At 71.9% G+C, this 200,247-nt stretch carries 186 protein-coding genes and 1 pseudogene (1 of these 187 only partly in view); 77 read left to right on the top strand and 110 right to left on the bottom strand.

Annotated elements, in window-relative coordinates; translation table 11 throughout:
* The 3 genes and pseudogenes from AB0M80_RS07530 to AB0M80_RS07520 form a co-directional block, all read left to right on the top strand.
* Positions 1-485, top strand: a pseudogene (locus tag AB0M80_RS07530) (hypothetical protein); the annotation flags it as partial.
* A gap of 118 nt (positions 486-603) precedes the next feature.
* Positions 604-1,284, top strand: coding sequence for a response regulator transcription factor (locus tag AB0M80_RS07525; RefSeq protein WP_364560396.1), 681 nt, complete (start codon positions 604-606; stop codon positions 1,282-1,284).
* A complete protein-coding gene (locus AB0M80_RS07520; RefSeq protein WP_364560240.1) occupies positions 1,281-2,735 on the top strand; it encodes a HAMP domain-containing sensor histidine kinase in 1,455 nt (484 codons plus the stop codon). The genes AB0M80_RS07525 and AB0M80_RS07520 overlap by 4 nt, the downstream gene beginning before the upstream one ends.
* Positions 2,736-2,774: 39 nt before the next feature.
* Here the strand turns inward: AB0M80_RS07520 and AB0M80_RS07515 are convergent, their stop codons facing one another.
* Positions 2,775-3,311, bottom strand: coding sequence for a ferritin (locus AB0M80_RS07515; RefSeq protein ID WP_364560237.1), 537 nt, complete (start codon positions 3,309-3,311; stop codon positions 2,775-2,777).
* A gap of 46 nt (positions 3,312-3,357) precedes the next feature.
* On the opposite strand from AB0M80_RS07515, the gene AB0M80_RS07510 reads away from it, so the two are divergent.
* Both AB0M80_RS07510 and AB0M80_RS07505 read left to right on the top strand, forming a co-directional pair.
* On the top strand, positions 3,358-4,125 hold the full coding sequence (locus AB0M80_RS07510) for an SDR family NAD(P)-dependent oxidoreductase (RefSeq protein WP_364560235.1): 768 nt from the start codon (positions 3,358-3,360) through the stop codon (positions 4,123-4,125).
* 191 nt (positions 4,126-4,316) lie between these two features.
* A complete protein-coding gene (locus AB0M80_RS07505) occupies positions 4,317-4,946 on the top strand; it encodes a PaaI family thioesterase (protein WP_364560232.1) in 630 nt (209 codons plus the stop codon).
* Here AB0M80_RS07505 and AB0M80_RS07500 read toward each other — a convergent pair.
* The 5 genes from AB0M80_RS07500 to AB0M80_RS07480 are packed head-to-tail and all read right to left on the bottom strand — an operon-like array spanning position 4,943 to position 9,258.
* Positions 4,943-5,701: an MHYT domain-containing protein gene (locus AB0M80_RS07500; RefSeq protein WP_364560394.1), complete on the bottom strand. Its 759-nt coding sequence runs from the start codon at positions 5,699-5,701 to the stop codon at positions 4,943-4,945. The two genes, AB0M80_RS07505 and AB0M80_RS07500, sit on opposite strands and share 4 nt — an antisense overlap.
* A gap of 18 nt (positions 5,702-5,719) precedes the next feature.
* Positions 5,720-6,322, bottom strand: coding sequence for an ATP/GTP-binding protein (locus AB0M80_RS07495; protein ID WP_364560229.1), 603 nt, complete (start codon positions 6,320-6,322; stop codon positions 5,720-5,722).
* Positions 6,303-6,680, bottom strand: a complete 378-nt coding sequence (locus AB0M80_RS07490; protein ID WP_308671394.1) for a DUF742 domain-containing protein — start codon at positions 6,678-6,680, stop codon at positions 6,303-6,305. Before AB0M80_RS07490 ends, AB0M80_RS07495 begins: the two co-directional genes overlap by 20 nt.
* Complete coding sequence (locus AB0M80_RS07485; RefSeq protein WP_364560226.1) at positions 6,677-7,111, bottom strand: roadblock/LC7 domain-containing protein; 435 nt, start codon at positions 7,109-7,111, stop codon at positions 6,677-6,679. The genes AB0M80_RS07490 and AB0M80_RS07485 overlap by 4 nt, the downstream gene beginning before the upstream one ends.
* Positions 7,111-9,258: an ATP-binding protein gene (locus AB0M80_RS07480; RefSeq protein WP_364560224.1), complete on the bottom strand. Its 2,148-nt coding sequence runs from the start codon at positions 9,256-9,258 to the stop codon at positions 7,111-7,113. Before AB0M80_RS07480 ends, AB0M80_RS07485 begins: the two co-directional genes overlap by 1 nt.
* A 399-nt stretch (positions 9,259-9,657) precedes the next feature.
* Between AB0M80_RS07480 and AB0M80_RS07475 the strand changes: the two genes are divergently transcribed.
* Together AB0M80_RS07475 and AB0M80_RS07470 are read left to right on the top strand one after the other, a co-directional pair.
* Positions 9,658-10,617, top strand: coding sequence for a winged helix-turn-helix domain-containing protein (locus AB0M80_RS07475; protein WP_364560221.1), 960 nt, complete (start codon positions 9,658-9,660; stop codon positions 10,615-10,617).
* Between the two features lie 526 nt (positions 10,618-11,143).
* Complete coding sequence (locus AB0M80_RS07470) at positions 11,144-11,413, top strand: hypothetical protein (RefSeq protein WP_364560219.1); 270 nt, start codon at positions 11,144-11,146, stop codon at positions 11,411-11,413.
* On the opposite strand, the gene AB0M80_RS07465 is transcribed toward AB0M80_RS07470, so the two are convergent.
* From AB0M80_RS07465 to AB0M80_RS07405, 13 genes are all read right to left on the bottom strand, one after another.
* Positions 11,410-11,991 (bottom strand): aminodeoxychorismate/anthranilate synthase component II, encoded by a 582-nt coding sequence (locus AB0M80_RS07465; protein ID WP_364560217.1) that lies wholly within the window; start codon positions 11,989-11,991, stop codon positions 11,410-11,412. The two genes, AB0M80_RS07470 and AB0M80_RS07465, sit on opposite strands and share 4 nt — an antisense overlap.
* On the bottom strand, positions 11,988-13,328 hold the full coding sequence (locus tag AB0M80_RS07460) for an anthranilate synthase component I family protein (RefSeq protein ID WP_364560214.1): 1,341 nt from the start codon (positions 13,326-13,328) through the stop codon (positions 11,988-11,990). Before AB0M80_RS07460 ends, AB0M80_RS07465 begins: the two co-directional genes overlap by 4 nt.
* Positions 13,325-14,491, bottom strand: coding sequence for a DUF362 domain-containing protein (locus AB0M80_RS07455; protein WP_364560211.1), 1,167 nt, complete (start codon positions 14,489-14,491; stop codon positions 13,325-13,327). Before AB0M80_RS07455 ends, AB0M80_RS07460 begins: the two co-directional genes overlap by 4 nt.
* Positions 14,484-15,158 carry a cyclase family protein gene (locus tag AB0M80_RS07450; protein WP_364560209.1) on the bottom strand — a complete coding sequence of 225 codons (675 nt, stop codon included), beginning with the start codon at positions 15,156-15,158 and terminating at the stop codon, positions 14,484-14,486. The genes AB0M80_RS07455 and AB0M80_RS07450 overlap by 8 nt, the downstream gene beginning before the upstream one ends.
* Before the next feature lie 16 nt (positions 15,159-15,174).
* Entirely contained in the window at positions 15,175-16,509 is a 1,335-nt protein-coding gene (locus tag AB0M80_RS07445) for a hypothetical protein (RefSeq protein WP_364560206.1), read from the bottom strand.
* A gap of 18 nt (positions 16,510-16,527) precedes the next feature.
* A complete protein-coding gene (locus tag AB0M80_RS07440; RefSeq protein ID WP_364560203.1) occupies positions 16,528-17,775 on the bottom strand; it encodes an MFS transporter in 1,248 nt (415 codons plus the stop codon).
* Complete coding sequence (locus AB0M80_RS07435) at positions 17,772-18,983, bottom strand: ATP-grasp domain-containing protein (protein ID WP_364560200.1); 1,212 nt, start codon at positions 18,981-18,983, stop codon at positions 17,772-17,774. Before AB0M80_RS07435 ends, AB0M80_RS07440 begins: the two co-directional genes overlap by 4 nt.
* 78 nt (positions 18,984-19,061) lie before the next feature.
* Positions 19,062-20,309 (bottom strand): ATP-grasp domain-containing protein, encoded by a 1,248-nt coding sequence (locus AB0M80_RS07430; protein ID WP_364560197.1) that lies wholly within the window; start codon positions 20,307-20,309, stop codon positions 19,062-19,064.
* Between the two features lie 10 nt (positions 20,310-20,319).
* On the bottom strand, positions 20,320-20,922 hold the full coding sequence (locus AB0M80_RS07425) for a DsbA family protein (protein WP_364560194.1): 603 nt from the start codon (positions 20,920-20,922) through the stop codon (positions 20,320-20,322).
* 6 nt (positions 20,923-20,928) lie between these two features.
* A complete protein-coding gene (locus AB0M80_RS07420) occupies positions 20,929-22,005 on the bottom strand; it encodes a branched-chain amino acid aminotransferase (RefSeq protein ID WP_364560191.1) in 1,077 nt (358 codons plus the stop codon).
* A 113-nt stretch (positions 22,006-22,118) separates the two neighbouring features.
* Entirely contained in the window at positions 22,119-23,783 is a 1,665-nt protein-coding gene (locus tag AB0M80_RS07415; protein ID WP_364560189.1) for a class I adenylate-forming enzyme family protein, read from the bottom strand.
* A gap of 363 nt (positions 23,784-24,146) precedes the next feature.
* Positions 24,147-25,976 (bottom strand): BTAD domain-containing putative transcriptional regulator, encoded by a 1,830-nt coding sequence (locus AB0M80_RS07410; protein WP_364560187.1) that lies wholly within the window; start codon positions 25,974-25,976, stop codon positions 24,147-24,149.
* Between the two features lie 242 nt (positions 25,977-26,218).
* Entirely contained in the window at positions 26,219-27,043 is an 825-nt protein-coding gene (locus tag AB0M80_RS07405; RefSeq protein ID WP_364560185.1) for an ExsB family transcriptional regulator, read from the bottom strand.
* A 194-nt stretch (positions 27,044-27,237) separates the two neighbouring features.
* On the opposite strand from AB0M80_RS07405, the gene larB reads away from it, so the two are divergent.
* A complete protein-coding gene (gene larB, locus AB0M80_RS07400) occupies positions 27,238-27,933 on the top strand; it encodes a nickel pincer cofactor biosynthesis protein LarB (RefSeq protein WP_364560182.1) in 696 nt (231 codons plus the stop codon).
* Positions 27,930-29,111, top strand: a complete 1,182-nt coding sequence (gene larC / locus AB0M80_RS07395) for a nickel pincer cofactor biosynthesis protein LarC (protein ID WP_364560179.1) — start codon at positions 27,930-27,932, stop codon at positions 29,109-29,111. The genes larB and larC overlap by 4 nt, the downstream gene beginning before the upstream one ends.
* 348 nt (positions 29,112-29,459) lie before the next feature.
* Here the strand turns inward: larC and AB0M80_RS07390 are convergent, their stop codons facing one another.
* The 8 genes from AB0M80_RS07390 to AB0M80_RS07355 all read right to left on the bottom strand — a co-directional run bounded on the left by AB0M80_RS07390 (position 29,460) and on the right by AB0M80_RS07355 (position 40,096).
* Complete coding sequence (locus AB0M80_RS07390; RefSeq protein ID WP_364560176.1) at positions 29,460-30,500, bottom strand: NAD-dependent epimerase/dehydratase family protein; 1,041 nt, start codon at positions 30,498-30,500, stop codon at positions 29,460-29,462.
* A gap of 89 nt (positions 30,501-30,589) precedes the next feature.
* Positions 30,590-31,315 carry a GAF and ANTAR domain-containing protein gene (locus tag AB0M80_RS07385; RefSeq protein WP_364560392.1) on the bottom strand — a complete coding sequence of 242 codons (726 nt, stop codon included), beginning with the start codon at positions 31,313-31,315 and terminating at the stop codon, positions 30,590-30,592.
* A 298-nt stretch (positions 31,316-31,613) separates the two neighbouring features.
* Positions 31,614-33,599, bottom strand: coding sequence for an RICIN domain-containing protein (locus tag AB0M80_RS07380; protein WP_364560173.1), 1,986 nt, complete (start codon positions 33,597-33,599; stop codon positions 31,614-31,616).
* A gap of 36 nt (positions 33,600-33,635) precedes the next feature.
* On the bottom strand, positions 33,636-35,390 hold the full coding sequence (locus tag AB0M80_RS07375; protein WP_364560171.1) for a beta-galactosidase family protein: 1,755 nt from the start codon (positions 35,388-35,390) through the stop codon (positions 33,636-33,638).
* Positions 35,383-36,927, bottom strand: coding sequence for an alpha-L-arabinofuranosidase C-terminal domain-containing protein (locus AB0M80_RS07370; RefSeq protein ID WP_364560168.1), 1,545 nt, complete (start codon positions 36,925-36,927; stop codon positions 35,383-35,385). The genes AB0M80_RS07375 and AB0M80_RS07370 overlap by 8 nt, the downstream gene beginning before the upstream one ends.
* Before the next feature lie 4 nt (positions 36,928-36,931).
* Entirely contained in the window at positions 36,932-38,272 is a 1,341-nt protein-coding gene (locus AB0M80_RS07365; RefSeq protein ID WP_364560165.1) for a sugar ABC transporter substrate-binding protein, read from the bottom strand.
* A 32-nt stretch (positions 38,273-38,304) separates the two neighbouring features.
* Entirely contained in the window at positions 38,305-39,168 is an 864-nt protein-coding gene (locus tag AB0M80_RS07360; RefSeq protein ID WP_364560162.1) for a carbohydrate ABC transporter permease, read from the bottom strand.
* Between the two features lies 1 nt (position 39,169).
* Complete coding sequence (locus AB0M80_RS07355) at positions 39,170-40,096, bottom strand: sugar ABC transporter permease (protein ID WP_364560160.1); 927 nt, start codon at positions 40,094-40,096, stop codon at positions 39,170-39,172.
* A 112-nt stretch (positions 40,097-40,208) separates the two neighbouring features.
* Between AB0M80_RS07355 and AB0M80_RS07350 the strand changes: the two genes are divergently transcribed.
* A complete protein-coding gene (locus AB0M80_RS07350) occupies positions 40,209-41,264 on the top strand; it encodes a LacI family DNA-binding transcriptional regulator (protein WP_364560157.1) in 1,056 nt (351 codons plus the stop codon).
* 246 nt (positions 41,265-41,510) lie between these two features.
* A complete protein-coding gene (locus tag AB0M80_RS07345; protein WP_086856983.1) occupies positions 41,511-41,693 on the top strand; it encodes a hypothetical protein in 183 nt (60 codons plus the stop codon).
* On the opposite strand, the gene AB0M80_RS07340 is transcribed toward AB0M80_RS07345, so the two are convergent.
* On the bottom strand, positions 41,671-42,303 hold the full coding sequence (locus tag AB0M80_RS07340) for a DsbA family oxidoreductase (RefSeq protein WP_364560390.1): 633 nt from the start codon (positions 42,301-42,303) through the stop codon (positions 41,671-41,673). The two genes, AB0M80_RS07345 and AB0M80_RS07340, sit on opposite strands and share 23 nt — an antisense overlap.
* Positions 42,304-42,507: 204 nt before the next feature.
* Between AB0M80_RS07340 and AB0M80_RS07335 the strand changes: the two genes are divergently transcribed.
* Positions 42,508-43,104, top strand: a complete 597-nt coding sequence (locus AB0M80_RS07335) for a QsdR family transcriptional regulator (protein ID WP_364560155.1) — start codon at positions 42,508-42,510, stop codon at positions 43,102-43,104.
* Positions 43,105-43,358: 254 nt separating this feature from the next.
* Positions 43,359-44,288, top strand: coding sequence for an alpha/beta hydrolase (locus AB0M80_RS07330; protein ID WP_364560153.1), 930 nt, complete (start codon positions 43,359-43,361; stop codon positions 44,286-44,288).
* Here AB0M80_RS07330 and AB0M80_RS07325 read toward each other — a convergent pair.
* Both AB0M80_RS07325 and AB0M80_RS07320 read right to left on the bottom strand, forming a co-directional pair.
* The gene (locus AB0M80_RS07325) at positions 44,285-44,755 is read right to left on the bottom strand and encodes a zinc-binding dehydrogenase (RefSeq protein ID WP_364560151.1); all 471 of its coding nucleotides are present in this window, start codon (positions 44,753-44,755) and stop codon (positions 44,285-44,287) included. The two genes, AB0M80_RS07330 and AB0M80_RS07325, sit on opposite strands and share 4 nt — an antisense overlap.
* Before the next feature lie 24 nt (positions 44,756-44,779).
* Positions 44,780-45,100 (bottom strand): hypothetical protein, encoded by a 321-nt coding sequence (locus AB0M80_RS07320; RefSeq protein ID WP_364560149.1) that lies wholly within the window; start codon positions 45,098-45,100, stop codon positions 44,780-44,782.
* Between the two features lie 76 nt (positions 45,101-45,176).
* On the opposite strand from AB0M80_RS07320, the gene AB0M80_RS07315 reads away from it, so the two are divergent.
* Together AB0M80_RS07315 and AB0M80_RS07310 are read left to right on the top strand one after the other, a co-directional pair.
* The gene (locus AB0M80_RS07315) at positions 45,177-45,746 is read left to right on the top strand and encodes a TetR/AcrR family transcriptional regulator C-terminal domain-containing protein (RefSeq protein ID WP_364560388.1); all 570 of its coding nucleotides are present in this window, start codon (positions 45,177-45,179) and stop codon (positions 45,744-45,746) included.
* Between the two features lie 53 nt (positions 45,747-45,799).
* Positions 45,800-46,798, top strand: coding sequence for an LLM class flavin-dependent oxidoreductase (locus tag AB0M80_RS07310; RefSeq protein ID WP_364560146.1), 999 nt, complete (start codon positions 45,800-45,802; stop codon positions 46,796-46,798).
* Here AB0M80_RS07310 and AB0M80_RS07305 read toward each other — a convergent pair whose 3' ends face one another.
* The 4 genes from AB0M80_RS07305 to sigK all read right to left on the bottom strand — a co-directional run bounded on the left by AB0M80_RS07305 (position 46,799) and on the right by sigK (position 50,396).
* On the bottom strand, positions 46,799-47,473 hold the full coding sequence (locus AB0M80_RS07305; RefSeq protein ID WP_364560143.1) for a fasciclin domain-containing protein: 675 nt from the start codon (positions 47,471-47,473) through the stop codon (positions 46,799-46,801). It lies immediately after the preceding gene.
* Positions 47,474-47,565: 92 nt separating this feature from the next.
* The gene (locus AB0M80_RS07300) at positions 47,566-49,104 is read right to left on the bottom strand and encodes a molybdopterin-dependent oxidoreductase (protein WP_364560141.1); all 1,539 of its coding nucleotides are present in this window, start codon (positions 49,102-49,104) and stop codon (positions 47,566-47,568) included.
* 18 nt (positions 49,105-49,122) lie between these two features.
* Entirely contained in the window at positions 49,123-49,803 is a 681-nt protein-coding gene (locus tag AB0M80_RS07295) for an anti-sigma factor (protein ID WP_364560138.1), read from the bottom strand.
* The gene (gene sigK, locus AB0M80_RS07290) at positions 49,800-50,396 is read right to left on the bottom strand and encodes an ECF RNA polymerase sigma factor SigK (protein WP_364560135.1); all 597 of its coding nucleotides are present in this window, start codon (positions 50,394-50,396) and stop codon (positions 49,800-49,802) included. The genes AB0M80_RS07295 and sigK overlap by 4 nt, the downstream gene beginning before the upstream one ends.
* A 373-nt stretch (positions 50,397-50,769) precedes the next feature.
* Here sigK and AB0M80_RS07285 point away from each other — a divergent pair, with 373 nt between their 5' ends.
* Positions 50,770-51,183, top strand: a complete 414-nt coding sequence (locus tag AB0M80_RS07285; RefSeq protein ID WP_364560132.1) for an SsgA family sporulation/cell division regulator — start codon at positions 50,770-50,772, stop codon at positions 51,181-51,183.
* Between the two features lie 16 nt (positions 51,184-51,199).
* Positions 51,200-52,570 (top strand): fatty acid--CoA ligase family protein, encoded by a 1,371-nt coding sequence (locus AB0M80_RS07280; protein ID WP_364560129.1) that lies wholly within the window; start codon positions 51,200-51,202, stop codon positions 52,568-52,570.
* Here AB0M80_RS07280 and ilvD read toward each other — a convergent pair.
* On the bottom strand, positions 52,549-54,240 hold the full coding sequence (ilvD, locus tag AB0M80_RS07275; RefSeq protein ID WP_364560126.1) for a dihydroxy-acid dehydratase: 1,692 nt from the start codon (positions 54,238-54,240) through the stop codon (positions 52,549-52,551). The genes AB0M80_RS07280 and ilvD overlap by 22 nt on opposite strands.
* 114 nt (positions 54,241-54,354) lie before the next feature.
* Between ilvD and AB0M80_RS07270 the strand changes: the two genes are divergently transcribed.
* Positions 54,355-55,434, top strand: a complete 1,080-nt coding sequence (locus AB0M80_RS07270) for a dihydrodipicolinate reductase (protein WP_364560123.1) — start codon at positions 54,355-54,357, stop codon at positions 55,432-55,434.
* Positions 55,431-55,916 (top strand): carboxymuconolactone decarboxylase family protein, encoded by a 486-nt coding sequence (locus tag AB0M80_RS07265; RefSeq protein WP_364560120.1) that lies wholly within the window; start codon positions 55,431-55,433, stop codon positions 55,914-55,916. The genes AB0M80_RS07270 and AB0M80_RS07265 overlap by 4 nt, the downstream gene beginning before the upstream one ends.
* 95 nt (positions 55,917-56,011) lie before the next feature.
* On the opposite strand, the gene AB0M80_RS07260 is transcribed toward AB0M80_RS07265, so the two are convergent.
* Positions 56,012-57,574, bottom strand: coding sequence for a GMC oxidoreductase (locus AB0M80_RS07260; protein ID WP_364560117.1), 1,563 nt, complete (start codon positions 57,572-57,574; stop codon positions 56,012-56,014).
* A gap of 208 nt (positions 57,575-57,782) precedes the next feature.
* On the opposite strand from AB0M80_RS07260, the gene AB0M80_RS07255 reads away from it, so the two are divergent.
* Positions 57,783-58,145, top strand: coding sequence for an RNA-binding S4 domain-containing protein (locus tag AB0M80_RS07255; RefSeq protein WP_364560114.1), 363 nt, complete (start codon positions 57,783-57,785; stop codon positions 58,143-58,145).
* 1 nt (position 58,146) lies between these two features.
* Here the strand turns inward: AB0M80_RS07255 and AB0M80_RS07250 are convergent, their stop codons facing one another.
* Positions 58,147-58,686, bottom strand: coding sequence for a TetR/AcrR family transcriptional regulator (locus AB0M80_RS07250; RefSeq protein WP_364560386.1), 540 nt, complete (start codon positions 58,684-58,686; stop codon positions 58,147-58,149).
* An 84-nt stretch (positions 58,687-58,770) separates the two neighbouring features.
* On the opposite strand from AB0M80_RS07250, the gene AB0M80_RS07245 reads away from it, so the two are divergent.
* Entirely contained in the window at positions 58,771-59,487 is a 717-nt protein-coding gene (locus AB0M80_RS07245) for an SDR family oxidoreductase (RefSeq protein ID WP_364560112.1), read from the top strand.
* 55 nt (positions 59,488-59,542) lie between these two features.
* Positions 59,543-59,845, top strand: a complete 303-nt coding sequence (locus tag AB0M80_RS07240; protein ID WP_364560110.1) for a cupin domain-containing protein — start codon at positions 59,543-59,545, stop codon at positions 59,843-59,845.
* Between the two features lie 3 nt (positions 59,846-59,848).
* Here the strand turns inward: AB0M80_RS07240 and shbA are convergent, their stop codons facing one another.
* Both shbA and AB0M80_RS07230 read right to left on the bottom strand, forming a co-directional pair.
* Positions 59,849-60,505 (bottom strand): RNA polymerase sigma factor ShbA, encoded by a 657-nt coding sequence (gene shbA / locus AB0M80_RS07235; protein ID WP_364560108.1) that lies wholly within the window; start codon positions 60,503-60,505, stop codon positions 59,849-59,851.
* Between the two features lie 214 nt (positions 60,506-60,719).
* On the bottom strand, positions 60,720-61,523 hold the full coding sequence (locus AB0M80_RS07230) for a hypothetical protein (RefSeq protein ID WP_364560383.1): 804 nt from the start codon (positions 61,521-61,523) through the stop codon (positions 60,720-60,722).
* A 506-nt stretch (positions 61,524-62,029) separates the two neighbouring features.
* Here AB0M80_RS07230 and AB0M80_RS07225 point away from each other — a divergent pair.
* A complete protein-coding gene (locus AB0M80_RS07225; RefSeq protein ID WP_364560105.1) occupies positions 62,030-62,200 on the top strand; it encodes a hypothetical protein in 171 nt (56 codons plus the stop codon).
* 22 nt (positions 62,201-62,222) lie between these two features.
* On the opposite strand, the gene sigJ is transcribed toward AB0M80_RS07225, so the two are convergent.
* Positions 62,223-63,086 (bottom strand): RNA polymerase sigma factor SigJ, encoded by an 864-nt coding sequence (sigJ, locus tag AB0M80_RS07220; protein WP_364560103.1) that lies wholly within the window; start codon positions 63,084-63,086, stop codon positions 62,223-62,225.
* 196 nt (positions 63,087-63,282) lie between these two features.
* Here sigJ and AB0M80_RS07215 point away from each other — a divergent pair, with 196 nt between their 5' ends.
* From AB0M80_RS07215 to AB0M80_RS07200, 4 genes are all read left to right on the top strand, one after another.
* Complete coding sequence (locus AB0M80_RS07215; RefSeq protein ID WP_364560101.1) at positions 63,283-63,828, top strand: hypothetical protein; 546 nt, start codon at positions 63,283-63,285, stop codon at positions 63,826-63,828.
* Complete coding sequence (locus AB0M80_RS07210; protein WP_364560098.1) at positions 63,737-64,636, top strand: ABC transporter ATP-binding protein; 900 nt, start codon at positions 63,737-63,739, stop codon at positions 64,634-64,636. Before AB0M80_RS07215 ends, AB0M80_RS07210 begins: the two co-directional genes overlap by 92 nt.
* Positions 64,626-65,432 carry an ABC transporter permease gene (locus AB0M80_RS07205; protein WP_364560095.1) on the top strand — a complete coding sequence of 269 codons (807 nt, stop codon included), beginning with the start codon at positions 64,626-64,628 and terminating at the stop codon, positions 65,430-65,432. The genes AB0M80_RS07210 and AB0M80_RS07205 overlap by 11 nt, the downstream gene beginning before the upstream one ends.
* 95 nt (positions 65,433-65,527) lie before the next feature.
* Positions 65,528-67,855, top strand: coding sequence for an EAL domain-containing protein (locus AB0M80_RS07200; RefSeq protein ID WP_364560092.1), 2,328 nt, complete (start codon positions 65,528-65,530; stop codon positions 67,853-67,855).
* Between the two features lie 133 nt (positions 67,856-67,988).
* Here the strand turns inward: AB0M80_RS07200 and AB0M80_RS07195 are convergent, their stop codons facing one another.
* The 3 genes from AB0M80_RS07195 to AB0M80_RS07185 all read right to left on the bottom strand — a co-directional run bounded on the left by AB0M80_RS07195 (position 67,989) and on the right by AB0M80_RS07185 (position 70,225).
* A complete protein-coding gene (locus tag AB0M80_RS07195; protein WP_364560089.1) occupies positions 67,989-68,732 on the bottom strand; it encodes a DJ-1/PfpI family protein in 744 nt (247 codons plus the stop codon).
* A gap of 20 nt (positions 68,733-68,752) precedes the next feature.
* Positions 68,753-69,715, bottom strand: a complete 963-nt coding sequence (locus tag AB0M80_RS07190; protein WP_364560087.1) for a DJ-1/PfpI family protein — start codon at positions 69,713-69,715, stop codon at positions 68,753-68,755.
* 144 nt (positions 69,716-69,859) lie between these two features.
* The gene (locus tag AB0M80_RS07185) at positions 69,860-70,225 is read right to left on the bottom strand and encodes a MarR family transcriptional regulator (RefSeq protein WP_364560084.1); all 366 of its coding nucleotides are present in this window, start codon (positions 70,223-70,225) and stop codon (positions 69,860-69,862) included.
* A gap of 143 nt (positions 70,226-70,368) precedes the next feature.
* On the opposite strand from AB0M80_RS07185, the gene AB0M80_RS07180 reads away from it, so the two are divergent.
* On the top strand, positions 70,369-70,869 hold the full coding sequence (locus AB0M80_RS07180; RefSeq protein WP_364560081.1) for a DUF1772 domain-containing protein: 501 nt from the start codon (positions 70,369-70,371) through the stop codon (positions 70,867-70,869).
* Between the two features lie 223 nt (positions 70,870-71,092).
* Here AB0M80_RS07180 and AB0M80_RS07175 read toward each other — a convergent pair whose 3' ends face one another.
* Positions 71,093-71,917: a cyclase family protein gene (locus tag AB0M80_RS07175; RefSeq protein WP_364560078.1), complete on the bottom strand. Its 825-nt coding sequence runs from the start codon at positions 71,915-71,917 to the stop codon at positions 71,093-71,095.
* Between the two features lie 99 nt (positions 71,918-72,016).
* On the opposite strand from AB0M80_RS07175, the gene AB0M80_RS07170 reads away from it, so the two are divergent.
* Together AB0M80_RS07170 and AB0M80_RS07165 are read left to right on the top strand one after the other, a co-directional pair.
* Positions 72,017-72,442: a DUF5709 domain-containing protein gene (locus tag AB0M80_RS07170; RefSeq protein WP_364560075.1), complete on the top strand. Its 426-nt coding sequence runs from the start codon at positions 72,017-72,019 to the stop codon at positions 72,440-72,442.
* 277 nt (positions 72,443-72,719) lie between these two features.
* On the top strand, positions 72,720-75,479 hold the full coding sequence (locus tag AB0M80_RS07165; RefSeq protein WP_364560072.1) for a BTAD domain-containing putative transcriptional regulator: 2,760 nt from the start codon (positions 72,720-72,722) through the stop codon (positions 75,477-75,479).
* Here the strand turns inward: AB0M80_RS07165 and AB0M80_RS07160 are convergent.
* A complete protein-coding gene (locus AB0M80_RS07160) occupies positions 75,468-75,848 on the bottom strand; it encodes a MerR family transcriptional regulator (RefSeq protein WP_364560070.1) in 381 nt (126 codons plus the stop codon). The two genes, AB0M80_RS07165 and AB0M80_RS07160, sit on opposite strands and share 12 nt — an antisense overlap.
* Positions 75,849-75,912: 64 nt before the next feature.
* Here AB0M80_RS07160 and AB0M80_RS07155 point away from each other — a divergent pair, with 64 nt between their 5' ends.
* The gene (locus AB0M80_RS07155; RefSeq protein WP_364560068.1) at positions 75,913-77,079 is read left to right on the top strand and encodes an MFS transporter; all 1,167 of its coding nucleotides are present in this window, start codon (positions 75,913-75,915) and stop codon (positions 77,077-77,079) included.
* A gap of 61 nt (positions 77,080-77,140) precedes the next feature.
* On the opposite strand, the gene AB0M80_RS07150 is transcribed toward AB0M80_RS07155, so the two are convergent.
* Positions 77,141-78,334, bottom strand: coding sequence for a glycoside hydrolase family 18 protein (locus tag AB0M80_RS07150; RefSeq protein WP_364560065.1), 1,194 nt, complete (start codon positions 78,332-78,334; stop codon positions 77,141-77,143).
* A gap of 154 nt (positions 78,335-78,488) precedes the next feature.
* Here AB0M80_RS07150 and AB0M80_RS07145 point away from each other — a divergent pair, with 154 nt between their 5' ends.
* Positions 78,489-78,881, top strand: coding sequence for a hypothetical protein (locus tag AB0M80_RS07145; RefSeq protein ID WP_364560062.1), 393 nt, complete (start codon positions 78,489-78,491; stop codon positions 78,879-78,881).
* On the opposite strand, the gene AB0M80_RS07140 is transcribed toward AB0M80_RS07145, so the two are convergent.
* Both AB0M80_RS07140 and AB0M80_RS07135 read right to left on the bottom strand, forming a co-directional pair.
* Positions 78,875-80,227 carry a pyridoxal-dependent decarboxylase gene (locus AB0M80_RS07140; protein WP_364560381.1) on the bottom strand — a complete coding sequence of 451 codons (1,353 nt, stop codon included), beginning with the start codon at positions 80,225-80,227 and terminating at the stop codon, positions 78,875-78,877. The two genes, AB0M80_RS07145 and AB0M80_RS07140, sit on opposite strands and share 7 nt — an antisense overlap.
* Positions 80,228-80,397: 170 nt before the next feature.
* Positions 80,398-80,988 carry a YdeI/OmpD-associated family protein gene (locus tag AB0M80_RS07135; protein ID WP_364560059.1) on the bottom strand — a complete coding sequence of 197 codons (591 nt, stop codon included), beginning with the start codon at positions 80,986-80,988 and terminating at the stop codon, positions 80,398-80,400.
* Positions 80,989-81,073: 85 nt separating this feature from the next.
* On the opposite strand from AB0M80_RS07135, the gene AB0M80_RS07130 reads away from it, so the two are divergent.
* The 5 genes from AB0M80_RS07130 (at position 81,074) to AB0M80_RS07110 (ending at position 84,357) form a co-directional block, all read left to right on the top strand.
* Positions 81,074-81,607, top strand: a complete 534-nt coding sequence (locus AB0M80_RS07130; RefSeq protein ID WP_364560056.1) for a GNAT family N-acetyltransferase — start codon at positions 81,074-81,076, stop codon at positions 81,605-81,607.
* A 99-nt stretch (positions 81,608-81,706) separates the two neighbouring features.
* A complete protein-coding gene (locus tag AB0M80_RS07125; protein ID WP_364560054.1) occupies positions 81,707-82,336 on the top strand; it encodes a class I SAM-dependent methyltransferase in 630 nt (209 codons plus the stop codon).
* A 94-nt stretch (positions 82,337-82,430) separates the two neighbouring features.
* Complete coding sequence (locus AB0M80_RS07120) at positions 82,431-83,609, top strand: helix-turn-helix domain-containing protein (RefSeq protein ID WP_364560051.1); 1,179 nt, start codon at positions 82,431-82,433, stop codon at positions 83,607-83,609.
* Positions 83,610-83,665: 56 nt separating this feature from the next.
* A complete protein-coding gene (locus AB0M80_RS07115) occupies positions 83,666-84,145 on the top strand; it encodes a DUF2975 domain-containing protein (protein WP_364560049.1) in 480 nt (159 codons plus the stop codon).
* Positions 84,145-84,357 (top strand): helix-turn-helix transcriptional regulator, encoded by a 213-nt coding sequence (locus AB0M80_RS07110; RefSeq protein ID WP_360281008.1) that lies wholly within the window; start codon positions 84,145-84,147, stop codon positions 84,355-84,357. Before AB0M80_RS07115 ends, AB0M80_RS07110 begins: the two co-directional genes overlap by 1 nt.
* On the opposite strand, the gene AB0M80_RS07105 is transcribed toward AB0M80_RS07110, so the two are convergent.
* Entirely contained in the window at positions 84,354-84,842 is a 489-nt protein-coding gene (locus AB0M80_RS07105) for a MarR family transcriptional regulator (RefSeq protein ID WP_364560046.1), read from the bottom strand. The two genes, AB0M80_RS07110 and AB0M80_RS07105, sit on opposite strands and share 4 nt — an antisense overlap.
* Positions 84,843-84,934: 92 nt before the next feature.
* On the opposite strand from AB0M80_RS07105, the gene AB0M80_RS07100 reads away from it, so the two are divergent.
* The gene (locus tag AB0M80_RS07100) at positions 84,935-85,348 is read left to right on the top strand and encodes a RidA family protein (RefSeq protein WP_364560378.1); all 414 of its coding nucleotides are present in this window, start codon (positions 84,935-84,937) and stop codon (positions 85,346-85,348) included.
* Positions 85,349-85,394: 46 nt separating this feature from the next.
* Here the strand turns inward: AB0M80_RS07100 and AB0M80_RS07095 are convergent, their stop codons facing one another.
* Positions 85,395-85,910 (bottom strand): hypothetical protein, encoded by a 516-nt coding sequence (locus AB0M80_RS07095; RefSeq protein WP_364560044.1) that lies wholly within the window; start codon positions 85,908-85,910, stop codon positions 85,395-85,397.
* A 253-nt stretch (positions 85,911-86,163) separates the two neighbouring features.
* Here AB0M80_RS07095 and AB0M80_RS07090 point away from each other — a divergent pair, with 253 nt between their 5' ends.
* Positions 86,164-87,231 carry a DUF3068 domain-containing protein gene (locus AB0M80_RS07090; protein ID WP_364560042.1) on the top strand — a complete coding sequence of 356 codons (1,068 nt, stop codon included), beginning with the start codon at positions 86,164-86,166 and terminating at the stop codon, positions 87,229-87,231.
* 112 nt (positions 87,232-87,343) lie between these two features.
* Here AB0M80_RS07090 and AB0M80_RS07085 read toward each other — a convergent pair whose 3' ends face one another.
* Complete coding sequence (locus AB0M80_RS07085) at positions 87,344-88,057, bottom strand: class I SAM-dependent methyltransferase (RefSeq protein ID WP_364560041.1); 714 nt, start codon at positions 88,055-88,057, stop codon at positions 87,344-87,346.
* A 160-nt stretch (positions 88,058-88,217) separates the two neighbouring features.
* Here AB0M80_RS07085 and AB0M80_RS07080 point away from each other — a divergent pair, with 160 nt between their 5' ends.
* On the top strand, positions 88,218-89,495 hold the full coding sequence (locus AB0M80_RS07080) for a glycosyltransferase family 4 protein (protein ID WP_364560375.1): 1,278 nt from the start codon (positions 88,218-88,220) through the stop codon (positions 89,493-89,495).
* Between the two features lie 919 nt (positions 89,496-90,414).
* On the opposite strand, the gene AB0M80_RS07075 is transcribed toward AB0M80_RS07080, so the two are convergent.
* A complete protein-coding gene (locus AB0M80_RS07075; protein WP_364560038.1) occupies positions 90,415-90,597 on the bottom strand; it encodes a hypothetical protein in 183 nt (60 codons plus the stop codon).
* Positions 90,598-90,600: 3 nt separating this feature from the next.
* Positions 90,601-92,283, bottom strand: coding sequence for a hypothetical protein (locus AB0M80_RS07070; protein ID WP_364560036.1), 1,683 nt, complete (start codon positions 92,281-92,283; stop codon positions 90,601-90,603).
* Between the two features lie 70 nt (positions 92,284-92,353).
* Between AB0M80_RS07070 and AB0M80_RS07065 the strand changes: the two genes are divergently transcribed.
* Positions 92,354-93,601: a polysaccharide biosynthesis protein gene (locus AB0M80_RS07065; protein ID WP_364560035.1), complete on the top strand. Its 1,248-nt coding sequence runs from the start codon at positions 92,354-92,356 to the stop codon at positions 93,599-93,601.
* A 186-nt stretch (positions 93,602-93,787) separates the two neighbouring features.
* Here AB0M80_RS07065 and AB0M80_RS07060 read toward each other — a convergent pair whose 3' ends face one another.
* Positions 93,788-97,798 carry an alpha-(1->3)-arabinofuranosyltransferase gene (locus tag AB0M80_RS07060; RefSeq protein ID WP_364560032.1) on the bottom strand — a complete coding sequence of 1,337 codons (4,011 nt, stop codon included), beginning with the start codon at positions 97,796-97,798 and terminating at the stop codon, positions 93,788-93,790.
* Between the two features lie 84 nt (positions 97,799-97,882).
* Here AB0M80_RS07060 and AB0M80_RS07055 point away from each other — a divergent pair, with 84 nt between their 5' ends.
* Entirely contained in the window at positions 97,883-98,587 is a 705-nt protein-coding gene (locus tag AB0M80_RS07055) for a class I SAM-dependent methyltransferase (protein ID WP_364560029.1), read from the top strand.
* Here AB0M80_RS07055 and AB0M80_RS07050 read toward each other — a convergent pair.
* Complete coding sequence (locus tag AB0M80_RS07050; RefSeq protein WP_364560027.1) at positions 98,581-100,338, bottom strand: hypothetical protein; 1,758 nt, start codon at positions 100,336-100,338, stop codon at positions 98,581-98,583. The two genes, AB0M80_RS07055 and AB0M80_RS07050, sit on opposite strands and share 7 nt — an antisense overlap.
* Complete coding sequence (locus AB0M80_RS07045) at positions 100,339-101,919, bottom strand: substrate-binding and VWA domain-containing protein (RefSeq protein ID WP_364560024.1); 1,581 nt, start codon at positions 101,917-101,919, stop codon at positions 100,339-100,341.
* Between the two features lie 263 nt (positions 101,920-102,182).
* On the opposite strand from AB0M80_RS07045, the gene AB0M80_RS07040 reads away from it, so the two are divergent.
* Positions 102,183-102,983, top strand: coding sequence for a hypothetical protein (locus tag AB0M80_RS07040; protein WP_364560021.1), 801 nt, complete (start codon positions 102,183-102,185; stop codon positions 102,981-102,983).
* A 68-nt stretch (positions 102,984-103,051) separates the two neighbouring features.
* Here the strand turns inward: AB0M80_RS07040 and AB0M80_RS07035 are convergent, their stop codons facing one another.
* Positions 103,052-104,464 (bottom strand): PLP-dependent aminotransferase family protein, encoded by a 1,413-nt coding sequence (locus tag AB0M80_RS07035; RefSeq protein ID WP_364560018.1) that lies wholly within the window; start codon positions 104,462-104,464, stop codon positions 103,052-103,054.
* Between the two features lie 47 nt (positions 104,465-104,511).
* On the opposite strand from AB0M80_RS07035, the gene AB0M80_RS07030 reads away from it, so the two are divergent.
* A complete protein-coding gene (locus AB0M80_RS07030; protein WP_364560015.1) occupies positions 104,512-104,967 on the top strand; it encodes a carboxymuconolactone decarboxylase family protein in 456 nt (151 codons plus the stop codon).
* Between the two features lie 182 nt (positions 104,968-105,149).
* Here AB0M80_RS07030 and AB0M80_RS07025 read toward each other — a convergent pair whose 3' ends face one another.
* Entirely contained in the window at positions 105,150-106,607 is a 1,458-nt protein-coding gene (locus AB0M80_RS07025; RefSeq protein WP_364560012.1) for an MFS transporter, read from the bottom strand.
* An 86-nt stretch (positions 106,608-106,693) separates the two neighbouring features.
* On the opposite strand from AB0M80_RS07025, the gene AB0M80_RS07020 reads away from it, so the two are divergent.
* The gene (locus tag AB0M80_RS07020; RefSeq protein ID WP_364560009.1) at positions 106,694-107,083 is read left to right on the top strand and encodes a MarR family transcriptional regulator; all 390 of its coding nucleotides are present in this window, start codon (positions 106,694-106,696) and stop codon (positions 107,081-107,083) included.
* A gap of 4 nt (positions 107,084-107,087) precedes the next feature.
* Here the strand turns inward: AB0M80_RS07020 and AB0M80_RS07015 are convergent, their stop codons facing one another.
* From AB0M80_RS07015 to AB0M80_RS06985, 7 genes are all read right to left on the bottom strand, one after another.
* Positions 107,088-108,479 carry a trypsin-like peptidase domain-containing protein gene (locus AB0M80_RS07015; RefSeq protein ID WP_364560006.1) on the bottom strand — a complete coding sequence of 464 codons (1,392 nt, stop codon included), beginning with the start codon at positions 108,477-108,479 and terminating at the stop codon, positions 107,088-107,090.
* Between the two features lie 138 nt (positions 108,480-108,617).
* A complete protein-coding gene (locus tag AB0M80_RS07010; protein ID WP_364560003.1) occupies positions 108,618-111,053 on the bottom strand; it encodes an FAD-dependent oxidoreductase in 2,436 nt (811 codons plus the stop codon).
* Positions 111,054-111,081: 28 nt separating this feature from the next.
* The gene (gene purU / locus AB0M80_RS07005) at positions 111,082-111,924 is read right to left on the bottom strand and encodes a formyltetrahydrofolate deformylase (protein WP_364560000.1); all 843 of its coding nucleotides are present in this window, start codon (positions 111,922-111,924) and stop codon (positions 111,082-111,084) included.
* Positions 111,909-112,403 carry a sarcosine oxidase subunit gamma family protein gene (locus AB0M80_RS07000; RefSeq protein WP_364559997.1) on the bottom strand — a complete coding sequence of 165 codons (495 nt, stop codon included), beginning with the start codon at positions 112,401-112,403 and terminating at the stop codon, positions 111,909-111,911. The genes purU and AB0M80_RS07000 overlap by 16 nt, the downstream gene beginning before the upstream one ends.
* The gene (locus tag AB0M80_RS06995) at positions 112,393-114,936 is read right to left on the bottom strand and encodes a 2Fe-2S iron-sulfur cluster-binding protein (protein ID WP_364559995.1); all 2,544 of its coding nucleotides are present in this window, start codon (positions 114,934-114,936) and stop codon (positions 112,393-112,395) included. Before AB0M80_RS06995 ends, AB0M80_RS07000 begins: the two co-directional genes overlap by 11 nt.
* Positions 114,933-115,211, bottom strand: a complete 279-nt coding sequence (locus AB0M80_RS06990) for a sarcosine oxidase subunit delta (RefSeq protein ID WP_364559992.1) — start codon at positions 115,209-115,211, stop codon at positions 114,933-114,935. The genes AB0M80_RS06995 and AB0M80_RS06990 overlap by 4 nt, the downstream gene beginning before the upstream one ends.
* Before the next feature lie 8 nt (positions 115,212-115,219).
* On the bottom strand, positions 115,220-116,449 hold the full coding sequence (locus tag AB0M80_RS06985) for a sarcosine oxidase subunit beta family protein (RefSeq protein ID WP_364559989.1): 1,230 nt from the start codon (positions 116,447-116,449) through the stop codon (positions 115,220-115,222).
* A gap of 56 nt (positions 116,450-116,505) precedes the next feature.
* Here AB0M80_RS06985 and AB0M80_RS06980 point away from each other — a divergent pair, with 56 nt between their 5' ends.
* Positions 116,506-117,153: a GntR family transcriptional regulator gene (locus tag AB0M80_RS06980; protein ID WP_364559986.1), complete on the top strand. Its 648-nt coding sequence runs from the start codon at positions 116,506-116,508 to the stop codon at positions 117,151-117,153.
* Here the strand turns inward: AB0M80_RS06980 and AB0M80_RS06975 are convergent.
* Together AB0M80_RS06975 and AB0M80_RS06970 are read right to left on the bottom strand one after the other, a co-directional pair.
* Complete coding sequence (locus AB0M80_RS06975) at positions 117,150-118,271, bottom strand: aromatic ring-hydroxylating dioxygenase subunit alpha (protein ID WP_364559983.1); 1,122 nt, start codon at positions 118,269-118,271, stop codon at positions 117,150-117,152. The genes AB0M80_RS06980 and AB0M80_RS06975 overlap by 4 nt on opposite strands.
* Before the next feature lie 262 nt (positions 118,272-118,533).
* Positions 118,534-119,115 (bottom strand): TetR family transcriptional regulator, encoded by a 582-nt coding sequence (locus AB0M80_RS06970; RefSeq protein WP_364559980.1) that lies wholly within the window; start codon positions 119,113-119,115, stop codon positions 118,534-118,536.
* Positions 119,116-119,214: 99 nt separating this feature from the next.
* Between AB0M80_RS06970 and AB0M80_RS06965 the strand changes: the two genes are divergently transcribed.
* The 6 genes from AB0M80_RS06965 (at position 119,215) to AB0M80_RS06940 (ending at position 126,159) form a co-directional block, all read left to right on the top strand.
* Positions 119,215-120,681 (top strand): aldehyde dehydrogenase family protein, encoded by a 1,467-nt coding sequence (locus tag AB0M80_RS06965; protein ID WP_364559977.1) that lies wholly within the window; start codon positions 119,215-119,217, stop codon positions 120,679-120,681.
* A gap of 48 nt (positions 120,682-120,729) precedes the next feature.
* On the top strand, positions 120,730-122,298 hold the full coding sequence (locus AB0M80_RS06960) for an amino acid permease (RefSeq protein ID WP_364559975.1): 1,569 nt from the start codon (positions 120,730-120,732) through the stop codon (positions 122,296-122,298).
* A 9-nt stretch (positions 122,299-122,307) separates the two neighbouring features.
* Positions 122,308-123,966: a choline dehydrogenase gene (betA, locus tag AB0M80_RS06955; RefSeq protein WP_364559973.1), complete on the top strand. Its 1,659-nt coding sequence runs from the start codon at positions 122,308-122,310 to the stop codon at positions 123,964-123,966.
* A gap of 182 nt (positions 123,967-124,148) precedes the next feature.
* Positions 124,149-124,466 carry a bifunctional 3-phenylpropionate/cinnamic acid dioxygenase ferredoxin subunit gene (locus tag AB0M80_RS06950; protein WP_364559970.1) on the top strand — a complete coding sequence of 106 codons (318 nt, stop codon included), beginning with the start codon at positions 124,149-124,151 and terminating at the stop codon, positions 124,464-124,466.
* Complete coding sequence (locus tag AB0M80_RS06945) at positions 124,463-125,596, top strand: FAD-dependent oxidoreductase (RefSeq protein WP_364559968.1); 1,134 nt, start codon at positions 124,463-124,465, stop codon at positions 125,594-125,596. Before AB0M80_RS06950 ends, AB0M80_RS06945 begins: the two co-directional genes overlap by 4 nt.
* Before the next feature lie 38 nt (positions 125,597-125,634).
* A complete protein-coding gene (locus tag AB0M80_RS06940; RefSeq protein ID WP_364559966.1) occupies positions 125,635-126,159 on the top strand; it encodes a putative immunity protein in 525 nt (174 codons plus the stop codon).
* A 32-nt stretch (positions 126,160-126,191) separates the two neighbouring features.
* Here AB0M80_RS06940 and AB0M80_RS06935 read toward each other — a convergent pair whose 3' ends face one another.
* The 5 genes from AB0M80_RS06935 to pdhA are packed head-to-tail and all read right to left on the bottom strand — an operon-like array spanning position 126,192 to position 131,043.
* Positions 126,192-127,178 carry a hypothetical protein gene (locus AB0M80_RS06935; protein ID WP_364559963.1) on the bottom strand — a complete coding sequence of 329 codons (987 nt, stop codon included), beginning with the start codon at positions 127,176-127,178 and terminating at the stop codon, positions 126,192-126,194.
* Positions 127,175-127,723 carry a hypothetical protein gene (locus AB0M80_RS06930; protein WP_364559962.1) on the bottom strand — a complete coding sequence of 183 codons (549 nt, stop codon included), beginning with the start codon at positions 127,721-127,723 and terminating at the stop codon, positions 127,175-127,177. Before AB0M80_RS06930 ends, AB0M80_RS06935 begins: the two co-directional genes overlap by 4 nt.
* A gap of 56 nt (positions 127,724-127,779) precedes the next feature.
* Positions 127,780-128,970 (bottom strand): dihydrolipoamide acetyltransferase family protein, encoded by a 1,191-nt coding sequence (locus tag AB0M80_RS06925; protein ID WP_364559960.1) that lies wholly within the window; start codon positions 128,968-128,970, stop codon positions 127,780-127,782.
* On the bottom strand, positions 128,963-129,958 hold the full coding sequence (locus AB0M80_RS06920) for an alpha-ketoacid dehydrogenase subunit beta (protein ID WP_364559957.1): 996 nt from the start codon (positions 129,956-129,958) through the stop codon (positions 128,963-128,965). Before AB0M80_RS06920 ends, AB0M80_RS06925 begins: the two co-directional genes overlap by 8 nt.
* The gene (gene pdhA / locus AB0M80_RS06915; RefSeq protein ID WP_364559955.1) at positions 129,958-131,043 is read right to left on the bottom strand and encodes a pyruvate dehydrogenase (acetyl-transferring) E1 component subunit alpha; all 1,086 of its coding nucleotides are present in this window, start codon (positions 131,041-131,043) and stop codon (positions 129,958-129,960) included. Before pdhA ends, AB0M80_RS06920 begins: the two co-directional genes overlap by 1 nt.
* Before the next feature lie 134 nt (positions 131,044-131,177).
* Here pdhA and AB0M80_RS06910 point away from each other — a divergent pair, with 134 nt between their 5' ends.
* Positions 131,178-131,654, top strand: coding sequence for an Lrp/AsnC family transcriptional regulator (locus tag AB0M80_RS06910; RefSeq protein WP_364560372.1), 477 nt, complete (start codon positions 131,178-131,180; stop codon positions 131,652-131,654).
* A gap of 312 nt (positions 131,655-131,966) precedes the next feature.
* Entirely contained in the window at positions 131,967-134,558 is a 2,592-nt protein-coding gene (locus AB0M80_RS06905) for an exo 1,3/1,4-beta-D-glucan glucohydrolase (RefSeq protein ID WP_364559953.1), read from the top strand.
* Between the two features lie 84 nt (positions 134,559-134,642).
* Here the strand turns inward: AB0M80_RS06905 and AB0M80_RS06900 are convergent, their stop codons facing one another.
* Together AB0M80_RS06900 and AB0M80_RS06895 are read right to left on the bottom strand one after the other, a co-directional pair.
* Positions 134,643-135,062 (bottom strand): hypothetical protein, encoded by a 420-nt coding sequence (locus AB0M80_RS06900; protein ID WP_364559950.1) that lies wholly within the window; start codon positions 135,060-135,062, stop codon positions 134,643-134,645.
* Positions 135,059-135,544 carry a hypothetical protein gene (locus AB0M80_RS06895; protein WP_364559947.1) on the bottom strand — a complete coding sequence of 162 codons (486 nt, stop codon included), beginning with the start codon at positions 135,542-135,544 and terminating at the stop codon, positions 135,059-135,061. Before AB0M80_RS06895 ends, AB0M80_RS06900 begins: the two co-directional genes overlap by 4 nt.
* 165 nt (positions 135,545-135,709) lie before the next feature.
* Here AB0M80_RS06895 and AB0M80_RS06890 point away from each other — a divergent pair, with 165 nt between their 5' ends.
* The 5 genes from AB0M80_RS06890 to AB0M80_RS06870 all read left to right on the top strand — a co-directional run bounded on the left by AB0M80_RS06890 (position 135,710) and on the right by AB0M80_RS06870 (position 140,109).
* A complete protein-coding gene (locus AB0M80_RS06890) occupies positions 135,710-136,018 on the top strand; it encodes a hypothetical protein (RefSeq protein ID WP_364559944.1) in 309 nt (102 codons plus the stop codon).
* Between the two features lie 73 nt (positions 136,019-136,091).
* The gene (locus AB0M80_RS06885; RefSeq protein ID WP_364559942.1) at positions 136,092-136,376 is read left to right on the top strand and encodes a helix-turn-helix transcriptional regulator; all 285 of its coding nucleotides are present in this window, start codon (positions 136,092-136,094) and stop codon (positions 136,374-136,376) included.
* A 106-nt stretch (positions 136,377-136,482) separates the two neighbouring features.
* Positions 136,483-137,550, top strand: coding sequence for a hypothetical protein (locus tag AB0M80_RS06880; protein WP_364559939.1), 1,068 nt, complete (start codon positions 136,483-136,485; stop codon positions 137,548-137,550).
* A 110-nt stretch (positions 137,551-137,660) separates the two neighbouring features.
* Entirely contained in the window at positions 137,661-138,356 is a 696-nt protein-coding gene (locus AB0M80_RS06875) for a response regulator transcription factor (RefSeq protein ID WP_364559937.1), read from the top strand.
* A complete protein-coding gene (locus tag AB0M80_RS06870; protein ID WP_364559934.1) occupies positions 138,346-140,109 on the top strand; it encodes a HAMP domain-containing sensor histidine kinase in 1,764 nt (587 codons plus the stop codon). The genes AB0M80_RS06875 and AB0M80_RS06870 overlap by 11 nt, the downstream gene beginning before the upstream one ends.
* On the opposite strand, the gene AB0M80_RS06865 is transcribed toward AB0M80_RS06870, so the two are convergent.
* The 4 genes from AB0M80_RS06865 to AB0M80_RS06850 form a co-directional block, all read right to left on the bottom strand.
* Entirely contained in the window at positions 140,088-141,239 is a 1,152-nt protein-coding gene (locus AB0M80_RS06865; RefSeq protein ID WP_364559931.1) for a 4-hydroxybenzoate 3-monooxygenase, read from the bottom strand. The two genes, AB0M80_RS06870 and AB0M80_RS06865, sit on opposite strands and share 22 nt — an antisense overlap.
* A 70-nt stretch (positions 141,240-141,309) precedes the next feature.
* Positions 141,310-142,065, bottom strand: a complete 756-nt coding sequence (locus AB0M80_RS06860; RefSeq protein ID WP_364559928.1) for an IclR family transcriptional regulator — start codon at positions 142,063-142,065, stop codon at positions 141,310-141,312.
* Positions 142,066-142,110: 45 nt separating this feature from the next.
* A complete protein-coding gene (locus AB0M80_RS06855; RefSeq protein ID WP_364559925.1) occupies positions 142,111-143,877 on the bottom strand; it encodes a glycoside hydrolase family 18 protein in 1,767 nt (588 codons plus the stop codon).
* 75 nt (positions 143,878-143,952) lie between these two features.
* Entirely contained in the window at positions 143,953-144,510 is a 558-nt protein-coding gene (locus AB0M80_RS06850) for an AAA family ATPase (RefSeq protein WP_364559922.1), read from the bottom strand.
* Between the two features lie 285 nt (positions 144,511-144,795).
* On the opposite strand from AB0M80_RS06850, the gene AB0M80_RS06845 reads away from it, so the two are divergent.
* A complete protein-coding gene (locus tag AB0M80_RS06845) occupies positions 144,796-145,218 on the top strand; it encodes a hypothetical protein (protein WP_364559920.1) in 423 nt (140 codons plus the stop codon).
* On the opposite strand, the gene AB0M80_RS06840 is transcribed toward AB0M80_RS06845, so the two are convergent.
* Positions 145,196-146,950: a serine/threonine-protein kinase gene (locus AB0M80_RS06840; protein ID WP_364559917.1), complete on the bottom strand. Its 1,755-nt coding sequence runs from the start codon at positions 146,948-146,950 to the stop codon at positions 145,196-145,198. The two genes, AB0M80_RS06845 and AB0M80_RS06840, sit on opposite strands and share 23 nt — an antisense overlap.
* Positions 146,947-147,750, bottom strand: coding sequence for a hypothetical protein (locus tag AB0M80_RS06835; protein WP_364559914.1), 804 nt, complete (start codon positions 147,748-147,750; stop codon positions 146,947-146,949). The genes AB0M80_RS06840 and AB0M80_RS06835 overlap by 4 nt, the downstream gene beginning before the upstream one ends.
* Positions 147,751-147,822: 72 nt before the next feature.
* Between AB0M80_RS06835 and AB0M80_RS06830 the strand changes: the two genes are divergently transcribed.
* The 5 genes from AB0M80_RS06830 (at position 147,823) to AB0M80_RS06810 (ending at position 153,769) form a co-directional block, all read left to right on the top strand.
* Positions 147,823-148,704 (top strand): hypothetical protein, encoded by an 882-nt coding sequence (locus AB0M80_RS06830; RefSeq protein ID WP_364559912.1) that lies wholly within the window; start codon positions 147,823-147,825, stop codon positions 148,702-148,704.
* 77 nt (positions 148,705-148,781) lie between these two features.
* The gene (locus AB0M80_RS06825) at positions 148,782-149,558 is read left to right on the top strand and encodes a metalloregulator ArsR/SmtB family transcription factor (protein ID WP_364559909.1); all 777 of its coding nucleotides are present in this window, start codon (positions 148,782-148,784) and stop codon (positions 149,556-149,558) included.
* A 210-nt stretch (positions 149,559-149,768) separates the two neighbouring features.
* On the top strand, positions 149,769-150,926 hold the full coding sequence (locus AB0M80_RS06820) for an EfeM/EfeO family lipoprotein (protein WP_364560369.1): 1,158 nt from the start codon (positions 149,769-149,771) through the stop codon (positions 150,924-150,926).
* Positions 150,923-152,122, top strand: a complete 1,200-nt coding sequence (locus AB0M80_RS06815; protein WP_364559906.1) for a Dyp-type peroxidase — start codon at positions 150,923-150,925, stop codon at positions 152,120-152,122. Before AB0M80_RS06820 ends, AB0M80_RS06815 begins: the two co-directional genes overlap by 4 nt.
* A gap of 24 nt (positions 152,123-152,146) precedes the next feature.
* Positions 152,147-153,769, top strand: a complete 1,623-nt coding sequence (locus AB0M80_RS06810; protein WP_364559904.1) for an alkaline phosphatase family protein — start codon at positions 152,147-152,149, stop codon at positions 153,767-153,769.
* Between the two features lie 13 nt (positions 153,770-153,782).
* Here AB0M80_RS06810 and AB0M80_RS06805 read toward each other — a convergent pair whose 3' ends face one another.
* Genes AB0M80_RS06805 through AB0M80_RS06785 form a run of 5 tightly spaced genes read right to left on the bottom strand, consistent with a single transcriptional unit; the run spans position 153,783 to position 157,826 of the window.
* A complete protein-coding gene (locus AB0M80_RS06805; RefSeq protein WP_364559901.1) occupies positions 153,783-154,190 on the bottom strand; it encodes an ATP-binding protein in 408 nt (135 codons plus the stop codon).
* 11 nt (positions 154,191-154,201) lie between these two features.
* Positions 154,202-154,558, bottom strand: a complete 357-nt coding sequence (locus tag AB0M80_RS06800; protein WP_364559899.1) for an STAS domain-containing protein — start codon at positions 154,556-154,558, stop codon at positions 154,202-154,204.
* A gap of 34 nt (positions 154,559-154,592) precedes the next feature.
* Entirely contained in the window at positions 154,593-155,033 is a 441-nt protein-coding gene (locus AB0M80_RS06795) for a response regulator (protein ID WP_364559896.1), read from the bottom strand.
* Positions 155,030-156,634, bottom strand: coding sequence for an ATP-binding protein (locus AB0M80_RS06790; protein ID WP_364559893.1), 1,605 nt, complete (start codon positions 156,632-156,634; stop codon positions 155,030-155,032). Before AB0M80_RS06790 ends, AB0M80_RS06795 begins: the two co-directional genes overlap by 4 nt.
* On the bottom strand, positions 156,624-157,826 hold the full coding sequence (locus AB0M80_RS06785) for a SpoIIE family protein phosphatase (protein ID WP_364559890.1): 1,203 nt from the start codon (positions 157,824-157,826) through the stop codon (positions 156,624-156,626). Before AB0M80_RS06785 ends, AB0M80_RS06790 begins: the two co-directional genes overlap by 11 nt.
* A gap of 199 nt (positions 157,827-158,025) precedes the next feature.
* Between AB0M80_RS06785 and AB0M80_RS06780 the strand changes: the two genes are divergently transcribed.
* Positions 158,026-158,394 carry a hypothetical protein gene (locus AB0M80_RS06780; RefSeq protein ID WP_364559887.1) on the top strand — a complete coding sequence of 123 codons (369 nt, stop codon included), beginning with the start codon at positions 158,026-158,028 and terminating at the stop codon, positions 158,392-158,394.
* A gap of 49 nt (positions 158,395-158,443) precedes the next feature.
* Here AB0M80_RS06780 and AB0M80_RS06775 read toward each other — a convergent pair whose 3' ends face one another.
* Positions 158,444-159,517: a DUF6801 domain-containing protein gene (locus AB0M80_RS06775; protein ID WP_364559884.1), complete on the bottom strand. Its 1,074-nt coding sequence runs from the start codon at positions 159,515-159,517 to the stop codon at positions 158,444-158,446.
* 68 nt (positions 159,518-159,585) lie between these two features.
* Positions 159,586-160,815, bottom strand: a complete 1,230-nt coding sequence (locus AB0M80_RS06770) for a DUF6801 domain-containing protein (protein ID WP_364559881.1) — start codon at positions 160,813-160,815, stop codon at positions 159,586-159,588.
* Between the two features lie 334 nt (positions 160,816-161,149).
* On the opposite strand from AB0M80_RS06770, the gene AB0M80_RS06765 reads away from it, so the two are divergent.
* Both AB0M80_RS06765 and AB0M80_RS06760 read left to right on the top strand, forming a co-directional pair.
* On the top strand, positions 161,150-161,713 hold the full coding sequence (locus tag AB0M80_RS06765) for a hypothetical protein (protein ID WP_364559878.1): 564 nt from the start codon (positions 161,150-161,152) through the stop codon (positions 161,711-161,713).
* Complete coding sequence (locus AB0M80_RS06760) at positions 161,710-162,903, top strand: lipase family protein (protein ID WP_364559875.1); 1,194 nt, start codon at positions 161,710-161,712, stop codon at positions 162,901-162,903. The genes AB0M80_RS06765 and AB0M80_RS06760 overlap by 4 nt, the downstream gene beginning before the upstream one ends.
* Here the strand turns inward: AB0M80_RS06760 and AB0M80_RS06755 are convergent, their stop codons facing one another.
* Entirely contained in the window at positions 162,904-163,509 is a 606-nt protein-coding gene (locus tag AB0M80_RS06755; RefSeq protein ID WP_364559872.1) for a hypothetical protein, read from the bottom strand.
* A gap of 37 nt (positions 163,510-163,546) precedes the next feature.
* On the opposite strand from AB0M80_RS06755, the gene AB0M80_RS06750 reads away from it, so the two are divergent.
* Positions 163,547-163,768: a hypothetical protein gene (locus AB0M80_RS06750; RefSeq protein WP_364559870.1), complete on the top strand. Its 222-nt coding sequence runs from the start codon at positions 163,547-163,549 to the stop codon at positions 163,766-163,768.
* On the opposite strand, the gene AB0M80_RS06745 is transcribed toward AB0M80_RS06750, so the two are convergent.
* Complete coding sequence (locus AB0M80_RS06745) at positions 163,734-164,447, bottom strand: GNAT family N-acetyltransferase (RefSeq protein ID WP_364559867.1); 714 nt, start codon at positions 164,445-164,447, stop codon at positions 163,734-163,736. The two genes, AB0M80_RS06750 and AB0M80_RS06745, sit on opposite strands and share 35 nt — an antisense overlap.
* 54 nt (positions 164,448-164,501) lie before the next feature.
* Positions 164,502-165,719: a helix-turn-helix domain-containing protein gene (locus AB0M80_RS06740; RefSeq protein ID WP_364559864.1), complete on the bottom strand. Its 1,218-nt coding sequence runs from the start codon at positions 165,717-165,719 to the stop codon at positions 164,502-164,504.
* Positions 165,720-165,912: 193 nt separating this feature from the next.
* Between AB0M80_RS06740 and AB0M80_RS06735 the strand changes: the two genes are divergently transcribed.
* From AB0M80_RS06735 to AB0M80_RS06720, 4 genes are all read left to right on the top strand, one after another.
* Positions 165,913-167,112, top strand: a complete 1,200-nt coding sequence (locus AB0M80_RS06735; RefSeq protein WP_364559862.1) for a helix-turn-helix domain-containing protein — start codon at positions 165,913-165,915, stop codon at positions 167,110-167,112.
* Positions 167,113-167,543: 431 nt separating this feature from the next.
* Positions 167,544-168,464, top strand: a complete 921-nt coding sequence (locus AB0M80_RS06730) for an alpha/beta fold hydrolase (protein WP_364559860.1) — start codon at positions 167,544-167,546, stop codon at positions 168,462-168,464.
* Positions 168,465-168,701: 237 nt separating this feature from the next.
* Positions 168,702-170,057, top strand: a complete 1,356-nt coding sequence (locus AB0M80_RS06725; protein ID WP_364559858.1) for a helix-turn-helix domain-containing protein — start codon at positions 168,702-168,704, stop codon at positions 170,055-170,057.
* Positions 170,058-170,083: 26 nt separating this feature from the next.
* Positions 170,084-171,304 (top strand): helix-turn-helix domain-containing protein, encoded by a 1,221-nt coding sequence (locus AB0M80_RS06720; RefSeq protein ID WP_364559856.1) that lies wholly within the window; start codon positions 170,084-170,086, stop codon positions 171,302-171,304.
* On the opposite strand, the gene AB0M80_RS06715 is transcribed toward AB0M80_RS06720, so the two are convergent.
* From AB0M80_RS06715 to AB0M80_RS06650, 14 genes are read right to left on the bottom strand one after another with little or no spacing between them, the layout of a single operon-like run.
* The gene (locus AB0M80_RS06715; protein WP_364559854.1) at positions 171,286-172,410 is read right to left on the bottom strand and encodes a KR domain-containing protein; all 1,125 of its coding nucleotides are present in this window, start codon (positions 172,408-172,410) and stop codon (positions 171,286-171,288) included. The two genes, AB0M80_RS06720 and AB0M80_RS06715, sit on opposite strands and share 19 nt — an antisense overlap.
* A complete protein-coding gene (locus AB0M80_RS06710) occupies positions 172,404-172,583 on the bottom strand; it encodes a hypothetical protein (protein ID WP_364559853.1) in 180 nt (59 codons plus the stop codon). The genes AB0M80_RS06715 and AB0M80_RS06710 overlap by 7 nt, the downstream gene beginning before the upstream one ends.
* A gap of 17 nt (positions 172,584-172,600) precedes the next feature.
* A complete protein-coding gene (locus tag AB0M80_RS06705; RefSeq protein ID WP_364559851.1) occupies positions 172,601-173,194 on the bottom strand; it encodes a hypothetical protein in 594 nt (197 codons plus the stop codon).
* A complete protein-coding gene (locus AB0M80_RS06700; RefSeq protein WP_364559849.1) occupies positions 173,191-173,697 on the bottom strand; it encodes a hypothetical protein in 507 nt (168 codons plus the stop codon). Before AB0M80_RS06700 ends, AB0M80_RS06705 begins: the two co-directional genes overlap by 4 nt.
* On the bottom strand, positions 173,694-174,800 hold the full coding sequence (locus AB0M80_RS06695; RefSeq protein WP_364559847.1) for an MlaD family protein: 1,107 nt from the start codon (positions 174,798-174,800) through the stop codon (positions 173,694-173,696). The genes AB0M80_RS06700 and AB0M80_RS06695 overlap by 4 nt, the downstream gene beginning before the upstream one ends.
* Positions 174,800-175,771 (bottom strand): MCE family protein, encoded by a 972-nt coding sequence (locus AB0M80_RS06690; protein WP_364559846.1) that lies wholly within the window; start codon positions 175,769-175,771, stop codon positions 174,800-174,802. Before AB0M80_RS06690 ends, AB0M80_RS06695 begins: the two co-directional genes overlap by 1 nt.
* On the bottom strand, positions 175,768-176,766 hold the full coding sequence (locus AB0M80_RS06685; RefSeq protein WP_364559845.1) for an MCE family protein: 999 nt from the start codon (positions 176,764-176,766) through the stop codon (positions 175,768-175,770). Before AB0M80_RS06685 ends, AB0M80_RS06690 begins: the two co-directional genes overlap by 4 nt.
* A complete protein-coding gene (locus AB0M80_RS06680; protein ID WP_364559844.1) occupies positions 176,766-177,776 on the bottom strand; it encodes an MCE family protein in 1,011 nt (336 codons plus the stop codon). The genes AB0M80_RS06685 and AB0M80_RS06680 overlap by 1 nt, the downstream gene beginning before the upstream one ends.
* A complete protein-coding gene (locus tag AB0M80_RS06675) occupies positions 177,773-178,789 on the bottom strand; it encodes an MCE family protein (RefSeq protein WP_364559843.1) in 1,017 nt (338 codons plus the stop codon). The genes AB0M80_RS06680 and AB0M80_RS06675 overlap by 4 nt, the downstream gene beginning before the upstream one ends.
* Positions 178,786-179,982, bottom strand: a complete 1,197-nt coding sequence (locus tag AB0M80_RS06670) for an MCE family protein (protein WP_364559842.1) — start codon at positions 179,980-179,982, stop codon at positions 178,786-178,788. The genes AB0M80_RS06675 and AB0M80_RS06670 overlap by 4 nt, the downstream gene beginning before the upstream one ends.
* Positions 179,979-180,794, bottom strand: coding sequence for an ABC transporter permease (locus tag AB0M80_RS06665; protein WP_364559841.1), 816 nt, complete (start codon positions 180,792-180,794; stop codon positions 179,979-179,981). The genes AB0M80_RS06670 and AB0M80_RS06665 overlap by 4 nt, the downstream gene beginning before the upstream one ends.
* Entirely contained in the window at positions 180,795-181,589 is a 795-nt protein-coding gene (locus AB0M80_RS06660) for an ABC transporter permease (RefSeq protein ID WP_364559840.1), read from the bottom strand.
* Positions 181,586-182,302 (bottom strand): hypothetical protein, encoded by a 717-nt coding sequence (locus tag AB0M80_RS06655; RefSeq protein WP_364559838.1) that lies wholly within the window; start codon positions 182,300-182,302, stop codon positions 181,586-181,588. The genes AB0M80_RS06660 and AB0M80_RS06655 overlap by 4 nt, the downstream gene beginning before the upstream one ends.
* Before the next feature lie 17 nt (positions 182,303-182,319).
* Positions 182,320-183,747: a DUF6801 domain-containing protein gene (locus AB0M80_RS06650; RefSeq protein ID WP_364559835.1), complete on the bottom strand. Its 1,428-nt coding sequence runs from the start codon at positions 183,745-183,747 to the stop codon at positions 182,320-182,322.
* Positions 183,748-183,999: 252 nt separating this feature from the next.
* Here AB0M80_RS06650 and AB0M80_RS06645 point away from each other — a divergent pair, with 252 nt between their 5' ends.
* A complete protein-coding gene (locus AB0M80_RS06645; RefSeq protein ID WP_364559833.1) occupies positions 184,000-184,932 on the top strand; it encodes an ATP-binding cassette domain-containing protein in 933 nt (310 codons plus the stop codon).
* Positions 184,929-185,762 carry an ABC transporter permease gene (locus tag AB0M80_RS06640; protein WP_364559830.1) on the top strand — a complete coding sequence of 278 codons (834 nt, stop codon included), beginning with the start codon at positions 184,929-184,931 and terminating at the stop codon, positions 185,760-185,762. The genes AB0M80_RS06645 and AB0M80_RS06640 overlap by 4 nt, the downstream gene beginning before the upstream one ends.
* Before the next feature lie 113 nt (positions 185,763-185,875).
* On the opposite strand, the gene AB0M80_RS06635 is transcribed toward AB0M80_RS06640, so the two are convergent.
* The 5 genes from AB0M80_RS06635 to AB0M80_RS06615 are packed head-to-tail and all read right to left on the bottom strand — an operon-like array spanning position 185,876 to position 197,799.
* The gene (locus AB0M80_RS06635; protein WP_364559828.1) at positions 185,876-186,982 is read right to left on the bottom strand and encodes a glycosyltransferase; all 1,107 of its coding nucleotides are present in this window, start codon (positions 186,980-186,982) and stop codon (positions 185,876-185,878) included.
* Complete coding sequence (locus AB0M80_RS06630; protein ID WP_364559825.1) at positions 186,979-187,755, bottom strand: alpha/beta hydrolase; 777 nt, start codon at positions 187,753-187,755, stop codon at positions 186,979-186,981. The genes AB0M80_RS06635 and AB0M80_RS06630 overlap by 4 nt, the downstream gene beginning before the upstream one ends.
* Positions 187,743-188,033, bottom strand: a complete 291-nt coding sequence (locus AB0M80_RS06625) for a phosphopantetheine-binding protein (RefSeq protein WP_364559823.1) — start codon at positions 188,031-188,033, stop codon at positions 187,743-187,745. The genes AB0M80_RS06630 and AB0M80_RS06625 overlap by 13 nt, the downstream gene beginning before the upstream one ends.
* The gene (locus tag AB0M80_RS06620) at positions 188,030-191,872 is read right to left on the bottom strand and encodes a beta-ketoacyl synthase N-terminal-like domain-containing protein (protein WP_364559820.1); all 3,843 of its coding nucleotides are present in this window, start codon (positions 191,870-191,872) and stop codon (positions 188,030-188,032) included. The genes AB0M80_RS06625 and AB0M80_RS06620 overlap by 4 nt, the downstream gene beginning before the upstream one ends.
* Positions 191,869-197,799, bottom strand: a complete 5,931-nt coding sequence (locus tag AB0M80_RS06615) for an SDR family NAD(P)-dependent oxidoreductase (protein WP_364559818.1) — start codon at positions 197,797-197,799, stop codon at positions 191,869-191,871. The genes AB0M80_RS06620 and AB0M80_RS06615 overlap by 4 nt, the downstream gene beginning before the upstream one ends.
* 205 nt (positions 197,800-198,004) lie before the next feature.
* On the opposite strand from AB0M80_RS06615, the gene AB0M80_RS06610 reads away from it, so the two are divergent.
* The gene (locus AB0M80_RS06610) at positions 198,005-198,793 is read left to right on the top strand and encodes an SDR family oxidoreductase (RefSeq protein ID WP_364559816.1); all 789 of its coding nucleotides are present in this window, start codon (positions 198,005-198,007) and stop codon (positions 198,791-198,793) included.
* 1 nt (position 198,794) lies between these two features.
* Positions 198,795-199,760, top strand: coding sequence for an aldo/keto reductase (locus AB0M80_RS06605; RefSeq protein WP_364559814.1), 966 nt, complete (start codon positions 198,795-198,797; stop codon positions 199,758-199,760).
* Here AB0M80_RS06605 and AB0M80_RS06600 read toward each other — a convergent pair.
* A protein-coding gene (locus AB0M80_RS06600; RefSeq protein ID WP_364560367.1) for a CHAT domain-containing protein crosses the window boundary here: on the bottom strand, positions 199,757-200,247 show its end. It continues 2,119 nt past the right edge of the window; 491 of the gene's 2,610 nt are visible here — the last part of the coding sequence; its start codon lies off the right edge, out of view — the gene reads right to left on this strand; the stop codon is at positions 199,757-199,759. The two genes, AB0M80_RS06605 and AB0M80_RS06600, sit on opposite strands and share 4 nt — an antisense overlap.

The raw sequence follows: 200,247 nt of genomic DNA, 5'->3' as shown, positions 1-200,247 counted from the left end.
GCGGCACCCTCGACGCGATCCGGCCCGACGGGCTCCCCACCACCAACGCAAACCCCCCAGGCGCGCCGGGCGGCACCCTCGACGCGATCCGGCCCGACGGGCTCCCCACCACCAACGCAAACCCGCCAGGCGCGCCGGGCGGCACCCTCGACGCGATCCGGCCCGGGGGACTCCCCTTCTCCCTGCACGGCGCCATCCACCTGATGCCGCTGGGCATCTCCCTCGTCGGCGCGGTCGTCCTCGGGGCGCTGCTGCTGCGGCACGGCCGGACCGGGCTGCCCGTCCGCGCCGCCGCCGCGGCCGTGGCCTTCCCGGCCGGGCTCGCCGCCATGAGCCTGGCGGCCCGCGGGAACCTGACCCTCCCGCCGCCGTCCGGCTCGCCTCGGTGCTGGGCGTCGTGCTGGCCGTCCTGGCGCTGCTTTCCCGGGTTTCCCTCGAACTCGGCGTCGCCGTGGTCAGCTTTCCGATCCCGGTTCTCGCCGTGAACCCGCTGCTCGCGCTGGTCGCCGGGCTCACGGGCGGTGCGTTGGCGGGCTTCGCCGGCAGCCTGCTCGCCGACGGGTTCCGGAGCCTGGTCTCCGTATCCTCGCGGACATGGAAGCGATGACGTCCCGGCTGCTGGTGGTGGACGACGAAGCCACGGTGCGCGAACTGCTGTCCGCCGCGCTGCGCTTCGCCGGGTTCGAGGTGACCTCCGCGGCGACCGCGGGCGAAGCCGTCGCCGCGGCCACCGCGGAGCCGCCCGATCTGGTGCTGCTCGACGTCATGCTGCCGGACTCCGACGGCTTCGAGGTCGTCCGGCGGCTGCGGGAGCACGGTGCCCGGGTGCCCGTCCTCTTCCTCACCGCGCGGGACCGCCAGGCCGACAAGGTCACCGGCCTTTCCCTCGGCGCCGACGACTACGTGACGAAGCCCTTCGACCTGGCGGAGCTGATCGCGCGGATCCGCGCGATCCTCCGCCGGACCACCGGCCACCACGGCGGCGTGCTCACGGCCGGCACGCTCGTCCTCGACGCCGAGGGGCACCAGGTGACGCGGGCGGGGCGCGCCGTCCGGGTGTCCGCCACCGAGTTCCGGTTGCTGCACTACCTGATGGAGAACGCCGGCCGCGTGGTGTCGAAGGCGCAGATCCTCGACCGGGTGTGGCGCTACGACTTCGGCGGGGACGCCAGCATCGTCGACACCTACATCTCCTACCTGCGGCGGAAAGTCGACACCGAAGAACCCAAGCTCATCCACACCGTGCACGGGGTGGGTTACGTGCTGCGGGAGCCCCGGCGGTGAGGCGCTTCTCGTTGCGGGCCAGGCTGTTGCTGCTCACCGCCGTCCTGCTGCTGGCCGGGCTCGGGCTCGCCGGCGCGGTCGTTTCCCACCAGCTGGAGCGCTACCAGCTCGACCGCCTGGACGGCCAGCTGCGCTCGATGACCGAGCTGATCTCCCGCGCTTCGACCACGGCACCGCCGGCCGCGAACCCGGCCACCCGCCCCGAACTCCTCGACTCCGCGCTCGAACTGTTCGGCACCCCCTACGTGGTGTACCTCGACGCCGGCGGCGCGGTGTCCGGTGGCCTCCACTCCTCGAGCCTGGCCGGCGCGACGCTGCCGCCGCTCGATGCGCTGCACACCGTCCCCACCGACGGGACGGCCGTCGACCTGCGCGCCGCCGACGGCTCGGGACGCTGGCGGGCCGTCGCCCGGCCGGCCGCCCGCTGGGGCGGGACGGTGCTGGCCGCCGCCCCGCTCACCGAAGCCGACGCCACCATCGCGCAGCTGCGGTCGAGCAGCCTGATCAGCGGCGCCGCGCTGCTCGTGCTGCTGACCGCCGCGGGCTGGTTCGCCCTCGGCCGGGGCCTGCGGCCGCTGCGCCGGATCGAGCACACGGCGGCCGCGATCGCCGACGGCGACCTCACCCGGCGCGTCCCCGTCCTCGCCCCGCCCGGCACGGAGATCGGGCACCTCGCGGCGTCGCTCAACACCATGCTCGGCCAGCTCGAGCGGGCCTTCGCCGACCGGGCCGCGTCCGAGGCCCGGATGCGCACCTTCGTCTCGGACGTCAGCCACGAGCTGCGCACGCCGCTGTTCGGCATCAAGGGGTCCGCGCAGCTCTACCGGATGGGGGCGCTGCCGGCACGCTCCGATGTGGACGAAGCGATGCACCGGATCGACCGCGAGGCCACCCGGCTCACGGCACTCACCGAGGACCTGCTCCTGCTCGCCCAGCTCGACGAAGCGCCCGCCGGGCAGCTCGACCGGACGCCGATGGACCTGCGCACCCTCGCCGGCGACGCCCGGCACGACCTGCGGGCCCTGGACCCGGGCCGCCCGGTCTCGTTGACCGGCCCGGGCGGCGCGGGCCCGCCGGGCCCGGCCCCGGTCGACGCCGACGAGGCGCGGCTGCGGCAGGTCGTCACCAACCTGGTGGGCAACGCGGCCGCCCACACCCCACCGGGCACCCCGGTCCGCATCGGCGTCGGCACGGTGTCGGGCCGCGCGGTGCTCGAGGTGGCGGACGAAGGTCCGGGCCTGACGGCCGAGCAGGCGAGCCGCGTCTTCGACCGCTTCTACCGCGTGGACCGCTCCCGGACGCGTTCGCCGGGCGCCGACGCGGGCCTGGGGCTCTCGATCGCGCGTTCGCTGGCCCGGGCGCACGGTGGGGACGTCGAACTCGAGACAGCTCTCGGTGAGGGTGCATGCTTCCGGTTGACGTTGCCGCTGCTGGACGAGGCCTCGCCGTGAATGACTCTCATTTCCTACGTTCGGGCTCCCCGGCGGCGGTCACAGCTTTCCGCCCGCGACCGGCGGCATGTCCGGGGCGTCCGCCACCTCCGTGCCCGCCTCGCGGTAGAGGTGGTTCTCGACCTCGAACAGGTTGCCGCCGGCCCGCTCGACCACGGTGAGCAGCGTGGACATCTGCGCCACCTCCTCCACCTGCTCCTTGAGGAACCAGTGCACGAACTGCTCGCCGAGGTAGTCCTCCTCGGCCCGCGCGGCCTTGGCCATCGCCTCGATGTCGGCGGTGACCTCGCGCTCCTGGGTCAAGGCCAGCTCGATCGCTTCGTGCACGCTCGAAAAGTCGTTCCGCACGTCGCCGGTGCCGGGGATCGCCACCGGCTCGTCGCGGTCGAGCAGGTAGCGCACCATCGCCAGCGCGTGGTTGCGCTCCTCGATCGCCTGCCGGTAGAAGCGCTTGGCCAGCCGCGGCAGGTCACGGGCGTCGAACCAGACGGCCAGGGCGATGTACTGCTGGGCGGCGGTGAACTCGTGGCGGATCTGCGTCTGCAGCAGTTCGGCGAACTTCCGGGTTTTGGCCATGCCCACAACCTACGACGGACCGGGGGCGCGGATCTACGATCGGCCGGTGACCCCTGCGCCCGGCCTGCCCGACCTGTCCGGCACGATCGCCTGCGTCACCGGCGCCTCCGGCGCGATCGGTCACGGGATCGCGCTCCGGTTCGCCGAAGCGGGCGCGGCCGTGGCCGTCCACCACCGTCGTCCCGGCGCGGCCGACGACGTCGTCGCGGCGATCGAAGCCGCGGGCGGCCGGGCGCGCGCGTTCGCCGCCGAACTCACCGACGACCACGCCTGCCACGCCCTGCTCGACGCCGTGGCGGGCTGGGGCGGCCGGCTCGACGCGCTGGTGAACAACGCCGGCGTCCAGCCGGTCGAAGCCCTCGACGGGCTGACGGCGCAGCGCTGGCGGGCGATGCTGGACGCGACCCTGACGAGCGCGTTCTCCTGCACCCAGGCCGCGGCCCGGCTGATGGGCGCGGGCGGCAGCGTCACGCACATCGCGTCGATCGAGGCCCGGCAGCCGGCCCCCGGGCACGTCCACTACAGCGCGGCCAAGGCGGCGCTGGTGATGCACGCCCGCGGCGCGGCACTGGAGTACGGGCCGCGCGGGATCCGCGTCAACACGGTGTCCCCCGGGCTGATTTCGCGGGCAGGTCTGGACCGGGACTGGCCGGAGGGCGTCGAGCGGTGGCACCGCGCGGCGCCGCTGGGCCGGCTGGGGACACCGGCCGACATCGGCAACGCGTGCGTCTTCCTGGCGTCCCCGCTGGCGTCCTGGATCACCGGCCACGACCTGGTCGTCGACGGCGGCGTCACGGCGCGTCCGACCTGGTGACCTCCTGCGGTTCCGGCGCCGGCACGACCTGCAGGACCACCTGTCGCGCGCGGTCGAAGACGGCTGGTGGTCAACGCCTTCGGCCGGACCGTCGTCGACCGGGCAGCCGACCGGGGTTGTGTGAGGCAAAGTGAAGCCGTCACAGCCCTGCTAGACTGAAACGTGTTCTAGTTCCGGGTCTGGGGAGCGCGATGTCCGAAAACCCGTTTCCGGTCGTCGACGGCGTGCCGCCGGGGCGCGCGCTGCTCGGCTCCCGGATCCGTGAGCTGATCGAGGCTTCCGTGTGCGTGCGCGGCGACGAAGCCGACCTCGCCGCCGCCGCCCGCCGCGTCGAAGCGGTCACCGAGGCGCTGCGCGCGGCCGGTGGCGCGTCGCCGTTGCTGCTGGCCGCCCTCGAGGGCGGGGGTCACCTGAGCATCAACAACCCCCTGGAAGGTCCGGGGAACCCGCTGGCGCCCCCGCTGTCGTGGGTGCGCGTGGGACCGGAGTCGGTGTGCGCCGACGTCCTCCTCGGCGCGGCGCACGAAGGCCCGCCCGGCCGCGTGCACGGCGGCTGGGTGGCGGCGGTCCTGGACCACGTGCTGGGCCGCGCGACCGCCGCGGCCGGCTTCCCCGGCATGACGGCGTCCCTGACGGTCGACTACCACCACGGGACGCCGTACGCGGTGCCGCTCACCGCGGAAGGCCGGCTCGTCCGCCGCGAAGGCCGCAAGCTGCACGCCACCGGCGAGCTCAAAGCGGGCGACGTCGTCTGCGCGACCGCGACGGCGATCCTGGTCCACTTCAGCGCGGACCGGTTCCCGGTGTCCACAAGGGACTAAGGCACCAGCGTCGTGTGCCGGGGCGCCTCCGAACTCGAGGTCGCCATCAGGACCGCGCAGATCGGCACCGCCATCGCCAGCGCCGCCAGGACGAACACCGGGAACAGGAACGAGAACACCTCCGTGCCGGACGGGTCGGGCGCCGCCGGGTCCAGGTGCAGGCGCACCGCCGCCATGCCCGTGTAGTGCATGCCCGAGACCGCCGCGCCCATCACCAGGCCCGCCGCCAGGCGGGGCAGGAGCTTGTCCAGCCCGACCGTGAACCACAGCGCCGCCGTGGCCGCGACGACGGCGATGACCACCGAGAGCCCCACCAGCGTCGGGTCGTAGCCGATCGTGCCCTTGATCTGCACCGCCCACATCCCCGTGTAGTGCATGACGTTCACCGCGAGCCCGGTCAGCAGCCCGCCGAGCAGCAGCCGCTTCCAGGCGAACCGGTTGCGGACGCCGAACACCAGCAGCCCGCAGAACACCGCCACCACCGACAGGATCGCCGACAGCGCCGTGCGCGCGATGTCGTACCGCACCGGCAGGCCGGGCGTCGAAAAGCCGAGCATCGCGATGAAGTGCATGACCCAGATGCCGACGCCGCCGATGGACACCGCCGCGAGCGCGAGCCAGGTCAACCGGATCCGCGGGTTGTCGGTGGACCTCGCCTGCAGCGTGCAGGCGAGGCCGAGGGCGCAGCCCACCACCGAGGTGAGGTAGGCGAGCACGACGAGCCAGTTGCCCATCGCGAAGTCTTCGTGGTCCATGGGCATTTCCCGGCTCCTTCAGGCTTTGCGTGATCTGGGGGCGTGGTGCTCGGCGAGCGCGTGCTCGGCCGCGGCGATGAGGGTCCGTTTCGTCGACTCCGGCGAGCGCGCGTCGCAGCTGACGACCTCCACCGCCGCCGGGATCTTGAGGGCTTCGCGCACCTGCTCGGGCCCGTGCTGGCGGGTGTTCTGGAACTGGTTGATGGCCACCAGGAACGGCAGGCCGCGGGACTCGAAGAAGTCGATCGAGGCGAAGGAGTCCGCCAGCCGGCGCGTGTCCACCAGGACGATCGCCGCCACCGCACCGCAGACGAGGTCGTCCCACATGAACCAGAACCGGTGCTGGCCGGGCGTGCCGAAGACGTAGAGCACCAGGTCGTCGGCGAGGGTGAGCCGGCCGAAGTCCATCGCGACCGTGGTGGCGAACTTCCCCGGCACCGCTTCGGTCCGGTCCACGCCGACGGCCGCGGACGTCATGAGGGCTTCGGTCCGCAGCGGGTCGATTTCCGAGACGGCACCGACGAACGTCGTCTTGCCGGCCCCGAACCCGCCGGCCACGACGATCTTCGCCGAGGTGATCCGGCCGCTTTTGGAGGCTTTGTCAGAGCGCACGTAGTCCACTGAGGACCCTTTCGAGCAGGTCGTTCCGTTCGTCCCAGGAGGCGTCCGCGGTGAGTGTGTCGCGGATCGACACCTGGCCGGCGCTGAGCAGGTCGCCGATGAGCACCCTGGCCACGCCGAGCGGCACGCCCAGGTGGGCGGCGACCTCCGCCACCGACCGCTGGTGCAGGCACAGCTGCGTCACCACCGCCAGGGGGTTGGTCGGGCTGAAGGGCGCGGTGCGGCCCTCCGCCGTCGTCTCCACGAGGGCTTCCACCGCCAGGTCGACCGTCGGCCGGGTGCGACCGGCGGTCCACGCGTAGGGGCGGGCCAGCGACGCCGCGTGCCGCCCGCCTTCGCGTCGCCGGCCTTCGGTCACCGGGCCGCCCCCGGGGAGGCCGCGGGCCGGGCCGGGGTCTCGACCACCTTCCCGACCCGGGCCACCAGCAACGTCATCTCGTAGCCGACCAGCCCGATGTCGCAGCCCGGGTTGGCCAGCACCACCAGGTTCGAGCCGTCGCCGACGTTCATCAGCAGCAGGAAACCCTGTTCCATCTCGATCACCGACTGCACCACCCGGCCCGCGGTGAACAGGTCGGCGGTGCCGAGCGCGAGGCTGGAGAGACCGGACGCGATCGCCGAGAGCTGGTCGGCGCGGTCGCGCGGCAGGTTTTCGTCGGCCGCCACGAGCAGCCCGTCCGCCGAGACGAGCGCGGCGTGCGCGACGCCGGGCACCTCCTGGGTGAACGCCGACACCAGCCAGTTCCGGGACCCCTCGGCCACTTCCGCTCCTTCCTGCCGGGTGCTCATCACTGCTCCGCCTCCGGTTCGCCCGCGACCCGGTGGCGGGCCGCGCGCATGCCGCTGTAGTGCCGGGAAAGGTTGTTCCGCACCGCGGCCGGGTCGCGGAAAGCCGGGTCCGGCGGCTGCGGACGGCGCGGGGCGGCCGCGCCCGGCGCGAGCTGCGCGCCGGGCTGCCGGGCCGGCAGCCCCGAGTCGGTGAACTCGGCGTCGTCGAGGGTGCCGATCGCGGCTTCCGCGGCCTGGCGGACCTGATCGGCCGGCGTCGCCCAGGCGTCCGCCGGAGCCACTTTCGCCGGGGTGTCGGCGAACCAGTGCGACACCATCTGGTCGAAGATGGGAGTCGGCAGGTCCACCACGACCGCGGACGGCGGTTCTTCGGCAGGCCACCGGGGTTCGAGATCGTGCCGGGCGGTGCCGTTGACCGCCGGGGGCCGCGCGGGCGGGAGAGCCCGGGGCGGCAGGTCGACCAGGATCAGCACCCCCGGGACGTGGACGCTGGCGGTGATGCCGGCGCTGGCGGTCCGCGTGGTCGTGGGCCGCAGCCGGACGGTGATCCCGTGGGACGCGGCCAGCCTGCTCACCACGAACAAGCCCATCCGGCGGGTGGTTTCCGGGCTCACCGCGGCCCCCGCGGCCAGCCGGGCGTTCGCCACTTCGAGGTCTTCGCGGGTCATCCCGAGCCCGACGTCGACGACCTCGATCAGCAGGCCGCCGTCGAAGCCGCGGTCGGCGGTGAGCACGACCTGCTCCTCCGGCGGGGACGACCGGATGGCGTTCTCCAGCAGCTCGGCGAGGATGTGCACGACGTCCGCCGCGGCTTCGGGCTGCACCGACCCGCGCGGCGCGTTGCCGAGCGAGACGCGCTGGTAGTCCTTGACCTCCGACGTCGCGGCCCGCAGCAGCTCGACCGTCGCGACCGGCCCGACGTCCCGCCGCACCGGCTTGCCACCCGCGAGGACCTGCAGGTTCTCGCCGTTGCGCCGCAGCCGGGTGGCGATGTGGTCGATCTGGAACAGCTCGGCCAGCCGCTGCGGGTCCTGCTCGTCGGCTTCGAGGTCTTCGATCACCGACAGCTGCAGCTCCACCAGCGACTGGCTGCGCCGGGACAGCGTCATGAACATTTCGCTGACCTGGATCCGCATCTCGGCCTGCTCGCCGACGGCCAGGCGCACCGCCTGCCGGTGCATGTCGTCGAAGGCCCGCGCGAGCTGCCCGATCTCCTCCTCGGAGTCGACCGGGATCGGCGCGGTCGCCCGCCAGTCGACCTCCTCGCCTTCGCGGATGCGTTCGATCGTGCCGGGCAGGCGGCGGCGCGCCGTGTCGAGCGCGGCGGCGTGCAGCCGCCGGATCGGGGCGACCACCGACCGGGCCACGGCCAGCGCGATGGCGAGGGCGCCGAGCAGGGCGGCGAGCACCAGCGCGGCGTCGCGCAGCGCGTCGGACCGGGCGGTGTTGGTCTGCGCGCCGACCGCGTCCGAAAGCGTCTTCACCTGCTCGGCGAGGATGGTGCCGAGCATCGTGCGCTTCGCCGCGGGGCCGCCGGCACCCTGGCTGGTCGCCGCGGCGAACCGGGCGGCCGCCGCACCGGCGGGCAGGGCCCGCCGGACCTGCCCGGTGAGCACGGTTTCTTCGGCCGCGGCGCGCTCGGCCCCCGCCACCGAAGTGCCCTCGGACCGGCCGGCCAAGGCTTCTTGGCCGGCGAGGCTGGTCCTCAGCTGCACCAGCGATTCGGCGATGGTCGCCAAAGCGCCGAGATCACCATTCCCGGCCTGACCTGCGACGCCGGTGATCACTTCGCTCAGCGCGACGGTGAAGTCGTGGTAAGCCGCGGTTTTCGCGGCCGGCGAACCGGTCTGCTGCCGCAGGCCGGCCAATTTACCCAGCTGATCTTCCAATGACCGCGACAGTTCCGGTGTGAGCTGGGAAAATGCGGCGTCGTGGCGGACGACCGCGGCTTTCTCGTCGACCGCGGCGGTCTGCGCGGCGCCGCCGTCGTGGATCATCTCGTCGTCGACCAGCCCGGCGAGTTCGGAAATTCCTTGCACGACCGGCATTTGGTCGCGGACGGCGCTGAGCCCGCCCGCACGGGCGAGCTCGGCCTGCACCCGGCCGCCCGCCAGCAGCAGGGCGACCAGGACGGGCAGCAACAGCACAACGGAGATCTTGGTGCGCAACCGCCAGCTGCCGGGATTCCAGGAGGTGGCGGAACGACGGGACGAGGGTTCGTCTTCTTTCATCGGTGGCGTGGCTCGATTCGTACCGGTGGCCCGAGAACGATTTCTGGTTCCTTTTCCGCGGAATTCAGCCGGAGACGTAACCCCGGCGGCGGTGGTGTTGTCAAGGAACACCGGCCGTTTCCCCCGTACGCATCAGCTACACAGCGTGAACTGCCACAGCGCGGATTTTTACCTTTGCGGAGGGTGAAGGAAGCCGCCGGACCAGGCGGAATTCCGGGCCGGGTGCGTGATTTTCCGGCAACCACGACGCCGGGGACCGCCCGGGGGACGCGAGCCGGGCCCGATACCCTCGGCCGGGAAGGGGGTGCGCCGTCGGTGTTGAAAGTTCACTTCACGGAAGCGGACCTGGCGAAGCTGACCATCGCCGAGGACGCCGACCCGATGTGGGAACTGCTCATGAGCAGCTACCGCATCCGGCGACCGGAGGGTGAGCCGTTCTTCGGCCGCTGGCGGCGGGGCTCACGGTCGGCGGTCCCCCAGTCCGGCCGGCTGCTGATGTCCGCCGTCCCGCCGTACGGGTACTGCCCGGACTTCCTCACCCCGGCCGGCGTCCGCACCATCGGCGAGGGGGTCTCGGCGGTGCTCGAGACCCCGCAGCGCACGCTGGCCACCGACGTCGCCGAGCTCACGGCGCAGGGCACCCACGTCCCGGCGTGGCTGCGCCGCGTCGGCGACGGCGAACCGCGCGAACTGCGGCGGCTGGGCGCGGCCCTGCACGACTACTACCGCCAGTGCGTCGAGCCGGACTGGGCCACGGTCCGCCGCGCGGTCGCCCGCGACCGACGGCGGCTGCAGGCCAACCTCGACCACGGCGGGCCGCAGCTGCTGCTCTCGACGCTGCACCCCGACATCACGTGGTCGCCGCCGGTGCTGCGGGTGCGCTTCCCGATCGAGCAGGAACTGCACCTGAACGGCCGCGGCCTCCGGCTGATCCCGGCGTTCTTCGCCCACGGCATGCCGACCACGTACAAGGACCCGGACCGGCCGCCGGCGCTGGTCTATTCGATCAGCCACCCGCGCTTCGACAGCGACGCCGAGCCCGGCCCGTCGCTGGCCGCGCTGCTCGGCCAAACGCGGGCCCGGGTGCTCGTGACGATCGCGACCACCCGCTGCAACACGAGCGAGCTGGCGGAACTGACCGGCATCTCCCCGGCGACGGCGAGCCAGCACGCGTCGGTCCTGCGGGCGAGCGGGCTGATCAGCAGCACCCGGTCGGGCAAGTCGCAGATCCACGAGATCACCCCGCTCGGCTTGGGGATCATCCGGGCGAGCTGACCGGCCGCGGGCCGACGCCGTGCACCCGCCGCCCGCTCTGCACCTCGCCACCTACCCCGCACCCCGGCACTCGCCGCCCACCTCGCGCCCGCCGCCCGCCGCCCGCCGCCTCACCACCCACCCCGGCACTCGCCGCCCACCCCGCACCCCGGCACCCCCGGGGCACCCACCCGGCACCCCGGCACCCACCCCGCACCCGCCGCCCGCCCGGCACGTCACCACCCACCCCGCACCTGCCGCCCACCGCCAGCCCGGCACCTCGCCGCCCACCCCACACCCGGGCACCTCACCACCCACCCCGCACCCGCCGGCTGCCCGGCACCCGCCGCCCGCCCGGCCGAGCGGCGGGTGCTGCCCGCCCGAGCCGGGTCGTGTTAGCCTGTCGCCGTGCAGCGCCCGATGCCGTCCTCGCGACTCGTAACCCGGCGCGCCGGCTGAACCCAGGTCGCCGGTGCGCTGCGTCGTCGATCGCCGTTTTCCGGGACCTGGCCCCGATCACCTTCCGTCGTTGATCCGGAGACCAGCCATGTCCACTTCGTTCGCCGTTCCCGCCACCCGCTCGGCCATGCTGCTGCGGCGTCGCATCGCCACCTACTTCGTCGGCGGTGCCGACGAGATCCCGGCGCTCGTCCGCGCCCTGGACGGGCACCTCGTCCACGAGCTGTCCGTCGACATCAAGGACGGCGTCCGCGAGAGCGGCATGGTCTGCGCCGTCCTGCTGGCCGCCGAGCAGACCGGGCCCCTGCTCGACCGGCTGCGCGAGCTGCCGTCGGTCGTTTCGGCGGAGCTCGCCTAGCTCCGCACGAAGGTGCGCGAGCGCATCGCGTTCGCGACCATCGCCACGCCCTCCTCGGTGAACAGCGACTCCGGGTGGAACTGCACCCCTTCGATCGGCAGCTCCCGGTGCCGGACGCCCATCACCTCGCCGGTCGACGACCAGGCCGTCACGACCAGTTCGGCCGGCAGCGACGCCGGGTCGACGACCAGCGAGTGGTAGCGCGCCACGGTCAGCGGGTTGCGCAGGCCGGTGAAGACGCCGTGGCCGTCGTGCGCGAGCGGTGAACACTTGCCGTGCATCGGCTCGGCCGCGTGCACCACCCGGGCTCCGAACGCCGCGCCGATCGCCTGGTGGCCCAGGCAGACGCCGAACAGCGGCACGTGCCCGGCGAGGCGGCGGACCAGCTCGACCGAGATGCCCGCGTCCGCCGGGTCGCCCGGGCCCGGTGAGATCACGACCAGTTCCGGGGCGAGCGCGGCGACGTCGGCCACGGACACCTCGTCGTTGCGGTGGACCTGGCACGAAGCACCGAGGTCGCCCAGGTACTGCACCAGGTTGTAGACGAACGAGTCGTAGTTGTCGATCACGCAGATCACGCGGCCGTCCCTTCCACCGTCACGCCGAGCGCCCGCGCGCCCGAGCCGAGCTTCGCCAGGCACTCCGCGTACTCCTCGGCCGGGTCCGAGTCGTGGACGATGCCGCCGCCCGCCTGCAGGCGGATCTCGCCGTCGCACCACACCACGCTGCGGATCGTCAGGTACAGGTCCACGTGGGACACCCCGAACGAGCCGACCGCACCGGAGTACAGCCAGCGCCGCGCCGGCTCCAGCACGTCGATGAGCTCCATCGCGCGCACCTTCGGCGTCCCGGTCATCGTCCCGGCCGGGAACGTCGCCCGGATCAGCTCGTCGGTGCCCCGATCCCGCGCGGGCTCGCCCCACACGTCCGACGTCAGGTGCATGACGTGCGAGTACCGCTCGACGGCCAGCAGCCGCCCGACCGAGACGCTGCCCGGCCGGCACACCCGGCCGAGGTCGTTGCGGGCCAGGTCGACGAGCATCCGGTGCTCGGCCAGCTCCTTCACCGACGAGCGCAGGTCGTCCTCGGCGAGCCGGTCGGTGCGGCCGTCGCGGCCCCGCGGCCGGGTGCCGGCGAGCGGGCGGATCAGCGCCTTCCCGCGGGACAACGTCAGGCACGGTTCCGGGGACGCGCCGACGGCCTCGAACCGCGGGCCGCCGAACCAGAAGTGGTACGGCGACGGATTGATCGTCGTGAGTCTCCTGTAGACAGCCAGTCCATCCACAGTGGCCGGTGCGGTCCAGGCGTTCGACAGCACGAGCTGGAAGACGTCGCCGTCGAGGATGTGCTGCCGGGCGCGGCGCACGGCGTCGACGTACTCGTCGTAGGCGAACCCGAACCGCCCGGTGCCCACGGCGACGGCCCCGAGTGGCGTGATCGCCAGGCCGTTCAGCGTCCGGGCGACCTGTTCGGCCGCCGTGCGGGCGGCCGCGGGTGTCGGGCCGCGGCCGATCACCTGCCCGTCGGCGAACCGGACCAGCACCTCGGGCAGGAAGAACTCGTACGCCGGCCGGTCGGTCGCCGGGTGGCGGCTCGGCAGCCGCTCGAAGTCCCGCGCGGCGTCGTAGCCGAGGAACCCGTACCACGCCGCTTCGGCGTCGGTGGTGCCCGGCGGAAGGTCCAGCCCCTTCAGCAGGTCCACGGCGGCGGTCAGGGGCGAGCCGCCACCGGGGTGCGAGACCACCGCGAGCTCACCCGCGGCCAGCACGGCGGCGTCCCCACCGGGTCCGGCGGTGAGCATGACTCGGCCGGCGGCCCGCAGCGCGGAGGCGGCCGCCACCGGGTCCACCGCCGTGTCCAGTGGCACCACGTGGCGGTGCAGCCGGTCGCCGGGGGCGAGCGCGGAGGTGATCATCGCACCGCGGCCCGGCTCGGCGGCACCCGGAACTGCGTCCGCTCGTGGTCGCCGACGGGCTTGCCCATGGCGTAGCGGAACGCGGCGAGCTGGATCGCCCGCGGCGGGCAGCCCTCGACGAAGATGCCGAGGTCCCGGCTCTCGTACAGGCAGTTGCCGACGAGCACCACTTCCCCGCGCAACGGCGGCAGCGAAACCTGCGGCCCGGAGACGACGGTCAGCTCCCCGTCCCACGCGCACAGTTCATCGGCGAGCGCCTCCATGGCCCCGGCCACGAACCGGCTGCACGCCGGGCACGCGTGCTCGGCGTACACGTGGATGCCCTCGCGCGGCACGACGATGTCGACCGGCGCCTTGACCATGTCGAAGGCCAGCTCGGGCAGCGGCGTCCCGAGCAGCTCGATGTCTTCGAGCGAAAGCGGCCCCATGCCCCGCTCGTGCGCGTCACGCAGGTACGCCACGCTGCCGGGGTCGAACCCGGCCAGCGTGCCGACGGCGACGTCGAGGGCGACGGCGTTGCGGCCCGCGGCGAGGAACCCGGCCTCGCGGGCGCGCCCGTCCATCGGGTAGTTGCCCTCGATCACCGTGGTCCCGTCGCACACCACGAGGTCCTGCGGCCGCATCAGATTCAGGTCCACTGTGGACTCGTCGACGCCCGCCATGTGCACGATGCGCGTCGTGTACCCGGGCAGCAGCCCGACCAGGTTCTTCATGGCGTTGGAGTAGACGACGCTCGCGTGCGTGCGCAGCTGCGGGACGCCGATGAAGAAGTCGCAGTCCAGGATCAGCTCGGGGACGGCGATCGGCACCCGCAGGGACGTCGCACCGGGGATGCCGGTGATCCGCAGCGGCAGGTCGTCGAAGCTGACGACGCGAGCGTACTTCGCGGCTTCGTGGTCGTTGAGGATTTCGTAGATGGCGTGCGTGCGCTCGGCGATCACCGGCCGGGCCCCGTGCGCGGCGACCACCTTGGCGATCGCCGCCAGCAGCGCCGGGCGCACGTGGAACCCCGGCGCCGTCTGGAACAGGTTGGGTTTGATCAGCACCTCGGCACCGGCCCGCAGCCCGGCCAGCGGCGCGCCGAGCAGGCCGAGCAGCCGGTCCAGGCCGTCCGGCACGTCGGCGTCGCCGCCGACGGCGGTGAGGGCGACCTGCTCAGTCATCCGTTTCCTCCATCGCGATGACGCGGGCCGGCGCGGCCTCGGCGCCGGCGACCTTGGTCGGCAGCGCGAACAGCTGCACGACGGGCTTGGTCAGCTCGTGCATGTTGGTGACGTACTCCAGCAGCGGGATCCCGGCGGCCAGGAGCGCGTGGTGCACCGGTGAACCGGCGTCGCCCGGCCGTTCGGTGAGGCAGTCGAGGCCGAACAGGCTCGCGCCGTTCTCGATGGCCCACTCCGCGGCCGACGGCGTCAGGTACGGCGGCCGGTCCCAGTAGTCGGGCCGGCCCCAGTTGTGGCGCAGGTAGTCGGTGCGCACGAGCAGCCGGTCGCCCGGCCGCCACTCCGGCCGCAGCGTCTTCTCGAGGTCCTCGCCGGTGACGGGCTCCAGCTCGCCCTTGCCGGACAGGTCGGCGACGCAGGCGCGGCCGATCAGGGTCTCCAGCGGGACCTCGTCGATGCCTTCGGTGCCGGGGTAGAAGTGCAGCCGGTACTCCATGTGGGTCCCGTTGTGCGGGAAGACGTGCAGGTAGGAGAACGTGCGCTTGGTGCCGTACGGGTCGGTCTCCGGGGTCATCGAGCGTTCGCTGACGAACTTCGGGAACCAGTCGGCGGGGTAGGACGGCATTCCGTCGTAGAAGCCGTGGGTCAGGTCGACGAGTCGGGCCACCACAGGATCTCCTTGTTCAGCAGGTGAAGAGGCAGGTGTTGCGGACGCTCGCGTTGTTGCTCATGGTGATGACCGTCGTGCCGCCGGGCGGGATCGCGCGGACCCCGCCGCCGGAAAGGCCGGACGGCGTCATGAAGGCCGCCCACAGCGCGTACCACTCGCCGCGCGCGCCGGTGTCCGGGTCGATCACCGTTTCCAGGTTCGGGTGGACGATCTCCTGGACCAGCGAACCGGTCCGTGAGCCCGCGTCGAGGGTCTCCCGCCAGGTCCGGGCGTCCACCTCCCGGCCGATGACGACACCCTGGCCGCCGTACAGCCCGGTCGGTTTGAACACCAGCCGGTCCTGGCGCCGCATGCACTCGTCGATGCGCCCGGCGTCCGGTCCGGCGCCGGGGCGGCCGAGCATGCGGCTCCACGGCAGCACGCGTTCGATCGCCGCTCGTTCGTCCGCGGTGAACACCTCGACGTACTCCGAGAGCATCGCCAGCGTGCCCTTGTTGCCGAACACGTTGCTGGGCGTCCAGACCACGACGCTGCCGGCCTCGTGGGCGCGGAAGACCGGCTCCAGGAGTGCGTCGCAGTCCGGGTGGCCGAGCATTTCCTCGAGCCCGTAGTACCGCAGGATCACGTCGACGCCCACGCCGTCCAGGTACGGCTTGCCGTCGCGGAACTCCAGGTCGCCGATCTCTCCGGCGTGACACTCGATTCCGTTGTCGCGCAGCATTTCCGCGGCCGAACGCCGCTGGCGCCCGTAGGTGGCCAGCCCGCCCGGGCTCTCCAGGATCGCGACCACCGGTTCGCCCGCGCCGATCGTCTTGCCCGCGTTGCGCAGCGCCGCGGCGAGGTCGGAGCCCATGTCGAGGTAGCCGAGGCCGTGTTCGTCCGCGAACTCGGCGACCTCCGGCACCCCCAGGTACGCCTTGGGCAGCGCGCCGACCATGTCCAGGCCGCCGAGCGCGCTGCCGATGTTGTACTCCAGCAGCTTGAACGCCGAACCGTCGTAGTAGACGTCGGCCCGGCCGTACAGCGGCGGCGGTCCCTCGCCGAGCAGGCGGCCCATGAAGGCGGCGTGCCGGTCGTCGATGCCCAGCGCGGTGCGGAACCGGTCGAAGTCGCCGTCGAAGACGCGCCGGGGCAGGCTGGTGACGAGGTCGAAGACGGTGACGAGGTCCCGGCCGAACGCCCGGTACGCGGCCTCGTCGACCATGATCGGCCGGGGCAGCAGCCGGGGCCACGACCGGCGTTGGGCGTCCGACAGCTCCAGGCGCTCCCGCGCGTGGCGCAGCGGGCCGTCCGGCGCCTCGCAGCCGGCGAGGTAGGCCTCGGTGACCTGATCGGCGCGTGCCGACATGGTGCCCTCCCAGGGGTTTCAGACGGAGACGGACGCCTCGGCGGGCGCCGGACGGCGGGCGAGGATCACCCGGTACTGCAGGATGACCACGACGCCGAAGAGCAGGTAGATCGCGGCCATGCCCCGCGCGGCCAGCACCGCGCTCAGGCTGATCAGCACGGAGTTGACGACCTGGCCGAACCGGATGTGGAGGTAGTACGCGGCCAGGTACCGCGGCCGGCCGTCCTCGGGGGCCAGCTCCGCCAGCAGCGCCTGCTGGACCGGCAGGTTCATCAGCTCGCCTACGGTCAGCACGACGACGGCGGCCAGCAGCAGCCACGCGTCGTTCGTGACGGCGAGGACCGCGAACCCGCCCGCGTACAGGGTGATGCCCGCGTAGAGCCGGGCGCGGTCGGACATCCGGCGCAGCAGCGTGTTGACGACCAGCGCGAACGCCACGACGAGCATCGTGTTGACCGCCTTGAGCACGCCGAGCATCCGCACGCCGTCGACGGCACCGAACGGGAACACCGGCTGGACCGGGAAGTTCGTCGACAGCCGGATCCCGATCGCCGTGCTCAGCTGCCCTTCGAGGGTGAGGATCAGGGTGGCGGCGATGATCAGCCGCCGGAAGGTCGCGTCGGCCAGCACCACCTTGTAGCCCTCGACGAACTGGGCGAGCCCGGTCAGTTTGACCGGTGGGCGGGGCGTCTCCGGCTTCGTCTCCGCCACGAGCGTGACGGTGACGGTGAGGGCGAAGGCCATGCCGGCGGCGCCGCCGAGGATCACCGCGCCGAAGTGCGAGCTGTACAGGAACGCACCGAACAGGGCACCCGTGCCGAGCGCGAGGTTGATCACCCAGTAGTTGACCGTGTAGACGAACTTGCGGTCCGCCGGCGGGGTCACGTCGATGATCGTCGCGTCGTTCGCCGGCAACGCGAGGTTCGTGCCGAACTTCACGATGGCGTAGCTGAAGTAGACCGCGAGCGCGCCCCAGCCGGCGTGGTAGGCGACCGCCATCAGGGCCAGGAAAGCCGTGCCGACGACGTCACCGACGATGAGCACCGGACGCCGTCCCCAGCGTTCGGACAGGTGACCGCCGGTCAGCATGCCGAACACCGCGAACACGGCGAAGACCAGGATCAGCGCGCCGGCGAGGGCGACGCCGACGTGCGCGGCCAGGTAGATCGCGATGAAGGTGAGGATCATCGCGTCGATCAGCTTGTGGACGAACGCCAGCCCGATCCGGAGCCGGACGTTGCGGTGCAGGGCGAAGAAGGTCCTCATCGGAGCTCCACCTCGATCAGGTCGCGGACGCGGTCCGCACGGGCATGGGCCTGGGCGGCGTCCGCGGAGCCGGTGAGGATCACGTAGCCGTGCCGGGTCTTGGAGCTCACCGTCTCCGGGAGCACGTCGCCGGGCGCGAACGGGAAGTGCAGGGTGTGCACGAAGTCCAGGGCGCGCACCGCCGCCAAACCGGACACTCGGTGCAGCGTTCCCGGCGGGAAGGAGAAGTACGCGATGTGCGCCACGGATCCGCCCGGTTCCGGCACGGACGCCCGCCCGGCGAGCGCGGCGAACATCGCACGTTTGACGTCGAAGCCGCGGGCGATCGCGATGAGGTCCGGGATCTTGTCCCCGCCGAGCCGGGCCTGCGACTCCACGATCCGCGGCCCGTCCGCGGTCAGGATGACCTCGGTGTGCGCGGGGCCGCACTGGTACCCGGCGGCGTCGAGCAGTTCCACCGCGATCGCGGCCACCTGCCGCGTCCGCGGCGTCTCCGGTTCGCCGAACAGGTGACCCCGCTCCACGAAGTGCGGCAGCGGGCCGAGCAGCTTGCGCGTGACGCCGACGACGTGGTGCTCGCCGCGCACGGTCATGGTTTCGACGCTGAACTCCGGGCCGCGCAGGTACTCCTCGACCAGCAGCGGCCCGGTGTACCCGGCCAGTTCCCGGTGCCAGGCGGGCAGCTCGGCCGGGTCGGTGAGCAGGAACACCCCGCGGCTGGCGGACAGCGCGGCCGGCTTGACCACCACCGGCAGCGTGAAGTCCCGCAGGAGCGGCTCGACCGCCGTCCAGTGGTCCGCGGTGGCGAAGCGCACCGACGAGATGCCCTTGTCGCGCAATAGCGTGCGCATCGCGAGCTTGTCGTTGAGCAGGGCGACCGAGCGCGGCGAGTTGACGGCCTTCCCGAGCTCGTCGGCGACCTCGTGGGCAAGCATCATGCTTTCCTCGCTGCCGACGTGCCAGACGTGGTCGGCGCCGGTTTCCCGGACGGCTTCGCGGATCGCGCCGGCGTAGGCGGAGCGGTCGGTGAAGTCCACGAGCCGGAAGCCGTCGGCGAGCTCCGCCACCTGACGCAGGTACTCCGGGGCCTGGGCGCCGAACAGCCGGCGAGCTTCGGCGGGGTCCCAGAGCGCGGTGATCCGGAAGCCTTCCGCCTGGGCTTTCCGGAGGTACGCCTGGTACGGCATGACCATGACCAGGTTCGCCATCTCGTTCCCTCCTGTCCGCACTTCGGTGGGCCCAGCCTCGCCGACGCGGCCATCGGCGGGACATCGGAGACGCATCGGTCAGTCCCGGCGGGTGGTCACCACGATCTGCTGGGCCGCCGCCTCGGCGATCCGGCCGGCCAGGTACGGGCCGGCCGCCGTCGCCAGGACGTGGCCGAACCGGTCTTCGTTGACCCGCAACGGATCGATGCGCGCGCCGGGCCCGACCGACACGACCGCTTCGCACACCCCGGGGACGGCGGCGGCGATCTCCAGCCCGCACACGCTCTCCACGACACCGGGATCCGCGGTCAGGTACCGGATCGCCGCGCCGCCGATCGGCGTGGGGAGGACCGGGATCGGCTCACCGAGGTACTGGCGGATCAGCAGTTCCATCGTGGACCGCCCGAAACTGCGGTCCATCAGCTCGGTGATCCGGGCGCCGCCCGGCCGCGGGTTGATCTCGACCAGCTTCGGCCCGGCCGCGGTGTACTTGAGCTCGACGTGCGCGAGGCCGAGGTCGAAGCCCACCGCCGTGGTCGCGGCCACGGCGGCCTCCTCCAGTTCGCGACGGACGTCGTCCGGCAGGGCCGTCGGGAAGCTGTGCCCCAGCTCCACGAACCGGTTGTGGCCGCCGACGATCTTGTCGGTCACCCCGAGCACGCGGACGCGGTCCGCCTCCGCCAGCACTTCCACGCTGACCTCGAACCCGACGAGGCATTCTTCGACGAGCACCTCGGCCGCCCGTGGTTGTCCGCGCCGGTTCGCCGGCTCCGCACGGATGGCCTCGAACGTGGCCGCCACCTCCGCCGGAGTCGTGCACCGGACGACGTGGGCGCCGCTGGTCTCGTCGACCGCCTTCACCACGCACGGCAGGCCGATGTCGTGCGCCGCCCGCACCGCGTCCGAACCCGTGGTCACGACCCGGAACTCCGGGACCGGCACCCCGCGCTCGGCCCACCGCCTGCGCTGGTCGGCCTTGTTGCGGGCGATCCGGATCGCGGCCGGGTCCGGTCCGGGCAGGCCGAGCTGACGGGCCGCTTCCGCGGTCTGGACCACTTCGTACTCGGCCACCGAGAGCAGGGCGTCGAGCGGCTGCCGGGCGTCGACGGCCTTGACCGCCGCCAGCAGCGGTTCCGGTTCGTGGGTCGCGCAGGACACGAATTCGTCGACACAGCGCTCGAGCACCTCGGTGCCGCCGGGCGTCGCGTGGTAGCGCTCGAGCCCGCTGCTGAAGAAGGTGACGTGCAGGCCCAGCGCGCGGGCCGCGCGCAGGGCGTCGAACCCCGAGCCGGACCGGTTCGACTCGACGAACCCGATGCGTGTCATGGCCGTTCCCTCACTCGTAGTTCAGACCGGGCGTGCGTGAGCGCTTCAGCTCGAAGAAGTGCGGGTTGCGCGCGAGCGCCGCCATCCCGTCGAAGAGCTGCGCCGCCTCCTCGCCCCGGGGGATCGCGTTGAGCACCGGGCCGAAGAAGCCGGCGCCGTCGAGGTGGATCGCCGGGGTGCCGAGGTCCGCGCCGACCGGGGCCAGCGCTTCGGCGTGGCTCTTGCGCACCGCCTCGTCGTGGTCCGTGCTCCCGGCCGCGTCCGCGAGCGACGCCGGCAGCCCGGCCTCGGCCAGCGCCTGCGCGACGACCTCGGGGAAGTCCTTGTTCCGTCCGTTGTGGATCCGGGTGCCGAGCGCGGTGTAGAGGTCGCGCAGCACCTCCTCGCCGTGGTGCCGGGCCGCGGCGGCGCAGACCCGGACCGGGCCCCACGAGCGGTCGCACAGCTCGCGGTACCACGGCTCGAGCTCGCGGTCCTCGTTGAGCACACCGAGGCTCATCACGCGGAACCGCAGGGCGATGTCCCGCCGCTGTTCGACCTCGAGGATCCACCGCGAGGTGATCCAGGCGAAGGGGCAGGCGGGATCGAAGTAGAAGTCGACCTTCACGGGCATCCTTTCTCAGACGGCGTGCAGCCAGCCGAATTCGTCGGGGGTCTCGCCGTACTGGATGTCCAGCAGGGCGGTCAGCAGGCGGCGGGTGACCGGGCCGGTGCCGCCGTCGCCGATCGCCCACTCCCCCTCGGGCGTGACGGCGTGCCCGACCGGCGCGATGGCGCGGGCGGTGCCGCAGGCGAACGTCTCGGTGATGCGGCCGTCCCGGCACCCGCGTTCCCAGTCCTCGAGCGTGACCGGTTCCTCGGCGACGGCCAGCCCGAGCCGTCCGGCGAGCCGCAGGATCGAGTCGCGGGTGACGCCGGCCAGCAGCGTGCCGCTCAGCGGCGGGGTGACGAGCCGGTCGCCCTCGACGAAGAACAGGTTGGAGCCACCGACCTCCTCGACGTACCGGCGTTCCCGCGCGTCCAGCCAGACGACCTGGTGGCAGCCGCGTTCCACAGCCTCGCGCTGCGCCAGGTAGGACCCGCCGTAGTTGCCGCCGCACTTGATCGTGCCGGTGCCGCCGTCGGCGGCGCGGACGTACTCGGGCGAGGCCCACAGCCGGATCGGCGCCGGTTCGGCGGCGGCGGGCCGGGCGGGGCTGCCGATGACGGCGAACAGGTACTCCCCGGCGGGCCGGTTGGACAGGTGCGTCTCGGCGGCGATCATGAACGGCCGCAGGTAGAAGCTGTGGCCCCGGCGGTCGGGCACCCAGTCGCGGTCGACGCGCGTCAGCGCCGCCACGGCGGCGAGGAAGTCCTCCTCCGGCAGCTCCGGCATGGCCATCCGGCGGGCCGACCGCGCGAACCGGCGGGCGTGGTCGCCGGGGCGGAAGAGCACGTGCCGCCCGTCCGGCCGCCAGAACGCCTTCAGGCCCTCGAAGATCGTCTGTCCGTAGTGGAACGCCATGGTCGCCGGGTGCAGGGAGAACGCGGTGAGCGGTCCGGTGCGGGCGTCGTGCCAGCCCCGGCCGCCGGTCCACCGCGCGGTCACCATGTGGTCGGAGTACAGCGCGCCGAACCCGGGCATGCGCAGCAGCTCTTCCCGCTCTCCGGCGGGCGTCGGCTCGGCCCGCTCCGAGGCGAATTCCAGCGAGGTCATCGGCACTCCCCGCGGGCGAGCATGGTCCGGCCGATCTCCGGCGTCTCTCCGAACACTGGTTTCCCGCTCTCTGGCCGCGAAGGCCGCTCAGTGTGTCTGCAGGCTTCTGCTCGTCACGCGAGCGCGTCGCTCGTCGCGAGGTTCTTGCCCCGGCGGTCACGGACGTGGACGGCGAGGTCCTTGTACTTCTCACGCAGGAAGCGCTTGAGCGACTTTCCGGTGACGCCGAGCGGGAAGTCCCCGTCGGCGGTGGCGACCTCGACGACGGACAGCTCGGGTTGGCCGTGGGCGCGCAGGGCTTCGTTGGCCGCGAACAGCACCTTCTCCGCGTCCACGCCGTCGCCGGTCACGACCGCGACGGCCACCTCTTCGCCGTCGTGGTGACCGGCCACCACCGTGCAGTCCTCGACCCCGGCGACCTCGTTGAGGACGAGTTCCTCCATCTGCACCGAGTAGCCGGGCCCGGCGGCGGTGTGCACCACGTCCACCGCCCGGTCGACCTGGTAGAAGTTGCCGTCCTCGTCCCGGTAGGCGACGTCGCCGGTGAGCCAGTAGCCGGCGAGCATGCTGCGGTAGTAGGTGTCCTGGTTGCCCCAGTAGCCCACGGTCATCGACGGCGGCTTGGCGCCGAGGAGGCCGAGTTCGTGGGGTTCGGCGAGCGTGCCGTTCTCCCGCACGATCGCGACTTCGGCGTACCCGACCGACTTGCCGACGCAGCGGTCGTTGCGCTCGGTCGCGAGGGTGCGGGGCTGCATGAGCACGCCCCAGCCCAGCTCGGTGGTGCCGAGCCGGTCGAGGAAGGCGGCGGGCGGCAGGCCCGGCGACCGGCGGCCCAGGATGTTCTTCAGGTGCCGCTCGTGGATGGCGTCGGCCATGGACACCCAGATGTTCACCGAGTCCAGCGCGCCCGCCGGCGTCTCGATCGCGGCCAGTTCCGGGTAGGCGTGGCCGAAGGCCATCACCATGGTCGGCTCGTGCGCCTCGACGGCGTGGGCGAGCTCCGCCCCGGAGACGTCCCGCCAGACGACCATCGGCTGCCCGCCGAGCACGGCGTAGGCGTTGAACGACACACAGCCCTGGTGCGACTGCGGGAGCGCGTTCAGGATGACGGCGCGGGGCTCTTCGCGGTAGTTGACCGCCCGCCACTTCGGACCGTCCAAAATGGTCTTGTGGGTGTGGATGACCGGCTTCGGCAGCCCGGTCGTGCCGGAGGAGTGCATGAGGCCGACGGGGTCGTCCGGGTGGTGCCGGAACCGGTCCGCGTCGGGCAGGACGGCCGGCGGCGGGCCGTCCTGGCGCGTCTCGATCCACGCGAGGTTCAGCCGGTCGAGGTCGGGGGCGATCCGGTCGAGCCGTTCTCGGTCGGTGTAGAGGCCGATGGCCCCGCTGCGCTCGATCAGGGCGGCCGCGCTGTCCCGTTTCGCGTTGCTGTTGATGAGCATCGAGATGGCGCCGATCTGCGCCAGCGCCGAGAGGTGGATGAAGTACTGGATGGAGTCGGGCGGGAAGACGGCGACCCGGTCGCGCGGGCGCACCCCCCGTTCCAGGTACCAGACGGACCAGCTCTGCACGAGGTGATCGAGGTCGCGGAGGCTGAACCAGGTCCGCGTTTCCCCGCCGGTGTAGGGGATCGGCGTCAGGGAGTGGATGAACGGCTCGTCCGGGCGCGGGTTGAGCTCGAGCATGGCGGGCAGCAGGTTCCCGCCCCCGATGGCAGGGTCCTCGAGAACCTCGGCCCGCAGCTGGGGGCTCAGGACGGTCTGGTGGGTGAACTCCATGTCATCACTTTTCTGGTGCGGGCCCACGACGGCGACGGGGACCGGGGCGTCGGATCCGGCCAAGCCTGACGGGGGCGGCCATCGGCACTGCCTCGCCGTCGCATCGGCGCTGCATCGGCGCTGCATCGGCGGTCTTGCTTTGCGGGCACAGGCCGGCGGTGTTCGCGCTGCGCGTCGGCCCGGTCACCACCCGGCGTCGCCCGGGCCCGCCGGCTTTGCCCGCCGCATCCGGGCCGTCCTCGGCGACCCGCGGGGCTGGACCGCCGGTGGTCAGTGGCGGCTGCAGCAGGCCGGCCCGGCCGACCGCGTCGCCCAGGCACGAAAAGACCGGCCTCCGCACGGAAGCCGGTCCACCACCCGCGATCAGCCCAGGCTGCACTCCACTTTGGTCACGGCGGGCAGCGCGGTGCGGCCGAACGCCGTCAGCAGGCCGTCGCCGGGGTCCGGTTCCTCCCCCTTCGCGCGCGCGTGTTCCTGCACCAGGTCGTGGAAGTGGTAGCGGCCCGCGGCCCGCTGGCGGAGCAGGTGCGCGTCGAACAGCTCCTCCAGCAGCCGCTCCGCCTCCCGCACCGGCTGGTTCAGCAACAGCGCCACGGTGCCCGCGTCGAACTCCTCGCCGGGGTGCGCCTCGGCACCCAGGACCCGGAACAGCCGGCGCTGCCCGGGCGTGAGCCTCCGGTACGACACGTCGAACTGCGAAACCACGCTGCGGTCGCCCAGGCGGAGCTCGGCGAGCCGGCCGGCGCGGTCGCGCAGCCGGAACACCAGGTCCTCGAGCGACCACGCCGGCCGGTTGTGGAACCGCCACGCCGCGATCCCGACGGCCAGCGGCAGGTGCCCGCACAGGGCCACCACCTCGGCGACCGCGTCCGGCCGGTGCGCCGTGCGGTCTCCGCCCGCGACGCGGGTGAACAGCGCCGCCGCGTCCCGGGCCGGGAACACGTCGAGCGAGCGGGACGTCACCCCGTCGAGTCCGGCGAGCCGCCGCCGGCTGGTGATGATCACCCGGGCCGCTCCCGTGCCCGGCAGCAACGGGCGGACCTGGGTGGCGTCGAGGGCGTTGTCCAGCACCACGAGCACCCGCCGCTCGGCGACTTCCGCCCGCCAGCGCGCCGCGCGTTGCGCGGTGCCGCCGGGAACCTGCTCCGGCGCGAGCCCGAAGTCCAGCAGCAGCCGCTCCAGCGCGGCGCCCGGTTCGAGCGGCTCCTGGCCGGCCGAGTGCCCGTGCAGGTCGATGAACAGGTGCCCCTCGGGAAACCCGTGCGCCAGCTGGTGGGCGAGCCGGACGGCCAGCGTCGTCTTGCCGACGCCGGCCATGCCGTCGATGGCCAGGATGCTCAGCGCGGTCCCGGCCGGGCGGCAGCCCGTCAGGAACCGCAGCTCTTCGGCCCGTCCGGTGAAGTGGGCCGTGTCGTACGGCAGGAAGGAACGGCCACCGGGCTCCGCCGGCCTGCGGTGCGGCAGATCGGCACGCAGGATTCGCTCGTACAGCTCGCGGAGGCCCGCGCCGGGGTCGACGCCGAGCTCATCCCTCAGCAGCCGCCGGCCCTGTTCGTACACGGTGAGCGCGTCGGCCGTGCGGCCGCACCGGTGCAACGCGAGCATCAGCAGCTTGCGGGTCTCCTCCCGCAGCGGGTGCCGCGAGACGAGCTCGCCCAGCTGCGGCACCACCGCCGCCGCGTCGCCGCCGTCCAGCCGCAGCCCGGCGAGCCGTTCGGTCGCGGTCAGCCGGTTCTCCTCGAACCGCGCCGCGACGATCTCGAACACCGGGCTGTTCAACCCCGAGAGCGCGGGCCCGTCCCACAGGGCGAGCCCCGCCTCCAGGAGCTCCACGGCCGCGGCGGTGCGCCCGACGGCGGCGGCCGCCGAAGCGGCGGCGACCATGGTGGTGAAGCGGTGGGCGTCGACGTCCTGGGCGGTCACGCCGATGCGGTAGCCGGGGCCGTCCTTGACGACGATGTGCTTGGCCGTCCCGAAGCTCCGTCGCAGTGCGGCCACCGCGTTGTGCAGCTGTCTGCGCGCCGTCACGGGCGGCTCGTCGTCCCACATGGCTTCGAGCAGCCGGTCGGCGCTGACCACCTTGCCGACGTCGAGCAGCAGCATCACCAGGAGCCGCTGCTGGCGCAGGCCGCCGAGGTCGACCCGTTCCCCGTCGCGCTGGACCCGCACGGTGCCGAGCAACTTGAAGTACATTTCGATCCTCCCGCACCGTACGCGCACGGCTACCGTTCGCAATGCCTTCACACGGGGCATGCAGGAACATAGCGAAGAATGTGCCGGGCAAGACGAAAAAAGGCACGATGGCGATTTACCGTCCACCATTCGGTGGCAAATATCGATCACCCGATAACGGCGAACCGGGTCCGGCGATTTTTCCTCGCCCGTTCGGTGGCGGCATAATTCACCGCACCGGGTCACGGAAAAGAGGCGCGCGACTACAGCGGCGGCGCGAGGGCGGGCGGGCGATAGGCCGAGACCGCCCCTCGGCCGGCCAGGCCGAGCCCGCCGAGTTCGGCGACGACCGCCGCGGCGAGCCCCGGCCGCGCTTCGACCGCCGCGAGGGCAGGACCGTCCACCTCCACCCGGAATCCCCGGCCGAGCAGGCGGACGCGCAGGTCGCGGGCGCGGACCCCCGCCTCGGCCAGCCTCGCGCCCACCGCGATCTCGGCGCGTTCCACGAGTCCCAGCCTCTCCACGGAGACCGGCACACCCACCCGGATACGGGACGCCAGGCACGGCGCCGACGGCTTGTCCGCCACGGACAGCGACCAGGCGGCGGCCAGTGCGCGGACGTCACCTTTGCCCAGTCCGGCTTCGGCCAGCGGCTCGACGACCCGCAGCTCACGCGCGGCGCGCAGGCCTGGGCGGTGCAGCGCGCGGTGGTCGTCGGCGTGGGTTCCGGTGGCCACGTGCGCGAAGCCGCGCCGGTGCGCGAGCTCGCCGATCGCGGTCAGCACCGTCTGCTTGCAGAAGTAACAGCGGTCGCCCGCGTTGTCCCGGTAGCCGGGCACGGCCAGTTCGGCGACCGGGACCTCGGCCAGCTCGGCCCCGAGACCGGCCGCGATCTCCCGCGCCGCGACGAGTTCCGCCCGCGGGAGACTCGGCGAGTCGGCGATCGCCGCCAGCACGCGCCCGGCGGGTAGAGCCCGCACGGCCGCGGCGAGCACGAGTGCCGAGTCGACGCCGCCGGAGAACGCCACGGCCACACTGCCGAGTGCGCGGACCCCGTCCAGCAGCCGATCTCCGATTCCGGGGCGCATCACGGCATTCCCGCTGGTCGATCGGGCAAGATGATCCATTTCCGCCGAAAAAGCACGAATCCTCCACTCGGAGACATCTGTCGTGCGGCCAAGTCGACCGTGGCGGCAACTCGGAGTCAACTCATTGCCGTATTCGTGCGGCATCCCCGGCATTCGGTTTACAGCCTGCGCGGACCGACACTAACGTGCCGGCCGTGGTATCGACACGAACTCCCGCCCCGGCCACCGCCGACCTCGGATTCGCCCGGCTGGACCTCGACCGCGCCGCCCGCACGGGCGACCCGGAAGTGGTGTTCGGCGCGGGAAAGACGCCCGGGCAGATCAGCGCGGCGCTCGCGCGCCTGCACGAAGCCCATCCCGGCCGCGCCGTCCTCGCCACCCGCGTCAGTGAAGAAGCGCGGGCGCGGTGCCGGGAAACCCTGCCCGGCGCGGACATCGACGACGCGGGCCGCACGGTGACGCTCGGGCCGCTGCCCCCGCCGCGTGGCCGCGTGGCTGTCGTGTGCGCGGGAACCTCGGACCTGCCCGTCGCCCGGGAATGCGCCACGACGGTCGCGGTCTTCGGCGCGGAGCCGGACCTCGTCGTCGACGTCGGGGTGGCCGGGCTGCACCGGCTGCTGGCCGAACGCGACCGCATCGCCGGCGCCGGCGCCGTCGTCGCGATCGCCGGGATGGAGGCGGCGCTGCCGACCGTCCTCGGTGGACTGTGCGGCACGCCGCTGATCGCCGTGCCGACGAGCGTCGGCTACGGCTGGCACCTCGACGGGCTGACCGCGTTCCTGACCATGCTGAACAGCTGCGCGCCCGGCGTGGTGACGGTCAACATCGACAACGGCTTCGGAGCGGGCGTCGCCGCGGCGCGCGTCGCCCGGCAGTCGGTGGCGCCGTGACCGTCGCGTGGATCGACGCCGGGAACGGGTGTGCCGGCGACATGCTGCTGGCCGCGCTGGTCGACGCGGGCGCGGACTTCGGCGGTGTCCTTTCGGGACTGGCGCGGCTGCGGGCCGGCGACGTCCGGCTGACCGAACAGGTCGTGCGGCGGCACGGGCTGCGCGCGCGGCAGGTGGTCGTCGAGGCGCCGGAAACGCGGCACGCCCGCCACCTGCCGGAGATCCTCGAGCTGATCGCGTCGGCCGCGCTGCCCGGCGCGGCGGAGCGCTTCGCCACCGACGTGTTCGGCAGGCTGGCCGAGGCCGAGGCCGCCGTGCACGGCATCGAACCGGAGCGGGTGCACTTCCACGAGGTCGGCGCGCTCGACGCCATCGTCGACATCGTGGGCTGCGCACTCGGGCTGGACGCGCTGGGGCTGCTGGACGCGACGGTCACGGTGTCGCCGATCGCCGTCGGCGGTGGCACGGTCACCGCGGCGCACGGCAGGCTCACCGTGCCCCCGCCCGCGGTGCTCGCGCTGCTCACCGGCGCGGCCGCCCCGGTGGCCGCGCACCCCGCCGCGCGGGAGCTGTGCACGCCGACCGGCGCCGCCTTGCTGGTCACCCTCGCCGACGCGTACGGCCCCATGCCGGCGTGCGTGCCGGTGAAGGTGGGCGTCGGCGCGGGCACCGCCGACCCGCCCGGGCACGCGAACGTCGTCCGCGTGGTCGTCGGGTCCGGCGAGGCGCCCGCTCCGGGGTGGGTCCGCACGACGATGACCGTCGTCGAGACCACCGTGGACGACCTCGATCCGCGGCTGTGGCCGGAAGTCCTGGCCGCGCTGCGCGGCGCGGGCGCCGCCGACGCCTGGTGCGGGCCGGTGACCGCACCGAAGGGGCGCCCGGGCGTGCTCCTGACGGTGCTGGCGGCCGAGGACCGCGTCGACGGCGTCTGCGCGGCGATCTTCGCCCACACCTCGACGCTGGGGGTCCGGCTGTCCCCGGTCGAGCGGCGCGCGCTGCCGCGCGACAGCGTCACGGTGGACTACCGGGGCACGCCGGTCAGCGTGAAACGCGGGTACCTCGGCGGCGTGGTGGTCACGGCCCAGCCGGAGTACGAGGAAGTGAAGGCGGCCGCGGAAGCGACCGGGCAGCCCCTGCGCCGGGTGCTGGACGAGGTGCGCGCGGCGGCGCTTTAGCGGGTTTGCCCGGCCCTCGGGGTGGCCATGATCGGCGCGGGCCTCGCGACGACGGCGGCCGATCGGGCCGCGGCCGGTACCCGGAGCCGGAGAAACAGGGCCACTGACGTTCGTCGGCCCGGCCGACGACTTTGTCGGCCCGGCCGACGACGTAGGCCGGCGGGCGGCGGACACTCCCGCCCACCTGGCTTCGCAGCCGAGCCGGCTGCTCACGCAGCCGGCCGTGCCCGCCCCCACCGGCTCGCCTCCGACGGCTTCGGTGCGGCACAGCCGCGTCACGGGCGGCGGCCGACACCCGTCGAGATCTCGTGCAGCCGGTGCCGGCGGCTTCGGTGCGGCACAGCCGCGTCACGGGCGGCGGCCGACGCCCGTCGAGATCTCGTGCAGCCGGTGCCGGTCCGGGGCCAGCGGCGCCGTGTCCGCCCCGGCCCCGACGCGCAGGCCGGCGAGGAATTCCCGCACCGTCGCCGCGGCGTCGTGCCGCGGCTGCCAGTCCAGTTCGGTCTCGGCGCGCGTCGTGTCCAGCACCGGCAGGTGCATGACCGCGTCGAAGAGCCCCGGCGACGCGGGCACCGCGTGCACGCGCCAGGCCGCGGCGACCGCGGCCCGGACCGCCGCGGCCGGCACCGGCACCGTGCGCGCCCCGAGCAGCCCGGCGACGAACCGCGGGTCGACGACCGGGCCGGTGGCGATGTTGAACGCCCCGCGCACCGGCCGCGTCACCACCCGGCGGACGGCGTCGGCCAGGTCGGCGGTGTGCACCACCTGGACCCGCAGGCCGGGGATGTCCGGCACGACGGGGATCAGCCCCGGGCGCACCAGCCAGCCCGGGAGGAACGGCCCGGCGAACAGGCGGCGCTGTTCGGTCGCGGCACTGCGCTGGAAGACGAACCCCGGCCGCAGCCGGACCACGTCGAGCTTCGGGTGGCGGTGCTCGAAGGCGTCGAGATACCGCTCCAGGTACGACTTCTCCCGCGTGTACGCCGCACCGGGCCAGCCGTGCGTCGGCCAGTCCTCGGTGACCGGCTCGTCGTCTTCCCGCGGCGAATACGCCCCGACGGACGACGAGTAGACGAGCTTCGGCACGCCGGCCGCGGCCACCGCGTCGAACACCCGCAGCGAGCCGAGGACGTTCGCGCGCCAGGTCCGTTCCGGGCGGCGCGTGGGCTGGAACAGCCAGGCCAGGTGCACGACCGCGTCGGCGCCGCGGAAGTGCGCCACGAGGTCGTCCGCTTCGACGTCGGCCCGCACGTACTCCGCCTTCTCCGGCGGGCGGCCCGCTGTCCGCCGGGCGAGCCCGACGATGGCTTCGACCTGCGGATCGGCGCTCAACGCGCGCACGACCCCGGTCCCGATGTTCCCCGTCGCTCCGGTCACCACGATGCGCATCCGGTCCGGTTACCCGCGGTCCGGGGCGACAACCCTGCTATCGGCAAGGCACGGCCCTGGCCGGCGCACAGCGGCCTGGGAACGGCTGTTCAGGGCCGGGGCGGGCCGCCGTCGGCCGAGCTCATCCTCTTCGTGAAGCGCGCGGCCACGTCGCGGAGCTTGATGTTCGTGTGCTGGGACTCGACGATCAGCCGGTGCATCGCCGCGTCCTCGGTCACCCGGTGGATGAGCATCAGCATGCCCTTGGCCTGCTCGATCACCGCGCGCGTGTCCATCGCGTTGTGGAGCTCGTCGGCGAGCCGGCGGGCCTCGCGGTAGCGGCGGGTCAGCCGCAGGACGGTTTCCACGCACAACGTGAACAGGCGCAGCACCTTCGTGTCGAACTCGTGGTAGCCGTGGGTTTCGAACCCGAACAGCGTGATCGCGCCGACCAGGGTGTCGTCCACCCGCAGCGGCACCGCCAGGTAGCTGCCCACGCCGAGTTCCTTGGCCGCGGCGACGAACTCGGGCCACTGATCACCCGTTTCGGCGACCGCCACCCGCACGACCTCGCCGGTCAGCGCCGCGAGCAGGCCGGGACCGTCGCCCGCCGCGTACTGCACGTCGTCGATGCGCCGGGCGCGCTCGTCGGTGAAGGCCGCGGTCTGCGTCACGCCGTCGCGGACCACCATGATGCTGGCCAGGTCCGCGTCCGGGACCACCCGGACCGCCTCGCCGCAGACGGCGTCGAGCAGGCCCGGTGTGTCCGACATCGATTCGAGGACCCCGACGAGATCGGCCAGCACGGCGTTCAGCTCGTCGACCCGCTCCGCCATGCCGTCGCCAGTGGTCGGCAAGGCCCACCCCTCCCATGCGTCAAGCGGCGAGCACGGGAATGAGCTCGCCAGCAGCGTCAACCGAGACCACCGCTGGCGTTTCAACGGGTCCAGGTGAACTCTACCGGCCCCACGCTCCGGTTTGCCGTCGGCCGCGCCGGGCAGCCCGGAGCACGGACCCGACTTCGGTGCGTTGATCGACACTGCGGCGCAAAGCGCCTCCGTCGAGGGTGGTGGTGGAGCACCAAGGCGGCCTGCGGTGCGTCTGACGCACCGCAAGCCGCCTTGGGCAATCGGGTCAGCGGGCGACGGCCTGCCAGCGCTGGTTCGGCCCGTTGGTCGGCTTGTACAGGCCGATCCGCGCGCCGTCCTCGCGGGACTCGCCGGGGACGTCGAGCAGCTGGCCGCTCGCCGCGTTGACGAACGTCCAGGTGCCGTCACCGGTGGTGGACAGCGTCCACTGCGCCGCCGGGTCGCACGTTCCCGCCGCCGCCAGCGTCACCGCGCCATCGGACGTGCTGAGCACCTGGCCCGTGCCGGTGTTGGTGATGGTGAACCGGTCGCGGTTGCCGTAGCGGCCCGTGCGGTCGGTGAGCGTCCAGCGCTGCGCCGGCGCCGAAGCGTCCGTCGTGCGCTGGACCAGCGTGCCGTTCTCCGCCGACAGCGACTTGCCGCTCTGCACACCGGTGAAGGTGAACGGCTTGCCGGAGCCGATGCCCGTGCCCGTCGCCGTCGAGGAGACGCCGTCGACGAGGAAGCTCGTCACCGAACGCGCCGGCACCCGCAGCGTCGCCTTGCCCGCGGTCACCCGCACCGCCTTGCCCCGCTGCAGCGCCCCGTTGACGTCGGTGACGACCGGGGTCACCGAAGCGCCGGGCCGGACGTTCCGGAAGCCCGACAGGTCCAGCGTGACGTCCTGGGCGTCGGTGCCCGGGTTGGTGTGCACGACCGTCGCCAGGTCCTCGCCGCGCATCGCGGCCGTCGACGCGGTGTCGTTCACCCCGACCAGCCGGTCACCCGGCCGGATGTAGTGGGTGAAGTTGCGCATCGTGTTGAACTTCGTGTTCGTCTTGATCTGGCAGGTCTGCAGCGTGGCGTTCTTCGGGCAGTCGAACGGGACCTGGATCTCGCCCCAGTTCATCCCGGCCGCGCTCTCGCCGCCGGGCTTCATGTTGTTGTAGTCCTCGATCGGCTGCCAGCTGACCCACGCGCTCGGCTCGAGCAGGCGCAGGTCGTCGGTGATCTGCTTGGCCATCCCGAGGCCGGGGTCCATGTCCGTGAAGTCCTGCCGGTCCAGCCAGCTGCCGCCGACCTCACTCATCCACAACGGCTTCGCCGCGCCCTTGGCCAAGTCGCGCGGGACCGGCCGGTTGCCGGTGCCGTAGGTGTGCACGTTGAGCCGGCCCGCCGCCGCGCGGGCGTCGGCCGACCAGCCGGCCCAGTCCGCGGCGAAGGTGTCCGGGTTGGTCTCGTCGGGCGCGGAGACGATCGCCCGCGAGCCGGCCGCCTTCAGGGCCCCGGCCATCGCCGGGATCAGCTGCGACTGGACCGACGGCCCGATGTGCGCGCCTTCCTGCCGCCCGCCGGTCGGGTTGCCGTCGGCGCCGAGCGTGGTCTTCCAGTAGCTCGTGTTCGGCTCGTTCAGCGGGTTCACGGACGCGAACTTGATGCCGTGCGCGCGCTCGAGGGTGCGCACCACCTGCGTCAGGTACGCCGTGAAGTCGCCGATCTTGTCGGACCGCAGCTGTTCGTCGGTGGCGTTGAAGCCGCCCGAGACGTAGCCGGACACGGTCTGGAAGTACGGCGGCGAGTTGCTGAACGCCTCCCACTTCGTGACGCGGCTCTTGATCTTGTCGACCCACCAGCGCTGGTTCGGGTCGGCCTTCGGGTCGAACTCCGCCGCGTTGCCGGGCGTCCACCAGTCCTTGTCGGCGCGGGTGGTGCCGGCCGGCGCCTTCCACCAGCCCGGAACCGCGGCGCCCGCGCGCAGGTACGACGGGACGTCGGGAGCGTTGCCGCCGCCGACGTTGAACCGGGCGATGTTCAGGTTCAGCCCGTCGGGGCCGAAGACCAGGTCCGCCAGCTTGTTCCGGACCGCGTCGGGGTAGCCGCCGGTCGCCTCGGCCATCCACGCCAGGCTGGCGCCCCAGCCGTCGAACGGCTGCTGCCGGTACGTCGGATCCGGCTTCACCGTGACGGCGGTGGCCGCTTCGGCCGGTGCGGCAACGACCGCGCCGCCTAGCAAAGGTACACAAAGGACGGTGAGCAAACGCCGCAGGTTCATCGTCGAAACTGCCCTTCGGTGCGGTGGGGACTTTTCTCAGGCCTCGGTGTGGCCCAGCAGCGGCCGCGGCACGAACCGGGCCGCGGGATCGAGCATCGTGCCGAGTTCGAGCACGACGAGTTCGTTGGCGCCCGCGCGGACCACCGGGCGCGGCACGTACAACGTCCGTTGCGGACCGCGCCGCCAGTACCGGCCGAGCGCGAACCCGTTGAGCCAGGCCACGCCCTTGCCCCACTCCCCGGTGTCGAGGAAGAGGTCGGCGGGTTCGTCGACGACGACTTCGGCGCGCAGCACCACCGGCCCGGCCACCGGACCCGCGACGGACTCCGGCGCCGCGGGCCGCAGCGAAGGCACCGCGGCCAGGTCGAGCGGCAGCACGTCCCAGCCGGTCAGCGGCTCGCCGTGCAGCGACGCGCCGCCGATGATGCCCTTCGCCTCGCCGATGCGCGGGCCGTAGTCGACGCGGCCCTGGTCCTCGACCAGCACCAGCAGTTCGCCGCGGGCGCCCGGCAACGGGATCGCGCGGTCGTGGTGCTCCCGGGAGAGCGTGCCCACCAGGGCGCCGTCGAAGAACACCGTCGCGCGGTCGCGGACCTCGCCGAAGGTCAGCACGCCGGGCCGGTCCCCCTCGACGGCACACCGCAGCAGCGCGAGCTGCGGCATCGGCGTGAGGTCGTCGAACGCGGGCAGGTCCTCGTGCTCCTGCCAGCTGCCCCAGCGTTCCGGCGCGTCGAGCAGCCGGACCGGGTCACGCAGCACCGCGGCCGGCGTGGGCGCGGGCCGCGCCGGCGGCGGGACGGTGTCGGGCACCTTGTGGTAGCGGGCGATCACGTCCCGGAAGGCGTGGTACTTCGGCGTCGGGTCGCCGGCTTCGTCCAGCGGCGCGTCGTAGTCGTAGGACGTGACGATCGGCTGGTAGACGCCCTTGTCGTTCGCCCCGCTGGTCAGCCCGAAGTTGGTGCCGCCGTGGAACATGTACAGGTTGACCGACGCACCCGCGGCGAGCAGCGCGTCGAGCTCGGCCGCCGAGTCCGCGGCCGGCGTCGTGTGGTGGTGCGCGCCCCAGTTGTCGAACCAGCCGTTCCAGAACTCGCTGCACATCAGCGGCCCGGTCGGCTGGTGGGCGCGCAGGATCGCGAGCCGCGCTTCGGCACCGGAACCGAACGACGCGGTGCGGTGCAGCCCGTCGAGGCTGCCCGCCTCGAGCATCTCGGGCGTCGGCTGGTCCACTGTGGTCAGCGGCACGGTGATACCCGCTTCGCGGGTGTGCTCGGCAAGCGCTTTCAGGTACCGCTTGTCGTCGCCGAACGCGCCGTATTCGTTCTCCACCTGGACCAGCAGCACCGGCCCGCCGCGGTCGACCTGGTGCGGGACGACGACCTCGTACACCCGCGTCAGGTATTCGCGCACGGCGGCGAGGTACCGCGGCTCGAACCGGCGCACGCCGACCTCGGGGTCGCGGAACAGCCACGCCGGCAGCCCGCCGTTGTCCCACTCCGCGCAGATGTAGGGGCCGGGCCGGACGATCGCGTACATCCCGGCGTCGGCCACGAGCCGCAGGAAGCGGTCGAGGTCGAGGCCGCCGGAAAGGTCGAACGCGCCGGGCTCGGGGGCGTGCGCGTTCCACGCCACGTACGTCTCGATGGTGTTGAGCCCCATCCGCCGGGCCTTGTCGATCCGGTCCGCCCACAGGTCCGGGTGCACCCGGAAGTAGTGCAGGGCACCGGAAAGGATGCGGAACGGCCGGCCGTCGAGCAGGAAGTCGGTTTCCCCGATGGCGAACTCAGGCATGCGAGCCCGCCTCCGGGGTCAGCTGGAGCACGTTCCAGGACAGCGGTGGCAGTGTCACGGTGATGGTGGTCCCCCCGGGATCGGACGTCACGGCGGTGCCGGGCAACGGCACCGGCCGGACCGGTTGTGAGTCGGCGGTGTTGACGGCGTGGCGCGTCTCGCCGTCCGGTGTGGTCAGGGTTTCGGCCGCGTACACGCCGAACCGCGCACCACGCAGCCGGATGCGCACCTCGGTCGGCGCGGCCGTGGACCGGTTGGTGAGGAACACCGCCCCGCGCCCGGAGTCCCCGATCGTGGCGGCGGCGTCGACGAGGTCGACTTCGCCGTGCTGCGCGGTGCGGAGCCGCTCGCCTGCCACGGACAGGCGCAGGCTCACGCCGCCGGCCAGCGCGGCCACCCGCTGGAACGGGTGGAACGTCGTCTGCCGCCACGCCGGGCCGCCGGGCTCGGTGCGGATCGGCGCGATGACGTTGACCAGCTGCGCCTGGTTCGCCATGGTGACGCGGTCGACGTTGCGCAGCAGGGAACTCAGCAGCGAGCCGACCACGACCGCGTCGGTGACGGTGTAGGTGTCCTCGATGATCCGCTGGTGCTGCCGCCAGCCGCCCTCGGCGAGCCGCGCCTGGTCGACCTCGTTCCAGCGGCGCAGGTCCCAGACGTTCCACTCGTCGACGCTGATCCCGATCTTCTTGTCGAGGCCCAGCTCCGCCAGGGTTTCGTCGATGACCCCCGCCGTCGTGGCGATGTAGCGGTCCAGCGCGGCCGCGCTGGCCAGGTAGCTGTCGGTGTCGCCGTGCAGTTCCTGGTAGTAGGCGTGCAACGAGATGTGGTCGGTCAGCTCCGCGGTGTGGCGCAGCACCGTGCGCTCCCACGAGCCGAACGTCGGCATGTCGGCGTGCGAGCTGCCGGCGACGACCAGTTCGACCCCGGGGTCGATCATCCGCATCAGGCGCGCGGTCTCCGCGGCCAGGCGGCCGTACTCGTCGGCCGTCTTGTGGCCGATCTGCCACGGGCCGTCCATCTCGTTGCCCAGGCACCACAGCTTGAAGCCGAACGGGCGGTCGGCGCCGTTCGCGCGCCGCCGCTCGCTCAGTTCCGTGCCGCCGGCGTGGTTGCAGTACTCGAGGACGTCGGCGGCCTCTTGGATGCCGCGGGTACCGAGGTTGACGGCGTACATCACCTCGGTACCCGCGGCTTCGGCCCACGCGACGAATTCGTGCAGGCCGAAGCGGTTGGACTCGACGCTGTGCCACGCCGGGTCGAGCCGGACGGGCCGGGCCTCGACCGGCCCGACGCCGTCCTCCCAGCGGTAGCCGGAGACGAAGTTGCCGCCGGGGTACCGGACCACGGTCGGGCCGAGTTCCCGCACCAGCTCCAGCACGTCGCCGCGGAACCCGCGGCGGTCCGCGGTGGAGTGCCCGGGCTCGTGGATCCCGGTGTACACGGCGCGGCCCATGTGCTCGACGAACGAGCCGAAGAGGCGACGCGGGACCGGGCCGATGACCTGGCCCGCGTCGCCTTCGATGTGGACGGTCACCCGGTCATCCCGCGCTGACGGTGAAGCCCTGCTGGTTGCCGTAGTCGACGATGGCCTGCTGCCAGGCCGCCAGCCCGGCGTCGAGCGGGGTGGCGTTCAGGTAGGCCTTGCCGGCGGTGTCGCTGAAGATGCTGTTGGCGTAGGTCTGGTACGGCAGGTAGGTCCAGCCCTTCGCGACGTCCTTCGACGCCTGGGTCAGCACCTGGTTGATCTTCTGGCCGCCGAAGTACGGCACGGCCTGGTCGACGAACGCGGGCGAGGTCAGGTCGGCCGTGGTGGAGGGGAAGCCGCCGCTCTTGATGAACGGCTGGACACCGCCGGCGTGGTTGAGCCAGCGCACGAACGCCGCCGCGAGCGCCGGGTTCTTGCTCTGCTTGACCACGGACTGGGCGCTGCCGCCGTTCTCCGCGGTGACCGGCTTGCCGTCGTAGGTCGGCATCGGCGCGACCGCCCACTTGCCGGAGCCACCGGTCACCGAGGAGATGAAGTTGCCCGGCATCCAGGCACCGGTGACCAGGGAGGAGATGGTGCCGTCACCGAGGGCGCGGAACCAGTCGTCGGACCACTCCTTGACCGGGGCGAGCTGCTTGCCCTGGATCAGCTGGTCCCACATCGCGGTCCACTTCTTGGTGCCCGCGTCGGCGAGGTTGACCTTCACGTTCCGGCCGTCGACGGTGAACGGGTGCCCGCCCGCCTGCCAGATCATGCTCAGCACGAAGCCGGGGTCACCGGTGTCCGAGGTGATGTACTTGGTGGGGTCGGCGGCGTGCAGCTTCTTCGCCGCGGCGATGTACTCGTCCCACGTCTTCGGCACGGCGATGCCGTTCTTGTCGAAGACCTCCTTGTTGTAGAACAGGGCCATCGGGCCGGAGTCCTGCGGGAGGCCGTAAATCCCGTTGCCGTTCTTCACCTGCGCCCACGTCGAGGCGCTGTAGTCCTTCTCGAACGACCCGAAACCGAACTGGTTGAGGTCGGCCAGTGAATCGGTCAGCGCGAACTGCGGGAGGGCGTAGTACTCGATCTGCGCGACGTCGGGGGCACCCGAGCCGGCCTTGATCGCGTTCTGGAGCTTGGTGTACTCCTCCTTGTTGGTGCCCGCGTTGACGTAGTTGACCTTGACGTTCGGGTATTCCTTCTGGAACGCGGCCACCTGGTCCTTGGCCGACGGGGTCCAGCTCCAGTACGTGATCTCGCCGCCGGCCTTCAGCGCGGCGTCGACGGAGTCCTGGTTGCCGGTGGCGGCGGCGGGTGCGGAGGACGTGCCCCCGGACGAGCAGCCGACCGCGAGCGCGGCGGCCAGCGCGATGGCGGCGGCCGCCTTGGCGCGGGTGCGGAATCTTGACATCGAATGTCCCTTCACGGCGGTGTGACGGCGGGTTACTGCTTGACGCTGCCGGCGCTCAGCCCGGACTGCCAGAACCGTTGCATGAGCAGGAAAGCGACGACTAGGGGGATGATCGTGAGCAACGACCCGGTGAGGACCAGGTTGAAGATCGGCTGGGCGCCGGCGCCGTTGGCCTGCGCGCTCCACTGGTTGAGCCCGACGGTCAGCGGATACCACTTCGGTTCGCTGAGCATGATCAGCGGCAGGAAGTAGTTGTTCCACGTCTGCACCATCGTGAACAGCGAGACCGTGATGATCCCGGGGACCAGAAGGCGCAGCGTCACGGTGAGGAAGATCCGGATCTCGCCCGCGCCGTCGATCCGCGCCGCTTCCAGCAGTTCGTCGGGAATGGCGTCGGCGGCGTAGACCCAGATCAGGTACAGGCCGAACGGACTGATCAGCGACGGGATGAGAACTGCCCACGGCGTGTTGGTCAGCCCGAGCTTGCTGAACATCAGGAACGTCGGCACGGCCAGCGCCGTCGGGGGCACGGCCACCGCCCCGAGGACGACCGCGAACACCCCGCGGCGGCCGGGAAAGCGGTACTTCGCCATCCCGTAGCCCGCCGCCGTCGCGAGGATCGTCGCGCCACCGGCGCCGACCACGACGTACAGCAGGGTGTTCCCGAGCCAGCGGAAGAAGATCCCGTCGTTGTAGGTGAACGTCTGGCCGATGTTGTCGAACAGCGCGAACGTGCCACCGAAGGACAGTCCCGACGTCGAGAACAGCGCGGGCTGGGTCTTGCTGGCGTTGATCACCAGCCACGCCAGGGGAACCAGGGTGTAGACCAGGTACAGCGCCATGAAGCCGGTGAGGACACGCGACTTGCGGGGCTTGGTTATCGAGAAGGTGGCCACGTCACATCTCCTTCCGGGAGCCGCGCAGCTGCACGACGTAGGCGATGACCGCGGTGATCACGCCCATCACGATCGCGACGGTGGCGGAGTAGTTGTACTGCTGCCCGTTGAAGGAAAGGTTGTAGGCGTACATGTTCGGTGTGTAGAACGTGCCGATCGTGTTCGGGACCAGGTTGCGCATGATGTTCGGCTCGTTGAACAGCTGGAAGCTGCCGATGATCGAGAAGATCGTCGCGACCACGATGGCACCCCGGATCGCGGGGAGCTTGACCGACAGGATCGTGCGGAACGTGCCGGCGCCGTCGATCGCGGCCGCCTCGAACAGTTCCTTCGGGATCACCTTCAGCGCGGAGTAGAAGATGAGCATGTTGTAGCCGACGAACTCCCACGTGACGATGTTCCCGATCGACGTGAGCAGCCAGCTCGGCGACAACGGCTTCACCTCGGTGCCCAGCAGGTGGTTCAGGTCGGCGGCGAGTCCGAAGTGGTCACCGTAGATGAAGCCCCACATCAGCGCGGCGACCACGGCGGGGACCGCGTACGGCAGGAAGATCACGACCCGGAAGAAGCCGGCGGCGTGCAGCCGGGCGCTGTCGATCGCCAGCGCCGCGATCAGCGCGAGCACCAGCATGATCGGCACCTGCACGGCGAGGAACACCAGGACCCGCCGGAAGGACTCCCAGAACTTGGGGTCGGCGAACACCTGCGTGTAGTTGTCGGCGCCGACGAACACCGTGCCGCCGAAGAAAGCCTGGTCGCGGAAGAGGCTGAGCACGAACGCGTACACGACCGGCGCGATGAAGGTCAGCGCGAACACCAGCATGAACGGGGCGACGAAGAGCCAGCCCCGCCATTTCCGCCGCGGCCGGCGGGCCGCGGGCGCCCGGCGGGCCGGCACCGGCGCGGGCGGAGCCGCTGTGGACGTCATCGTCTCTCCGAGTGATCGCGTGCGCCGGGCGCTGGACCCGACGAGATGTTTACGTCAACATGGACGGCCGCAGAGTAACGTGTTGACGTAAACATGTCCAGGACACCAGGGAGTGACCGTGCCGCGCCAGACAGCGACCTCGTCCGCATCCGGCCGCGCCGCCCGGCGGCGGGGACCGTCGATGGCGGACGTGGCCCGCGAAGCGGGGGTGTCGGGCCAGACGGTCTCGCGGGTCGCCAACGGCAAGACGAACGTCGACGACGCCACCCGCGAACGGGTCCTGGCCGCGATGCGCCGGATCGGCTACCGGCCCAACAGCGCCGCCCGCGCACTGCGCAACGGCCAGTTCCACAGCATCGGCGTGATCATCTCGGCGCTGCCGACCTTCGGCAACAGCCGCACGCTCGACGCCATCGCGGCGGCGGTCGTCCCGCAAGGGTTCTCGATCATCCTGATGCCGGTGACGCGGCCGACGCAGGGCGAGGTCACCGGAGCGTTCACCACGTTGAACGAGCAGGCCGTCGACGGCGTCATCATCCTCATCGAGCAGCACCAGCTCGACCAGAGCGAAATCGAGCTGCCGCACGGACTCCCGGTGGTGGTGATCGACTCCAGTGCCCGCTATGACTACCCGGTCGTCGACAACGACCAAGCCGACGGCGCGGCCCGGGCGACCCGGCACCTGCTCGACCTCGGGCACGAAACGGTCTGGCACATCGCGGGCCCGCCGCAGTCCTACTCCGCCGAGCGGCGCCGCAAGTCGTGGCAGGCCACTTTGGAGGGTGCGGGCCGCGTGGTGCCGCCGGTGCTGACCGGGGACTGGTCACCGGAGTCGGGGTACCGCGCGGGCCTGCAGCTGGCCGCCGACCCGGCGGTGACCGCGGTGTTCGCGGCGAACGACCAGATGGCGCTGGGTCTGCTGCGCGCGTTGCACGAGACGGGCCGCGGCGTGCCGGGCGAGGTGAGCGTGGTCGGGTTCGACGACATGGAGGAGTCGGCGCACTTCTGGCCGCCGCTCACGACGATCCGCCAGTCGTTCGAGGCGGTCGGCCGCCACGCGGTGGAGGCCCTGCTGGCGGAAATCGAAACCGGCGCCGAAGCCGGCGAACCGGTGATCCTCCCGACCGAGCTGATCATCCGTTCCAGCACCGCCCCACCCCCGGCCTGACCCGTGACCACCCGGGAATCACCCGTGATGCCTCTTCAATCACACGTGATGGCTCTTCAATCACGCGAACCGGCTCTTCAGGTGCGCGAGTCGTCCGTCTGAGTACGCGAATCGGCTCGTTCGGTACGGTAAGTTCGTTTCAGCGGACGGGGACAGGGGAATTATCGGCCACCAAGCCGGGATCCCGGTACCGCGAACGTCGCAGTGGTGTGGACCATTCGGCCGCACCACGGAAATAGAGGCCTCATGCTCGCCATTCTCGCCGCTGTCCTTTTCGGGCTCGCCCTGCTGATGGAACTGGCCGGGTTCGGGCTCGGCCCGGTGGTCACGACCGGGACGCTCACCACCGCCGGGCTGCTCTGCGTCGCCCTGCACCTGGCCGGGGTCGCCACCGACCGGTCGCGGTTCACCCGGCGGCGCCGTCGCTGACCTCCGCCGCGCGCCGCAGCACCTGCGTGAACACCTCCGGTGACTGGGCGCCTGCCACGCCGAACCGCTGGTCGATCACGAAGAACGGCACGCCGGTCGCGCCGAGTGCGCGGGCCTGCTCGCCGTCCGCCGCCACTTCTGCTTCATAAGCGTCGGACTCGAGCACGGCTCGCGCCTCCTCGGCGTCGAGCCCGGCTTCCGCGGCCAGCTCCACCAGGGAGCCGCGCTCGAACAGTGAGCGCCGTTCCGTGAAGTGCGCGCGGTAGAACCGATCGACGACCGCGTCGGCCAGCCCGCGGCCGGCGGCGAGGTGGACGAGCCGGTGGCCGTCGACGGTGTTGCCCATGTGGACACCGTCGAGGTGGTACTCGAGGCCGTCGGCGGCGGCGCGCTCTTCCATCTGCGCTTCCATCGCGTCGGCTTCTTCCAGTGTCCGGCCGTACTTCTCGGCCAGCACCTCGCGCGTCGGCCGCGAAGTCCCGCGCGGGAACGACGGGTCGAGCTGGAACGAGTGGTGCACCACTTCGACGTCGACGCCGAGCTCGGCCACCGCCCGCTCGAAGCGGCGCTTGCCGAGATAGCACCAGGGACAGACCAGATCGGACCAGATGTCTACGCGCACGAAACCAAGCTAACCGAAGGGGCACCGCGCACTTCAAGGTAACCGGCAGCCACGTGCAGCTGTGACATCCGGGGCTCCGCCCCGGGCCGGGGACTTCCGCCACCCGGAACCCCCCGAAGCGAGTGACATCCGGGGCTCCGCCCCGGGCCGGGGGCTCCGCCACCCGCAACCCCCCGAAGCTAGGGTGACCCGGTGACCGTCTCGACCGACGACATAGTCCGGCACGCGGCGCGCCTGCTGATGGCCGGAGCCCGCCTCGACCTCGGCCGGATGGCGGCCGAGCTGGGGATCTCGCGCACCACGTTCTTCCGACGCGTCGGCAACCGCGACGACCTCATGGGCGCTGGGCTGCGGCTGCTGTCCGACCGGACCTGGCAGCGCGCGCTCGACGGGTGGCGCGCCGAGCACGGCGACGCGGTCCGCACGCCGGAGGGCCGGCTGCGCTGCCTCTGGGTCATGGAGGAATACCGCCGCGAAGTCGCCGGCAGCGACGGCATGCGCAAACTGATCGAGGCGGAATCGACGGTCGCCCTCCGTGTGCTGACCGACCCGCGCGGCGCGGTCCAGCCCGGGCTGGTCGACGCGCACGTGGACCTGTTCCGGGCCGACGCCGACGGGGCCGGGCTCACCCCGCTGGTCGGCCTGCCGGACCTGGCGTTCGCGGTGGTCCGGCTCGGCGAGTCGTTCCTGTACTCCGACGTCCTGGCCGCCCGCTCGGTGGACCTGGCGGTCGCCACCACCCTGGTGGACACCCTCGTGCGCGGCGCGCTGGAGTCGTCCGGTCACTGACCTCCCGCGAAGCACTGACACGTCGCCGGGGCGATCGATCGGTCCGCCGGTTCACTGAGCGACCGCCCAGTCTGTCAGCTACTCACCCATCCGGAGGATGTGGAACATTTCGCCGAGGTGTTTCATAGGCGACGGGAAAGCGTTACCCCGCACCCCGCCGACGGCAGCGCTTCTCGTTGCCGTGCCACCGTTCCATCGGTCCGCCCGTCCGTTTCCGGGCCCGCCTTCGCCTGCCCGGGGAAAGAGAGCGATCCATGTCCGCACTCACCAGCCCGCCGACGTCGTCCGGCCCGGGTGGGAAAATTTCCCGCCACCGTGGGTGGCGCGCCAAAGCCGCCGGCGTCGTGGTGGCCGCACTCGCGCTGACCACCGGTGTCGCCGCGCCGGCGCCCGCTGCCGCGAACCCCTACGAGCGGGGCCCCGACCCCACCACCGCCAGCATCGAAGCCTCCCGCGGCTCCTTCGCGACGAGCACCGTCACGGTGTCCCGGGTGTCCGTCTCCGGCTTCGGCGGCGGCACCATCTACTACCCGACGAGCACGACCGCCGGCACCTTCGGCGCCATCTCGATCGCGCCCGGCTTCACCGCCACCCAGTCGAGCATCGCCTGGCTGGGCCCGCGCCTGGCGTCGCAGGGCTTCGTGGTGTTCACCATCGACACCCTGACCACCTCCGACCAGCCCGACAGCCGGGGCAGGCAGCTGCTGGCCTCGCTGGACTACCTGACGCAGCAGAGCTCCGTGCGCTCGCGCATCGACAGCAGCCGGCTCGGCGTCGTCGGGCACTCCATGGGCGGTGGCGGCACCCTCGAAGCGGCGCGCTCACGCCCGTCGCTGCAGGCCGCGGTGCCGTTGACCGGCTGGGACCTGACCAAGAACTGGTCGACGCTGCGCGTGCCGACCCTCGTCGTCGGGGCGCAGTCGGACACCGTCGCCCCGGTGGCGTCGCACTCGATCCCGTTCTACACGAGCCTGCCGTCCACTCTGGACAAGGCGTACCTCGAACTGCGTGGCGCCAGCCACTTCGCCCCGAACACGTCGAACACGACGATCGCGAAGTACACGCTGTCCTGGCTCAAGCGCTTCATCGACGACGACACCCGCTACGAACAGTTCCTGTGCCCGATCCCCGGCACCAGCCTGTCCATTTCGGACTACCGGGGCAACTGCCCGCACAACGGCTAGGAAGATCGGCCGGGCACGCCGAGGGTGACGACGACCTTGCCCCTGGCGTGCCCGGCTTCCTGGTAGGCGACCGCGGCACGCAGGTCGTCGAACGGGTAGCTCCGGTCGACGACCGGCGTGACCGCGCCACGCTCCACCAAGCGAGCCAGCTCACCGAGGATCGCCGGCTTGTCCCGGCAGGCCACCGCGTCCGCGAGCACGACGCGCCGCCGCGCGAACGGCCCGGCGGCCAGTGCGGCGAAGACGTGCCCGGCGGGCTGCACCCAGCGCCCGGCCGGGCCACCGACGGCGACGAAGACGCCGTCGCGCTCGAGCACCCGGCGGCAGGCGAACATCGACCGGCTGCCGGCGATGTCGAGCACGGCGTCGTAGCGGCGGCCGCTGCGCGTGAAGTCTTCCGCCCGGTAGTCGAAGACGTGCCCGGCGCCGAGCGAGCGGGCGAGACCGGCGTTGGCGGCGCTGCACACGGCGTCGACGTGGGCACCGAGCGCCTACTGGACGGCGAAGGTACCGACGCCGCCTGAAGCGCCGTTGACCAGCACCCGCTGCCCGGCTTCGACCCCCCGCAGGGCCACCAGCGCGGTGACGGCCGCCATCGGCATCGCCGCCGCCTGCTCGTGAGTGAGATTCACCGGCATCGGCGCCAGCAGGTCCTCGGGCACGCAGACGTACTCGGCGTGGGCGCCCCGCGGCAGGAGCGCGTAGACGTCGTCGCCGGGCGCGAACCTCATCCCGGCCGTCTCGACCCGGCCGGCCAGGTCACAACCGAGGATGCCGGCCGGCGGACGGCGCAGGCCGAAGCCCCCGGCCATCAGGCGCGCACGTAGGACTCGCCTCTCAGGAAGTGCCGTCGCGCTCGCCGACGAGCACGGCCTGCGCGCGGTGACGATGCGCCGGCTCGCGGAGGAGCTCGGCGCCGAGGCGATGTCGCTCTACTACCACGTGGCCAAGAAGGAAGACGTGCTCGACGGGATCGTCGACGTCGTGGCCGAGGAGGTCAACGACGCGGCGGCCCGCGTGGACAGCGGCCCGGACTGGAAGGGGACGGCCCGGCGGCGCATCCTCGCGGCGCGGCAGGTGTTCCTCCGCCACCGCTGGGCCCCTGGGCTGTTCGCCACGCGCTCGTCGACGAGCATGGCGGTGCTGGAGTACTACGACAACCTGGTCGCTTTGATGCGCGAGGACGGGTTTTCCCACGACCGGATCCACCACGCCCTGCACGCGCTGGGCAGCCGCGCGCTCGGCTTCACGCAGGAACTGTTCGACCCGGGCACCGGCGCGTCGGCGGAGGTACCGGCGGAAGTGGCCGAACGGCTGCCGAACCTGGTCGGGATGCTGAGCGAGATCGCGCACGACGACCCGGATTCGACCCTGGGCTGGTGCGACGACCAGGCGGAGTTCGAGTTCGGCTTGGACCTCATCCTCGACGGCCTGGACCGGCTGCGGGAACGGGACTGAGCCGGCAGTCCAGCAAGTGGGACACCCCTGCGCCCGGGGGCAAAATCGGCACCGTGCCACGACCACTGCGCAAGCTCGGCTTCCTGACCATCGGCCTGTTCGACGCGGCCGCCCCGCGCCGGGGCCACGAGTCGACGCTGGAGATCATCGAGCTGGGCGAACGGCTCGGGTTCGACAGCGCCTGGGTGCGGCACCGGCACCTCCAGTACGGCATCTCGTCGCCGGTCGCCGTGCTGGCCGCCGCGTCGCAGCGGACCAGCCGGATCGAGCTCGGCACCGCCGTGATCCCGCTCGGCTGGGAGAACCCGCTGCGGCTGGCCGAGGACCTCGCCACCGTCGACCTGCTCTCCGGCGGACGGCTCAACCCGGGCCTCAGCGTCGGCCCCCCGATGCGCTGGGACGAGGTCAAACACGCCCTCTACCCGGACACCGCGGACGTCGAGGACTTCGGTTACGACCGCGTGCGGCGGCTGCTGGACTTCGTGCGCGGCAAGCCGGCGACGGGGTTCAGCGGCACGGCGGGGTTCGAGGTGTTCTCCGACCGGGTCCAGCCGCAGGCGCCGGGGCTCGGCGACCGCCTCTGGTACGGCGGCGCGAGCCTGCGCTCGGCGGAATGGGCCGGCCGGCACCGGATGAACTTCCTGACCAGCAGCGTGGTCAAGGCCGAAGGGGACAGCACGGACTTCGCCGAAATCCAGCTGTCCCACATCCGGACCTTCCGCGCGCACCACCCCGCTGGACGCATCTCGCAGGGCTTGGTCGTCATCCCGACCGACAGCGCGACGCCGGAGCAGCGCGCCAAGTACGAGGAGTACGCCCGGAAACGGCTGCCCCGCACCGCCGAACCCCAGGGGCCGGCGCGCATGCTGTTCTCCCCCGACTTCGTCGGCACGTCCGCGGAAATCGCCGCGCGGCTGCACGAACACGCCGCGTTCCGCGAAGTCGACGAGGTGGCTTTCGCCCTGCCGTTCACCTTCGACCACGAAGACTACGTGCAGATCCTCACCGACATCGCGGAACGGCTCGGCCCGGCCCTCGGCCGGCGCCGCTGACTACTTGTTGGTGCCCGGCGTGAGCACCTTGTCGATCACGAAGACCGTGGCGTTCTTGGTGGGGATGTTGCCGCACAGGATCTTCGCGCCGTTGACGGTCATGTTGTCGCCGGAGCCCTCGATCTTCAGCGGGCCACCGGCGGTGTTGAGGGACTCCAGCGAACCGGCCGCACCCAGCCCCTGCGCGTCGTAGCGCCGGCCGACGACGTGGTACTGCAGGATCGGCGCCAGCTCGGCGGGCTTGCCGGCCAGCTCGGCGAACTTCGCGTCGCCGAGCGCGGCGAACGCCGGGTCGGCCGGCGCGAACACCGTGATGGCCGGCTGGCTGTTGAGCGTGTCGACCAGGTTGGTGGCCTTGACGGCCGCCACCAGCTTGGTCAGCAGCGGGTTGGTCGACGCGGCCGAGGCGACCGGCTGCGGGCCCATCGAGTCCAGCGAACCGGGCGCGGAACCCTGCGGCAGCTGCGAGCAGGCCGGGCCGAACACGTCGGCGTTGGTGGTCACACCGTTGCCGGCGCCGGAAGCCATGCTGGGCGACGGCGCGGGCATCGACGACGACGGCGCCATCGAGCCGGCGGAACTGCCCGACGAAGCGGTGTCGCTGCCGCTGCACGCGGTCAGTGAAAGCGCGGCGACGGCGGTGACGCCGATTCCGGCGACACGAAGCTTGGTCACTAAAATCACTCCAATTAGCGGCTGAGAACTTCTTCTTGCCCTTGATTCGGAACTGCGTCGAAACCGGCTTGCCGCCATTCGGGTGATCCAGGTCACCGCGCCGTGAAGGCGATGCTGTGCCACCCGGTGGCGCCGTCGGGAACGGTTCCGGCCCGCATTTCGGTCTGTGTCCGGCCGCTTTTGTCGGTAGCCCGGCAGACGACCTGGTGACCGCCGGGCGCGGTGTCGAATTCGAGCCACCACATGCGCCAGGTGTCCGGGTTCACCTCGTGCGACAGCGTGGCTTCACGCCACGGCCCGCTGTCCATGCGCAGTTCGACCTTGGCGATCCCGGTGTGTTGTGCCCAGGCGATCCCGGCGACCCGGACCTTCCCAGCCGGGACGGTTTCGAAACCCTTCGGCGTGTCTATTCTCGATTCGGTCTTGATCGGCGCCTCGCGACCCCACCCGCGTTTCAGCCAATACGCCTGCCGCGCCCGCCACGTCGTGACTTCGAGGTCGGTCACCCATTTCGTGGCCGACACGTAACCGTACAACCCGGGGATGACCAGCCGGGCCGGGAAACCGTGCTCGATCGGCAGCGGCTCGCCGTTCATGCCGATGGCGAGCATGGCCCCGCGCGTCCGGTCCAGCGCCGCGGCGATCGGGCTGCCGGACGTCCAGCCGTCCACACTGGACGAATAGAGCTGCTCGGCGCCGGGGCGCACCCCGGCCTCTTCGAGCAGGTCGGCCAGGTCGACGCCGATGAAGTTCGCCGTGGAGACGTAGGTGCCGCCGACCTCGTTGGAGACGCAGGTCATCGTGATGGTGCGTTCCACCAGCGGCCGGTTGCGGATGTCGCCGTAGCCGTAGCGGACCTCGCGGCCGACCATGCCGTGCAGCCGCAGGCGCCAGTCCTCGGCCCGCACCTGCGGCACGGTCAACGCGGTGTCCACCCGGTAGAAGTCGGCGTTGCGCGTGACGAACGCCGGCGTCCCCAGCTTCGCGAAGTCGGCGTCGGCCGGGATCATCGGCGCGGTCCGGGCCGGGACGAGCCGCCCGACCGCGGCCCGCGACGACGCCGCGTCCCGGCGCCCGGCGAGCAGCTGCCCGCCGAAACCCGCGACCCCGGCCCCGGCGACGACACCGGCGCCCGCCAGCAGCACCGTCCGGCGCGAGGAACCGGCCGCGGCGTCCGGGGCGGCTTCGCGCCGGGCCAGCCGGTGCAGGAAAGCGAACATCGCGACCCCGGCGACCAGGCTCACCAGCGGGGCGAGGAGCGCGACGGCGTCGAGGTCGGGCCGCGCGTACACCGCCACGAGACCGACCAAGCCGAACCCGGTGATCGCCACCAGCCCCGGCACCGGCGTGCGACGGGACAGCAGGCCCGCGGCGGCCGCCACGAGCACCAGGACCGCGGCCATCCCGGACAGCAGGACGAGCTTGTCGTAGGTCCCGAAGGTGCGGACGGCGAAGTCCTTGAGCCCCACCGGGGTCAGGTCGATGGCGCCGTTGCCGACCGCCAGGTAGGGCGAGGCGTTGACCCCGACGAACCCGGCGACGAGGTGGCCCGCCGCCAAGGCCGCGGCGAGCGCCAGGACGCCCAGCAGGGCGGCCACCCAGCGGTGCAGCCGAAGTTCAGGCGTGCTCATGTTGCTCCAGTCCTGTTGCTACGCAAGGGAAATCCGGGTGATGGCCGGGCCCGTCGGGCCGGGCGAGCCGCCCGCGGGTTCGACGGTGATCCCGATCCGGTCGACGTCCGGCGGGAGTTCGGCCACGAGCATCCGTTGCGACGCCTCCGCCGCCATCAGGCCGGCCGACCGCGCACCGCGCACACCGATGAGCCACACCTGGTAGACGTGCCCGGTGTCGAGCGCGGGCAGGTCCGACGCGAGCAGGACGGCCTGGTTCCGGCTGCGCGAGACGACGAGAGTGGCGTGCCCGGGCCCGACGCCTTGGATCGCGGCGGCGTCCGGAGCGTCCAGCACCGAGTCGACCGGAGCCGGTGTGGTGGCGACGCCGAAGACGACCGCCGCCGCGGCCGCGGCCGCGGCCCCGGCGAGCGAGATCCGCAGCTGCCACGTCTTGGCCCGGCTCAGCCTGCGGACCACCGGCACCTTCGGCGGCAGCCGGCGGATGCGGGCCACGGCGGCGAGCACCGCCGGCTTCAGCTCCGGCGGCGGGTCCACCGCGGCGGCCACGGCGAGCCGTGCGCCGGTCGCCCGCAGCTCCGCGACCTCCTGGCGGCAGGCGGCGCACCGCCCGAGGTGGCGTTCGAACTCGGCGCGCTCGGCCCCGGACACCGCGTCCAGGGCGTACGCCCCGGTCAGCGTGTGCAGTTCGGCGGTCATCGGTCCACCCCCAGGCAGTCGCGCAGCCGGATCAGGCCGTCGCGGATGCGGGTCTTCACGGTGCCCGGCGCGACCTTCAGGACCTCGGCGACCTCGGGGTAGGTGTAGCCGTTGTAGTAGGCCAGCACGATCGACTCGCGCTGCAGGTCGGTCAGCGCGGACAGGCACTGCCGCACCCGCTGCTGCTCCAGACCGGCCAACGTGGACTCGGTGACCTCGTCGAACGGCCGCCGCACGTCCATCAGGCCGGCCCGCTCCTCCCGGTCGACGCCGGCCTGGTGCGAGCGCACGCGGTCCACGGCCCGGCGGTGGGCGATGGTCAGCACCCACGACAGCGCGCTGCCGCGCTCCGGCTCGTACCTCGTGGCCTTGCGCCACACCTCCACCAGCACCTCCTGCGCCACCTCCTCGGCCTGCGCGTGGCTGCGCAGCACCCGCGTCGCCAGGCCGAGCACCGGACCGGCGACGAGGTCGTACAGCGACGCGAACGCCGTCTCCTCCCCCGCCGCGACCTGCCGAAGCAGCTCTTCGGCGCTCGGCACGGGGGCCGGCGCCTCGTCCGGTTGCAGCCGCAACCGCCCACGCTCACCCATGCCCGGCACCTTCCACGTCACCCACCACGTCGTCCGCTTCCGTGCGGGGATTCGCGGCCGGAGGGCGGACCGGACTGGTGCCCGGTGACCCTTCCCACCGGACGGCGCAACTCCGGCGCCGGGACCCATCCGGCGGCGGCGCGGCTCCGAAAACCAGGCGCCGCGGGCGGGTGGGGGAGTAACGCCGAGACCTCGGATACGACTGCTCACCATGAGTGAGAAAAGTGCCCTTGAGGCCACGCCGGCGGTGACATCGGCCACTTCTTGATCACCCCAGCGTGTGAAAGTTTTTCGGATCGCTGGGCGTTGAACTCACCATGGGTTATCCCTGGAACAAGATCCACCCAACCGACGAGTAGCAAAGGGGCCATCCATGGCCGACCCGGACACCGTGATCAACGCCAGCATCGACTTCGCCCTGCGCACCTTCGGGGCCGGGCCGCGGCCCGTGCCGGCCGAGCTGGAGTACGACACCCTCGACCCGTACGCGGTCGCCGTCGTGCTGCACGCCGGCCCGAGCGCGGTCCGCTGGCTCTTCGGGCGCGACCTGCTCGCCGACGGCCTGCTCGGCCGCTGCGGCGACGGCGACGTGCGGATCGGGCCCGCCGGCGACCCCGCGCTGGTCGTCGTGGAGCTGAGCTCCCCCGACGGGGCCGCCGTGCTCGAAGCGCCCGCGAAGGAGATCGCGGCCTTCCTCGACCGGACCTACGACGTCATCCCGGCCGGCAGCGAGACCGACTGGTTCGACTTCGACGAGGAACTGGCGAAGCTTTCCTACCAGGACTGACGTACCGTCCCGGAGCGTGAGCTTCTTCCTGACGAAGGTCCTCGCCGCCCTCGACGACGGCGGTGACCGTGTCCTGTTCGTCCAGAACGGCGGCACGACCTTCCACCAGGCCCGCGACCGGCTGCGCCGCCTGCACGCCGGGCTCTGCGAGACCGAGACCGAGGTCGTCGCCGTCGACCTCCGCAACCGCCCGGAGACGGTCCTCGTCCAGCTCGCGGCGCTCCTGCGCGGCGCGACCGTGCTCATGGTCCCGGCCTCGGCGCCGGATCGGGACCGGCTCGCCGCGGCGAGCGGCGCCACCGTCGTCACCGACCGCCCGCACGACTGGCCCGCGGGCGACGTCCGCACCCTCGACGACCTCGACGGCGAACCCGAGCCGCTGAGGCCGCCGGAAACGGTCAGCCTCCTCTTCCCCACCGGCGGCACGACCGGCACCCCGAAGCTGATCCGCCACGGCGGCATCTACGACGGCATGGCGTACATCTTCACGCCGTCGCCGGACGGCCCGGGGCGCACGCTGCTCGTCGCGCCGATGACCCACATGACCGGCAACGCCACCGTGCTCGGCGCGCTGCTGCGGCGTGACACCGTGGTGGTGCACGACGGCTTCGACGCAGGAGCCGTTCTTGAAGCGATCCAGGCGCACCGGATCGACACACTGTCGCTCACTCCGCCGCGGCTGGCCGCGCTCCTCGACCACCCGGCCCGGAAGAGCACCGACCTCAGCAGCGTCCGCTCGCTCTCCCTCGGTGCCGCACCGCTGCCGCCGCACCGGCTCGCCCAGGCCCTCGACGTCTTCGGGCCGGTCGTCGGCCAGGGCTACGGCCTCACCGAGGCGCCGATGATTGCGAGCATCTCCGCCGCCGAGTTGCTCGATCGTCCCGGACGGCTCGGCTCGGTCGGCCGGATCGTGCCGGGCATGGAGGCCCGCATCACCGACGGCGAGGTCGAGGTCCGCGGACTGTCCATGATGGACGGTTACCTCGGCGGCCCGGACATCGGGGCGGGGTGGCTGCGCACGGGTGACCTCGGCCGCTTCGACGACGAGGGTTACCTCTACCTGCTCGACCGCGCCGACGACGTCGTCGTGGTCGGCGAACACGGCACCAAGGTTCACTCGACGGTCGTCGAACACGCCCTCGCGACGCACCCCGCCGTGCGGAGCGCGGCCGTCTTCGGCGTCCCCGGCCCGGACGGCCGGCTGCTGCACGCCGTCGTGGTCGCCGGAACGGCGGTCACCGCCGAAGAAATCCAGGCCCACGCCCGGGAAGCCTTCGGTCAGGAGCACTACGTCCCGGCGGCCGTGGACTTCGTCGACGCGCTGCCGCTCACCGACGTGGGCAAGGTGGACAAGCGCGCCCTCGTTCAGCTCGTGACGGCCCCGTAGGACGACGACCGGACCAGCTTCGCGTACTTGCCGAGCACTCCCTCCGGGAACTTGTTCGGCAGCGGTTCCCAGCCTTCCCGGCGCCGCGCGAGCTCGGCGGCGTCGACCAGCAGGTCGATGCTGCGGGCCTTGATGTCGACGGCGATCCGGTCGCCGGTGCGGATGAAGGCGATCGGCCCGCCGTCGGCCGCCTCCGGCGCGACGTGGCCGATGCACAGGCCGGTGGTGCCGCCGGAGAACCGGCCGTCGGTCAGCAGCAGGACGTCCTTGCCCAGCCCGGCGCCCTTGATCGCCGCGGTGATCGCCAGCATCTCCCGCATGCCCGGGCCGCCCTTGGGGCCTTCGTAGCGGATGACGACGACGTCGCCGGCCTCGATCCGGCCCTCGTTCAGCGCCGCCATCGCCTCCTGCTCGCGCTCGAACACGCGCGCCGGGCCCTCGAAGTTGGCGGTGTCGAAGCCCGCGGACTTCACGACCGCGCCCTCGGGGGCGAGCGAGCCGCGCAGGATGGTGATGCCGCCGGTCGGGTGCAGCGGGTTGTCCAGGGTGCGGAGCACTTCCCCGTCGATGGGCTCCGGGTCCAGTTCGGCGAGGTTCTCGGCCACCGTGCGACCGGTGACCGTCAGCGCGTCGCCGTGGATCAGCCCCTCGTCCAGCAGCGCCTTCATCAGCACCGGGATGCCGCCGTGCCGGTCGATGTCGTTCATGACGTACTTGCCGAACGGCTTCAGATCACCCAGGTGCGGGACGCGGTCGCCGACGGTGTTGAAGTCGTCGAGGGTCAGCTCGACCTTCGCCTCGTGCGCGATGGCCAGCAGGTGCAGCACGGCATTGGTCGAACCACCGAGGGCCATGACGACGGTGATCGCGTTCTCGAACGCCTCCCGGGTGAGGATGTCGCGCGCGGTGATGCCGCGTTCGAGCAGGCCGACCACGGCTTCCCCCGAAAGGTGGGCGTAGTGGTCGCGACGGCGGTCCGCGGACGGCGGCGCGGCCGACCCGGGCATGCTCATCCCCATGGCTTCGGCGGCCGACGCCATGGTGTTCGCGGTGTACATGCCGCCGCAGGCGCCTTCACCGGGGCAGATGGCGCGTTCGATCCGGTCGAGGTCGGCGGTGCCGAGCCGGCCCGCCCGGCACGCACCGACCGCCTCGAAGGCGTCGATGAGCGTGACGTCCTTCTCGGTGCCGTCGGTGAGCTTCACCCAGCCGGGGGCGATCGTGCCCGCGTAGAGGAACACCGACGCCAGGTCGAGCCGCGCCGCCGCCATCAGCATGCCCGGCAGCGACTTGTCGCAGCCGGCCAGCAGGATCGAGCCGTCGAGCCGTTCGGCCTGCATCACCGTCTCGACCGAGTCCGCGATGACCTCGCGCGAGACCAGCGAGAAGTGCATGCCGTCGTGGCCCATGGAGATGCCGTCGGACACCGAGATCGTGCCGAACTGCAGCGGGTAGCCGCCGCCGGCGTGCACGCCCTCCTTGGCCGCCTGGGCCAGCCGGTCCAGCGACAGGTTGCACGGCGTGATCTCGTTCCACGAACTGGCGACGCCGATGATCGGCTTGCGCCAGTCGCCGTCCCCCATCCCGACGGCACGCAGCATGCCCCGGGCGGGCGCGGCCTCGATCCCGTCGGTCACCGTGCGACTGCGGGGCTTCGGGTCGATCGTCATCGCGGGCCTCCGGTTACGACGTTCGGGCGCTGGTCATGTTACCAACGGGCGCGCGGTCCGCTGGCCGGAACGATTTCCTAGCTACGCCCGCGCGAGCGAGCGAAAACTCAGGCCATGATCGACACAGTGGTGTGGGGCACGGGCAACGTCGGCCGTGCGGCCATCCGGGCCGTCGACGCCCACCCGGCGCTGAAGCTCACCGCGGTGCTCGTCCACGACCCGGCGAAGGTCGGCAAGGACGCGGGCGAACTGGCCGGGCTCGGCTCCGAGCTGGGCGTGGCCGCCACCGACGACATCGGGGCGGTCCTGGCGGCGAGCCCGCGCGCCGTGGTCTACGCCGCCTCCGGCGACGTCCGGTTCGACGACGCGCTCGCCGACATCGTGCGCGCGATCCGGGCGGGCGCGGTCGTCGTGACGCCGGCCCTGTACCCCCTCTACGACCAGCGCAACGCGCCGAAGGAACTGCGCGAACCGATTCTGGCGGCGATCGCGGCGGGCGGCGGCTCGCTGTTCGTCTCCGGCGTCGACCCCGGCTGGGGCAACGACGTGCTGCCGCTGCTGATCAGCGGGCTGGGGACCGACATCGACGTCATCCGCTGCCAGGAGATCTTCGACTACTCGACCTACGAGCAGCCCGACTCCGTCCGCTACCTGGTCGGGATGGGCCAGCCGATGGAGTACGACCCGCCGATGCTGATGACCGGCGTGCCGTCGATGGTGTGGGGCGGGCAGGTCCGGCTGATCGCGCGCGGCCTCGGCGTCGAAGTGGCCGAACTCCGCGAGACGCTCGACCGGCGGCCCCTGGACGAAACCGTGAGCACGCGGACCATGGGCGAGTTCGAGAAGGGCACGCAGGGCGCGGTGCGGTTCGAGGTGCAGGGCATCGTCGACGGCGAGCCGCGGATCGTCATCGAACACGTCACCCGCATCCACCCGTCGTGCGCGCCCGACTGGCCGGCGCCGCCCAGTGGCGACGGCGCCCACCGCGTGATCATCGAAGGCCGGCCGCGCATCGAGGTCACCGTCGAGGCCGACGACGAAGGCGAAAACCGGTCGGCGGGCGGCAACGCCACCGCCGTCGGACGGCTCGTCGGCGCCATCGACTGGCTGGCCGCGGCGGACCCCGGCCTGTACGACGCACTCGACGTCCCGCTGCGCCCGGCAGCCGGCAAGCTCGGAAGGAGGCGCTCGTGAACATCGACATCCCCGGGGGCAAGGACCCGATCGGGTACGTCTGGGGCGAGATGGTGCCCGGCATCGGGATCGCCGCGTCGAAGTTCTCGCTGGCGGTGTACGAGCACACGACGCTGGGGCTGCGGGAGTTCGAAGCCGCACGGTTGCGGATCGCGCAGCTCAACGGCTGCGTCTTCTGCCTCGACTGGCGCACCGAGCGCGACGGGCAGAAGGTCGAGGCGGAGTTCGCCGACGCCGTCCTCGAGTGGCGCACGACGGACCGCTTCGACGACCGGACGCGGCTCGCGGCGGAGTACGCCGAGCGGTACACCCTGGACCACCACGGCCTCGACGACGAGTTCTGGAAGCGGATGGGCGAGCACTACACGCAGCAGGAGATCGTCGAGCTGAGCATGAGCCTCGGCGCGTGGCTGGCCTTCGGACGGCTCAACCACGTGCTCGGCCTCGACACGGCCTGCGTGCTGCCGTCCCACCGGGCTTGAAACAACCGGAGCTTCGCTCCGGGCCGGGGGCCCCGCCACCCGGACCCCCGAAAAGCGGTCGTGAGGGGCGGGGCCCGCCCCTCACGACCGTCGGGTCAGAAGTCGGTCGCGATGATCTTCTCGATGTTGCGTTCGGCCAGTGCCGTGATGGTGACGAACGGGTTCACGCTGGTGTTGCCCGGGATCAGCGAGCCGTCGATCGCGTACAGGCCCGGGTAGCCGGCGAGCCTGCCGTAGTTGTCGGTCGCCTTGCCGAGCACCGCGCCGCCGAGCGGGTGGTAGGTGAGATGGTCGCCCCAGATCTTGTACGTGCCGAAGAGGTCGGTCCGGTAGATCGTGCCCTCGGTCGCGTTGATCTTGTCGAAGATGGTCTTCGCCATGTCGATCGACGGCTGCTTCCACGCCGTCTGCCAGTTCAGGTCCACGCTGCGCGTCGAGGGGTTCCAGCTGAACTGGCCCCGGTTCGGGTTCTTCGTGATCGACAGGTAGAACGACGCGAACGTCTCGATCCCGGTCGGCAGCGGGGCGACCTCCGCGAACGCGCCGCCCGCGGCCCAGTTGTCGATGCCGCCGCACGGAATGGTCGACTGGAGGGCCCCGGTCGGGTCCCACATGTGGTTGGCACGCCCGCACATCACGTTCCCGTTGTCGCCCCAGCCCTTGCCGACCTCGCCGTTGAGGTTCGGCAGCGCACCGGTCGCCTTCAGCTTCACCAGCAGCTTGCTCGTCCCGACGCTGCCCGCGGCGAAGAACACCTTGTCCGCCGTCACGGTTTTGATCGTGGACACCGCGCCCGCGGTGGTGAGCTGCTCCATCGTCACCGTGTAACCGCCGCCCGAGGCGGGCAGCACCTGCGTCACGCGGTGCAGCGGCGAGATGGTGACCCGGCCGGTCGCCGCGATCTTCGGGAGGTACGTCTTCTGGAGCGACTTCTTGCCGTAGTTGTTGCCGTACAGGATTTCTCCGGCCAGCGCCGACTTCGGCACGGTCCCGGCCGCCTCCCGCTCCATGTAGTCCCAGTCGTACACGTCCGGCACGAACACGAACGGGAAACCGGACCGCTGGGCCTGTTTGCGGCCGACGCGGGCGAACTGGTAGCAGTCGGTGGTGTCGAACCAGGCCGGGCGGACGTTGGCGACCCCGAGACCCGCGTTGGCCCGGGGGTAGTAGACGTTGTACATCTCGTCCGCGTTCACCGTCGGGAGGATCGCGCCGAAGTTCTCCCGCCTCGGCGTGACGGCCATGCCGCCGTTGACGAGCGAGCCGCCGCCGACTCCGCGGCCCTGGTACACGGTGATCCCGCTGAACTCCTCGGCGTCGAGGATGCCCGTGTAGCGCGGGATGTCGCGGTCGATCGGGAACCCGAGGAAGTTGGACAACGGCTGCTTCGTCCTGGTGCGCAACCAGTACGAGCGCTGGTCCGGGTTGGTCGTGGTGGCGAAGACCTTGCCGTCCGCGCCCGGGGTGTCCCAGGCCATGCCCAGTTCGACCAGGTGCACGTCGACCCCGGCCTGGGCGAGCCGGAGGGCGGCGACGGAGCCGCCGTACCCGGAGCCGATCACCAGCGCGGGCACGCGGGCGCCGTCGGGAACGGTGGCCGCGGCGGCCGGCCGCGACGATGCGGCCGTGGCTCGGCCGGCCAGTGCGGCGCCCGCCAAGATAGAACCGGTTCCAGCAATGAAGAGTCGACGGGATACCGAGCTAGAAGTTGTTCTCCACACGGGTTCGTTACTCATGTGTTGTTCCTCACCGTTGAGGTATTTAGAACAAGTTATAGCTTGCTGGTACAGACAAGTCGACATATACCCGCGAGTAACCTGCCCGGGTGGCGGGACCGTGCCGCTGAATGGGCCATGATGGACGACTGTGGAGTCCACCCGAGTGGACCGCTGGCTCTGGGCGGTCCGGCTGCTGAAGACCCGCCCGGACGCCGCGGCGGCGTGCCGCGGCGGGCACGTGCGCGTCAACGACAAGCCCGCGAAGCCCGCGACGACCGTGGTGCCGGGCGACGAAGTGCGCCTGCGCATCGGCGGGACGACCAGGATTTTCGACGTGGTCCGGGTGATCCAGAAGCGCGTGGGCGCGGCGGACGCGGCGACGTGCTACCTGGACCGGACCCCGAAGCCGCCCCCGGAATCGGTGATCCCGGTCGCCCGTCGCGAACGCGGTGCGGGCCGGCCGACCAAAAGGGAGCGTCGCGTGCTCGACGCGTTCCGGGAGCAACCCTGACTCAGGCCTGGGGTTTCAGGCCGTCCATGACCAGGGCCAGCAGGTGCCGCGTGCGCGCCTCCCGGTCCGCGCCGAAGTCGGCGCGCCACAGGAAACCCACCAGCTGCAGGACGTCTTCGCCGTCGACGTCCTCGCGCAGCGCGCCCGCCGCCTTTCCCGCGTCCAGCAGCAGTGTGATGGCCTCGATCACCGGTCCGTAGTACGCACCGGACAAATCGGCACGCGTGGCCGCTTCGACGGCCTGGGCCACGCCGTGCTTGATGCGGCCATAGGCCGCCAGGCGCGCGAACCACCGCCGCAGCGCCTCGTCGGGCGCGTGTTCGCCGAGCAGCGCCGGCGCCGCGTCGAGGAGTTCGTCGAGGTCGTGGCGGTACACCGCGATCAGGAGCGCTTCCCGGCTGGGGAAGTGCCGGTAGAGCGTGCCCTGGCCGACCCCCGCGGCCTTCGCGATCGACTGCAGCGAAGCGTCACTCGACGCTTTGAGCGCCGTCCGCGCGACCTCCAGGATGCGCTCGCGGTTCTGCTCGGCGTCGGCTCGCATCGGGGTCACCTCCTCACCCTAGCCAACCGGACACTTGTCCGCTACGGTCGAAGCGGACAGGTGTCCACTTAATCGAGGAGTGTCATGATCGAGAACAAGGTCGTCGTGATCACCGGGGCGAGCAGCGGGATCGGCGCGGCGACCGCCACCCTGCTCGCCGAGCGCGGCGCGAAGGTCGTGCTGGGTGCGCGGCGCAAGGACCGGCTGGACGCGCTGGCGGAGCGGCTGGGCGCGGCCAGCCTGCCGACGGACGTCCGGCGCCCCGGAGACGTCGCCGCGTTGGTCCGGCTGGCCCGGGAACGGCACGGCCGGCTCGACGTCCTCGTCGGCAACGCGGGCGTCGGGCCGATCTCCCCCCTCGACTCCCTGCGCGTCGACGACTGGGACGCGATGATCGACGTCAACGTCAAAGGCGTGCTGCACGGCATCGCCGCCGCCCTGCCGGTGTTCCGCGAGCAGGGCTTCGGCCAGTTCGTGCACACGGCGTCCACGGCGGCGTACCACACCGTGCCGACGATGGCGGTGTACGCGGCCACCAAGACCGCCGTCCGCACGATCTCCGAAGGCCTGCGCCAGGAAGCGGGCCCGGGTCTGCGGGTCTCGCTCGTCTCTCCCGGCATGATCGCGACCGACTTCATCGACGGCATCCCGGAACCGGACGTCCGGGCCCGGCTCGGCGAGACCCGCGACGCCGTCGCCATCCCGCCGGAGGCGATCGCCCGCGCCATCGCGTTCGCCATCGAGCAGCCGGCGGAGGTCGACGTCAACGAGATCGTCGTCCGGCCGACCGCGCAGGCGTGAGGCGCCTCTTCGGCGAACTCCTCGCGGCGGAGTGCTCCGGAGCTAGGCTGGCCAGGTGAGCGACAGCGAGAATTTCGAAGGACGCGACGTCGGGTCCGGAGTCTCGGTCATCCGCGAAAGCACGGACGTCGTCGGCTCCGGGCCACGGCTGCACCGGCACCCCTACACCGAGACGTTCGTCGTGATCCGCGGACGGGCCCGGTTCACCGTCGGTGACGAGCAGCGCGACGGCGGCGCTGGGGACGTGCTCGTCGTCCCGGCCGGCACGCCGCACAAGTTCGCGGTGCTCGGCCCCGGTGTCTACGAGGCCGTGCACATCCACGAAAGCGACCACTTCATCACCGAATGGCTGGAGTGACGCTCACAGCCCGCCGTCGCCGATCATGCCGCGCAGCTTCGTCAGGGCGCGGAACTGCGTGATGCGGACGTTGCCGGCGGAGATGCCCAGCGCCTCCGCCGTCTCGTTCGCCGACAGGCCTGCAACGATCCGCAGCGACAGGATCTCCTGGTGCAGCGGCGGCAGCGACGCCATCAGCCGGCCCAGCCGGGCCCCGAGGTCCAGCTCGAGGACGTGGTTCTCCGGCTCGTTGCCGCCCAGCGGCCGGTCCGGCAGCTCCGGCACCGGCTTCGACCGGTCCCTGGCCACCGAGCGGAAGGCGTCGGCGACCTTGTTCGCCGCGATGGCGCGCACGAGGTACAGGAACGAGCCCCCGCGGTCCTGGTAGTTCGGCAGCACCTTCAGCACCGCCAGGCACACCTCCTGGGCGACGTCGTCGGCCGAAAGGTAGGACAAGTCCCGCCCGCCGATCCGCGCCCGGCAGTAGCGCACGACCGTCGGCTTGATGAGCCGCAGCAGCGCCTGGACCGCGTCCGGGTCACCGCCGCGCGCCGCCGCCACCATCGGGTCGAGCTGCTCCTTGGCCAGGCCGCCCTCCGGCCGCGGCGAATCCTTCAGCACGGTGTAGCCGTCGACGGCCGCCGCCACCACCGGCGCCGCCTGGCCAAGCATGGTCTCCACGGGCCCTCCTCGTGCCTGCCACCGGGGCCCAGTCCGTCCACAACGGACACTGAGGTGCCTGGACGATTCCCGGTCCGACATACGGGGTATCGAGGCGCTGACCAGCAACGTTGCACTACGCCGGTGGTTGTCCAGCTATTGTCCGTTAACCATTCACGACCCATCCGGAACGGCCGCCGGACATCGGCGGAACACCGGACAAATACTGGACAGATCAGGCCCAGCGAATTCCGTACGCGAAGCCCGGCGCGAGGTTCCGAAACCGGACGTGCACCTCGCCGGCGTCATCGGCCGCCAGCACGGCACCCGTTCCCGGCCAGCCGTCCGCGCCGCCAGGGAAAACCTTTTCCAGGCGCATGATCCGCTCCGGCACGCGGTCACCGAACCGGACGTGCAGATCGAAAAGATCGCAGGGGTGCCGCGGCACGCAGACGTACCGCGGTTCCCGCAGGTTCGCCCGGAATCGCAGGCCGACCTCGTGCCGCTCGCCGCGTCGCAACGGCTCCGGCAGCCGCAGCGCCAGCCCGATCCGGTCACTCGATTCCAGCACCCGGCCGGCGAGCACACCGCCGTGGAACACGTCGACGCCGAGATCGGACTCATGCACCGAATCGCCGGATTCGCCGGAGACCGGCAGCGTCAGCGCCAGGTCGAGCACGGCGATTTCGTCGGCGTCGGCGATCACCCGCCGGAATTCGAACGCCTCCGGCACCGGTTGGTCGATGGCCAGCGTGACGCGCAGTTCTTCGGTGTGCCAGCTGCGGCTCGGATACCGCCGGGGTGCCGGTTCGGCCGCCGCGACGGCCAGCGCGGCGATCTGCTCGATTCCCTCGTCGATCCGCCGCCGGACGGTCCGGTCGTCGCGGTCGAGCGTGCTCGCCGCCCAGCGCACCCGTTCCTGGTAGAACGGTTTCCGCGCCCGCTCGTCCAGCGCGAATGCGGCGAGCAACGCGATCTTCAGATCGTCCGGCAACGACTCGACCAGCGGCCGCAATCGATCGGACAGCTTACGCCGCATCTCCACGGTTCCGTCATCTTCCACAATGCCGCAAGCGGAGCGCAATGCGGGGCCGATCCGGGCCGCCAGCGGTGTGGTGAAAATTGCCCTCCCTTTGCGCAGGGCCTTGAGTTCACCGACCACGTCCGCCGCACTGAGGCTCACCGTTCCCCTCCCCTTCACCCGCACGGAGGTCAATGTTCGCCAGCGCCACCGCGGATGTCCAGTCGATCACGGTCCGGCAAACGGATCGTTATCCCGCGGTTCCTTTTCGCGGTCGCCGGAAACGTCGAAACTCCTCGCCGTTCCGTTCCCGGCAACCGCATTGCGGCGCAACGATTGTGCGGTGGAAACCACCGGTGCCGCCCGGAGCCGCGACTGTCGAAGTCGTCGAATGACGAACGCGTGTCCGCACCGCCGCACGCTTTCCGGCCTGCGCCCGCGCGCACCCACCCCGCCGGGTGAACGTGACCGAGCCGTTGTCCCGGCACCGGTTGACGACGGCCCGCCGCGGGTACTTGTTGATCATGAGCCCGAGGATGTGGCGCCTGCTGATCTCGGGGTCGCTGCGGCTGTTCCTGATCAGCGCCGTGCCGGCCGCCGCGCACCTGTCCGTGCTCGCCGGCCTGGCGGCGACGGTGATCGCGTTCGTCGTGCCGGCGCCCCGGAGCCGGCACGAACCCGGCGGCCCCGGCTAGCCCGACGCGCCCGCCCCGGCCCCTATGCCGCCTGCCACAGGCGGAGCTTCTCCGGGTTGCGCACCGCCCAGATCCGCCGGACCGCCTCGCCGGCCACCTCGAACGCCATGACCGCCACGACGGCGCCGTCCCGGCGGGCGGCCAGGCCCGGCCGCCCGTTGACCGTGGTCTCCACGAGCGTCAGCGCCGGGATCCGGCCCGTGAGGTCCACGGCGTAGCGCGCGACTTCCTCGCGTCCCTCGATCGGGTGGCGGACGGCGGCGGCCAGCCCACCGCCGTCCGCGACGGCCGTGGCCTCCGGGTCGAGCAGACCGACCAGCCGTTCGATGTCCCGCGCCTCCCAGGCCAGCTTGAAGGCCCGGACGACGTCCGCACTGCCGCGGGCGGGCACCGGCGCCTTGGCCGCGCCGATGCGGCGCCGCGCGGCGGTGGCCAGCTGGCGGCACGCGGCGGACGTCCGGCCGAGGACGACCGCCACCTCGGCGAACGGGTAGCCGAACACGTCGTGCAGGACGAACGCCACGCGCTCGGCCGGCGTCATCGACTCCAGCACGACGAGGAACGCCATCGTGATCGACTCGTCCAGCGTGACGTGGTCGGCCGGATCGGTGAGCCACCCCACCTGCCCGGGCAGCGGCTCGGGAATCCACTCGCCGACGTAACGCTCCCGCCGCACCCGGGCGGAGCCGAGCTGGTCGAGGCAGATGCGGCTCGCGACCGTCGTCAGCCACGCGCCCGGGGACTCGATCGCCGCCCGCTGCGCCCCGGTCAGGGCGTACCACCGGCCGTACGCTTCCTGGACGACGTCTTCGGCGTCGCTCGACGAGCCCAAGAGCCGGTAGGCGAGGCCGATCAGCTGCCGCCGCTCGTTCACGATCACGGTCAACCCGGGCTCCTTCGTTCCGTCCGCTCTTCCTCGATTCGACGAATCCGCGCGGTGCGGTGTGACACCGGCGCTCCCTCGCGCAGCACGCCTGCCGTACGCGGCGTACGCAGCCCGGCGTAGGCGCAAGTGCCGTACGACGACGGACGACCGCGTCGACGCCGGGCCCGATCATGGGAAGCGCCGGAAGGGGGCGACCATGACCAGGCTGAGCAGCCGGGCCCGCAAGTGCTACCTCGTCGCGCACATCGTCGTGGCCGGCGCGTGGATCGGAATGGATGCGGTCCTCGGCATCCTGGTCGGCACCGCGCTGATCTCCGACGACGCCGCCGTCCGCGCCACCAGCCTGCAGGCGCTCGGCCTGTTCGCCGTCTGGCCGATGCTGACCGCCGCCGTCCTCACGCCGGCCACCGGCGTCGTGCTCGGCCTCGGCACCCGGTACGGCCTCGTCCGCTACTGGTGGGTGGCCGCGAAGCTGGCGGTCAACGTCCTGATGGCGGTGCTGATCCTCGTCGCGTTGCGGCCGGGGATCGACGCGGCCACGGGTGATCCCGGTGGCCTGCTCTACCCCGTGATCGTCGCCCCCGGCCTCTTGCTGTTCGCCAGCGTCCTCTCGGTCTTCAAGCCGTGGGGCCGCCTCCGGAAGGAGACCCATGACCCTGCCCGTGGAAACGACCGCGCTGACCAAGCGCTACGGACCGGCCGCCGCGGTCGAGCACCTGGACCTGTCGGTGCACGCCGGTGAGGTGTACGGCTTCCTCGGCCCGAACGGTGCCGGCAAGACGACCACGCTGCGGATGCTGCTCGGCCTGATCCGGCCGACGTCCGGCCGCGTGCGGCTGCTCGGCGCCGCACCGGGCCCCGCCAGCCTCGCCCGCGTCGGCGCCCTGATCGAGGGGCCCGCCTTCTACCCGTACCTGTCCGGCCGGGCCAACCTGCGGGTCCTCGCCGACCACGCCGGTGTGCGCCGCACCCGCGTCGACGCCGTGCTCGACGTCGTCAGCCTCACCGAGCGCGCGAAGGACCGCTATGCGACGTACTCACTCGGCATGAAGCAGCGGCTCGGCCTGGCCGCCGCCCTGCTCAAGGACCCCCAGCTGGTGGTGCTCGACGAGCCGACCAACGGCCTCGACCCCGCGGGCATGGCCGACATGCGGGTCACCCTCCGCAAGCTCGCCGCGGACGGCTGCACCGTGCTGCTGTCGAGCCACCTGCTGGGCGAGGTCGAGCAGATCTGCGACCGCGTCGGCGTGCTGGACCACGGCCGGCTCGTCACCGAGACCACGGTCGGGGACCTGCGATCGGGTGGCGCGCTGCGCGTCGTCGCCGATCCGCCCGGCCGGGCCCGCGAGCACCTCGGCCTGCTCTTCGGCCCGGACCGCGTCCGAGCCGTCGGCCAAGCCATCGAACTCGACGTCGACCCCGGTGAGGCCGGGCGCGTCAACGCCGGACTGGTCGGCGCCGGCTTCGCCGTCACCGAGCTGCGCTGGCGCGAACCCGACCTGGAACAGACCTTCCTCGCCCTGACCGGAGGCACCCGCGATGCTGCGTGACATCCGAGCCGAGCTGACCAAGCAGTCCCGCCGTCCCGCGAGCTGGCTGCTGCTGGCCGTCGCCGTCGTCCTGACGCTGACCTTCGGTTACGCCATCCCGTACGCGGGATTGAGCGGGGCGCCGGGCACCGGACGCGGGCTGGGCGCGATGCTGCCGGACGCGTTCGTCGGCAGTGCGCTGGGCGGGCTGCCGATCTTCGTCGGCGCCCTCGCGCTGATCTTCGGCGTTCTGGTGGCGGGCAGCGAATACGGCTACGGCACGTGGAAGACAGTGCTGGTGCAGCACCCGTCCCGCGTCGCGGTCTACAGCGCGAAGCTGGTCACCGTCGCGCTGGGCGCGCTCGCCGCCGTGCTCGCGCTGTTCCTGACGACGGCGGGCGCGAGCGCACTCGTCGCGGCCCTGGAAGGGCAGGTCCCGAGCTGGCCGTCCGGCACCGGAATCGCGCTCGGCCTCGGAGCCGGCTGGCTGGTCACGACCATGTGGGGCGCGCTCGGCGTGCTGCTGGCGATCGGCCTGCGCTCGGTCGCGCTGCCGATCGGGCTCGGCCTGGTGTGGCTGCTGGCGGTGCAGAACCTGCTGGCGTCGATCGCCGCGCCGCTGCTGGACTGGGTCGACCGGCTGCAGAAGGTGCTGCCCGGGCCGAACGCCGGGGCGCTGGCGGCCGCGTTCGGGGCGAGCGCGCCGGGGGTCGAGCGGGTCGTCGGGTCCGGGCAGGCCACCGCCGTGCTGGCCGGGTACCTGGTCGTCTTCGGCGTGCTCGGGGGCTGGCTGCTGCACCGGCGGGACATCGCTTGACGAGGACCGGCCACCCGGTGCGGTGCGCTCGCACCCGATCACGCCCGGTGTAGTGTTTGCCGGTCCAACCGGCGTGCGTGACCGCGTGAGGTGCCATGACAGTGCGGCGGTACCCCGTGGCGATCCTGCTCGCCTTCGTCGCGGCGGCCCTGGTCGTGGTCAACGGGTTCGCCTTCTGGGGCGACACCTTCGCCCTCTGGGTCGACGACGCCATGCAGCTGAGCGCCGGGCTCGCCGGGGTCGTCTGCGGCGTCGTCGTCGCCCGCCGGGTCCGCGGGCACCAGCGCTGGTGGCGGGTCCTGGTCGCGCTCGGCATGGCCGGCTGGTCGCTCGGCCAGTGCGCCTGGTCCTGGTACCAGCTGGTCGACGGCCGCGGGCTGCCGTCGCCGTCGGTGGCCGACATCGGGTACCTCAGCTTCCCGGTGTTCGCGCTCGCCGCGCTCTTCGTCCTCGCGCACGCGCGGGCCCGGCCGGATCGCGAACGCTGGCAGCCCGCCCAGTGGACCGCGCACTTCGGCGTCGCGGTGGTCCTCGACGGGCTCGTCGTCACCGGCTCGCTGTTCATCCTCACCTGGACCGCGGCGCTCGGGCAGGTGGTGCGGGCCACCGGTCCGGACGCGCTGACCTGGGCCGTCGCCATGGCCTACCCGCTGTCGGACCTGGTGGTCGTGGTCGTCGCGGTGCTGCTGGTCGTGTTCGACCGGGTGGACCGCCCCTACCGCACGAACCTGCTGCTGGCCGCCGTCGGGATCGTCGCGCTGGCCTGCTCCGACAGCGTGTTCGCCTACCTGGTCAGCATCGGCGCGGAGAGCATGAAGCCGTGGTCGGACGGCGGGTTCGTGCTCGGCCCGCTGTTCATCGCGTACGCCCTGCTGGTCACGCCGAGTACGCGGCGGCGCGAGGACGCGGGCCAGCCGGTCGGCGTCGACTGGTGGCAGCTGGCCTTGCCGTACGTGCCGGTCACCGCGGTCGCGCTGCTGATCACCGTGCAGGTCCTGGCCGGGGCCGGGCCGGACGGCGTCGAGGTGTTCGTCGGCGTGCTGGTCGTGTTCCTGGTGCTCGCCCGGCAGCTGCTTTCCTTGCTGGACAACCGGTTGCTGCTGCGGCGGGTGTACGAGGGCCAGCAGCAGCTGACCCACCAGGCCTACCACGACCCGCTGACCGGGCTGGCCAACCGCGCGCTGTTCGCCGACCGGCTGGACCGGGCCGTCGAGCAGGGTGCCGACGGCGGGCACCGGCCGCTCGTGCTGATCTTCGTCGACCTGGACGACTTCAAGGAGGTCAACGACCGGTTCGGGCACGCGGGCGGGGACGTCCTGCTGCACGCGGTCGCCCAGCGGCTGCTGAGCTGCGTGCGCGCGGGCGACACCGTCGCGCGCCTGGGCGGCGACGAGTTCGCGATCCTGCTGGAGGGCGAGCTCGACGCCCCGGAGGCCGTCGCCGACCGGATCCAGAGCGCGCTGCGGCGGCCGTTCGCGGTGCACGGCACGCTGGTGCCGGTCCGCGCGAGCATGGGCCTGGTGGTGCCGGACCCGGCCGAACCGCTGGTCACCTCGGACGTGCTGCTGGGTCGCGCGGACACGTCGATGTACGCCGGCAAGCGGCTCGGCAAGGACACCACGGTCGTGTACCACCCGTCGCCGGACGGCCCGCCCGACTTCCCGTCGGCGCTGCGCCGCGCGGACGGTGGCCTCCCGGAGGGCTTCGCCCTGGTGTTCCAGCCGATCGTCCGGCTGGCCGACGAGACGCCGGTGGCGGTGGAGGCGCTGGCCCGGTGGACCTCGCGGGACGGCACGGCGGTGTCCCCCGAGACGTTCGTCCGCGCGGCCGAAGGCGCCGGTCTCGGCGCGGAGCTGGACGCGCTGGTGCTCGACCTGGCCTGCCGCGAGATCACCGCGGCCGGGGTGGACCTCACGGTGCACGTCAACGTGTGCGCGAGCCGGCTCGGCGCCGAGACGCTGGAGCAGAGCGTCGGCGCGAGCCTCGAGCGGTACGGGCTCCCCGCGGAACGGCTGGTCGTCGAGATCACCGAGACCGTGCCGGTGCCGGACCTGGCGGCGGGGGCCGCCGCGATCCGCCGCCTGCAGGACCTCGGCGTCCGGGTGGCGCTCGACGACTTCGGCGCCGGGTACAGCTCGCTGACCGTCCTGCACGCGCTGCCGGTCGACCTGATCAAGCTGGACCGCGCCCTGACGACCGGCGTCCGGCCGGACCGCGACGCGGCACTGTGCCGGTCATTGGTCGGGCTGTGCGCCGACCTCGACGTGGGCGTGGTCGCCGAAGGCATCGAGACGGCCGAGCAGGCCGAACTGGTCATCCGGGCGGGCTGCACCACCGCCCAGGGCTACCGGTTCGGCCACCCGGCCCCGCTCTCCTCGCTGCGGCTGTCGACGCTGTCGGCCGGTCACGCAGCAAAGCCGTGAATGCCACCTTGAGGGACGCTTAGAGCTTGCCTCATGTGGTGAGGCTGGCTCCGAGGGTGACGAAGGCGAGGAAGTGTCCGGCTTTGCGTTCGTAGCGCAGGGTCGGGCGGCGGTATCCGGTGTCGGCCGGCAGTTACTTCTGCGACTGGGCCAGCAGCTGCAGCGCGAGGGCTTTCAGTTCGGGGCTGGCGGTGGCGGCGTTGCCGGAGTCGAAGGGAGGGTGGGGGTCGTATTCGACGGCGAGCTGGACGGCGCGGGCGGTCTCCTCGCCGGCGATCAGGGCGGCGAGGCAGAGCGCGAGGTCGATGCCCGCGGACACGCCGGCGGCCGTGATGACCTTGCCGGTCCGGACGTACCGCTCGGATACGTACTTCACGCCGAACGTGCTCTCCAGGTAGCTGGCCGAGGCCCAGTACGTGGTCGCGCGGTCTCGGAGCAGGCCGGCCGCGCCGAGGATCAGCGCGCCGGTGCAGACCGAGGTGGTCCACGTCGTGTGCCGGTCGATGCGGCGGATCCAGTCGAGCAGGACCGGGTTTTGCATCGCGGCGACCGTCCCACGGTTGCCCGCACCGGGCACCAGCAGCACGTCGAGCCGGTCGATCTCGGCCACCGAACGTTCGGCGAGGACCGAGACCTGGCGGGTGTCGGTGTGGACCGGGCCGCGGTGCTCGGCGATCATCGTCACCGTCGCGCCCGGCAGCCGGGACAGCAGTTCGGCCGGTCCTGTCGGATCCAGGAGGCTGAAGCCGTCGTAGAGCAGGACGCCGATCCGCGGACCCCGGGTCCGGGCGTTCGCCGGGCCGGCCGTGAGGCCCAGCGCCGCGGTCGCCGCCACGCCGGTCAGCGCCGTCCTGCGGGTGGTTTGCGTAGTGATCATGCCTGGGAAGTGTGGGCGGTTCACGTGCCGGACGGGACCGGCATGTCCGGCATCCGGCGAATCGTGTCCCCGCTGAGGCCGTAGTGGTCGAGGAACGCCTCCCGCAACGTCGACGCCGAGGTGAACCCGCAGCGGCGCGCGACCGCGGCCAGCGGTAGGTCGCTGCTCCGTGCGAGGTGCGCGGCAGCCTCGGTCCGCGCGGCCCGCACCGCGCGGGCCGGGGTCCGGCCCAGATGGGTGGCGAACAGCCGGTTCAGATGGCGGGTGGTGATCCCGGCCCGTTGCGCCAGCGCCGGCGGGCTGAGGTCCTCGGCCAGGTGCGCGGCGATGTGGCCGAGCAGGTCGCGCACCAGCCGGTTGGTGGGCGGCGGGGCGGACAGGAACACGCTGATCTGGGCCTGGTCGGCTGGGCGGTGCAGGTAGGTCACCAGCTCGCGGGCGACCTCGCGGGCCAGGGTCGGGCCGTGGTCGTCCTCGATCAGCGCCAGCGTGAGGTCCAGGGCGCTGGTCACGCCGGCCGAGGTGTAGACGTCGCCGTCCCGGATGTAGAGCGGGGCCGCGTCCACCGTCACCGCGGGGAATTTCGCGGCCAGCAGCGCCGCGTACCCCCAGTGCGTGGTGACCCGCCGCTCGTCGAGCAGCCCGGCCGCGGCCAGCACGAACGTGCCCGTGCACACCGAGGCGATCCGCCGGCTGCGCCGGGCGAGCCGGCGCACCTGCGCCAGCAACCGGTCGTTCACGGCCGCCTCGGCCGTTCCGGCCCCGCCGACGACCAGCGTCGTGTCGATCCGCCCGGTCACCGCGGCCAGCCGCCGCGCCCCGGCCAGCACGATCCCCGACGAGCTGCGCGCGGCTTCCCCCGAAACCGTCGCCAGCTCGATCCCGTAGGGAGGTGTGGCGCCGTGGGAATTGGCGATCTCCAGGGCGCCGCTCGGACACGCGACGTCGAGTACCTGCACACCGTCGTATGCCACGATCACCACTCGCCGAACGGCTCCCTTGTCTTCTGCCACAACGGAACCCTACCCAGCAGGAGTGCGCCGAGAGCGTCGAAGACCAACCGCGCAGCCCGGCGTCACCGGTCTCGAGCCTCGTTCCGGTGCCCGGCTCCGGGCCGCGCAACACGGTCACACCTGGCTGCGTCCTGCGTCGACGAATCGAGTCAGCAGGTCCTCGAGCACCTCGAGCTCAGCCTCCGTGAACGGTTCGAACAACTCCCGGCCGGCGGCGCCGCCGGCCCTCGTCGCGGTTTCGAACGCGGCCCGGCCGGCCGCGGTGAGGGTCAGCTCGGAGACGCGTTTGTCCGTCGTGGACCGAGTCCTGTTCAGGTAGCCGACGTTTTCCAGGTCCTCGACGGTGCGGACCATGCCGGCCTTGTCGCTGCCGGTTTCGCGAATCAGGTCCCGCTGCGTCGAGACGCCGTCGCGGTCGAGGAGCAGGAGTACGCCGAAGTGCTTGCTGGTCAGGTTCAGCGGGGCGAGAGCGTCGTTCAAAGCGGCTGCGGCTCGCCGGTGCGACTGGCGCAACAGCAGGCCGGCATCCACACCGTCCTCGCCCCGAGACCGCCCCGCGGCCGAGCAACGCGACTCGCGGCCGCTCAGCCATGAAAGCAGTCATGAAAGCAAGGAGAACCACCATGCCGGTCCGCGTCGTCACCGGACTCGCCCTGCTGTCCACCGGCGTGCTCGCGGGCGCGTTCGGCTACGGCGCCGTCAACGTCCAGACCACGTTCAACGCGGTACCACTCGACGTGCGCCTGACCTTCCACACGACACTCATGCGCATGAACGGCCCGGTGATGCAAACCACCATGGCCCTCGCCATCCTCAGCACGGCCGCGCTGGCCGTGCTGTCCCGCGGCACGGCGCGGTACCTCGCGGGCGTAGCCGGCCTGCTCGCCGTCGCGTCCTTTCTGGTCACCCGGTTCGGCAACGTGCCCATCAACGGCCAGATCAAGGTGTGGGCCGCCACCACGCCACCGCCGGACTACCGCACGATCCTCGACCGGTGGGAGATGTTCAACGTCATCCGAAGCCTGGCCGCGCTCGTCGCGTTCCTCCTCATCATCACACTCGTCGCCCGCGCCATGGAGGCCGGACGTGGCGACCGACACGCAGAAGGAGTCCTGGCGTCGTGAGGAGCCGGCTTCGGACCGCAACGGCAGTCAGGTGGGCGGGTACTCCCGGCGAGATCCAGCAGCGTCGAGCGGCGGTGCCGTGGCAGACACGCCCCCGGGAGAAACCCCGACCAGCCGGCGGCTCACCCCAGGTCCGCCGAGGGTTTCGGAACCTGCGTCCCCATCTCGCCTACCCCGCCAGCGCCCCGAAACCCTCACGCCGAGGCCCCGGCTGCCGACAGCGTCAGCCGTGGGCGCCGGGTGGCAGCACGCCGAAGATCGTCGCGGTCGAGCCCGCGCCGTTGCGGTTGATCGGGCCGCCGGCGAGCACCCAGGCGCCGGTCGTGGGCAGCGCCTCGAGGTTCGCCAGGATCTCCAGGCTGATCCGGTGCCGCCGGTACACCAGTTTGGACACCGTGTAGGTCTCGTCGGTGCCGACGTCGGGGCTGAACGTGTCGGTGCCGGTGCCGCCGCGGCGGCCCAGCCGTCCGGTGTCGATCAGCCACCGCACGGCGGGGATGGAGAACCCCGGCTGGTGCAGCACGCCGTTCGCGTCGGTGTTCGGGTAGGCGGGGGTGCCCCACTTGGCGTCCCAGCCGGTCCACAGCACGACGACGGACTCGGCCGGGATCCGGCCGTGGCGCTTCTCCCACGCCTTGAGGTCGTCGACGGTGACGGCGTAGTCCGGGTTCGCCGCGGCCTTCGCCCGCACGTCGATCTTCACCGCGGGCCGGAACAGGTCCGCCGGCTCCATGTCGTCGGCGAGCGGCTCCCCGGTGTTGAAGTGCCCGGGCGCGCCCCAGTGCGTTCCGGTGTGCTCGCCTTCGCGGACGAATTGCAGGTAGTAGCCGTCGTCGGGGATGGTGGCGATGGTTTCCAGCTCGAAGGCCGGGTCGCCGGGGAAGACGTTGGTCGTGGCGGGGTCGTTGACGTGCGACAGGTTGACCAGCTCCAGCTGGTCGAGCCGCACCGGCGGGGCCACCGGTGCGGCCTGCGCCGTCCGCCCGGACAGCGCGGCGCCGAACACCCCGGCCAGCCCCGCGGCGAGCGCCCTGCGTCTCATCGGCATGCGGGATCACCTTTCACCGGCAGCACCGCCACGTGGCGGCTCGCACGGTCATATCACCCGGGCTCGCTGCCGCCAAGGAGTTGCACGAAGATGGTGGCCATGGACGACGACATCGAAGACAACGCCGACAACGGCATCCTCGACCCCGAGGACACCTTGGACGACCGAGACGAGCTGGCGGAAGGGTATTCCCCGCCGGAACGGGCGCAGGCGACCGAAGGCTGGGGCACCACCGCGCACGAGACGGCGGAGGGCGAGAGCTGGGCGGGCCGGCTCGCCCGCGAGGTCCCCGACCTGGCCGACGACGCCGATGACGACGGACTGGGCGACAGCGAAGACACCGACGGCGAGCTGCGCGACGACGAGGTCGGCGACGCCCGCGCGGGCCGTCTGGTCGCTTCGGGCGAAGGCTCCGGCGAAGACGCCGACGAAGAGCTGTACGCGTCGGACGCCGGCATCGACGGCGGGGCGGCTTCGGCGGAGGAAGCGGCCGTCCACGTGATCGACCCTTCCCGCCGCTGGTGAGGTGACGGAACGGGCCGGCGTTCGAGGGAACCGGACCGCCCCGCCACCACCGGATCGCCAAGGGCCGCCCGGGGCGGCGGCCACGGCAGGGGAAGACGATCCGGCCCGCGGTCGCGGCACCGGGCCACGAACCGCCCCCTCGACGATTCGTGGCGGCACCGGCGACTGAAACCCACCGTGCCGGATCGGCCTTGCGCGGAACTTTCCCGATCCTTTCCGGCCATCAATTACAGTGGGCGGCCGGACGGACACGGGGAGACAGAGGGGCGGACGGCCGGTGCGGTTCAGGCTGCTGGGCGAGCTCGAAGTCCACGTCGGCGGCCGTCCGGTGGAAATCCGCCGCCCGCGCCTGCGGGGATTGCTCGCCGCGCTGCTGACGGACCTGAACAAGGTCGTGCCCGCGGACGTCCTCGCCGAGCGGATCTGGGGCGAGCAGCTGCCGGTCAATCCGCGCAATGCCCTGTACAGCTACGTTTCCCGGCTGCGGACGGCGCTCGGCGAAGCGACGGTCACCCAGCGGTCGGGCGGTTACCTGCTGACGGCGGACGCCGAAGCCGTCGACCTCCACGTCTTCCAGCGGCTCCTCGACGAGGCCGCGGCCACCGGCGACGACGAGAAAGCCGGCCTCCTGGGCCGGGCACTCGGCCTGTGGGACGGCGAGCCGTTCGCCGGCCTCGACACGCCGTGGTTCGCCAGTCTGCGCGAAGCACTCGAAAACCGGCGCTTGGCCGCGCAGCTCGACCTGGCCGACATCAGGCTTCGCGGCGACCGGGCCGGCGAGCTGATCCCCGAGCTGACCGCGCTGGCCGAAGCCCACCCGCTCGACGAACGGCTCCGCGGCCAGCTGATGCTCGCGCTGTCCCGTGCCGGCCGGCAGGGTGCCGCCCTGCGGGAGTACGACCGGATGCGCCGCCTGCTCGCCGAGGAGCTCGGCGCCGATCCCGGTGCGGCACTCCGGCGGGTGCACGAGCGGATCCTGCACGGCGATCCGGGTCGGACAACCACCGCGGCGAGGCCGGTGCCGCAGCAGCTGCCGGCGGCGCCGGCGTCCTTCGTGGGCCGGGCCGAGCTGCTGGCGGCGCTCGACCGGGCCGGGGAAGCGGCGGGCCCGGTGGTGATCTCGGCCATCGGCGGTGCGGGCGGGATCGGGAAGACGTCGCTGGCGTTGCACTGGGCGGCCGGCAAGCTCGCCGCGTTCCCCGACGGGCAGCTGTACGTCAACCTGCGCGGCTTCGACCCGGCCGCCGAGCCGATGCCGGTTTCCGTGGCGGTGCGGGGGTTCCTGCACGCGCTCGGCGTGGACGGCTCCGCCGTGCCGCCGGAGCCCGACGCGCAGCTCGCGCTCTACCGCAGCCTGCTCGCCGGAAAGCGCATGCTGGTCGTGCTCGACAACGCCGCCGGCACGGACCAGGTCGCCCCGCTCCTGCCCGGCAGCCCGACCTGCCGGGTGCTCGTGACCAGCCGTCACCGGCTCGGCGGGCTCGTCGCGGCGCACGGGGCGCGGCCGATCTCCCTGGACGTCCTGTCCGCCCGGGAAGCCCGGGAGCTGCTCGAGCGGCACCTCGGCCGCGACCGGCTCACCGCCGAGGCCGCCACCGTCGACGAGCTGGTCCGGCTCTGCGCCGGGCTCCCCCTGGCGCTGGGGATCGTCGCGGCCCGCGCGGTCACCTCGCCCGAACTGCCGCTGCGGCTGCTGGCCGAGGAGCTGCGGGACCACGCCGCCCGGCTGGACGGGCTCGACACCGGCGAGGCCGGGCTGAGCCTGCGCACGGTGTTTTCGTGGTCCCTGCGCCACCTCGCGAACGACGCTTCGGCGTTGTTCGGCCTGCTGGCCCTGGCGCCCGGACCGGACATCGGCCTGCCCGCCGCGGCGGCGCTGGCCGGCGTCCCGCTCGCCGCGACCCGGAAGGTGCTGCGGGCACTGGAGAACGCGCACCTGGTGACTCGAACGGCCGAGGGCCGGTACCGGATGCACGACCTGGTCCGGCTCTACGCGTGCGAAGAAGCCGAGCGGACGCAGCCGGAAAGCGCTCGCGAGGACGCCCTGCGGCGGGTGACGGACTTCTACCTCCAGACGTCCTGGCACGGCAACCGCGCGCTCGAGCCGTTCGAGACACCGATCCGGATCACACCGCCCCGGACCGGCGTCGAACCGCTGCTGTTCAGCGGCCACGTCGAGGCGCTGCGGTGGTTCACCGAGGAAAGCGCCTGTCTGGCCGCGACCAGCGAACTGGCGACGGCCCGCGGGTGGCTGGCCGAGGTCTGGCAGCTGGCCTGGCTGCTGAACGAGTTCCGGGCCCGCCAAGGCCTGCTGGCGGAGCGCGAAACCGCCGCCCGGCGCGCCCTCGCCGCGGCCGAAGACCTCGGGGACGTACCGGCCCAGCTGCTGGCGCACCGGATCTTCGCCAGCGCCAGCATCTTCGCCGGCCGGGCCGAGGCCGCGCTCGAAAGCCTGCCCAAGGCGCTGGCGCTGGCCGAGGAGTGCGGAGACCGGGTACAGCAGGCGCACCTGCACTACGTGCTCGCCGGCGCGTGGGAGTACCACGCCGAGGACTACCAGGCCGAGCGCGATCAGTGCGAACGCATCCTCGCTCTGGTCGAACCGGCCGACGACCCGCGGCTCTACGTCAAGACGCTCGACATGATCGGGTTCTGCCACTTCCAGTGGGACGACCGGCCGGGCGCCCGCAAGTGGCTGGGCCGCGCGGCCGCCGTGGCCGCGGAGTACCACGACATCGCCGGTGAAGCGCACGCCATCGGCAACCTGGGGTTCGTGGCGCTGCGCGACGGCGAGTGGACCACGGCCATCGACTGCCTGGAGCGGTGCACCGGAGTGCTGCGCGAAATCGGGAACATCCGGCGAAGGGCGTTCTTCCTCGTCGCACTCGGCGACTGCTACCGGGCCGCCGGCCGGCCGGACGACGCTCGCCGGGTGCTCCACGAGGCGCTGGACTTCTACCGGTCGAGCACCGAGGACTCGCACAGCAAGGAGCTCGAAGCGTGCCTGCTCGCACTGGACGATCGTTCACGACCCTGACCTCACGCCGTCGTACTCGCGGACCGCGTCCAGGTACTCCGCGATCGCGTCCCGGTTGCGCAGCAGGCATTCCGCCCGGCGGGTCATCCGGTCGCGCTCCGCCTCCAGGGTCGCGATCATCTCCGGGGTCGCGTCGGGGAAGTAGATCGTCCGCGGCTTGTCGAGGCACGGGAGGATCTGTTTGATGATCCGGGTCGGCAGCCCGGCGTCGAGCAGGCCGCGGACCTGGATCACCCGGTCGACCGACGGCTCGTCGTAGTCGCGGTAGCCGTTCGGGCCGCGGTCGGCGACGATCAGGCCCTGCTCCTCGTAGTACCGGAGCAGCCGGCGGGACGTGCCCGTGCGCTCCGCGAGCTCGCCGATCCGCATGTGCGCCACCTCACGTTCTGCCGAGTGGACCTTCACATCAATGTGAGGGTTCGAGCATAGCGGCATGACGAACCTCCGCACCCGCGCTCTTCCCCTGACCGCCCTGCTCGCCCTGACCACCGCCGCGTTCGTCACCGTGCTCACCGAGGCGCTGCCCGCCGGCGTGCTGCCCGGGATGAGCGCCGGCCTCGGCGTCGGCGAATCCGCGGCCGGCCAGGCCGTGACGGTCTACGCGCTCGGCACCGCGCTCACCGCGATCCCGCTCGCCGCGGCCACCGCGGCCTGGCGCCGCAAACGCTTGCTGCTGACCGGAGTCGCCGGGTTCGCCGTCGCCAACACCGTCACCGCCCTGTCCGCCGACTACGTGCTCACCATGGCCGCCCGGTTCGTCGCCGGGGTGGCCGCGGGCGTCGTCTGGGCCCTGCTGGCGGGCTACGCGCGGCGGCTGGCGCCCGCGCACCTGCAGGGCAAGGCCATCGCGATCGTGATGGCCGGCATCCCGCTGGCCCTGTCGCTGGGCATCCCGGCCGGGACGTTCCTCGGCGGCCTGCTCGGCTGGCGCTCGGCGTTCGGCGTCATGTCGGCCATCGCCGTCGTGCTGCTCGCGTGGATCGCCGCGGCGGTTCCCGGCCGGCCCGGACAGGCCGGCGGCAAGACGCCGGTCCTGCGGACGCTGACCGTCCCCGGAGTCGGGCCCGTGCTGGCCGTGACGCTCGTCTTCGTGCTGGCGCACACCGTGCTCTACACCTACGTCGCCGCCTTCCTCGGCCACGCCGGGATGGGCGGCGCGGTGGACGTCGTCCTGCTCGTGTTCGGCATCGCGTCGATGGCCGGCATCGGGGTCGTCGGCGCCCGGATCGACCGCGCGCTGCGGACGCTGATGGTGCTCAGCACGATCCTGGTCGCGGTGGCCGCGGCGCTGCTGGCGGTCTTCGCGGGCAGCCCGGTGCTGGTCTACGTCGCCGTGGCGCTGTGGGGGCTCGGCTGGGGCGGCGTCCCGACGCTGCTCCAGACGGCGGCCGGGAACGCCGGCGGCGACGCGGCGGACAACGCGCAGGCCATGCTCGTCACGCTGTGGAACGCCGCGATGGCCGCGGGCGGGGTCGCCGGCGGCGTCCTGCTCGACGCCGCCGGGCCGGCGTCCTTCCCCTGGACACTGCTCGTGCTGCTGCTGCCGGTGCTCGCCGTGGTGCTCGGCGCGCGGCGGCACGGATTCCCGGCGCGGTCCTGAACCGTCCTGAGTGGACGAAGGGCCCGGACGCGCTCACGCCCGGGCCCTCCAGCTCGGTTTTTCAGCAGCGGCCCGCGATGGCCCGCAGGAGCTCCGCGTTCGCGGTGTCGCCGGACAGCTCCCAGGCGAACACGCCGCCGAGCCCCTGCGACTTCGCGTAACCGGCCTTGGCCGACGCCGTCTCGGGCGTGTCGTAGCTCCACCACTGCGAGCCGCACTTCGCGTAGGCCGTGCCCGCGATCCGGCCGTTGGCGGGGCACTTGGTCTTGAGGACCTTGTAGTCCTCGACGCCCGCTTCGTAGGTGCCGGGCGCCGGGCCGGTGGCCGTGCCGCCCGGTTGCTTCTGCGTCACGCCGTCCCAGCCACGGCCGTAGAACCCGAGGCCCAGCAACATCTTCGACGACGGCACCCCCTGGTGGCGCAGCTTTTGGATGGCCGCGTCGGCGTAGTAGCCGGCGGTCGGGAGGCCCGGGTAGGCGCGCAGCGGCGAGTGCGGCGCGGTCGGCCCGTTCGGGCTCGCACCGGCGACGAAGTAGTCGTAGGTCATCACGTTGTACCAGTCGAGGTACCGGCTCGCGGCGCCGTACTCGGTGGCGTCGATCTTGCCGCCCTCCGAGCCGTCCGCGGTGATCGCGGCGGTCACCAGCTGGTGCCCGAATTTCGCCCGCAGCGCCTTGACCAGCGCGGTGAACGCCTTCGGCCCGCTGGTGTCGCAGGTGTTGCCGCAGGCGTTCGGGTATTCCCAGTCGACGTCGATGCCGTCGAAGACGCCCGCCCAGCGCGGATCGTTGACCAGGTCGTAGCAGGATTCGGCGAACGCGGCCGGGTTCTTCGCCGCCTCGGTGAACCCGGCCGACCAGGTCCAGCCGCCGAAGGACCAGAGCACCTTGAGCTTCGGGTGCAGCTTCTTGAGTTCGAGGAGCTGGTTGAAGCTGCCGTGCAGCGCCCCGGGCCCGGCGCTGTCGGCGTGGCCGCTGACGCTCGTGGCGGCGTCGTAGGGCATGTCGTGGTCGGCCCACGGGTCACCGACCGCGCACCCGCCGCCCGTCACGTTGCCGAACGCGTAGTTGAGGTGGGTCAGCTTCGCGGCCGACCCGGACGTCTCGATGTCCTTGACGTGGTAGCCGCGGGCGTAGACGTCCCAGTCGGCGAAGTAGGCCATCACCTTGCCCGGGGCCTGTCCGGCGTCCGCGGGTGGCGCGACGACGGAGGCACCGGCCAGCGCGAGCGCGGCGACGGCAAGGCCTTTTCTCATGCGGAGCACGGGATTCTTCCCTTCGGCGAGCCGGCCGGGCAAACAGAGGCTAACAGGTCCAGACCACTGCGGACCAGAGCAAAACGGTGGGGTCAACGGGTTTCCCGATGGCCCGGCAGCCGGGTCCGGATTCACGGCGTGCGATGATCGGCCGATGACCGAGTTCGGCTGCGCCCGCTGCTCCGGCGAAGACGCCCTGACCGCGCTGGCGTTCTGCACGACCCGGCTGACCAAGACCCATCGTCTGGTCGAGCGGTCGCACTTCAGCGTCTCGCTGCGCCGGTGCCCGGCGTGCGGCCAGTCGTTCGCCGCGATCTTCACCGAGTTCGTCGACCGGAACGGCGGCGAGGACGCGCAGTACTTCGACTTCGTCCCGCTCACCACCGCCGAGGTGACCACGTTGGCCGCGCAGGGCTCCCGGATCGACCTCGCCGAGCTGGGCGCGCTGGGCAGCGTCCGGCGGCGGCTCTCGTCGAGCTGGCCGACCGGCGCGGAGAAGGAGATCGCCTGGCGGACGGATGCGCTTTCGGTGCGCGAGGGTCACTGACCGGCCAGGCGGAGGATCGCCGCGGCGGAGCGGTCGACGTCGGCCTCCGTCGTCGACCAGTTGGACACCGAGATCCGCAGGTACCGGCGGCCGCGCCAGGTCGTGCCGCCGAGCCAGCACGTGCCGTCGTCCTGGACCTTCCGGATGATCGCGTCGGTGTCGTCGCCGAAGGAGACCAGGACCTGGTTGAGGACGACGTCGTTGGCGATCTCGGCGCCACCTTCGGCAAGGGCCAGCGCGAAGCGGCGCGCCAGCCGGCAGCAGCGGTCGACGAGCTCGGCGACGCCGTCGCGGCCCAGTTCGCGCAACGCCGCCCAGACCGCGAAGCCGCGGGCGCGGCGCGAGGACTCCAAGGTCAGGTCGCCCATGCCGGACACCTCCCCGGCGCCGGTGAGGTAGGCCGCCCGGTAGGCGATCGCCGCGGCGTGGACGTCCGGGCGCGCGCAGAAGACGAACCCCGAGTCGTACGGCACGTTCAGCCACTTGTGCCCGTCGCAGGCCCAGGAGTCCGCCAGCTCGACGCCGTCGAGCAGCGCGGCCGTGGCCGGGTTGGCCGCGGCCCACAGCCCGAAGGCGCCGTCGACGTGCACCCAGCCACCGTGGCGGTGCGCGAGCTCGCACCCGGCACGCAGGTCGTCGCACGCGCCGGTGTTCACGTTCCCCGCCTGCAGGCAGACGATCAACGGCCCGGTCCCCGCAGCGCACACCCGCGCGAGGTCTTCGACGTCGATCGCGCCTTGCGGGCCGGCGGCCACCGGCTCGACGGCGCGGGTGCCGAAGCCCAGCAGGCGCAGCGCCCGGTCGATCGTCGCGTGCCGCTCATCGCTCGCGACGACGCGGACGCGCGGGGCGCCGGTGAGCCCGTCGCGTTCGGCGTCCCAGCCCGCTTCGGCGAGCACGTGGTGCCGGGCCGCGGCGAGCCCGGCGGTGTTCGCCGCCTGCCCGCCGGTGACGAACCCGGTGGACGCGCCCGCCGGAAGGCCGAGCAGCTCCTTCAGCCAGGCGCCGGCGACGTCTTCGGCGGCCGCCGCGGCCGGCGAAAGGACGGCGTTGAAGCCGTTCTGGTCCCAGCCGGCGGCAAGAACATCAGCGGCAGTGGCGGCCGGCAGCGCGCCGCCGACGACGAAGCCGAAGAACCGCGGCCCGGCGGTGGCGACCAGCCCCGGTTCGGCGGCGCGGGCGAGGTGTTCGAGCACTTCGGACGGCGGGCTCGGGTCCTTCGGGAGCGGGCCACCGAAGCCGGCCCGCAGCGCGACGGGATCGACGGCACCGGCGACGGGCCGGTCCGCCAGACCGGCGCGGTGCTCCGCGGCGAGGTAGGCGGCGCGGGCCAAGAGTGCGTGCATCTCGTCCACGGGCCGACTCTAGGCCGGGTTCGGTGATCGAGCGGCGGAATTCGGGCCCCGCAGCTCGGCGGCCCGGCGCTCGGCGGCCCGCAGCTCGGCCGCTCGGCGCCTCGGCACCCGCAGCCGAACACTGAAATGTTAGATCTCACATCTTGCATTCCACCTGCCCGCTAAGCCGCCTTCGGGTGGGCGGCCCGCCGGTTCTCCCGCGCCAGCTCGACGGTCGTCGCAATGCGGCGCTGCCGGGTCTCCGGCCGCTTGGCCTTCGCGATCCATTCCAGGATCAACCGCCGCGACGAGGGCGGAAAGCCCTCGAAATGCCGCCGGGCCACCACATCCGCCTCGAAGGCATGCCCCAGGTCGGGCGGCACCACACCGTCCTGAGCCTCGGAAAGCACGTCCCAGGTCCCGGTCCGCCGGGCGAGCTCCACCATCGCCCGGCCCGACGGCGCCATCAACCCGGCCGAGGTCAGCCGCGCCACCCGTTCGCGGTTCACCCGGCTCCACGTGCTCGCCGCCTTCCGCGGCGTGAAGCACAGATACGTGCTCCCGGCGTCACGGCGCAGCGCCTTGCTGTCGATCCACCCGAAGCACAGCGCCTGCTCCATCGCCTCGTGGATCCCCACCCCGGGTTCCGGACTCCCCTTGCGCCGGATCACCAGCCACACCGACGTCTCCGTCCGGCCCGACGCCGCCAGCCACGCGCGCCAGCCTCCGGCCGACGTGACCTCCAGCACCGCGACACCTTCGATGTTGTCCATGCCCTCATCATCGGGGGTTAAGTGTTCATCTTCTGAGCACTTTCGGACGGGAACAATCGACGACCTCCCGGCGTAGCGTCCTGGTATGGAGACCCCGTTGAGCACCGACCGCCTCGTGATCCGGGACTGGACGGTGGACGACGCCGAAGCCGCGTTCGCCATCTACGGCGCGGAGGACGTCACGCACTGGCTGACCCCGGCCATGAACCGCGTGGGTGACATCGACGCGATGCGCGCGGTGCTGCAGGCCTGGCAGGAGGCACAGCCGAACCTGCCGCCGCCGCGCGGCCGCTGGGCCGTCGAGCGCAAGGAGGACGGCGCGGTGATCGGCGGCCTCGGCATCCGGCTGCTGCCGCCGTTCGAAGAGGACCTCGAGCTGAGCTGGCAGGTCAGCCCCAAGGCGTGGGGCCATGGCTACGCGTCGGAGGCGGCGACCGCGCTGATCGAGTGGGCGTTCACGCAGGACACCGAGGAGCTGTTCGCCGTCGCGCGGCCGAACAACACCCGGGCGATCGCGGTGGCCAAGCGGCTCGGCATGAACTGGGTCGGCGAGACGGACAAGTACTACAACCTGCGGCTCCAGGTCTACCGGATCCGGCAGACCGACCTCATCGGCTGACCGGCTCCGGCAGCACAACGCGGATTCCGCGGTGCCCGGCACGACCGGCGAGCCCGCAAGCCCTGCCGCCGGACCCGGGTTTCTGGCAAGGTCCGCCTCATGACCCGCCCCGAATCCGCCGCCGAGGTGTTCGACGCGCTCGGCACGGACTACGAACACGCCTTCCGCACCGCGACCGCGCAGCGGGCCGCGATCACCGATCTCCTGGCCGCCCTGCCTCCGCAGGCGAAGGTGCTCGACCTCGGCGCCGGCACCGGACGGCCGACCGCCGAACTCCTGGCCGCGGCCGGCCACGACGTGACCGGCTACGACGTCGCCCCGAAGATGGTCGAGATCGCCCGGAGCCAGGTGCCCGCCGCCCGGTTCGAACTCCGGGACATGCGCGAACTGTCCTTCGCGGACGGCATGTGGGACGCGATCACGGCGTTCTTCTCGATGCTGCAGTTGCCCCGGGCCGAGCAGGAAACCCTGATCGGGCGCCTCGCGGCGTGGCTGAAACCCGGCGGTCTGCTGCTCTTCGCCACCGTGCCCGCCGACGTCGACGGGGTCGACATCGTCTTCATGGGTCACTCCGTCCGCGCGAGCAGCTTCGCCGCCGGCGCGCTCAAGGAGCGGCTGCGGGCCGCCGGCCTCGAAATCGTCCGCGAGGACGAGGCGGAGTTCGTGCCCGACCACCCGGGCGCCGCAGCCGAGCCGCACGTCTACCTGACCGCGCGCAAGCCGGTCTGAGCCGGCGAGACCGTACGAAATCGATCATCCGACGGACATGAATTTTACTCAACTTCGTGCATGTCCGGGCGGCGGACCCGAGCTAAAGTGAGGGATGGGCATCGAAGCTCCCGCCAAGCCGGTCTCGCGCGAACACCGTGAGCTGGTGCGCGAGATGCTGGCCAGACTGCCCGAGTTCGCCGATCGCCTCGCCCGGTTGCTCGGCGAACAGGACGAGTTCTACCGGCAGATCGAAGCCGTCTCACCCGGCGAACTGCGGCAGGTCTGCCGCGCCAACCTCGAGCGCGCGCTCACCGCACTGGCCGAAGGCCGTGGCCTCGCACTCGACGCCGCCCGCAAGACCGGGCTCGTCCAGGCGCGCCGGGGCATTCCGCTGCCCGCCGTGCTGCGGGCGTTCCGGATCGGCGGCACCTTCATCTACGAAGCCCTGCTGGAGCTCGCCGGCCCGGAGTTCCTCAACCCGACCCGGACGATCGAGATCAACTCCTACGTCTGGAAGGCGATCGACTACTACTCGGAGGCGCTGGCCGCGGCGTACGAAGAGGTCGCGGCCGAGCCGTCGCACGCGAACGCGCGGCTGCTGGACGACCTGCTGCGCGGCCGGCTCACGAGCCAGGCGGACATGGAGTCCGCCGCGCGCGAGCTGGGCCTGCCGACCGCCGGCATGTTCGTCGCCGTGGTCACCGAACGCGTCGAGCCCGACGAGCAGGACTCCGTCGAGGCGCTCCTGCGGGCGCGGCGCTGGCGGTCGGCGTGGCGGCCCGGCGGCGAGGCGGGCCTGGTCGCGATCGACCGGATCGAGGACGTCCGGCGGCTGCGCGAAGTGCTGGGTTCGCTGCCCGTCGCGGCCGGGATGAGCAAGCCGTTCAGCGGGTTCCCCGACGTCCCGGACGCCCTGCACCGGGCCCGGATCGCCCGCCGCTCGCTGCCGTCGGCGACCGCGGGCGTGGTGGTGTTCGGCGATTCGCCGGTGACGACGCTGGTCGCCGCCGCGCCCGGGATGGCCCGCGACGTCGTGCGGTCCGCGCTGGCCGGCGTGCTCGCCCTGCCGGGTGCGGAACGCAAGGTCCTGCTCGACACGCTGCTGGCGTGGTTCGCCGGCCACGGCTCGGCGAAGGAAGCCGCGGACCGGTTGTTCGTGCACCCCAACACGGTCCGCTACCGGCTGCGGCGCGTGCAGGAGCTGACCAAGCGCGACCTCACCGACCCGGTGGACATCGGCGAGCTGTACGTCGCCCTGGAGTCGGTGCGCCTGGATCCGGGGCCGGACTGATCGCATTTCGATCACTACCGATTGACTTTCGATAGATACCCCGCGATAGTCGACGCATGGTTACCGAGAAGTGGGCCGTGCCCGCGCTCAGAGTGTTCCTCGTGGTGCTGTTCGGCGTCCTCGTCGTGTTCCAGACGCTGTCGCTGCCGGGCGGGATCGCCTACCACGTACAACAGAACCCGCACGACGCGCCGCTGCGCTGGCCGTTGACCGCCATCGCGGTGTTCCTGGTGCTGTGCGTCCAGGTGGTGGTCGTCGCGACCTGGAAGCTGCTGACCCTGGTCAAGAAGGACCGGATCTTCACCCCCGCGTCCCTGAAGTGGGTCGACGCGATCGTCTGGGCCGTGGCCGCCGCGTGGCTGGTGCTCGGCGGCATGCTGCTGTTCGTCGGCTTCAACGCGGACGACCCCGGGATGCCGATGCTGCTGTTCCTGGTGACCGTCGGCATCACCGTGATCGGGCTGCTGATGGTGGTCATGCGCGCCCTACTGCGGCAGGCCACCACGCTCCGGTCCGACCTGGAAGCGGTCATCTGATGCCGATCGTCGTGCGCATCGACGTCGAACTGGCTAAGCGCAAGATGAGCGTCGGGGAGTTCGCCGAGAAGGTCGGGCTCACGCCGGCCAACGTCGCCGTGCTGAAGAACGGCCGGGCCAAGGCGGTGCGCTTCAGCACGCTGGAAGCCATGTGCCGGGTGCTCGAATGCCAGCCCGGCGACCTGCTCGAATGGGTGGACGACGAGCGTTAGCCCAGGTCGGCGGGCCGCACGCGCAGCTTGGCGGCGATGCGGGCGAGCGCCTGCTGATCGGCGGCGGTGAGCGGGTCGAGCACGCCCACGACGCTGCGCACGTGCGTGGGCGCGGCCTCGACGACCTTCTCGAAACCGGCTTCGGTGAGGGCGACGAGGGTGTACCGGCCGTCCTCGGGGTCGGGCGAGCGCCGCACCCAGCCGCGCTGCTCGAACCGCTTTACCACGTTGGACAGCCGCGAGAGCGATCCGTTCGCGAGGTAAGCCAGCTCGCTCATCCGCAAGCGGCGCTCCGGCGCCTCCGAGACGTGGCTCAGCGTGAGGTATTCGAAGAGCGTCAGGCCCGCTTCGTGCTGCAACGGCGCCTCCAGCCGTCCCGGGAGCAGCAGGATGAGCGAGACCAGCCCGGTCCAGGCTTCCTTTTCGGCCGCGCTGAGCCAGCGCGGCTGGTCCGCGCCTTCGCCGCCGTGCTCGGTTTTGGCCATGCCGGAACCCTACCCAGCGCTCTATAACTTCACGCTTGAAGTAAAACCGTGTTAGGTTGACTTCAAGCGTGAAGTCAATCGAAGGGATCCTCATGCCCGAGTTCTTCGTCACCCCCGGCTACGGCCCGCGGCACCTCGCCGCCCTCCACTACAGCCAGGCGGTCCGGATCGGCGACCGCGTCGAAATCTCGGGCCAGGGCGGCTGGGACGATGACACCGTCTTCCCCGAGCACCTGGAAGACGAGATCGTCCAGGCGTTCGACAACGTCGAGCGCACGCTGGCCACCGCCGGCGCCACCTGGGCCGACGTCGTCGCCCTCGATTCGTTCCACGTCCCCACCGCGGACGACACCATCGGCGACGACCACACGCGGGTCATGGTGGAACAGCTCCGCAAGCGCATGGGCGACCGCGCGCCCATCTGGACCCAGATCGGCGTGGCCGCACTGGGTGCCCCGGGCATGCGCGTCGAGATCAGGGCGACGGCGGTCACCGGCCAAGGCTGAGCCGCACCACCCTCGGATGGTTCCCCGGCGCACGAGGGGGCGTGAGCTAAGCCGCGTCGGCCTCGACCAGGCGGGCCAGCTCCAGCAGCGTGCCCTCGAAACCCGGCCCCGCGGTCAGCGCCACCGTGAGGGGGCCTCCCCGCCGGTGCCGCCCGACCGGGAGCACCACCGCCGGTTCCGTCCACTGGGGACGGTCCACTCCGGCCGAGACGACGACGTCCGGGCGCACCGGTCGTCGGCGGCGGCCGCCCGCGTCGAGGTCGAGCACCACGTTGCCGTACAGGGAAAGCAGGGCGGCGACGTCCGCCACCGCGTCCCGCAGCTCGCGGTCGGCGATCGAGTCCGAGTGGGCGCCGATCGCCGGGCGGGGCGGCTCGGCGTCGCGGGCGAGGTGCGGCACGATCGCCGCGAGGTCGCCCGCGGCGCAGGTCAGCACCCGGATGCCGGGCACACCCGCCAAGGGGTCGGTGAGGCTGATCCCCGCACTCGCGGCGGCCGCCACGATCCGGGCGCGCCAACGCGCGGTCGCCGCGATGGCGACCTTCGAAGGGTCCTGCGACAAAAGGGGCTTTCTCCTTTGCGGTCCGGCGCGGCGGAGGGCGGATCGTCCGATGGTGGGCCCCTGCCCGTTGTGCCCGGGAACAAACATCTTTGGTCGCTTGGTCCGAACGGGGGTGTCCATGCCGCCTTCCGGTCGCACACGGTGTCTGTGACCGCCGGTCACACTTTGACGCGCGACGTGGCGCGGGCCACTATCCGGGCACCTGATTACCGCCGGGTAATTTGCGTGTCCGTAGTACGACCCAGGAGGACCGTTGCGACGAGCTTTCGGCCTGATCTTGCTGGCGCTGGGGGTTTTCGCGGTCGCCGGAGCGGTACTGCTGCCGACCTACGTCTACCCGAAGCTCGCCAAGGTGCCGCTCGACCAGGACTCGACGTCGGTGCTGGAAGGCACCGCGAGCAAGGTCCTCGCCGTGACCGACAAGGGCGCCGGCCCGGTCACCGAGATCCGTGAGAACGCGAAACTGACCGCGACCGGCCGCGTGCAGGCGAACTTCGCCCGGCCCGAGATGCACCAGGACACCGACTACGCGGTCTGGCTGCTCGCGGTGCAGGTCAAGGACGACGCCGACGGCACCGTGCTCAGCGCCAGCAAGCGGCAGGTCTGCTTCGACCGGCACACCTCCGAGGGCTACGACCCGCGCGGCGATGCCGACCCGAAGTGCACCCGCGAAAGCAGCTACGTCACCAAGCTCAAGGACAAGGCCGACCAGGACGGCCAGAAGCCGCCCGAGGAGAACGACTACAAGGCCCAGCCCGGCCTGAACTTCAAGTTCCCCTTCGGCACCGAGCAGAAGGACTACCAGGTCTACGACGACAACACCGGCAAGGCCGTCACCGCCCGGTTCACCGGCACCGAGACGGTGAACGGGATCGAGACCTACAAGTTCGTCCAGAACATCCCCGACACGAAGATCGACACGAAGTCGGTGCCCGGCTCGCTCGTCGGCGCCGCCGGGGCCAGCGTCGACGCCGAGCTGTTCTACCGCGGGGTCAACACCATGTGGGTGGAGCCGGTCACCGGGGTCGAGGTGAAGCAGCAGCAACAGCAGCACCAGGAACTGCGCACCGGCACCGGCGCCCCGACCGTCGTGTTCGACGGGACGCTGGCCTACAACGGCAAGACGATCGCGCAGATGGTCGACCAGGTCGACGCGAACAAGGGGAAGCTGGAGTTCCTGTCGAGCACCGGCCCGCTCTGGCTCGGCATCGGCGGCGGGGTGCTGATCCTCGTCGCGGTCTACCTGCTGGTCCGGCGCCGCCCGGCCGCACCGCCGCCCCCGCCGCGCCGGCGACGGGAACCGGTCGGAGCCGGACGCTGAGCCTTTCCGGTGGGTTCCGCCTCGGTTGTTACTGATCCGACCAACAGTAGGCCGACCCCCGCGCGGCACGTAACCGTTGCCACGAAGACATTCGGCCGTGGCTGTGGTCGGATCAGTAACGATCGGCACAGTACCGCTTCCGCAGTACCAGAACCAGATTCCAGGACGCTATTTCCCGCAGGCCGGGAACCCGCACGATCCACATCGCCCAGCTCGGGTGGTACCGCGGGTAACCGGCCACCAGGTCGGCGAGCGGCGTCGCCTTCGCCCAGCGAAGCGCGGCGCCGACCGAAACCGGGAAGAGGCTTTCCCCGAATTTGTTCTTCGGCTGCTTCCCCGTTTTCATCGCATAGCGCTTCCGGGCGTAGTGACCGCCGAGGAAATGCCACGGCGCGGTCTCGTGGCCGCCCCACGGCGAATACCACGGCGTGAACGACGCGAAGACCGTGCCGCCGGGCTTGGTCACCCGGCACATCTCGTCGAGCATGACCCACGGCTCACTGACGTGCTCCAGCACGTTCGACGAGTAGCAGACGTCCACGGATCCGCTGCGCACCGGCAGTTCCGTGCCGCTGGCGCGGATCATGTTCTCCCCCGGCTCACCGCGCGCGGACAGCTCGCCGACGTCCGGGTCCACGCCGAGGTAGACCGCGCCGGCCGCGCGGAACGCGTCGGAAAAATAGCCAGGGCCGCCGCCGACGTCGAGCACCGTGCGCCCGGACAGCGGAGTGTGCGCCGCCAATTGCCGGACGGAGTCGGCGGCGAGCGCGGAATAGAAGCCGTCCGGGTCCGTCTGTTCGGTGAGGAACGTCCGGAACAGGGACACGGACCGGCGGAGCGTGGCGCGATGCGGCTGGGCCGTCGCGACGGAAACCGGATTGCCTACCATTGAACCGTCGCTTTCCCGAATACGTTCATCTACTGTGTACGCACCAGTAACCTAGCACCGTCGCTACAGGTTGGATAACCCGATGGAACGTCCTCGTGTGCTCCTCGTCAACTGGCGGGACACCGGCCACCCCGAAGGCGGCGGCTCGGAGCGGTACGTCGAGCGCATGGCCGAAGGCCTGGCCGCAGCGGGGTACCGGGTCGAGATCCAGTGCGCCGCCTACCCGGGCGCGACCGCGGGCGAGTGGCGCGACGGTGTCCGCTACCGGCGGCGGGGCAACAAGTTCGGCGTCTACGCGCACGCGTTGCGCGCGATCCGCCGGGCCCGCGCCGACCTGGTGGTGGACGTGCAGAACGGCATGCCGTTCTTCGCCCGGCTGGTCGCCGGCTGCCCGGTGCTGGTGCTCGTGCACCACGTCCACAAGGAACAGTGGATCAGCGCGCTCGGCGAGACGCTGGGCCGGGTCGGCTGGTGGATCGAGTCGCGGCTCGCGCCGTGGCTGTTCCGCGGGTGCCGCTACGTCACGGTTTCCGAGGTCACGAAGGCGGAACTGGCGGAGCTGGGCATCGAACGCGAGCGCGTCACGGTGGTCCCGAACGGTCTCGACGCGCCCCCGCCGTGCACGTCCGAACGGGACGCTGAGCCCATGCTCGTCGCGGTGAGCAGGCTGGTGCCGCACAAGCGGATCGAGCACGCCATCGACGTCGTCGCGCGGCTCGCGCGGCGCTGGCCGTCCCTGCGGCTGGAAGTCGTCGGTCAGGGGCCGTGGGACGAGGTGCTGCGCGCCCACGCGGCTTCGCGCGGGGTCGCGGACCGGGTCGTCCTGCACGGCTGGGTCGATGAGCAGGCCAAGCACGAGATCCTCGCGCGGTCGTGGCTGCACCTGTGCCCGTCGGTCAAGGAGGGTTGGGGCATCGTCATCATGGAAGCCGCGGCGCACGGGGTGCCTTCGGTCGCCTACCGCGCCGCCGGCGGCGTCACCGAGTCCATCGTGGACGGCCGCACCGGCCTGCTCGCCGACGACTTCGACGATTTCACCGCCCGGGTCGACGGCCTGCTCGCCGACGGGCTGCGGCGTGCGGAGATGGGCCTGGCGGGCGCGGAGCGGGCCGGGAAGTACAGCTGGGACTCGAGTGCCGGGCAGTTCGAATCACTCGTGCGGGACGTCTCCGGCCGGTCCGCGCCCCGCCCGCGCCTCCTGCTCGGACACCGCCTGGTCGGACACCGGCCGCTCGGACACCGCCTGGTCCCGTACCGCGTCCCGGAACCCGGCCAGCAGCCGGGCGGCGGCGAGGGCGTCGAAGTCCTTGCGGCGGGCGCGCACGGTCACGGTGGTGGTGCCGCCGGTGGTCGCCGCGCCGAACGCCACGCCTGACCGCCCGCTCGCGGCCGGGTAGAACGCCAGCGACCGCACGGTGTCCCCGGTGGACACCAGGCCGAGGTTGGACACCAGGAACGTCGAGCCGAGCCTGCTCGCCAGCAGCCGGGTGCCCAGCCGGGCGAGCCGGCTGCTGCGCGCGGGAAAATCCGGTTCCGGCGGCTGGGCGGCCAGCACGGTGGCGACGTCTGCGGCGTGGCCGAGCCGCAGCCGGAAGAACGCGCTGTCGTGCACCGGTTCCGGTGCGGTGCCGGGCCTCCGCGACGCGCCCAGGGCCGCCACGACCCGGGCGGTGCGGGCGCCGTGCGCGCGGTTCCAGCGTTCGGTGGCGCGGGCGGCGGCCGCGACGAACCCCGCGGCCCCCAGCCGCAGCCGCGGCTCGTGGTGCGCCACGAAGACGTCTCCCGCGGCCTCCCGCTCGCGGTCGGGGGTGATCCGGCCCGGTGGCGCGAAAAGCGCCTCGGCGAGCCGCTGGACCGCCGAAAGGGCAAAGGGTTTGCCGCCCGCGCGGTCGCCGATCCCGGCCGCACCCGAGGAAACCGGGACGTCGAGGAGGATGCCGAGCAGGGACAGCAGGCCGAGGCCGTCGAGGGCGCCGTGGTGCGCGGCGACGAGCAAGGTGGGCCCGCCGGCGCAGACGGCCACGCGGACCAGCGGTGCGGCGCGCTCGTAAGGCGCGGAAGCGAAGTGGTCGCGGACAGCAGGCAGTTCCGCCGGAGTGGTGCGCACGATTTCGGGCACCGCGCCGAGGTGCGGGTACTGCCGGCTCGCGGCCGCCAGCCGCGCCCGGAGCTCCTCCGGTTCCGGCGCGGCCGCGCCGAGTTCCGCTTCGAGGAGGATGCTCCAGGAAACGGTGGGGTCGCCGTAGAGCCCGACGACGCGGTGGGCGTGGTCGGAGGCGAGCCGGGTCACCGCGTCAGCGGTCCCCGTAGAGCTTGAGCGGGTGGTCGGCAGGGTTGTACTTGACCTGCGCGTTGAGCTTCTGCTGCACCGGGGCGGAGGTGTCCGGGTCGGCCCCCTTGATGAGGGCGTAACCCGCTCCGGTCGCCACCCCGCCGCCGATGATGACGGCGACGACTGCGCCGATGACCGTGCCCACGTGTCACTCCTTCCGCGGCGGGGAACTCCTGCCGCGGCCCAATGTACGCATCGGTAACATGCGGCACAACAGTGCGACGCACAGCAACGTGAGCGCTACTCCGTTCGCCAGCAAGGCGGGCGTCCACGAGATCGCTTTCACCGCGGGCACACCCGGTGTCCGGTACAGCGTCAGCCATTCACCCGACCACACCTGCGTGGTCCCGGCGAGCAACCGCGGGTCGACGTAGCCGGGTGTCCCGTGTTCGACGAGGATCCAGCCGATGCCGGCCGCGGTGAGCTCGCGCGCGGACGTCGCGGCCCGGACGTCCCCGATCCTCGGGTCCTCACCGGCGATGCGCTCGGCGCCGACCTGCAGGGTGTCGTCCATCAGCACGGGTTTCGGCAGCGCGCGCGGCGCCGGGTCGAGCTGGGTGCGGCCGTCGTTCCACGCGAACCCGCGGAACGCCGAGAGCGGCAACGCCAGCACGTCGCCGGGCCGGTCACCGAGCTTTTCGGACACGGCCTGCCAGTCGGCCGGGTACTGCGCGGTGCCGAGCCGTCCCCAGCCGCCCCACGCCAGGTCGGGCATGGTGAGCAGCGGGAAGACGGCCGCCGCCGTCGCCAGGGCGATGCGTCCCCGCGCGGTCTTCAGTCTCGCCGCGGCGGCTTCGACGGCCAGCGCGAAACCCAGTGCGAGCGGCAAGGCCCACCACGCCACCCACTTCTGGGCGTCGCGCAGCAGTCCGGCGCCGGGCACGTACCGCGTGGCGGCGGTGAGCAGTGCCTCGCCGCCCGGCAACGTCGCCAGCGACGCCAGGAACACGCCCAGGACGCCGAGGAGGCACAACGACCGGGCCGGCGCCTTGCCCCACCTCCTCGTGAGCGGCCGGAACCCGGCGACCGCGAGGGCGACGACGACGAGGGTCAGCACCGGGACCAGCGGCACGGCCCGGCTGCCGGGCACCGTTTCGGCGTTCCAGATGCCGCCCAGCCCCAGCACGCTGAGCACGGCGGGGCCCCAGCTTTCGGCGCGGGCGCTGAACGCCATGACACCGCCGGGGTCGGAGAAGGTGCCGCCGGCGTTGAGGAACGTCGGCACCAGCCAGGGCAGGTTGAGCACGATGGCGAGCGGAATCGTCTGCCAGAGCCGGCGGGAACCGGTGGCCACGACCAGCACGGCGGCCGCGAGGACACCACCCGGCGGGGTCAGGACGGCCGGTGCGGCGGCGATCACCAGCTTCGGCAGGGAATTCGGTTCGTGCGTCCGCGCGGCGAGCCCGGCTTTGACGATCCAGGGCAGGCACGCGTAGGTCAGCAGCAGCGGCCAGTGCCCGATGAACAGCCGCTCCGCGACGTACGGCGTCCAGGCGTAAGCCGTCGCGGCGACGAGCCGGGTGCCCAGCTGCTCGGTCGGGACGAGCCGTCCCGCACCGAAGGCGGCGAAGAAGATGGCCAGCAGCAGGACCATCTTCTGGACGAGGTCACCCGGCAGCACGGTCGTGGCGAGCGCGACGGCGGCGTCGGCGGGGACCGACCGCGGCAGCGTGCTGCCGAGCCCGAAGGCGTCCGGCACGAAGTACTGGCGTGGCGCGAACACCATGTCGTAGCTCAGGACGAACCCGCGGCCGAGCAAGGGCGCGCAGACGGCGAACGCCAGTCCCGCGGACAGGACGGGGAGCGCGAGCCGCCTGACCGGTGCGTCCACTGCCCTTCCTTTCCCTGGCCCGCGCGGTTAGGGTGCCTGGTCATTACCCGCCGGTAATGGGAGCCCGTCGTTGAGCGTAGACACCGAAGTCCCGGCCCGGACCGGCAACCGGGTCGCGGCGATCCTCGTCTCGCTCGCGCTCGCGGGCAACAACGCGGCCAGTTACGTGCTGAGCCTGGCGGCCGCGCGGCTCCTCGCGCCCGGCGCGTTCGGGGAACTGAGCTCGCTGCTGGCGGTGCTGGTGATCGGCGTCGTCCCGGCGATGGGCCTGCAGACGGTGGTGGCCCTGCGGGTGGCCCGCTCGCCCGCGCCGCACACCGGATCGCTGTTCGCTCTGGGCCTGATGACGAGCGCGATCGTCGCGACGGCGGCGTTGACGCTCAGCCCGCTGCTGGTGCTCCTGCTGCACCTGGGTTCGCTGGCGCCGGCCCTGCTGGTGACGGCCGCGCTGGGGCCGTTGACGCTGCTGGGGCTGTTCCACGGTCTCCTGCAGGGCAGCCACCGGTTCGCGACGCTGGCCGGGCTGATCGCGCTGGAGGGGGCCGGCAAGGTCGGCGGATCGCTGGTGGGGCTGGTGGTCTCGGGGACGCCCACCGGGGCGCTGGCCGGGGCCGCGCTCGGTTCGCTGGTGGTGGTCGCGGCGGGCTGGCAGATCTGCGGCCGCCCGCGTCCCCGCTGGGCCGACCGCCACGGCGGCGAGGTGCTCCACACCGCGCAGGCGATGCTGGCGCTGGTGCTGCTGGTGAACCTGGACCTGGTCCTGGCGAGGCACACGCTGCCGGCCGGTTCGGCGGGGGAATACGCGCTGGGCTCGATCGTCACGAAGATCGCGTACTGGCTGCCGCAGGCGGTCGGGGTGCTGGTGCTCCCCCGGTTCGCCGTCTCCGATCGCCGCCGCCGCGTCCTGCCGGTGGCGCTGGCGGTGTGCGCCTGCCTCGACGCCGTGGTGCTGCTGGTTTCCCTGGTGCTGGGCCCTTCGTTGCTCACGGTGATCGGCGGCGCGCGGTACGCCGGGAGCACGCTGCCGGTGTGGCCGTTCGCGCTGGCGGGGTCGATGCTGGCGTTGGTCCAGATCCTGCTGTACGCGCGCCTGGCCGACGGCGACCGCCGCGTGACGGTCCTGATGTGGTCGGCGGTCGGCGTGGAGGCGTTGCTGATCACGACGTGGCTCCACGGCTCGGCCACCCAGGTCGTCACGGCGGCGGCCTGCTGCGCGGGCGGGCTCGCGGTGGCGGGCGCACTCCTGGAACTCCGCCCCCACCACCCACGTAACCCAACCCGAACCCCACGTGACCAGCCCCGGATCCCACGTGATTGAACCCGGATCTCACGTGATTGAGGCCGTAACTCGCGTGATTAAGGCCGTAACTCGCGAGATACGGGCCTGGTCACGCGAGATACGGGCCTGGTCACGCGAGATACGGGCCTGGTCACGCGAGATACGGGTCTGATCCACGCGAGATACGGGTCTGATCCACGCGAGATACGGGTCTGATCACGGGGGTTACGGGGTTGGTTCTGTGGGGTTTTCCTTGCGGGTGAACCAGTCCACGCACGTGGCCACCGTGGCCGCCGCGGCCAGCAGGAGGGCCGCCTGGGTTATCGGGCCGTAGGCCCACTCCTGGCCGTGGCCCAGGATGCGGCCCGTCACCGAGACGGCCGCCGCCACCGCCATGCCGCCGAACGCCAGGTACCGGGGGGCCCGCTCGGAGAACTGGCGGGCCAGCAGACACGCGATCAGCAGCACCACCGGCAGCATCCCGCCCAGCGCCACCAGCAGCCCGATCAGCACCACCGGCACCACGGCCCCGCCACCCGCCGAGATCGTGAAGCGCCGCCGGTGGGCCGGCCACGCCACGCCCACCAGGAGCAGCAGCACCGCCGCCGCGCCGATCAGCAAGCTCAGGCGGTAGTGCGCGTCGGGGGTGAACGACAGGGACACCACGCCGCCCGCGCCCGCCGGGACGATCCACGCCTGCTGCCAGCCGTCCACCCGGGTGCGCGTCAGCTGCTGACCGTCCAAAGTGGCTTCCCAGCCCGCGTTCGCGTTCTCCGGGACCGCCAGCACCGCCTCCGCACCCGGCCCCACCGTCACCGACCGCGACGTCGCGTCCCAGTCGCCCACCTGCACCGCGCGGTGCGCCGGCGGCGTGGCCGCGGCGTGCGCCGGGCGCAGCCACAGGTCCTGGACCACGAACGACTCCGACCGGTCCGTCCGCAGCTCGTGCCCGCCCGCCGGCAGCGCGATGCCGCCCTCGGAGTCCCGGCACATCCCCAGCGCCAGCGGCCGGTGCGCGGTGATGTCGGAGAGCGTGCCCCGCACCGACGTCCGGTAGTCCAGGCCGTCGAGGTGGACGTTCGGCCCCGACCCGCACGGCACGGTGAACGCCGGATCCGGCCCGGGCAGCAAGCCGGGAGTGCCGGACAGCTCCAGGCTCCCGATGCCCACCACCGCGCGGGCCGCGGGATCGTCGTCGTCGCCCGGCAGCACGATCTGCAGCTGGTCGGTGTCCAGGGGTTCGAAGGACGCGGACCCGTTCGCGTCGAGCTGCACCGTCCGCGTCCCCGACCGGCCGGTCAGCTCCACCTGCCGGGGCGCGCCGGCCCCACCGGCCGGGGAAACCCCGATGCGCAGCCCGGAAATCCGCTTCGGTGCCGGCCACCCGAGGGTCAGCGCCGGACGCAGGTCGGTGACGTCGGGGCGCCACGTCGTGCCCGGATCGCCGTCCACCGCCGCGAACCCGCCCGCCGCCGGGTCGCCGCCGAGCTGCGACGTCGACGCCACGGTGACCCCGGGCAGCTGCACCGGGTTCTTGCCGCCGCCCGCCGGCAGCACCGAGCCGCCGACCAGGTACGTCTCCTCGGCCGGGGTGCTGAACAGCCGCCGGATCCCGTCGGGCTCCTCGCCGTCGCGGGCGGCGAAGGCGTCGCACCGCACGGCGCCTTCGGCCGGCAGGCACGCGTACCGCGGCTGCGCGCCGCGCGTGAACGCGAACCCGGGCGCCGGGCCGGCCGGCAGGTCCGCGGGCACCTCCAGGGCACGCTGCGGCTCGGTGCCCGGGATCTTCAGCTCGGCGATGCCGACGTTCCCGTCCTGCCGCCCGACCACCAGCGACAGCAGCGTGATCCGCACCTTGCGCGTGACCCCGGCGGCCACCGGGTAGTCGTGCGGCCCGGCGCCGCGGATCACCTGCTGGTCGACCGAGCCGTTGTCGGTGGTGATCCGGATCCGCGTGGCCGGCCAGCCCACCCGGAGGTCGTCCACCATCTGCAGGTCCACCGAGTTCACCAGCCGCGGGGTGTCGAGCTCCACCTCGAGCCACTGGCCGATCGGCCCGGTGAACGACGACGAGTGCCACGCCGTGCGCGGGTCGCCGTCGATCGCGGCGAACGGCTGGTGCCCCGGATCGGACCCGCCGAAGGCGTCGGCGAACGACGCCGCCGTGGACGCCGTCACCGACCGGATGCCGCGGTAGGCGGCCACGGTCTGGTGCTCCGCGCCCGGGAACGGCAGCACGTCACCCGCCGCGCGTTGCTGGCGGTAGGCCTCGCCGGCGGTCAGGGTCTGGCTGAGGTTGTCGCGGACGCCGCCGACGTTCCGCTCGGCCCGGCGCAGGCCGTCGGTCACCAGCCGCGGGCCGCCGGGCGAGCCGCCGTCGCCGGTGAGCACGGTCGGGGTCGCCGGGTCGAGCTGGCCGGAGCCGAGCAGCGGCAGCAGGTTCTCCGGGCCGCCGCTGACCGTCGGGACGTCCTTGGTGGCCGTCGCGGTGGCGAGCGGCACCGGCTGCGCGACCTCGTAGACTTCGAGGGGGCCGAATTCCGTCGCCTTGGTGATGCCGGGCGAACCGGCCAGCCCGGCGCGCAGGGTTGCGACGGGCGGAGCCGCGGTCCGCTCGCGGTCGATGTCCTTGCGCAGCAGCAGGAACCGGTACCCGGAGCGCGCGAGCAGCGCGGCGAGCCCGGGGTCGCCGCGGCCGTCGGCGAGGGCCGCGTCCACGGAGTCCATCAGCCGCGTGTTCCCTTCGGACCCCAGCGGCACCTGGTTGCGGACCGCCCACGGGCTCCTCGCGATCGCCTGCGCGGGCTCGTCGACCGTGCGGCCCCAGTCGTACTCGCCGAACCCGGTGGCCGGCAGCAGCAGCGTCCGCGCGTTCGGATCGGCCTTGGCGACGTAACCCATCGCGTCGTACCAGTAGCCGGGCACCTCGTCCCAGCCCGGGCCGGACCGCAGGTTCAGCAGCCACGCGGGCGCGGCCATCACCAGCACCAGCAGCAGGCCCAGCGCGGGCCGCAGGAAGCGCCGCGGCGACCGCACCGGGCTGGAGATGCCGTGCACGAACGCCAGCATCAGCGGCAGCCGCAGCACGGGCTCGAACTTGTGCACGTTGCGCAGCGGCGCGAGCGGCCCGTCGAGCAGGTGCCGGACCTGTTCGGCGAGCGGGCTGTCGAGCGTGCCGACGTAGCCGATGGTCAGCAGGGTCAGCCCGGTCACCACGCCGAGCACCAGGAACCGCCGCTCCGGCAGGCCGCGCCGGGTCAGCCCGAGCAGGCCGACGCCGGCGACGAGCCCGGTCGCGAGCATCAGCACCGGGTTGTCGATTAGCGACCAGCCGCCGGGCCACCACGGCGTCCCCTGCACGACGTACGCGACCCACTGGTTGGTCCCGCGCAGCACCTCGAACAGCGACATCGGCGCGGTGGTGTTCGTCGCGGACTCGATGTAGTCCAGGAACGGCAGGCTGTACTCGCCGAGCAGCAGCAGCGGCAGGATCCACCACAGCGTCGCCCCGACGACGAAGACGAACCACCACAGCACCAGCTCGACGTGCGCCCGCGTCCAGCGGCGGGTCAGCAGCCACAGTCCCGGCAGGACGAGGGCCATCACGACCATCGCGCCGTTGACGCCGCCCATGCAGAGCACGGCCAGCGCGGACAGCCCGGCGGCCCGCCGGGGCGAGCCGATCGCCCCGGCCCGCACGAGCGGCACCAGGACCCACGGCAGCAGCACCGCGGGCAGCATTTCCGCGGACAGGCCACCGATTTCGGTCAGCATGCGCGGCGCGAGCGCGTACCCGAGCGCGCCGATCAGCCGCGTGCGCTCGGTGCCGATCTTCATCGCCCGCACCAGCAGCAGGGCGCCGCCGAACGCGGCCGAAAGCAGGATCGCGCCCCACAGCCGTTGCGCGATCCACGCGGGCACGCCCGCGGCCTGGCACAGCGCGAAGAACGGGCCCATCGGGAAGAGGTAGCCGTACGCCTGGTTCTGCAGCTCTCCGGCCGTCGCCTGCGGGTTCCACAGGTGCAGGGCGCGGCCGAGGAAGGCGAGCGGGTCGACGGCGAGGTCCAGCTTGGTGTCGAACGTCGTCTTCCCCGGCATCTGCAGGAATGACAACGTGGTCAGCGCCAGCACGATCCAGGTGCTCGGCCGGCGGACGAACGCACCCGGGGAGAACGTCCGGTCGCGGTCCGAAGGCGGGGCGTCGTCCCGGGTCCGTTCGCGGGTGCTGGTTACCATCCGGTAGATACTAAGCCGAAACCTGGCTACGATGTGCCGACGATTTTCCCGAGCTCAGGCAGGTGCGCCATTCCGGACGAACTGGTGGCGGACGGCTTCGCCGACGCGTGGACCTTGGCCGAGCCGGTCAAGGGCTGGATGACGCGCGCGCAGGGCGAAGCGCTGTGGCAGGCCGCGCGCCGCCTCGAAAAAGGTGACGTCATCCTGGAAATCGGCAGCCACCAAGGCCGGTCCACGATCGTACTGGGCGCCGCCGCCCGCACGGTCGGGGCCACGGTGATCGCGGTCGACCCGTTCGTCGACGGCAGGCTGTTCGGCGGATCGCCGACGCGGCAGCTGTTCGAGCGCAACATCCGCCGGGCCGGGCTGGACGACGTCGTCGAGCTCGTCGCCGGTTACAGCACGGAACTGCGCCCTCACTGGGACCGGCCCATACAGCTGCTTTACATCGACGGCAAGCACGACTACTGGACCTACACCGACGACCTGCGCTGGTCGGCGCACCTGCCGCCGGGTGCGGAAATCCTGGTCCACGACTGCTTTTCCTCGATCGGCGTCACGCTCGGCACGATCGCGAAGGTCCTCTTCGGACGCCGGTACACCTACGTCGACCGCGCCACGTCGCTGGCGCGGTTCCGGCTGGCGCCCCCGGCCACGGCCGACCGGTTGCGCGTGCTGGCCCAGCTGCCGTGGTTCCTGCGGAACGTGGGGATCAAGGTGCTGCTGCGCCTGCGGTTGCGGCCGCTCGCCCGGCTGGCCGGCCACGACAGCCCGTACGACCCCTACTGAGTCACCGGCTTCCCGACCTCGACCTTCGCGACGCACACCGGTGCGCCCGGGCTCGACAGCTGCACGCCGATGTGGTCGAACAGGCCGTCCACCGGCAGGTACAGCGTGTGCAGCCCGGCCTGGAACCACACCGGCGTCCGCTCGACGAGCCCTTCGCCACCGTCCGAAGTGAAGTAGTCGAGCTTGAGCAGGTACCGGCCGAGGACCGGGGCGTCCAGCGGAATGCGCACCAGGGTCTCCCCGATCGTGTACCCGCAGTTCGGGACCGGGCCGGGCACCCCGCGGGAAACCGGTTCCACGCCGGTGATCCGGTGCGGGGTGCCGGTCGCGTCGAGCACGTGCATCCGGCTCGCCGGCTCGTCGAAGTGCGTGCCGGGCAGCAGGCCGACCACCCGGGACGCGCGCGAGTCCACCCCGAACCATTCGTGCACCACATCGGACGGCACGAAATTGTCGTAGAACACCAAGCCGGGATCTTCCGCGACGGCCGCGCGCACATTGCCGACGTACTGCCCGGAATGGGCGAACCGCAGCGCCGGGGCGAGCCGCGAAAAACCCACCGCGGAACTGACGAGCAGCAGCACGCAGGCGATGAGCGCGATCGGCCGTTCACGTCTGCGTCCGGACGGCGCAATTCCGCCGGGTGGCAGGAAGGCGAACGCGGCGCAGAGGGCGGCCACCGGCGTCAGATCGGCGACGTACCGGGGATCGTCGCCCGCCCCCGGGCCGACTTCGCTCAGCCGCGTCAGCGCGAGCAGGGCGACGTCCACGGCGAACACCGCGGCCAGCAGGGCCCAGGCACCCCACGCCCGTCGCCCGCCGGCACGCACGCCGGCGATCACCACGGCCACCGCGGCCGCCAGCAGCAAGACGACGACCGCGAACGGCAGCGGCGTCCAGGTCGCGCCCGCGCCGGCGCCGGACCACGGCCCGCCGACCAGGCCGGGCAGCAGGGTGTCCCCGACCATCCGGCCGGTCAGATCGGCGACGGTGCCGGCCGACATCGGCTGCGCACCCTGCCCGACCTGGCTCGACGTCACCACGAAGAAGACGGTCACGAACCCGGCCAGCAGCGCGGCGTGGCCCGCCCAGTAGCGGACGTGCTCGCGGAACGACCGGCCGAGCAGGACGGTCACGCCGGCCAGCAGCACCGGGATCACCGCGGCCTTCTCGTAGAAGGCCAGGCCGAAGAGCGTCCAGGCGAAGGCGCCGAGCCACCAGCGCCCGCCGACGGCGAGGAACCGGACGTGCGCGTGCAGGGCGCCGGCGGCGGCCAGCACCACCGGCACCAGCTGGATGCCGAAGGACCACCACAGCGTCGGGACCAGCAGCAGCGTCGACGCCGTGAACACGGTGAACGGCACGAGGATCGCCCAGCGGTGGCCGAAGCAGCGCACCAGCAGGCACCAGAACAGCGCCGTCGCGAGGGCCCGCATCAGCAGCAGCGGCGCCATCAAGAGCGCGAAGTTCAGCGGCGCCCACCACGTCAGCACGGCGGCGAGGAAGAAGCCGCCGGGCTGCAGGTGCCCGTGGTAGTCCTGGAACAGGTAGCCGAGGTCGAACGGCCCGGCCGCGGCCGCCCGGTAGGTGACGACGAAGTCGTCCTGGGCGAAACTCCCGTGCAGCGCCGCCCACGCGTGCAACGCGAACGGCACCACGCCCGCGACGAACGCCGCGAGCACCAACGTGGACGGTCTTCGCAGGGCCCGTGGCGCGGGCTTCTCGGTCTCCAGCAGCACGGGGATCCTCACTCACTTCTTGCAGGCGGGCGGCTGGCACATGAGCTTGCTCAGTGCCTGGTAGAAGACGTCGGAGATCTTGCGCGGGTCGGGCGTGGTGAAGGACTCGCCGCCGGTCGCGGCCGAGACCTGCTCCAGCTCGCTCGCATCGATGTCCGGGCCGATGCCGATGCCGATCACGGGCAGCGGTTTCCGCGGGTCCTGCAGCCGGCCCAGCTCGGCGAGCAGGCCGGGCAGCCCGATCGAGTCGCCGTCCTCGTTGCGGCCGTCGGTGAGCACGACGACGACGTTGATCCGGCCGAGCTGCCAGCTCTGCCGGGCGTTCTGGTAGGCGGCGAGGATCGAGTCGTACAGCCCGGTCGCGCCGCCGGGCTTGGGCTTGACCGCCTGCAGCGTCGCCACCCCGCCCGCGGCGAGCTGCTGGGAGATCGGCCGCATCGGCAGCAGTTCCTTGTAGTCCTTGTCGCCGTCCAGCTTGGTCGAGAACAGCCAGAGGCCGATCTCGGTGGTCGGCTTGAACAGCCCGAGGCCCTGCGTCGCGGCTTCGAGCGTGAGCGCCATCCGGCTCCGGCCGGTGCCGGGCACGGTGGCGGCCATCGAGCCGGAGACGTCGAGCAGCACCTGGACGCGGGCGCTGAGGTTCGCCCCCGCCCACGCCTGGAGCACGCCGTACATCGCTTCGGGCGTGGGTGGCCCGGCCGGGCGCGGTGCGGCGTTCGTGCGGGTGTCCGGTGGCCGGTTGCCGAGCAGGTGCCCGGACGGCGTCCGGAACCCGCCGTCGGCGAACGTCCCGGTGGCGGTCTGGTCGAGCAGGAGCCGCAGGAACCGCTCGGCCGCCGAGCGCGAAGCCTCCGAAGCGCGCGGCAGCACGACGTACGGGTAGTCGAAGCTCGGCACGCCGGCGGCCGGGTAGGCGGCGACGAGCTTGCGGGTCAGCACCGACTGCTCCGACGCCGGCCACGCGGTGTACGGCTCCTTCACCGCCGAAAGCCTGCGGATCTCCTCGGTGAACGCCGCGGCCGGGTCGGACGCGTCCTTGGTCAGCTGCTGCAGGCCGATCAACGCGGCGATGACGGCCGGGTCCCGGCCCGGGTCGGGCAGCCCGACCGGGCTTCCCGCGAGGACGTCCGACCAGGACGGTGACTTCCCCGGCCAGCCGGCCTGCTTCGCGACGTCGTCGGTCAGCGCCAGCACCACCGGCGAACTCGCCACCGGCTGGCCGGACTCGGGGAGGTTCCACGCACCGCCGTCGCGGGCCTGCAGCAGCCAGGTGCTCGACTCGGGCACCCAGACGTCCGGGCCGTTCGCGCCGTTGGCCTCGAGGGCGGCCGCGGTGGCCGCCGACGCGCTCGCGGTGACCTCGACGGTGTAGCAGTCCCGCTCGGGGACGGTCCGGGCGAGCGTGGCGAGCACCGGCGCGATGTCCGGCGCGGCCGTGACCCGCACCGGGGTGGTGGTGTCGCAGCCGCTGCCGGCCAGCCGGTCCTTCAGGTAGTCGACCCCGGCCCAGGCGAGCAGGGCGACCACGAGCAGCGCGCTCAGGACGACGACCCGTGCGTCGATCCGCCGGGCCCGCGCCGGGTGTGCCGCCAATGCACGTCCTTCCCTCGTCAGGTGCTGGCAGCTTGCCAGCCGGGTGAGCGGGAAGCCAGTACCGGAAGCGGAACGTCACCATCGGCGCGTGAGCCGGGGGTGAAGGAATTGCGAGGTGCGGCCATTTTGGTGACGGACAATGCGGGCCTCCCTTTTCCCGCTTGACGACCTTCCCACGTGGGTATCTGCACGATGGCGGATCGCGGAATGAGATTTCGCCGTCCCCGGAACGGCGATACGGCACCGAACGGAGACGACTACCCGTGCGCACGATGTACGACGCGGTCACGGCCGCGAACATCCCCGCCGACGCCCGGATGGTCGCCGGGTACATCGACAAGATCAAGCTGGAACCGTGGTCGGCCGCGGACTGGGCGCGTTTTCCCGAGGCGGTCAAGGTCACCATCGTCAAGAAGGCCGGGACGAACGACGGGCACGTCCTCGACGTCGAGCCCGGCGACGCCACCCCGGCCGAGGCGCCCGGCTGGGTCCGGATGCGCCGCGCGGCGGGCGCGGATCCGACGATCTACTGCAACCTTTCGACCTGGCCGTCGGTGCGGGCGGCGTTCTCCTCCGCCGGCGTCGCCGAACCGCACTACTGGATCGCCCACTACAACGGCGATCCCGCCATCCCCGCGGGCGCCGTCGCCAAGCAGTACCTGGGGAACGTCGCCCCGGGCTACGACGTGTCGTCCGTCGCCGACTACTGGCCTGGAGTGGACGACCACGACCCCGCCTCGACTGGAGTGGAAATCATGGAGCGCATCACCGTCACCCCGCCGAACGCCGAGGAGAACGCGGTGCGGGTGTTCCTGTCCGGCAGCCCCGGCGCGGCGGTCGTCATCCGGCCGCGGCTCGGCGGCGACGGCTTCTCGAAGCCGATGTGGGTGGGCAACATCTACGCCTGGGGCAACGACCGCCAGGGCGTCGGCCACAACCCGGTCCAGTCCGGCGGGTACAACGCCAAGCTCACTTCGCACCGGCGCTACGACCTGCCGGGCGCGGTGTGGGCCGACATCAACTACAGCGCGGCCGAGCCGTTCGAGATCGACATCGTCGGGTAGGCCCCCTCCCGCCTCGAACGTCCGTGAGAATGCCACCTTCAGGGACCTTGATTCCGTGAAGGTGGCATTCACGGACCTTGAGCGGGGGGTGGGAGGGCTCGGCAGAGGGCGTCGAGGGCCGCTGTGTAGGCGTGTTCGGGCGGTGTCGCGTAGCCGACGACCAGTCCGTCCATTGTGGACATCGTGCTGTCCGGGTGCCGGAAGGCGGCCAGGCCGTCCAGGGCGAGTCCCTGCCAGGCCGCGGCCTTCAGCGCGGCTTTTTCGGTGCCGGGCGGGAGGCGGAGCACGGCGTGCAGGCCGGCGGCGATCCCGGTGGGCGTGATGTGCGGCGCCCGCTCGGCCAGCACCGCCACGAGCTGGTCGCGCCGGCGGCGGTAGCGCTGGCGCATCCGGCGGATGTGCCGGTCGTACGCGCCGGAGGCGAGGAACTCGGCCAGGGTGAGCTGGTCGAGCACGCCCGCCCACGCCTCGCGTTCGCCCTTCACGGCGAGCACGGGGTCGACGAGCCGCTCGGGCAGCACCAGCCAGCCGAGGCGCAGCGCGGGTGACAGGCTCTTGCTGACCGAACCGGCGTAGACGACGTGCTCCGGGTCGAGGCCCTGGACCGCGCCGACCGGCTTGCGGTCGTAGCGGAAGTCGCCGTCGTAGTCGTCTTCGACGAGCACGCCGCCGGTCGCCCGGACGTGCCCGACGACCGCGGTGCGGCGGTCGTGGTGCAGCGGACCGCCGGTCGGGAACTGGTGCGCGGGGGTCAGCAGCACGGCCGGCCCGGACAGGTCCTCGACGCGCGCGCCGTTTTCGTCCAGGGCCAAGGGAATCGTGCGGATCTTCGCGGCGGCGAAGATCGAGCGGTGGAACGCGAGGCCGTAGGACTCGACGGCGAGCGGCCCCGGCAGCACCGCCGGGAACAGCAGCCGCAGCGCGTGCGCGACCCCGGAGCACACGACGATCCGCTCCGGTGACGTTCGCACCCCGCGGACGCGCGCGAGGTACTGCGTCAAGGCCTCGCGTAGTTCTCGCCGGCCGCGCGGATCGCCGGGACCGAAGGCGTCGTGGGGCGCCACGGTCAACGCGCGGCGCGCGGCGGCGAGCCATTCGGTGCGCGGGAACGACGTCGGATCCGGCTGGCCCTGCCGGAGGTTGTACACCGGTTCCGGCGCGCCCGGGGCCTTCTTCGGCGTCCGGACCGGGTTCAGGGGCTCGGTGCGCTCGGCGACCCGCGTGCCGGAGCCCTGGACGGCGGTGAGCCAGCCCTCGGCGACCAGCTCGGCGTAGGCGTCGGCGACGGTGTTGCGGGCCAGCCCGAGGTCGGCCGCCAGCGACCGGTAGGGCGGCAGCCGGGTGCCCGGCGCGAGCCGTCCGGCGCGGACGGCGTCCCGCAGCGCGGTGATGAGCGCGGCCCGTTTGCCCCCTGGGCCCGACAGCTCCAGGTGCAGGTCGGCCCCGAGCCGCTCCCCCGAATTGACCCAAGATTCCGGCACGGAAATGCACCCTACCCATGGGTCAACCGCGCCCTAGATTTTGGGACATGACGAACCGAGTGAACTTCGCCAAAGCCGCCCCGAAGGCCTTCAAGGCCCTGATCGGCTTCGACGCCGCAGCCCGCGCCGGGCTCGACCCCGCGCTGGTCGAGCTGGTCCAGATCCGCGCGTCCCAGCTCAACCGCTGCGCCTACTGCCTGCACATGCACACCTCGGACGCCCGCAAGGCCGGGGAAAGCGAGGAGCGGCTGCACATGGTCGCGGTGTGGCACGAGGCCACGCGCTTCTTCAGCGAGAAGGAGCAGGCCGCGCTGGCCCTGACCGAAGCCGTCACGCTGATTCCGGGGGGCGTCCCCGACGACGTCTACGCCCGCGCCGCCGGCCAGTTCGGCGAAGGGGAACTGGCCCAGCTGCTCGCGCTGATCTTCACCATCAACGCCTGGAACCGCATCGCCATCACGACGGCGAAGGTGCCGGGCACGGACGAGCGGGTGGCCCGGTGACCCGCCGTCCAGGCGCGTGCCGGCGTTCGCGCAGCTGATCCTGACCGGGTACTTCCAGGGCGTGCGGGGCTACGGCGCTGGCGGCACTGCGGTTCACCAGCCCCCCGGCAGCCCCCGGCCGTCCCCGCCTGAACGCGGAAGAACCACCATCCCCAGCGATGGTGGTTCTTCCGCGTTCCGGATCAGTCCGCGAGAGCGAGCAGGTCCTCCTCGACGACCGGCTCCTCGGCTTCCCGCTTCCGGGCGACCAGGCCGCTGATCGCGATCAGCAGGCCCAGCACCGCGATCCCGGTGACCACGGTCAACGCCGGCGTCAACCCGGTCAGCAGCGCGGCCGGCGAGGCCTCACCGCCGCCGTTGGCGGTCAGCACCGCCGTCACCACCGCCAGCCCGATCGCGCCGCCCACCTGCAGTGACGTGTTCAGCAAACCACCGGCCAGGCCCTGCTCGTCGTCCGCGATGCCCGCCGTGGCCTGGATGTTGAGCGACGAGAACGCCAGCGTGAAGCCGATGCCGAGCAGGATCATGCTGGGCAGGACCGCGCCCGCGTAGCCCGAGTGCTCGTCGATCCGCAGGAACAGCGCGTACCCGAGGACGTGCGCGACCACGCCCGCGAAGATCGTGCGGGGCGTGCCCACCCGGTCGATCAGCGGCTCGATGCGCGGCGAACCGAACGCCACGATCAGCGCCGCCGGCAGGAAGCCGAGGGCCGTCTCCAGCGCGGACCAGCCCAGCACCCGCTGCAGGTACAGCATCACGACGAACTGGAACCCGATGTACGCGCCGAAGAACAGCGCGCCGCCGAGGTTGGCCCTGGCCAGCGGCCCGGACTTGAGGATGCCCAGCCGCAGCAGCGGGTGGCTGCTGCGCTTTTCGATGACCACGAACGTCACCAGCAAGGCGAGAGCGACGACGAACGTGATCAGCGTGCGCGGTGCGGCCCAGCCGATCTCGGGCGCCTCGACCACGCCGTACACCAGCAGCAGGGAGCCGGCGGCGCCGGTGACGGCGCCCGGGAAGTCGTAGCCGCGGCCCTCTTCGCGCCGGTAGGACGGGATCAGCTTCCACGCCGCGACCAGCGCGACCAGCGCGATCGGGGCGGGCAGCAGGAACGTCCAGCGCCAGCCGACCTCGGTCAGCAGGCCGGAGAACACCAAGCCGGCCGAGTAGCCGCTCGCGCCGAACACGGCGAAGATGCCGATCGCCTTGTTGCGGGCCGGGCCCTCTTGGAACGTCGTGGTGACGATGGACAACGCGGCCGGCGCCGTGAACGCGGCCGCCAGGCCCTTGATGAACCGGCTCGCGATGAGCAGCGCGCCGTCGTCGACGAGACCGCCGAGCAGCGAAGCCAGCGCGAACACGGCGACGGCGACGAGGAACACGCGACGGCGGCCGAGCAGGTCGGCGGTGCGGCCGCCGAGCAGCAGCAGTCCGCCGTAGCCGAGCACGTAGCCGCTGACGACCCATTGCAGTGCGTTGGTGGACAGGCCGAGGTCGGCCTGGATGGCGGGGAGCGCGACCCCGACCATCGACACGTCGAGCGCGTCGAGACCGATGACGATCGAAACGGTGAGCAGGACACCCCAGAGACGTGCGTCCCACCGGGTCGAGGTGGTGGACAAGGACACGGAAGAACTCATGGCGACGACACTACATGCACACGCATCTAATGTCTAAGCATTTAATGTGTTTGCATCAGATGCCCGTGCATGCTATGTTGGTCGCTGTGAGCGACGTCGCCGAGCAGGCTTTGAACGAGCACGGCCTGGTGCAGGAGTGGCACGAGCTGCTGGCCCGCTACTCGGCCGTGTTCAGCGCGCTCGAGTGCCGGCTGCAGGAGCGCCACGGCATCGGCGCGAACGAGTTCGAAGCCCTGGAGCGGCTCGCGACCTGCGACTTCAAGTGCCGCTCGGCCGACCTCACCGACGCGATCCACCTCAGCCAGAGCGCCACGTCCCGGCTGGTCGCCCGCCTGGAGAAGGAGGGCCTGGTCGAGCGCGCCCTGTGCGAGCTGGACCGGCGCGGCATCTTCGTCACGCTCACCGACGCCGGCCGTGAGCGCTACCTCGCGGCGAAGCGGACGCACCGCGAGGTGCTGGCGGAAACCCTGCGCTGACGCCTCAGCCGACGGGCCCTTCGATCGCCTTGACCGGGATCTGCTGCTGCGCCCCGGCGGCGTCGGTCACCGACAGCGTCAGCTGATCGCCCGGGTGGTGGGTGTCCATCACGTTCGTCAACGTCGTCGCGGAGTCGACCGGCTTGCCGTCGATGGCCGTGATCACGTCCCCGGCCGCGAGGCCCGCCTTCTGCGCCGGCCCGCGCTGGACCACCTCGCGGATCTTCGCGCCGCCCTGGCCGTCCGAGACCGAAACGCCGATGAACGCCGTCTTCCCGATGTGGATCTTGTCGGACGCCTGCCCCGCGACGATCCGGTGCGCGATGTCGACGGCCTGGTTGATCGGGATGGCGAAGCCCTGGCCGGCGCCGCCGCTGCGGCGCCCGTTCAGCTGGTACCCGGTGGACGCGGCGGTGTCGACGCCGATGACCTGGGCGTCCGCGTTGACGAGCGGCCCGCCGGAGTCACCCGACTCGATGTTCGCCCGGACCTGGATGAGCCCGGTGAGCTGCTCGGACGCCCCGCTGGACTCGTCCGAGGCGGTGATCGACTGGTCCAGGGCCGTCACCGTGCCCGGCGCGGGCACCGGGTCGCCGCCGCGGCCGCCGGCGTTGCCGAGCCCGAGGATCTGGTCGCCGACCTTGACCTTGGCCGAGTCGCCGATGGTCGCGGCCGGCAGCCCGGACGCGCCCTTCAGCTGCAGGACCGCGACGTCCTCGGAGCGGTCGTAGCCGACCACGTCCGCCTGGTAGGTGTCGCCGGTACCGATGCTGGTGACCTTGATGCTGGTCGCGCCGGCGACGACGTGGTTGTTGGTCAGCACCTCGCCGTCGGGGGTGAGCACGATGCCGGTGCCCGCCGCGGCCGCGCCCTGCAACCCGAGTTCGGTGTTGATGTTCACGATGGCCGGGTTGACCTTGGCCGACACGGCGTCGACGTCGAGCACCGTCTTGGCCGCGCTCGGCGGCCCGGAGAAGCCGAAGTTCTGGTTGCCGCCCGCGGTGGAGCCGGTCGCCCCGGAGATCAGGTGCCCGACCCCGAGCCCGGCGACCACGGCCAAGGCGATCGCGACGACCGCGACGGTCAGCGCGCGAAGCGGGTGCCGCTTGCGCGGCGGTGGCCGGTAGGCGGGCTGCGGGTAGGCGTAGATCGGCTGGGTGTGGGGCTGCTGCGGCGGGTACGGCCGGCCCCACTGGTCACGGGGCTGGTCGTAGGGCTGCTGGTCGTAGGGCCGCTGGTCGTAGGGCCGCTGGTCGTAGGGCTGCTGGTCGTAAGGCCGCTGGTCGTAGGGCTGCTGGTAGTAGCCCTGGCCGTAGTGGTCCTGCGGGTACCCGCCCTGGCCGTAGCCGTACGGGTACTCGCCGCCGCCCTGCGGTCCTCGGTCGTACTCGCTCATGCCCAGCTCCAGCTCTCGACCAGCCTCCGGCTCGTACCAGCAAACCCCCCGTTCCTGAGAATTTCCTTGCCCGATTCCATGGACTTGCTGTGGATGTACCCGCGACCGCGGCCGGGACGAGCCGACGTTACCCGGGATTCACCGCCGGATCCGGTCCATGCCGGGGTCGACCAGCGGCTCGGCAGCCACCGTGGCCGGTACCCGGCGGCCGAAGTACTCGATCTCCACGCTGCGGCCGATCTCCGCCGACGCCGGCAGCCACGCGTAGGCGATCGGGCGGCCGACGGTGTACCCGTAAGCGGCGCTCGTGACGTATCCCGAAGCGACCCCGTCGACGAACACCGGTTCCTTGCCCAGCACGACCGTGCGGCCGTCGTCGATCGTCAGGCACCGCAACCGCCGCGACGCCGTCTCTTCGCTCCGGCCTTCGATGGCGTCTCGCCCGGTGAACGGGCCCTTCGCCGGACGCACGGCGAACGCCAGCCCGGCCTCGTACGGGTCGTGCTCGGTGGTCATGTCCGTGCCCCACAGCCGGTAGCCCTTCTCCAGCCGCAGGCTGTTGAACGCTGCCCGCCCGGCCGCGACGACCCCCAGCGGCTGCCCGGCCGCCCACAGCGCGTCCCACAGCCGCAGGCCGTTGTCCGCGCTGGTGTAGATTTCCCAGCCGAGTTCGCCCACGTAGGACAGTCGCATGGCGACCACCGGCACCCCGGCGATCCGCGCCCGGCGCGCCCGGAAGTACTTCAACCCGGTGTGCGAGAAGTCTTCGCGGCTCAACGGCTGGACGAGCTCTCGCGCCAGCGGCCCCCACACGCCGACGCAGCACGTCCCGCCGGTGGTGTCCCGGACCCGGACTCCGGGAGGCGCGTGCTTCACGAAGTGGTCGACGTCGATGTTGCCGTTGATGCCGGCCTGGAACACCTCGGGCTCGAGCCGCGCGACCGTGATGTCACTGCGCACGCCGCCCGCGGAATCGAGCATCAGCGTGTACGTCACCGAGCCCACCGGCTTGTCGAGCTGGTTGGTGGTCAGCGACTGCAGGAACGCCAGTGCCCCCGGCCCGCTGATCTCCACGCGCTTCAACGGCGTCATGTCGTACAGCGCGACACCGTTGCGCGTGTGCCACGCCTCCGCCGCTGCGATCGGCGAATGGAACTGCGCCGACCACGGATCCCGCGCGGGCGGCAGCCAGTCGTGCGGCAGCTCCTTCAGCAGCGGTGCGTTGGCCTCGAACCAGTGCGGCCGCTCCCAGCCGCCCGCCTCCAGGAACACCGCGCCCAGCTCGCGCTGCCGCGCGTGGAACGGCGTCACCCGCAGGTCGCGCGGGGAAAGCTTGGGCTGCAACGGGTGCAGGATGTCGTAGACCTCCACGAAGTTCTGCTGCGCCGTCTCGTGCACGTACGACGGCGCGAGCTGGACCTCCTCGAACCGGTGGACGTCGACCTCGTGCACGTCGACTTCCGAGTGCCCGTCGACGAGCAGCTGCGCGACGGCCTTCGCGATGCCCGCGGAGTGCGTCACCCAGATCGCCTCGGCGAGCCAGAACCCGCGGACGTCGGCCGATTCGCCGACCAGCGACTGGCCGTCCGGGGTGAACGAGAAGATCCCGTTGAAGCCTTCTTCGACCTTGGTCTGCCGCAGCGCCGGCAGCAGCAGCTTGCTCTGTTCCCACGACGGCGCGAAGTCGTCCTCGGTGAACGGCAGCATCGACGGCATGGCCGTCCCGGTCACCGTGGGGTCCAACGTGGACTCGTCGACCGGCATCGGCCGGTGCGCGTAGGAGCCGATGCCGAGCCGGTCGACGTGCTCGCGGAAGTACAGGTCCTGGTCCTGGTGGCGCAGGATCGGCAGGCTCGCCTCGACCTCTTCGGAGTTGCGCCCGACCAGGTCCGCGACCTGCCCGGTTTTCGCGTACTGGTGCGCCAGCGGCAGCAGCGGGACGTCCATGCCCGCCATCGCGCCGATCTCGCGCCCCCAGAACCCGGCGCACGAAACGACGACGTCCGCCGGGAAGTCGCCCTGGTCGGTCCGGACGCCGGTGACGCGCCCGCCTTCCTGGAGGACGTCGGTCACCTTCGTGGACCCGAGGAACCGGGCGCCGCGTGAAGTGGCCCGCGCGGCCAGCACCTCGACGGCTTTCGCGGCCTGCGCCAGCCCGTCGGTCGGGACGTGCAGGGCGCCGAAGATCCGGGAACCGTCCAGGAGCGGCCAGCGCCGGACGCATTCGTCGGCGTCGATCAGCGATCCTTCGACGCCCCACGACGTCGCCCAGCCGTGCTTGCGCCCGAGGTCCGCCCAGCGGGCCGGGGTGGTCGCGACCTCCATGCCGCCGACCTGGTGGAAGCAATCCAGGCTCCGGAACTTCTCGACGGTGTAGCGGGCGAAGTCCGTCATCGCCTTGGAAGCGTTGGTCTGGAAGACCAGCCCGGGCGCGTGGGACGTCGACCCGCCGGTGCGCGGCAGCGGGCCCCGGTCGAGCACGGTGACGTCGGTCCAGCCGCGGGCGGTCAGCTCGTCGGCCAGGTTCGCGCCGACGATGCCGGCGCCGATGATCACGACTCGCGGTGCGGTCATGGCGGAACTCCTTCTCCCGGAAGACGGCTTACCTGAACACAACCGTGCTGTTGCCGTTGAGCAGGACGCGGCGTTCGCAGTGCCAGCGCACCGCCCGCGACAGGGCCAGTGCCTCGGCGTCGCGGCCGACGGTCACCAGTTCGCGCGGCGAGTACGTGTGGTCGACGCGCTGGACCTCCTGCTCGATGATCGGGCCCTCGTCGAGGTCGGGGGTGACGTAGTGCGCGGTCGCCCCGACGTACTTGACGCCCCGGTCGTAGGCCTGGTGGTAGGGCTTGGCGCCCTTGAAACCGGGCAGGAACGAGTGGTGGATGTTGATCGCGCGGCCTTCGAGCTTCTGGCACAGCTCGTTGGACAGCACCTGCATGTACCGGGCGAGCACCACGAGGTCGGCCTGGTACTCCCCGATCAGGTCGAGCAGCCGCTGCTCGGCCTCCGGCTTGGTCTCCGGCGTCACCGGGACGTGCACGAACGGCACCCCGGCCGCCTCGGCCATCGACCGCAGGTCCTCGTGGTTCGAGATGACCGCTGCGACGTGTGCGCCGAGCCCGTTCGCGCGCCAGCGGAACAGGAGGTCGTTGAGGCAGTGCCCGAATTTCGAGACCATGACCAGGATCCGCGGCGGGGTGCCGTCGGAGAAGCCGAACTCCATGGCGAAGTCGCCGGCCACCGGGGCGAACGCGCGGGTCACATCGTCCACAGTGGTCTCTTCGGTGCAGGTGAACGACGTCCGCAGGAACAGCGAGCCGCGGATGTCGTCGTCGAACTGCTGGTGCTCGACGATGTCGCAGCCCTGCCCGACCAGGAACGTCGTGACGGCGTGCACGATGCCCGAACGCTCGGGGCACTTGAGCGTCAGCGTGAAGGCCACGGAACCTCCTGGTACTCGAGGCTCGCGTCGGCCAGCCAGGTCGTGAAGTAGCCGGCGAACGACTGGCGCACGAGGATGGTGAAGCCCTCTTCCCGGACCATCAGGATGATCCCGGTGCGGACGAGCAGCGTCTGCACGCACGTGCCGGGCGGCGACACCGCCGGGTCCAGGTCGATCGAGCAGCCGTGGGCCAGCACGTCCCGCGCGTGCGCCCCGGTGAGCCGCACGGTCACGCGCTGCGCCGAAACGTCGACGACGGCCGCCGCGCCCGCCTCCCGGAGCGCGGTTTCCAGTTCGGCCTGACGTCCCGGTTCGGCGAGCACGAGGTACTCGTCGGGCCCCATCCACAGCACGTCGACGCCGTTGCGGCTGGTGAACGTGCACGGCTCCGGCAGGTCGGCACCGAGCAGGGCGTGCCCGTCCCGGAGGCGCACGGTGAGCTGGGTGCGGAACGGTTCTTCGACCGCGTCAACCGTCACGACGGGCTCCTTCCTCGTCGAAGAGCACGGATCCGGTCACGGTCACCGGCACGACCCGGTCGCCGGCCGGGACGTACAGCGTCTCGCCGATCCGCTCGCGCCCGGACCGCACCAACGCCAGTGCGAAGGTGCGGCCGAGCGCGGCGCTGTGGTAGCTGGACGTGACGTGGCCGAGCATCCGCACCGGCGGTTCCGGCACGACTTCCGACTCGATGAGCTGCGAGCCCTCCGGCAGCAGCACCGACGGATCCACCGGCAGCAGGCCGACGAGCTGCTTGCGGTCGGGCCGGTTGTTCTCGGCGCGGGCGAAGGAGCGTTTGCCGAGGAAGTCGGCCTTCTTCTTCGACACCACCCAGGACATGCCGAGGTCCTGCGGGGTGACTGTGCCGTCGGTGTCCTGGCCGATGATCGGGTAGCCCTTTTCCGCGCGCAGGACGTGCATGGTTTCGGTGCCGTACGGCGTGGCACCCTCGGCCACGATGGACTGCCAGAGCGCGATCCCGTGCCACGACCGGACGTTGATTTCGTAGGCCAGCTCGCCGGAGAAGCTGATCCGGCACACCCTCGCCGGAATTCCGGCGACCTCGGCGTCCTGCCAGGTCATGAACCCGAAAGCGTCGTTGGAGACGTCGAGTCCCGGCGCCAAGCGGCCGAGGACCTCTCGCGATTTCGGTCCCACCAGGGGGATCGTGGCCCAGTGCTCGGTGACCGAAGTCGCGAAGACGCTGAGGTGCGGCCACTCCGTCTGCAGCCACTCCTCCATCCAGTCGAGGACCTTCGCCGCGTTGCCGGTGGTCGTGGTGACCAGGAACCGGTCTTCGGCGACGCGGATGACCGTGCCGTCGTCGAGCACCATGCCGTCGACGCCGCACATCACGCCGTAGCGGATCCGGCCGACCTTCAGGTTGCTCATCATGTTCGTGTAGAGCATGTCGAGGAACCAGCCGGCGTCCGGCCCCTGCACGTCGATCTTGCCGAGCGTGGACCCGTCCATGAGGGCCACGCCGTTGCGCGCGGCGCGGCACTCGCGCAGGACGGCGTCGTGCATCGTCTCGCCGGGCCGCGGGTAGTACCGCGGCCGCTTCCACTGGCCGACGTTCTCGAACTCGGCACCGTGCTCGACGTGCCACGGGTGGATCGTCGTGACGCGCACGGGATCGTGCAGGTCACCGCGGTGCCGGCCGGCCAGCGCCGCGAACGCCACCGGCGTGTACGGCGGCCGGAACGTCGTCGGCCGCTGCGTTGCCAAGTCGGCACCGAGAGCTTCGGCGGTGATGCCCGCGGCGAGCATGCCGGACGTCTTGCCCTGGTCGTGCGCGGTGCCGATGGTGGTGTAGCGCTTGATGTGCTCCAGCGAGCGCAGCCCGGCACCGGTGGCACGCAGGACGTCCGAGACGGTCGCGTCCCGCTGCTGGTCGACGAACCGGGTGTCCACTTCGGACTTCGGCGCGGGCACCTGCCAGAGCACCTTCGTCTCCGGCAGGCCTTCGCCCGCGGCGGCGCCGACGACGCTCACCGTCGGCAGGTCGCCGTCCGGGACATAGGCGCCGAGCTCGGGGGCGTACCGGAGCTTGCCGCGGGCCTGGCTGAACAGGTGCACCGCCGGGTTCCAGCCGCCGGACACGAGCAGCAGGTCGCACTCGACCCGCTCGCCCTGCATCTCGCCGAGTCTCGCGATGTGCGCGGCGGTGATGTGCCCGTCGGCGCCGCCATCGGTGCCGATCACGCCGTAGCCCTCGCGGGCGTCGACGATCCGCACGATCTCGGCCCCGGCGCCGGCCAGTTCGGAGGCGGCGTCGAGCGCGGAGTCGTTGGTGGTGAACACGACCACGCGGCTTCCGGCGAGGACGCCGTAGCGGTTCAGGTACGTCCGCGCGGCACCGGCGAGCATGATGCCCGGGCGGTCGTTGTCCGGGAACACGATCGGCCGCTCGTGGGCGCCGGTCGCGATGACGATCCGCTTCGCCCGGATGCGCCGGATCCGCTGCCGCGAGAGGCGTTCCGGGGCCACGGGTTCACCCCGGCGCTCCAGGGCGAGCACGAACCCGTCGTCGTAGATGCCGAACGCCGTGGTGCGCGAGAGGAACCGGACACCCTCCGGAGCTTCGCCGTCGGGCTGGTCGTCCACGAGCAGGACCCGGCCGGAGGCGGCACGGGCGGCGGCGAGCCCGGCGGGACCGGCGCCGATGACCAGGACGTCACAGTGGGCGTGCTTGGCGTCGTACCGCGCCGGGTCCGGTTCGGTGGCGAGCCGTCCCCGACCGCGCAGGCCACGGGCCTCCAGGCCGTCGTACAGCTCCACGGTGGTGGCCGACAGCATCGGTTCCGGGAATGGCGCGTCGATTTGCACCAGGGCGTTCGAGTCCTCGACGCCGGCGGCTACGATGCCGCGCGGCCGTCCGTACTTGATGCTGGTCGCGACCTGGTGGATGCCGTTGGCCAGCAACGCGGAAGCCAGGGTGTCGCCGAGGTAGCCGGTCAGCTCGCGGCCGTCGAAGGTGAACTTGAGCGGGACGCCGGACAGTCGGGTCACGGGATCACCGGCCGGGGTTCGTCGAGGCGGTAGACCGCCAGCAGATCGTGGGTGCGCGTGTCGCGGACGGCGTTGAACCACCGGCGGCAGCCCGCGGAGTGGCTCCAGCGCTCGGCGAGCGGCCCGCTCGGGTTCTCGCGGAAGAAGACGAACTTCGCCCACTCCTCGTCCGACAACGCCGAAGGGTCTGCTGGGTAGGCGACGTGCGCTTGGCCGCCGTAGTGGAACTCGGCCTCTTCGCGCGGCCCGCACCACGGGCAGGGAATGAGTTGCACAGGGACTCCTAATGCGCGACGGCGGCGGCGCCGTGCTCGTCGACGAGGGCGCCGGTGGTGAACCGGTCGAGGGTGAAGGGCTCGGCGTACTCGTGGGGCTTGCCCCGCGCGATGGTGGCCGCGAAGACGTTCCCGACCCCGGGGGTCGCCTTGAAACCACCGGTGCCCCAGCCGCAGTTGAGGAACAGGTGCTCGACCGGGGTCAGGCCGATGATCGGCGAGGCGTCCGGGCTGACGTCGACGATGCCCGCCCACGTCCGCAGCAGGTGCGCCCGCGCGAACACCGGGAACAGCTCGAGCGCGGCGGACATCTGCTGTTCGATGATGTGGAACGAGCCACGCTGACCGTAGCCGTTGTAGCTGTCGATGCCGGCGCCCATCACGAGTTCGCCCTTGTGCGCCTGGGAAACGTAGACGTGCACGGCGTTCGACATGACGACCGTCGGGTGGGCCGGCTCCAGCAGCTCGGACACCAGTGCCTGCAAGGGATGGGACACGAGCGGCAGGTCCAGGCCCACCATCTTCGCGAGCACGGACGTGTGGCCGGCGGCGCACAGCGCGACCTTGCCCGCGGCGATCCGCCCCCTCGACGTCTCGACGCCCGTCACCCGGCCACCCGCCGTGGAGATCCCAGTGACCTCGCAGTTCTGGATGAGGTCGACGCCCAGCTCGTGCGCGGCACGGGCGAAGCCCCAAGCCACGTAGTCGTGCTTCGCGATGCCCGCGCGCGGCTGGAAGGTGGCGCCGAGCACCGGGTAGCGGACGTCCGGCGAGGTGTTGACGATCGGGCACAGCTCCTTGACGCCGTCGGCGTCCACCCATTCGGCGTCGATGCCGTTGAGCTTGTTGGCCTCGACGCGGCGGACGCTGTCGCGGACGTCCTGCAGGCTGTGCGCCAGGTTCAGCACCCCGCGCTGACTGAAGAGGATCGGGTAGCCGAGGTCCTCTTCGAGGCCTTCCCACAGCTTGAGGGAGTGCTCGTAGATGCCGGAACTTTCGTCCCACAGGTAGTTCGAGCGGATGATCGTGGTGTTGCGGGCCATGTTGCCGCCCGCGAGCCAGCCCTTTTCGAGCACGGCGACGTTCGTGATGCCGTGCACCTTGGCCAGGTAGTACGCGGTGGCGAGGCCGTGCCCGCCGCCACCCACGACGATCACGTCGTAGGCCTTCTTCGGCTCCGGGTCGGCCCAGAGGAAGTCCGGGTGCTCCGGCAAGTCGTCGCCGGGGGTGCGGGGCATGCGGCGACCTCCTGGTCGACTTCTGATATATCAATCGTCGATGTAGACTAAGCGGCGTGCATCCCCAGGTCAATCCCCCCTCGCTGGCGGAACAGGCGTACCTCTTCATCCGCGATCGCCTGGTCATGCTGGACATCCCACCGGGCTCCCCCCTCACCGAAGAGGAACTCGGCACCACGCTCGGCATGGGCCGGACGCCGATCCGCGAAGCGCTGAAACGGCTGGAGTCCGAACGCCTGGTCGTCGCCTACCCGAGGCGCGGGACGTTCGCCACCGACGTCAACATCTCCGACCTCGCGCACATCTCCGAGGTCCGGCGCACGCTGGAGCCGATGGCGACGGCCGCCGCGGCCGGGCGGGCGACCGCGGCCGACCGCGCGACGCTGACCGAGCTGCGCGCGCAGCTCGACGCGGGCGTCCCGGACGGGGACAACGCCGAGCTGCTGCGCACCGACCTCGCCCTGCACCGGGCGATCTACCGGTGCGTGCACAACCCGTTCCTCGAGGACACGCTGATCCGGTACGACAACCTCGCGACCCGGATCTGGTGCGTGTTCGTGCCCCGGCTGTCCGGGATGGCCGGCCACGTCGACGAACACGTCCCGCTCCTCACCGCGATCATCGAAGGTGACGCCGAGAAGGCCGCCGCGCTCACGCTCGAGCACGTCACCGGGTTCGAGGCCGCCATCCGGGCGTTGCTCTAGGGTGCCAACCGGGCGCGGACCCAGTCGTGGAACGCGCCGATGTGGTGCTCGCTGGGCACGAGCACGCCGCCGCGCGCGTAGGACCGCGAGTCCATCGCCAGCTGGCAGCGTTCGCAGGCCTCGAAGTCCTGCAGGTTGACGCGGTGGAACAGCTCCACCGACCGCGTCAGGTCTTTGCCGGATTCGACGACTTCGGGCAGGTAGAGCCAGTCGCAGCGCACCAGCGTCCGGTCCGGGGCCAGCGGGAACATCCGGTGCAGGATCACGTGGTCGGGGACGAGGTTGACGAAGACCTGCGGCCGGATGGTGATGGCGTAGTACTTGCGGTCCTGGGCCTCGGTGACCCCGGGGAGCCGGTCGACGCCTTCGCCGCCGTCGACGGTGAAGCCCTGGATCCCGCCGCCGAATTCGGCGCCGTGGCCGACGTAGTACTGCGCGGCGTAGCCGTCGGCGAACTCCGGCAGCACCTCGGTGAGCTCCGGGTGGATCGTCGCGCAGTGGTAGCACTCCATGAAGTTCTCGATGATCTGCTTCCAGTTCGCCTTCACGTCGTACTCGATGCGCTTGCCGAGGGCGAGGCCGTCGATGCCGTAGGCGTCGATCACTTCGGCACTGCCCAGGCGTTCGGTGACCGCGCCGACCACGGTCTCTTCGAACGACGGCGGCTCGTCGGCCAGGCAGACCCAGGCGTAGCCGAGCCACTCGCGCAGGTGGAGCTTCGTCAGGCCGAACTCGGTGCGGTCGACGTCGGGCATCCCGGTGAGGTTCGGCGCGGCGATGAGCTTGCCGTCGAGGCCGTAGGTCCAGGCGTGGTACGGGCACTGGAAGGCACGCCTGACCGTGCCGCTTTCGGACGTGCAGAGCCGCGCGCCGCGGTGGCGGCAGACGTTGAGGAACGCGTTCAGCTTCCCGTCCCGGCCCCGCGCGACGAGCACGCTTTCCTTGCCGATCTGCACGGTCTCGAACGAGCCGGGGTTCGGCAGGTCGGCGCCGCGCACGGCGCAGAACCAGTCCGCCTCGAAGATCTTCGCCTGCTCCAGCGCGAAGATCGCCGGATCGGTGTAGGAACTGCCGGGCAACGTGGCGAGCAGGCTCGGCGGCAGATCGGTTGTGGTCACCGGCGTGGTCCTCTCCGCGGATCAGGACGGGAGTAGTTGCGCAAGGCGCGTCTAGTTGCTCACTCCGAAACAGAGTGACTGCCGCGAAGGACCGCTGTCAAGACAGGTTTTTCAATGCCCGCCAAAGATTTCCGGCACGTTTCACCCACACGGCGTGACGGGACCCGTAACTCGCGTGACTGGACCCGTAACTCGCGTGATCGGGGCCGTAACTGGCGAGTTACGGCCCCGATCACGCGAGTTCCGTGTTCGATCACGCGAGTTACGGGTTGGCCGGGCCGTGGATGGCGCGGCGGAAGAGGGTTTCGATCTCGTCGCGGGCCGGGCGGGGGTCGGCCAGGGCCGCCTGCATCAGCAGGCCGCAGAACAGGCCGGCCAGGAGGCGGCCGGTGAGCGGGTCCGTGCGGGAGCCGAAGAACGCGATCAGGGCGTCGTCCCAGGCCGCGCTCGCCTTGCGCAGCCTCGGCCGGTGCAGGGCGGCCACGTAGAGGTCGTATTCGACGACCGTGTCCCGGTACTGCTCGTTGAGGTACCCCATGACCAGGTCGGCCAGCGCCGCGGCGAAGTCGGCGTCCGGCGGGAGCGCGGACTCCCACTCCTTCAGCGCGTGGACGTTCTTCTCGGCCGCCTCGACCAACGCGACCTCGAGCAGGTCGTCCAGGGTCGCGAAGTGGTAGGTCGTCGAGCCGAGCGGGACGCCGGCCGCCGCCGCGACCGCCCGGTGGGTGACCCCGTCGATCCCCCGCCGGGCGACGACCTCGACCGCTGCCTTGGCGATCCGCGCCCGCCGTTCCGGGTCGTTCGGACCGCGACGCCGGGCCGCGGCGGGTTCCGTGTTCGACATCGTCGTCGAGCCCCCTTGTGGACATCTGTACACGCTTCGCGTACAAATGTACGCACTCACGGCACCGAGCAGCCACTACCGATCCGGGAAGGGGCGCCCGTGAAGGACCTCTACATCGACGGGAGCTGGGCGGACGCGACCGCCGGAACGAGCTCCGACGTGCTGAACCCCGCCACCGGGCAGGTCATCGGGACCGTCGCCGAAGCGGGCCGCGAGGAGGTCGACGCCGCGGTCGGAGCCGCGCGGAAAGCCTTCGACGAGGGTCCCTGGCGCCGCACCACCGCCGGTGAACGCAGCGCGTTGCTGCGCCGGACGGCCGACCTCCTGGTCCGCGACCGCGAGGAGCTGGCCCGCACCGAGAGCCTCGACACCGGCAAGACCCTCGGCGAAGGCCGCATCGACATCGACGACGTAAGAGGCGTCTTCCGCTACTACGCCGACCTCGCCGACAAGGACGCCGGACGCGTGGTCGACGCCGGCAGCCCGACCGTGGTCAGCCGGATCGTGCACGAACCGGTCGGCGTGTGCGCGCTGATCGCGCCGTGGAACTACCCGCTGCTGCAGATGTCGTGGAAGGTGGCGCCCGCCCTCGCCGCGGGCAACACCGTCGTGCTCAAACCCAGCGAAGTCACCCCCCTGACCACGATCAAGCTGGTCGCGCTCCTCGAAGAGGCCGGTGCCCCGCCCGGCGTCGTCAACCTCCTGCTCGGCCCGGGCCACGTCGGCGCCGCGATGGTCGAGCACCCGGGTGTGGACCTCGTCTCGTTCACCGGCGGCTACGCGACCGGCGAGAAGATCATGACCGCCGCCGCCAAGGGCGTCCGCCGGGTCGCCCTCGAACTCGGCGGCAAGAACCCGAACGTGGTCTTCGCCGACGCGGGCTACGACACGGCCCTCGACTACGCCCTGATGGCGGCGTTCGTCCATTCCGGACAGGTTTGTTCAGCGGGCGCGCGGCTGATCGTCCAAGATGGAATCCATGACCGGTTCGTCGCGGACCTCGCCGAGCGCGCCGATCGGATCCGGGTCGGCGACGGGCTCGACCCCGCCACCGAAACCGGACCGCTCGTCTCCGCGCAGCACCGCGCCAAGGTCGAGGGCTACATCCAGGGCGCGATCGAAGCGGGCGCCACGCTCCGGGCGGGCGGCAAGCGGCCCGAAGGACCGGAGTACGAAAGCGGCTTCTTCCTGCGGCCGACGGTGTTTTCCGGCTGCACCGGGGACATGGCGATCGTCCGGGAAGAGGTCTTCGGCCCGGTCGTCACGGTGGAACGCTTCACCGACGAGGCCGACGCGATCGCGCTGGCCAACGACACCGAGTACGGGCTCGCCGGAGCCGTGTGGACGTCGGACGCGTCCCGCGCCCAGCGGGTCGCCGGGGCCCTGCGCCACGGCACCGTGTGGATCAACGACTACCACCCCTACCTGCCGCAGGCGGAATGGGGCGGTTTCGGCCGATCCGGCATCGGCCGCGAGCTCGGACCGTCCGGGCTGGCGGAATACCAGGAGAGCAAGCACATCTACCAGAACATCGATCCGGTTCCGCAGCACTGGTTCAAGGGCTGACATCCCACCCCACCCAGGATCCCTCCCCCACCACGTGAGGACGTTGCCATGACCACGCAAGAAAAGCCGGCGGGCGGGGGGCCTGCCCCGGACGACCGTTCCGACCTCGAGAAGTTCGGCTACCGCCAGGAGCTCGAACGTTCCCTCGGCTCCTTCTCCAGCTTCGCCGCCGGGTTCTCCTACATCTCGATCATGACCGGCGTGTTCCAGTTGTTCTTCTTCGGCTTCGCCTCGGGCGGACCGGCGTTCATCTGGACCTGGCCGCTGGTCTTCCTGGGCCAGCTCGCCGTCGCGCTCTGTTTCGCCGAGCTCGCCGGCCAGTTCCCGCTCGCCGGCTCGGTGTACCAGTGGGCCAAGCAGATCGCGAAACCCGCGACGTCGTGGCTGGCCGGCTGGATCATGATCATCGGTGCCATCGTCACGGCCGGCGCCGTCGCGGTCGCCTACCAGATCATCCTGCCGCAGGTCTCGACCGCGTTCCAGATCGTCGGCAGCGACTCCGACGCCGGCCTGACCTCGACGCCCGGCGGCGCGCAGAACGCCATCCTGCTGGCCCTGGTGCTGGTCGTGTTCGCCACGATCGTGAACGTCATCGGGGTGAAGCTGATGGCGAAGATCAACAACTTCGGCGTCGCGGTGGAACTGTCCGCGGTCATCCTGCTGATCATCGCGCTGGCGATCCACGTCAAACGCGGCCCGCAGGTCGTCCTGGAGACGCACGGCACGGGTGAGGGTCACTCACTCGGGTACCTCGGGGCGTTCCTGGTGGCGTCGCTGATGAGCGCGTACGTGTTCTACGGCTTCGACACCGCGGGCTCGCTCGCCGAAGAAACCACCCAGCCGCGCAAGCACGCGCCGCGCGCGATCCTGCGGGCGATCACGGCGTCGTTCATCGTCGGCGGCCTGGTGATGCTGGTCGGCATGATGGCCGTCGGCGACCTGGGCGCCGAAGAGCTGAGCACGTCCGGCATGCCGTACCTGCTGAAGAGCACGCTCGGCACCGGGCTGGGCAACGCCTTCCTCATCTGCTCGGCGATCGCGATCACGGTGTGCTGCCTCGCCGTGCAGACGGCGGCGATCCGGATGGCCTGGGCGATGGCCCGCGACGGGCGGCTGCCGTTCAGCAAGGCGATGGCGAAGGTGTCGCCGCGGTCGAAGACGCCGGTGCTGCCCGCGCTGCTCACCGGTGGCCTCACCGTCGTGGTGCTGCTGATCAACCTCGGCAACCAGCGGGCGTTCTTCATCCTGACCTCGACCGCGATCATCCTGTTCTACATCCCCTACCTGATGGTCACCGGCCCGATGCTGCTGCGCCGGCTGCGCGGGCAGTGGCCGCGGCCGGGCCACGGCCCGTACTTCAAGCTGGGCCGCTGGGGCACGCTGGTGAACCTGGTCGCGGTCGTCTACGGCGGAGCCATGACGATCAACCTGATCTGGCCGCGGGCCGAGGTCTACGGCTCCGACCACTGGTACTTCCAGTGGGGCGCAGTGATCGTCACCGGGCTGATCGTGCTCATCGGCGCGATAATGCTGTACGTCCGGCGGCGCACCTGGGGCTCGGCCCACACCAGCCCCGAGCACATGCCCGACGCGACCCCGGATTCCCTGCCCGGCTGAGGAGGCCCCATGAGCACCGAAACCTACGACTTCGTCATCGTCGGCGGTGGTTCGGCGGGCTGCGCGCTGGCGAACCGGCTGTCCGCCGACCCGGCGAACAAGGTCCTCGTCCTGGAGGCCGGCCGGTCGGACTACAAGTGGGACGTCTTCATCCACATGCCGGCCGCGCTGACGTTCCCGATCGGGTCGAAGTTCTACGACTGGTGCTACCGCAGCGAACCCGAGCCGCACATGAACCGGCGTCGCATCTACCACGCGCGCGGCAAGGTGCTCGGCGGGTCGTCCAGCATCAACGGGATGATCTTCCAGCGCGGCAACCCGATGGACTACGAACGCTGGGCGAGCGACCCCGGGATGTCCACTTGGGACTACGCGCACTGCCTGCCGTACTTCAACCGCATGGAGAACTGCCTCGCCGATCGGCCGGAGGGGCAGTGGCGCGGCCACGACGGGCCGCTCGAGCTGGAGCGCGGCCCGGCGTCGAACCCGTTGTTCACCGCCTTCTTCGACGCCGCCGAGGAAGCGGGTTACCCGCGCACCGACGACGTCAACGGCTACCGGCAGGAGGGCTTCGCGGCCTTCGACCGGAACGTCCGGAAAGGACGGCGGCTGTCGGCGGCCGGCGCCTACCTGCACCCGGTGCTGGACCGGCCCAACCTCACGGTGAAGACCCGCGCGTTCGTGTCACAGGTCCTCTTCGACGGCACCCGCGCGGTCGGCGTCGAGTACTCGCAGGGCCGGGGCGTGCCGGGTGAGGTGTACGGCAAGGAGATCATCCTCTGCGGCGGCGCGATCAACACCCCGCAGCTGCTGCAGCTGTCGGGCGTCGGGAACGCCGCGGAGCTGGAGAAACTCGGCATCGACGTCGTGAAGGACCTGCCGGGTGTCGGCGAGAACCTGCAGGACCACCTGGAGGTGTACATCCAGTACGCCTGCAAGCAGCCGGTGTCGATGCAGCCGTCGCTGGCGAAGTGGAAGCGGCCCTACATCGGCGCGCAGTGGCTGTTCCTGCGGTCCGGGCCGGCCGCCACCAACCACTTCGAGGGCGGCGGGTTCGTCCGGTCTAACGACGAGGTGAAGTACCCGAACCTGATGTTCCACTTCCTGCCGGTGGCGATCCGCTACGACGGTTCGGCGCCCACGGAAGGGCACGGCTACCAGGTGCACGTCGGTCCGATGTACGCCGACACCCGCGGCTCGGTGAAGATCACCTCGACCGACCCGCGGCAGCACCCGGCGATCAAGTTCAACTACCTGTCGACCGAGAACGACCGCCGCGAATGGGTCGAGGCCGTGCGGGTGGCGCGGAAGATCCTCAACCAGCCCGCGCTGGAGCCGTACAACGGCGGGGAGATCTCGCCGGGGCCGTCGGTGGAAACCGACGAGGAGATCCTCGACTGGGTCGCGAAGGACGCAGAAACCGCGCTGCACCCGTCCTGCACGACGAAGATGGGCGTGGACGACAGGTCCGTCGTCGACCCGCAGAGCATGCGGGTGCACGGCACCGAGGGCCTGCGCGTGGTCGACGCGTCGGTGATGCCCTACATCACCAACGGCAACATCTACGCGCCGGTGATGATGACCGCCGAGAAGGCCGCCGACCTGATCCTCGGCAACACCCCGCTCGCCCCGATCAAGCTGCCGTTCTACCGGCACGGGGAGAACTAGCCCGGACGTCGCAGCGCCCGTACCGCCATCCTCGGTACGGGCCTTCGGCGTGCCCGGATACTCGTTACCGGGTAACGGAAACTACCCGGGCGTACCCCCTTGACGACGCCCTTCACGGGATTCAGACTTTGTTGCGGATCACAGTTGATGTTCCCCAATGCGCAACAGGACTCGGAGGCGGCATGATTCGCGCGTGCACGGTGGACGAGCTGCCACCCGGTGAGTCCGTCCGCATCCCGGGGCCGCCCGCCATCGCGGTGTTCAACGCCGACGGGGAGCTGTACGCCATCGACGACACGTGCACCCACCAGGACGCCTCCCTGGCCGACGGCTGGCTCGAAGGCTGCTTCGTCGAGTGCCCGCTGCACGCGGCGCTGTTCGACCTGCGCACCGGCCTGCCGACCTGCCTGCCGGCGAAGGACCCGGTGCGCACGTACGCCGTGGTCGTCGACGAGGGTGTCGTCTACGTCCGGAACGCGGCGAACGAGGATGCTGCGTGAAGCGCGTCGCGGTCGTCGGCGCCTCGCTCGCCGGGGTCCGCGCGGCCCAGGAGCTGCGCGCACAGGGGTACGACGGCGGTGTCGTGCTGATCGGCGACGAGCCGCACCTGCCCTACGACCGGCCGCCGCTGTCGAAGGCCTTCCTGGCCGGAACGGCTTCGCGCGAGTCGCTGGACCTGCTCGACGCCGGTGACCTGGCGTCCCTGGCGCTGGACTTCCGGCTCGGCGTCCGGGCGACGGCGCTGGAGCCGGCCGACCGGCGCGTACTCCTTTCGGACGGCACCTCGGTGCACGCGGACGGCGTCGTGATCGCCACCGGCGGCCGCGCGCGCACGCTGCCGGGCTTCGAAGGCGCCCACACGCTGCGAACCGTCGACGACGCCCTAGCGTTGCGCGCGGCTTTGGTGCCCGGGGCGCGGGTGGTGATCGTCGGAGCGGGGTTCATCGGGGCCGAGGTGGCCTCGACCTGCCGTTCGCTGGGTCTGGACGTGGTGGTCCTGGAAGCTTTGGCCGCACCGTTGGCGCCGGTGCTGGGCTCTCGCCTGGCGGCCGTCTGTGCCCGGCTGCACGCCGACCACGGCACGGACCTGCGTTGCGGCGTGTCGGCGACGGGCATGGACGCGGCGGGCGTCCGCCTGGCCGACGGTTCGCTCGTCCCCGCCGACGTGGTCGTGGTCGGCGTCGGGATGACTCCGGCGACCGAGTGGCTGGCGGGCTCGGGTTTGAAGGTCGGCAACGGCGTCCACACCGACGCCGGGCTGGTGACGGAGCTGCCCCAGGTCGTCGCGGTGGGCGACGTGGCCCGGTACGGGGGGCGGCGGCACGAGCACTGGACGAACGCGTCGGAGCAGGCGCCGGTCGCGGTGGCCAACCTGCTGGCCGGGCACAGCGGGCAGTCTTATCTGCCCAGTGGATACGTCTGGTCGGACCAGTATTCGGGGACCTTGCAGCTGGCCGGGCACCCGCGTCCGGACGACACGCTTTCGTTCGTGGACGGCGACCCTTCGTCGGCTTCGTTCGTGGCGACGTTCTCGCGGGACGGCGCGACGGTCGGGGTCTTCGCCCTGAACAACGCGAAGCTGTTCAACCGCGTGCGCCGGCAAGCCCTGCGCCGCCCGGCCACCGTCTGAAAGTCTCAACCGGACTTTCAAAGATACGCTTCACCCACATGGAACTGAGTCTTGACGAACTCCGGGCCTTGACGGGCTGGGCCGCGGCCTGCGCGGCCCGGGTCCTGCCGCTGGTTCCGGACGACCCACGCCCGGCCGCGGCGATCTCGGCAGCGCGGGAATTCGCTTCGGGCGCTCCACGCACCCAGGCCCTGCGCACGGCGGCGTGGGACGCATTGGCGGCGGCAGGCGCGGCTACCGATCCGGCAGCTTCGGCGGCGGCGCGCGCGGCAGTCGGGGCAGCGGGTGCCGCCTACCTGCATCCCCTGGCGTCGCCACACCAGGTGAAGCACATCGTCGGCCCGGCCCAGCAGGCAGCGTTGGCGCGCGAACTGGCGGGCGGTTCCGCGGAGGCGGAGATCGAGTGGGCGCTCTCGCAGGCCCCACCCGAGGTGAGCACCCTCCTGCGTCGCTTCCCACCGGGCAAACCGGGCAAAACCCGTCTCGGCGACCTCCACCGCCAATTAGAAGCAGCCCTCCGCGCCGACACGACCCGTGACGGAGAAGGCATCACCCGCGCTTGAGAGGGCACCGGTGAAGCCCGGCTGGTCACGGGCTAGAGGGCGAGTTCGTCCAGGTCGGACTCCAGGCGGGCTCGCCAGGTCCACCGGCGCTCGGTCGTGTCGGTCCCCTCGGCCGCCGGCGGGCCCAGCGGGAGTGCCTGGTCGGTGACGCCGAACGTCACCCGGTACGCCAGCACCGACGCCGCCGTCCGGATCCACGCGTCGCCCGACGTGCCGGACGGCGGGGCGACGCCCAGCGCGTGGCCGAACCACATCGGCAGCAGCGCGTCCGAGCCGAGCGCGTCGGTGATCCGGGTCCGCAGCCGCACCTGCAGGTCGTGCCACGCACGTTCGGCGCGCTCCAGCTGCGGCACCACCCGCGCCTGGACCGCGTCCGCCTCGCGCAACGCCAGCCGCGCCGTCTCCGCCGCCGCCGAAGCCGCCGGGATCTCCTCGTCCAGCAGCGTGCGGCGCCGCGTCGCCAGTGCGCGCAGCCGCGACTCCGCGTCCCCGCGGGCCCGGGACGCCCGGTCCGTCGACGCCAAGACGCCGATGACGGCCAGCAGGTCGGCATCGCAGCGGGAAAGCGCCGACCGCACCGCGTCCAGGTGCGCGATCTCCTGCTCGTGCCGGGCGCGCTGCTCCTTCGTGACCAGTTCTTTGTGCAGGTCGTCCCAGCGCGCCGCCTCCGCCGCGAGCGCCCGGGTCTCCGCGCCGACGTCGTCGAGGTCCGCCCGCGGCACCCCGTCGGCCACGCGCACCGCGCGCTCCAACGCCCGGACCTGCTGCTGCAGCCGTTCCAGCTGCCGGCCGAGCAAGTCGAGCCGGTCCTCTTGCCGGTGCGCGCCGCCGCTTTCGAGCCGCTCGGTCAGATTGGCGACGTCCTGCCGCAAGCGGTCGTCGGTCTCCTCGACGGCGGTGCGGAGCCCGTCGACCGCCGCGAACAGCTCGTCGAGGTCACGCCGCGCCGGGTCGACGGCGTCCGCGTACTCCTGGGAGAACTCCGGATCGTCGCCGTAGGTCGCGTAGCCGTGGCTCACGGGATCCGGCTTTCCCGCCACAACAGCGCGACCGTGCCCGCGACCCCCAGCGCCGCCAGGATCGTGCAGACGACGGCCGCGGACCACGGGAGCAGCGCTCCGGCCAGCACCGCGGCCGTGCCGGCGCCCGCCCACGCCGCCCGCGTCCGCTCGCGGATCACGTTCCCGGCCCGGCGCACCGGGCCGAAGCCGATCCACAGCCCCGCGGCGAACAGCGGCACCAGCACGAGCAGCCACACCGGCGAAAGCACTTCGAACAGCACCAGCGCCCCGGCGGCCAGCGGCACCAGCACGGGCGCGGCGGCGAACCAGACGACCGCGCGCTGCGTCGTCGCGTGCCGGGCTTCGAGCTCGGCGTCGGCGAGCCGGTGCGCGGCCTGGTCGTACGCCAGCTCGGCGTCGAGCAGCCGGTGGGCCGTCGCCACGAGCTCGTCCATCGCTTCGACGTCACCCGGCGGCGGCGCCAGCCCGTCCCGCAGGTCCTGCTTGAGCCGGGCGACGCGCCCCTCCGCGAGGTCGCGGTCGTGCTGGGCCGGAGTCGTCACAAAACCACTTTAAGTGCCACCACCGGCACCACCCGGCCAATGCGGCCGGTGAGTCGTCACAGGTCGCCGAGGGCGGTGACCGGTGACTCCACGCAGTCGGCGACGAAGCGCAGGAACCCGCCGGCCGTGCCGCCGTCGCACACGCGGTGGTCGAACGCCAGCGTCAGCTCGCAGACCTTCCTGACCACCAGGGCACCGTCGACGACCCACGGCCGGTCGATGATCCGGCCGATACCGAGGATGGCCGCCTCCGGGTGGTTGATGATCGCGGCCGAGCCGTCGACGCCGAAGACGCCGTAGTTGTTCACCGTGAAGGTGCCACCGGTGAGGTCCGCGGGCGCGAGCTTGCCGTCCCGGGCGGTCCGGGCGCGCTCGCCGATCGCCGCCGACAGGTCCCGGGTGGACAGTTCGCCCGCGTCCCGCACGACCGGCACGACCAGGCCGCGGTCGGTCTGCGCGGCGAAGCCGAGGTGGATCTTGTCCAGCAGCACGATCTCGTCGCCCTCGACGCGCGAGTTCAGCTCGGGATACCGGCGAAGGCCCGCGACGACGAAGCGCGCGATCAACCCGAGCAGGCTGACCGGCCGGTCCGGCTTGGCGTTCAAGGCCGCGCGAGCGGCGACCAGCTCGGTCGCGTCGACGTCCACCCACACCGTGGCCTCGGGAATTTCGCGCCGCGACGTCGTCAGCTTGTCGGCGACGGCCTTGCGCACGCCGGTGAGCGGGATCCGTTTGCCGTTCGAGACGGGCTTCTTCATCGCCGCCTCGACGTCCGCACGGCGGATGATGCCGTCCGCGCCGGTGGCGGTGACCTTCGCGAGGTCGATCCCGTTGTCGGCGGCCAGCTTCCGGACGAACGGCGAAATCACGCCGGGCGCCTGCTTCGGCCGGGTGGGCGCGGGCGCGGTGGTGCTCACCGGACGCCGCGAGCGCTTGCGCCGGGTCGTGGGCGCGGTGCCGTAACCGATGAGGACGTTGCCGCTGCCCGAAGATGTCGTGACCCCGGGTTCGGCGAACCCGCCGACGCTCAGCAGCGGCGCCCCGACCGGCAACAGCTGGCCCGGCTCGCCGTGCAGGGCGGACACCACGCCGGCGAACGGCACCGGCACCTCGACCGCCGCCTTCGCCGTCTCGACCTCGACGACGACCTGGTCGACCTCGACGGTGTCGCCGACCTTGACGCGCCAGTCCACGATCGCCGCCTCGGTCAGGCCTTCGCCGAGGTCCGGCAGCAGGAAGTCAGGCACCGGCCACCACCGGGGTGTCGTCCCACTGCAGGCGCGCGATCGTGTCGAGGATCCGGTCGACGTCCGGCAGCTGGTGGCGCTCGAGCTTCGGCGCCGGGTACGGGATGTCGAGCCCGGTCACCCGCAGGACGGGCGCGTGCAGCTGGTGGAAGCACTGCTCGGTGACACGCGCGACGACCTCGGCGCCGTAGCCGCCGAAGCCCGCGGCCTCGTGCACGACGACCGCCCGCCCGGTGCGGCGCACGGAAGCCGTCACCGTCTCGTCGTCGAACGGCGAAAGCGAGCGGAGGTCGACGACCTCGACGTCCCAGCCCTCGGCCGTCGCCGCTTCGGCGGTCTCCAGCGCCGTGGCGACCATCGGGCCGTAGGCGATGAGGGTGACGTCCTTGCCGTCGCGCCGGACCACGGCCTGGTCCATGGCGGGGCCGGTGCGGGTGAAGGTGACCTCTTCGCTCGACCAGTAGCGGCACTTCGGTTCGAGGAAGATCACCGGGTCCGGGGACTCGATGGCGTCGCGAAGCAGGTCGTAGGCGTCCTGCGCGGTGCCCGGCGTGACGACGCGCAGACCCGGCGTGTGGGTGTAGTAGGCCTCGCTGGAGTCGCAGTGGTGCTCGACGCCGCCGATGCCGCCGGCGTAGGGCACGCGGATGACCATCGGCAGCGAGAGCGCGCCGCGGGTGCGGTTGCGCAGCTTCGCCACGTGCGAGGTGATCTGCTCGAACGCCGGGTACGCGAAGGCGTCGAACTGCATTTCGACGACCGGGCGGAAGCCGCCCATCGCCATCCCGACGGCGAACCCGACGATGCCGGACTCCGCCAGCGGGGTGTCGAAGCAGCGGTCCTCGCCGAAGTCGGCGGTGATGCCGTCGGTGACGCGGAAGACGCCGCCGAGCGTGCCGACGTCCTCGCCGAACACGAGCACCCGGTCGTCGTCCTTGAGGGCGTCCCGCAGGGCCGCGTTGAGCGCCTGCGCCATGGTGGTCGTCATCAGGCCTCCAGTTCGGCTGCGAGGGCGGCCCGCTGGGCGTGGAGCTGGCGGGTCGGTTCGGCGTAGACGTGGTCGAACAGCGACAGCGGGTCGAGCTCGGGCTCGGCGTTCAGGGTGTCGCGGACGGACTGCGCGAACACCTCGGCATCGGCCGCGAACTGCCCGATTTCGTTGTCCTGCAGGAGGTTCTCGGCCTTGAGGTAGGTTTCGAGCCGCTTGAGCGGGTCCGCTTCGCGCCATTTCGCGACTTCTTCGGCGTCGCGGTAGCGGGTGGCGTCGTCGGCGTTGGTGTGGGCGTCGATGCGGTAGGTGTGGGCCTCGACGAGCACCGGCCCGTGGCCTTCGCGGGCGTGCCGGACGGCGTCGCCGAGGACGGCGAGCACGGCGACGGCGTCGTTGCCGTCGACCTGCTCCGAGCGCATGCCGTAGCCGATTCCCTTGTACGCCAGCGCGGCCGCGGCGCTCTGCTTCTCGAACGGCACCGAGATGGCGAAGCGGTTGTTCTGCACGAAGAACACCACCGGCGCTTTGAAGACGGCCGCGAAGTTGAGCGCTTCGTGGAAGTCGCCTTCGCTGGTGGCGCCGTCCCCGATGAGCGCGAGCGCGACGGCGTCTTCGCCGCGTCGCTGCATCGCGTGCGCCAGCCCGGCGGCGTGCAGGGTCTGCGTCGCGAGCGGAGTGCACTGAGGTGCTACGCGCGTCTCAACCGGGTTGTAGCCGCAGTGCGCGTCGCCGCGAAGCAGCGTCAGCACTTCGCCGGGCTTCAGGCCGCGGGCGACGAGGGCGACCGAGTCACGGTAGGTCGGGAAGAGCCAGTCCTGTCGGGCCAGGACGAGCGCGGCGGCGACCTGGCAGGCCTCCTGGCCCGCGCTGGAGGGGTAGACGGCGAGGCGGCCCTGCTTGGTGAGCGCGGTCGCCTGGACGTCGAACCGCCGGCCCAGGACCATCAGCCGGTAGGCCTCCTTGAGCAGGCCGTCCGCGGGTGCGGCGTACCCACCGGGCTCTTGCGCGCGGCTCCCGTCCTCGGCGACGAACCGCACCGGGGCTGCGGACGGCAGCAGGGTCTCCGAAGGCACCACAGCCATGACGCACACCACCTCTCCCAGACATATGATGCTGAAATGGTGGTTCGCCGCGGTGTTGTGTTCAAGGGTTGGCGGAAATGAGCGACAAAGGGTCTCTCCCAAGGTCCTCTGGCGACCAAACGTCCAAAGGTGTCCTGGCTCACGGCGGTCTGACGGGACGAACGGTCCCGGCGTTGGACGACGTCGACCGGGCGATGCTGGCGGAACTGTCCGCGGACGGCCGCTTGGCGGTGCGCGCACTGGCGGAACGCCTGCACATCTCGCGCACGAACGCGTACGCGCGCCTGGAGCGCCTGATGACGGAGGGCGTGATCACGGGCTTCGGCGCGCGGATCGACCCGCGCCGCGCAGGCCTGGGCACTTCGGCGTACATCATGGTGACGGTGGAGCAGACGTCCTGGCGCACGATGGCGACGGACCTCCACGAAATCCCGTACGTCGACCACGTGGCCCTGGTCGGCGGCGATTTCGACATCCTCCTGCTGGTCCGGACGCCGGACAACACGACGTTGCGCGACGTGGTACTGGAGCGGCTGCAGGCACTGGAAGGGGTGCGGTCGACCCGGACGTGGCTGATCTTCGAGGAGCTACCGGGCTCGGTGCTCGGCTGACCCCGCGCTCAGGACGCCGCCGGAACGCGCCGCCGGACCACCGGGCGAACGACCGGTGGTCGACCGGGCAAAACCGTTGCCCGCGAGCGCCCTTGCCCGTTACCACCCCACCCGCTAGACAGGACGGCGCGTGGCAGGTCGCCGGACGACTCTTATTTTATGTCGAGAAATAACTACCCCGCAACCTATTGACGCAGTCCCCGCCGCCGGTGAGGATCGGCCGGTCCGCCGTTCATCGCAGAATGGACCAGACCCATGGCCAGAAGATCCCGCGCGTGGACCCGTGCGCGCCGAAGTTCGCTCGTCACGCTGATGAGCCTCAGCTTGCTGGGCGGGGTCGCGCAGGCGACACCGGCCCAGGCCGCCGAGCCGCCGCAGCCCGTCATCGGCCAGCCCGCCAAGGACAAGGACGGCTGCGCCAAGATCGAGAAGAGCCTGCCCACCCTCGCGGACTGGCCGAAGGTCGACAGCCGGCTCAAGGGGAAGGCCGGCGACGAGCAGCGGGTCGCCGAAATCCTCAAGGGCATGACGCTCGAGGAAAAAGTCGGGCAGATGACGCAGCCCGAGATCGCCGCCATCACCCCCGACGAGGTCCGCCAGTACGCCATCGGCTCGGTCCTCAACGGCGGCGGCTCGTGGCCCGGCGCGAACAAGCACGCCACCCAGCAGGACTGGCTGAACCTGGCCGACGCCTACTGGAACGCCTCCAAGACGAGCCGCACAAAGGTCCCCGTCATCTGGGGCATCGACGCCGTGCACGGCAACAACAACGTCTACGGCGCCACCGTCTTCCCGCACAACATCGGCCTCGGCGCCGCGCACGACCCGTGCCTGGTCCGCGACGTCGCCGGCGCCACCGCCCGGCAAATCCGCGCCACCGGCCAGGACTGGGCCTTCTCCCCGACGCTGGCCGTCGTCCAGGACGACCGCTGGGGCCGCACCTACGAAGGCTTCTCCGAGGACCCGCGCATCACCCGCGCCTACGGCTTCGAGGCCATCAACGGCCTCCAGGACGGCGCCACCAAGCGCATCGGCTACAACGGCGTGATCGCCACCGCCAAGCACTTCATCGGCGACGGCGGCACCCTCAACGGCCAGGACCAGGGCGTCAACCCCTCGTCCGAAGCGGACATGATCAACATCCACGGCCAGGGCTACTACGGCGCACTCGCCGCCGGCTCCCAGACCGTGATGGTGTCGTTCAACAGCTGGACCAACGCCGACCTCGGCATCAACGAGGGCAAGCTGCACGGCAGTGACAAGGCGCTGAACCAGATCCTCAAGGGCAAGATCGGCTTCGACGGCCTGGTCGTGTCCGACTGGAACGGCATCGGCCAGGTCACCGGCTGCACGAACTCCTCGTGCCCGCAGGCGATCAACGCCGGCATCGACATCGTGATGGTGCCGAACGACTGGAAGGCGTTCATCACCAACACCGTCGCCCAGGTGCAGAGCGGCCAGATCCCGATGGCCCGCATCGACGACGCGGTCACCCGCATCCTGCGCGTCAAGCTGCGCGACGGCCTGTTCGAGTCGCAGAAGCCGTCCGACCGCTCCTACGCCAACTCCGACGAGGCGCTGAAGGACAACTGGCTGGCCCGCGACGCCGTCCGCGAGTCGCAGACGCTGCTGAAGAACAACGGCAACGTGCTGCCGCTCAAGCCTGCGTCGAAGGTACTGGTCGTCGGCAAGAGCGCCGACAACATCCAGAACCAGACCGGCGGCTGGACGCTCAGCTGGCAGGGCACCGGCAACACCAACGCCGACTTCCCGAACGCCACGTCGATCCTGACCGGCATCAAGCAGAACCTGGGCGACGCCAACGTCACGTTCGACGCCACCGGGACCGTCGACCCCAAGGGTTACGACGCGGTCATCGCCGTCATCGGTGAGACGCCGTACGCCGAGGGCGTCGGCGACCTGACCCGCAAGACGCTCGAGGCGGCGAAGCTCTACCCCGAGGACCTGGCCGTGCTGGACAAGGTCAGCGGCAAGGGCACCCCGGTCGTCACCGTGTACGTCGGCGGCCGCCCGCTGTACATGAACAAGGAGATCAACCGCTCCGACGCGTTCGTCGCGGCCTGGCTGCCCGGCACCGAGGGCGGCGGCGTCGCGGACATGCTGGTCAAGGGCAAGGACGGGACCGGCTACCGGGGCACGCTGTCCTACTCGTGGCCGAAGAGCGCGTGCCAGACGCCGCTCAACCCGTGGTCGCCGAACTACGACCCGCTGTTCAAGCTCGGCTACGGCCTCAAGTCCGGGCAGCGCGCCACGGTCGGGCCGCTCGACGAGACGGCCGGCCCGGCGTCCTGCACCGCCACCGGCGGCGGTGGGACCGCGACCGAGGACCTCGCACTGTTCGACCGCACCGACGTGCCGCCGTACACCAGCCAGATCGGCTCGGCGGAGAACTGGGGCGGCACCGTGATCGGCCCGGACGCCACGGCGGCGCACAGCGAGATCAACGTGGTGCCGGCGGACGTCAACGTGCAGGCCGACGGTCTGAAGACGACCTGGACGGGCACCGGCCCGGCTCAGCTCTACATGCAGAACACGGCGGGCACGAACGACCTGCGCGGCTACCTCAACGCGGACGCGGCGCTGGAGTTCGACACGATCGTGCACCAGGCACCGGCCAACCGGACGGTGCTCAGCATGCACTGCGTCTACCCGTGCTTCTCCGAGGTGAACGCGACGAAGCTGTTCACCGATCTGGCGGGCGGCGTGAAGACGACGGTGAAGATCCCGGTGTCCTGCTTCGACAACGGGCTGGACTTCGAGCACATCAACACCCCGTTCCTCGTCTACACCGACGGCCCGTTCTCGGCTTCGTTCGCGAACGTGCGGTGGGTGCCGAAGGGGGCGAAGGATCCTGACGCGAGAACCTGTTCGAGCTTGACCTGACGGCGAACCGGGCCGGGAGCGCACTTCGCTCCCGGCCCGGTTCGTTTTTCGGCCTGCACGCGAGGTCGTCCAGGCGTGGGCCGGTCAATGCTGCACGCCGTAGGACTTCTGGCACGGATAGCCGTCGCCGGTGGCCGACCAGCTCGCCGGGTAACCGTTCTGCGCCCAGGCCGCGTACGCCTGCGGGTAGGTGTAGCCGCGGGCGCGCAGCCACTGGCACGGCGTCTGACCGGGGGCGGGAGTGAGGGTGATCCACGGTTGTGAGCCGACCCAGCCCGGCTCCGCGTACCACTGACTCGACGCGGCAACCCCTTTCGGCGCGACGTAAACGGTCTGCGGCGGAGGCACGACGACGGTTTGCGGAACCGGCGCGGTGACGGTTGCGGTCGACGCCGGAGCCGGAGCCTGGCCGCGCGAAAAAGTCTGCGGCAACCCGCACCCGGCAAGGACGAGCGCGGCCGAAACGGCGGCGGTTGTCCGAAGTGTACGCATGACGATCCTCATTTCGTCCGGGTCATGTGGCTGCCGACGATGGCGCCACCCGAGACGGTGTAGGTGCCGGAAAACGTCCGGGTGCTGCCATCGATCTGAAGCGCCGCCAGCACCACCCGCACCGTGCTGCCGCGGACGTCCGTGACGGTCAGGGTGTCCCACGAGGTCGTCGCGAAACCGTTGACGTACCGGAGGTATCCGCCACCACCCGCGAGGCTGCGGCCGCCGAGGGCCCACGCCGTGGCGAAGTCACGGCGGTTGATCGCGTCGTAGTACGCGATGACCGTGCGGGCTTCCGCGGTTTCCGAAGGCACGACGAAAACCGGTGGCTGGACGTACACCGTCTGCGGCGCGGGCACCGCGATCGTCGCCGTGCTCGTGACCGGCGCCTGTGGCGTCACCGGGACCGGCACCCCGGCCACCGGGGTGCCACATGCCGCCGCGCCCACCAGAATCAGGGCGGCGACGGCGATTACGGTCGCCTTCACGGCCATCACCTTCTTCCGTGTCCGTTCCCTGAAGTCGGCCGCCGGGCGGATTCCGCACCGGTTCCCGCGAACCGCGGCGCAAGCGTTACCAGGCTCGCCGAGCCGGGCAGGGGCTGGGCGACGTCGTCCGGGCGTGGGCCGATCGACGCAGCACGCCGCAGGCCGCGATTCATGGTCACCATTCCCCGATTCCGTGCTGGTACCCTGGAAAAGGCGGAGAGGGTGGTTCTCATGATCCGCAAGCGGAAGACGACGATTCTCGTGCTCGCCGTGATCGCGGGGCTGGCGGCCGCCGGGTTGAGTGCCGGCGCGGCCCGGCAGACCGGCCCGGCCGGTGACCCGGCTCGGCCGGGCGAGCCGGAAACCGCGGTGGAACACCGCAACACCCAGGGGCCGGCCGTGGTCGACCGCCATTGGACCCCCGACCGCTTCCGGCAGGCGGAGGAAAACATGCGCCACCAAACCGGCCCGTCGGATTAGGCGTATCTGCACCCACACACCCGTCCTCCTCTCGGTGAGCGAATTTCACCGCCATTCCGGTCGGGGGGACGAGATGAACGGCGAGCGCCCGGACGACGATTTCGCGACGCTCGAACGCCGGCGGGACCAGGTGGTGGCACGGATCGAGCGGTTGAGCCACCGGGAGCGCGAGATCCTCGTGCTCCTCGGCCACGGCCTGTCCAACCGCGGGATCGCCCGCCGGCTCGGTATCAGCGAGCGCACGGTGAAGTTCCACGTCAGCAACGTCCTGACCAAACTGCGCGTGGAATCCCGGCTGCAGGCCGGCTCGATCGCCTCCCTGCTCATCGCCCGGCCGGAGCCGCCCGGCGTCGCCTGAACGGCGCAACTCCAAGGTCCAGTGTCGCCGCACCGCACCGCGGCGGAAGGCTGGCAGCCGGGCGGGATTACCGCCCTGCGGGGGAAATCGATGCAGGAGGTGCCCAGTGAGAAGTATCCGATGGGCAGGGGGAATCGCCGCCGTCGTGGTGCTCGGGGGTTTGCTGGCCCCCGGCACGGCGCAGGCCGCGGCGGCGCCGGGCGGGGCAGCGCCGGGCGCCGCAGCGCCGGGCGGGGCAGCGCCGGGCGGGGCGTCCGGCGCCGCCGTCCACCGGTCGGCCGCACCCGAGCAGGACGTCCTCGGCCATTGGACGCCCGAGCGGATGCGCGCGGCCAAACCGGCGGACGGGCCGGCGAAGAGCCGGTCGGCGGGGCCGCAAACCCATGCGTTGCCGGCCCAATCCGCACCGGGCGCCGCGGGACCGGCCGCCGGGAAGCCGGGCGCGGCCGCGGCCGGGCTCGCCGCGGTCAGCCAGTCGCAGGTGTGGAGCGCCCACGGCCAGATGCCGGCGACGACCGTCGGCAAGCTCTACTACGACAAGCCCGACGGTCCCTACGAGTGCACCGCGAGCGTGGTCAGTTCGGCCAACCACAGCCTCGTCTGGACCGCCGGGCACTGCGTGTCCGACGGCGACGGCCACTGGTTCGACAACTGGATCTTCGTCCCGGACTACGCCGGCAGCGGCGAGCCGCTGGGCCGGTGGAGCTGGAAGTCGGTGTCGGCCCCGAACGGCTACCTCAACGACGGGGACCACGACTACGACCTCGCGGCCATCTCGCTGTGGCCCCGCAACGGCACCAACGTCGCCGACGTGACCGGGTCCCAGGGCTACAAGTTCGGCCAGGGGTACGACTGGAACGTGTACGAGTTCGGCTACCCGTACGACACGCACCCGGCCCGTACCGGCATCACCGGTCAGCAGCTGCGCTACTGCACCGGGACCACTTGGCGCCCGGGGGTCTGGCCGTTCCAGCCCGACCAGCAGGGGATCCACTGCGACCAGGGCCACGGGGCCAGCGGCGGTCCGTGGCTCGACGACCTGCAGCTCGGCCGGGGCTGGGGTTACCTCGTGGGCAACGTGAGCTACCACCCCGACGACAACTCCGACGAGGAACGCAGCCCGCACTTCGGGGACGCGGCCATCAACGTCTACAACAACCAGCAAAACGCCTGACCTGCGGACTCCGCCCCCGCCACGGTGCCCGGCCGCGGCGGGGGCGCCAAGGTGTGAAGATCCGGTCAGGATGCGGTGGCAACGGTGTCAGGGCGCCTACTCTCGACGCCGTGTGCGCACGTGTACTGGTCGCCGAGGACGACGAGAAGCAGGCCGAGGTCCTCCGGCTCTACCTCGAAAGCGAAGGCCACACCGTGGTGCTGGCCCCGGACGGCCGGGCAGCGCTCGACGAGGCCCGGCGCGACCGGCCCGACCTGCTGGTCCTCGACGTGATGATGCCGAAGGTGGACGGCTTCGACGTCTGCCGGGTCCTGCGGCAGGAGTCCGACGTCGCGGTGCTGATGCTCACCGCCCGCGCCACCGAGGACGACCTGCTGCTCGGCCTCGACCTCGGCGCGGACGACTACCTGACCAAGCCGTACAGCCCGCGCGAGCTGATGGCCCGGGTCCGGACGCTGCTGCGGCGCACGGCCGCCCGGCGTGAACCGCCCGACACGGCGTTGCGCGCGGGCGAGCTGCGGCTCGACCCCGTGCGGCACGAGGTGTCGGTCGGCGACCGCCCGGTGGAGACGACCCCGGGCGAGTTCCAGCTGCTCGAGACGCTGATCCGGCAGCCCGGCCGGGTGTTCACCCGCCGGCAGCTGCTCGAGCTGACCCGCGGCGACGACCGGTTCGTCAGCACCCGGATCATCGACGTCCACGTGCTCAACCTGCGCAAGAAGCTCGAGCCGGACCCGCAGCACCCCGTCTACCTGCGGACGGTGTTCGGCGTCGGGTACAAGCTGACGGCGGAAAATGACGCGTAGCTTCCCTCGCCGGCGCAGCCTGGTCGTGCGGCTCACCGCCGTCTCGCTGCTCATCGCGCTCGCCTCCATCGCGGCGACCGCGTGGCTCGCCGTGCAGACCACCACCCGCGCGATCCAGCAGGAGCAGGGCCAGGCGCTCTCCGGCGACGCGACGATCTACACCGAGCTGCTCGGCTTCGCCGCGGCGAACCACACGTGGGACCAGGTCGGCCCCCGGCTGCGGGCGCTGTCGGAGCAGACCGGCCGCCGGGTGGTGCTGACCACCCTCGACCGCCGCGTCCTCGGCGACTCCGGCGGCGCACCGGTCACCCTGCCGGTCAAGGCGACGGCGTCGGTCGACCCGCTGCACGTCGACCCGGTGCTGCTGCCCGAGGCCGGCACGAGCGGCATCGACCCGCGCGCGACCGGCCCGTTCAAGCTGCCGCCGCCCGAACGCGAGGAGCTCACCGCCCTGGCCGGGAAGGCCGCCGCCTGCCTCGCCTCGCTGGGCCTGCCCAGCCAGGTGCGCGACTCGCCGAGCGGGCGACCGCTGCTCACCGGCCTCGAGCCGCTTTCCGCCCGCTACTACGCGAGCAAGTGCGGGCTCTTCGAACTGGCCATCCCGACGCCGACCGAGCAGGCCGCACTCACCGGTCTGACCGAAGCCGTCAACCGCTGCCTGCAGAGCCAGGGCGGTGAGCAGGTGAAAGTGAACCTTGACCTGCAAGTTCTCGACGTCGGCGATCAGCGGCCGACCCAGGGCTGCCTCGACGCGGCCCGCCGCGAGCAGCTGACGCCGTACGTCGCGCCGCCCGCGTTGCTGTTCACGCTCGGCCCGGGCGGCTCGCCGCTGCCGACGTTCACGCTGTCCCAGGAGAACCTCACCCGGATCCTCGCGGTGACCGGCGGCGTGCTGGTGCTGGCCGTCACGCTCACCGCGCTGGTCGCGCGGCGGCTGTCCCGCCCGCTGCGGGCCCTGACCGAAGCCGCGCAGCAGGACCGGCCGGCGCCGGTGAAGTCGCGCGACGAGGTCGGCTACCTCGCCACCGCGTTCAACGACCTCACGGCGCGGCGGGAACGCATCGAGGAGCAGCGCAAGGCGATGGTCAGCGACATCGCCCACGAGCTGCGCAACCCGCTCAACGTCATCCGCGGCCGGCTGGAGGCCGCCGAAGACGGGCACCTGCCGTTCGACCGGGCCCTGAGCGCGTCGCTGCTCGAGGAGACCGCGCTGCTGCAGCACATCGTCGACGACCTGCAGGACCTCGCCGCGGCCGATGCGGGGCAGCTGCGCCTGCACCCCGAGCCGCTCGACGCGGCCGAGCTGGCCGGCCACGTCGCCGCGGCGCAGGCCGACCGTGCCGCCGCGGCCGGGGTCACGCTCGCCGTCGAGACCACCGGCGACTGCGCGCTGGCGGCCGACCCGGTGCGGCTGCGCCAGGTCGTCGGCAACCTGGTGACGAACGCGATCCGGCACACCCCGCCCGGCGGCCGGGTGACCATCCACGTCTCGTCCACTGTGGACGCGGTGACGCTCGCCGTGGCGGACACCGGCACCGGCATCGCCGCCGAGGACCTGCCGCACGTGTTCGACCGGTTCTGGCGGGCCGAGAAGTCCCGCAGCCGCCAGACCGGCGGCAGCGGGCTCGGCCTCGCCATCGTGCGCCACCTCGTGCAGGCCCACGGCGGGACGGTGGCCGCTGAATCCGAAGTGGACATCGGATCGACCTTCACCGTCCGGCTTCCCGTGCACTACAACGGCAAGCCCGCGTAGTTCTCGGCCAGCTCGGTCATCGCCGCGGCCGAAGTCACCGTGCGGTGCAGCTGGGCGAGCTGGAGCTGGGCGTCGAAGCCGTCGCCGTGGCGGTGCAGCATCGACGTCATCCACCACGAGAAGTGCGTGCACCGCCAGACCCGCCGCAACGCCGTCTCCGAATACGCGTCCACGAGCCGGTCGTCGCCATGGAACGACGCCGTGAGCGCCCGCGCCAGCAGCGAAACGTCCGCCACCGCCAGATTCAGCCCCTTCGCGCCCGTCGGCGGCACGATGTGCGCCGCGTCCCCGGCCAGGTAGAGGTTCCCGTACCGCATCGGGGTCGTCACGAAGCTCCGCATCGGGAGCACGCTCTTCTCCGTGATCGGCCCGGTCTCCAGTGTCCACCCCGGGACGCCGAGCCGTTCGGACAACGCCGTCCAGATCCGGTCGTCGCTCCACTGCGCGAGGTCCTCGTCCGGCGCCACCTGCAGGTAGAACCGGCTCACCCGGGGCGAGCGCATGCTGTGCATCGCGAACCCGTCCGGGTGCCAGGCGTAGATCAGCTCGTCCGTCGACGGCGCGACGTCGGCCAGCACGCCCAGCCACGCGAACGGGTAGGCCCGTTCCCAGACCTGCGGATCGGGGACCGACGCCCGGCTCGGGCCGTGGAAGCCGTCGCAGCCGACGACGACGTCCGCATCGATCCGCCGCGCCGTCCCGGAATCGTCCACAAAGGTCACGGACGGCTTTCCGGTGACGTCGTGCAGCGTGACGTCGGCGGCCGAGTAGTACGCCGGACGGCCCGCCTTTTCCCGCGCCGCCATCAGGTCCTTGGTCACCTCGGTCTGCCCGTAGACCGTCACCGACCGGCCGATGAGATCGGTGAAGTCGACGTGGTGCCGGTTGTCCGGCCACTGCAGGTGGATTCCGCGGTGTTCCATGCCCTCGACGTCGAGCCGGGCGCCGAGGCCGACGTCCCGCAGAAGTTCCACGGTCCCCGCTTCGAGGATGCCGGCGCGGATGCGGGCTTGGACGTACTCCGCGGTCTGCCGTTCGAGCAGCACCGAGTCGATGCCTTCGAGACCGAGCAGGTGGGACAGCAGCAGCCCGGCCGGGCCGGCGCCGACGATGACGACCTGGGTGCGCACGGGAACGTCCTTTCACACGGAGGGTCCGAGCATGGAACGGCCGCGCCGCCCACCACTACGACATTCTCATTCAGTGAGAGGAATTCCCCATCGCCCGCGAAATCCCGCGCGCCGCGGCCTGCAGCGCCGGGATCTGCGCCCGCGCGGCCCGGTCGTTGGGCACGATCACCGACAGCGCCGCGACGACGTCGCCGCCCGGCCCCCGCAGCGGGACGGCGATGCCCGTGGTCTCTTCGTCGATGAAGCCCGCGCAGAACGCGTAGCCGGTGCGCCGGACGTCGGCGAGGAACCGGCGCAGCCGCGCCGGTTCGGTCAGCGTCGTGCGCCGGAAGGCGCCGAGCGGACCGGCCAGCACGCGTTCCTGCAGGTCGGCGGGCGCGTGGGCGAGCAGCACCAGCCCGGACGACGACGCGTGCAGGGGCAGCCGTCCGGCCACGCGCGTCACGTTGACGACCGCGCCGGGCGCCGAGAGCCGCTCGACGAACAGCACTTCGCGGTCCTCCAGCACCGCGAGCTGGGTGTGGTGCCCGACGACGGCGTGCAGGTCCTCCATGAAGGGCATCGCCGCTTCGCGCAGCCCGAGCGTCGGCGACGCGCGGGACGCGAGTTCCCAGAGCCGGACGCCCACGCGGATCCGCCGGTCGGGGTCGCGCCGCAGCCAGCCGTGCCCGACCAGCTCTTCGACCAGCCGCGACGCCGTGGCGACGTGCAGGTCCGCCCGCCGCGCGATGTCGGTGACGCGCAACGCGGGCGCGTCCGGCCCGAAGGTCTCGAAGATGCGGACGACCCGCGAGAGCACGGACTCGCCTTCTGCAGGTTTTCCCACGTCAGGCAGTGTGCCCCACCGAACCGGCGGGGCACACCGCCGCGCTCACGGCAGCGCGTTCAGGAACGGCTCGTGGCTGTTCTGGAACGCCCAGCCGTAGTACTTGTCCCAGTTGATCGACCACGTCATCAGCCCGCGCAGGCTGGGCGAGGTGCCCCCGCGCAGGGTGTACGAGCCGCAGCCACTGCCCTTGACCAGGCAGTTCACCGCCGTCTGGACGTCCGCGGGCGAGGTGTGGCCGTTGCCGGCGCTGACCGCGGCGGGCAGGCCGATCGCGATCTGGTCGGGGCGCAGGCCGGGGAAGAACCGGCCGGTGTTCGCCACGCTGAAGCCGGCCTTGAGCATGTCGGTCATCGCGATGTGGAACTCGGCGCCGCCCATGTTGTGGTACTGGTTGTCGAGCCCCATGACCGGGCCGGAGTTGTAGTCCTGGACGTGCAGCACGGTGAGCGCGTCCCGCAGCGCGTGGATCACCGGCAGGTACGCGCCGGTCCGCGCGTCACCGGCGCCCGAGCCGCCGTAGAACTGGTAGCCGACCTGTACGAAGAACGTCTCCGGCGCCATGGTGAGCACGAAGGCCGAGCCGTACTTGGCCTTGAGCGTCTTCAGTGCGGAGATCAGGTTGACGACGACGGGCGTGGTCGGGTTGCGGAAGTCGGTGTCTCCGGCGTTCAGGGAGAGCGAATGGCCCTCGAAGTCGACGTCGAGGCCGTCGAGGCCGTACTTGTCGATGATCGCCGAGACGGAGCTGACGAACTTGTCGCGGGCGGCGGTGGTCGTCAGCTGGACCTGGCCGTTCTGCCCGCCGATGGAGATCAGCACCTTCTTGCCCTGCGCCTGCTTCGCCTTGATGGCGGCGATGAAGTCCGCGTCGCTCTCGACGTTGGGGCATTCGGCCGCGGGGCACCGGGTGAAGCGGATGTCCCCGGAGGTGACGGAGGTCGGCTCCCCGAAGGCGAGATCGATGATGTCCCAAGCGGCGGGGACGTCGGCCATCCGGACGTACCCGGAGCCGTTGGCGAAACTGGCGTGCAGGTAGCCGATGAGGGCGTGCTTCGGCAGACCGGTGTCGACGCAGCCGGTGGTGCTCGCGGTGGCGGCCGGGCTCTTCGCCGACTCGCCCGCCGGGTTGTAGGCGGCCACCGAGTAACTGTGGGTCGAGCAGGCGGCCAACCCGCCGATGGTGGCACTCGTTCCGCTGACGGTGGCGACGGCGGTGTTGCCTTCGTAGACGCGGTACCCGGTGACGGTGCCGGCGCTCGCGCCCCAGCTCAGGGCGATGGAGTTCGTGGTGACGGTGCCCAGTTGCGGGGCGGCGGGCGCGCTGGGCGTGCCGGGGGTGTTGCCACCCGGGCCGTCGAGGACGACGTCGTCGGCGTAGTAGGTGCCGGCGCCGTACCAGCCGTGGAGGTAGAGCTGGGCGGAGGTCTGGTTGCCGGTGGTGAAGGTGAGCTGGAGCTGGTTGTAGGCACCTCCGTTGCCGGACCACGTCGAGGGGCCGCCGGTGATGCCGAGGTAGACGGGGTTTCCGCGCACCCACGCGGAGACGGTGTAGGTGGTGTTGGGCTGAACGGAGACGGTCTGCGCGCACTGGGCGTAATCGGCGCCGACGGGGGTGGCGGCGAGGGCGTAGCCACCTCCGTGCACGGGCGTGCTCACGGTGGTCGCGTTGGCACAGGTCCAGCCGGAAAGCGAGCCGGCTTCGAAGCCGGGATTGGCGAGGAGGTTGGCCGCGCCGGCGGGACCGACGGCCAGTGCGGAGAGCGCCAGTACGAACGCGGCGAGGGTTGCGGACAGTCGGGAACGCCTCATCGGGTCCTCCAGTCGGGGAGAACCCTATTGTCTGGACCAATGTGTAAATTGTCCAGACCACAGATGTCCGGCCCCTCAGCAACCCACCAGCAGCTTGGCCACCAGCCGCGTGTGCGCTGCCTGGGGCCGGTCGATCACCTGGACGCTCCGCCACCCCGCCGGAACCCGGTCCGCGAGCAGCTCCTCCCGCCACTTCCCCACCCGCCGGACGTGCCGTGCGAACGACCGGTGCCGCACCAGCCGCCCGCGGCTGCGCTGGCCCGCCAGCGCCTGTTCCGCGGGTACGTCGAGGAACAACAACCGCACCGATCGGCCGCTCAGGGCCCCGACCAGCGCGAGCAGGGCGCGGGTCGAGGCCCGCGTCGACGGCTCGTGGACCACGATCGGCCCCTCCGCGCCGATCGCGCGGCCGATGATCCGCAGCCGGTGCCACGTGTGCACCACCGGCCGGTAGCACCGGTACGGCACCGACGGCGGGACCACCGCCCCGAGCCGCTCGCGGACCTGGTCGGAGTCCAGCACCGGCAGCCCGGCGGCGGCGTGGCGGAGCATGGTCGTCTTGCCCGCTCCGGGCAGCCCCGCCACGACGAGCAGGTCGCGCGGGCCGAGCTCGATGACAGTGGGCTCGCTCATGCCCCGCCAACGTCCGAGCCAAGGTAATGGTTCCTTTACCTTCAACTCACGGAACGTGACGGCCGACCGCGCCCACCTACCCGTGCAGCGAAGACCACCCAGCCGGAGACGCGGTGGTCACAACCCGTGCCGCACATCACCCGGTCGCCTGAAAAACCATGCGCGGCAAGGCATCCGGCGTCCGGAACCGCTTCGGGTGAAGATCACGCGTACCCCTTCCCTGCGCCCGGCAAGCCTTTATCTTCCTGATAGGGACGGCTCGCCTAGAACAGGGGAAAATTCGTCATGACCCAGTCGCTGGAACTCCCGGTCCAGGAATTCTGTCTCGATTGGACACTCACGGGCGACGAAGGCGCCCGGGTCGGGATCACCCTGTCCGGGCAGGTGTCCCTGCTCGACGACAGCCGGTTCTACAAGATCGACGGGGTCGTCTACGTCGCCGAGGGCGACGCGGCCATCCGCGCGATCGGCAACCCCCGGATCTCCGTGCGCCGCAACGGGGTCGAGAAGACCGGACGCCAGTGGGGCTGGGAGATGTGCTCGGCCCGCAAGAGCCTCGGCGCGCTGAACACGATGGAGGGCTACTTCGTCCGCACCGGCTACTGGGCGCCCGCCGACCGCGCCATCCAGCTGAGCCTGTGCGCCGAACACGGGTGGAAGCGGAGCAAGAGCTACAGCCCGTCCGTCACCGTCCGGATGGTCGACTGACCACTGTGGACGCCCGGCGCCGCGCCGCCGCCACGATCAGCCCGGCCGCGAGGGCGCCCGCCACCGCGCACCCGGCCCCGAACCCCGGCGACGGCTCGTGGACGCGCAGCACCGACACGCACAGCCACACCGCGGCGCCGAACAGGATGCCCAGCACCGGCCCGCCGACCGCTGCGCCCCGCCAGCGGTGGCCGTTGCGGATCGTCCGCAGCCCGGATTCGAGGTAGGCGAGGGCGAACAACGCGAGGATGAGACTGCCCGCGCCCATGGCGCTGGCCAGCGGGTGCTGGCTGGTGAGCAGCGTGAACGTCTGCGTGGCCGGTCCGGTGCGCACATCGGCGGTGACGGCGCCGCCGACGATCCACCGGGCGATCCCCGGCAGGGTGAGCTGGGCGGTGAAGCCGTTGCCGTCGGGCTTCGCCTCGGTCGACGCCGAGCCGAGCGGAACCCCGGCCGCGGACATGTCGAGGGCCACCCGCCCGGGATTGCCGGGCCCGGTCAGGGTCAACGGCTTGCTGAGATCCACCTCGACCGGCGCCGACACGGGCGCACCGCCGAGGTTCAGCGTGGACGACGCCTGGTGCGGCAACCGCGCGGGGTTGAGCAGGGCGAGCACGACCAGCACGATCGCGGCAGCCCCGGCGGCCAGCCGCAACCACAGGACGGCGGCTGACGACGGAGCAGGACCGGCGGCCGAGTCCGGCGCCGTCGGCGGACCGAGACGCGGATCCAGCGGGCCACCCGGCGCTCCCACCAGCGTCGGGTCCGGAGCTCCCGGCCGCGCCACCGGCCGCGTCCGGGCCTCCCCCGGCGGGGATGACACCGTCGCCGAATTGAGGCCGGCGATCACCCTCGGCGTCAGGTGCAGCACCGGTACCCCGGCACGCTCCAACCACCCCGGCCCGTAAACCACCGTGGCCGCCGCGGCCAGGTCGGCCGCGAAGGACTCCGCCTCCCGGTACCGGGCGTCCGGCTCGCGCGCGAGGCTGCGCATCACCACGCCGGCGATCGGCATCGGCACGCCCGCGATCGGCCGCGGGTCGGTGAACATGTGCTGGCGCATCATGCTGATCGCGCCGCGGGTGTTGTCGAACGGCAACTGGCCGGACAGCAGCTCGTACAACACCGTGCCCGCCGCATACACGTCGGCCGCCGGGCTGAGCGCGTTGCCCATCGCCTGCTCCGGGGCGATGTACGCCGGGGTACCCAGGATCTCGCCACCGTGCGTGACGAGCGTGGCGCCCTCGCTGATCACCCGCGCGATGCCGAAGTCGGCCACCTTCACGACGCCCTGCAGGTTGAACAGCAGGTTCCGCGGCTTGACGTCGAGGTGCAGCACCCCCGCCCGGTGCGCCGCGTGCAGCCCGGCCAGCATCGCCAGCCCGATCGCGCACGCCTGCTCGCCGCTGACGCCGCCGCCGTGGAACCGGCTGTGCACGGTTCCGCCGTCGAGCCGTTCCATCACCAGCAGGTGCTCGCGGCCGGTGCGGACGTAGTCGTACACCGGCACGATGTGCGGGTGGTCCAGGCTGGCGAGCACCCGCGCCTCGCGGTCGAAGAGCTCGCTGCTCGTGGCGTGGTTCAGCACGTCCCACGGCAGCTGCTTGATCGCGACACTGCGGCCCAGCGTCCGGTGCACGCCGGCGAACACGACGCCCATGCCGCCCTCGCCGATCGACGCCCCGATGTCGTACTGCGGCAGCGCGGCGACCAGCTCGGCCGGTGCGCTCATCGGGTGAATTCCTGGGTGGACGGGACCGGCAGCCGGACGGTGGTGTCACTGCCGGTGACGGCCGGCGGCGCCGGGTGCGGGGTCAGGTAACCGAGCAGGAACGCGATCGCCGCCGCGCCGAGCACCACCGGGAGCTCGATCGCCGGTTCGGGCGGGACCAGGCGCAGCACCGACAGGCTGATCACCGCGACCAGGCCGGTGCCGAACCCGGCGGGCAGGAACCGCACGCCGCGGCGCCAGCGGTTCGGCGCCAGCCGGTGCCGGGCCAGTGCGAGCAGCGCGGTCACCCAGGCGAGGATCGTCAGCACGAGCATCGCCAGGCCGAAGACGCCGTAGACCGACCAGAAGGAGCCGCGGACGTCGGCGACCGTCGTCGCCTCACCGAGCGTGGCGCGCCCGGCGTCGAGCAGCTCGACCGACGACGGCAGCAGCCCCGTCGCCTGTCCGGCCAGGTCGCCGAGGTCGAGGACGAACGTCCGGGAGACCGAGCCGCGGGCCGGCACCTCGAAGGGCGCGGTCGTGTCGTAGGCGAAGAAGGTGAGCGCGAGGGCGACGCCGGAGAGCCGCACGCTGCGGACCTTCACCGGCGCGGTGCCGGAGTTGGTCGCCACGACCTGCAGTTCGAGCTGGCTCGCCGGATCGATGGGGACCGTCGCGTCCTCGACCGGCCGCTGGTCGATCGACACCTGCAGCTGGAGCGAGCCGGATTGGGCCGACCCCGATCGGGCCGAGGCGGGTGGCGCGCCCAGCAGCACCGCGCACAAACCCAACGCAACCCCCGCCGCGATGACACGTCCCATTGGGCATCCCCTACTTGCGTTATCCGACTGGTCCGGAATGCTACAGCGAGCACACCGGGGAGGGACGTCCCAATGCGATTCGTGGTTCGGCTGTTTTTCGGCGCCGTGGCCGGAACGTTGCTTTTGCTCGTGGCCGCGGGCACGGCCGACGCGCAATACACGTCGTCGGTTGGTTTGAAACCGTCGAGTGGCCAGGCCGGGAGCTCCTTCACCATTTCCTGGAATTTCTACCCGTGCAAAGGACCGGTCACCTTTTCCTGGAACGGCACGCCGATGTGGTCGGCGAACACCACGCTCCAGCAGACCAGCGGCACGGTCGCGGCCACCGTGCCCGCCGGCGCCCAGCCGGGCACCTACCCGGTCACCGGCACGTGCACCAACGCCAGGACCGGCGGGCCGCTCGGCGCGGGCAGCCGGTTCACCGTGACCGCCACGCCCACCACCACACCGCCCCCGCCGGCCACCACGCCGCCACCGCCGGTGACCACGCGCCCGACCCGGCCGGGCACCACCACGACCCCGGCCACACCGACCACCGCCCCGCCGACCACGAGCACCTCGCCGACGACGGCCACGCCGGCCACGCCCGGCACCCCCACGACGGCCGGCACCGCGCCGAAGCCCGGTGAACTGGTGCTCGACCGGCCGAGCATCAAGCCCGGCGAGACGCTCTCGGCGTCCGGCAAGGGCTGCCGCCCGAGCCGGATGGTGACGTTGACGTCGGACGGCGCCGAGGTCGGCACCGCCTACACCGACAGCTCCGGCGCCTTCACCGCGCCCATCGAGTTCACCCGCATCGAGGCCGGGCGGCACACCGTGGTCGCCGAGTGCGGGGTGCGGCTGACCGGCGCCGTCGACCAGGTCGTGACCCGGTCGTCCGGCGGGCAGACCGGCACGCTGGTCATCCTCGTGTTCTTCGTCCTCGCCGGCATCACGGTGATCCGCTTCCGGTGATCCGCGGTTGACATGCAGCCGTGCGGCTGCCTATCGTTAAAGGCAGCCGCACGGCTGCATAACTTGCGGAAGGCGCCATGGACGAGGTCTTCAAGGCGCTGGCCGACCCCAGCCGCCGTCAGCTGCTGGACGTGCTCAACGAGCGCAACGGCCAGACCCTGCGCGAGCTGTGCGCGGGGCTGGACATGGCGCGCCAGTCCGTGAGCAAGCACCTGGCCGTGCTCGAGACGGCCGGGCTGGTCACGACCACCCGGCGCGGCCGGGAAAAGCTGCACCACCTCGACGCCGCGCCGATCAACGCGATCGCCGAGCGCTGGATGACCCGCTACGACCGGCGGCGGGCCGGCGCGCTGGCCGATCTGAAACGAGCACTGGAGTCCGCACCGATGAACGATTTCGCCTACACCACCTACATCGCCACGACGCCGGAAAAACTCTGGCAAGCGCTTACCGACCCGGCTTTCACGAGCCGGTACTGGGGCGTCTCCTTCGAAACCGACTGGAAAACGGGTGCGCCGATGACGTGGTTCGAAAGGGGGGCGAAAACCAGCGATCCGGGGCAGGTCGTCCTCGAATCGGACCCTTTCCGGCGGCTGTCCTACACCTGGCACACGTTCACGGCGGATTGGGCGAAATCCAACGGCATCGACGAGGAAACCTTCGGGAAACTGCAGCGCGAAAGCCGCTCCCGGGTCACGTTCACCCTCGAACCGCACGGGGAAATGGTGAAGCTGACCGTCGTCCACGACGGTTTCGACCCCGGCAGCACGGCGCTGGAGATGTGCAGCCAGGGCTGGCCCGCGCTGCTGTCCAGCCTGAAGACGCTGCTGGAGACCGGCGCTCCTCTGCCGTGATCCAGACCAATCGGTCCTTCTACCCGAACGCGGCAGATCTGGCACAGGAAAAAGTCTGAAACCTCCCCGTTTCGTGGGCGCCCGGCTTAAGTCGGGGTGAATTTCGTCCGCTGGACGTCATCCGATGCGGTTTTCCGGGCGCTAGGCTCCCATAATCCGTGATCAATGATGGTCCGATCGAGTGACGGGAGAGTGGGCGTGCCGGGGTCAGTGCGTACCCGCTGGATCGTGGCGGCCGTGGTTGCGGCGGTCGCGGCGGCCGTCGTCGTGGCGCTTTGGCCGGACAGCGCGGCCGCCGGCGACCCCGAAATCGCGGTGTCGCGTTCGGCGTGCGCCACGGGCTGGTCGGACCCGAAGCCCGGGCCGCAGACGTTCCGCCTGCACAACACCGGGTCGGTGACCGCCGAGGTCGACCTGATCGACCCGGCGACCGGGGTGATCTACGGCGAGGTCGAGGGCCTCGGCGCGGCGACGACCCGGCCGTTGCGGGTCGACCTGGGCAACGGCAGCTACGCGTTCCGCTGCCTGCCCGAGGACGCGGGCGCGATCGTCGGGCCCGCCGTGCGGATCACCGGCGGGGCCGAGCGGACCGGGCCGGGCGTCGCGCCGGTGACGCACGACGACCTGCTCGGCCCGCTCAAGGCCTACCAGCAGCACGTGCGGACGGGTCTCGGCGAGCTGGTCGCGAACACCGGCGCGCTGAAGAACACCGTCCACGGCGGCGACCGCGCGGCGAGCGAGACCGCCTGGCTGACCGCCCACCTGACGTACGAGCGGCTGGGCGCGGCCTACGACGCGTTCGGCGACTCCGACGGCGCGCTCAACGGCACGGCCGACGACCTCGCCGGCGGCGCGGCCGACCCGGGTTTCACCGGCTTCCACCGGCTGGAGCAGGGACTCTGGCACGGCGAGGACATGGGTGCGCTCGCCGCCGTCGCCGACCAGCTCGACACCGACGCCCACGCGCTGCAGACGTCCTTCGGCGACAGCCAGGTCGACGGGAACGACCTCGGGCTGCGCGCGCACGAGATTGTGGAGAACACGCTGCAGTTCGAACTCACCGGCCGCACCGACTACGGCAGCGGCACCAACCTGGCCACGGCCCGCGCCAACCTCGACGGCACCCGCGCGGTACTGGACGTCCTGCGGCCGCTGCTGGCGCCGCGGTACCCGGACCTGTCCAAGGTGGACGCGTGGCTGACCCGGACACAGTCCGCTTTGGACGCGGCCCACCACCCGGACGGAACTTGGACCCCGCCGGCGCAGCTGGAGCAGAGGCAGCGGCAGAAGCTCAACGCCGATGTCAGCGAGCTGACGGAGCTGCTGGCCCCCATCGCGGCGATCGCCGAACCGAGGAGGGTCTCGTGACCGATCTGCCTCGCCGTTCCTTCCTCCGCCGTGCCGCCGTGGGCGCCGGTCTCACCGTCGCCGCCGGGGCTGGGCTCGGTGCCTCCTCCGCCGTCACCGACAGCACCTCGCCCGTTCCCTTCCACGGCCCCCACCAGGCCGCCATCCTCCGCAAACCGCCGACGCAAACCATCGTCGCCTCCTTCGACACCGTCGCCGAGTCCAAGGCCGAGCTGACCGATCTCTTCCGCGCCATCACCGACCGGGCCCGGTTCCTCACCGCCGGCGGGGCGCCCGCCGCGCTCGGGATCACCGCGCCGCCCGCGGACTCCGGTGTCCTCGGGCCCGTCGTGCCCGGCGGCGATCTCGGCGTCATCCTCGGTGTCGGGGCAAGCTTGTTCGACGACCGGTACGGGCTCGCGAAACTCAAGCCCGCCAAGCTGAAGCCGATGGCGACGTTCCCGAACGACGCCCTCGATCCCGCCCAGTGCCACGGAGACCTCAGCCTGGTCCTGTCCGCGAACTCCACCGACACCGTGCTCCACGCCCTGCGCGACATCGCCCGCGCGACCCGCGGTGGCATGCAGCCGCGCTGGAAGCTCAGCGGCTTCAGCTCTCCGCCACGACCGGACGGCACGCCGCGGAACCTGATGGGTTTCAAGGACGGCACCGCGAATCCGACCGGCTCCGATGTGGACAGTCTGGTGTGGACGAAAGACGCCGGAGAACCCGCGTGGACCGCGGGCGGCAGCTACCAGGTGATCCGGCTGATCCGGATGCTGGTGGAGTTCTGGGACCGGGTCTCGCTGGCCGAACAGGAGAACATGTTCGGCCGCCGCCGCGACACCGGCGCCCCGCTGGACGGCACCGAGGAGACCGACGTCCCCCGCTACGCCGACGACCCCGTCGGCACGGTCATCCCCCTGACCAGCCACATCCGAAAGGCGAACCCGCGGACGCCGGAGACCGATGCCGGCCGGATCCTGCGCCGCGCGGTGAACTACGACCGCGGCATCGACAGCAACGGCAACCTGGACATGGGCCTGCTGTTCGTCTGCTACCAGCAGGACCTGGAGCGCCAGTTCGAGGCGATCCAGACGCGCTTGGCCGACGAACCCCTGACCGACTACATCTCCCCGTTCGGCGGCGGCTACTTCTTCGCGCTGCCGGGCGTCACCGGCCCGGACGACCACTTCGGACGTTCCCTGCTCGGCTAGTCCCCACCACGAAAGGAATCCACAGTGGACACCAGACCCCGCCGGCGACGGCGCGGCCTGCTCGGTGCCGGGGCCCTCGCCTCGGTCGCCGTCCTGGCCGTCGCCACCGGGTCCGCGGCGAACACCGCGGACGCCCGGCCGCTGCACCCGTTCCCGGCGCAGTGGATCCCCACGACGACGCCGATCAAGCACGTCGTGGTCATCTTCGGCGAGAACATCTCGTTCGACCACTACTTCGGCACCTACCCGAACGCGGCCAACACCGACGGCACCCCGTTCACCGCCGCGCGCAACACCCCGAAGGTCAACGGCCTGGACCACCAGCTGCTGAGCGACAACCCCAACGCGTACAACCCGAAGCGGCTCTCGCCCCAGCAGGCGATGACCTGCGACCAGAACCACAACTACGGCGCGGAGCAGGCCGCCTTCAACGGCGGCAAAATGGACAAGTTCGTCGAGAAGACCGAGACCGACAAGTGCACCGGGCAGCCGGTCCTGTTCGGTGAGCCGGGCCTGGTCATGGACTACTACGACGGCAACACGGTCACGGGCATGTGGAACTACGCCCAGCACTACGCGCTGAACGACAACTCGTTCAACACGGTGTTCGGCCCGTCCAGCCCCGGCGCGATCGACCTGATCTCGGGCAACACCCACGGCGTCCAGGCGGTCGACCCCGTGACGCACGAGCCGGTCAGCGACGCCTACGCCGTGCAGTCACCGGACGCGCACGGCGTCGGCACGATGATCAACGACCCGGACCCCGCGTGGGACGACTGCTCGGGCAAGAACCACACGAGCAAGGACAACCTGGCCACGATGCAGGGCCGCAACATCGGTGACCTGCTCAACCAGCGCCACGTCACGTGGGGCTGGTTCCAGGGCGGCTTCCGCCCGACGGGCTCGGCAGGAGGCTACGCGGTCTGCGGCCGGACGCACACGAACGTGGGCGGCAACGCGGTCGTCGACTACAGCCCGCACCACGAGCCGTTCCAGTACTACCCGTCGACGGCGAACCCGAAGCACCTCCCGCCGTCGTCGGTGCAGGCGATCGGCCAGACCGACCGCGCGAACCACCAGTACGACATCTCCGACTTCGACGCCGCGCTGCAGGCCGGCTCGATGCCCGCGGTGAGCTTCCTGAAGGCGCCGCAGTACCAGGACGGCCACGCGGGCTACTCCGACCCGCTGGACGAACAGCAGTTCGTGGTCGGCGAGATCACCAAGATCCAGCAGTCCCCGGAGTGGCGGTCGACGGCGATCGTGCTGGCGTACGACGACTCGGACGGCTGGTACGACCACCAGAAGTCGCCGATCGTCAACGGTTCTCACGACGCTTCGCAGGACCAGGCGATCTGCACGGCCAAGCCGGCGACGGTGGGCGGTTACGCGGACCGCTGCGGCTACGGCCCGCGGCTGCCGCTGCTGGTGGTTTCGCCGTACAGCAAGGTGAACCACGTCGACCACACGCTGACGGACCAGACCTCGGTGCTGAAGTTCGTCGAGGACAACTGGCGCACCGGCCGGATCGGCGACTCGTCGTTCGACTCCCGGGCCGGGTCGCTCAACGGCATGTTCGACTTCTGGTGGCCTCAGGCGCGGAAGGTCACGCTCGACCCGAAGACGGGAGCCGTGGTCCAGCGGTAGCGCGGCCGGGCGGTCAGGGCCGGACCGGGTCCAGGTCCCAGGCGAGCGTCACCACGGTGCCCTGCTCGCCGGACGCGATCTCGGCCCGGTCGGCACTGGCCCGTACCAGCAGCAACCCCCGGCCGCGCAGGGAAACCGGCCGGGGGTCCGGCACCGGCGTGCGCCACTGCCCGTGGTCGGTGATCACCACTTCGATCCGGTCCGGGTACACCGCGGCGTCGAGGTCCACGACCCCGCCGCCCGAAGCGTCGTAGGCGTGGTCGGCCACGTTCGCCAGCGCTTCGTAACTGGCCAGCACGATGTCGGCGGCCCGGCCTTCGTCGACGCCGGCCCCCAGCACCCACGCCATCAGCTCGTGACGCAGGCGGCGGAGGGCGCCCGGTGCCGCGGGCACGCCGTGGCTGTGGAACGGTTCCGGCATTCGCGCCCGCCTCATCGGAGTGCTTCGTCGACCGTCGGGTGGATGCCGATCCACGTGTCGAGCCCGGTCGTCTTCAGTGGTCCCGACGTCACCGGGGAATCGCTCACCACCCGCAGCGCGCGCTCGGCCAGCCTGCGGTGGGCCGCCGCAAGCACCTGCAGTCCCGCCGAACAGAAGAACGTCACCTCACGCAGGTCGACCACCAGCTTCTCCGGCCCGCCGGCCAGCACCGCGTCGACGGCTTCCCCGAACTCCGGGGCGCTGACCAGGTCGATCTCCCCCGCCACGCCCAGCACCGCGATCCGGCCCCGCCAGTCGAGCGTGACCGCCAGCTCGGCGGCGGGGAGGTCCGGCGTTGAAGGGGTCACGGCCCCCCATCGTGCCGCACTCTCCGCCAAACGGCTACCGGTGCGGGAGCTGCACGACCGTGACCCAGAAGTCGTCGATCTTCCGGACCACCTCGACGAACTTCTCGAAGTCGACCGGCTTGGTGACGTAGGCGTTGGCGTGCAGTTCGTAGCTGCGCAGGATGTCCTCCTCCGCCTCCGACGTGGTCAGCACGACCACGGGGATCGTGCGCAGCTCGGGGTTCTGCTTGATCTCGCCGAGCAGCTCCCGGCCGTCCTTGCGGGGCAGGTTGAGGTCCAGCAGGATCAGGCCCGGCCGCGGCGCGTCCCGGAAGCGGCCTTCGCGGTTGAGGAACCGGAGCGCTTCGACGCCGTCCTCCGCGACGTGCAGCGGGTTGCGGATCTTGTGGTGCGCGAACGCTTCCCGGGTCATCAGCACGTCGCCGGGGTCGTCCTCGACGAGCAGGATGTCGATCGGAACGGGTGCCTGCGTCATGCGTCCCCCTCATCCTCGTGGGCCGGCAGGGTGAAGCGGAACGTCGTGTCCGCGGCCTCGGTGTCGAGCCAGATCCGGCCGCCGTGGTGCTCGAGGATCCGGCGGCACAGGGCCAGGCCGATGCCGGTACCCGGGTACGCGGAGCGGGTGTGCAGGCGCTGGAACAGCGCGAACACCCGCTCGGCGTACTCCGCGTCGATGCCGATCCCGTTGTCCGACACCGAGAAGACCCAGTCGCCGCCGTCGCGCTCGGCGGTGATCCGCACTTCCGGCGGCGCCTCGCCCTTGAACTTCAGCGCGTTGCCGATGAGGTTCTGGAACACCGCCGTCATCAGCGCCGGCTCGACACGCACCTCGGGCAGGTCGCCGCGAGTGACCTTGCCGCCGCTGAGCGACAACGCGACCTCGAGGTTCGCGACCGCGTCGTCGACCAGCGCGCCCGCGTCGGCCACGACGTGCTCGCCCGGGTTCCGGCCGACCCGCGAGAACGCCAGCAGGTCGTTGATCAGGACCTGCATCCGCTTCGCGCCGTCCACGGCGTACTCGATGTACTGCTCGCCGCGCTCGTCGAGCAGGCCCTGGTAGCGGCGCTGGAGCAGCTGGCAGAAGCTGGCCACCTTCCGCAGCGGCTCCTGCAGGTCGTGCGAAGCGACGTAGGCGAACTGCTCCAGGTCGGCGTTGGACCGCTCCAGCTCGCGCGTGCGCCGGTCCAGCATGGCGTTGGACCGCTCCAACATGGTGTTGGATTGCTCCAGCATGGCGTTGGACCGCTCCGCCTCGCGCGTCCGGCGGTCCAGCATCGCGTGCGCCTGCTCGAGCTCGGCCACCTCGTCGAGGATGCGCTGCCGCATCGCCTCGACGTCGGCGCCGAGCTGGGCGATTTCCCGCGGCCCGCTCCCGCGCACCGGGTGGTGGACGTCGGCGTCGGCGACCCGGCGGACCTCGCCGGCCAGCCGCAGGATCGGCCGGGTGATGACCTGCCGCAGGCCCAGGAACAGCATCCCGAACAGCAGCAGGACCAGCACGGCAACGGCCACCAGCATCGCGTTCAGGAAGCTCGCCGCCGCGTCCAGTTCGGCCCGGCCGGCGTCGCGGATCGCGGCGAGGTGGTCCAGCTGGGTGTCGATCGCCCGCCGGACCTCGACGAACTGCGCCCGGCCGCGCTCGACCTGGGCCGGGGTGACCGGCGGTGCGGCCGGGGCGATGGTGGGCGCGGCCGCGGCCTGCCAGGCGGCGGCCGCCCGCAGCACGGCCTCCAGGTCGTCGCCGATCCGGGTGCCCGGGACCGCGCCGAGCTGCCGCAGCTGCGTGGCCGCGTCGGACTGCGCGCGGACCCCGTCGGTGTAGGGGACCAGGAACGCCGGCTGGCGGCCGAGCTGGTAGCCGCGGACCCCGCTTTCCTGGTTCAGCAGCGCGGTGGACAGCTGGATCGCGGCCAGGCGCTGCGGCGCGATCACGTCGAGCAGGCGCGTCCGGGCCTCGGTGAGGTTGTTCAGCGCGATCCCGCCGGCGACCAGCGCGCCGAGCAGCAGCACGGCCTCGGCGACGGCGAGCAGGGCCAGCCAGCCGCGGATGGGCCGGCCGGGTACGTCAACGCTCATCGGCCGCGTCTCCCGGGTCGTGACTGAGCAGGGCGAGGGCGACGTCGTCGTCGAGCGGGCCGGAGTTGAGCCGTTCGGCGCGGGCGATCAGCTCGTCGAGCAGGGCCCGGCCGTGGATCCCGGTCTCCCGCTTGATGTCGAGCACGAGGGCGGCCATCCGCTCGTGGCCCAGCCGTTCGGATCCGGCCCCCACACGGCCCTCGAACACGCCGTCCGTGTACAGCAGCAGCGACCACCCCGGTTCCAGCGGGACCTCCAGCGACTCCCACTTGGCGCCCTCGACGACGCCGAGCGGGACGCCGAGGCACTTCCCGGACAGCAGGTGCCCATCGCCCGGGGTGAGCAGCAGCGGCGGCAGGTGCCCGGCCAGCGACAGGCGCAGGGATCTTCGGTCCGGCGCGACGACGACCATGCAGACCGTGGCGAACAGCGGCTCGATCCGCTCGTGCACCAGGACCCGCTCGACCATGCTCAGCACGTCGGGCATCGGCAGACCGGCCATCACGAGCGAGCGCCACGCGATCCGCAGCGCGACGCCGAGCGCGGCCTCGTCCGGGCCGTGGCCGCAGACGTCGCCGATCATCATGTGCACCGTGCCGTCGGCGAGCTCGATCGCGTCGTAGAAGTCGCCGCCCAGCAGGGAACCGTTGCGACCGGGCCGGTAGCGGGCGGCCAGCTCGAGGTGGGGGTCGCGCAGCAGCGGGCTGGGCAGCAGGCCGCGTTCGAGCCGCGCGTTCTCCCGCGCGAGCAGCTGCTGCTGGAGGAACTGCTGCTCGACCTGCTCGGCCCGCTTGCGTTCGCGGGCAAAGCGCAGCGCTTTCACCAGCAGCGGGCCGTCGACCTGGTCCTTGACGAGGTAGTCCTGCGCGCCGGCGGCGACCGCGGCGACCCCGGTGGCCTGGTCGTGCTGCCCGGTCAGGACGACCACGGCGACGCCGGGGGCGTGCTGCCCGAGCTTGGTCAGCCCGCTGAGCCCCATGGCGTCGGGCAGCTGCAGGTCGAGCACGACGCAGTCGGCGGTGAGCGGGCCGCTCAGCGCGGCGGTGAGCGTTTCGACGCGTTCGAGTGTGTACGGCACGGCCGTGTCCACCAGCATCTCTTCGACCAGCAGCGCGTCGCCGTCGTCGTCCTCGATCAGCAGCACCCGCAAGCGGGTGCGGGGATCCCACGATGAGTCGTGCGCGGCGGTCACCGGCGTCTCCCGTTCGGCTGCCCTCGAGCCAGCACATCCAGACGATCAACCCTAGCGGCACCGGTTCCACGGCCGCCTACGGCCGTGGAACCGGTCCCACTGGGGTAGCGCTTTATAGCACCCCGGTGTGACACCGGGTCGGTAACGGTTCGGGTCACGACCGTGCCGGAGCCGGGCACCCCCGGCATACGCTGCGCGGATGGCCGCGTCTCCGGCGCCGTCCGCCGCCTTCGCCTGGTGGGGTGCGACGGCGTGCTGGTTCCTCGGGACGCTGGCCGGCCGCCTGGCGGGCAGTCACCCGGCGATCGCCGGCGCGGTCCCGCTGCCGGTCGCGGTGCTCGTGTTCGCCGGCTGCGCCGGGCTCTGGGCGCTGCTCGTGCACGGGGTGTACCGCGGGGTCAGAGGCGCTCGTCCGGCGCTGGCGGTCATCGGCGCGCTCGGCATCGTGGACCTGGTGGTGCAGCTCTTCGGGGACGTCGTGGCACGCGACGCGGTGCACGGCGGGTTCTTCCTGGCCGCGCTGGTCCTTTCGGGCGCCGGGTTCACGCTGCTGTTCCGGCACCGCTGAGCGGACCGTCCACGGTGGACGGTCCGCTCAGCGGTGCCGGGCGCCTGCGTCAGCGCGCGGTCAACATCAGCGCGAAGCCGTTCCCCTCGCTCTGGACCAGCGAACTCAGGTAAGCGGTGAACGCGCCGCAGCCGGTCAGCGGCGGGATCGCGTACGCCCCGGTGACCGGCCCGCCCGAAGCGAGTGCGAAACCGCTGCCGGTCCGCAGGTCGACCGGGATGGGCGCGCTCGCCCGGCAGCCCGCCTCGGCGACCGGCAGCCCGAAGAGCGTCACCTGCGGCAGGGTCAGCGCGAGGGTCGAGTGCGCGGCGAAACCACCGCCGCCGAGTTCGCCGGTCTGCGGGCCATCCGGGGTGAACTGCAGGTCCGCGCGGCCGGGCACGAAGCCGAGCACCTTGAACTCCGCGCTCGTCCGGTCGAACGCCGGGGCGAATTCCGGGCCGGCCGCGAACGAGCCCGTGATCGGCGCGGACGCTCCCAGCGCCCGCAGCGCCGTCGACCCCGTCACGGCGTAGCGGTACTGGTTCGGCGTGCCGCCGAGGTCGAAGCTCAGCAGCACCGGGTCCTGGCCCGGGTCGAGCGTGCAGTCCGAGGTGAACGAGCCCAGGCCGGTGAACGAGCCGTCGGCCTTCTTCGGCGTGAGCCGGGTGCTGAAGCCGCCGATCGTCAGCGTCGTCCGGCCGGCGTTCGGCAGCCGGACCGGCGGCACCGAGCCGGACGCGGGCGTGGTGAACGGCCCCGAAGCCGGTACCGCCGTCTTCGCCACCTTCAGCGGCAGGCTCAGCGGCAACGTCAGCGAGCCGTTGGCCAGCGTCACCCCTGCGGACGCCGTCCCTTCGATGCTCGCCGCGCCGACCAGGGCCAGGCCGCGGGTGGACTTGTCCGGCACGGTCACCGAGACCGCGAGGTCCGACGTGGTGAACGTGCCGCCCGGTGCCGCCGGGACCTCGAACGACGCCTTGATCTCCACGTCCAGCCGCTGCTTGCCGATCAGTGGGAACGGGCAGGTGAAGCTGAGCTTCTCGTCGATCGGCGTCGACGCCGCCGCGGGCGCGGGCGCGGCGACGGCGAGCGCGGTGAGGCAGGCGAGGCCCGCCGCGAGCAACGACCGGGCGTTCGGCACGGGCTCTCCCTTCCGGTGGGGCATGGCACCGGCCCCCGCCGCGGCGCGACGGGGGCCGGCAGTTCGAGTCACTTCTTGGCGAGGGTCAGTTCCAGCGAGTTGCCGTCGCTCTTGGCGAAGGCGCTGACGATGTCGTTGAGCGGACCGCAGTTCTGCAGCGCGGACAGCGAGTAGGTACCCGACAGCGTGCCGCCCTTGAGCAGGTCGAAGCCGGGGCCGGTGGTCATTTCGCTGGTCGAGGGGCTGACCGTGCCGCACTTCGGGTCGGTGCTGATCGGGATGCCGAACAGGTTGACCGTGGTGAGGAACGTGTCGAACTTGATGTGCGCCTTGAAGCCGGTGCCCACCAGCTCACCGGTCTGCGGGCCGTTCTGCACGACCTTGACGTCCGAGCTGCCCTGCAGGAAGCCGAGCAGCTTGAAGTCGGTGTGCGTCGGGTTCAGCTGCAGGTTCCCGGTGAACGTCTTGGCCGACAGGTTGACGTCGGCGTCGAACGAGCCGGTGATCGGCGCGGTGCTGCCGAGCGACTTCAGCGTGGTCTGCCCGGTGATGCCGAAGGAGTACTTGATGCCCCCGCCCGGCGGCGTGGTCGTGGGCGGGGTCGTCACCGGCGGGGTGGTCGTCGGCGGCGTCGTGACCGGCGGCGTGGTGACCGGCGGGGTCGTCGTCCCGCCACCGCCGTTGATGGTGATCGTGGCCAAGGTGTTGTTCTGGCCCGCGTCCTGGGTGCAGGGCGCGTCGATCGTGCCGTCCGGCGTGATGCCGGTGACCGAGCCGTCGGCCTTGCGCGGGGTGACCTTGAGGTTGAGGTCGCCCACGGTGATTTTCGCCTGGCCGGCTTGGGTGAACGTCAGCGACGGCGTCTTGCCGGACGCGTTGATGGCCAGCTCACCCGACGCCGGGATGTTCGTCTTGTCCAGCGTGATCGGGACGTTGACCGGCAGGTTGAGGCTCGGCGCCGCGACGGTCGCGGCGGCGGTCGCGGTGCCCTCGATCGTCGTGGCCCCGATCAGGCTGAGGCCGGCGACGGTGTCCGCGTTGATGGTGGACACGGCCTTGATGTCGAAGGCGCCGGTCGGCTGCCCGGTGTTCACCGTGGTCGGCAGGTCGGTGTTGATCACCACCTTCAACGACTGCGACCCCACCAGCGGAAGGGTGCAGTGGTAGTTCAGCGTCAGCGAGATCGGGCCGGCGGCGCTGGTCTGCGCCCCGACGAGGAGAGCGGTGGCGACGAGCCCCACCGCACCCGCGGCCGCGGTGGCCGCAACCGTCTTCTTCTTGCCTCTTGGGTGACTCACGATGGTCCTTCCGTGTATCAACAGTGATACGAAACGGCGGCGCGTTCCCTGGGAATGACACCGCCCGGAAATCGCTACCGAACGGTAAGCTAACGAGCGGAACCGGCACGGATCAAGGACTTCACGAAAAAAGGTCACACGTGCCCGGCAAATTGTCACCCCGGGACGCCAGCCGTGCCGGATTCCTAGCAGGACCGGGAGGTTTCCCCAGCACAGCAGCATCACCGAACCGCTGACACGCGTAACAAAACCGCGCTCCTAAATGTAGACGCGCGTGCCAACCGACTATTCTATCCTTGCTCGTGCGCGATCGCGACGCGTAGCTTCGAAACCCATGAAAAGAATGCACAGCGCGGTGCTGGCGATGTCGGCGGCCGCGCTTCTCTCGTGCGCCGCGTGCGCTTCGGACACCCCACCCGACCCGGGCCGCCACGCCGACCCCGCGGCGCTCGCCTGGGTCGACAAGGTGTGCACCGGCGTGGCCGCGGGCTCGGCGAAGCTCGCCCAGCCGCCCGCCGTCGACGACGCCGACCCGGCGAAGACCCGGGACGCGATGGTCGGCTTCCTGGGCCGCCTCGGTGCCGCACTCGAGGACATGGCGAGCGGGATCCGCGCGGCCGGCGTCCCACCCGTTCCGGATGGACAGTCCGTTGTGGACAAAGCTACCGCCAACCTCGCCGAGACCAGGTCCCGGCTGGCCGAGACGAAGACCCGGATGGAGCAGGCGAAGGTGACCGACCAGGCCAGCCTGCGCCAGGTCATCGCCGAAGCCGACGCGACGATGGGCAAGCTGGCCGACCCGGAGGGCCCGATCAAGGACCTCAAGGCCAACCCGGAGCTGAACCTGGCCTTCAGCGAGTCCGCGACCTGCAAGCGCGTCTACGGGACCGGCTCGTGACCGCCCGCCGCGTGCTCGCCGCGCTGGTGGCGGTGGTCCTCACCACGGCGGTCGCCCCCGCGGCCGCCGCCGCGCCCCCGCCCGGCGGGACCGGGCCCTTCGACGACTCGTTCTACACCCCGCCGTCGCCGCTGCCCGCGGGCCGGCCGGGTGACGTGCTCCGGTGGCGGCCGTCGAACGCCGGCCCGCGCCGGGCGTCGGTCGACGCGTGGCAGGTGATGTACCTGTCCACGAACGCGCTCGGGCAACCGGACGCGGTCACCGGCACCGTGCTGGTGCCGAAGAACGCCGACCGCGCGACGGCGCCGATCGTCGCGTTCGCCCCGGGCACGCACGGCCCGGCGTTCACCTGCACGCCGTCGGCGATGATCGACATCGGCGCCTTCTACGAGCAGCCGGGCCTCGACGACCTGCTCGACGCGGGGTACGCCGTCGCCGTCCCGGATTACGAGGGCTACCGGACGACGCCGAAGACGACCTACGTCGTGGGCCGCTCCGAAGGCCCCGCGGTGATCGACTCGGTCCGCGCGGCCCAGCGGCTCGGCGCGGCCGGCCTGTCCTCGACGGCGAAGGTCGTCTTCCGCGGGTATTCCCAGGGCGGTGGCGCCGCGGCGTGGGCGGGCGAGCTGCAGCCGGCGTACGCGCCGGAGCTGAACCTCGTCGGCATCGCGGCCGGCGGGGTGCCGGCCGACCTCGTCCAGGTGACGCTGCAGCTCGACGGCAAGTTCGGCTTCGGCGTGTTCGCCTACGCGCTGCTCGGCCTCGACCAGGCCTACCCCGAACTGCAGCTGGACTCGTTCCTCAACGGCAACGGCCGCGCGAAGCTGGCCGAGATGCAGCAGAGCGCGTGCACGTTCGAGCTGCTCACCACGTACGCGAACCAGAAGATCGCGGACTACACGACCGGCCCGGGCTACCTCAAGCCGGCGTGGGTGGCCCGGCTGAACGAGAACAAGCTCGGTGGGACCGCGCCCCGGGTGCCGGTGTTCCTCTACCACGCGACCGGCGACCAGCTGGTGCAGTTCGCGCAGGCCGACAGCCTGCACCAGGCGTACTGCGCGGCCGGGGTCCAGGAGACGTGGAAGACCTACGACACCGACCACATCACGCTGGTCTACACGGGCAACGCCGACGTCCTGGCCTTCGTGACGGACCGGATCGCCGGAAAACCGGCGACGTCGACCTGCTGATCAGCGGTTACGGCCGTCGCGGGGGTGCTGCTGCCACGAGCTGATCACCGAGCTGACGTACTCGCGCCACTGGTCCTCCGGTGGCGTCGACCCGGCCGTCGGCTCCGAGTGCGCGGGTTTGCGTCCCGCGGCGGCCGGCGCGCTGGTGGTCTCGACCGGGGAGTGCCGCACTTCGGCGGTGAGCGGCGGGGCGGCTGCGGAGGCGCTCATGGTCTCCACCGCTTCGCTCGAGGTCGGCGGCGGCGCGACCGGGGCGGGCGCCCCGGGCGGCGGGACAGCCGTCCCACCCACCTGCTGCGGCTGGAGCAGCACGACGGCGGCCAGCCCGAGCCCCACGGCCGCGCCGGCGGCGAGGATGTACGGCTTCGCGCGGCGGGACCGGTCGGCGGGCGGGGCCTCCTGCGGGCGTCCGTCTCCGGCGGGCTCGCCCGCCGCCAGCGCGGCATCGAGCACGGCCAGGGGGTCGAGGGCGGGCTCGGGTCCGGTGGCCGGCTCTTCGGCGAGCTTCGCGTCGAGTTCGCCGCGGATGATCAGCGGCTTCGTCTGCGAAAGGTTCACCAATTCGGCGACCGAGGGGAGTTCGCCCTCACCGCCCGTGCGTGCCATCGAAAACCTCCACCTGTCGGCGTCACCTGGAGGAACCATGCCCGAGCCGCGAGAGCTGCTCCGCTTCGCCGTCGTCGGCTCGGCGGCGTACGGGGTCACCCTACTGGGCGACTACAGCCTGAAGCTCACCGTGTGCCGTGAGAAGCCGGTGACGGCCCTCGCGATCGCCACGATCGTCTCGACGGCGGTCGCGTACCTGCTGTCGCGGGCGGTGGGTGTTCCCGTCAACGCCACCAGTTCGCATCACCCAGGCTGGTGAACCCCAGTTTGTCGTAGAGCCGACGGCCGGAGCGGGAGGCGGTCAGCGTGACGGGGCGGTCCTCGAAGTGCCGTAGGACGGCGTGCATCAGCTCGCGCCCGACGCCCTTCGAGCGGTGTTCCGGCAGGGTGGTGACCCAGTAGACGCCGCCGACGCCGCTGTGGTCCATGGTGAGACAGGCCCCGCCTTCGCCGTGCAGGAAGAACGCCGGCCCCGGTTCGGCCGGCCACGACGGCGGGAAGAGTTTCGCGGGTTCGAGGGGCTGGTATTCCTCCAGCGGGAAGCCGTGCACGATCCGGTCTTCGGCGACGGCCAGCATTTCGGGTCCCCGGACGCGCTCGACGCCCTGCGGGTCCGGCGCGGGAGCCGGTTCGCGGACCATGACCGGGAGCTGCCCCGCGGTCATCCCGATGGCCCGGAGGTCGAGCACCCGGAAGGGGTCTTCGACAACGACGGTCCGGCCTTCGGCCTTTTTCGCGCGGGCGAGTTCGGTCAGCTCTCGCGTGGCGCTCTCGCCCGGGTCGCCGGTCCGCAGCATTATCCGGTAGCGGCGCCCGTCGATCACGGTGAAGGCCGGGTGTTCGAGCACGTCGTCGCCACGGGCGCGGGCCAAGGTGGTCCACATCGCGACGGCGTTGCCGCAGGCCTGCCACAGCCGCTCGGTGAGTAGTCCGGTCATGCCGGGCAGCTTAGGGGCGGCTCCGGCGCCGGCTCCAGGTGCGAACCAGTCCGGTCAGCCGCGGTCCGGAAGGGCCCGCTCGGCCAGCAGCGCCAGCTCCAGCCGCAGCCGTTCGCCAGGGTCGTCCAAGCGCTCCCCGAACAACTCGGCCAGCTTCTTGAGGCGGGCCCGGACCGTCTGCGGGTGCAGGTCGAGCAGGCGGCCCAGCTCGGGGGCGCTCCCGCGGGTCCGGACCAGCGCCAGCAGCGTCTCGGCCAGCTGCTCGCGGCGGCGCCCGGACAGTCCGGCCAGCGGCTCCAGCGTCGTCGACGCCAGCTGCGCGACCAGGAACTCGTCCGCGAGCAGCAGGAGCATCGTCACGTGGTCGCGGCACCAGATCACCGGGCCCGGCGCGTCGAGGAGGCCACGCGCGGCCAGGTCGGCGGCGCGGCGGGCGATCCGGAACGACTCGGGTGCCTCGGCCGGCGGCACCAGCGGCCCGACGGCGGCCGTCCACCCCGGCGGCAGCCCGGCGAGGCCGGCGAGGTCGACGTCCGGGGCCGCGGTGAGCGCCGCCGGCGGGTCGCCGGCCGGGTCGGCCGGGACGTGCTCCGGCAGCAGCCCGGGCGGGAACTCCGGCGCACCGGGCAGCGCGCGGAACGCCACCGCCGCGACCCGCTCGGGCACCGGCAGCCCGGACGCGGCGGCCAGACCTTCCACATCTTTCGATGGTTCAGTTTTGAATGTTCCAGTCCGCCTGCCGAGCAGGGCCCGCAGCAGGCGGCGGTGCCGTTCGCCGGTGCCGGACACCGCAGCCTCCGCGGCGCTGTAGCCCTCCGCGACGGCCGCCATCGACGTCTCGACGTCGGCGAACATCCCCTCGGCGGCGCCGTAGAGGACGTCACCGGACAGGCCCGCTTCCCGCGCGATGTCGGCGATCCACCGCCAGGTGACCCGGCTCGACACGCGCACGGCCGCCTGCACGGCTTCGCGGCTGAGGCCATTGTGGAACGCGTCGCGCCCGTGGCCGCGGAACTCGGCCAGCCGGTCGGCCTGCCACATCGCGGGCGTGCCGACGCGGTCGACGTCCCGCTCGATCCCGCGCCGCGCCTGCTCGATCGCGGTGGCGCGCCCGGGGCCGTGCCCGAACTTCCCGGAATAATCCGGAATTTCGGCGGCGATCGCGTCGATGCAGGCGCGGGCGATCTCCGGGATCCGCGGGCGCACCGCGTCCCCCAGCTCGTGCGGCAGCCGGGACCACACGGAACCGTCCGGAGCCGGGGAACCGCGCATGGGGAATTCGGTCCTCCACTGGGGAATTGGGGGCTCAGAATTGCACCCCGCCATCTGACACGGAGCGTAGAACGCGCACCCGTCCGTGTCAAAAGGACGTATGCGCGTCACCCTTTCCGGGTTCCGGTCGTTGATTCTTCAGTGACACGTGTGTCGGATACGCTCGGCGCACACTGCACTCGAAGGGGGATCGGTGGTCGAGTACCGCAGCTTCCGCCTGCTGGCCTCGCTGCCGCGCGCACTGGGCGCGGGCCTGCGCCCGCACATCGGGCACGCGGCGGCCTCGATGATCCAGGAGGTGCAGCGCACGGTCCCGGCCTACGGCCGGCCGCTCAAGGGCGTGTTCGGCAAGGTGCTGGTGAGGAGCGTCGAGTACGCGGTGCGGCACTGCATCGATTCGATGGGCGAGCCGGGGCTGTCGCACGAGCGCTGGATCGAGTTCTACCGCGAGCGCGGCCGGATGGAGTTCACCGAGGACCGCAACCTCGACGCGCTGCAGGACACGGCCACGACCGGGGCCCGGGTCGCCTGGCGGGCGATGCACCCCGCGGTGGTCGCCGCCGGGGTCGATCCGGCCGTCATCTCGGTCGCCGCGGAGGCCATCTTCGCCTACGTCGACGAGCTGTGCGCAACGGCGATCGAGGGCTACCAGCAGGCGCAGGCCGAGGCCGAGGGCGCCGTCCCGGTCCGGCGGCGGCGTCTCCTGGAGCTGATCGCCGGAGCCCCGGAGGGCACCCCGAGCAGCATCGCCGAACTGGCCGGCGGCGCGGGGTGGCCGTTACCGGAAACCGCCGCGATGGTCGCCCTCGAACGCGCCCCCGACGCCGCGGACTTCCCGGCCGACCTGCTCGGCGACGGCGTCCTGGCCGACCTCGACGGCCCGGAGCCGTACCTGCTGACCGGCGACCCGGACGCCGACCTGGCCCCGCTGGCGCCCAAGCTCGACGGCTGGCGGGCGGCGGTGTCCCCGACGGTGCCACTGGCCGACGCCCCGGCAGCGCTGCGCACCGCGCGCCGGGCCCTGCTGCTGTCCGGGCCGGACGTCCCCGGCCCGATCATCTGGTGCCGCGACCACCTGGCCACGCTCTGGCTGCTCGCCGAGGACTTCCTGGCGGCCGAGCTGGCCCGGCAGAGCCTCGACCCGTTCGCTTCGCTCAGCGAGAAGCAGCGCGAACGGCTGAGCGAAACCCTGCTGGCCTGGCTGGAAACGCGGGGTGGCGCGCCGGAGATCGCGCAGCGCCTGGGCGTCCACCCCCAGACGGTCCGCAATCGCTTGCGCCAGCTGGAGGAGCTGTTCGGCGACCGCCTCAAGGACGCCGACGACCGCCTGGGCATGCAGCTGGCCTTGCGAGCGCAGCGGCTGATGCGTGCGCACCGGCCGCCGGAGGCCTGACCGACCCGCACGCCCCCGAGCGCCCAAGGTGGCCTTCGGTGCGTCAGCCGCAACCGAGGCCACCTCGGGGCGCTCGGTCACAGCACGGTCGGGGACAGCGGGTCAGCCTGCTCATCGGCATCGGCAGCAGGCGCCGCCACGGTCGGCGCCCCGGCCGGCGGCGGGGCGGCCCCTGGTGCACGAAATGGAAACTTGCGCGGCAGGACATCAGCGCGTCCGGTGCATCATTGCGACCATGCCTTCGAGGATTACCGCGCACCGCCGGAATGTCGATACGCATTTCCGGCGACGCCGGAAAACCCGCATGAAGGGCCGTCTTTCTCCCGCCGTTCTTGTCACGGGCGTCGTGGATTCCGCCGTGGTGGCGTTCACCGCAGCCGCCCGGAGCGCCCGGATGCCCTATTTTCGGATCCCCGCGAGAAAGGCCGCCGATGACCGTCAAGACCCTCACTCTCCACGGCCGGCGAATCCGGCTGCACGAGCACGTGCCGCCCGCGGGTGCCGGCGACGAAGCGATCGTGCTGCTGCACGGGATCGCGGGCAGCGCCGAAACCTGGGCACCGGTGCTGGAACGGTGCGCCGCGCTCGGCCGCCGCGTGCCGGCGCCCGATCTGCCCGGCCACGGTGCATCCGAAGCACCCCGCGCGGATTACGGCCTCGGCGCGATGGCGAGCACCGTGCGGGACGTGCCGGCGGTGTCCGGTGTGCGGCACGCGACCGTCGTCGGCCACTCGCTCGGCGGGGGCATCGCGCTGCAGTTCGCCTACCAGTTCCCGGAAATGTGCGACCGGCTGGTGCTGGTGGGCAGCGCCGGCCTCGGGCGGGAGGTGAGCCCGGTGCTGCGCGCCGCGGCCCTGCCGGGTGCACCGGCCACAATGGCCTTGGCCGTCAACCGGGTGACGCTCACGCTCACCCGGGCCACAGCGCGTCTCGGACGGCGGCTCGGCGGCTCGCTCAAGCCCGAAACCCGGGAACTGGTCCGGCATTTCGGCTCGCTGGCCGACCCCGCGCGGCGGCGCGCGTTCCTGTTCATCGCGCGCAGCCTGATCGACCTGCGGGGCCAGCGCGCGAGCGCCGTGGACAAGCTCTACCTGGCCGAAGCGGTGCCGATGCTGCTCGTCTGGGGCGCGCGCGACCCGCTCATCCCGGTGGCGCACGGCCACCGGACGGCCGCACTGCTGCCGGACAGCCGCTTGACGGTGCTGGAAAACGTGAAACACTTTCCGCACGTGGCCGCCCCGGATCGGTTCTGCGCACTGCTGAACGAGTTCGTCACGGGGACCGCGCCCGCGCGGCTGACGCTCGACGACGTCGTCACGCGGCTGACCGACGCCGCGACACCGCAGCTGTGACACCGCCAGAATCGGTCCGTCGAAAAGTTGTCATGCGCGCACCATTCCTGCGTGCGGGAAGTGTCACGCTCCCTCGCTGCGTTCCACCCGATCGGGTGTAGTCCGGACGGGTTACCGCAAAGTCAGCGGAGAATCCGTTGACAGTGCCGTTCGTGCGAAATTATGTTGCCTGAGCCACAAAAACCGGATCGGCGCCTCCGCCGACGAGGCCGATTTTGTTGCCAGCAAGGATAAAACATGACCGACGTGGACACCGGATTCGCCGCCGCCGCCCTTCGGGCCGGCCGGTCGAACCCCGGCGAGCGCACTCCCGGACCGGCCTACCGGCAGCAGTCCGTGTCGGCCGACCGGCCCCGGACCGCCTACCCACCCGCCCCGCGCACCCCGGCGGATCCCCGGCACGGACGCGCTTCCGGCGCGATCGGGCTGTGGGCGTCGCTGCCCCGCGAGCTGGCGATCCGCTTCAAGCCGCGGGTCGACCCGCTCGCCCGCGCCATCCTGCAGGAGGTCCAGCGGGCGGTGCCCGAGTACCGCCGGCCGCTGGAAGGCGCGTTCGGGCACATCATCACGCAGGGTGTCCGGCAGTCGATCATCCAGTGCATCGACAGCATCGGCACCCCCGGTGCCGAGCCGCTCGAAACGTGGACGACCGTGTTCCGCAACCTCGGCAAGATCGAGTTCAACGAGGGCCGCAGCCTGGACTGCCTGCAGACCGCCTACCGGGTCGGCGGGCGGGTCGCGTGGCGGCACATCAGCGAGTTCGGGCAGGGCGCCGGCGTCGCGGCGGACACGTTGTGTACGAGCGCCGAGGCCATCTTCGCCTACGTCGACGAGATCTCCGCGCTGTCGATCGAGGGGTACACGGCGGCGCAGACGCGCGCGGCAGGCACCCGCGCCCGCCGCCGGAGGCGACTGCTGGAACTGCTGCTCGCCGACCCGCCGTCCGCACCGCAAACCATCACCGCGCAGGCCGCCACGGCGCAGTGGCCGCTGCCGGCCGAGGTCACGGTCGTCGCGCTCGAACCGCGCGCCGATCAGCACAGTCTTGCCGCGCCGGACCTGCACTCCGACGTCCTCGTCGACCTCGAGGGCGGCGAGCCGTGCCTGGTCACCGGCAACCCGGAGAAGCACCTGAAGAACCTCGCCGAGCGGCTGCCGGGCTGGCGGGCGGTGATCGGCCCGACCGTGCGGCTCACCGACGCGCCGCGGTCACTGCTCTGGGCGCGACGCACGTTGAAGCTCCTTCAGCGTGGCGTGCTGCCGGACACACCGGTGACGCGCTGCATCGACCACCTGTCCACGCTGTGGCTGCTCGCCGACGAGTTCCTGGTCCGCGAACTGTGCGCGCGCAGCCTGGAGCCGTTCAAGGAGCTCACGCCGAAGCAGCGGGCGCGGCTCGGCGAGACGCTGCTGATCTGGCTGCAGTCCCGCGGCAGCGCGCCCGAGATCGCGAAGAAGCTGAAGGTGCACCCACAGACCGTGCGGTACCGCATGCACCAGCTGATCGATCTGTTCGGTGACCGGCTCGACAACGCCGACGACCGGCTCGACATGGAGATCGCGCTGCGCGCGGAGGCTCTCCTCGGTTCCTGATCCCTCTTTCCACGATGGGGTGGGCGATGACGGGACCGCCCGTCGAAACGAACTTCGGGCCGATGCTCGGCGGTGACGGCCGGCCGGGACAGCTGTGGGCCATGCTCCCCCGCGAGCTGGCCGCCGTGTTCCGGCCGCGGCTGCTGGACGTCGCCGACGAAGTGCTGCGCGAGATCCAGCGGACCATCCCGGACTACGCGCGGCCCCTCGACGGTCCGTTCGGCAAGGCGCTGCGGACCGGCGTCCAGGCGGCGATCCTGCAGTTCGTCGACCGGATCGCCGCGTCCGGCCCGCTGCCGGACGAGCGCCGGAAGGTGTTCGTCGGGCTCGGCGTGCACGAGCTCGCGCAGGGCCGCAACCTCGACGTCCTGCAGGCCGCCTACCGGGTCGGCGCGCGGGTGACCTGGCGGCGGATGGCGGAGGCCGGGACGCGGGCCGGCGTGCCGTCGGCGACGCTGTGCCTGCTGGCCGAGGCGATCTTCGCCTACATCGACGAGCTGTCCGCGCTGTCGATCGAAGGGCACGCGGCGGCACAGGCTCGGGCGGCGGGCGCGCTGGAACGGCGGCGACGCCGGCTGCTGGACCTGCTGCTGGCGGATCCGCCGTCACCGTCCCGGATGGTGCAGGAAGCCGCGACGGCGGCGGAGTGGCCGTTGCCGCACCGGCTCGTCGCGGTGGCCCTCGACGGGCCCGCCGACGTGGCCTGGCCGGACGCGCTGGCGGACCTCGAAGACGGGACCCCGCGGCTGCTGCTGCCCGCACCCGCGGACCGGTCCGCGCTGGCCGCGGCCCTGGCCGGGCACCGGGCGGCGGTCGGCCCACCGGTGCCGCCGCGCCAGGCGGGCGGGTCACTGACGACGGCCCAGGAGGCGCTGCGGCTGGTGACGGCGGAAGCCCTCCCGGACGAACCGCTGACCTGGTGCGAAGACCACCTCGCGACGCTGTGGCTGCGCAAGGAGCCGTTCCTGGTCACGGAGGTGTCCCGGCGCCGGCTGGCGCCGCTGACGGCGTTGACCCCGAAGCAGTACAACCGCCTGGCCCCCACGCTGCTCGCGTGGCTGGAGACGTGCGGCAACGTCCGCGAGGTCGCCGACCGCCTCGCGATCCACCCGCAGACGGTCCGCGCCCGGGCCCAGGAACTGGAGACCCTGTTCGCGGACCACCTCCGCACCCCGGACGACCGCTTCGAGATGATCCTCGCCCTCCGTGCCACCCTCCCCCAGCCGTGTCAGAGGGCCGAGAAGTAGGGGCGGGGGAGCTTGGGGAGGTGGGCCGGGCCGACCCGGATGATGGTTGCGGGGAGTCCGCGGGAGCGGCGCCAGGCGGCGAACGCCTCCAGCCAGGCGTCCGCCGTGGCGCGGGCCGTCCCGCCCGGTGCGCCGAACAACGCCGTGGGCGACGAACACAGCAGCCACCAGTCCGGCGAGGTGTCCGCGGTGGCCTCGTGCAGCCGTCGCGCGCCCAGGACCCCGCGCCGCCAGCCGGACGAGAGCACGCCCGCCGCGTGCACCATTCCCCGCAGCGGCAGGCCATCGGCCGTGGCGGCCGCGACCAGCCGCTCCGCGACGCCGGGCTCGGCGATGTCCCCGGGGACCACCACGACGTCCGCACCGGGCCGTCCGACGTCGTGACGTCCGCAAAGAACGATCCTCGTGGCTCCCGTGTCCGCCAGCCACCGCGCGGTCGCCGGCCCGAGGTCGCCCGTGAGCACGTACGCGCCGGGCCCGCCCGGCACCGCGCCGTCGAACGGCACGCGGGCCAGCCGGGCCGCGTACCGGACGTCGTGGCGCCAGCGCACTTCGTCGTCCGGCGCGGCCGACCGCAGCTCGCGGACCAGGACGTCCACATCGGACCGGGCGTCGAAGTCGACCACGCTCGCGCGCAGCTGCGGGCGTTCGACGGCCAGCACCCGCACCAGCCCGCGCAGGAACGCCAGCCCCGGTTCGCCGCCCGACTGCGTGAGCAGGTGGAACCGGACGCCGGGACCGAGGCGGCCGACCACCGAGAGCACCGAGAGCAACAGCTCCTGCGCGGCCTCCGGGTCGTGGTAGGCGTACGGCGACCCGGTGAGGAAGACGACGCCGCGCACCGGCCGTTCGGCCAGGAACCCCGGCAGCTCGTCGAGGTCGTCGCGCGGCAGCGAAAGCGCGTCGCCCCCCGCCGCGGCCAGCCCCAGGGCCAGCGCGACGGCCCGGCCGAGCGCGGCCGGGTGCTCGTCGGTGAGCAGCAGCCACGCGCCCGGCCGCCCCGGCGGAACCGGCGGCAGCGGCACCTCGGGCCAGGTCACCTCGAACGACGAGGTGGCGAACGGGACGCCCGGCGACAGCGCCCGCTCCGCCGGCCCGGTCACCACGGGCCGTCCCCGGCGAGGTACTGCTCCCGGCGCGCGACGGCGACGGCAACGGCCCGGCGGGCCGGGTCGGCCCCGGTCAAGCTCTCCGCCCGAGTGCCAGGCCAGGTCGGCGCCGCCGCCTGACTCGCCACCGCGGCGCGGCGGGCCAGGATTGTCGAAAGGATCGTGAACATGGGTTCCTCGCGCATTCTCAGGCGGCGGACATCCCGGTGACGCGCCACTTCCCGGCGACGCGCTCGGCCGTGACGCTCAGCTGGGCGGCGCCGGTGCTGCGCTGCCCGTCGCCTCTGGTGCCGGTCTGGTCGAGGAACACCAGCAACGCCGCGCGGTCGCCGTCCAGGAGCTTCACCCCGGACGCGACGGCGGTGGAGGTGACCACGAGCCGCTGGTCGGCGGCCAGCTGGCGGACCTGCCCGAAGAGCTGTTCGTACTGCGATAGGGCGGGTCCCGTGAGGACGTCCTTGGCCGCCCGTTCGCTCTTGGCCGGGTCGTCGTAGCGGTAGGAGAAGACCGTGCCGAGCGCGGCGCTGATCTGCTTGGCCGCGTCCGCGGTGCCGGCGACATCGGAAAGCGCGCTGTTGTGCGCGGCGACGGCGTTCGTGCTCCGCCCTTCGAGGGTGAACCACCCGGCGAGCCCGGACATCACGACGGCGACGGCGACGAACACCGGCCAAATCCGGCGGCGACGCGGCCCGGCAACCGGCACCGGCGTGGGAGGCGCCGGTTCCGGCTCGTGGTGCCGTCCCGCGACCTTCACCGCTCGCTTCTTCGTCGGAACCGTCATGGTGCCTCCCCCACGGGAACCTGGCCGAGCCCGGTGACGCGCCAGCCGTCCGGCCCGCGGGTCAGGTCGGCCTGGAACCGGTTGCGCTTGGTCACCGTGTCCCCGCCGTCCGGCGTGACGACCAGCTCGACGGACGCGATCAGCTTCGCCGTCCCCGCGCCGGTGTCCACTTCGGTCACCGCGGCGTCGGTCACCTTCCCGGTGGTGACGGTCTTGGCCTGGGCGATCCGGTCGAGGCTGCCCGGCCGGTCCTGCGCCAGTTCGTCGTGCAGCGCGCCGCCGGAGAGGTCGAGCCAGTGCTGGTACCCCGGTGCGGCCTGCCGGTAGTCCGAAGTGGTCAGTCCGGCGACCGCCGTCCGGCCCGCCCGCAGCGCCTCTTCCCGGACGACCGCGCGCGCGACGCCGTCGTCGTGCGACGCCTGCCACCAGGTGAAACCGGACCACCCGGCCACCGCGGTCGCGCACACCGCGACCGCCGGGGCCAGCGACGCCAAGATCCTCACGGCCGTCCTCCCGGTGCGTTCTGCGAGCCCCGGACGCTCGTCGGGTCGCCCTTCGGCAGCGCACAGCGCGCGGCCGTGTTCAACGGGCGGACCGAGGTGTCGAGGCCATTGCGGTACGGCGTCGTGTACCCGGTGGTGCACGGCGGTGGGTCGAAAAACGTCAGTGACAGCCCGATGTGGACGCCGTCCGGCCGCACGATCGCGCGGCCCGCGGCGACCGCCTGCGGCGCGGTGATCAGCAGCTGGCGGATCCCGTCCTGGCGGGTTTCCAGGACGTCCGCGGTGGTCAGCAGGTTGGCCAGCAGCACGCCCAGGTTCGGGCCGGCGTCGCGGAGCAGCGCGCTGACCTCGTTCGCAGCGGCGGGCACCGCCGGGATCAGCGTGCGCAGATCGCCGTCCGACTGCTTCAAGGTCGACGCCAGCAGCTTCGCGTTCGCACCGAAGCTGCGGATCGCGGCGGCCTGCTGCACCTGCGTGTCGAGCACCGTGTGCGCGTCGGTGACGAACCGGGTCAGCGGTGCGACGTGCGCGCTCGCCGCCTGCACGAATTCGATGCCCCGGCCGATCAGCTGGTCCAGGGCCGGGCCGGCGTCGGACGTTGCGTTGTACAGCTCGTCGACGACCGTGCGCAGCGCGGGCTTCGGCACCGATGCGGCGAAGGAGTCCACTGTCGACAAGACGACGTCCACCGGCAGCGGGATCTTCGTGTCGGCCTGGCTGATCATCGAGCCGTCCTGCAGCTTCGGGCCGCCGTCGGTGCGCGGCCGCAGGTCGACGTACTGTTCGCCGACGGCCGACCGATCCGCGACGACGGCTTCGGTGTCGGCCGGGACCGGTGCGGTGCCGGCGTCGATCTCGAGGTCGGCTTCCATCCCGGCCGGCGTGAGCCTCAGTTCGCCGACGCGGCCGATCGGCACGCCGCGGTAGGTGACTTCGGCGTTGGTGAAGATGCCGCCGCCGGTCGGGAACTGCGCCCTGACCGTGTAGCCGCGGTCGAAGAAGACCTTGTCGAGTCCCGCGTAAGTGGCCCCGACGTAGGCGACACCGAGGACGGCGATGACCACGAAGATCGTCACCTGGGCGCGCACGAACCGGGTCAGCATCAGTGGCCCGCCTTGAGGAAGCCGTTGAGGTAGTCGCCGCGGATGGTGTCCAGGGCCGCGTCCGGGAACGGGAAGGTGAAGATCATCTCCATCACCTTCGGGAGCTTGTCCCCGGAGTCGGCCAGCCGCCGCAGCAGCGGTTCGAGGGCTTTCAGGTCGGCGACCAGGTCGTCCTTGCTCCGGTTCACCGTGTCGACGGCGACCGAAGTCAGGCCGTCCAGGGACTTGAGCATCCCGACCAGTGCCTCCCGCTGCTGGTTGAGGACGCCGATGCCGGGGGTCAGGCCGTTGAGCGTCGTGGTGATCTGGTCGGTGTGCGCGTTCAGCGTCGCCGCCAGCTTGTCGACGCTCTCGATGGCCCGCGTGATCTCGTTCTTGTGCTCGTCGAGGCCCTGCACGAAGGTGTCCAGGTTGGACAGGAGCTCGCGGGCCGCGGTCTCCTTGCCGCCGAGTGCGTCGTTGAGCTGGTGGCTGATGTTCTGGACCTGGGCCACGCCGCCGCCGTTGAGCAGCAGCGACAGCGCTCCGAAGACTTCCTCGATCTCCGGCGTCAGGGTCGAGCGATCCAGGGGGATGGCGGCGCCGTCGAGGAGCTTGCCCGACGGCGTCGCGTCGTCCGGGGGCGCGAGCTCGACGAACTTCTCGCCGAGGATGCTCGCCTGCCGCAGCCGCGCCACGGCGTTGCCCGGCAGGTCGACGTCGCCGTTGAGCAGCAGGTCGACGAAGGCGCTGTGCCCGTCCGGGGCCAGCTCGACCTTGACGACCTGGCCGACCGGGACGTCGTTGACCTTGACCCCCGACTGCGGCACCAGGTCCAGCACGTTCGTGAAGCTCGCGGTCACGTGGATCGGGTGGTCGCCGAGCGCGGCGCCCCCGGGCAGCGGGATGTCGTAGACGCTCACCCCGCCTCCGCAGCCGGTCGTGACCAGTGCGATGGCCACCACCGCGGCCAGCTTGACCGGGGACTTCATTTCGGCTCCGCGAACTCGAGGAGGTTGCCGCGGCCGTCGATGGTCCCGTTCGCCTGGTCGTAGGCCTGGAGCAGGTTCGTCAGGGCGTTCGGGGCCGCGTCGAGCGCCTCGGCGAGGGAGTTCTTCTGGTTCACGAGCACCTTCGTCACGTCGGCCAGCTTGTCCACATCGGACTGGACTTTGCCGCGGTTGTCCTTGAGGAACCCCTGCACGACGCTCAGCGCCTGGGTCAGCTCGGTCAGCGCGCCGGAGAACTGGTCGCGCTGGTCGGCCAGCACCTCGCTCAGCGACGCGATCTGCGAGATGGCCTGCTTGACCTGGCCGTCGTTGGCCGCAAGCATCGCGGTGAACTTGCTGATGTTGTCGACGGAGGTGAACAAGTCGTCCTTCGAGTCGCTCGCGGTGCGGGCGAACTCGCCGAGGTTCTTGATCGCCTGGCCGATGGTCTGCCCGGTGCCGTTCAGGTAGTCCGCGGACCGGGTCAGGACGTCGCTCACCGCGCCGTCCTTGTTGGCGCCCTGCGGCCCGAGCGCCGCCATCAGCTGGTTGAGGCTGTGCAGCAGGTCGTCGACCTCGACCGGGGTCGCGGTGCGCTCCCGGGGGATCGAAGCGCCGTCCGCCAGCTGTGGCCCGCCGTGGTAGACGGGCGTGAGCTGGACGTACCGGTCGGCGACCAGGCTCGGCGTGATGACGACGGCGCCGGGGTCCGCGGGCAGCTGGACGTCCGGCTTCAGCGTCATGGTCACCTTGACGTCGGTGCCGTTCGGCTCCACTGCGGACACCGACCCGATGGCGACGCCGAGGACGCGGACGTCGGAGTTCGGGTAGATGCCGACGGTGGCGGTGAAGTACGCGATCAGCGTGCGCTCGCCGGGCCGGGCCAGCACCGGCCAGGCGGTCGTGACCAGCAAGGCGAGCACCACTCCCCACGCCAGAGCCCGCAGCCGCGAGCGGCGTTTCGCGCGCGTTCCCAGGTCGATGAGCTGGTGCGCCATCAGCGTCCCCCGTTCTTCGGCGGTGAGCAGCTGCCCGGCGTGCCGCCGGTGGGGATCAGCCCGCAGATGTAGGTGTCGATCCACCGGCCGTTGCCGACGGCGTTGCCGAGCAGCCGGTAGAACGGCCCGGCCAGGCGCAGGCTGTCCTCGAGCTTGCCCTGGTTCTGCTGCAGGACAGTGGCCACGCGGTCGAGCTGGTCGAGCGCCGGGCCGAGGGTCTTCTGGTTCTCCGCGACCAGCCCGCGCAGCTGGATCGAGAGGTTCTTGATGCCGCCGAACAGCTGCGCGATCGCGTCCTTGCGGGCGTTGAGCTCGGTGAGCAGCGTGTTGCCGTCGCGGATGAGCGCCTCGATCTGGCCGCTGCGCTCGCCGAGCGTCTTCGTGATCCGGTTGGTGTTCCGGAACAGCTTGACCAGCTCTTCGTCGCGCGAAGCAAGCGTTTGCGACAGCGCGGCCACGCCGGTGAACGCGGTCTTGACGTCCTGCGGTGCCGACGCGCCGAGCGTGTCGGACAGCACCCGGAACGCCTGCGCGAGCTGGTCGGTGTCGATCGCCCCGACCGTGCTCGCCAGGTCGTTGAAGACGGCGGTGACGTCGTAGGGCGAGCTCGTGCGCTCGGCCGGGATCGGCTGGGCCGGGTCCAGTTCGCCGTTGCCGACCGGGTCCAGCACGAGGTTCTTCTGGCCCAGCAGCGTCTTGATCTTGATCGCCGCCGTGGTCCGGTTGCCCACCCAGGTGTCGCGGACCCGGAACAGCACCTCGACGTGGTCGCCGGCCAGCCGCACGTCGGTGACCTCGCCGACCTTCACCCCGGCCACGCGGACCTCGTCGTTCGGCTTGAGCCCGGCGGCCTCGTGGAACTCGGCCTTGTAGGTGGTGCCGCCGCCGAGGAACGGCAGGTCGTCGGAGAAGAAGGTGGCGCTGCCGATCAGCGTCATGACCAGGGCCGTCACCGCGCCGACGGCGATCGGGTTGCGGCTGCGGAACGGCTTGATGCGTGGGGGTTTCACCGGCACCTCGCAGCCGTGACGGGAATGCCCGGTGGCGGGCCGCCCGGTGCCGGTCTCGCGTCGGTCTCCACCGCGCACAGGTAGAAGTTCGCCCACGAGCCGTAGGAGAACAGCGTGCCGATCCGGTCGAGCTTCTTCGGCAGGTTGTCGATGAACTGCCGGAACACCGGCGTGTTGTCGGCCAGGTTCTTCGAGAGGTCGCCGAGCGCGGTGATGCTGTCCTTGAGCGGACGGCGGCCCTGTTCGAGCAGGCCGGCGGTCGCGGTGGTCAGCTCGCCGAGGCCGCCGATGGCCTGCCCGATCGGTTTCGCGTCCGCGGCGAGGCCACTGACCAGCTGGGCGGTCGTGTCGACGAGCGTGTCGAACTGGTCGCCCTGGGCGTTCAGCGTGTCGAGCACGGTGTTGAGGTTGCCGATCACCTGGCCGATCAGGGCGTCCTTCCCGGCCAGCGTCGAGGTCAGCGACGCGGTGTGCCGCAGCAGGCTGTCGATCGTGCTGCCCTCCCCCTGCAGGACCTGGATGATTTCGAACGACAGCTGGTTGACGTCGTTCGGCGACAGCGCCTGGAAGAGCGGCTTGAAGCCGTTGAACAACGCGGTGAGGTCGAGCGCCGGTTTGGTCCGGTCGAGCGGGATTTCGGCGCCTTCGGCCAGCGTCGGTGCCGTGTCGGTGGCGCCGGGGTCGACCGAGAGGTACCGCTGCCCGACCAGGTTCCGGTAGCGGATGGTGACCGAGGCCGACGCGGTGAGCCGGTGCGTGCGGCCGACGGAGAACCCGACGTCGGCGAGGCGGTGTTCGACGACCCGCACCGAGTCGACCTGGCCGATCCGGACCCCGGCCATGCGGACTTCGTCGCCGGGGTTGACCGAGGTCGCGTCGGTGAACCGGGCCGTGTACCCGATCGTCGCCCCCACCCCGGAGTTGGCGATCGTGACCGCGAGCACGGCCGTCGCGGCCGCGGTGACCAGGAAGAAGACCAGGCCCTTGACGGCGGGTCCTGCGACGCTCCTCATCGGACGGTCACCTCCGTCCCGCGCAGCGCCGGTCCGACGAGGACGCTGCTCCAGTCCGGCACGGCACCCAGCGCCGGCTTCAGGAGCTCGGCGACGAGCTGCCGCTCGCCGGGCGAGTTCGCCGGGCCGAGGTCGCCGTCGGTCGCTCCCGGGGCCGCCGCGCCGCCGCCGTAGCACTTCGGCCCGCCGGTGGCGTCGAACCGCGGGGTGTCCCGGCCGGGGGCGTACTTCTCGCGCGGATCCTGCACGGTGAGCGTCACGTGCAGACCCGGCTCGTTCGTGCCCTGGCCGAGGGCCTTCTCCATCAGCGGCTTGAGGCGGGTGACCGCGTCGAACAGGCACGGGAACTCCGGCGAGTACCGCGACAGCAGTTCCAGCGAGGAGCGGCTCGCGGCGGCGACGCCGATGATGTTGTCCTTGTTCGTCCGCAGGAACTCGTTCAGGTGCCCGGTCGCGCCGGTGACGCTGGTGTAGAGCTGGTCGAGGTCGGCGCGGGTGTCCACAACGGTCTTCGCGGTGGTCGACAGGTCGGTCAGCGCCTGCAGGATGTCCGGCGCGGCGCCGGTGTAGACGTCGGCGGCGTTCGCCAGCCCGGTGACGTCGGCCTTGAACTGCGGCATCAGCGGGTTCACCTGGGCCAGGAGGTCCTGCAGCCGGACGATGCTGTCGCCCAGCGGCTTGCCGCGGTTGTCGAGGGCCTGGGAGATCGCGCCGAGGGAGCTGTTCAGGTTCTGCGGCTGGACCGCGCGCAGCAGCGGCAGCAGGTCGCCGAGGACGCGTTCCAGCTCGATGGCGTTGGTGGAGTGGTCCTGGGTGATCACGGCTCCGCCCCGCAACGTCCCTCGTGGACTGCCGGGCAGCACGAGGTTGACGTACCGCTCGCCGAACACCGTCTTCGGCAGCAGCCGCGCGGAGACGTTGCCGGGCAGCCGTCCGATCTTCGCCGGGTCGAGGGCGAGGTCGATCTCGGCGCCCGTGCGCGTGCTGCGCACCGCCCGCACTTCGCCGAACGGGACCCCCTTGACCTTGACCTCCGCGGTCGGTGCGAGCTGGTTGCCGACGCGATCGGCCTGGAGCGTCACGATCTCGGAGTCGTCGAAGTCCTTGTCGTAGATCGCCACCGCGAGCCGGCCGAGCAGGACGAGCACGCCGAGGAACGCGACCCCGGCGAGCTGCGTGGACAACCGGCTCATCCGGACACCTTCACCGTGGTCGTCGCGCCCCAGATGGCCAGGGACAGGAACAGGTCGAGCACGCTGATCAGCACGATCGACGTCCGCACGGCCCGGCCGACCGCGACGCCGACACCGGCCGGGCCCCCGGAAGCGCGGTAGCCGTAGAAGCAGTGCGTCAGGATCACGCCGACGCTGAAGACGAGCACCTTGCCGAACGACCAGAGCACGTCGCCGGGCGGCAGGAACAGCGTGAAGTAGTGGTCGTAGGTGCCACCGGACTGTCCGAAGAAGACAACCGTGGTGAGCCGGGAGCCGAGGTAGGAGATCAGCAGCCCGATGACGTACAGCGGGATGATCGCGATGAACCCGGCCACGATCCGCGTGGTGACCAGGTACGGCATGCTCCGCACGGCCATCACCTCGAGCGCGTCGATCTCTTCGGAGATCCGCATCGCGCCGAGCTGCGCGGTGAACCCACTGCCCACAGTGGACGAAAGCGCGAGCCCGGCGACCAGCGGCGCGATCTCGCGGGTGTTGAAGTACGCGGTCAGGAAGCCCGTCATCGCCGAGATGTTGATCTGGTTCAGCGCGCTGAACCCCTGCAGGCCCACGGTGACGCCGGTGAACACGCACAGCCCGACCATCACGCCGATCGTGCCGCCGATCACCGCGAGCGCGCCGCTGCCGAACGTCACCTCAGCCAGCAGCCGCACCACTTCGCGGGAGTAGCGGGTCACCGCGAGCGGGATGGCCGCGAGCGCGCGGACGTAGAACAGCAGCTGGTCGCCGAGGTCGAACAGCCGGTCGCCGGGTTTGCCGAGGATCGCCACTCAGGTTCCCTTCGCCGGGACGAGCTGCAGGTACAGCGCGGTGAGCACGGTGTTGACGAAGAACAGCAGCAGGAACGTGATGACGACGGACTGGTTGACGACGTCGCCGACGCCCTTGGGACCGCCCTTCGGGTTCAGGCCGCGGTAGGCCGCGACGACCCCGGCGAGATAGCCGAAGATCACCGCCTTCACCGAGCTGACGACGAGGTCGGGCAGCTGCGCGAGCGCGTTGAAGCTGGCCAGGTACGCCCCGGGCGTGCCGCCCTGGACGATCACGTTGAAGAAGTAGCCGCCGAGCACGCCGACCACGCTGACCAGGCCGTTCAGCAGCACGGACGCGCAGACCGCCGCCTGCACGCGCGGCACGACCAGCCGGTGGATCGGCGAGACGCCGAGCACCTCCATCGCGGCGATCTCCTCGCGGATGCTGCGCGCGCCGAGATCGGCGCAGATCGCGCTGCCGCCCGCGCCGGCGATGATCAGCGTCGTCACGATCGGGCTCGCCTGCTGCACGACGGCCAGCACGCTCGCCGCGCCGTTGAACTGCTGGGCGCCGATCTGGCTGGTGAGCGAGCCGAGCTGCAGCGAGATGACCGCGCCGAACGGGATGGAGACGAGGATCGCCGGCGCGATGGACACGCTGGCGATGAACCAGAACTGCAGGACGAACTCCCGCACCTGGTACGGGCGGCGGAGCATCGCGAGGAGGACGTCGAGGCCCAGCGCGCACATCCGGCCGAACTCGCGCAGGCCGTTCGCGGCGCGCCGGGGGGCTTGGCTCAGCAAGGTCGTCATGCCGGCTTGCACCCCGTGCTGAAGCAGCGCAACGTGAGGTTCGAGACGAACGTGTTGCCGGGCCCGGAGACCAGGCCGGTGAGCAACCGGCTCACGTCCTCGTGCCCGACGCACCCGGCGAACGGGGGCGTGGTGAAGGTGGAAGTCACCTTCACCGGCGGGGCCGGCAGCGAAATCGGCACCAGCGCCTTGATGTTCACCGCCGCCGGCCGAGCCGTCCGGCAGTCCGGCCCGACATCGAGGGCTCTGCCGTCCACTTTGGCGTCCGAGAGCTTGATGAACACCTTCGCGGTCACGTCCGTGTCGGCGCAGATGTTCGTTTGCGTGGCCTTGCAGTCCTTGTCTTTCCCCGTGTGCACGGTGGCCGTACCGGTGGCGTCGCCGTCCGGGATGATTTCGACCCGGCCGGTGGTGGCCATGAACCGGAACGCGACGAAGTAGCCGGCGGCGGGCGGGATGTTCAGCTTCCCGCTGATCGGCACGGTGCTGGTCAGGCCGCCCAGGTAGCCGTCGAAGGTGCCCGGCGGGAAGACGATGTCGGAACCGAGCTTGGCCACGTGGCTCGTGGTCGGCTGCTGGGCGTCACCGAGGGTGAACCCGAAGGGGATTTGCGTGGCCGCGGCCGGCGCGTTCTCGCCTGGCGCGGCTTGCGCGGCGCCGAGCGAGAACGCGGCCAGGATCAGCACGAGTGGCAGCGGGAACCGGAGCAGCATCGGAAATCCCTGTTCCTTCACTTCCTGGTGAGGGTGACGTCCAGCTTGTTGCCGGGGCCGGACGTGAGGCCGGTGATCAGGCCGGTCAGGAAACCGCAGCCGGTGAACCGCGGGAGGCCGTACGTCGAGGTCAGCTTCCCGCCCTTGAGCGGGTCGAAGCCGGGCGCCGAGGCGAGCGGCACGTCGGCCGGCTTGACCGTGTGGCAGGAGTTCGACGCCAGGATCGGGAAGCCGAACAGACGGACCTTGGTGAGGTGGACGTCGACCCGGGCGTTCGCCTTGACCGCACCGGCGGTCAGCGTGCCGGTGATCGCACCGACCTGGTCGAGCTTCACCGTCGCGGACGCGGGGATGAAGCCGAGCACGCGGAAGTGGACGTCCGACTTCGGCAGCGCGAGCCGGGCACCGAACTTCCCGGACACCGTGTCGAGCTCGGCGTCCAGGGTGCCGGGGCCGAGGGGCAGCGTGGCGTGCAGCTGTTTGAGGACCGACTTGCCCTGCACGGCGTACTTGACCTCGACGCCGCCGGGCGGGGTCGTCGGCTGGGTCGTCGGCGTGGTCGGCTCGGTCGTCGGAGTCGTGGGCTCGGTCGTCGGGGTCGTGGGAGTCGTCGGCTCGGTGGTCGGAGTCGTCGGCTCAGTCGTGGGATTCGTCGGCGTCGTGGGTTCCGCGGTCGGCGTCGTCGGTTCCGTCGTCGGTTCCGTCGTCGGCGTTGTGGGCTCGGTGGTCGGCGTGGTCGTCGGCGTTGTGGGCGTTGTCGGTTCCGTCGTCGGAGTCGTGGGCGCGGTGGTCGGGGTGGTGGGCGTCGTCGGGGTCGTGGTGCCGCCCGCCGGCTTGACCTCGAACGTGCCCAGTTGCTGGTTCTGACCCGGGACGGCGACGCAGTCCGAAGTGAACGTGCCGAGGTCGGTCGGGCGGCCGTCCGCGGTGCGCGGGGTCATCGTGGTGCTGAAGTTCCCGACCGTCACCGAAGCGGTACCGGGGCTGGGGAACGTCACCGCGGGTGCCTTGCCGCTGCTCTTGACGTGGAACGCGCCCGACGGCGGCACCGGCGTCGACGCGATCGTCAGCGGCAGGTTCAGGTTCAGCGTCTTGTCGACCGGGTACTTGAGCACGGCCGCGGCCTTCGCCGAGCCGTCCAGCGAAGTGGCGCCGACCAGGGCGAGGCCCTCGGTGACGGTCTCCGGCACCGTGACGTCGACGTCGAAGGTGATCGGCGTCGACGCTGCGCCCGCGACGGCGTTGTCGGGCAGGTTGGTGTCGATCTTCACCGCCAGCACCTGGTCGCCGATCAGCGGGAACGGGCAGTTGTAGTTCAGCGTCAGGCTCACCGGCGCGGCCTGGGTCGGGCCGGCCCCGACGAGCGCGACGGTCGCCGCCACACCCGCGGCGGTCACGGCGGCCAAACCGTAGGCGGGATTTCTCGGCTTCCAGGAAAACTTCACGGCTCGTCACCTCGGGAAATGGGGGAATTTCGGCAAAGCTACCTCCGCGTTTCCGGGCGAACAAGCGGCTTCCGATTCTTTGTCACGCGCAGGGGATCGACTGACATCGAAAGAGTCACGCAGGTCAGCCCTTGTCACGCCGGTGCGATCCGATTACGCGAAAATTGTCACGCGTACGGCGAATGGTGACGACCTTCTTGCCTGGCACGCCTTGATCAAGTTACCTTTTTCCCGAGCAGGAAAGGAGCGGCCATGCACCAGCCGGTCATCGCCGTGACGGACCTCGCGAAACAGTACGGCGAAGTCACCGCGCTCGCCGGGATCAGCCTCACCGTCGCCCGCGGCGCGGTGCTGGCGGTCCTCGGCCACAACGGCGCCGGGAAGACGACGCTGATCGACATCCTCAGCACGCGCGTCCGGCCGAGCGCGGGCACCGCCCGGGTCTGCGGGTACGACGTCGTGCAGCGGGGATGCGCGGTCCGGCGCCGGATCGGGGTGACCGGGCAGTTCGCCGCGGTCGACGACGCCCTGTCCGGCCGCGGGAACCTCGTGCTGATCGCCCGGCTGCTGGGCGCGAAACGGCGTCAAGCACTCGCGCGGGCCACCGAACTGATCGCGGCCTTCGGTCTCGAAGGCGCCGCCGACCGGCCGGCCGGGACGTACTCCGGCGGGATGCGACGGCGGCTGGACCTGGCCGCGGGCCTCGTCGGCGCACCGCAGGTGCTGTTCCTCGACGAGCCGACCACCGGGCTCGACCCGGTGAGCCGGGCCGGGTTGTGGACGCTCGTCCAGGGGCTCGCGGCGCGCGGCACCACCGTCGTGCTCACCACCCAGTACCTCGAGGAAGCGGATCGGCTGGCCGACCACGTCGTCGTCCTCGGCTTCGGGCACATCACCGTGTCGGGGACACCGGCGCAGCTCAAGGCCCGGCTCGGCACCCGGACCGCGACGTGCACGTTCGGCACCGAACTGGCGTTGCGGCGCGCGGCATCCGCCTTGGCGCGCCTCGGTCTCGCGACCGGCCGTGCCGGACTGGTGCTCACCGTCCCGTTGTCCGGCCCGGGTGACATCCCGGTGGTGGTGCGCGTGCTCGACGCGGCGGGCGCGCCCCTGCGGGACTTGACGGTGACCGAGCCGACGCTCGACGACGTCTACCTTTCGCTGCACCGGACGGAAGCGTCATGACGCAGGCCCGGCACCGCGCGGCCATCGCCGCGCTCGGCGATCCCGCGGCCTGGCCGGAATCCGGGTTCTGGACGCAGGTCCGGGTGCTGACGGCGCGCTCGCTGCGGACGGCGTTCGGCGACCGGCGGCTGGTCTTCTTCGGGCTGCTGCAGCCGGTGGTGCTGCTGTTGTTGTTCAGCCAGGTCTTCAGCGGCGTCGGCGCGCTGCCGGGGGTCGCGGCGTACCAGGGGTACGTGAACTTCCTGGTGCCCGCGACGCTGGTCAACATCGCCATGACGACGGCGATGAGCTCGGGCGCGGGCCTGCTGGCGGAGATCTACGGCGGCTTCACCGGGCGGCTGCGGTGCCTGCCGATCTCGCTGTTCGCGGTCCTGGTGGCCCGCACGCTGGCCGACTCCGCCCGCCTCGCCGTCCAGCTGGTGGTGACGGCGCTGGCGAGCGTGGTGTTCCTGGGTTTCCGCCCCGCGGGCGGGGTGCTGGGCCTCGGCTCGGCGCTGGTCTTGACGTTGGTCGTCGGGTGGTGCCTGAGCTGGGTGTTCGTGGCGATCACGACGTGGCTGCGCAAGGCGGAAACGCTCCAGGCGGCGTCGTTCGTGGTGATGTTCCCGCTGATGTTTTCGTCGAGCGCCTACATGCCACTGGACACGATGCCGGCGTGGGTCCGCGCGGTCTCGGCGGTCAACCCGCTGACGTACGCGATCGACGCGACCCGCGCGCTGGCCCTGGCCCGCCCGCTCGGCTGGTCCCTCCTCGTAGCCCTCCTCATCGCCGCGGTAGCGGCAGTGGCGGGCTCGGTGACGTCGGCCCGCACCTTCCGAGCAACCCCGTAACTCACCTGACCAAACCCGTAACCAACGTGATCAGACCCGTAACCGGCGTGATTGGGGCCGTAACTCGCGAGTTCCGGCTCCCATCACGCGAGTTACGGCCCCGATCACGCGAGTTACGCGAGCGATTCCAGGTGGGTGGCCGCTTCTTCGGCGCCGCCGGCCGCTTCGAAGGACTCGCGGATGCGGGACGCGCCCGGGCGGTATTGCTCGGCCGACTCGATGGCCTTGCGGATGTCGGTCGCCTTCGCGTGGTCGAAGCGGAGCCGGACGCCCGCCGAAGCCGCGACCACCTGCTGGGCCAGCATCGACTGGTCGTCGCGGATCGGCGCGACCACCAGCGGCACACCGGACGACAGCGCTTCGCACACCGTGTTGTGGCCGCCGTGGCAGACCACCGCCGACGCGTGCGCGAACACCGCCGGCTGCGGGATCCACCGGGCCAGCCCGACGCTTTCGCTGATCAGGTGACCGGTCGGGTCCACCACCAGCCCCTGGACGGAAGGCATTCCGGCCAAGGCGTCCACACTCTCGGCGAGGAACCGCGCGCCCGCCGACGCGTTCGACGTTCCCAACGTCACCACGACCAGCGGCCGCCCGTCCCCACCGGACCACTCGCCGGACGCGGCGGGCAGCGCCGGGCCGACGTAGGACACCGGAACCGCCAGCCGGGACTCCCCGGCCAGCGCGCGGGTCGTGAACGCCAGCACCAGGTGCGGCGAAAACCGCAGGTCGCCGAGCAACACGCCGTGGCGAGCGCGCAAGCCGGCCTGGAGGCCGGAAACCCAGGACGCGATCTTCGGCAACGACCCCAGCGGGTCGGCCAGCTCGGTGGACGTCGACGCCGACGTCGCCCACGGCAGCCCGCAGCGAGCGGCCACCAGCGCGCCCGCCATCGCCTGCTGGTCCGCGACGACCACATCAGGGGAGAAAGCCGCGACCGCGGAAGCCACGCCCGGCACCATCGCGTCGGCCAGCGGCACCAGGTACGACTCCCACAGGTACTTCAGCGCGGCGAACCCGCGCAGTCCCGGCGGCCGCAGCGCCAACGAGAACGGGGACGAGTCCCCGGCCGGGAACACCCGGCCCGAGACCAAAGTGGACAGTTCCGGGACCGGCCCGCACCAGGCCACGGAGTGGCCGCGCCGCGACAACGCCGAAGCCACCCCGCGCAACGGCGTCACGTGCCCGGCCAGCGGCGGCACGACCAGCAGGAACCTCACGCCGCGTGCCGTCCGATCCACTTCAGCACCAGCTCGCGCACCTCCCGGTGCTGCTCCACCAGCACCGAATGCCCCTGCCCTTCGAACACGTGCAGCTCACCGTGCGGCAGCAACGACGTCAGCGCATCGAGGTCGTCGGCCTGGTAGCCGTGACTGCCCAAAATGGACAGCACCGGGCAGCCGATCGCCGCCACCTGCTCCCAGGTCAGCAACGGACCGAGCGGCACCTCCTCGGCCATCTTCGTCGACGTGATCCGCTCGGCCGCCATCCGCGCGAGCCGCCGGTGGTGCGCACCGAAGTTCGCCTCGATCCAGGCGAAGCTCTCTTCCACCTGCAGAAACCGCACGGTGTGCGCCAGGATCACGCTCATCTTCTTCGCCCACACCTCGGTCGCGGGCTCGGACTCGATGCACACGATGCTGCGGACGCGCGCGGGCTGGGCCACGGCGTAGCTGTAGGCCAGCGTGCCGCCGAAGCTGTTGCCCACCAGGTGCACCGGCCGGTCGACGCCGAGCTGCCGCAGCAGGTCGTCGAGGTCCGCGACGAAGTCACCCAGGGTGTACCCGCGTTCCGGCCGCTCGGTCTTGCCGTGCCCGCGCAGGTCGTAGCTGATCACGTCGATACCGGCGGCCGCGACCGGCGGCGCCAGCGTCAGGTAGAAGCTCGCCAGGCTGTCGGTGCCCATGCCGTGCAGGAACACCACGGTCTCGGTGCCGCCGGCGGGCACGAGCTGCACGTTGGTGCGCAGCCCGTTGACGGTCATCGTGGGCACGTGCGCTCCCCCACGAACCGGGCGATGTCGCCGACGGTCAGCCCGATGACGTCGTCGAGGTCCTGCTCCGCCAGGTACTCGGCGAGGTTGACGTCCGCGCCGAAGTGCTCGGCGAGGATGCTCGCGAAGGTCACCAGGTCGATGCTCTCCAGCTGCAGGTCCTCGTGGAACGTCGTGTCCGGGGTGATCTCGATGCCGAGCACCTCGGCGTCGCCGACGAGCTCGGTGAGCAGTTCGGCGACGACGTCGAAGACGGCGGACGCGTGGTCGGTGGTCATGGCGTGCTCCTGAGTTGGGCGGTGGCGGTGTCGCCGGTCAGCTCGACCGTGACGGCGAGGTCCGGCAGGGTCCGGTGCCGGCCGGACACCGTGCCGTCGGCGTGGACGCGGATTTCGGCGGGGTAGACGGGTTCGCCGAGCCGCGCGCGGACGGCGTCCTTCACCGCGATCCGTTTCAGCAGCCAGCCGCGCTGGCTTCGCGGTGGCACGGCGGCGAACTCGGCCCGCTCTTCGGCGCTGAGGTAGATCCCGGCGTAGATGTCCCGCGCTGCGACCGTCGGCCAGCGGTCGGTGACGGCGACCGAGCCGTCGTCCCGCCGTTCGGCCAGCAGGTTTTCCGCCGGGAACGCGTAGACGCGGTGGGCCGCGCGGTCGCAGGGGAACCGGACGTCCCGCCAACCTTCGATGCTCGCCAGCACCCGGCCGTCCCGCACCAGCTCGGCGTCCATCTCGAGAACGTCCGGCCGCGGCAGCCGGACCCGCACCAGGCACTCGAGCCGCGTCCCGGGCGCCGGTTCCGGGCCGTACCAGCGCACCCGGCCGATCGAGCGCGGGAACGCGAGCAGGCCGTCGGACCGGGTGGCCATCAGCCAGCAGCCGAGCAGCTGGCCGACGTTGTCGAGCAGCCCACCGGGTGCGGACGGCACGACCAGTTCGCCGCGGATGTGCCGCTCGCCGAGGCCGGTCAGCCGGGACAGGCCCTGGTACGCCGGGCCGTGGAACATCTCCCGCCGCGCGTAGACCTCGGCCGCGCTCAGCGGGGGCGGCGTCTCCGGCCCGGGCACTCCGGTCCGCGACGGCGGTGGCGGGAAAGCGCCCAGCTCGACGTTCAGCAGCGCGTACGGTCCGATCTCGACGGTGACGCGGTCGCCTTCGCGGCTCATCACCAGCGGAACCCGCTGGGCCGGGGAAGCGATCAGCCACCGCGAGAACACGGCGTCCCGCACCGCGACCGCCCTCGTGCCCGGCCAGGTCCGCTCGGCCGCCCGGCAGGCGAGGTCGGCCAAGGTCGTCGCGGGGACCACCGGCCGGAAGTCGGACTCGTCGGGCCAGCCGTCGCGCTGCCGGAAGAACCGGTGGTCGCGCAGGTGGGGCATCGCCGCCACCGAGACCTCCACAGTGGACTCGACGCGCCGCCGCGCCGCCGCCGCGACGACGTCCGCCGCGGTCCGGCGGGTTTCGGTGAGCAACGCGGTGAACTCGGCGACGATCGCGGCCGGCACCCCGGCGGGCAGGCTGTACTCGTTCGGCAAGCTCTGGTCGTCGAGCAGGTCACGGGCCGATTCGCCCAGCGAGAGCAGGGAGTTGCCGGTGCTGAGCCGAATTCGCCGCGGCTCCAGGGCCGCGAAATCCGGATCGCCGCCTTCGGCCCACAGCGCGGTGGCCGCGCGCCGCAGCTGCGCGAGCCCGCGCCGGGTGCCGGACGCGGCCGCGACGACCAGGTGCCGCCGCTCGCCGAGGGTGTCGGTGACGAACGAGCCGAGCTGACCGGCGCCGACCTGCACGAACACCCGGAACCCGGCGTCGTGCAGCGCCTCGGTCAGCTCCCGGAACCGGACCGGGCGCAGCAGGTGGTCCAGGTACAGCCGGCGGACGTCGTCCGGGGCCGCCGGGTACGGCCGCGCGGTCGTCGCCGACCACACCGGCAGCGTCGGTTCGCGCAGGTCCAGGTCCGCGACGAGGCGAGCGAACGGCGCGAGGTACGGCCGCATCAGCGGGGTGTGGAAGCCGGAGCGGAACGGCAGTGTCCTGGCCACGATCCCCAGGGTCAGGCAGGTCACGGCGAAGTCCGCGACGGCGTCCGGCGGGCCGCAGACGATCGTCTGCTTGGCCGCGTTTTCGTGGGAGACGACGAGCTCATCGGGCAACAGCCCGGCCACGCGCGCCGCCGGGCAGCCGAGCACGAGGTAGTCCGCCTCGGGCAACTCGAAGCCGCCCGGCCAGTACCTCGTCAACGCGTCCGGCTCCGCCCGGTACATCCCGGCGGCCTGCATCGCGGTCCACTCCCCGACGCTGTGCCCGGCGAGCGCGTCCGGCCGGATCGCCAGCCCCCGCAGGACGCCGTCGAGCAGCAGCCCGGTCACCGACACGCTCGCCGCGCGGTCGAGCACTCCCGCCGTCGACCACTGTGGACGGTCGAGACCGAAGTGCCGTGCGACGTCGTCGAGGCGCGGTTCGGCATCGGATTCCAGTCCCGGGTGGACGAACACCGTCTTCCCGCCCGGCAGCAAGGGGTCGACGCTGCACCAGACGTCGCCGGCGCCGTGCCACGACCGGCCGTCGGCCGCCACCTTGGCGAGCACCCGGCGGGCCGTGGCCAGCTTGCGTTCGTCCGGGCCGACGATCCCGATGCGGCACGGGCCGTCACCCGAACCGGGCCGGTCGAGCTGCTCCAGCAGCTCCTCCGGCGAGCGCGCGGCCAGGCGCAGCACGCGTTCCGGCTCGTCGACGCGCACGCGCCGCCTCGGTGCCGGGTCGCCGGCTTCGAGTACGACGTGGGCGTTCACCCCGCCGAAGCCGAACGCGTTGACCGCGGCCACGCGCGGCAGCGCGCCCCAGGGCTCGGCCTCGGCCAGCACCCGGAACCGGGTCTTGTCGAGCAGCGGGTTCGGGTCGGTGCAGTGCAGCGTCGGCGGCAGGATCCCGTGGTGCAGGGCCAGGGCCACCTTGACCAGCCCGGCGACCCCGGCGGTCGGCAGCGTGTGCCCGATCATCGACTTGACCGAGCCGATCACCGCGCGCGGCCCGTCAGCGGGGCCGAAGACGTCGGCGACGGTCGTCAGCTCGGCCGCGTCCCCGGCGGGCGTGGCGGTGCCGTGCGCTTCCAGCAGGCCGATCTCCGCCGGATTCCGCCTCGCCCAGGCGCGCCGCAGAGCGAGGGTCTGCCCCGCGACGGACGGGCTGAGCAGGCTCGCGCCCCGCCCGTCACTCGACGTGCCGGTGCCGCGGATCACGGCGTACACCCGGTCGCCGTCGCGGCGGGCGTCGGCCAGCCGCTTGAGCACGACGATCGCGGTGCCCTCACCGATGAGCATGCCGTCGGCGACGCGCGAGAGCGGGCTGATCCGCTGGCTCGGCGACAGCGCGCCGAGCTGGGTGAACAGCGACCACAGCGTGTCGTCCTGCGTCTGGTGCGCGCCACCGGCGAGCACGACGTCGCAGCGGCCGCGGGTCAGCTCGCCGATCGCCTGGTCGACGGCGACCAGCGAGGACGCGCAGGCGGCGTCCACCGTGTACGCCGGGCCGCCGAGGTCGAGCCGGTTCGCCACGCGGGCGGCGGCGAGGTTCGGCACCAGCCCGGCGGCGGTCTCGGGCCGGAACTCGCCGAGCGGTTCCAGCAACGCGGTCCGCAGCCGCTCGAGGACGTCCGGCCCGGCCGACGGCATCAGCTCGCCGACCGTGCGCGTGATCTGCCGGACGGTGCGAACCCGCTGGTCGAAGCCCCGCAACCCCGGCGAGAGGTACCCGCCGCGCCCGAGCACGACCCCGATCCGCTCGGGGTCGCCGAGCCGGCCGAGGCCACCGGCGTCGTCGACCGCGGTCACCGCGACGGCCAGCGCCGTCAGCTGGTCGGGCTCCGTGCCGTCGAGGGACGTCGGCGGAACACCGTGGGCGATCGGGTCGAAGTCCAGGCTGTCCGGGGTGAAGCCGCCGCGGCGGCCGTGGGTGCGGTCCGGCGCGGAGCCGTCCCGGCCGTGGAACCCCGGGTCCCGGCGGTGCGGGGGAATCTCGGTGACGGCGTCGGTGCCGTCCACCAGGTTCCGCCAGTATTGGTCCACTGTGGACGCGCCGGGCAGGAACACGCCCATCCCGACGATCACCACCGGCTCCTGGCTCACCACAGCGACGCCGTGTACAGCACCGTGCGGTCCGTTCCGTAGGCGAGTTCGCGCAGCAGGGCCGCGGTGGCCTCAGCCGGGTCCAGCAGGGCGACGTCGCGGCGCTCGTACTCGCGCGCCAGTTCCGCCGACACCATGCCGCCGTGGTCCCCGGACGGCGCCCACGGTCCCCAGTGGACCGTCACGGCCCGGCCGGGCCAGTGCGCCCCCAGCACCTCCAGTGCGTCGTTCGCCGCGGCGTAGTCGGTCTGGCCGCGGTTGCCCAGCACCGCGGCGATGCTGCCGAAGAACGTGACGAACCGCGGCTCGACGTCCTGCAGGGCGGCGAGGAGGGCGCTCGCACCGTCCACTTTGGTTTCGAAGACGGTCCGGAACGACTGCTCGTCCTTGTCCGCCATCAGCCTGTCGTCGAGCACACCCGCGGCGAAGACGACACCGTCGAGGCGGCCGTGGCGGGTGTGCACGTCCTTGACCAGCTGGTGCACCGCGTCCGCGTCGCGCACGTCGAGCGCGCGGTACGCCGGGTCGCCGCCGGCGGCGCGGATCTCGTCGAGGGTCCGGCCGATCTCGCGCTGGGCCAGCACGGTCCGCACGCGGCGCTCGATGCCGGCCACGGTGCCGCCGCGGCCGGCCAGCACCGCTCGCATCGCGGCGGGATCGGCGGGCAGGTCGTCCGGTTCGCCGGGCCACGGCGTGCGCCCGGCGAGTTCGATCCGGCCGCCGGCCGCGGCGAACGCGATCGCCGCGCGGGCGGTGATCCCCCGGGCCCCGCCGAGCAGCAGCACCACCGACTCCGGGCCGAGGCCGAGCGCGGCGAGCTCACCGCCGCCCGGCCCGGCACCGGCGTAGGCGATCGACGGGAGGTCGGCGGGCCGCGGTTCGATCGTGAAGCGCCCACCTTGGTCGTGGCCGACGACCGAAGGGCCGTCGCTGAGGGCTTCGTCGACCAGCACCTTCGCGATGTCTTGTGTGGCCTCGACGAGCCGCGTCACGCCGTCGCGTTCGAGCGCCGCCGCGCGGACGAGGCCACGCAGCCCGGGCGTACCCGGCGCGGCCGACACCAGCACGGTGCCCCGCAGCGTCTTGAGCAGCGTGAAGACCTCGGCGACGTCCGTGGCCGGCACGACGGTGAGGTCCGCGTCCGCTTCGACGATCTCCGCACCGGCGCCGGTGAAGGCGGCCCGGACGGCGTCGTCGTCGCCCAGGATGGCCACGGACTTCCCGCGCAGCCGCGCGGGATCGGGGTCGAGTGGCACGGGGACCCGTTCGAGGCGGTACCGGCGCGGCGTGGCGGCCGGGGACAGCCAGCTTTCCAGGTGCGCGGCCAGAGCGTTCGCCGTGCGGTCGCGGCTGAGCTGGTCGGTGCGGTCGTCGGCGGGCAGGCCGAGCCGGGACAGCAGGGTGCCCGCGATTTCGGTCCGTTTGATGGAGTCGATCGAGAGGTCGGCTTCGAGGTCGAGGTCGACGGCGATCATCTCGGCCGGGTAGCCGGTGCGCTCGCTGATCACCCCGATCACCGTGCCGAGGACGTCGGCTTCGGCCACGGGTGCCGGTTCCCGTTCCCGTTCCTGTTCCATTTCCGGGACGGGTTCTTCGAGCACCACCGGGATCGGGGCGGGCGCGCTGCCCAGGTAGCCGAGCATCACCTCCCGCTGCGCCGCGACGAGCTCGCGGGTGGTGCGCAGGAAGTCCACGATCGCCTGGTCACGGCCGGGCGCGGGCTGGGTCATGGCGGTACTCCGGATTCGTCGGGCCGGGGGGAGGGCGGGCGCGCCGGAGCCGGGCGCGCGGACGGACCGCCCGTCGACGGCCCAGGCGGTGGGGGACGGTTCGGCAGGCTTCGGCCGGGTCAGCCGCTCGGTGCGGACGTCGACGCCGGCTTTCGCGAGCTGTTGCAGCGCGGTCAGGAAGCCGTTGAGGTCGGGCCCGCAGGCGACGACGGTGTGCGGCCGGTCGCCGAGGATGTCCGCGACCAGCCGGGACAGCACCCGCCCGGGCCCGGCCTCGACGAAGGTCCGCGCCCCGGCCGCGTACATGGCTTCGATCTGGTCGAGAAACCGCACCGGCGCACCGATCTGCGCGGCCAGCTCGGCGCGGACGTCGTCTTGGTACGGCTTCGCGGTCCGGTTCGCCCACACGGGTTTGCGCGGTCTCCCAATGAACTCTCTGGTTAGTGCGGCCGCGAAGACGTCCCCCGCGGCGGCGACCAGCGGGCTGTGGAAGGCGCAGGCGACGGCGATCCGCTGGGCGGCGATGCCGGTTTCCTCGAGGCGCCGGATAGCGCGTTCGATCGCGGCGACCGGTCCGGAGAGGACGACCTGCTCGGGAGCATTGTGGTTGGCCACCACGACATCCGGGCCGATGAGGGTGGGGGTGAGCAGGTCTCGCGAGGCCTTGACGGCGGCCATCGTCCCGGGTCGGGCGACCTCGGCGATGGCTTGCGCGCGGGCCCGGCTGAGCCGCAGCAGGGTCTCGGTGTCGAAGGCGCCTGCGACGGAGAGAGCGACGAGTTCGCCGTAGCTGTGCCCGGCGAGGAAGTCCGGGCGAACGCCGACCTGGGCCAGAAGCCGCGCAACGGCGATTTCGACCAGCCCGAGCGCAGGCTGGGCGACGCGGGTATCGGTGAGGGCGCTTTCCTGCGCGGCAACGGCATCGGCGGCGAAAGCACGCGGCGGAAAGACTTTCGCGGCGACGTCGGGGGCGAGCCGGAGAAGCTCGGCGAGCTCGGGGAAGTGCACGAAGAGCTCGGCGAGCATGCCGGTGCGCTGGCTGCCCTGGCCCGGAAAAAGGAAGGCAACTTTGCCGGGCCCACCGGCGGCGCGGTGCTTGCCGGAGCCACCGGCGGCGCGGTGCTTGCCGTTGCCGGTCCGCCCGGCCGCGGGCCACCCCACCTCGCCCGGAGCGGTCGAGGCCACGCCGGCGCCGGCGTCCCCCTTCGCGCCGTCCGTGAATGCCACTTTGCGGGACGTCAAGTCCCTGAAGGTGGCATTCACGGCTTTGCGCGCCGGCTGCTCCGCCACCTCGCGTCGGAGCTCGGCCAGCGCCTGCTCCGCCTCGGGAGCCCAGTCGCGCAAGCCGTGCCGTCGGTCCGGGGCCACCGGGCCCGCGCCCAGCACGGCGTGGAAGTTCGTCCCCCCGAAGCCGAACGCACTCACCCCCGCCAGCCGGGCCGGGGCGGCCCACGGCCGCGCCGTCGTCGTGAACGTGAACGGGCTGGCCGGCGGGTCCCAAGCGTCGTTCGGCCTGGTCAACTGCACTGTCGGCGGGACCACCTCGTGCCAGAGCGCGAGGGCCGCCTTGATCAGCCCCGCCAGCCCCGCCGCGCACTTCGTGTGGCCGATCTGGCTCTTCACCGAACCGAGCACGCACGAACCCGGCCCGGCGCCGGCCTCGGTGAAGAACCTCGTCAGCGTGCGCAGCTCCGTCGCGTCGCCGAGCACCGTTCCCGTTCCGTGGGCCTCGATCAGCCCGACGTCCACCGGGGACACACCCGCGTCGCGGTAGGCCCGGTCCAGCGCGCGGCGCTGGCCTTCCGGGCGGGGCGCGGTCAGGCCGAGGGCTTTGCCGTCGCTGGCCGCGCCGACCCCCTTGACCACCGCGTAGATCCGGTCGCCGTCGCGTTCGGCGTCGGACAAGCGCTTGAGCACCAGGCAAGCGACGCCCTCGCCCAGCGCGATGCCGTCGGCCGCCGCGTCGAACGGGCGACAGCGTCCGGTCGGCGACAGTGCCCCCGCCGAGGTGAACATGAGGTAGTCGTGGATGCCGTTGTGCAGGTCGACCGCGCCACACAGGACCAGCGAGCTGGTCCCGGCCCGCAGTTCCTTCGTCGCGAGGTCGAGCGCGGCCAGCGACGAGCCGCAGGCGGCGTCCACCGTGTAGTTCGCGCCGCCGAGGTCGAGCCGGTTGGCGATCCGGCCGGAGATGACGTTGGCCAGGGTGCCCGGGAAGGTGTCCTCGGTCGGTTCGGGCAGCTGGGCGAGTAGTTCGGGCGGCACCTCGTCGAGGTAGCCGTCGAGCAGGGACCGCAGCGTGCCCGCGTTCGCCAGGTCTCCGCCCGCCTCCGCGCCGAACACGACGCTCGTGTGCTCGCGGTCGAAGTCCCGGTTCGCGTACCCGGCGTCGGCCAGTGCGCGGCGCGCGGTTTCCAGGGATACCAGCTGCGCCGGGTCGATGCTGCCCATCGCCGACGGCGGGATGCCGAATTCCAGGGGATCGACCTCCAGTGCGGGCAGGAACCCGCCCCACTTCGACGCCGACTGTCCGAAGTAGACGTCCGGGTCCCAGCGGTCGCGGGGAACTTCGGTGACGGCGTCTTCGCTACGGAGGATGTTCGACCAGTAGGCGTCGAGGTCGCGCGCCCCGGGGAACGTGCAGGCCATGCCGACGATCGCGAGGTCGCCCGAGTCCGCGGCCGCGGCCGGTTCCGCCTCGCGGGCGAACGTCTTCCCGGCGGTGACCTCGCGGTGCAGCTCGGCGATCGTCGTCCGGTGGTCCCGCAGGACGGCGACCTGGCCTGCCATGAACATCCCCTCGGCCAGCTGGGTGGCCGCGTCGAGCGCCTCGCCGTCACGGCGGACGCCCTTGCTCGCGACGCGCAGCCGTCCGGTGTTCAGTTCTTCCAGCCGCTGCCACGCTTCGGGCGTCGCGTCGAGACCGGCTTTGACCTGCTCGAATTCGGCGGTGTACGGGCTGGGCAGGCACCGCGTGCGGTGGCCCGGCGCGGTCTCGAGGGTCACGGTGGCGTCCGCGGCGAGCGCGCGCTCCTGGAACAGCCCGGTGATCGCGCCGTGCACCACGGCTTCTTCGGTGAAGAGGTACGCGGTGCCCATCAGGACGCCGGTGGCCTCGAGCGGCTTCGCCATCGCGGCGACCATGGCGGCCGAGCGGGCGTCGTGGATCCCGCCCACGAAGAGGACTTCGACGTCCTTCGCCGCGCCGAGGACGGCCAGTTGCTCTTCCCACAGCTGGAAACTCGGCCGCGGCCCGACGTGCCCGCCGCACTCGGCGCCCTCGAAGACGAACCGGCGGACCCCGGCGTCGAGGTACTGGCGGAGCAGGACCGGGGAGGGCACGTGCAGGAACGTCGCGATCCCCGCGGTCTCCAACGCCCTGGCCTGCCCCGGTTTCCCGCCCGCGATCAGTACGCACCGCGGTCGCGCGGCCCGGATCGCGGCGAGCTGGGCGACGCGCAGATCGTCCGGCACGAAGCCGAGGATGCCCGCGCCCCACGGCCGGTCGCCGAGGCGCTCGGCGGTCCGGGCGAGCAGCTCGGTGGTGCGCGCGCCGTTCGCCGTGGCGACCGCGACGAACGGGAACCCGCCCGCGTCGGCGACCGCGGCCGCGAAGCCCGGCTGGTCGCTCACCCGCGTCATCGGGCCCTGGACGACCGGCAGCGCGCTGCCCAGCGTCCGGCAGAGCCGCGTGCCGAGCACGGCCGCGGGAACCTCCGCCCCGATGATCCGTGGCACGTCCTCTGTGGACTTGACGACGACACCCGCCGCACCTCCGGCGAGCGCACCCACCGCCGTCCGCGGCCCGGCCACGCTGCCCCAGACCGGGACGGCAAAGGTGTCCAGAAGCTGTTGCAGCAGAACGAAGTCACTCAATTCACCCGCGCGGGCGATGAGGCCCAGCGCGCCACCGCGCACGGCCTCGGCGGCCGCGGCGACGTCCGAGACCTCGGCGAGTGACCCGGCCCACGGCGCTTTCGTGCGGACGGCGAAGGCCGCCCCTTCGGGCAACGGGCCGTCGGTGCGCACGCCGTACGGCACCCGCACCCGGGCCGCGACCAGCCGCAGGTCCTCCGCGCCGGCGCCGTCGAGCACGCCGAGTCCGCCGGCACGCGCGACCGCGGCGACCGCGTCCGGATCACCGATCCCCAGGCACCGCAGCCGTCGAACGTGCGACGGCGGGACGAGCTCGGCCATCGGCGGACCTCCTGTGCGCGGGGTGTGGCGATCTTCAGGAATAACGCACCAGGCATGGGAAACGCAATACTCGTGCTAACGTGCAAAACTGTGAAACAAGGCAAGATCATGGCTCTTACCAGCACTTTTGTCATCCACGTCGCAACCGGGAAATATATTTCCCGCACGCACGTGACAATTCGACTCTGAAATACCTGGAGCCCGCGTGGAACTGACTGGACGGGTGGTCGTGCTGACCGGCGCGGCACACGGAATCGGGGCCGCCATGGCCCGCCGCTTCGCCGCGGAAGGGGCGGCCGGGGTGGTCGTGTCCGACGTGGACGCCGCGGGCGCCGGCCGGGTGGCGGACGAGATCGCGGCCGCGGGCGGCCGGGCCGTCGCGGTCACCGCCGACGCGACGTCCAAAATGGACCTCAAAGCCCTGGTCGCGACGGCCCGCGCCGAGTTCGGCCCGGTCGACGTGTTCTGCGCCAACGCGGGCGCGGCGTTCGGCACCGGCGTGCACGCGGCCGACGAGCAGTGGCAGAAGTCGTGGGAGATCAACGTGATGCAGCACGTTCACGCCGCGCAGGTCGTGCTGCCCGCGATGCTCGCACGCGGCGATGGCTACCTGCTGATCACCGCGTCGGGCGCCGGCCTGCTCGGCATCCCCGGCGACGCGCCGTACTCGGTCACCAAGCACGCGGCGGTCGGCCTGGCCGAGTGGCTGGCGATCACCTACCGGCCGCGCGGGGTGCGGGTCAGCGCACTGTGCCCGCTCGGCGTCCGGACGGCGCTGCTCGAACCCGGCATCGCCGCCGGTCACCCGGCCGCGCTGGCCATCGCCGCGGCGGCACCGCTGCTCGATCCCGAGGACGTCGCCGAAGCGGTCGTGCGCGGGCTCGGCGAAGAGGAATTCCTGATCCTGCCGCACGAGTCGGTGCGGGAGTCGTTCGCCCGCAAGGCCGGGGCGGTCGACGCGTGGATCGACGAGATGGCTGTCCAGGGAGGCTGAAGTGGAGTACCGCAGGGTCGGCACGAGCGGGCTCGCCGTCAGCGAGATCGCCTACGGCAACTGGCTGACGCACGGCTCGCCCGGCTGCGTCGCCGCGGCGCTGGAGGCCGGCGTCACGACGTTCCACACCGCGGCCGCCTGGGACGGCGGCGCCGCGGAGGCCGCCTTCGGCGCGGCTTTCGCCGGCGTGCGCCGCGACGACCTGGTCCTGTGCACCGGCGTCTTCTGGCCGGAAGGCCCGGGCCCCAACGACGCGGGCTTGAGCCGCAAGCACCTGATCGCGTCCCTGGAAGGGTCGCTGCGGCGGCTGCGCACCGGCTACGTCGACGTCTACCAGCTGCTGCGCTTCGACTACCGCACGCCCGTCGCGGAGACGTTCCTCGCGCTCTCGGACCTGGTGCGCCAGGGGAAGATCCGGTACGCCGGTACGTCGGAGTGGACGGCCGAGCAGCTGCTGCAGGCCCACGAGGCCGCTTCGCGGTACGACGTGCCGCTGATCGCCAACCAGCCGCACTACTCGATGCTGTGGCGGGTCCCCGAGGCCCAGGTGATGCCGGTGGGCGCGCGCATCGGCGTCGGGCAGTTCGCTTCGGTGCCGCTCGCCCAGGGCGTGCTGACCGGCAAGTACCGGGACGGGCGGATCCAGGCGGGGTCGCGCGCGGCCGGGCCGTCCTACGCCCGGCCGTTGCTGATGCCGGAACTGCTGGAGCGGGTGGAGCTGCTGCGCGGCGTCGCGGACGACGCCGGCCTGACGATGGCCCAGCTCGCGCTGGCCTGGACGTTGCAGCACGAAACGGTCGCCTCGGCCGTGGTCGGCGCGAGCACGCCGGAGCAGGTCACCGAAAACGCCAAGGCCGCCGGCGTCCGGCTCGACTTCGACGTGCTGACCCGGATCGACCAGCTGCTCGGCAGTTTCGTGCAGACCGACCCGCGGCTGGTGTGGTCACCGCCGGCGAGGACGTCCTAGCCGGCGCCGAGGCAGACGAACGGGCGGCGGAACGGGTCGACGGCGATCGCGTCGGCCAGCGCCAGCGCCGGGCTGTCCCGGACGGCCAGCGCGCGGTAGTAGTCGTCCATCGCGGCCGCCGAGGCGAGATCGCCGACGCGCGACAGCGGGGCGATCACCGTCCGCGAGCCGCTGGCCAGCAGCGCGCTGGCGAAGCCGAGGGCCTCGTCGCCCGGCCGGATCCGGTTCATCGCGAGCTCGCACGCGGCGAACACCACCTGCCGCGGCGGCTGCCGCAGCCCGGCCATCTCGTGGCCGAACAGGGCGCCGTCGGCGAGTTCCAGCCGGGAGAACAGCGCGTTCTCCGGCTCGTGTGCGCCGTGCGCGGCGAAGTGCGCGAGCTTGGCACCGTCCATCGCCCGCAGCACGGATTTCACGGTGGCCTTGGCGCCGGTCATCGTCGTCGCGGAGCGGTAGTGCGTGGTCAGCTTCTCGAGCTCACCGCGGG

The organism is Amycolatopsis sp. NPDC051045, assembly GCF_040682955.1.
Lineage (GTDB): Bacteria > Actinomycetota > Actinomycetes > Mycobacteriales > Pseudonocardiaceae > Amycolatopsis.
This window is presented reverse-complemented; position numbering and strand designations above follow the sequence as displayed.

Coding starts and splice junctions, on each gene's coding strand:
- AB0M80_RS07525 (WP_364560396.1), top strand. CDS start 604: ATGACGTCCCGGCTGCTGGTGGTGGACGACGAAGCCACGGTGCGCGAA.
- AB0M80_RS07515 (WP_364560237.1), bottom strand. CDS start 3,311: ATGGCCAAAACCCGGAAGTTCGCCGAACTGCTGCAGACGCAGATCCGC.
- AB0M80_RS07505 (WP_364560232.1), top strand. CDS start 4,317: ATGTCCGAAAACCCGTTTCCGGTCGTCGACGGCGTGCCGCCGGGGCGC.
- AB0M80_RS07500 (WP_364560394.1), bottom strand. CDS start 5,701: ATGGACCACGAAGACTTCGCGATGGGCAACTGGCTCGTCGTGCTCGCC.
- AB0M80_RS07485 (WP_364560226.1), bottom strand. CDS start 7,111: ATGAGCACCCGGCAGGAAGGAGCGGAAGTGGCCGAGGGGTCCCGGAAC.
- AB0M80_RS07470 (WP_364560219.1), top strand. CDS start 11,144: ATGTCCACTTCGTTCGCCGTTCCCGCCACCCGCTCGGCCATGCTGCTG.
- AB0M80_RS07460 (WP_364560214.1), bottom strand. CDS start 13,328: ATGATCACCTCCGCGCTCGCCCCCGGCGACCGGCTGCACCGCCACGTG.
- AB0M80_RS07455 (WP_364560211.1), bottom strand. CDS start 14,491: ATGACTGAGCAGGTCGCCCTCACCGCCGTCGGCGGCGACGCCGACGTG.
- AB0M80_RS07445 (WP_364560206.1), bottom strand. CDS start 16,509: ATGTCGGCACGCGCCGATCAGGTCACCGAGGCCTACCTCGCCGGCTGC.
- AB0M80_RS07440 (WP_364560203.1), bottom strand. CDS start 17,775: ATGAGGACCTTCTTCGCCCTGCACCGCAACGTCCGGCTCCGGATCGGG.
- AB0M80_RS07435 (WP_364560200.1), bottom strand. CDS start 18,983: ATGGCGAACCTGGTCATGGTCATGCCGTACCAGGCGTACCTCCGGAAA.
- AB0M80_RS07430 (WP_364560197.1), bottom strand. CDS start 20,309: ATGACACGCATCGGGTTCGTCGAGTCGAACCGGTCCGGCTCGGGGTTC.
- AB0M80_RS07425 (WP_364560194.1), bottom strand. CDS start 20,922: ATGCCCGTGAAGGTCGACTTCTACTTCGATCCCGCCTGCCCCTTCGCC.
- AB0M80_RS07420 (WP_364560191.1), bottom strand. CDS start 22,005: ATGACCTCGCTGGAATTCGCCTCGGAGCGGGCCGAGCCGACGCCCGCC.
- AB0M80_RS07415 (WP_364560189.1), bottom strand. CDS start 23,783: ATGGAGTTCACCCACCAGACCGTCCTGAGCCCCCAGCTGCGGGCCGAG.
- AB0M80_RS07410 (WP_364560187.1), bottom strand. CDS start 25,976: ATGTACTTCAAGTTGCTCGGCACCGTGCGGGTCCAGCGCGACGGGGAA.
- AB0M80_RS07405 (WP_364560185.1), bottom strand. CDS start 27,043: ATGCGCCCCGGAATCGGAGATCGGCTGCTGGACGGGGTCCGCGCACTC.
- AB0M80_RS07390 (WP_364560176.1), bottom strand. CDS start 30,500: ATGCGCATCGTGGTGACCGGAGCGACGGGGAACATCGGGACCGGGGTC.
- AB0M80_RS07385 (WP_364560392.1), bottom strand. CDS start 31,315: ATGGCGGAGCGGGTCGACGAGCTGAACGCCGTGCTGGCCGATCTCGTC.
- AB0M80_RS07380 (WP_364560173.1), bottom strand. CDS start 33,599: ATGAACCTGCGGCGTTTGCTCACCGTCCTTTGTGTACCTTTGCTAGGC.
- AB0M80_RS07375 (WP_364560171.1), bottom strand. CDS start 35,390: ATGCCTGAGTTCGCCATCGGGGAAACCGACTTCCTGCTCGACGGCCGG.
- AB0M80_RS07365 (WP_364560165.1), bottom strand. CDS start 38,272: ATGTCAAGATTCCGCACCCGCGCCAAGGCGGCCGCCGCCATCGCGCTG.
- AB0M80_RS07355 (WP_364560160.1), bottom strand. CDS start 40,096: ATGACGTCCACAGCGGCTCCGCCCGCGCCGGTGCCGGCCCGCCGGGCG.
- AB0M80_RS07345 (WP_086856983.1), top strand. CDS start 41,511: ATGCTCGCCATTCTCGCCGCTGTCCTTTTCGGGCTCGCCCTGCTGATG.
- AB0M80_RS07330 (WP_364560153.1), top strand. CDS start 43,359: ATGTCCGCACTCACCAGCCCGCCGACGTCGTCCGGCCCGGGTGGGAAA.
- AB0M80_RS07320 (WP_364560149.1), bottom strand. CDS start 45,100: ATGGCCGGGGGCTTCGGCCTGCGCCGTCCGCCGGCCGGCATCCTCGGT.
- AB0M80_RS07315 (WP_364560388.1), top strand. CDS start 45,177: ATGCGCCGGCTCGCGGAGGAGCTCGGCGCCGAGGCGATGTCGCTCTAC.
- AB0M80_RS07300 (WP_364560141.1), bottom strand. CDS start 49,104: ATGAGCACGCCTGAACTTCGGCTGCACCGCTGGGTGGCCGCCCTGCTG.
- AB0M80_RS07295 (WP_364560138.1), bottom strand. CDS start 49,803: ATGACCGCCGAACTGCACACGCTGACCGGGGCGTACGCCCTGGACGCG.
- sigK (WP_364560135.1), bottom strand. CDS start 50,396: ATGGGTGAGCGTGGGCGGTTGCGGCTGCAACCGGACGAGGCGCCGGCC.
- AB0M80_RS07285 (WP_364560132.1), top strand. CDS start 50,770: ATGGCCGACCCGGACACCGTGATCAACGCCAGCATCGACTTCGCCCTG.
- ilvD (WP_364560126.1), bottom strand. CDS start 54,240: ATGACGATCGACCCGAAGCCCCGCAGTCGCACGGTGACCGACGGGATC.
- AB0M80_RS07270 (WP_364560123.1), top strand. CDS start 54,355: ATGATCGACACAGTGGTGTGGGGCACGGGCAACGTCGGCCGTGCGGCC.
- AB0M80_RS07250 (WP_364560386.1), bottom strand. CDS start 58,686: ATGCGAGCCGACGCCGAGCAGAACCGCGAGCGCATCCTGGAGGTCGCG.
- AB0M80_RS07245 (WP_364560112.1), top strand. CDS start 58,771: ATGATCGAGAACAAGGTCGTCGTGATCACCGGGGCGAGCAGCGGGATC.
- AB0M80_RS07230 (WP_364560383.1), bottom strand. CDS start 61,523: ATGCGGCGTAAGCTGTCCGATCGATTGCGGCCGCTGGTCGAGTCGTTG.
- AB0M80_RS07225 (WP_364560105.1), top strand. CDS start 62,030: ATGAGCCCGAGGATGTGGCGCCTGCTGATCTCGGGGTCGCTGCGGCTG.
- AB0M80_RS07215 (WP_364560101.1), top strand. CDS start 63,283: ATGACCAGGCTGAGCAGCCGGGCCCGCAAGTGCTACCTCGTCGCGCAC.
- AB0M80_RS07210 (WP_364560098.1), top strand. CDS start 63,737: ATGACCCTGCCCGTGGAAACGACCGCGCTGACCAAGCGCTACGGACCG.
- AB0M80_RS07205 (WP_364560095.1), top strand. CDS start 64,626: ATGCTGCGTGACATCCGAGCCGAGCTGACCAAGCAGTCCCGCCGTCCC.
- AB0M80_RS07200 (WP_364560092.1), top strand. CDS start 65,528: ATGACAGTGCGGCGGTACCCCGTGGCGATCCTGCTCGCCTTCGTCGCG.
- AB0M80_RS07195 (WP_364560089.1), bottom strand. CDS start 68,732: ATGATCACTACGCAAACCACCCGCAGGACGGCGCTGACCGGCGTGGCG.
- AB0M80_RS07180 (WP_364560081.1), top strand. CDS start 70,369: ATGCCGGTCCGCGTCGTCACCGGACTCGCCCTGCTGTCCACCGGCGTG.
- AB0M80_RS07175 (WP_364560078.1), bottom strand. CDS start 71,917: ATGCCGATGAGACGCAGGGCGCTCGCCGCGGGGCTGGCCGGGGTGTTC.
- AB0M80_RS07170 (WP_364560075.1), top strand. CDS start 72,017: ATGGACGACGACATCGAAGACAACGCCGACAACGGCATCCTCGACCCC.
- AB0M80_RS07160 (WP_364560070.1), bottom strand. CDS start 75,848: ATGCGGATCGGCGAGCTCGCGGAGCGCACGGGCACGTCCCGCCGGCTG.
- AB0M80_RS07155 (WP_364560068.1), top strand. CDS start 75,913: ATGACGAACCTCCGCACCCGCGCTCTTCCCCTGACCGCCCTGCTCGCC.
- AB0M80_RS07150 (WP_364560065.1), bottom strand. CDS start 78,334: ATGAGAAAAGGCCTTGCCGTCGCCGCGCTCGCGCTGGCCGGTGCCTCC.
- AB0M80_RS07145 (WP_364560062.1), top strand. CDS start 78,489: ATGACCGAGTTCGGCTGCGCCCGCTGCTCCGGCGAAGACGCCCTGACC.
- AB0M80_RS07140 (WP_364560381.1), bottom strand. CDS start 80,227: ATGCACGCACTCTTGGCCCGCGCCGCCTACCTCGCCGCGGAGCACCGC.
- AB0M80_RS07135 (WP_364560059.1), bottom strand. CDS start 80,988: ATGGACAACATCGAAGGTGTCGCGGTGCTGGAGGTCACGTCGGCCGGA.
- AB0M80_RS07130 (WP_364560056.1), top strand. CDS start 81,074: ATGGAGACCCCGTTGAGCACCGACCGCCTCGTGATCCGGGACTGGACG.
- AB0M80_RS07125 (WP_364560054.1), top strand. CDS start 81,707: ATGACCCGCCCCGAATCCGCCGCCGAGGTGTTCGACGCGCTCGGCACG.
- AB0M80_RS07120 (WP_364560051.1), top strand. CDS start 82,431: ATGGGCATCGAAGCTCCCGCCAAGCCGGTCTCGCGCGAACACCGTGAG.
- AB0M80_RS07115 (WP_364560049.1), top strand. CDS start 83,666: ATGGTTACCGAGAAGTGGGCCGTGCCCGCGCTCAGAGTGTTCCTCGTG.
- AB0M80_RS07110 (WP_360281008.1), top strand. CDS start 84,145: ATGCCGATCGTCGTGCGCATCGACGTCGAACTGGCTAAGCGCAAGATG.
- AB0M80_RS07105 (WP_364560046.1), bottom strand. CDS start 84,842: ATGGCCAAAACCGAGCACGGCGGCGAAGGCGCGGACCAGCCGCGCTGG.
- AB0M80_RS07100 (WP_364560378.1), top strand. CDS start 84,935: ATGCCCGAGTTCTTCGTCACCCCCGGCTACGGCCCGCGGCACCTCGCC.
- AB0M80_RS07060 (WP_364560032.1), bottom strand. CDS start 97,798: ATGGTAACCAGCACCCGCGAACGGACCCGGGACGACGCCCCGCCTTCG.
- AB0M80_RS07030 (WP_364560015.1), top strand. CDS start 104,512: ATGACGAACCGAGTGAACTTCGCCAAAGCCGCCCCGAAGGCCTTCAAG.
- AB0M80_RS07025 (WP_364560012.1), bottom strand. CDS start 106,607: ATGAGTTCTTCCGTGTCCTTGTCCACCACCTCGACCCGGTGGGACGCA.
- AB0M80_RS07015 (WP_364560006.1), bottom strand. CDS start 108,479: ATGAGCGAGTACGACCGAGGACCGCAGGGCGGCGGCGAGTACCCGTAC.
- AB0M80_RS07010 (WP_364560003.1), bottom strand. CDS start 111,053: ATGACCGCACCGCGAGTCGTGATCATCGGCGCCGGCATCGTCGGCGCG.
- AB0M80_RS06985 (WP_364559989.1), bottom strand. CDS start 116,449: ATGCCCCGCACCCCCGGCGACGACTTGCCGGAGCACCCGGACTTCCTC.
- AB0M80_RS06970 (WP_364559980.1), bottom strand. CDS start 119,115: ATGTCGAACACGGAACCCGCCGCGGCCCGGCGTCGCGGTCCGAACGAC.
- AB0M80_RS06960 (WP_364559975.1), top strand. CDS start 120,730: ATGACCACGCAAGAAAAGCCGGCGGGCGGGGGGCCTGCCCCGGACGAC.
- betA (WP_364559973.1), top strand. CDS start 122,308: ATGAGCACCGAAACCTACGACTTCGTCATCGTCGGCGGTGGTTCGGCG.
- AB0M80_RS06950 (WP_364559970.1), top strand. CDS start 124,149: ATGATTCGCGCGTGCACGGTGGACGAGCTGCCACCCGGTGAGTCCGTC.
- AB0M80_RS06940 (WP_364559966.1), top strand. CDS start 125,635: ATGGAACTGAGTCTTGACGAACTCCGGGCCTTGACGGGCTGGGCCGCG.
- AB0M80_RS06920 (WP_364559957.1), bottom strand. CDS start 129,958: ATGACGACCACCATGGCGCAGGCGCTCAACGCGGCCCTGCGGGACGCC.
- pdhA (WP_364559955.1), bottom strand. CDS start 131,043: ATGGCTGTGGTGCCTTCGGAGACCCTGCTGCCGTCCGCAGCCCCGGTG.
- AB0M80_RS06905 (WP_364559953.1), top strand. CDS start 131,967: ATGAGCCTCAGCTTGCTGGGCGGGGTCGCGCAGGCGACACCGGCCCAG.
- AB0M80_RS06900 (WP_364559950.1), bottom strand. CDS start 135,062: ATGAGGATCGTCATGCGTACACTTCGGACAACCGCCGCCGTTTCGGCC.
- AB0M80_RS06895 (WP_364559947.1), bottom strand. CDS start 135,544: ATGGCCGTGAAGGCGACCGTAATCGCCGTCGCCGCCCTGATTCTGGTG.
- AB0M80_RS06890 (WP_364559944.1), top strand. CDS start 135,710: ATGGTCACCATTCCCCGATTCCGTGCTGGTACCCTGGAAAAGGCGGAG.
- AB0M80_RS06885 (WP_364559942.1), top strand. CDS start 136,092: ATGAACGGCGAGCGCCCGGACGACGATTTCGCGACGCTCGAACGCCGG.
- AB0M80_RS06870 (WP_364559934.1), top strand. CDS start 138,346: ATGACGCGTAGCTTCCCTCGCCGGCGCAGCCTGGTCGTGCGGCTCACC.
- AB0M80_RS06855 (WP_364559925.1), bottom strand. CDS start 143,877: ATGAGGCGTTCCCGACTGTCCGCAACCCTCGCCGCGTTCGTACTGGCG.
- AB0M80_RS06850 (WP_364559922.1), bottom strand. CDS start 144,510: ATGAGCGAGCCCACTGTCATCGAGCTCGGCCCGCGCGACCTGCTCGTC.
- AB0M80_RS06845 (WP_364559920.1), top strand. CDS start 144,796: ATGACCCAGTCGCTGGAACTCCCGGTCCAGGAATTCTGTCTCGATTGG.
- AB0M80_RS06840 (WP_364559917.1), bottom strand. CDS start 146,950: ATGAGCGCACCGGCCGAGCTGGTCGCCGCGCTGCCGCAGTACGACATC.
- AB0M80_RS06835 (WP_364559914.1), bottom strand. CDS start 147,750: ATGGGACGTGTCATCGCGGCGGGGGTTGCGTTGGGTTTGTGCGCGGTG.
- AB0M80_RS06830 (WP_364559912.1), top strand. CDS start 147,823: ATGCGATTCGTGGTTCGGCTGTTTTTCGGCGCCGTGGCCGGAACGTTG.
- AB0M80_RS06825 (WP_364559909.1), top strand. CDS start 148,782: ATGGACGAGGTCTTCAAGGCGCTGGCCGACCCCAGCCGCCGTCAGCTG.
- AB0M80_RS06805 (WP_364559901.1), bottom strand. CDS start 154,190: ATGCCGGAACCGTTCCACAGCCACGGCGTGCCCGCGGCACCGGGCGCC.
- AB0M80_RS06795 (WP_364559896.1), bottom strand. CDS start 155,033: ATGACGCAGGCACCCGTTCCGATCGACATCCTGCTCGTCGAGGACGAC.
- AB0M80_RS06790 (WP_364559893.1), bottom strand. CDS start 156,634: ATGAGCGTTGACGTACCCGGCCGGCCCATCCGCGGCTGGCTGGCCCTG.
- AB0M80_RS06780 (WP_364559887.1), top strand. CDS start 158,026: ATGGCCGCGTCTCCGGCGCCGTCCGCCGCCTTCGCCTGGTGGGGTGCG.
- AB0M80_RS06765 (WP_364559878.1), top strand. CDS start 161,150: ATGAAAAGAATGCACAGCGCGGTGCTGGCGATGTCGGCGGCCGCGCTT.
- AB0M80_RS06755 (WP_364559872.1), bottom strand. CDS start 163,509: ATGGCACGCACGGGCGGTGAGGGCGAACTCCCCTCGGTCGCCGAATTG.
- AB0M80_RS06750 (WP_364559870.1), top strand. CDS start 163,547: ATGCCCGAGCCGCGAGAGCTGCTCCGCTTCGCCGTCGTCGGCTCGGCG.
- AB0M80_RS06745 (WP_364559867.1), bottom strand. CDS start 164,447: ATGACCGGACTACTCACCGAGCGGCTGTGGCAGGCCTGCGGCAACGCC.
- AB0M80_RS06740 (WP_364559864.1), bottom strand. CDS start 165,719: ATGCGCGGTTCCCCGGCTCCGGACGGTTCCGTGTGGTCCCGGCTGCCG.
- AB0M80_RS06730 (WP_364559860.1), top strand. CDS start 167,544: ATGACCGTCAAGACCCTCACTCTCCACGGCCGGCGAATCCGGCTGCAC.
- AB0M80_RS06725 (WP_364559858.1), top strand. CDS start 168,702: ATGACCGACGTGGACACCGGATTCGCCGCCGCCGCCCTTCGGGCCGGC.
- AB0M80_RS06720 (WP_364559856.1), top strand. CDS start 170,084: ATGACGGGACCGCCCGTCGAAACGAACTTCGGGCCGATGCTCGGCGGT.
- AB0M80_RS06710 (WP_364559853.1), bottom strand. CDS start 172,583: ATGTTCACGATCCTTTCGACAATCCTGGCCCGCCGCGCCGCGGTGGCG.
- AB0M80_RS06705 (WP_364559851.1), bottom strand. CDS start 173,194: ATGACGGTTCCGACGAAGAAGCGAGCGGTGAAGGTCGCGGGACGGCAC.
- AB0M80_RS06695 (WP_364559847.1), bottom strand. CDS start 174,800: ATGCTGACCCGGTTCGTGCGCGCCCAGGTGACGATCTTCGTGGTCATC.
- AB0M80_RS06690 (WP_364559846.1), bottom strand. CDS start 175,771: ATGAAGTCCCCGGTCAAGCTGGCCGCGGTGGTGGCCATCGCACTGGTC.
- AB0M80_RS06685 (WP_364559845.1), bottom strand. CDS start 176,766: ATGGCGCACCAGCTCATCGACCTGGGAACGCGCGCGAAACGCCGCTCG.
- AB0M80_RS06675 (WP_364559843.1), bottom strand. CDS start 178,789: ATGAGGAGCGTCGCAGGACCCGCCGTCAAGGGCCTGGTCTTCTTCCTG.
- AB0M80_RS06670 (WP_364559842.1), bottom strand. CDS start 179,982: ATGAGCCGGTTGTCCACGCAGCTCGCCGGGGTCGCGTTCCTCGGCGTG.
- AB0M80_RS06660 (WP_364559840.1), bottom strand. CDS start 181,589: ATGACGACCTTGCTGAGCCAAGCCCCCCGGCGCGCCGCGAACGGCCTG.
- AB0M80_RS06655 (WP_364559838.1), bottom strand. CDS start 182,302: ATGCTGCTCCGGTTCCCGCTGCCACTCGTGCTGATCCTGGCCGCGTTC.
- AB0M80_RS06645 (WP_364559833.1), top strand. CDS start 184,000: ATGCACCAGCCGGTCATCGCCGTGACGGACCTCGCGAAACAGTACGGC.
- AB0M80_RS06640 (WP_364559830.1), top strand. CDS start 184,929: ATGACGCAGGCCCGGCACCGCGCGGCCATCGCCGCGCTCGGCGATCCC.
- AB0M80_RS06625 (WP_364559823.1), bottom strand. CDS start 188,033: ATGACCACCGACCACGCGTCCGCCGTCTTCGACGTCGTCGCCGAACTG.
- AB0M80_RS06615 (WP_364559818.1), bottom strand. CDS start 197,799: ATGGCCGAGCTCGTCCCGCCGTCGCACGTTCGACGGCTGCGGTGCCTG.